The organism is Streptococcus sanguinis, from assembly GCF_050220005.1.
Classification (GTDB): domain Bacteria; phylum Bacillota; class Bacilli; order Lactobacillales; family Streptococcaceae; genus Streptococcus; species Streptococcus sanguinis_Z.
The window spans coordinates 517,031-747,716 of sequence record NZ_CP071413.1 but is presented as its reverse complement, the minus strand read 5'-3'; the positions used below and the strand labels follow the sequence as shown (position 1 = coordinate 747,716).

The window sequence follows — 230,686 nt, the reverse complement described above, 5'->3', positions numbered from 1 at the left end:
ACAGACAGCTCACACATCACAGCTGTGCCTTCTATCGACAATGGTAACAGTCTGGCGCACACCTTTGGTCTGGGAGCCATGGGACTGCACAGCTACTTGGCACAGCAGCTAATCGATTATGGATCAGCGGAAGCTGTAGAGTTCACTAGCATCTACTTCATGCTCATGAACTACTGGACTTTAGTCGAGTCTAACAATATCGCTCGCGAGCGTGGCGTGACCTTCCATAACTTTGAAAAATCTGATTATGCTAACGGAACTTACTTTGCCAAGTACCTGACGGGTGAATTTGTACCTAAGTCTGACCGTGTCAAAGAACTCTTCGCAGGCATCTTTATCCCGTCTGCAGAGGATTGGGCAGAGTTGCGCGACAAGATCAAGGCTGATGGTCTCTACCACCAAAACCGCCTGGCCGTTGCACCAAATGGCTCTATCAGCTACATCAATGACGTTTCTGCTTCAATTCATCCAATTACTCAGCGGATCGAAGAACGTCAAGAAAAGAAAATCGGTAAGATCTACTATCCTGCTGCTGGTCTGTCAACTGAGACTATTCCTTACTATACCAGCGCCTATGACATGGATATGCGCAAGGTTATCGATGTCTACGCAGCCGCAACTGAGCATGTGGACCAAGGTCTTTCCCTGACTCTCTTTATGCGCAGCGATATCCCTAAAGGCCTCTACGAATGGAAAAAAGAAAGCAAGCAAACAACCCGCGACCTTTCTATCCTGCGTAACTACGCCTTCAACAAAGGTATCAAGTCCATCTACTACGTCCGCACCTTCACTGATGATGGCGGCGAAGTAGGTGCCAACCAATGTGAAAGCTGTGTCATCTAACAAGAGATTTTAGAAAAAGAAAAGGAAATTCGACCATGTCACAATTTTACCTTCCTCATCATTGTCAGGAAGGTAAAATCGTGAAGCATTAGGACAGTATCCAAGAAGTGATAGCTGATACCACATCAGGTCGTACCATCTACTAAAGGAGAAAGAATGCAAACTTACTACAAAGCCATTAACTGGAACGCTATCGAAGATGTCATCGATAAGTCCACCTGGGAAAAACTGACTGAGCAATTCTGGCTGGATACGCGGATTCCCCTATCCAATGACCTGGATGACTGGAGAAAGCTGTCTCACAAGGAAAAAGACCTGGTCGGCAAGGTCTTCGGTGGCCTGACCCTGCTGGATACTCTCCAGTCTGAGTCTGGTGTGGATGCCCTACGTAAGGATGTCCGCACAGCCCACGAAGAAGCTGTCTTCAACAACATTCAATTTATGGAGTCCGTTCACGCCAAGTCTTACTCTTCTATCTTTTCTACGCTCAATACCAAGTCAGAAATCGATGAAATCTTTGCTTGGACCAACACCAATCCATACTTGCAAAAGAAAGCTGAGATTATCAACGAAATTTACCTGAACGGTACTCCTCTGGAGAAAAAAGTAGCCAGCGTTTTCTTGGAAACCTTCCTCTTCTACTCTGGTTTCTTCACTCCACTCTACTATCTGGGTAATAACAAGCTGGCCAACGTTGCTGAGATTATCAAGCTGATTATCCGTGACGAGTCTGTCCATGGAACCTATATCGGCTATAAGTTCCAGCTAGCTTTTAACGAGCTGCCAGAAGACGAGCAAGAAAAACTCAAAGAATGGATGTATGACCTGCTCTACACCCTCTATGAAAATGAAGAAGGCTACACTGAAAGCCTCTATGACACAGTCGGCTGGACCGAAGAGGTCAAGACCTTCCTGCGCTACAATGCCAACAAGGCTCTGATGAATCTGGGACAGGATCCCCTCTTCCCAGACTCAGCGGACGATGTCAATCCTATCGTCATGAACGGTATCTCAACCGGTACCTCCAACCATGACTTCTTCTCCCAAGTGGGTAACGGCTACCTGCTAGGCGAAGTTGAAGCCATGCAGGATGACGACTATAATTACGGTTTATAGACAAAGAACCCCTCTTTCCAAAATCCGGAAAGAGGGGTTTTTGATTGACTATTAATCTATTGATTATCGTAGATATATTCTTCCAGATGTTCTGCGACTGTAATCTCAACTCCAGCCTCAGATGTTAGATAAATCACGGTACAGTCATGAGCTGGGACAATAGGAAATAAAAAGGGCTTCATATTTTGATAAATTCTATACATCCGCCTTTGACTCGTTGGATTTTCCAGATAAAGCTTGCTGTCACCACCAGAAAAGTCAGCCGGCAGAAGGGCATAGTAAGCCACCAAAGCTCCATTTTCATCCAATACTCTAATCTTATTTAAGTCCTCAGCTATTTTTTTCATCATTAAGGTGGCCATTTTTTACTCCCTTCATGTCTTTATCCAAATAAAGGTGGAGCTGGGAACATCATCCCTAACCCCACCTATACAGTAACTAATTAGATACGCGATAATACGGATGCTGTGAAGCAGTGATAGCATCTTGTCCAACTCGAATCTGTGCTTTAGGATTCTCGTTTCCCGTATCAGGCAAAACAGCTCCTTCTGGAATTACTAAAAAGGTTGCGCTACTGCTACCAGCAGTATAAGCAAGAGTAGATACATAACTACCATCGCTTACTTGACCTTTTAGTAAAGTATAATCGCTGGATTCTTTTCCATTCAGAGTATGAGAAACAACCCCTTGATTATTCAATACTATCGCATCCCCCAAATCATTTTGCCAAGTACCGGCTACACTCGAAAAATCTCCTGCTGCCAAAGCATTGACATCAATACCCGCTGCTGGAGTGGCTGGGTCTTTCGTGTCAGACTTTGTTTCATTTTTAGGCTCAGCTTCAGAAGATGCCGACGCTACATCAGTTTCATCTTGGCTAGCTGATTGAACAACTTTCGCTTCAGATTTGACATCTGATTTAGAAGTTTGAACTGTTTGACTAGAGCTGCTATTTTGAGATGTTTGCTTCTCCTGCTGTTTACTGCAAGCACCAAGCAAGATAATAGAAGAAGCGAGCGCAGTCGCAAGAAACATTAATTTTGCATTTTTCATAAAAGGACCTCCTTTAGGTTTGCCTAATTATAACACGAAAGATTTTGCCAAAACAGGACATAGATGTCCTGTTAGCCTTGATGATAGATCTGAAGTTCTTTATTCCACTCCTCAGACATTTTTTTAGATAGAAAAGTATGACCTAACAATTTCGCCAGCGTCAGTCCCTCTTCGTAGTATTGTTGAGCCTTTTTCTCGTCCTTGTGTACGAAAAGCTCATATTCTCCCTCTAACATTCTTATCAGCGGTTTCTTTTGATAGTCCTCTGTCAATTCCATGATTATATTAAGTTTGTTGAGTGTATCTTTTGTATAAATGAACTCTTTTCGCTCGCACTCAATACCTGGGATTGTCAGTAGAGCATCTCGCATGAGAAAGAGATATTCATTTGGAATATAGTCAACTGACTGCAGTAATCGCTGAGCGATTCTTGCATATAATTCCTTATCAAACTTAGCTGACCGAATCTCCTCTTCATCTCCCACATAGATCTGATAGAGCTGGATGTAGAGTAAATCATTCACGTCATAATGCTTTTTACTCTGCAAATCGTCCAAATGCTTGGCAAAGAGAGTCATTCCATACTTATGGAATTTCTCAGAAGTATAAGTATAAATCTTTGATTGCAAGATATCCATTACATTCTGCTCAGCTTCTGGCAAATCATCATAATAAACTTCAAAAATTTCATCTATGATATGCTCCAATTCGAACAAAGCTTCGGTATTGCCATAAGTGGTCGTCCGAATCAGCTTATACTTCAAGCGCTGGTAATCAGCAGGTAGAGCTGCATCTTCTTTTTTACTTCCTGTCAAAGTTGTCAAATCGACCTCTAGACAGAAAGCCAGATATTCTAAAGTAGAGAGAGTCGGCTGGGAAATGCCTGACTCCAAACGGGTTAACTGCCGTATAGAAAGCTTTGACTCATCACCACACAATTGCTCCTTGGTCCAGCCCCTATTTAATCGAAGCTGTTTCAAATGCTGTCCAAATTCTTTTCCTTGCATCGTCAATTCCCCTCCCAAATAAATTAGGAAACCTTTGCTTATGTTATCATGTTATTCTAGATTTATTATAGCATAACTGGAAAGATTTTACTAATAAAATTCTAAAAAGATTACTTCCTTTTCTCAGTGATGAAATCTACCTAACTGTTGCAACAGTTAGGTAGAGCGGAGCTATTGAGACCTTAGGCTCAATAGCTAGTCATGGAACTCTGCAGGAGGTCGCTGACGTCCGCCATCACTTGAGAAAAGTATGTAAATCTAAAAATTAGCATATTACAAATATTAAAGGACCCCAAACTTAAAAGTTTGGAGTCCTTCTACCATATTCTTTTTTGAGTCTAAACACAAAAAAACTAGCAATAAACATTCAAGTGAGATGGCAAGACACGAATCGTTACTGGCAGTTGGTCGCCCTCATCTCCGTCAACGTTGACGCTGAGCTCTGCGTTATTGTCAGCCAACTCAACTGTGATTTCCTTAAAGGTCAGATACTCGATATTATTACTTTCTTCGCCATTGCCCGAAATCAAATCCGGCACAGAAACCAAGGTATCCAAGAGATTTTTATCCTTAAGATACAAGAGATGAAGCAAGCCGTCATTGACAGTGGCTTCAGGGAGAATACTCTCGAAACCTCCGATTGAGTTGGTAGAGCCAATCAAGAGTGTACTGCTCTTTATCGTGCGCTCTTCTCCATCAATCTTCAAGTGAAATTCGTAAAAACTAGTATCCATCAACTGCTTGAAACCAGAGATAAAGTAGGCAAACTTACCCCACTTGGTCTTGTCTTCAGAATCTACATTGTTGATTGACTCTGGAATAGTTCCAATGGCAACCACATTCATAAAGTACTGGTCATTAATCTTACCGATATCAAGCGGCTTGACTTTATTGATATCCAGATTCTGGATGGCTTCTTCAGCATCTAGAGGAATGCCGAGAGCACGCGCCAAGTCATTGACCGTACCAAGTGGAAAGAAACCAAAGGTCGGACGATAGTCTAGTTCAGCCAGACCGCTGATTCCTTCATTGACAGTTCCATCGCCACCCATGACAAAGACGCTATCATAATGGTCTTCTGCCGCTTGCCTAGCAAAAGCTGCTGCGTCTCCGCCTTTTTCAGTATGCTTGACCACTGCCTCATCGAAGCAGCCTGCCAGCTTTTCTCTTGCCAAGTCTTCATAGGACTTGGCTTTTTCGCCTCCCGAGCTAGGGTTGACAATTAATAGGACTTTAGACATAAGGAAACCTCTTTTCATTTGATAGCTCATTATACCATCTGGAAAACACTTTCACAAGAATTTGAAACTGCTGGCTTTCGAAAGACCAGAAAAGCAGTTTGGTATTTAAACTCCATTCCACAGAAAAACACTTCTGCCGTTAGACTTTTCTGCCTAACTTTAGAAGTGCTGTCTTATATGTAGTTTTTCTATTAAAAGAAGAAAACCAGAACAAAAGCAATTAGATTATTAGCCAGATGTAGGCCAATTGAATAGCGAAGATCCTTCTTAGCTAGATATCCTAAGCCGAAAATTGCCCCCAAGATGAAGTAAACTAGAAACTGGACTAGATTGCCCGGCATGTGCAGAAGAGAGAAAAAGCTGGCAGATACAGTTAAATAGAGCAGAATTTTCGCCAAGCTATTTTGGTCAGGAAAGAGAAACTTAGCCAAAAATCCTCGCGTCAGCAACTCTTCGAGAATAGGAGCAAAGATTACCATGTATAGGAAGGCAAAGGCTGGCTGCTGCTGAATCAACTCTACAGCAGTGTTCTGATTGGCAGAAGATTCAATAGGAACGAGCTGCTGGAAGATGATAAAAGCAAGCAAGAGGGCGCTGGGAAGCCAGATAGAACTGGTCAGCTTGGTATTTTTGATCTCCAGTTTCAAATCTTTCTGGTACCATTTCCACATGGCAAAAGAATAGAGACTGGCAAGTATGACAAAAATCGGCAAAATCAATAGTTGAGAAGTTCCTCCTGTCAGAGAACCTATGGTGAAGAGAACTATAGCCGAAAATATATAGAAATAGGCCAAGAGAACAAGTATATAAAGGCCAAAATTAGTAAAGAAGGTTTTTAATTTCATAGTGATTCCTTATAGATTGATTTACTTAAACATAGCTAGCAGCAGTAATATAGCCATGGGGAGATTGTTCAGGATATGAACCAACATGGAATCTTTTATATTCCCCCGACGAGCATAGGATAAATATAAAACCAGTCCAAGTGCAAAATAAATTGGGAACTCTGTCAATTGGGTGATATGAGGCAGAGTGAAGACCACAGAAGTCACAATAGCAGGCAAAACCTTTTGATTATTTTTGAAAAAGAAGGCAGTACCAAAACCACGGAAAATTAATTCTTCCATGATAGGAGCAATAAAAGCAATCGTTGCAACAAAGAGCAAGGCAAAGAAAATATGCTGCGAAGACATCATTCCCCCTAGCCCTTGTATGGCGCTGTCATTACTGGTCTGGGAATTGCCGCTCAGGATGAGATTGAGATAAACACCAACAATAGCAGCTACCCTCGCAAGGAAAAAGAATAGAAAAGCAAAACCGATGTCCTTGCCAGACTGTTTGAATTTTTTCTTTTCTTCAGGTATACGCTTCTGATAACGCCGCCACAAGACACGAAAAATCAGGAAAACTAAAATCATATACAAGGCTACCAATAAGATTTCTGCATAAATAGGTAAATTCTTCCCGAGCCTTAAGAATAGCATTGGAGCAACATTTATAAGGAGGCTAAGAGCAATTAAGCCTATCCATTTTACAAGTCCTAAAGCAGTTGATTTGAAGTTGTTCATTTTGTATTCTCCTTTTGATAAATATTGATACCGACTTCCGTATCCTCAACAGCAATATCTCCCTTCTGCCGAAGAATAGCGACAGCGAGGAAAAAATCTCCTGCACAGCCAGCTGCATGGAAGCTAGCAAGGACGATATAAGAAGCCGCAGTTAAAATATGCAAGCCATAGATCAAGGTCAGGGCTAGGCTAATCAGAAAGAAAGGTGCCAGGATAATGACGAGCATCCTTTTCCGACTGTAACGACTGCCTGGACTGGTCGCATAGGCCATGCCGCTTTTAAAACCAAACTTGACCTTGGTATTTTCATCCCCCAAGACCTTGAAGAAAAAGCCGTGAATCAGCTCATGGATGACCATTAGAACAAGGAGGTAGAGTAAGTCAAAAAAATGAAAAACTTCGCTACCCTTGCCATACATCAGAATAGCAATCCAAGTAAAGAGGGCTAGAAAAGGGAAGATCAGCAACAGGGAAAATATATTCAGAGCTAAATTAACCTTTTTATTATGGATAAAATCAAGTTCTTTCAGTAGTTTCATAGCCTCAACCTTTCATTGAAAAATAAACTTATTTGAAATATTTTTTAACCATTGGATAATACATGACATTGATATAGATATGAATCACCAGCAGAATGATAAAGCCAGAAACAACATTGAGAGGTGTGAGAGTTCCTAGTCCTGCTAGAATGACATAGAGGGCCGGCAGAATTCGCTGATTGAGACTCAGGAGAATCAAATAGCTCTGCTCATAGTTAGCTTGTAGCTCTGACTCATCATAAGAGAGGGCAAATTCCTGCATTTCCTTAGTAGTCGGGAAGGCCGAAACCTTATAATGACGAACTTTCTGGAGTGTTTTAAAAAATACAATCTGTGAAATGATAAGCAGAATCACAATCACCCAATCTATATGGCTCCATTGAAGAGGGCTCTTATGATTAGTGATATTTCCGATATAAACAGCTCCGACTAAAATCGTAAAAAGAGCAACAGCACTGCTGATATTAAAGGAGATAGTGGCATACTCTAAATATTTAAAGGCCAGACGGTACCATTCATAATTCTTATCCTCATCTGCTTCTTTTTCATAGGCTTCATTGTATTTACGAGTCCGATAAATCAAGAAAAAGACCAAGGGATAGAGGATGATAAGGCTGGCCCTACCTAGCTGGCGCAGCAGTTGAACAGAAAAAATAGTCGACCAACTGATGTTTTTTAGCAGACCAGTTTCAGAAAACAAAATAGACAGACCACCTATTAAAGCTCCAGCTAGAAATATAAGGACATTATATAAAACTCTTTTCTGTGTAGATATACGTTTTTGCTCTTTCACGACTTCTTCTCCTTTATTTTTTTACAATAGATGATACAAGAATGCTGAGGCTGAAGGACTGTTTTAGCTCCTGTTGAAATGAATCTTAATTGGTTCTTCATTCTGCTTCCTCCACCAGCCGAAAGACATTCTCAACGTTTTCATTGAAAATATGGGCAATCTTAAGGGCAATCACAATCGACGGGGTATATTCGCCTCTCTCTATAAGGCTGATTGTCTGCCTGGAAACACCGGCCAGCTTAGCCAGTTCTGTCTGGTTGAGACCATCACGCGCCCTCAACTCCTTGAGTCGATTTCTTAATTTCATTAAAATCCCCCACTTCTCCTAAAGCTCGATAGACCGAATGTCTTCAATACGAATCAGCTTGGTCTTGGTCTGACCTTTTTTATCTGTCATGCTCAGCTTGACCCATTCTTCATCCACATCCACTACCAGCCAGTTTACCAGCCAGTTATTGGTTCCAATTGACTCGCTCATAATTGTCGGCTTCTTTCCAATCATTTCTTTTAAAAATTGTGACATTGTTTTGTTCCCCTTTCTTTTTCTTTCTAAAGACTTTATCCGTCCCTGCATCCGTTTTAGCTTATTGGAAGAATCAATCCCAAAGATAAAAACCATAAAAGTCATCGGAAGCAAGAACCATAAGAATGCATTCATAAGCGTCCCTCCATTTCCTGTTCAAAAGTATTGTAACAGATTCTTTTCTTTTTGACAAGTATATTTGTCAAAAAAATAATAATCATTGTCAAGAACACCATTATCATAGACAAAAAAGAATCCAGCTCAGACTGAATCCTTTTCCTTTATTCATCAATTTCTGAAAATACTTCTTTTAAAATAGCAATACCCTGCTGAATTTCCTCCCTGCTGATAGTCAAAGGCGGCAGGAGACGGATAACATTTTCTCCGGCTGTCAGGATAATCAAGCCCTTCTGACGAGTGGCTTCAACAAGCCTTGACAGACTGGCACTTGTTTCAATCCCAATCATCATGCCCAGGCCTCGAACAGCAGAAATATTTGGATGGTCCTGAAAAGCAAGCTGCAGCTGCTCCAGTAAGATGGCACTCTTAGACCTGACTTCTTCCATAAATCCCGTCTCTTTTATGATATGCAAGGTCTCCAAGGCAGCTGCCATGGCTAATTTATTGCCACCAAAGGTAGAACCGTGACTGCCAGGTCCAAAAGCGGGAGCCAAGCTGGATTTTCCCAATAGGGCGCCAGCAGGCAGGCCATTGGCCAGACCCTTAGCCAGCGTCACAATATCCGGTACAATCCCATAATGCTCAAAGGAATAAAGCTGGCCCGTACGCCCCATGCCTGTCTGGACCTCATCAACAATCAGCAAAAGCCCCTCTTGTTGGCAAAAATCAGCCAAGTCTTTGACAAAAGCTGCTTCTGCTGGACGAACTCCTGATTCTCCTTGGACCAATTCCAGCATGACAGCTGCCGTATCCTGATTGACCAAGTCTTCTACGCTGGCCAAATCATTGTAAACCGCATAGCTGAAATGGGGAACCCCATCACCAAATCCTTCCTTAATCTTATCCTGTCCTGTTGCGGCCATAGCGCCAAAGGTTCGACCGTGAAAGGATTGCTGAAAGGTGATAATGCCTTGCTTGCCAGTAGCTTTGCGGGCTAGCTTAATAGCTGCTTCATTGGCTTCTGCTCCGCTATTGCAGAAAAATGCCAAATAATCATAAGAACCTGCCAGTTCCTGAGCCACCTGCTCTTGCAGAGAGCTAAGATAGAGATTGGGACTGTGCCAGATGCGCCCTGCTTGCTGGATCAAAGCCTGCTGAACCTGCGGGTGAAAGCCAAGATTGGTTACACCAATCCCCGATGAAAAGTCCAAATAAGCCTTTCCCTCACTGTCAATCAGATAGGAACCCTCTGCTTTAACAAACTCAATGGGTGCCCTCTTGTAGTTTTCAAATAAATAAGTCATCGTTATCCCTCTGCTATCAAGGTGCCTGTCAAAAGATTATCGCCAATCAGAACCTGTCCGACACCGGAAAGCACGGTCTGAACAGCACTCTCAATCTTAGGAATCATCCCACCCTTGATGACACCTGTCTGAATCTTCTTGGAAACCTGACTAGTCAGAAGCTGGGGCAGGACCTTTTTGTCCTCCAGAACCCCTTCTATATCTGTCATCAAGATCAGCTTCTCTGCCTGCAAGCTACTGGCAACTGCTGCTGCTAGATAGTCTGCATTGATATTTAAGAACTCGCCAGCAGCATTTTCTCCTAGCGAAGCCAGCACTGGGACTATGTCCTCAGCCAGCAGCTGCTCTAAATAAGCAGTTTGAATCGCTGTCACATCACCGACATAGCCATAGAGGTCTTTATCGATAAAATCTGCCGAAACTGTCTTTCCCAAATGAGAAGCCAACTGAACGCTTTCAATATCTGAGTCGTTCAGTTCTTGTGTCAGCATTCGGCCGACTTGACCTAGCAAGGCCTGCTCAATAATGGGTAAGTCAGACCTAGCTGTCACCCGCAATCCCTTAACCTTGCTAGTAGGCAGCTGGCGCTCTTTCATAAGCTGGTTAATGACCAGACCGCCCCCATGAACGACCACGATTTTCTTACCAGCTGCTATCCATTCTTGCATTTGCTTGATAAACTTATCAGACAGCTTTTGCGCAGCAACACCGCCAATTTTTATAACAATCACATCTTTCATTGCATTTCTCCTTAGGTTCTATAGAGGGCATTGATTTTCACATAATCATAGGATAGATCGCAGCCCCAGGCCTGAGCTTCAGCGTCCCCATCGTGTAGGTCAATGGTCAAGGTCAGCAGCTCTCCAGCCATGGCATCACTAGTCTCCTCGGGGTCAAAAGCCACAGGGCTTGAAGCCTGCATGACTGGAATCCCCTCAATCCAAATATCAATATTGTCCACTGAGACATCTGCTCTCGCATAGCCGATAGCTGCTAGGATTCGTCCCCAATTGGGATCTTGACCAAAAATAGCCGTTTTGACCAGGCTAGATCCAACGACACTCTTAGCAATCATACGGCCACTCTGTTCATCCTTGGCATGCCGAACATTGACTTCAATCAGCTTGGTCGCTCCCTCGCCATCCTTGGCAATTTTCTTAGCCAAGTCAGCCATAAGATAGCGGAGCATCTTAGAAAACTTTTCAAATTCTTCTGTATCTGGCAGAATTTCTTCATTTTGCCGGCAGCCGTTCGCCATGACTAGCACCATGTCATTGGTCGATGTATCCCCATCCACCGTGATTTGGTTGAAAGTCGTCTCCACATGCTGACTGAGAGCCGCTTGCAAGGTAGCGCTGGAAATATTGGCATCACAAGTTATAAAGGCCAGCATAGTCGCCATATTCGGATGAATCATGCCCGATCCCTTAGCCACTCCTGCCATAGTCACCAGGTCTGTTCCAAACTCTTCTGTGACTACACAGGTCTTGGTACAAGTATCCGTCGTCAAGATAGCCTCAGCAAAATCTTCTGCCTTGCCACTCACTAGAATCTGTGACAGGCCATTTTTCATAGCATCCATTGGAAGCTGCTCGCCGATGACTCCTGTAGATGCCAGACCTACCAAGTCAGGGTCAATCTTCAGCTTTTGAGCAGTCAATCGCTGCATCTCATAGACAGCGTCCAGTCCCTGCTGGCCTGTACAGGAATTGGCAACACCAGAATTAACCACTATTGCCTGCAATTTCTGGCTCTTTTGAATTGATGCTTTGGTCACTAGAAGTGGAGCAGCGATAACCTTATTAGTTGTATAGACTCCAGCCACACTGGCTGGTACTTCAGAGACAATCCAGCCAAAATCCAACTTCTTTTTCTTAAAGCCAGCGTGTAAACCATCAGCCGAAAAACCTAGTGGACTGGCAATCGTTCCATCAATAATCTTCATATCTAACCCTTTCTCATCTAGACATAGGACGGTTGACTGAGCAGACCATCTGTTTCAGGAAAGCCCAGCATCAGATTCATATTTTGAACCGCCTGACCAGCAGCCCCCTTAATCAGGTTATCCAGCACAGCCACGACAGTTAAAATATTTGTCACAGGATTATAGTCAAAACCAATATCGGTATAATTAGTACCGACAACCTGGTGCAAATTCGGCAGAGTAGCTTGGATACGGACAAAAGGCTTATCCTGATAGCATTCCTGGTAAATAGCAGCCAGCTCTTCTCGAGTCAAAGGTTCTTTCAACTTGCAATAAACTGTCGCCACGATCCCACGATTAAGCGGAATAAGGGAAGTTGAAAACTGAATCTGCTGCAATCCCTCATCAAAATGCTGCAACTGCTGCACAATCTCTGGAATATGCTGATGCTGATTCAGCTTGTAAGTCACATAATTGTCGTGCACATGGACAAAATGGCTGGATGCAGCTGGATTTTTCCCTGCCCCTGTCAAACCGCTCTTGGCATCAACAATAATGGAGTCCAGCTCAACAGCTTGAGCCTGCAGCAAGGGAATCAGAGCCAACTCTGTAGCTGTCGCATAACAGCCGGGATTAGCAATAAATCGCTTCCCTCTGACATCTGTAAACTCAGACAGCCCATAAATAAACGCTTTTTGAATATGGACTTCAGCTGGCCCTTTCTGATACCATTTTTTATAAATATTCCCTGGCAAACGATGATCACCAGATAGGTCAATGACTGGAAATCCCGCTTCTACAAAGTCTTTTGACAAATCTTTAGCCACTCCGCTTGACGTTGCAAAGAAAACAAGATCTGCTCGTCGCATTATTTCCTGACTGTCGAAAGCTTCTATTTTCAGGTCGCAAATCCCCTTCAAATGAGGATAAAGCTCTGACACAGGAGCCTCCATATCTTGACTGGCATAAAGAGAAACGACTTCTGCCTGCGGATGCTGCAGCAAAATACGGAGGAGTTCCATCCCTGAGTAACCAGTAATTCCCACAATCGAAATTCGCATATTTTTAAAAAACCTCCGTATAAATATGCGTTTTATTTTACTCGTATATTTTCCCTTTGTCAAGTATTTTCTGTATTTTTATGCAATATTTTTGAAAATATCATTATTTATTCTAAAACAATTCATAATTTCTTGCCGAAAAGCGGCCTATTTGCTTCTCATATAGAGAAGTAAGAAATCTAAGAGCACAGAAAAAGATCTGCCCAAAGAGCAGACCTTTTCATCTATCTTTTATCTAATATTACAACTTCTCAGCCACCGCTGCTAGCAAGTCTGAAATAGCTGATTGCTTGCCGCCGCCGGCCATAGCCATGTCTGGCTTACCGCCGCCTCGACCATCTACAATTGGTGCCAATTCCTTAATCAGATTACCAGCATGGACGTCCTTGGTCTTGCTGGCTGCAAGGACATTGACCTTGTCTCCAATTGCTGCTACCAGTACGAGAACATCTGAATAGTCCTTCTGCTTCCATGTGTCCGCAAAGGTACGCAGGGCACCTGCATCAGAAACAGAGACTTGACTAGTGATGAAGCTATGTCCATTTGCCTCTTGAACATTCTTGAAGACTTCACCAGAGGCCGCTGCTGCTGCCTTTTCCTTGAGTTCCGCATTTTCTTTTTGGAGTTGACGAAGCTGCTCCTGCAGTGCTTCAACCTTGTGAGGCACCTCTTTGATTTGCGGTGCCTTGAGGGTCGCTGCAATAGCCTTAAGCGCCTCTTCTTCCTCACGGTAGGCTTCAAAAGCTTCCTTGCTGGTGACTGCCAAGATACGGCGAGTTCCAGATCCGATACCCTCTTCTTTGACAATCTTGAAAATACCGATTTCAGAAGTGTTGCCTACGTGGGTTCCTCCGCAAAGCTCGACAGAGTAGTCGCCGATAGTTACGACACGAACTTCTTTACCATATTTTTCACCAAAGAGCGCCATGGCACCCATTTCCTTAGCCGTGTCAATATCTGTCTCTACTGTCTCAATGGCAAGAGCTTCCCAGATTTTCTCATTGACTTCTTGCTCAATAGCGCGCAGCTCTTCTGCTGTCACCGCTTGGAAGTGTGTAAAGTCAAAGCGCAGGAATTCTACTTCGTTCAGAGAACCAGCCTGGGTTGCATGGTTACCAAGAACATTATGCAGGGCTGCATGTAAGAGGTGAGTCGCCGTATGGTTCTTCATAACACGATGGCGACGGCTGTGGTCAATTTCCAGTTTATAGCTTTGACCCAGAGCCAGAGGAGCCAAAACTTCTACAGTATGCAGTGGCTGACCATTTGGTGCCTTTTGCACATCCGTAACTTGCGCTACCAGATTGCCTGCTCCATCAAAGATTTGACCGTGGTCCGCTACCTGACCACCCATTTCTGCATAGAATGGCGTTTCTGCAAAGATGAGGGCAGCTGTCCCTGACTCAACAGACTCCACTGCTGCATCATCTGCTACAATAGCAAGGAGTTCAGCAGTTAGCTCTTCTTTTTCGTAGTTAAAGACACTCTCTACAGTGATGGCCTGCAGGGTTTCATTTTGCATCCCCATTGAGCCGCCCTTGACGACAGAAGCACGCGCCCGATCCTGCTGCTCTTTCATAGCCGCTTCAAAGCCAGCACGATCCACAGTCATGCCTGCTTCTTCAGCGATTTCTTCGGTCAACTCCAGCGGAAAACCGTAAGTATCGTAGAGTTTAAAGGCATCTTGACCAGCAATAACAGTTTGTCCCTTAGCTTTCAAATCTGCCACAATTGTTTCTGCAAAGTGTTGACCAGAGTGCAGAGTACGAGCAAAAGATTCTTCCTCACTCTTGATAATCTTTTCGATAAAGTCTTGCTTTTCAAGAACTTCTGGGTAGTAGCTTTCCATAATCTTGCCCACAGTTGGAACCAGTTTGTAAAGGAAAGGCTCATTGATACCCAATTTTTGACCATGCATTGAAGCACGACGAAGCAGACGACGAAGGACATAGCCACGGCCTTCATTTCCAGGAAGTGCGCCATCACCAATGGCAAAGGAGAGCGAGCGGATATGGTCTGCGATAACCTTGAAACTCATATTGTCGCCATCTTGATCATAGACCTTGCCAGACAGTTTCTCTACTTCACGAATGATTGGCATAAAGAGGTCGGTCTCAAAGTTGGTCTTAGCCCCTTGGATAACAGCGACCAAACGCTCCAAACCTGCGCCCGTATCAATGTTCTTATGTGGTAATTCCTTGTATTCACTACGCGGTACAGCAGGGTCAGCGTTGAATTGTGACAAAACGATATTCCAGATTTCGATATAACGGTCGTTTTCAATATCTTCTTCCAAGAGACGAACTCCGATATTTTCTGGATCAAAAGCCTCACCCCGGTCAAAGAAAATCTCTGTATCTGGTCCAGAAGGTCCCGCACCGATTTCCCAGAAGTTGTCCTCAATCGGAATCAAATGACTAGGCTCAACGCCCATAGCGATCCAGCGGTTGTAAGAATCCTTGTCGTCTGGATAGTAGGTCATGTAGAGCTTGTCTTTAGGGAAATCAAACCATTCAGGGCTAGTCAAAAGCTCGTAAGCCCACTCAATCGCTTCATCACGGAAATAATCACCGATAGAGAAGTTGCCCAGCATTTCAAACATGGTATGGTGGCGGGCAGTCTTTCCAACATTTTCAATATCGTTGGTCCGAATGGCCTTTTGAGCATTGGTAATCCGAGGATTTTCTGGAATGATGGTTCCATCGAAATATTTCTTGAGGGTTGCTACACCAGAATTAATCCAAAGCAAGGTTGGATCATTGACTGGCACCAAGCTGACAGATGGTTCTACTGCATGACCTTTAGTTGCCCAAAAATCCAGCCACATTTGACGAACCTGAGCACTTGACATTTGTTTCATTTCTTTTTCTCCTTAAATTTTTTCTAAAAAATTGCATTATGACGACGAACTTTCTAACATTTCAACATAATCAATAGCGACACAGAGGGAAATCACCAAATCTGAATAAGTCACATCATAGACACTCACCTGATAAGTAGAGGTTAGATGGAAAAGCTCCTTGGTAATCTCTGCAACGACTTGATTGCTGTCATCCAGCAGACGAAAGTTTAAATCCCAGATATTCCCTTCAACTCGAAAACCCAAATTATCAAATTTATATTTATCACGCAAAAAAGAGAATTTCTTACGGATATAAAAGCTATGCCCGCTTCTGAGTTTGATTTCAAACTGGGGCAGGAGGGTTATAAGGGTCTTGGTAATCTGACTGACGATTTGACCCTGACTATCATAGATAGTAAAGGTCTTAGGAATCTGGAAGAAAGAGCCTTCCACTTGGTAATCCACATTTCCTCGATCGTCCTTGATATCAAAGCGTTCGCCGCCTAAGCGAAATTTCTGTTTGACAAGATAGGTTTTCATTATATTACCTCCACAGTCAACATAAAAGACAAGTTCCTTGTCCGAAGGGCGAAAAACCGCGGTACCACCTTCATTCAATGAACTTGTCATTCTCATTTCGTATTCTATTTTTCAAGATGAGTAGCATGATTCTCCGTCTCAGATGGCTCGCAGCACCGCCAATTCTCTGAACTAAGAGCTTGAAAAATCAATTCTCACCAGTCTTATTATACTTGCTTATTCTCTTTTCGTCAACCTTATTCTGCAGCTGAGGATGAAGCTTCTGTTGAACTGCTTTCAGCTGCTGAGCTAGACTCAGAAGTCTTTGAACTGCTGGCAGCACTTGATGAAGAAGTTGAAGAACCTGTGGTTTCGATATACTGAGCAAAGATAGATTGGAAAGCACTGTCCTTAACCTTGATGTTGGCATCTTTCAACTCTTTCGCCACAACACTTTGGATGAAGCTAGTATCTTTTTCTTTTTGCGCAATGATAATCTTTTTCAGCTTGTCTTTGTAGTCTTTCCAGTTAGAAGATTTCTCTGACTTCTTGACCAGCTTAACAATATAGTAGCTTGCTGAGTACTGTGAATCTGGCACAGTCACAAGGTCTGAAACGCCATTTTCTTCCAAAGCAAAAGCAGCTTTTTTGACAGCATCTGGAACATCAGTAGAGCCAGAGTCAAACTTGATTTCTCCGCCTTTTTCCTTAGTGGCAGCATCGGTAGAGTTTTCCTTAGCGATTTGACTGAAGTCTGCTCCTTCAGCTTTAGCTTTTTCAAGAACTTCCTTACCTTTGTCTTCGCTGTCAACCTTGATGATTTGAGCTGTTACTTCTGGCGTGTAGTTTTCAAAAGCAGCCTTGTAGTTTTCGTCAGTCAGCTCTTTTTCAGCAGCCTTCTTAACGGCATACTCTACCAGCATATTGGTGCGGATTTGCTCCTTGTAGGCATCTTCGGTCAAGCCGTTTTGAGCCAAGACTTGGGCAAAAGCTGTACCGTAAGCCGTTTTAGACTTTTCGAAAGCATCTTTAACGTCCTTGTCTTTGACATCTTTGCCGTATTTTTCTTCAAAGATGTCTTTGATAGCCATCTGCAGCAAGACCTGCTGAGCTGCACCATTGTTTTTCACTTGATCGTAGAACTCATTGACAGTAATCGTGTTGCCTTTCATGGTCACGATGTCCTTGCCTTCTGAGTTAGAACATGCTGCTAATACAGCGACTGACAAGAGTGTCACAGCTCCTGCAAATATTTTTTTCTTCATTTTATATTGACTCCTTATTCTTAAAAGTTCACGTTTTCTATTGTAGCATAAATTTGAATTGATATCTTAAATTTTACTAAAAATTTTTGGAAATTAGGAAAAAATCAGAGATGTCAATTTTTTCTAATCATAAGCAGACCATCTCCTAAGGGAAGCAGACTAGAAGTTAAATCTGGATTGTCCAGAGTTGCGTCAAAAAGACTATGCAGTCCTCGGTAAATAGCCCGTTGGCCACGCTTAATGTCCTCAAAAGGCTTGGCAACATCGCCGCCTTGAAAGACATCATCAATGAGAATCAGCCCACCAGGATTGAGGCGCTTGAGGACCTGAGGCAAAAACACCACATACTTAGACTTAGCAGAGTCCATAAAGACAAGGTCGTAGGAATCCTCTAACGTCTCAAGTAAATCCACCGCATCGCCTTCCAGCAGGGTAATCTGCTGACGGCTGTCATACTTAGCAAAATTAGCCTTGGCTAGCTCAATCATCTCTGGATTACGATCAATTGTCGTAATCTGAGCCTGAGGCGCATGCTCCGCCATCAAAAGAGCCGAAAAACCAATAGCCGTACCGATTTCTAAAATCTTCTTTGGTTGGAAACTTTCGACTAGCAGGCGGAAGTAAGCCACTGTCTCATGGGGAATCACAGGAACATTTTCAGCTTTGGCAAAATCCTCCAGTTCCTTGAGGCCGCCAGTGACTGGTTGGTGACGCTGCCTCATAAAATCCACAATCTCTTCTTTGACCACTGGCCGGCGCATATTGGGATTAGAGTTTTGATTATAAGTCTCGACCATCTTATGCCAGTCCCAACTTTTCTACCAAGGCTTCGAATTCGTCCAGACGGCGTTCAAAGACAGCAAAAGCATCATTTAGGTAGTCTTCTTTTTCCATATCCACACCTGCTTTTTTGATGACATTGAGTGGGTAGTCAGAGTTCCCAGCTTTCAGATAGTCCAGATACTTGTCCTTGTCTTCCTGACTGCCATGGACAATCTTTTCAGCCAAGGCCGAAGCGGCTGCAAATCCTGTCGAATATTGGAAAACATAATAATCATAGTAGAAATGAGGAATACGAGCCCACTCATACTGAATCTGCGGATTATCTTCTTTTTTCAGCCCATAGTATTTCTCGTTCAAGTCAGCGTAGAGCTCATTGAGAAACTCGCTGGTCAAAACTTGACCTTCTTGGTCAGCCTTGTGGATAGTATGCTCAAACTCAGCAAACTGGGTTTGACGGAAGACCGTTCCACGGAAGCCATCCAAGAAGTGATTGAGGATAGCAAAGCGAGTAGCATCGTCCTCTACTTCTTCCAAAAGCTTTTCTGTCAGGATATTTTCATTGGTCGTTGAAGCAATCTCAGCTAGGAAGATAGAATAGTCTCCATAGACATAAGGCTGGGTCTCACGGGTGTAGCTGGAGTGCATACTGTGGCCTGTCTCGTGCACCAAGGTAAAGAGATTATCCAGCGTGTCCTGCCAGTTGAGCAACATAAAGGCGTTGGTGTCATAAGAACCGCCAGAGTATGCCCCTGAGCGCTTGCCTTGATTTTCATGAACATCAATCCAGCGCTCTGAAAAAGCTGTCTTCACTCGGCTCAGATAATCCTCACCCAGAATTGCCAGGACTTCCTCAGACTTAGCCAAGGCTTCCTCATAAGTGAACTTGTAGTCTGTCTCTGACAAAGGTGTGTACATATCATACATCTTCAAATCAGAAATGCCTAAAATCTTTGCTCGTAAAGCAATATAACGCTGCAAAAGAGGCAAATGCTTATTGACAGCTGAAACTAAGCTGTCATAAACACTTTCTGGAATGAAGTCCGCTGACAAAGCCGCTTCACGGGCAGATGAGAACTTGCGGACTTTCGCATTGTAGTTATGGACCTTGACATTGGTCTGCAAAGTCTTAGCATAGGTATGCTGATACTGCTCGTAGACGCTGTAGAGAGCCTCGTAAGCTTCCTTGCGGACCTCTCGGTTCTTAGACTCGACCAGAGTGATATAGTTACCGTGGCTGAGCTGAACTTCATTTCCATCTTCGTCATGCACCATCGGAAAGACGATATCTGCATTATCCAAGATAGCAAAGGTTTCGCCCGCTGCACCAAAAATTTCACCAGCACCAGCCAATAGCTCCTCTTCACGCTGTGTCAGGATGTGAGCCTTCTTTTTCAAAAGCTTGTCAAAATAATGCTGATACTGCTGCAAGGCTGGCTGCTCAGCCAAGAAAGCTTGGTACTGCTCTTCTGTAATCGCCATAAATTCTGGCTCATAGAAAGCAAAGCTTTGACCAAAGTCGCTGTAAAGAGTCATGCCTTTAGCCTGATACTCTTGGTACTTAGCCACACGTGTATCTTGGTCATTCTTCATGTGAGCATAAGAATAAAGCTTTTCAATACGACGCATCAAGTCCAACTGCACTTCAGTCGTTGTTAAGAGACTGTCCGCTGAATCAAGCAAATGCCCAGCCAGACCAGCTGCTTTCTTCACTTCTTCTGAAACCTGAGCCAATTCCTCTTCAAAGGCTTCATCTGTTGGGAAAATAGTACTCAAATCCCAAGTATATTTTTCTTCAATTTCATTTCTTTGTTTTGCCATAAAAAAATCCTCCGACTCCCCTATTCTATCACAAAATTCCACTTTTTATAAAACTCAAGTACCAAAATCACATAGTAGCTAGACAGACAGACTTAATTAATAAAAAAACTCTTTGAACCTAATTCCTGACCAAACAAAAATTAGATTCCAAAGAGTTCGTTTTTTCTTATCACTTAATGCTTTATCATATGTCATTCTCCCCTCAACTTCTTTGCTAGCTCACCAGAGATTACATAGCCTGTATGCTCTAATTTCCCATCAGATTCTTCCATCAATGTTGTGGTAATTGTTAATTCTGGGTCACTGTTTATTATAAGCTCAACTATTAAGCCACCCATTGGATTATATTTAAGATTTTTTTCATTTATTGTATATTTTTTTATTATCCCCTTTTCTGTCAGTGCTTCAGGATCTTTCTTCCTTAACATTTCCTCCATTAACTTTTTAGATTTCTGACTCTCCGCAATCTTAAACATTTCTTCTTGTTCTGAACGACTGTTTAACATACTGCATCCTCCTAAAAGCATCGCCGAACAAAGCGTAATGATAGTCAAAAAGATGACAAAAATTTTTTTCATAATGACTCCTTTCGTTTCTCATCTTTGCTAAAGCTGGTACCTTAACGAAAATGAGAAACCAATTTTAGATTAACGTCTTATATTAATTATTGTACTATTTTTCAAAAGAACATGATAGCACAATCATTGTTAGGAAGTTATCTAGAAAAACCTTATTCTTCATTGCCATTTACATTTTCTTCATCCATTAGTTTTGTAAGCTTCGGTGACCACACAGTCCCATCTCTGTGAAATTTCCCATTTTCGTCCTCTCCAATGACATATCCTAGTGTTACTTCTTCGTCACCATTAATGATTAAATCAAACATTAATCCTCCCATTGGGTTCTGAGTTAGTGACTTCTTGTTAATTTCATAACTTTTAATTTTCCCTTCAGGTGTTAATGCTTGAGGGTCAATCTTTTTCAGCCCTTCCTCAATAACACTCTTCATCTTTTTACTTTCTGCAATCTGAATCATTTCTTCTTGTTCTGACCGACTATTTAGAATACTGCAGCCTCCTAAAAACATAGCCGAACTAATCGTTATGATACTCAGAAAAATGACAAAAATTTTCTTCATAATAGCTCCTTTCGCTTGTTATATTTACTAAAGCTAATGCCTTAACGAAAATGGAAAACTGGATTTAGATTAATGTTTGATATTATCATTTTTGTGCTATTTTTTTAAAGTTTTAAGGACTACGCTACGTATAAAGAGTTGTAAAGACAAAAACTCATTCTCTCTCACCCTTAATATTGTCGTAAATTTGGGAAACGGAGCCTATGTATTCTATTTCGCCAATAGGTCACTAAGTTTCCGACTTCTTGAATTTGTAGCAATTTCATAATTACCAGTTGTTGAATCTTCCACTACTGTTACACTTAAACTTAAATTCTTATCTCCGTTAATAAACATTTGAATCATTATCCCTCCCATTGGATTATATTCTAACTTATACTCTTGAATTTCATAGGATTTAATCTTTCCTTCTGGTGTCAAAGCTTTGGGATCTAATTTTTTTAAAAAAATTTCAATTACACTCTTCATCTTTTTACTCTCCGCAATCTGAATCATTTCTTCTTTTTCTGATTGACTTTTTACAATACTGCACCCTCCTAAAAACATAGCCGAGCTAATCGTTATGATACTCAGAAATATTACAAAATCTTTCTTCATGACAACTCCTTTCGATTCTAATCTTTTCTATAGCTAGCTGAATTAGCACGATTTAGAATTTTTAACTATCTAACTTATTACTTTATTATATTATACAGGATTCTAAAATATTCTAAAACTGAAAGGATAGCTAAAAATTTATAGCTTCATCAATGGGAAACTAACGATACTTAGCAATTTTCTCTTGTCATCTCATAAAAGGCCGGTGAATAAACAATTTGCAGATTTTTTTGCTGGAGATTGGCATAATAGTTCTCAAACTGCTGATAATAGTCTGTCAGGTCAGTACTTATCTGACAGAAAGAGGCAGCCTGTATCGGCCTAACCTGCGGATAGAAATCCTCTGCCGACTTAGTCAGGAGATTATCGCCAACCTGATAGAGTTGGGCCTGCAGCCGCATCCATCTAGGCTGCTGGTAATAAAGCTGACGGCGTATATAATTGCAGATCTGCAGATCTTGCTGGGCCAGAAAACTGTTCAACTCCTGCTTTTGAAAGGGCAAACGCAAAATATCCAAAAGACGGCCGTGACCAAAGGGAAAGGTCTTGGTCTTGTGCTGGACTTTTCCATGCAGATCTTCGTGAATCAGGTATTTGAGACGCAGAACTCGCTTTTCTTGATCCAGCTCCCAAAGATGAAAGCCCATATTTTTACTAAAATAGAGAAAATCTTTCTGCAAGCGGGTTAAGGAATCCTTGAGCCAAAGTTTTCGCCCCAAGAGCCAGAGGACCTGATAGCCATGCTGGCGGTAAGAAATCGTCCGTTCCTGCAGTCGTTCTATACTTAGGGGACTACACTGGACTTCTAGCGCCAGTTTTTTATCAACCAGCAAATCAGCAATCTGCTGCAGAGCAGGCAAAAAAGCCTCCACCTCAACTTCTTCTGTCTGGACAGCCCAGCGAAAAAGCTCCGCCTTAAGGTTCAAGTGCTCAGCACTCTCATTTTCCCTATAAAAACGACACTCTTCTAGCGAAATATGCGCAAAATGCGGCTGCATAACCTTCCCTTTTTTAAAACGGACTGCCCCTGAACAAGCCGGGCAGACGAAATCAGCTCCCTTCTCAATCTTCTCCTCCAGAGCATTACACAAAAGCCCCTTATGATTTCGCGCCACAAACATATCCTAGCCCCCTCTAAAATTTCTCTCATTTACTAAAATATTCGCAAAAGAAAAGAGAAACCTCAAAGGAGATTTCTCTTTGTAATTGATAAAACAACATTAGCTAATAGCTGACTCTGCAGCCATTTCCATTTCTTCCTTATGAAGCTTAGTGTCATACATCCGGATAAACGGATACCAAATGACAAAAGCTGCTACAGCACAGATGATTGCAACAATAAATGCTCCTAAACTTCCTCCTGAACCGACATAGGCTCCTAAACCAACTGGAGTTGGCCATGGTGTTTGAGCAATAGCTTTACCAGCGATACCAAGTTGAACAGCCCAGTAGCCAATAGAGGCTGATACAACTGGTGCTAAAATAAATGGAATCGTTAAGATTGGATTATAAACAATTGGAAGACCAAAGATAATTGGCTCATTTATATTAAAGATGGCAGGTCCCATTGATGCTTTCCCAAGCATACGAAGCTGCTCTGATTTAGCACGAAAAGCAATATAAATACATAGAAGTAAAGTTGCCCCAGAACCACCAACAGTTACATAGGAGTTCGTAAATTCACCAGCGAAAGCAATGAATTTTCCGTCAACATTTTGCGCCATGTTAGCCAGTAGGATTGGATTTACCAGTCCCATTACAATATTGGCACCATGAATACCAACAATCCAAAGTGCATGCACTAAAAGGTAAATGATAACAATGCCAAACCAAGTATTTGTAATATGACTTACAAAAGCAAAAGGAACCGCAATAACTTTATAAATATCAGTACCAAACATAATGAAGATACCATTTATGAAAAGTACCACAAATGCAATCACAAAACCCGGAATCAATGCTGTAAAGGAACGAGAAACCCCTTCCGGAACTGCTTCAGGCATTTTTATAACCCAGTTCTTTTTCACACAAAGCTTGTAAAGCTGCACAGCCAAAATAGACATCAAAATAGCTGTAAACATACCTGATGTAGAAAGACGAGTCAGACTATCTCCACCAACAGTCCATCCATTAATTGTTGACTCGCCAGTCACCGCTGAAATAGCGCCTTTAGAAATAGCTAATTCTGGTATGGTTAAAAAATAAGCAAATACCGCCAAAAGTCCACCATTGAGAGGATTGAGATTCAAGCCTTCCTCTTCTACATATATCTTTGTATATTCATAACCGATTACTACCGCAAAGTAGAGAGACAAAATCCCCATTGTACACTTATAGGCTAGTAAGTATAGTGCTTGAATTTTATCAAAAGAATTGGCCCATAAATCAATTATAAATTGTATATTAAAGGCTTGCGGAATAACGCTTAGAACCAAGAAAGCTGACCCTACAATGGTAAAGGGAATACTGGCCATCCCAGCAGCCACAATAGCACGAACAGGACGCCAAGTCGAAACTTTTCCCATAGGTCCCATAAGATATTTTTCTAAAAATGCAAACATTTTATCCATTACATTTCTCCTCTGATATTGATAGACTTAGTATTTTTTCTTACTACTGAAGGCTGGCCATATACTTTTGAATGCGTTGATACTGTTTATCAGCCTTGTGACTAATACGATTCAATTTAGCAATCATTAAAAGGTTTAAAAGGATGCCAACTAAAAGAATCATAATTAAAAAGACTTGCGTTGCTGAGCTGGCTGTTAAGAAAGGGTATAGCAATGAAAATCGATTCAAAAGAACCAGCAAAATAAGTAGCACATTTATTGAAAGAGAGATACCATAAAAAAGTTTAGTTAATTTTGCCTCTCTTTGATTTATAGTGTACATTCGCGTCTGCTCCCACATAGCTAGTGCTGCAAAGAGAGCAATCACCATCGGCAGCATCATAGCCAACCTGGCATTTGAAAGATAGAGCATCAAAGTCCAGTAAAGATTGACAAAAAAGAAAGCAGCTGTCGCATACCGAACGGAAAAGTACCGAGTATAGTACATGGTTTTTAAAGCTGATTCTTTCCTCCTTGCTTCTAATTCTTGTTTTTCCTTATCCGTCATCTTCTTCTCCTAGCTGTTGGTTTCTTCTACCTTGCGGTAGAGGTTGAGCATTTCAAGCGCAACTTCGCGCAGGGTCATGGTTGTCATGAGATGATCCTGAGCATGCACCATGATAATTTCAATCCTAATTTCAATTCCGCTAGCATAGTCCTGCAAAAGCTTGGTCTGGGCATGATGAGCTTCCAGCAGAGATTCATTAGAAGTTTCCAGCTTTTCTGCTGCTGCATCATAGCGACCTTCACGCATATCAGCAAAGGCTTCATGAACAATGGTACGGGCTGTCCCGCTGTGAAGAATAATTTCAAAAGCAGCGACTTGCAACTCTTCTTGGTTCATAGATTCATTCCTTTCTTGAAATCTTGCTAGTCTCAGCAGTTTATCTCAGAAAAAACTACTCAGATTTTTATTTGATACTTAAGAATATTTGTTTAAATTCTTCAAAGGTCTGGCAGGCTCTTATCTGCTGCTGCAGGTCTGGCTCTTCCAGCAAATCAACAATTTTAGAAATCAACCTGTCCATCCCTTCATTGTCATAGATGGATGGCGAAGCTAGAAAAATCAAACTAATCTCAGGATAATCCTCAGACCAGTTCAGGCCTGACTGGACGATTGCCAGTCCAATCCTGTGCTTCTTGGCGCAAGGCTTGATTGGGTGAGGCACAGCGAGAGCTTCTGAAAAGACAACGGAACTCATGCGCTCGCGCTGCTCCATCAAGCTGCGCATCTGAGCCGGAAATTCTTCCACTTCTCCAACTGCCATTCTCTCCAAAAGCTCTGTCAAAGCTTCGTCCTTATCGGCTTGATCCAATACTATAAAGCACTCCGGCGAGAAATAATCATCAAAGACTGCTTCCAAGTCTGACAATTCCTTGGAGACCTTAATATCCATCCGACAGCCTTTCGTAGACTTCAAATTTGCCATCTTCTGCTTGATTTCCTTAATTTCCTCGGGTTTGAGGAAAATACTAACCGTAAAGACGGGCAGTGTAAAGACCAGATTGGACAAGTCGATTGAAGAGATGATAAAGTCGATATTCTTGAGACGTTCATCATTGAGCTCATAGTAACCAATCACATCTACGATGTGAACAAGATTTCCCAACTCATGGTCAATCCGATTTTTCAGCATCTGAGCTGAACCATAACCAGTTGCACAGATGACGAGGATGTTGAATTTCTGCTTCTCCTTATGTCGCTCCATAGCAGCCATAAAATGCAGAGCAACATAAGCAACCTCATCATCTGGCAACTCCTCGTCACCAAACAAGGGCATGGCCACCAAAAGGTCCCGTGTCATAGCCAGCACAGGTGCATATTGCTGCTGAATATCTGCTAACAAGGGATTATCCATTCTGACATGATTTTTCAGGCGGATAAGCAAGGTGGAGAGATGGGTGACTAGACCTTCTACCAACTGAAAGTCGGACTGAAAGGCATAATCACGAAGACCTTCCTCTTCTTCCAGTGCTCTTGAAAGCTGAGCACGCAGCTGCTCTACTATGTCCCCTTTTTCCTGCTTGTCCAGCTTCAAACCGGCCTTGGAAATCAAATGCAGTGTGATATAATCCACCTCTTCTTTGGGAAATTCCAAACCTGTTGCCAGATGAATCCGATCCAAAATTCGCTGCGCAATTCGACTTTCTGCACTATAGTCCTTTAGATTGCAACCGTCCAGCTGGCTAATTTGAAAACCTTCACCAATGCGCTTAAGGGACAGCGCGATATGGATGACCAGATTTTGAATGACAAAGTCCGACACTCTCAGCTGGCCTTCACGGCATTCGTCCAAGACGATAATAGTCAACTCTTCCAGACTAATCGGCCGGCCAGAAATCTCGATAGCGATATAGTTATGCAAGACATGAAAGAAATTATCATGGAAAAAATAATCCATAATAAAGCGACGGATATTGCGCTCGCTGCCTTTGACATAGACACCGCGCTTGGCCTTGCTTTCAATTTGCAAATCGTACTTGGCCAAATCCTGCCGGATCTTCTTGAAGTCCGAAGATAGGGTCGAGCGACTGACAAAGAGTTCGCTGACTAAATCATCAAAATAAACCTCTTCTTGCTCAAACAAGAGCTTGTTCAAGATATAATTATAACGGTCTTCGATGCCTTCCAAATTAGTCTGCGCAGCTTCCATCAAAACCTCAGCTTTGAGAAATTCCTGATAGACTTCCCTATCACTGATTTTCAACTGGTAACCATAGCCCTGTTTAGCTGTGATGGTCCAGCCAGTCTGCTCAGACATCATAGCCATCAAATTTTTAAGGTAGCTTCTTACTGTACGGTCCGAACAAGATAAGTGGGCAGCCAATTCCTTACTAGTGATGAATTGGTCCCTATTGTCCATCAAATACTGAAGAATGTGTTTTTCCTTTTGATGCAACACACTTCTTCCTCCTTCCGTCTATGATAAGATACTACCTTTATTATACTATCAAATATTTTCCTTAATCAAGTTGGCCATTTTTTCAATACCCATAGGGATAGGAATATAGGCCTGAGGGGGAATTTGGGCGATGGGCTTGCCAACCTTGGCAGCCGCTTCTTCAAACTGCTTATAGTACATTTTGGTCTGCGGACTGATAAGATAGAGATCAAATTCAGCTGCCGCTATAGCCTTACCGCCTTCTGTCGCGCTGATTGCATCCACTTCAATATCATCGCCCTTGCCTTTAAAAAATTCTGTCGTTTTCTTCGCCATAAGTGAAGAAGACATGCCTGCTGCGCAGATAATCAATGCTTTAGCCATAAGAGTTTCTCCTTATAAAGTAATTTTATTGACACTTTTATTATAAATGAAAACGTTGTCAATCTCCATCTTGTTTTTTTCCGTATTGAAACGGAAGTAGTCCCTAAATAGCTTTACTTATATTTTATCTTATATGCTAAAATAATGGCTGATAATATCAGTGATATACTGTTGGCCGAAATTAAAGGTAAATCTTGAATCACCAATCCATGTACCAGCCAAAGACCAATACCAACTACTTGCATAAGATACATACCAAGCGCTATGGATTCGGTATCTTTGGTTTTGATGACCTTAATTACCTGAGGCAAAAAGGCGAAGGTTGTTAAAACTGCTGCAATACTTCCAATCATGTTTTTCTCCTAATTTTTCCAAAAAAAGAGGCGGAAAGCAGCAAACTTGCCATCTCCTCCTCTGTATTTTTTAGTTTTCCTATACTCAACTATAGACTAGCCCCATTTGATGCAATGACTTCCTTATACCAGTTAAAGGACTTCTTCGGTGAACGTTCATACGTTCCCTTGCCATCGTCATCCTTGTCGACATAGATAAATCCATAGCGTTTGCGCATTTCACCCGTACCTGCTGATACTAGGTCAATACAGCCCCAAGGCGTGTAGCCCATGAGTTCTACACCATCTTCTACTACAGCCTTTTTCATTTCGCGGATATGGGCGCTCAGATAGTCAATCCGGTAATCATCATGAACCATACCATCTTCTTCCACCTGGTCAATAGCTCCAAAACCATTTTCCACAATGAAAAGCGGTAGATGATAATGATCGGTAAACCAATTGAGAGCATAGCGCAGGCCTTGTGGGTCAATCTGCCATTCCCATTCAGAAGCCTTGACAAAGTTATTTTTAACCAAGTCTTCAGTCTCTATATAGTCGAAATAAGGGTTATTCTCCCGGTGAGAGTCAATAGCAAAGGACATGTAGTAGCTAAAGCCAATATAGTCAACAGTGCCCGCCAGCAAGTCTTCTTGATCCTGCTCGCTAAAGTCCACCTTAATTCCCTTTCTTTCCCAGTATTTGAGAATATGCTCAGGATATCGACCAAAGACATGCACATCTGTAAAGTAATAGCGCTTCTGCATAGCTTTCATAGCCATGAGAATATCCTTGGGATTACAAGTAGCTGGATAAATAGGACACATGGCAATCATACAACCGATTTGGAAGTCAGGATTGATCTCATGGCCGACCTTAACAGCACGCGCTGAAGCCACTAGTTCATAGTGGGCAGCCTGGTACATAATTGCTTCGCGATCATCGCCTTCCTTGTAGACAATCCCAGAGTTGGTGAAGGGAGCAAAATCTTCCTGATAATTAGCTTGATTATTGATTTCATTGAAAGTCATCCAGTATTTGACTTTATCCTTATAACGCTCAAAAACAACTTCTGCAAAACGGACAAAGAAGTCAATCACCTGACGGTTTTTCCAACCTCCGTACTCAGTTACTAGATGATAAGGCATTTCAAAGTGAGACAAAGTGATAACAGGCTCAATACCATACTTGAGGCATTCATCAAAAAGGTCGTCATAAAATTGCAGACCGGCTTCATTAGGCTCGGTTTCATCTCCTTTAGGGAAAATCCGCGTCCAGGCAATGGAAGTCCGGAAACACTTGAAGCCCATCTCTGCAAAAAGAGCAATATCTCCCTTGTAACGATGATAAAAATCAATGGCCTCATGGTTAGGATAGTACTTACCTTCTAGGACGCCCGGCGTGATTTCCCGAGGAACACCATGACGCGCTGCGGTCATAACATCAGCCACGCTGATCCCCTTCCCACCTTCTTTCCAGCCACCTTCCAGTTGGTGGGCTGCAACAGCTCCACCCCAGAGAAATCCATCTTTAAATGTTGACATGCTGCATTTCCTCCTGATATTTGATACTACAATTATAAGTCAAGAAAGCGCTTTTTTGAATAGCGAGAATTTCCACAGCGAAGCGGAAAATCTTCTCCATAACTTTCTTTTTAGAGCTCTGTTTTTTTGTTGACAACGCTTACAAACAGGCGTATAATAATCCAATAAGCTAGATAAAGAAAGGAGTTTTTATCATGTCAATGTTGATTTTTATTGCCAGTTTTTTAGGAATGGTTATCTTGGTTCCAGCCATCTGGTATGGCTTTTTTCGACTTGGGATTTTTCTGCGAGCCAATATTCTTGCTCGGGGAAAATTCATCTATACTCTGATTCATTTTCAACATCTAGATAGCAAACCCCAACTGATGGATAATCCAAACTTTCTCAAGACGGGCAAATGGGAATATATACCAGAAGCTGATTATTACAAGGGATTTTCAAAACTTTCAGACCGTGACTTGCGGCTCTGGCTACAAAACGAATACCAACTCAAACCTGAACAAGTTATTATTACTGTACCAGAAAGCATGAAAGTCGCTTCTGCTGGCTTCTAATCTTTCTCCAAAATCACTTCAATTCTTGTCAGCATGACCTTATTGAACTCAAGCACAGTCTTGGAATGACTTCATCGTTTATTAATGATTTTCACTATCTAGACAAAAAAACGGGTCGAGAGAACATCTCTCCGACTCGTTTTTCATTATCCAAATAACTGATTTCCTTTTCGTTCTGGTAATTTCAGAAAGAGACTCAGCAGGCAGACTAAGCAGATGACAGCTGCTAGAAAGAGGTTCATTCCTTCGTAACCCCAACTGTCCAGAAAGTGACCCGCAAGATTTTGAATGAGAATGGTCCCTAAACTGCGGGCTGTCTGGACCAAAGCAATGGCTGTAACCAGGTATTTTTCATCGACCAAGCTGGCTACGATTTTCAGGGTCACCATAATCAAAACCATGCCGGTCACATGCTTGGAAAGGAGAGTCATCCCGATTTTCGAAATCAAACCTAGATCCAAGGCATAAACACTGTACTGGAGAAAGATGATTCCCAGACAGATATAAAGCAACTTTTTCATCGAAATCTTGTCCATAAAGAGATAGGAATAAAAAATAAAAGGCGCTTCAACCAGTACTGATAAGGCAACGACAGTCGAAGCCATATCCACCTCTAAGCCACTATGCTGTAGCATAGCGGGGATATAGGTATGACCAGTATTCCCTACCCCTGAATAAAGGGCGACCAAAAGCAGGTAAAAGAGATAGGTTTTGTTGGTCAAGAGCTTCCCCAGACCTGTCTGCTTGCGGGTATTCCTGCTTTCTAGGGCTGCTCGGTCGTGCTTGGGCTTGATTCCCAAAAGTCCTATGCTGCTAATAAGCATCATGCCAATAAAGACTGGGAAAATAGCCTGCGGTGCGACTCTTTGATAGATTAGTCCTGCCAGCTGAGAGCCTAAGGCATAGCCAATGGTTCCCCAAATCCTAATCTTGCCATAAGTATAAGGACTTTGGGCCGCAAGAACATCCATGACTGGATTGACCCCGTTAACCAGCATGAGGACCAGACTATACCAGACCAGTAGCTGCCAGAGCTGAGTTGCCTTCATGAAAAATACAGCCCCAACCATCATAGCTAGAAAGCTAAAAAGAAAGATCTTTTTAATTCCCAAAGCATCGCTAAGAACTCCAAAAATCGGCTGAGCCAACATGGACGCAAAGAAGGAAGCTGACACTACCATCGATACTTGTGCATTAGAATAGCCTAAGTCCTGCATATAGACTGATATAAGAGTCGAAAAAAGAGAGTAGGCTAAGAAGAAAAAATTAAAGAGTAAAAAATGAGCCAGATAGCTGTTGTGAAACTTTTTTTGCATCGAAATCTCCTTAAGACAGAAAGAAAACTCAGCGAAAGAACTGAGTTTTAGCTTGGAAAGTCATTCCGTTCGTATGTGACAGAGGACATTTCCTTTATTCAACATCTGTATTTCTACGACGTTCCTGCTTTGCAGCCTTGCGTTTTTGGCGACTGCGGTATTCAAAGTACAGAATGATCAGCAGGATGCCAACAGGCAGCAGAATCAACATCTTATCGCTGAAGAACACGCCATACCAAGGCTTGCTTTCCGACTTGCTGCCAGTCACATTTTCAATGGCCTGAGCAACTGGATTCTCAACTTTCTCGACTTTCATTTCATCAGAGATCTTGCTAGACAAGGTCTTCAAGCCATTTTCAGCCTTGAGAACATTGTTTTCAACCTTGACTTTAGGCTTGGTTCCCTTTTTAACAGTAGCGTAGAAATCCTCAGGCAGCTTATACTTCTGTCCATCAATCTCCTGCTCACCCTTGGATAAGAGTTTTTTATACTCATAGTCTGCATAAGCCTTCTCAATCAAAGCATTACCAAAAGGATGGCGATAATACTCACCGTCTTGGTCAGACCAGTCGCCAACTCCCATAATCACAGCAATCATGCGCTGATCTCCACGCTTAATGGTCGCGATATAGTTGAAAGCACCGTTAGGACTAGAGCCCGTCTTCATGCCATCTACTCCCTTGAGTGCGTATTTAGCACCCGGCAGAGAGTAATTATAAGTTTCAAAGGTTTCCTCGTAAGGAGTTCCAGCTTTAACAGTAACCTTTGCTTTATTAGTATAGTTTAGAATCTCAGGATGGTGATTGACAAAGTTATAAGCCAGAATCGCCAAATCACGGGCTGTTGTCTGATTGCTGAGAGTATTATCGTAATTCTGAGGATTGTAATATCCCTTGAAAGAAATCGCTGCTGCACCGCTGGCATTGAACCACTTGGTATTCGTCATACCCAGCTCTTGAGCCTTGGCATTCATCCGATCCAAGAAAGCATCTGGATCATTGTCCGATAGATAATTGGCCAGCATAACGGTTGTCGCATTGGATGACGGCACGATTGTCATGGTAATCAACTCAGATACGGTATAGTCTACACCCGCAACAATTTTATTATTAGAAATTTCATAAATATTAGCAGTAGCTTGATCCTGAGGTGTAGCTGTAATGACCGTCTTTTCGCTGATTTTTCCTTCCTTAATCGCTTCAAAGACCAAGTAAAGCGTCATGAGCTTACTCATACTCGCGGGATCACGCACCTCATCGACATTATCCTCCCAGACAACGTCACCTGTACTGCCATCAATAACGAGAGAAGACTTGGGACGATTAATCGCCTGAACATTATCATGCGGATACATCTTTTTAGCCATATCCACCAATTCATCAGCCCTAGCAGCTAGTGGTGCTAGAGAGGTCAGGAACACAATTCCCAATAACAAAAGCTTTTTCTTCACAGGATCCTCCAAAGAACAATTATACCTATCTAGTATATCATATTTTACGCAAAGTCAACCATAAATCTAAAAATCCTACCTAAAAAATAGATAGGAAATTAAGAGACTTTTATCTGGCAAAGCTAGTTTTATAGCAACAACATTAAAATCTTAGTGTTTTAACAAGCTAAGTGCTTCCTTATCAGCTATAATCACAACATCTGGATGCTTCTGGAGAGCACTGCCTGGCAGCTCCTCTGTCACCTCACCCTCAACAGTCCCTGCTATGGCTTTGGCCTTAGCAGAACCATAAGCAAAGAGAATGATGGACTTAGCATTGAGGATATTGCCAATCCCCATGGAAATAGCCTGAGTCGGAACATCTTCCATCTTGTCAAAGAATCGAGCATTGGACTGAATGGTGGACGGCGTCAGATCTACTAAGTGAGTCTGACTGTCGAAACTGGTTCCCGGCTCATTAAAGCCGATATGACCATTCGTACCGATTCCCAAAATCTGCAAATCAGCTGGATGCTCTGTAAGAAGCTGATTGTACCTCGCCACCTCTGCTTCTAAATCTTTCGCTGCTCCATTAGGCAGGAAGCTTGCTTTAAAAGGCTTTTGGTTAAAGAGGTGCTGGTTCATGAAATAACGATAAGACTGAGGATCCTCCTCCTGCAAACCGACATATTCATCCAGATTGACACTGGTCATCTCTGAAAAATCAAGGTCGCTCTCAACAATCTGCTTGTAAAATTCTTCTGGGCTGCTTCCTGTAGCTAAGCCTAAAGTTTTTGCCCCCTGAGCCAGCTTTTCTTTGAGCAGCTCGAGAGCCACTTTACCACCTTCTACTTGGTTTTCCACTTGAATAATTTTCATTTTCCACCTCCACATCTTTTCTTAATTTTATTATATGGTATAGACCAATTTTTGTCAAGAAAAAGTCTGCAAAATAGACATACTTTTTAGTCATGCTCGCTTCCTTTTGCGGCAAATCGTGTTATAATAGAGACATGTTTTTACTGATTGTTTTATTGATTTTATTTTTAGTCGGAGTCTTACTCTGCAGCTTGAGTTTCCTCATGAAAAAACAACCAGGCTGGCAGATTGTAAGTTTGATTTTGGGCGGCTTGCTTACAGCTAGTCCCTTTCTACTCGCTGCCTATCTACTCTGGCTGATGAAAACAATATAAGGAGATACGATGAATACCGCTGATTTTGATTTTGACTTGCCCGAAGAGCTGATTGCTCAGACACCTTTGGAGAAAAGGGATGCTTCCCGCTTGCTAGTGGTCGATAAAGAAACAGGAGTCTTCTCCGACCAGCACTTTGACCAGATTATTGATCAGCTCCAGCCCGGCGATGCCCTAGTGATGAATAATACGCGTGTCCTGCCTGCCCGCCTTTATGGTATCAAGCCTGAGACAGGGGGCCATGTCGAGCTGCTGCTGCTGAAAAATACTCAAGGAGATGACTGGGAAGTGCTAGCCAAGCCAGCCAAGCGCCTCAGAGTAGGTGCTCAGATTTCCTTTGGTGATGGACGCTTAACTGCTACTGTGGTAGAGGAGCTTGACCATGGCGGCCGAATTGTGCGCTTTGCCTACGAAGGGATTTTCCTAGAAGTCTTGGAAAGTTTGGGAGAAATGCCGCTTCCGCCTTATATCCACGAAAAACTGGCAGACCGCGAACGCTACCAGACTGTCTATGCTAAAGAAAACGGCTCTGCTGCTGCGCCAACTGCTGGACTTCATTTCACAGAAGAGCTATTGGAGCAGATTGCAGCCAAGGGAGTCAAGCTGGTCTATCTCACCCTTCATGTCGGACTAGGAACTTTCCGACCGGTTTCTGTAGATAGCTTAGATGATCACGAGATGCACTCCGAATTTTACAGTCTGTCCGAGGAAGCTGCCCAGACACTCCGTCAGGTCAAGGCAAATGGCGGACGTGTCATTGCAGTCGGCACAACATCTATCCGCACCTTGGAGACAATTGGCAGTAAATTTCAGGGTCAGATTCAGGCTGACTCTGGCTGGACCAATATTTTTATCAAGCCGGGATACGATTGGAAGGTCGTTGATGCTTTTTCAACCAACTTCCACCTGCCCAAGTCAACTTTGGTCATGTTAGTCTCTGCCTTTGCCGGACGTTCCTTAACACTTAAAGCTTATGAGCACGCTATTGCTGAGCGCTATCGCTTCTTCAGCTTTGGTGATGCCATGTTTATCAAATAACTATAGGTGAAAATTTATGAATAAAATTGAAAGCAGACACCGTCTTATCCGCTCCTTAATCATGGAGAAGAAAATCCATACCCAGCAAGAACTTCAGGAGCATCTGGAAGCCAACGGCGTCATTGTAACCCAGTCCACTCTTTCACGAGATATGAAAGCACTCAATCTGGTCAAGGTCAGTGAGAACGATACTTCCTACTATATCATCAACAGCATCGCGCCATCCCGTTGGGAAAAACGCCTTCGTTTCTATATGGAGGATGCTTTGGTCATGCTGCGGCCAGTTAAAAACCAAGTCGTTATGAAAACTCTGCCTGGTCTGGCCCAGTCTTTCGGTGCAATCTTAGACGCTCTAGAGCTGCCACAGATTGTTGCTACTGTCTGCGGTGATGACGTCTGTCTGATTATCTGCGAGGATGATCAAGGGGCCCTTGACTGCTTTGAGAAGCTCAAAGAATTCACCCCACCATTCTTCTTTAGTAAATAAAAGCTGAGACAAAATTTGCCTCAGCTTTTTCTATTTACAATTTTTGCCTCAATGAAAATCATCAGCAAATCGGAAAGCCAGAATTGACTAGAGCAACGCATTACCGAAGATAGTTTCAAAAAGTCAGCATTTAAGGTGTTGTAGCTAGACGATAAATAGCTTCCGCGTAAATATCCATGGCCCGATACAGATCATCTAAGAGCAATCGTTCATTGACCTGATGCTCTGTCTGATCAGCTCCCGGAAAGAGGGCGCCGAAGGCAACACAGTTAGGCATCGTACGAGCAAAGGTCGCTCCGCCAGACGACATGGCTGGACTGTTGTCTCCTGTTTTCTCCTGATAAATTGCCATCAGGGTGCTGACCAACTCACTGTCCAAAGGTACATAGAGCGGAGCCAAATAATCAAACTCCTGATAGGTCAGCTCGTATTGACTGGCTATTTCTGCCAGCTTTTCAACCAACTTATCCTTGTCTGCCAAGACCGGAATCCGCATGTCAATCCGAATCTCAGAGCGGTCAGAGCTTAAAGTCAGACCAGCAACATTAAAGGAAAGAAAGCCCGTCGGTTCGTCAGACACAGGCCCAAAGAGATGGCTGCCTGTCGCATCTTCACCAACCGCCTGAGCCAGAAATGCAAGAGCCGGATGCGAATCCAAGGGCTGCAAGACCTTGGCTAGGCGAATAATGGCATTGATTCCTTGGGCGGCATCCTTGGCATGCTTGGGCAAGCCGATAACTGTTACTTCTTCTGCCGTTCGCTCATATTCATAGCCTAAATCTTCCAAGCCTGCAACAACTGACTCCAGTAAGCTGCCCGAATAGGAAGCCTTGGCAGGGACGACATTGAAAGCCTGACCAGCTTCAAGCTCTAAACTATCAGAGCCCGGCCCTTCCAGCTTGAGCTGCAGAAGCCCCTTCTCAGCATAGGTCAAGGGGAAGGAAGAATCTGGTGCAAATCCAAGTGCAGCCTGCTCTTCAAGCTGATTATACCTAGCCATGCAGCGCCAAAGCGTCTCCTCGTCTGTACCAAAGATAAAGCGAACCCGCTTTTTAAATTCTACTCCGCTATCCAGCAATGCTTTTACCGCATAAAGAGCGGCCATGGAAGGTCCCTTGTCGTCCTGAACCCCTCGACCGAAAATCCAGCCATCCTTGACAGTGGCTTCAAAGGGAGGTGTCTGCCAGTCCGACTCATCACCTGATGGAACAACATCCAAATGACAGAGAACGGCCAGGAGCTGAGCTCCATGACCGATTTCTGCATATCCGTAATAACCTTTAGGGTCGAGGTATGTTGTAAAACCTAGCCCTCGACAGATTTCTAAAGTTTTTTCTAGGACATCTTGGATAGCTTGTCCAAAAGGTGTTCCATTTTGGCCTTCATTGAGGACTGAAGGATAGGAAACGATTGTTTTCAAAGATTCAAGAAAATCTTCTTTAATCTCTTCCGTTATAAATTTTTTCATGGAATCACCTCAGCTTCTAGCTTATAGGAACGGTAAGAAAGTTCCTAGGAGTAAAAGACCAATACTGATAGCAATAATCGCTACAATCAGCTTGCCGATAAATTTCCACCAAGTTCCGATATTGATACGTCCGAGTGCCAAGGCTCCCATAACGATACCAGAAGTTGGTGCAACCAGGTTCAGCACACCTGAAGCAGACTGATAAGCTGTGATAATCAAGCTAGCTTTGACATTGACAAATTCTCCCATTGGAGCCATGATTCCCATAGTTGCACTGGCTAGACCAGATGATGATGGGATAAGGAAGGACATTGGCAGGTAGAAAATGTAAGTCAAGACGATAAATACTTGTGATGATAGACCGCTGAGTCCTTGTTTACCCCAATTGAGGATAGTGTCTGTAATCATACCGTCATTCATGATAACTTGGATACCACGGGCGATTGCTACGATTAGGGCTACGCTAAGCAGATCAGCTGCACCGTTCATAAAGGCAGAGATAATTTTGTCTTCCTTGAGACCGTACACAACACCAATCAAGATTCCCATGAAGGCAAAGAGCATAGCTCCTTCTGGGAAGTACCAAGTACCCAGTGCAGAAGTAGATGAACCAACAATCTTACCAAGAACTGGAAGACCAGTCAGCCAAGTATTGATGTCCTTAAATATAGTAATACCGAGATCTGTCCAAGGAATGAAACTCAATACCATAATAACGAATGTCAAAATGAACAGAACGAGGACAGTTCTTTGTTTTTTGCTCAGAGTTGACTCAACAGATGAAGAAGTTTCAACGTTAAAGTGTTTCAAATCTTCTTCGCGAGTGCTGTAAACCAATGACTTGGTCGGATCTTTTTGAATCTTATCTGCATAGCGGTAAACAAACCAAGTGCTGAGAGCAGTAAGAATAACCAAGAAGATGAGACGAAGGACAATCCCTTCACCAGTTCCGACACCAGCAGCCTCTGAAGCGATAACAGTTGCAAATGGATTTAGCGTAGAAGCCAAACATCCGATTTGCGAACCCAGCAGGATAATAGCCACCCCAGTAAGGCTGTCAAAACCAACTGCCATCATCACCGGCACCAAAAGCGGATAGAAGGCCATGGTTTCCTCACCCATACCATAGGTAGTACCACCAAGAGCAAAGAGAGGCATCAAGACAACAATCAGCATCTTTTCGCGACCCTTGTACTTCTTAACGATAGAGGCAATTCCTACATCCAAAGCACCAGTTTCGTTGACAACACCAAGGAAACCACCAACCATGAGGATGAAGAAGGCAACATCAATGGCTGCGCTTGTCTCCTTAATCAAGGAGCCTTCCTCTGGGTGCGTACCCAGCATAGCACGAATCGGCGCCATCAGGACATCCCAAATCCCTTGCGGATTTTGTTGTTGAGGCTGATAAACGCCTTTCACAAAAGCCCCTGCTGGGATAATCCAAGTCAAGATTGCCATAATGGCAATGATTATCAACAATACGGTGTAAGATGAAGGCATCTTAAACCCTTTTTTTGTTTTTTCACTCATTTGTATTCCCTCCTAAAAATTTTTTAACGAGGTTACGAACCTACATTTCCCTGTATGAGTAAACAAGAAAACGCTTACTTTGCTTCTATTTTACCATATTAACATTGAAAAAACCAGTATTTTTGAAAATAATCATAGGTTTTCAGGAAAAGACTTCCATCAGCAATAGAGATTACTTGCTATCGCTTTTCAATCAGTTCTATGTCTAGCCTTTTTCAATAATCGTACCGCTCTCAGACTCAATCAGAGCACCAAGATTTTCCAGAGATGTGATAACTGCTTTACCTTCTGGACGGCCATTGACAAAGGCAATAGCTGCTTCTACTTTTGGAAGCATGCTGCCTGGTGCAAATTGTTCTTGCTTGATGTATTCTTCCAATTGAGCAACATTCACATGCTCCAATTTTGCTTGGTCTGGTTTGTTGTAGTTAACAAAGACATAGTCCACACCCGTCAAGACGATGAAGAGGTCAGCATCAACCAACTCTGCCAAGCGCTGAGAAGCAAAATCCTTGTCAATAACAGCTTCAACACCAGTAAGATGGCCATTGTCTTCTTTGACGACAGGAATTCCGCCGCCACCCGCAGCTACTACTACTTGACCTTGATTCAAAAGCGTACGGATTGTTTCAATTTCCTTGATATCCACTGGTTTTGGTGAAGCAACGACCTTACGCCAACCGCGGCCAGCATCCTCTTTGAAAGTCGCTCCGCTCTTTTCAGCTTCTGCTTTTGCCTCTTCTTCTGAGTAGAAAGGACCGATTGGCTTGCTGAGGTTGACAAAGGCTGGATCGTTCTTATCAACTACTACTTGCGTCACAACAGAAGCAACATTCTTTTCGATACCTTCATCCAAGAGAGCATTTTGCAAAGCATTTTGCAGCCAGAAGCCGATACTGCCTTCTGTCATAGCCACAAGAGAGTCTAGTGGGAAGGCAGGATTCTTTTCAGAGTCTGCTGCCAACTGTTGCAGCAGCAAGTTCCCTACCTGTGGACCATTTCCATGGGTAATGATAAGATCATCCCCGTTTTTTATCAATTTTACCAAATGTTTAGCAGTTTCCACCAAGGCTTCCTGCTGTGCTTTCGCTGATGGGTCAGATGAAAGGATGGCGTTTCCTCCCAAGGCTACAACGATTTTACGATTTCCCATTAAATTCTCCTTAATTGCGCTTTGATGAATGCGCTTCCAATTTATTTTAGTAGATTTTTTAATTTTCAATAAGAAAATGATCATTTCTTATCATATAAAAGAGGGCCGGACTAAAGCTATTAGTCGCAGCCCTCATAGCTGTTGGTAGACGGTTTCTTATATAAGATTATACTTTTGGAATGTAGAGGTTTCCAAGAGTTGCAGCCATAACCGCTTTGATTGTGTGCATACGGTTTTCTGCCTGGTCAAAATGACGAGCATATTTGCTGCGGAAGACTTCGTCTGTTACTTCCATTTCCTCTACACCGAATTTTTCAGCGACATCTTTACCGTAAACAGTATTTGTATCGTGGAATGCTGGCAAGCAGTGCAAGAAAATCAAGTTTTCGTTATCAGCCTTCTTCACCAAATCCATGTTTACTTGGTAAGGTTTGAGGAGGGCAACGCGTTCTGCAAACTTGTCTTCTTCACCCATAGATACCCAAACGTCTGTGTAAAGAACATCAGCACCTTTAACTGCTTCGTCAGCATCTTCTGTGATGAGGATATGTGCGCCGCTTTCTTTCGCAAAGCCTTCTGCCAATTCAACGATTTCTTTTTCTGGGAAGAGTTCTTTTGGTGAGAAGATGTGAACGTTGACGCCAAGGATAGCTCCTGTTACCAGCAAGCTATTGGCAACGTTGTTACGTCCATCACCACAGTATACCAATGTCAAACCTTCCAGACGGCCAAAGTTTTCTTGAACAGTCAAGTAGTCAGCCAACATTTGAGTTGGATGCCATTCGTCTGTCAGACCATTCCATACTGGAACACCAGAGAATTCTGCCAATTCTTCTACCATGCGTTGGCTGAAACCGCGGAATTCAATCCCGTCAAACATACGGCCCAAAACTTTAGCAGTATCTTCTGTAGATTCTTTCTTGCCAAGCTGGATATCGTTAGCACCAAGGTATTCTGGATGTGCTCCCAGGTCAATAGCTGCTGTTGTAAAAGCTGCACGAGTACGAGTAGATGTTTTTTCAAACAAGAGAGCGATATTCTTGCCAGCAAGATAGTGGTGTTGAATATTGCGTTTTTTCAAATCTTTCAAGTGAGCTGAAAGACCGATAAGGTATTCTAACTCAGCACGGCTAAAGTCTTTTTCTGCTAAGAAGCTACGTCCTTGGAATACTGAATGTGTCATTCTATTATTTCCTCTTTCTATTCTTTGAGTATTAGTAAAATACTGGATTCCTAAATTTCTTCACGTTCAAATGGCATAGACATACAGCGTGGTCCACCACGACCGCGAACCAATTCACTTCCGCGGATCTTAATCAAACGCAAGCCGTATTCTTCCAAAATCTTGTTAGTAACGGTGTTGCGGTCATACACCACTACCACACCAGGTGCGATGGTCAAGGTGTTAGAACCGTCATTCCACTGCTCACGCGCAGCAGCTACAATATTGCCACCGCCACAGCGAATCAGGTGAACTTTTTCCACACCAAGGTTTTCTGCCAAGATTTCTGCCAAATCACCTTTTTCTTCAACAATCTTAAGTTTGTCATCAACATAAGTTACTGAGTAAACGCGAAGATCGCCTTCGATTTCTGGGTGAATCGTGAATTTGTCATAGTCAACCATAGTGAAGACAGTGTCCAAGTGCATGAACTTACGGTTGTTGGCAAATTCAAAAGCCAAAACTTTCTTGAAGCCAACATTTTTCTTGAAGATATTGACCAAGAGTTTTTCGATAGAAGCTGCGTCTGTACGTTGTGAAATACCAACCGCCAGCACATCTTTTGAAAGAACCAGTTCATCCCCACCTTCGATACGTGTATCTTCTTCACGGTTATATACAAGTTCAACATTTCCACCGTATACTGGGTGATATTTGAAGATGTATTTACCGTAGAGAGTTTCACGATTACGAGTATCTGCATACATGTGGTTGAGCGATACAGCATTACCAATCGTAGCAAATGGGTCACGTGTGAAGTAGAGGTTTGGCATTGGATCAATAGCGAATGGATAATCAGATTCCACCAAGTCCGTCAAGCCTTTTGCTTCTTCAGGAATTTCTGGCAATTCAACTTTTTGAACCCCTGCCATCGTTTTTTCAACCAACTCTCGGTTATCTTTGATACCACGAAGCAGTTCGCGAATTGCTTTCTTGGTTTCACGGCCTCGAATATTGGCTTCTTCCAGATATTCTTCGATGAATTGCTCGCGGATTTCTGGAGAAGTCAGTGACTCAGCAGCCAGCTGCTCAAGATAGAGCACCTCAACTCCTTCATTACGAAGCGCTTGAGCAAAGTTATCATGTTCTTTTTGTGCATCTTCCAAGAAAGGAATATCGTCAAAAAGAAGACGTTCTAAGTAGTCCGGCTGCAAGTTTTCTAACTCCTTGCCAGGGCGGTGCAACATAACTTTTTTCAGTTTTCCAATTTCTGAGAAAACACGAATTGGATGTGTAGACATCTACTATCCTCCTTTTTCTTTGCGGTTTAGGTTTTTCTAAGCCCGTTTACATGTACTATTCTAGCATTTAATGCTACCGCTTTCAAGAAAAAATCTACACTACAAATGCCAAATCCTTTGCTTTTTTTCGTAGTTTTTTTTATAATATTCTTCTTTAAAGCGTTTTCTTTGAATATTTTACGTATTATATTATTTTTGTGAATATTTATTTTTTAAAATAAAATCAATACACGGTTAATATTAGAATATTTTGAATTTATTAAGCAAAAAAGAAGCTAATCAGAACCGATTAGCTTCCAGCAAGGTATTTCATAAAATACTCTTTCTCTTTAAAAGTTAATTTTTTATGTTGGTATTCAATCCGACCTTCATCTAAGAGCTTTTTCAGAACTTGATTGACCGTTTCCCGAGTTGTGGCTCCTAGCTTAGCCAGTTCTTTCATGCTGATAGGAAAGGGCAGGCTATCCCCCTCCTTGCACAAATCCATGCAGAGCAGCGACAGAGACTGGATAATACGCTCGCTTGCACTAGCTGCTACGACATTGCGCAAACGAAGTTCCTGAAATTCCAGGATTTGCGATAGGCGCTTGGTAATGAACAACAGCTGGTCCACACTCTTCTTTGAATAATCTTCAAACAAATCGATAGGAATGGACAAATATTCGACATTGGTGACAGCGCTGGCTGTGTAATGATAGCGCTCATCAAAAAACATACCTCCATAAGGGAAAACACTGTTTTTCTTGACATAATCCATATAAGAAAATGTGTCTGTCGAATCATACTGCTCAATCCGAACATAGCCTTGAGACAAGAGAAAAAGGCGCTCTCGTCGGTCTCCTGCAAAAAAGATAATTTGCCCTTTTGGAATCTTGCGATACTGAATCTCCACTGCTAATTTATCGAAAAGCTCCACTGGCAGATTGACAAAGGCAGGGTGCTGCCGGATAAATTGATAATGCTCCTTGGTAATCATGATAACCCTTTTATTTGATACTTGATACCATTATAGCATAAATTCGCTTACAAATAGAAAATGCTAGCTGTAAAAGTAAGAAATCCTAACAAAATAAAGAGGTATGCCCATTTTCTATTCATGGGATTTCTGTTAGCCTGTACTTTTTTGGGCAAGTAATTGCCTACTATTATGAAAACCAAAGCAACCATCATGGCTGCTATTTTACGGATATCAAATTCCTCATTTAAGCCCCCATAGATAGTCGCCATATAGAGTAAGACAAAGCTAAAGGGAAAGACCCAGCGAATAAGGTGCTTAAAGGTTCTATTCAAGATATCTTTGGCAATGGTTGTCCAATAGATCATGACTTCTAGCAGCATCATGACAATTGGAAAAGCCGAAACTACTAAAAACTTAGGTAAAAAGGAATCACCTTTTCCAGATAAGTCAAAGTGAATAGCTAGGTTTTCTGGTAACTTCTGATAGACCCAGATGGCATATAAAACTGGCAAGAGCATGACGCAAAGCGCCCAGCCTAATTCTTGAAAACTATTTTTTTTCATTTTCTTTTCCTCCTCCAAGAGATTGAAACCAGACAAGAATTTCTTCAAAAACAGTGACATCTAAACTGTAATATATAAAGTTCTTCTGCTTTTCTTCTATGAGCAGACCGGCTTTCTTTAGCTGAGAGAGGTGGTAGGATACCGTCGCAGGCGTCAGCTCAAAAGCTTGGGCAATTTCCCCTGCAGACTTCGGACCATGCTTGAGCATTTCCAGAATCCCCCTTCGAACTGGGTCAGCTAGAGCTTTAAGCGTTTGACTGATCCCCATGATTAGACCTTTCTTTCAGGTAAACTTTCAAAATTTTCTTGGTCAGAAAGACTAGTGCCACTACTTCTACTAAGAGCAGAGCCTCAACAGCCAGTGGCGGAAGAAAGCCTACCTGAGCCAGAGCAGGCGCTAAGTCAATCAGGGCGTGAAGTCCCAGAGCGGCTAAAAAATACACTGGAGCCTTCTCCTTGACCGCTTTCCAAACCCAGAAGGTCAGAAGGATTTGAATGAGAATAGCCAAGATCCGTTCAAAAGCCAAAAGATAGATGCTGCCAGCGTTCATGGAACGGACATTGTCAATAACTGCTTGAGGAATTTGAGCCAGTGTCTGGGCATTCCCCTGAGTCACTACCTGAGCTATAACCCAAAAGTTTAAGAGACTGACAATACCAACAAACAAAGCCTCAATACCACCATGCCCCAAGCCATAGGCCACACCATCCCTAAAGGTCAGTGGACGCTTCTTTTGCAGCCAGTAAAAGATGACCCAGCGGGCTGTTTCTTCAAAGATAGCTGCCGCAGCAATACCATAAAGAACATATAGCCAAGGTTTTTCCGTCTGCAAAGCGATAGTCCCATCAGCCTGAGGCTGTAAAACGATACGGTGCAAGATATTTTCCAGAACCTGACTCGATAAATAAAAACTGACTCCCCCTAAAAGAAAGACTAATAGAGAAATGTGCTTGGTCTTTTTAAAATAAACCAAAGGAACAAGGACTGTCCCTAAAATCAGCAGCATAGCAATCAAGATATGAATGGAAATCATCGTTTTTTCTCCTAAACTGTTTTGGTTTTTTTCTAAATAGATTATACATCTTTCCTTTCTTTCTGTCAAATCTATTTCGAATTTTTTCTAAACAACTTCAATCTAAAAATCATCAAGCTCTACTGCAATAAAAAACGGCTCTATAATTTCTGTAGTGGGTAAAACCACTGTAGGAATGATGGAGCCTATTTGTTGTAGAAAAAAGTCCCATAAGACCTATAATGAAAAGCGACAAAACCATCATTAGAAAGACTCTTATGGAACAGTTCAATTTTACCACAAACTTACTGGGAATAAAAGACCCTAACATCATAATCTTGGATGTTCTAGATGCTGGAACTCATAAAGAAATCATAGCTTTGAACATCAAAAAGGAGAGGACTGATTTAGTCCTCTCCAGATTATAACTTCTCATTAACCCACTACAGTTGACAAAGAGTCAGAATGAGACTAAACAAAAGCGCACAATCTGTGCACTTTGTTTTCACTTAATTTACAAAAGAAAGAGTCCCACTAGTACGGCTGTCAATCCGACCAGGATAAAGAGGTAGGCTAGCCAACGCGGCGCTGGTTTTTCTTCCACCACCACTTTCTTGGGCATATAATTCCCAGAAATCATAAACATCAAGCCTGAAAAAATCAAGGCAATCTTATTAACATTGAAGTGAGAATCGAGAGCATAGAACAAAATAGAAAGATAGACAATGATATGGGTCAAGGGAACAATCCAAAGGACGAAGCGGGCAAAAGCTGGCTTGGTGATTTCTCGGTAAGCCGTTGCCCCATAAACAATCAGCTGTGCCAAAGTCATAAAGATTGGCAGACCCCAGATAAAGAGAAATTTGGGTACATACTTAAATGTCCGGCTAATCGGCGACGTGAAATTGATCCTAATATTCTCTGGCAAACTAGGATAAATCCATAAGGCATAAGCAAGTGGCAGCCAAATAACCAAGAAAGTCAGCAGCAATTCTCTAAGGTTATTTCTCAGTTTCGTTTTCATTATTTTTCCCTCCTAGCGCGGCAATCCAGACCAAAATTTCCTCAAAAACCGTAGCATCTAAATGGTAGTAAATGTAATTTTTCTGCCGTTCTTCATAGATGAGCCCCGCTTTTTTCAACTGGGACAAATGGTAGGATACCGTCGCTCCCGTCAAATCGAAGACTTGAGCGATTTCACCAGCCGACTTAGGACCTTTTTTTAATATTTCTAATATTTCCCGCCGAACTGGATCAGCTAGGGCTTTCATGGTTTCACTAATTCCCAATTTTGATACCTCTTAAAATTGATTTCTAACTAAGGACAAACAAAGCAACTAGCTCTAGATAAGTCATGGCTCCTACAAATGTAAGCAAGGCGCTACTCAAACGGACAAGATTTTCTGCCAGCAATCCTCCTAAAACTATTTAGAGAACTTTCAAATTCTTTTCTCCATTATACTGTTTTTGAGGATAAAAGACAAGGAGGGCTTAGCTAAACACTTGCTTTTTCTTGGCTAGATAGGCGGTGAGAAGAGCAGCCAGCGCCATAACGATGACTGCTATCAGCCCGCCTGATAGAGGTTCGCTTGGCGTTCCTGCTAAGAAACTGTTGGCTTGACTGGTCAAAGTCGTCTGTAAGAAACTACCGTGCTGGAGATTGTTGCCCGTCCCAATCACTCCAAAGACACCTAGATAAATCATGTTATTAGCCGCATGCAGCGCTATGACCAGCCAGAGATTGTCCGTCAGTGCAAAAAGGAGGGAAAGGAAAATCCCGGTCAGAAAGACATTGAGGATATAAAGGACGGGCGTTCCACCTTTAAAAATGTGGATAACCGCAAAGAGCAGGGAGTTGAGCAGGACAGCCGGTAGCAAGTCCAGCTTGGTGCGGAGTTTGTTCATGACAAAGCCGCGGTAAATCATCTCTTCAGCCAGCGCCTGAAAGAAGAAATTGACCAGGAAAAAGAGCCAAATTCCTAGATTGAACTGCTTTTCGACTTGAATGTGGAGCTGTCCGCCGAGCAGATTGAAGCCCACAGCCAGAAGGACTAAGAAGAAACCCAGTGCTGTACCAAGCAGCAGATTGAACCCTAATTTTTCCTTCCAAAGTCCAAAACTGGCAAGGCTGCGCCGCTCCCAAAATTTAGCGACGAAGAGAATGATGAGTAAACTGCTACCTAAAAAGACGGATAAAGAAACGATGCCTATCAGTAAGCGATTGGCGTCCGTCATGCTCGGCAGCAAGAGCCATTGGGACAAAGCTCCGCTGATGAGGCTTCCCGCAGCAATCGCAAGAAAAGCCAGCGGCAGGCTCAGCCACCAATTTTTTGCCCCTGCTTCTTCTTGCAAGATTTCCAGACTAGAGCGATGGGCTGTCTTTTGATAAGTATGTGTCATGTGTGACCTCCTTAAGGTGTATTTTCCCCTACACCCTTATCCTAACAAAAGAAGTACACCAACTCAAGCTCTTTTTGGTAAGTGGTTAGATTGCGCTAGTAAGTGGTAGAAAAATCACCTAAAAAAGATTAAGAAATCCCCTGCTGACTTTCTCTCTCTTCGCGCTTGGTCAGCCAAACGGCAATGACAAGAGCAATGAGAGCGCCAAAAAGTCCAGTTGGACTAGGACCAAGGAATTTAAACGTTTCTACCCCACTAACAGTGAAAACGGTAGTTATCATGGCAACGGCATCAATGACCCCATGTCCAAAGGCTGGCAGCCAAATGGTTTTGCTACGTACATAGTAAATATCAAGGATAATCCCAAAAGAAATAGCCATGATATAATAGGGAATTAAATTTAAGAAACGCTCACCCAACGTCCCTGCTCCAATCATATTGACAGGAAAATGCCAAATAGCCCAGATGAGACCACCAATGATGCGTCCCTTAGTCCGTCCGAAGCGCTCTTTCAAATAAGGATAGAGAATACCCCGCCAGCCGACTTCCTCGCCCAAGCCAGAAAGACTGACGACTAGAGTTAAGACCGTAAAAATCATTAAAATTTGAAGGGCGACTTGTGGGTTCAGGGCAAAAGCCAAATGCTGCGGAAAGACAGCAAAATAGACAAGTGCGCCGCCAAGTATAATGCTACAAATGGCTAACCAGCAGGCTAGGTAATCGCGCCATTTACTGGCGAGCTTCAATTTCCAGCCGATAGACTTGACAGGAGCTTTGGCCAAAAAAGCAGCCACCATAGGGGCGAACATTACCACACTTGCGGATAAAATGTTACCGACAAGTTTCTGATTGATCGCATAAAAGTAAGCTATGGCTAGCATACCTGGCCAAGCGAGCCCAAACGCCCAAGCTAGAAACCTTTTAATGGTTGAAGTTGAAATTGTGTTTTGCATATAAAATGCTCCTTTCTTTTTTTTAATTCTAGTTTTCTTTCGCCTCCCGCTTGGTTAGCCAAGTAACCACTACAATGGCTAGTAAGCCTACAAATAGCCCATTGGCTCCAGGCCCGAGATAGGCAAGAGGTTTGACATTGCCTGCGACCAACAAAGAAGTCAGGGGGCCAAGTGTATCAATAGTGGAGTGACCAAAAGCAGGCAACCAAATGGATTTGCTTTTTACATAATAAATATCTAACAAGAAGCCCATAGTAATCGCCATAATATAGTAAGGAAAGATATAGAGAATGGTGTCTAGTGATAATTTGTCCGCAAACAGTAATATAGGCAAATGCCACGAAGCCCAAATCAGACCACCAATGATGCGCCCCTTGGTTCGACCGTAGCGCTCCTTCAGATAAGGATAGAGCACACCCCGCCAGCCTAACTCTTCACCTAAAGCTGGAATGATACAAAGTAAATTTATCCACGTTAGAAAATTAAAGACATACTGCCAAGCTGTGGATTGAACCAGAGCCGGATCGCTAGTTCCAATGCTTTTAGCAAGTAGGCTAAAGGCTAGTGAAAAGTGCTGAGGAAAGATAGCGAAGTAAACCACCGCACCAAAGATAACATAAAAGGCAAGCCAGAGCCAAACCGCAGCATAAGATTTCCACTTTTTGATAAAGTTAGGTCGCCAGCCAACCTCTTTTATGGGCGCTTTAGAAAGAAGAGCGGCGATACTCGGCGCAAACATAGCGGAAATAGAGAAGACCGAGGCTATGACATTTTGCTTTTGCTGAGAGAAATAACATAAGAAAATCATAAGAAACCAACCTATGCCATAAGCCCAGATGAGAAACTTTTTAATCGTTGAAGTTGAAATGGAAGTTTGCATATGAAATGTTCCTTTCTGTCATTTGTAAAATTATAAAGTCCACCATTGGTATAGCGACCAATAGAAAATATTAAAAGCCATGATAAAGGCAGCGGAGCTGGTCGCTAGCGTGAGAGCTATCCGCGCCTTACTAGCTGATTTGAAGGCAGAGCGCCAAACGACTGGCAAAAGGGTGCTAACAACCAAGACCAGTCCTACCATGGCAAAGAGCACGAATTGCAAGCGGCTACCAGCTGTTGAAGCCGTCGCTTGGATAGAGGATAAAGCCGTCACAAAGTTGACTGGCACAATGAGCACAAACACTGCAGTCACATAATGCCAGATGTTCCAGACTAGATTAGCAGGCTGCTGATTTGGCTTGCGGAAAATCAAGCGATACATTTTAACAAGAAAACCACCAATGTAAGCTAGTAGCGCATAAACCACTGCTACAGCTGCCAAAATCAAAACACCATAGTCCTTTACCACATCAAATATAGACATCTTGACCCAGTCGGAAATCGGCAAACTAATCACATAACGTCCATGCTTTTCACCTGCTATCCAGAAACCACGCGATTGAATATTTGGATTATCATTAGGATTTTTGATATAAGTTGTATAGTTGGGCATCATTTTCATCAGAGATAACGGACCTTGATTGAAAGTGCGAGCCATACGGTAAAAGCCGGGCTGGAAGTTTTTCACTTGTTCTTGCGAAGTCGATTTTTTCTGACCGTAGATAAGTTCGGGTATTTTAGAAGTAAAATTAGTCTCCAGCCCTTGATTAACCATAATGACAGAGCCGACACCCGTTTTAAAATCAAGCAAAAGACTAGTCGTAAAGCCCGGCGAATTCCCCCCATGCCCAAGCGTTCTGGTATTTTCATACTCTATTGACCAAAGTCCGTGGGAATTGATTGGAATATCCGTATGAGGAAATGTATTCGTAGGACTGTAAAAGGTCTCCCACGTTTCCGCTCGCTTAAAGAGCGTTTTCTTTTGCAAGAGAACTTGGGCAAAGCGTTTCAAATCTGAAAAGGTTCCCGTTGCCCGCCCTGCTGGATATTCTCCGAGAATAAACGGCTGGTCATCTTTCAGCAAGTTGCCCTCTGTATCATAGGTTTTCTCCTTCTTCCACTGCTTTTGTACATAGGAATTGTCCGACAAATCAGGCTTGAGGGCAGTATGCTTCATGCCTAAAGGCTGGAAGATATGCTCGTGAACATAGTCGGCAAAAGATTGCCCACTTATCCGTTCTACAATATAGCCCGCCAGCGCCGTTCCATAGTTAGAGTAAGACGTCAGCTCACCGGGCTTATAGGATTGCGGCGGTTGACTTTCTTTGAGCAGCTCCTCCAAGCTCTTGTCACTACCCATGTAAAGGGGTGTTTCGTCGAAACTTTCTTGGTGGTTCATGAGGTCAAGCATGGTTATTGGCTTATCGTATTTGAGGTTTGTCAAAAAATCCTTGGGCAGATACTCCTTAATGTCGGCATTGAGGTCAAGTTTTCCTTCTTCCCAGAGCTGCATAACGCTGACCCAGACCATGATTTTGGTCGTTGACCCCCACTCAAAGACCGAGTTGTCATCTACTGCCAGCTTCTTCTCCTTGTCCATATAGCCAAAGTTGTTTTGATAGAGAGTATTGCTGTCTTTGTCAAAGACGGATGTTGCCAGCCCGGCGCTGGTTTTTTCGTGTTCCTTGTAGTAGTCCTCAATTTTCTGACCGATTTGGTCATAAGGCGTGCCCGACGGCAATTTCTGCTGGTCGGCGTAAGCGTGGGCTGCTCCAAAAGCCACCAAGCCACACGTTATTAGCGCCACAGCGCTTTTCAAAAATGATCTTTTCATGATATTCACCTTTCTATTAAAGTGCCCACCACTGGTATAGCGACCAATAGAAAATATTAAAAGCGATGATAAAAGCGGCGGAGCTAGTCGCTAGCGTGAGGTATTTATTTCCTTGCTTCAATCTCTCTTTGAAAAAAGGCAGATAGGGCAGAAAAGCACTAATCAGCAAGACTAGAGCAAGCAAGGCAAAGAGTTGAAAATGCCCCGTCAGACCAGCTAGGTCGAAAGAATTTTTCGCAAGAATAATAGAGAAAAATGAGAATAAATTGCGAAACACCCAAAGAATAAGGAAGCCCGTCAGATAATGCCAGATTGACCAAACAGCTGAGTTGCTTCCCTTATTTTTCCTAGTGAGCAAACGATATAATTTTGCCAAAATACCGCTGAGATAGCAAAGGGCGACATACAGTGCGGCGAGCCCAGCGAGTAATAAACTACCATAATCTTTGATAACATCCAACAAGGGCAGCTTTGTCCTATCTGAAATAGGCAGGTTCAGAATATAGTGCCCTCCTCTTTCTCCTGCCGTCCAAAAACCAAAATAGTCTTTGATAGCCGCATTTTCAGAAGGGTTAGTTAGATAGCTAGTCGACTTGAAAACCCTCAATATAGACAGGGGACCTCCACTAAAAATGCGCGCTTCGCGATAAAAACCAGCTTGAAAATCTCTTTGTGACGCCTTTGAGGCTTCTTTTTTCCCACCATAAATGAGGTCGGGCATGGCGATAGCAAAATGGAACTCATTTCTCTGATTGACTGTAACGACTGAGCCAATCCCTGACTTCAAATCAATCAAGAGGCTGGTCGTAAAGCCCGGCGAATTTCCACCGTGCCCAAGCGTTCTGGTGTTTTCAAATTCTGTCGCCCACAGTCCATGAGCATTGACAGGAACGTCCGTACCCGGATAAGTATGGCTAGCGCTGTAAAAATTCTCCCAAGTCTCTGTCCTTTTAAAGAGCTTCTCCTTTTGCAGGAGGGCTTGGGCAAATTTCTTGATGTCGGCAAATGTTCCTGTTGCCCGCCCCGCTGGATATTCTCCGAGGACAAATGGCACATCACCTTTTAGCAAGTTACCTTCTGTATCATAGGTTTTCTCCTTCTCCCGCTGTTTTTGTACAAATACATTATCTGACAAATCAGGCTTGAGGGCGGTGTTTTTCATACCCAAGGGCTGGAAAATATGCTCGTGGACATAGTCGGCAAAGGATTGCCCGCTAATGCGCTCCACGATATAGCCCGCCAGCGCTGTTCCATAGTTTGAATAGGATGTCACCGTCCCCGGCTCATAAATCTGCGACGGAGCTTTTTTTAGCAATGTCCCTAAACTCTTATCAGCACCTATATATAAATGGTAATCCTCAAAACCCGCTTGGTGGTTCATGAGGTCAAGCATGGTAATGGGCTTGTCGTACTTGAGATTTGTCAAAAAATCCTTGGGCAGATACTCTTTTATATCTGTTTTCAGGTCGATTTTTCCTTCTTCCCAAAGCTGCATGACACTGACCCAAACCGTGATTTTGGTCGTTGACCCCCACTCGAAAACTGAACTGTCGTCCACAGCCAGCTTCTTTTCCTTGTCCATATAGCCGAAATTATTTTGGTAAATGGTTTGTCCGTCCTTGTCAAAGACCGTCGTTGCCAGTCCAGCACTGGTTCTTTCGTGTTCTTTATAATAGTCTTCAATCTTTTGACCGATTTGGTCATAAGGCGTGCCCGACGGCAGTTTTTGCTGGTCGGCGTAAGCGTGGCTCGCTCCTAGAGCGAGCAAGCCACACGTTACCAGCGCCACAGCGCTTTTCAAAAATGATGTTTTCATGTTTGCCTCCAATCATCATTTACTAGAGTTCGCTCACTCAAAAAGGAAAGAAAGAGAGCAAACCGAGCAGGCTGAAAAGCAGCCACAACCAGCCAAAGATAAAGAATAACAGGATTTTAACAAAAACGAAAATATAAAACACGATTTTCTCCTTTCGTATCAGACATTTTTAAAAGAGGAAGAGGCTCACAAGAAAAAGGATTGAGCTGATGCCACTGAAGATATAAGCTAAAACGCGTGGAGCCGGCTCTTGGTCTGCCACTATTTTTCTCGTGAGAAAGTAGCTGACAGCATTAAGGCTGATTGCCACCATAATCCCATTGACCTTAAATATCGGAAAAGCCGGATTGAGCGCATAAAGAAGAATGCTGATATAAACTACGGCATTGATAAAGGGAACCAGCCAGTAAAGGAAATGGACAAATTGCTTGTCGATAATCTCCTTAATAGTCGTCGTGTAGCAAACAATCAGTTGAATTACACTCAAGAGAACTGGCAAAAACCAGATAAAGATTTGCTTGGGCATGCCTAGACCGCTATAGGGCAAATGCCCTCTGATTAGCTGAGGTAGGTCTGCATAGATTGACAAAGCGTAGATAAGCGGTAGCCAAATAACGATTAGGCTTGCCACTAATTCTTTCCATTTTAATTTCATTTTTTCCTCCAATTTATAATTCCAGACAGTCATCAAAGCGGTCTAAAAGAGTCCGACCTTGATTGTGGGTAATAACGATAACAATGCGGTCTTTAATCGACAAGATATAGTCCATGACTTCCGCTGCCAAGTTGGGATCAAGATTGCTAGTCGGCTCATCAAAAATCAGCACATCATAATCCTTGACCAAGAAGCGCGCCAAATCAATCCGCTGCTTTTCGCCATAGGAAACTTCCTGCCGCTCCAAGTCCAGCTTCTTGCTCAAGAAAGCCTCATTAAAATGCAGACTTTGGTACAAGGAAGTTTGGTCAGGCGCATTTATATCTCTGTATAGCACGATATTGTCCGCCACACTTCCCTCGATAAAAAAGTCATTCTTTTGGATAAAGGCGATTTTCTGATAAAGGCTGTCACTTGCTAGCTGGCTGACCGCTTGACCATTGACCATGATTTGACCAGCGTAGTCCTTGCTATCAAAATAATTGAGCAAGAGCTTCATCAAGGTCGACTTGCCCCGACCAGACTCGCCGATAATAGCATAGTGCTTGTCCTTGGCAAACTGATAAGAAAAATCCTGAAAGAGAGCCTTGTCGCCCAACTCCAGACCGAGATGTTCAAAATCAATCCGATCAATCGTTTCGGTCAGATTTTGAGCGGGCTCCGCTTCTTTCTTAGCCAACTTAGCATCAAAATCATTCTCAATATCCTTGACCGTGTTCATGAGATTTTTGTTATTGATAAAAAGCTGCAAAGGAGTGAAGACAAAGTTCAAAAGCTGAACACTGGCAATCAAAGCCCCAATGGTCAGAGACCCTTGGCTGACAAACCAAATCCCCAGAGACATACAAAATATCTGAGACAGAAAGTTAAAGAACATCATCAGAGTCACAGCGCCCTCCTTAGCCGCATTATAGCTTTTTCTGGCTTGCTCAAAGTCGCTGTTGCTGCTAGACAGGTGCTCAACCACCCTTTTTTGGATTTGCAAAAGTTTGATTTGCTCAAAGCCTTCCAAAAAATTGGTGACTTGCTTCAAAAAGTAATTGCTTTTCTGAGTGAAATTCGCTGTCGCCTTGCGCATCAATATCCCTGGAATTTGTGACGCAGCCATGGTCAAAAAAGAAATGAGAATAAAGCCCAGAGCCATGCGCCATTCAATCCAAAAAATAGCCAGTGTACTGATAAAAACTGAAGAAAAGGCAGCCACAATATCACAGCGCGGGGTCAAGTAATTCTCTTGGTAAATATCCATATTCTTGGTCGTTGTGTTGAGATAGCTATTTTCCTGCTCGGAAGCCTTGTCATGCAAATTCTTGTCATAAAAAGAATGGAAAAGCCTCGTTTTGACTTCTTCCAAGACTTGCTTATTATGATTGTTCTTGAACCAAATAGCCAGCAAGCTGCAAAGAGACCAAGCACAAGTGCAAAAAAGGCAGATAAAGAATTGTCCAAGCAAGTTAGAATGAGCCTTCTGCGCACTGTCCACAACAACTCCCAGCTGCAAAGAAAACAGAGTGATAAAAATCGTTGCTCCAATGCTAAAGATAGTCGCACCCAGATAAGAAGCGCGGTATTTCCGTAAAATTTCTTTCAACATTTAATTTTTCCTTCCAATTTTCGTCTATTTTTGAAAACGATCCAAGACGGGATTGCCCAGCAGACGGATAAAACCGTGAGCAAGCCTATAAGCAATAAAAGTAATCCTCTTTTCATCTTTTCTCCTTTATCTATCTATTTAGAAAATTTTCTAAATAAAGAGCACGAAACGAAGCAATCTAATCCTTCTTAGGTATTTCGATTTGTTTCTAAATACTCTGGATTAAAAAATCTAGTCTAGAAAAACTAGATTGCCTATTTTGTATTTAAAAATGTTTTTGATTGGATATTTTTTGCAGGTCGTCCTTATTTTTATAGAGCACCCAGGAAAAAACAGCCAGCCAAATGGATAGACCCGTCACTAGACCTACTACGGTTAGTAGGATTGAGTTTCTTGCTTTCTTCATTTTTCCTCCTTTTTGAGTAGAGAAATTTAGAATTTTTTCTAAATAGCTTTTATAAAAAATTGCTCAGTGACTAATTAAACAGAGCAGAATGAAGTAATTAGAACATCTTCTAAATAGATTGTAACACTTCTCTTTCAAAAAAGCAAGAGGTATTTTGATTTTTTTCTAAATAGCTATCAAAAAATCTAGCCTGTCTAGACTAGATTGCTCTTAGTTCATATTAACCCGATGCCATTCATTGATGACGTAGGCTAACTGACCAACTTGCTCAATTCCGACACCACTGATCTCATCACTGGCCTCGGTGCTACCACCTAAATAAGCCGTATAGAGAGCTATAATATAGGGCTTCTCTTCCATAACTATTGCATCCACATTGAGCGCCTCACGAACATATCCAGGCTTTTGATAGATGGTAATGTCACGCAGATAGCGCTTATAGTATTCACCTGGGAAGGATTCGCCTATATAATAAAGGATATCCTTGTACTTTTCCTGATTTTTAGACAAATACTCAAGGACCTGAATATAGTAGTCCGTCGTAGTCTTATTGTTCTCACGGCTGATCGTCTTAATATCAGCCTTGGACTGACCGTAACGGCTAAACATATCATAGGCCTTTTCCATGCCGCCTAGACGCTCTGCTAAAGCGTAGGCTGGAGTATTTTCAGAATAAACCAAGGAATATTCCTGCATGTCTGATATTCTCATAGCACCGTTGAAAGCACCAACATAGTTATCATGCTCGCCCCTATATTCATAGTTTGTATTGGTAATATCAAACCGCTCGTCCATAGAAAGTTTGCCGGCAGCAACCTCATCTACTACCAGCATATTGAGAGGGAGCTTGTAGGTCGATCCCGCAGTCATAGGCTGGGTATCATTCATTGCAAAGGTCTTGCCAGTCGTCAAATCCTTATATGAAAATGCAACCTGGGAGGGTTCAATTCCCATTTCAGTCATATAAGCCTGAATGACCTGAGTCAAATCCAAATTTGCATAGTCAAATCGTAGCCCCAAGGCATCCATAGTCGGCCCATCCGCCTCCATGACCTTCTGCTTCTCCTCTGGACTTTTTTCAACAGGCTTCGGCTTTTCTTCAACTGGTTTGGAATCAGGCTTGACTTTCTCTTCTTCCTGTTCTTGCTCGCCAGACTTAGCAAGTTGGGCAACCTCTTGTGCTTTCTTTTCAATAGCCTTATTTCGTTGGGTTATAAAAAGGAAGATGAAGCCCAGCAGACAAAGACAAGAAAGGACGGCTACGATAATCGTTACAATTTTTTTACTCAAAACATTTCTCCTAGCATTTGTATTATAAAAAATTATGAGGAAAATAACAAGTCAAATCTAGAAAAAAGGCATTTTAAGCATTAAAAAAGGTAAATCTTTAATCGATTCACCTTTTTATATATTGAAACTGCCTGTTTATTTCGCAGCTGCGTAAAGTTGGTCAACCTTTTTCCAGTTAATAACTGAGAAGAAAGCTTGGATGTAGTTCGGACGAAGATTGCGGTATTTCACATAGTAAGCATGTTCCCAAACATCCAGTCCCAAGATTGGAGTTTTACCTTCTGAAATAGGAGTATCCTGATTTGCTGTTGAGGTTACTTCCAACTTGCCTTCTTTGTTGACAACCAACCAAGCCCAGCCAGAACCAAAACGAGTTGTAGCCGCTGCAGTGAAAGCTGCTTTAAAGTCTTCAAATGATCCAAAAGTAGCTTCAATATCTGCTGCCAACTCTGCAGATGGTGATGTTTCTGCTGGTGTCATCAATTCCCAGAAAAGAGCGTGGTTAAGATGTCCACCACCGTTGTTGATGACTGCCTGACGGATATCAGCTGGAATAGACTCCACATCAGCCAATAATTTTTCCAAGTCTTCACCGATTTCAGGATGTTTTTCAAGCGCAGCATTAACATTCGTTACATAGGTATTGTGATGCTTGTCATGATGCAAGTGCATTGTTTCTTCATCAATGTAAGGCTCCAAAGCATCGTAAGCGTAAGGAAGATCAGGTAAGATAATTGCCATTTGATAGACCTCTTTTTCTATATGATTATAAAAATGATAACGCAATCATTAGAATTTTTCAACTATTTTGCTTGTAGCTCACCCGTTGCAATCTTGAGCAGAGCCAAATCAAACAGGTAATCTTTATCATACAGCCCCGATTTAATTTGGTAATCTGTTTCGATTAGACAGGCCATAGTCTTTTTAAGAAAGGCTAAACTCAGTGAGCGAGCATCCTTTAAAGCAAATTTGACTTGATAAGGATTGACCTTGCGGCCTAGATAGTCGGACAAATCAGACACAATCTGACTCTCAGCTCTGCCATTTTCTGCTAAAACCTTAACCTGCGTAAAGATACGAAACTGCCCCAGCATAATAGCAATAAGCTTGATTTCATCCTCACCTTGAAGAGTCAAATCTCGGACCAAACTTCTTGCTTCATCAATCTTCTGTTGCAAAATCAGCTGGGTCAGGTCAAAAATATTGTCCTGAAGAGTCTTGGGAATAGCCTCGGCAATGTCTTCTAAATCAATCTGACCAGACTCTTTATAACCTTTCAGAAAGGCTAAATTTTTACTAACTTCACTGAACTGAAAACCTGATTTCAGCAGCAACTGATCGAAAGCTGTCGGAGCAAATTGTAATCCTTCTGCCTGCGCTTCCTTGCTGAAATAAGCCCGTAGATCTGCTTCCTTGAGTTCTGCAGCCTCAAAAATTTTCCCATCCCGTTTCAGCAGTTTGACCAGACGGCGCTTGCTATCCAGTTTGCCTTCTGCAAAGATAACCAGACGAGTCGTATCCGCTGGATTTTCTAGATAATTTTCGAAAGATTTGAGTTCTTCATCAGTCAGATACCGCTTCTTGGCTGTTGTCAAATCAGCAAAATGGTCCAAAATCACTATTTTTTCATCCGTAAAAAAAGACAGACTGACCAAGTCCAACTCCACATCCTGATAGTTTGCTTCTTTCATATCGAAAATAGCAGTGTTCAAATCGCCCGGTTGAAACTGAATCTGGCGGAGAAACTGCTCCTTCAACAACTCAAACTGCCCCAAGTCATCCCCAGTCAAAATGGTCAAAGCAGGAAGATTGCTTGACGTGATTTTTTTAATTTCCTCAATAGCTAACACCGAAAGTCTCCTATGCTTTATATTTCTTGTCAATTTTTTTCATGTATTGATTGTAACAAAAAAGAGTCGGAAAGTCTGCTATTTTCTTTGCAAACAAAATCTAATTTTTGAGTATATTTGCTATATAAATATGAACTGTCAATGGCTTCATTTTTCTTTGTTATGAAAAGCAATCAATGCCTCGTTCTGTTAAAACTTTTCTACGAGAGATAGAACAAAAAGAGCTGGAAAAATTCCAACTCTTTCTTTGTTTATTCTTGATTTTCAGTTGCATCCTCTACACTGTTTTCAGCTGGTGTAGAAGCTTGCTCCTCTTGAACTGATGAAACAAAAGGATTATCTTGAACAGGTGCTTGAGTTCCAAAATCCTGAGGTGTTGACTGCTCAGGTGTTTCAGCAGTAAATGGATTTTGAACTGCTTCTGCTTGCTCCACCGCTTGACTTTGCTCAGAAACAGGTTGTTGTGGCTGTTGACCAAACTGCTGTTCTTGGAAGCCACCTTGTTGCGGCTGTTGGCCAAATGGTTGGTTTTGGACAGGTTGTTGTGACTGACCAAACTGTTGTCCTTGGAAACCACCTTGTTGTGGCTGTTGACCAAATGATTGATTTTGAACTGGTTGTTGTGGTTGTTGACCAAATTGCTGACCTTGGAAACCACCTTGCTGTGGCTGTTGACCAAATTGCTGACCTTGGAAACCACCTTGTTGCGGCTGTTGGCCAAACTGTTGATTTTGAACTGGTTGTTGTGACTGACCAAACTGTTGTCCTTGGAAAACGCCTTGTTGTGATTGCTGACCAAACTGTTGTCCTTGGAAACCACCTTGTTGTGGTTGTTTTTCATAGTTTAAACCTTGATTGTAAGGCTGTTGGCCAAACTGTTGTCCTTGGAAGTTTTGCTGGCCATATTGCTGACCGTTTGAATTTCCAACCATTTCAGGCTTAGATCCTTGACAAAGCAAAACAATCAAAGCAATACTACATGGAAGAGATACTATTCCTGCAATAATATTTAGAACTGGAATAAATGATAGTAAAAAAGGACCAACATACAAGAAAAGGAAACCCCAATGATAACCAGCATCACGTAAACGACGGACAATGATAGCCAAATTAGGTACAAAAGTTGCCAGAGCATATAGAATTAAGATGAAAATAAAGATTACAGCGAATCCTGCTCCAGCCAAGATTGCTGATGGATCTGATTCATATCCATAAGTTGAGTCTTGAACTGCTGCTGAAAGAATACTTCCAAAAGCAGATGCCCAAAAAATGATAAATAGCGGTGCAGTAACAATAACATGGCATAAAACTACCCACCAATAGTCTGACCGGCTAGACCGGCTTGAAAAATCAGCATAGTGTGTCCAGAATTTTTTATATGCAGCAAACATAAAATTCTCCTCTATAATTTTTTATACCCATTATCTTATCACAAATGCATAAATAAATCAATATGACTTCCTGACTGAAGCTACATGGACATGAGAAAAAGTATCAGTTGGCATCTTCAGTCTAGATATCAGCGTACCGTTTCAATCCTCCAGGAATTCCAACCAATCAAACGAATGGCCCCCTGCTGGTCAGTTCGATAGATAGCAGTATTAAATTTCTCAAATCTTTGCAAAGTTTCCTGATGCGGATGTCGATAACGATTATTCTGACCGGCTGATATCAAGGCCAGTTTCGGCTGAATTTGCTCTAAAAACTCTGGACTGGAAGAGCCTTTAGAGCCATGATGCCCTGCTTTTAAGACATCTGCTTTCAGCTGAGGAAATCGCTGCAGCAGTTCAGTTTCTCCCTGCCTTTCCAAATCACCTGTAAACAAAAATTTTGTCTGAAAGAACTCCCCGTAGAGTACAATCGAATCATCATTTCCACCGTCGCCTGTCCCACTAGGATAGAGAACCTGCAAAGCTGAGTCAAATACCGGAATCTCATCTCCCACTTCTACGACATGGACAGAACTTTCTATCTGCTCCAGCTTTTGAACAAAATCAGGCTGAGTCAGACTTCCTTTAGAAACATAGATTTCCTTGATGGAAAAATGTTGGGCTACCTCCAGCATATCGCCCATGTGGTCGGTATCGGTATGAGTCAGGACCAATACATCCAGACTACCAACACCACGACTTTTGAGATAGGGAATCAAGGTCTTTTCTGCATTGGATGAAGTCTGTCGCTCCTGCCAAGCCTCCTTCTTTCCTATCTCGACTCGTCCTCCTACATCAATCAAAATCGTCCTGCCCTGCCAGTCCCTGAGAAAAATGCTATCTCCCTGACCAATATCCACTACTGTAATCTCATTTTGTAGCGGATGCTTTGTTAGAAAAAATAAGAGAAGAGTAAGTAAACTAAAAGATAGAAGCCAGCTTTTCTTTCTCCGAAAGTCATAGATTAAAGCCAAAACCAAAAGCAGAGTGGCCAGTAACCAGAGGTTGGGCTTCCCAAAAATCAAAGGGCGCGGAGCAAAGTCAGCTACCCAACGAATCACATCTTCTAGTAACTCAAAGAAAAAATTGACTTGAGTGATTTTTAAAAGTGGCGACAAAATAAAAATGAGGGTTAAGCCTGGCAGCATCAGTAGGTCAAAGAGTAGTGAAAATAAAAAAGTTAAAATTACGGACCAAGGCTGAAATTCAGAAAAATAGTAAATCAGTATAGGCAAAATCCCCAACGAAATAGTCAGACTTTCCGCTAAAAGCTTACGAATCGGCGGTAACTTTTCAAAATCCATCATAGAAATCAAAAAGGCATAGGCGCAGGACAAGACACCGCCTGCTGTCAGAAGAAAATTGGGCATGATGATAAAGAGAACCGTCAGTGTCAGAGCAAAATTATCTAATCTGGTCAGTCCTTGCTGGGCCAACAACTTCTGAACTAAGCTTCTAACGACAGAAACAGAAAAGCCTGTCAGTCCAGCATAGATAAATGAAAAAGGCAGCTGCAAGGCATTTACTGTCTCCCTCTTCATCCCCAAACGTAGAAGAATTCTGCGAAAACCATCCAAAAAGAAACCGACCTGCATACCAGACAAGGCAAACAAATGGATGATACCCAAGCTAGAATATAGGTCACTCATTTCCGCAAACTCCGTATCCAAGTCACCAAACAGGAGTCCAGTCATATAATGACTCATTGGACTAGGAAAATTATTTCGAATATAGACCAGCGCTTTTCTGCGCCAGACAGATAGCCAATCGAGTGGATTAAGGCTGGAAATTGGTCTTAGTGACTGAATCTTATTGATTTTTAAGGCACGGTAAATCCCCTGACTCTTTAAATAAGCCTGATAGTCAAAGCCCGAAAAATTTCGTTGCTGCTGGGCCTGTTCAAACTCTGCTTCAATATCAAGGACGACCAAATCTGTCAATTGCTGAAAAGCTTCCTTTTCACTGGCTGATTTGATCTTGTAGAAGACCTGATAAAGCTGATCGTTTGCTCGCCCTCGAAAGGATAGGGAATCTCCATTGACTTTGATCGTATCTGGCAAGACCTGAACCGAGCTAGCTGAAGGAGGTTCCTGCCTAAAGGCCTGCTCTGCTATTTCCCGACAAAGCAAGAAAAAGAGGACAAAAAGGGACAGGAATGCCAAGGCAGCTAGACTCTTTTTGAGAGGATAACTGAAAAAGAGACGAAGTAGAAGGACACCTAGCCCAAAATAAGCCAAGGAACTGCCAGAATAGACTGCAAAATAGGCCCATACAAGTATGAAAGCCAGATAGATAGGGGCGAGGGGTAACTTTTTAATCCACTGTGACATATTCTTTCAGCTTTTCTAAGGTCTTATCTCCAATCCCTGACACCTTTTTCAGATCATCTACTGACTTGAAACGGCCACTGCTTTCGCGGTAGGCGATAATGTCAGAAGCCCGCTTCTGTCCGATGCCTGAAATAGTCTGCAGTTCAGCCTCTGTCGCCGTATTTAGATTGACCTTGTCCGACTTTCCACCACTGGCACCAGCAGAATCAGAAGCTCCTGCTTGACGCTGGCCAGTCTGGGTGACATCAGCTCCTTCTTCACCAATCTTTGCCACATAGATTACTGCTTCATCCGTTAATTTTTGTGCCTGATTAATGGACTTAGCCTCGGCGTCTGCTGTCAATCCGCCAGCTTTTTGGATGGCTTCATGGACTCTCGCTCCTGCTCTCAGCTCATAGACACCAGGATTCTTAACTGCGCCTTTAATATCCACAGTGACCTGCTCACTCTCCTCTTCGTCCGCCTTGCCCTTAGAGACAATCTTTTCGCTTTCTTCATCAGCTGAGCTGGATGAGGAAGTTACATCTTGGCTCAAGGCGGCTACCTGATTTTGCGGCTGGTGATTTCCCTTGATGAGGAAAAAAGCACCTAGCACAGCGCCAACTACTGCTAGACCAACAAAGAGCTTGTATTCTTTCAGCTTTTCAATGATTTCTTCAAGCATATTTTTCTCCTTTGTCTTTTTATTCGTAAAAAATTCAAAAAAATAAAACAAGCCGAGAATATTTTCAGCTTGTCATATTTTAAAATCTTTATTTTACAAGTAGTCGTATAGATAGAAGGTGCATTGTTGAAAATAGGAGCTGTAATATCAGTCTGCTTTGCTTATCCTGTATATCCAAGCTTCTAACTTATGAGCTCTGCTATGTAAAAAAGCCAGATTTGCCAAAAGAAAAGCCATCACTAGCACACTTAGAATCAGAAGCAGCGGCCAAGAAATCGACTGCTTGCATAGATAAAGGACCAAGACTAAGATGAGTATAGGAAAAGTCGTCAAAGCTGTGAAGCCGCCCGGTACCCAGCGACGAAAGCGAAACACTTGCATGATATGGCCCAGCAGATGGAGAGTATGACAGAAGCCAATAGCCAGAGCCAGCTCGGGAATGCGAAATAGAATGGCAAGTAACAAAAGGATAAAAGCCAGTAGAAATTCCTCTGCAATCATCAGAGCAATACTTTCAGCAGAAAGATAACTTCCTCTCCTAGAAATGAACATCTCCTTTTGATAGTCTTGATGGTCTTGATTCTGAGAAATCCAAGGCCGAATCAGGATAATCTCATCAAACTCGTGCAGCATAAACAGTGATAAGGTTACAAAAGATAAAAATGCAAGAGACATGGCATCCTCCTTATAAAACATACCAACATTATAACTCACTTGCATACAAAAATCAGCTCCCAAGCAAAATTGCTCAGCAAGCTGATTAGTATCTTATTTTCTATGCTTATCTGGATCCCAGACAAAGCTAGCAAAAAAGCTGAAAATGATGGTCAAAATTCCAATCAAAATAGCAGGAATAAAGACAAAGGCACGTAAAATCCGTAAGAAGATATTGCCTTTCTTTTGTGTCTGGTAAGGGGCTACTTCAGCATCCAGACGGTCAAACTCAGCATGAACACGGCGGGCCACTTCCTCAACTCCCTCATCATTCATCTTCTTAATGTCTGAAATATCAATGGGATTACCAAAATTCATATCCACACGCTCCCCAGCTGCCAAGCCTTTGAGGCTCATAGGACCAGCATAGACCACTGGCATGATACGGACTTTAGCCATCTTAGCAATCACTGCCACTCCTCCCTTGACATCCGTAGAATGGCGGCTGCCGCTTGGGAACATAATCAGAGAACGATTGCTCTTTTTCAGCATATTGACAGGATATTTGATAGCTGACGGACCAGGATTTTCCCGGTCGATAGGAAAAGCACCGCACATGCGAATCCACCAGCCGAACACCCGATTTTCAAAGAGCTGTTTCTTGGCCATGAAAATGAACTGCTTGGGCTTGGTCGCAAAAGCCATGTAAACTGGATCCCACCATGTTCGGTGAGGGGCCACCAAGATATAATTTTCATCTTTTGAAGGAATCTTTTCTTTATTGTGGTAATGTGCATTGCCGTTTAAGGTCCACAGGATAAAAATCACTAAACCTCGCAAATAAGTATAAAACATAAACTCTCCTTATTTCAAACCAAAATTATACTTGAAATTTATTACATCCTTTCCCATTATACCCTATCCCATTATAGTCTGCAATATTTTTCCAAACTTTGGCTGTAACAGCTGATTCTGATAGCCATTTCCATAAAAAAATGGTATCATTAATCTCATGAACAAGAAAGAATTAATTGGTTTAAACCAAACCCAAGTAGATGAAAAGATTTCGCAGGGCTTGACCAACGATTTTACAAGTGACACCAGTACTAGTAACTGGCAAATCGTTAAGCGGAATGTTTTCACCCTTTTTAATGCCCTTAACTTTGTTATTGCTGTAGCCTTGGTCTCTGTCCAAGCCTGGAGCAATCTAGTCTTCTTCGCAGTAATCAGCTTTAACGCCGTCACTGGTATTATTACGGAACTACGAGCCAAGCACATGATTGACAAGCTCAATCTGGTCAGCCGAGAGCTGGTCACAGTCATCCGCGACGGACAAGAAGTCAAGATTCAGCCAGAAGAAATTGTACTGGGCGATCTGATCAAGCTGTCAGCCGGCGAGCAAATTCCCAGTGATGCCCGTGTAGTAGAGGGTGTTGCCGAGGCCAACGAAGCCATGCTGACAGGGGAGAGTGACTTGGTTCTCAAGGAAGAAGGCGCTGAGCTGCTGTCTGGTAGCTTTCTGGCTAGTGGGCAGATTTATGCTGAGGTGCACCATGTCGGTGCTGACAACTATGCCAACAAGCTCATGACTGAGGCTAAAACCCTCAAGCCTATCAACTCGCGCATTCTTTACAATCTTGGGAAAATTTCCCGCTTTACTGGAAAAATTATCATTCCTTTCGGACTGGCTCTCTTCTTTGAAGCACTGATGATAAAGGGACTGCCTGTCAAAAACTCTGTCATTACCAGCTCGACAGCCCTCTTGGGCATGCTACCCAAGGGAATCGCCCTGCTGACAGTCACGTCACTCCTGACAGCTGTCATCAAGCTGGGCATGCGCAAGGTGCTCGTTCAGGAAATGTATTCTGTTGAGACGCTGGCTCGAGTAGACACTCTCTGCCTAGACAAGACTGGGACAATTACCCAAGGTAAGATGACTGTTGAAGCCTTGCATAGCCTGTCAGATAAGTTTTCTGATGAGACCGTCGGTCAAATCTTAGCAGCCTACATCCAAACCAGCGAGGATAATAACCCAACTGCCCAGGCTATCCGCAAGGGCTACGGCCATCTGGACCATACCTATACTAGCGATAATGTCATCCCATTTTCTAGTGACCGAAAATGGGGCGCTATTCATTTATCAAGTGTCGGAACTATCTTTCTGGGAGCGCCCGAAATGCTGCTGGACAGCAATCCTGCAGCGGTTGGAGAGGCTCAAAAACGCGGATCGCGGGTTTTGGTGCTGGCTCACAGCGACCAAGTGCTAGACAAACACAGTATCCAACTGCCTGAAGATATGACCGCTCTGGCTGTTCTGGAAATCACTGACCCTATTCGGGAGGGAGCAGCCAAGACACTGGACTACCTGCGCTCTCAGGATGTTGATTTGAAAATCATCTCTGGCGACAATCCTGTGACCGTTTCCCATATTGCGAGCCAGGCTGGATTTGCCAACTACGACAGCTACATCGACTGCTCTAAAATCAGCGACCAAGAACTGGTTGAGCAAGCTGAAGAAACGGCCATCTTTGGCCGTGTTTCTCCCCATCAGAAGAAGCTACTCATCCAGACTCTTAAAGCCGCTGGTCGGACAACAGCTATGACCGGAGATGGGGTTAATGATATCTTGGCCTTGCGTGAAGCAGACTGTTCCATCGTCATGGCGGAGGGAGACCCCGCAACTCGGCAAATTGCCAACTTGGTCCTTCTTAACTCCGACTTCAACGATGTCCCTGAGATTCTTTTTGAAGGCCGCCGAGTTGTTAACAATATCGGCCGGATTGCTCCGATTTTCTTCATCAAGACCATCTATTCCTTCATCCTGGCTATTATCTGTATCGCCAGTATTCTGCTCGGAAAACCTGAACACCTCTTGATTTTCCCATTCATCCCGATTCAAATCACCTTGATTGACCAGTTTGTCGAAGGTTTCCCACCCTTTGTCCTCACCTTTGAGCGCAATATTAAGCCTGTTGAAAAGCACTTCCTCAAACGCTCCCTGCAGCTGGCTCTGCCAAGCTCCCTCATGATTGTCTTCAGCGTGCTATTTGTTCGCATCTGGGGCAGCAGCCATGGCTGGAGTGACATAGAAATGTCCACCCTGACCTACTACTTGCTAGGCAGCATCAGCTTCCTGTCCGTCATTCGGGCCTGTCTGCCACTCAACCTCTGGCGCAGCCTGCTCATTATCTTTTCTGTCTTTGGCTTCTATCTATCAGCCTTTGTCCTGCAGCACCTTTTGGAAATTGCAACGCTGACAGCCGCAACTTTGCCAGTCTATCTGATCCTCATGGTCGTTTTCGGACTTGTCTTTGTTGCCTGCACCATCAAGCAGAAATACAGATTTGATTAAGAGCTAGCTAAAAAAGAATTAGCATTTAAGCTCATGGAAACATGCGAGAACCCTCGCATGTTTTTTTAATTGTGCAAAAACTTCCCATATCCCTTTGGAATCCTTGCTAAATCATGCTATAATTGACTTATGAACGAAGCAAAACTAAAAGACGGAGAACGAGTCAACCAGCTCTTTTCGACGGATGTCAAGATTATTCAAAATAGTGAGGTCTTCAGCTATTCGGTAGACAGCGTGCTGCTTTCCCGCTTTCCCAAGCTGCCCCAGCGGGGTCTAATCGTTGATCTCTGTGCTGGAAATGGTGCCGTTGGACTTTTTGCCAGCACTCGCACCAAGGCTCAGATTTTGGCAGTCGAGATCCAGGAACGTCTGGCTGATATGGCCGAGCGCTCCATCGAGCTCAATGATTTGACTCAGCAAATGCAGGTCATTCAGGACGATCTGAAAAACCTAGGACGCTATATCACTGGCAGCAAGGTTGATATGATTCTCTGCAATCCCCCATATTTCAAGGTTGACAAGAAATCCAATCTCAATGAAAGTCAGCACTACCTTCTAGCCCGCCATGAAATCTCAACAAATCTGGAAGAGATTTGCAAGATTGCCCAGCGAGTCCTCAAATCCAATGGTCGGTTGGCTATGGTTCATCGACCAGAACGCTTTTTAGATATTTTAGATACCATGCAAGCCCACAATCTGGCTCCCAAGCGCATCCAGTTTGTCTATCCAAAGCTGGGTAAAGAGGCCAATATGCTGCTTATCGAAGCTATTAAAGATGGTTCCCGCGACGGTCTAAAAATCCTGCCCCCTCTTTTTATTCACAATCAGGACGGCAGCTACACTTCGGAGATTCACGAGATTTACTATGGAAAATAAAGCCTATATGTACGTGCTTGAATGCGGGGATGGCTCCCTCTACACCGGCTACACAACGGATGTCCAAGCCCGACTCAAAAAACATCAAGCCGGCAGAGGCGCCAAGTACACTCGTGCTCGGCTGCCAGTCTCCTTACTTTACCAAGAAGAACACCCTAGCAAGCCGTCTGCCATGTCGGCTGAAGCACTTTTTAAAAAGAAAACTAGACAAGCCAAACTGGCTTACATCAAAGAAAGGACTCAAAATGCCTGAAATCCAGTTTAAAGGCGACTTTCATCATATCGAAATTTCCCCAGACAGCCAGCTCGATATCGGTCAAGATGTCATCTTCCAATCTTTTACCAGCCTCAATGTAGCCAGTGGCGCACAACTCAAGCTAGGAACCCGAGTTTTCTTTAACGACCATTGTACTGTCCGCTGTCAGCACTCTATCGAAATCGGCAAGGACACCATGTTTGGTGATGGCGTCCGTATTTTTGACCACAATCATCAGTATTCTAATTACCATATCGAGAAGATTCATTATAGTGTTGCGCCAGTCAAGATTGGAGCTAACTGCTGGATTGGGGCCAATACTGTGATTCTCAAAGGTGTGACCATTGGCGATAATGTCATCATTGGAGCCAACAGCTTGATTTTCCAGGATATTCCCAGCAACTCTATCGCCATGAGCAAGGAAGAGCTTATCATTAAGGAGCGTCCACAGGGCAATTTCCATGCCTTCACGCTAACAGCTTCTGATACCTTGGAACAATTGGCTTATTTAGCAGAAAATCTGCCAGAATTAGAATTTCACATAGCTGCTAAGACCAATATTTCTCCTTACTTAGCCAGCTTTAATGACTATCCCAATATCAACCTCTACACCAATATCCACCAGGATGACTTTATTGAAGACTTGCTCGATAGGGCGGATATTTACTTGGATATCAATCACTGGGGAGAGGTCGACCAAATTGTCCAAAGGGCTATCAGCAAGGGGAAGCCAGTTTTAGCTTTCAGCCAAACTGCCCACCAGCCTGAAGCAAATACTTTACTTTTCGAAGCGGACCAACCCCAGCAAATGGCTGATGAAATACGAAAATTAATGCAAGAAAAGGCTAGGACATAAACATCCTAGCCTTTATTTTGCAGTCGATATGCATTTTATTAACTTTATTCACCAGCAATTCCATTTGGAATGATAACTTCCTTGAGTAACTGCTCTTCTTCCTTAATACGAACATAGAGGGTGATACAGTAAAGTGGGAAGAGGATGAAAAGAGCAAAGTAGGCATGACTGAGCAGGGCCAAGCCCACCAATTCTGGTACAACATTCAGGAAATAATTAGGATGTTTGACATTGCGAAAGAGCCAGTGGTCAACAAACTTATGATCCTTAACCAGCATGAGCTTGATGGTCCAAACTGGTCCTAAAAGCTTGGCAACAAGGTAGAGCATAAACATAGAAAAGAGCAACAACACAGCTCCCAATAGACTCACCAAGTCAAAAGCTGGCTTTTTCAGGAGCAATTCCAGAAAGCAGACCGCATAAAAAAGCATGTGCAGGTACTTCATGATATTTGAGTTTTTCACCCCGTACTCCATGCCACCCTTAGCCAGAATATCCTGCTCATTCTGAGAGGATTTCCTCAAAAACACCAAACGAAAAAGCGACACTGCCGCAAAAATCACTATAATGATTGTCATAAGACCTCCTAAAATTTAATAATACATTTTATTATATAAGGAATTCCACAGCAAAGTCAAGACTGTTGTTTACAAAATCGACCAAGATATAAAAAGGCTGTGACCGGAATTTCTAGACAAAATCCCAGTCACAACCTCTATAAAATATTTATTTGAAGCAAGTTTCTCTCACCGGTCAGACATCACAAAATTTCAACATAGGTGCTGTATTTTTCCTTGACTTTCGAAGCGATATTGTCGTCCGTCACAACAGCGCTGAGATTGTCCAGCCGGTAAAAAGAATAGAAAGAATAACTGTCAAACTTGCTGTTATCGGCTACGATATATTTGCTGATGGCATTGTTAAGGATAATCGCGTCGCCGTTGCCTTCTTCTTCATTGCTTGTCGTAACATTATGACCGTCAATGCCATTCGCCCCAATAAAGGCCTTAGAAACCTTGATTTCTTTCAAAAGATTATTGGCAAACTGACCGACAAAGGTTTGAGTCTTGGCCCGATAGCGTCCGCCAATCAGAATTAAATCTAAATTGGCTCTTTCTTTTAACTTTTCAAAAATTGGCAGCGAATTGGTGACAATGCTGATATTTTTGCCATCCAAATAGTCTCCTATAAAATCGGTTGTGGTGCCTGACCCAATAAAGACCGTATCCCCGTCAGCAATCAAATCCGCACATTTACGGGCAATCTGCTTCTTCTCCTCAACATTCAGCATTTGCTTTTCTGAGTGGGAAATCTCATTGAGAGCATTTTTGACCTTCTTATGGGCTCCGCCATGAACTCGGGTCAGCATGCCCTGCTTCTCCAAATCAATCAAATCTCGACGGATAGTCATATCCGTAACGCCCAGCATTTCTTTGAGGTTTTTCACAGCAACCACACCTGTTTGATCCAGTTCTTGCAGAATGATTCTATGTCTACTTTCTTTCATTTTACATTCTCCTTTTGCTCCTGAATTTCTTACAGACTCACCTTCACCTTATTATACAACAGTTCCAGCATATAAACAAAGATTTGTGAATTTTTTTATTTTAAATAGCTGATATGTTGAATTTTGATGTCGAAATTAGTTGAAATACTTTGAATCCTGTTCTATAGCAAGAAGACCAAGAACTGTTCACAGCAGAAATAAGGGGGCTATAATTTACTTTGAAAAACAGGACTACTTCAATCAGCATGATTAAGGAAACTACATTGACTCAGACTTATAGTTCTTTAGGACTGACGATAAGGGGAGCCATCAAACAAATAAAAAGAGAGAACTTGCATTCTCTCTCGACGCTAAAATTGTCGCCAACTCCAGTTAGCTATCTGCCTTATTTATCACCCTTGTTACGGATGACAAAGCCAGTTTTCTTTTCGCTAGAAGTATTGCGGGGCTTCTTGTGGTCCTTGCGGTAGCGATTATCTTTATCAAAACGCTCGTCTTTGCGACCTTTCTTAAATTGATCGCGACGGCCACCTCGGTCACGGCGATTGTCATTGCTGCGACGGTTATTATTTCCGCCACGACTGCCCTTGCCTTTTCCGCCAAAACCTCCGCCAGACGGTTTAAATGGCAATGGTTTTTCACGGGCAATTTCTACTTCAGGAAGGGCATCTGGATCTTGCACCGTCAAGCTGAGGATATACATAGCCAGCTCTTCCGGGCTAAATTCTGCTGCCAGCTTGCGGGCATCCTTGCCAAATTTCTCAAAGTTAGAACGGATGTTTTCATCCGCAAAATCGCGTTCAATCTTCTTAAGAGCCACTTTTTTCTTAGCTTGGAAAGCTTCTTCTGCCGTAGCTGGCTTGAGGCCTTTCATACGCTTCTTGGTCAGATTTTCGATAATCTGCAGATAGCCCATTTCATTTGGCGATACAAAAGTAATAGACTGACCTGACTTACCAGCACGACCTGTCCGTCCAATCCTGTGAACATAGCTTTCTGGATCCTGCGGAATATCATAGTTGTAGACGTGGGTCACACCAGAAATGTCCAATCCACGCGCCGCTACATCTGTCGCCACCAAGACATCCAAATTGCCGTTTTTAAAGTCGCGCAGAACGCGGAGACGCTTGCCTTGGTCCAAATCACCATGGATACCCTCTGCTCGGAACCCACGGATTTTCAGACCGCGAGTCAGCTCATCCACCCGACGCTTGGTCCGGCCAAACACGATAGACAGCTCTGGCTGCTCCACGTCCATCAGGCGGGTCATGGTATCGAATTTTTCATTTTCTTTGACACGGATATAATACTGGTCTACAAGCTCCGTCGTCAACTCTTTAGCAGCAATCTTGACATGCTCAGGCTCCTTCATAAACTTGACACCGATGCGCTTGATAGCATCCGGCATGGTCGCTGAAAAGAGCAAGGTCTGACGCTCTTCTGGCACACGGGAAATGATAGACTCAATATCTTCCAAAAATCCCATGTTAAGCATTTCATCCGCTTCGTCCAAGATTAAGGTTTCAATCTGATTCAACTTAAGCGCCTTGCGTTTGATCAAATCCAAGAGACGGCCAGGTGTTCCTACGACGATATGAGCACCTGATTTGAGGGCCTTGATTTGCTTTTCGATGCTGGAGCCACCATAGACAGAACGCACCTTGACACCCTTGCTGCGGCCAAAACGAAAAAGCTCTTCCTGACTCTGCACTGCCAATTCACGGGTTGGAGCGATAATCAATGCTTGCACAGCAGGATTATCTGTATCAATCTTCTCCAAAGTCGGGAAGCCAAAGGCCGCTGTCTTTCCTGTCCCTGTCTGGGCCTGACCAATGACATCCTTACCTGCCATAGCAAGTGGAATCGTCTGCTCTTGAATAGGGCTTGCTTCTACAAAGCCAGCTTTTTCAATCTCTGCTAGTAATTCAGCAGATAAATGTAATTCATTAAATTTCAATGTTCTTCTTCTTTCTAAAGGCGGTGCGAAGCCACCTTATAAGGCTTTTGATACTCAACTATCGAAACATACCAAGTTCTTTCCCCTTGCTAAATCTCGATTTTCTGAGAGTATTCGCTCTTCTCTTCATAAATATGGTCTCTCAAGTCCAGGCACTAAAAAAGCGCCGACTCGGTCGCTAGTTCCCATTGAATAGAAAAACTGTATTTCTGCAACTAATCTAGTATACCACAAAAGCACCTAAAAAGATAGAACTTGACTGTAAAATATTTTATTAGAGCTTTCTTTTGTAAAAAATGAAAACTTGAAAATCAGTTTCAAAAACATTATAATCTACAAAGAAGAAAGGAGATAAGTATGAATAAATTTTTACGAATGACTTTCATTTTGCTGATCTTAGCTATGCTGGGCGCGGCTATGATCCAGATATTCCAGCCCCAGCTCTTGGTCAATGAGTCCATCTATGGTCTAGCTCCCTACTGGCAGCGAGAGATTGGTTTCTGGAATCTGGCTATTCTGCCTTTAGTCATTGCCACCAACATAAAGTATGATTGGTTCTATCTGCGTGTGACCTTGCTAGCACTGATTCTGGGTGGGCTGGGCTTTGGCACCAACCATCTGCTAGGCTATCTGGAAAAGGCGAATCAAGCCAACCTACTGGGCTGGATTGAAAATTACCTGCTAGTCTTCTGCTGGATCATCGGCTAGGGACTAGAATATCGAAAAAGACAAAAAAGTGATGAAGAGACCGTCTAGATAGGCAGTTTCCTCATCGCTTTTTTCTTCACTATGAGCACTTTTCTATATTAGCTAGCAGCTCCTCAGCAAATTGACCAGTGGTCAAGGCTGCTACTCCTTCCAGCTGACTGGCAAAATCTTTTGTCACTTTTTGCTCAAAGAGAGCCTTCTCAACAGCCTTAGTCAGGAGATGAGATGCCTCCGACCAACCAATGTAATCAAAGAACATAGCCCCTGATAAGAGAAGTGAACAGGGATTAGCCTTATTTTGACCCGCTATATCTGGCGCCGTCCCATGAGTAGCTTCAAAAATAGCATGACCAGTCTCATAATTAATATTGGCCCCTGGCGCAATACCAATCCCGCCCACCTGAGCTGCCAAGGCATCGCTGGCATAGTCACCATTTAGATTGGTCAAGGCGACAACATCAAATTTCTCGGGATAGAGCAAAATCTGCTGCAAAAAATTATCAGCAATGACATTCTGGATGATTAGTTTTCCAGAAGCCAGCTCGTCCGCATACTCTCTTTGAGCTAGTTCATAGCCCCATTTCCGAAAACCACCCTCTGTAAATTTCTGGATATTGCCCTTGTGGATCAGTGTTACCCGCGTCAGGCCTTTGGCTAGCGCATAGTCAATAGCCGCCCGTATCAGCCGCTCACTGCCCTGCTTAGAGATAGGCTTGATCCCTATAGCAGAGCTTTCTGGGAAGCGAATCTTGTCAACCTGCATATCCTTCTGCAGGAAATCGATAACCTTTTTGACGGCAACCGTTCCACTCTCCCACTCAATTCCTGCATAGATATCTTCTGTATTTTCCCGAAAAATTGTGATGTCAGTCTTCTCTGGGTGCTTGAGCGGACTGGGAACTCCCTTGAAATAACGAACCGGCCGCAGGCAAGCGTAGAGGTCCAGTTCCTGTCTCAAGGCCACATTCAAGGAACGAATCCCTTCTCCGACTGGGGTTTCTAGCGGGCCCTTAATAGCCACCAGATGGCTCTTAATCGTTGTCAGCGTTTCATCCGGTAGCCAATCACCCGTCAGGTCTGCTGCTTTTTTTCCAGCCAAAACTTCCTTCCAAACAACCTTTCTCTGGCCTCCATAAGCCTTTTCCACTGCCTTATCAAAGACCAGCTGGGCATTTCCCCAGATATCCACTCCAATCCCGTCACCTTGGATGTAAGGAATAATAGGAGCATCCGGCACCTGCAACCGCCCTTTCTCAAACAAAATCTTATCTGCCATTTTATCTCCTTCCAATGGGAAGATACTCCAAACCTTGAGCACCAATATAGTTAGAACGTGGCCGAATCAGCTTATTGTTCTTGCGCTGTTCCTGAATATGGGCAATCCAGCCAGCCACCCGACTCATGGCAAAAATCAGGGTATAGATACTGCTGTCAATGCCCAACACATGGTAAACCGTAGCCGAATAAAAATCGACATTCGGTATCAGATGCTTGGTATGCTTCATATAGGCTTCAATTTCCTCTGAAAGCTGATACCAGACCTCATCCTTAGTTCCCTGCGTCAAGTCCTTGGCCATTTGACGCAGGTATTTTTCACGCGGATCTTGGGTCTTGTAAACCCGGTGACCAAAGCCCATAATCTTCTCGTGAGAGGCCAACTTGCGGTCTAGGTAGGCCTGACAATCCCCTTCCTCTCTGATCTCTTTCAGCATATCAAAGACACACTCATTAGCACCGCCATGAAGCGAGCCCTTGAGCGCTCCAACAGCTGCTGTCACGCAGGAATAAATATCGGTCAAAGTTGAGGCGCAGACACGAGCCGCAAAGGTTGAAGCATTGAGTTCATGATCGGCATGGAGCACCAAGGCACAGTTAAAGGCTTTGACTTCAAGCTCACTAGCCTCTTCTCCCTTGAGCATATAGAGGAAATTAGCCGCAAAACCCAAATCCTCCCTAGGCTCTATCGGAGTCTGACCCGACCTCAGTCTGGCAAAAGCCGCAATAATAGTCGGCATCTTTGCCATAAGTTGGATGCTCTGCTCATAGGTCGCTTCTAGAGAAGCTTCCTCAGCATGGACATTATAAACGCCCAGAAGACTAACCGTTGAGCGCAAGACACTCATGGGATGAAGGTGCTTGCGGGACTGGATAAGGATGCACTGCTCCACCGCATCGCTAATGGCATAATTAGCTCGCAGATCTTCCTCAAAATGCTTGAGCTCAATCTGAGTCGGCAAATGCAAATGCCACAACAGATAAATCACCTCTTCAAAACTTGCGTGGTGCTCTACCAATTCAGAAATATTGTAGCCTGCATAAGACAAAGAATCATCCACAATCTGGCTAATCCGAGTATCACAGGCAATGGTATCTTTCAAACCGTCCGTCTGACTCATGCTCACACCTCCTCTAATTTCTTTCTAACGACCATGGGTAAAATCCCCCCATTTTCATAGTAACGAATATCCGCCTCTGCATCAAAACGTAGCCGAGCTTGAAAAGCTATTTCTTCAGCACCCTTCCTAGCCACTACGTCAACTAGCTGGCCAACTTGAGGGTTCTGTGGCAGATTGATGTCGAAAGTCTCCTTGCCTGTTAAGCCCAGACTATCCGCATTTTCACCCTCTAGATACTGCAGCGGAAGAACCCCCATCATGACCAGATTGGACCGGTGGATACGCTCAAAACTCTCTGCCAGAACCACCTTGACACCCAAAAGATTAGCCCCCTTGGCTGCCCAATCACGACTGGACCCCATACCGTAGTCTTTGCCAGCTAGGACAATGGTGTCAATTTGCTCCTCCTTGTAGCGCATGGCTGCCTCATAAATGGATAGCAACTCTCCTCTATAATCTGTGTAACCACCAATTTTCCCATTCGCCAATTCATTTTTAATCCGAATATTGGCAAAAGTCCCCCGCATCATGACCTCATGATTACCCCGACGGCTCCCATAGGAATTAAATTCTTGGTAATCCACTCCGTGCTCCAGTAAATAGGAAGCTGCAGGGCTGTTTCTGGCAATATTTCCTGCTGGGGAGATATGGTCTGTCGTCACCGTATCCCCAAATTTTGCCAGCACTGCAAGATTTTTCAGAGGCTGAATGGCTAAATCATCAGCCAAGCCATCAAAGTAGGGTGGATTTTGAATATAGGTCGAAGCCTGATTCCACTGATAATTTTGAGAAGAGGCTGTCGGAATCTGATTCCATTTTTCATTATCATCAAACACATGGGCATATTCTTTTTCAAAAAGCTGGCGCGTCACATATTTTTGAACATAGTCAGCAACCAAATCGTGCTCCGGCATCAAATCCATCAAATAAACAGGCAGCCCCTTTTGATCATAGCCTAGTGGCTCGCTGGTCAGATCGATATTGGTATTTCCAGCCAGAGCATAGGCAACTACCAAGGGCGGACTAGCTAGGAAATTGGCCTTGACCAATGGATTGATCCGCCCTTCAAAATTGCGATTTCCTGAAAGAACAGCACTAGCCAGCAAGTCAGTATCCGTAATCGCCTGAGCCACTTCCGGTCGGAGATCGCCTGAATTTCCAATACAAGTGGTGCAGCCATAGCCGACAAGATTGAAACCAAGCTGATTCAAATAAGACTGAAGACCACTCTTCTTGAGATAGCCTGTGACCACCTTGCTGCCAGGAGCCAAAGAAGTCTTGACAGTCTTTGAAACGCGTAAGCCTTTTTCTACTGCTTTCTTGGCTAAAAGCCCCGCAGCCATCAGGACATAGGGATTAGATGTATTGGTACAGCTAGTAATGGCAGCGATAGCCACATGGCCGGTCTTAATCGTCTCCTCATGGTCAGAAAACTGAACCACTGCAGACTTTTCCAGCTCGCTCTCATCTAATCCAAAGCCTCGGACCCCCGCTTCTCTGACTAGACTAGCTTGAAACTCTTCTTTAGCAGCTGTTAATTCAATCAAATCTTGGGGACGCTTGGGGCCTGAGATGCTCGGCACAATGCTGGACAAATCAATTTCGACTACCTTGGTATAGTTCGGCTCAATCTTTTCATTATAGAAGAGGTGATTTTTTTGAGCATAGAGATGGGTCAGCTCGATATGACCTTCTGATCGATTGGTCAGACGCATGTAATTGAGCGTTTCCTCATCTATCGGAAAATAACCACAGGTAGCTCCGTATTCTGGCGCCATATTAGCCACCGTTGCCCGATCAGCCAGACTTAGATTAGACAAGCCAGGTCCAAAGAACTCGACAAATTTGCCAACAACATTTTCCTGCCGCAAGATTTGCGTGACCTTTAGAGCCAAATCTGTCGCTGTTGCAATCTTAGGCAGCTTGCCCAAGAGACGAACACCAATCACCTCAGGAACAGGGAAATAAGAAGCCTCACCCAGCATGGCAGCCTCAGCCTCAATTCCACCGACTCCCCATCCAAGAACACCGATACCATTAATCATGGTCGTATGACTGTCCGTTCCAAACATGCTGTCCGGATAGAGTTGGCCATCCTTTTCAATGATGACATCACTGAGAAATTCGATATTGACCTGATGGATAATTCCTGTAGCAGGAGGAACTGCCCGATAATTATCAAAAGATTTTTCTGCCCACTTGAGAAATTCGTAGCGCTCATTGTTACGGACAAACTCTTGGTTCATATTGGCCTCTAGAGCTGTGTCACAGCCATAAAAATCCACTTGAACACTGTGGTCAATAACTAAATCAACCGGAATCTCTGGATTAATCTGATCGGCCTGACCTCCCTGCCTGACAATAGCGTCGCGCATACTAGCCAAATCCACTACGACAGGAACACCCGTAAAATCCTGGAGAATAACTCGGCTAGGCTTAAAAGGAACTTCTCCGCTTGGTGATTTAGCTTGATAATGCATCAAAGAACTAATGTTATCTTTTATTACGTCAACACCATCTTCCTTACGAAGAACACTTTCTAATAATATTCGTATAGAATAAGGAAGTTTTTCTATATCCCCTCCTAGTAGAGCCGAGGCTTTCCCAAGGTCTATGTATTGGTATATTTTACCTTTGTAATTTAAATCGTTTAGGTATTCTGCCATATTTCTACCCCTCACTTATTTTAAATTGTTTTATATTATACTTTATTATGAAAATTTATGCAATAAAAATTATAATTTTTATGTTATATTTTCTAACATAAAACAACAGTTTTTTAAATGCAGGCAAACTGTACTAATAATTATTTTTCCCAAGCAAGAAAAAACAAGCACCATTCTCGGTGCTTGTTATAGGGAAAATAATTTCAAATGTTTACTTCTTATTGGCCAACCATTTAAGAAGCTTGGTCAGAAGTCCCCAGATGATTAGACTAATGACAACAATATAAATCCAGGCGTTTTTATCATTAGACAAGGGCAGAGGAACATTCATACCAAAGAAACCCGTGATAACTGCGAGTACTGCCAAAAGGACCGAAATAATGGTCAAGACCGTTAAATTGTCATTCAGATTGTTGTTCAGGATATTATTGTAGGAGCCAGAGAGCTGGCTGAGAACTTGAGCAATCAGATCAGTCATCGAAACGAGCTGACGAGCCTCAATCATAGCATCCTCAAACTGCTCAGTTTCTAATTCATCAAAACGTCGGTAAATGCCATGACTTTTGATATGCTCTAGGAGCATGCGATTCTGCTTTGCTGCAGCAACTAGATAGACCATAGAAGTTTCCAAGTCGGACAGGGCAAATAGGTGTTTTTTGGTAGTGGTCTGACGCAGGAGAGCATTAATCTCATCCTTACGCTTGTCCATCCGCTCAACAACCGGATAGTAAGAATTGGAGATTAACTCTAGACTAGCAAAGAGAAACTTATAGACCGATACTGGCTCATGATGCTCAGTATAAGACTTCATCATATCCACAACATAGGCATTGTCTTGGTTGCTGATCGTAATGAGCCGTCTCTGTTGCACCACAAAGGTCATAGGAATCGTCTCATAATGTTCCTTATCTGTCGCCAGATTAAGGACATTGTAGATAAAGACAACCGTTCCATTCTCACGATTGTAGTCCATGTGAGCCCGCTCGTTCTTATCGAGTGCATACTCGATGGTCTCTTTATCAATTTCATAATCCTGATAAATCCGGGCATTCTTTTTAAAACTATCTGAGTCAATGTTGATCCAGACAGACTGATCTTTTAGTTTTCTTTCCAGAAACATGGAGCTCCTTTCTACGAGATAGAATGATTCTCTAATAAACTATCCCCCAACTTCCTAAACTGTTCTTGCAAGTAAATATGCAATGTCAAGGCACAAAACCAAGCAAATTAACTGCCTCACCTGATGAGATTAGTCAAGCAGCTATCGCCCAACAATTAGGAACTTTAGTTCCAAATATTGGTACTGAGTTACATCTTCTCTTCCAGTTTAACATCTGGATACTTGTCCGCGAACCAGCGCAGGGCAAAGTCGTTTTCAAAGAGGAAGACTGGCTGGTCAAAGCGGTCTTTGGCCAGGATGTTACGGCTAGAAGACATACGCTCGTCCAGGTCATCTGGTGAAATCCAGCGAACAGTCTTTTTACCCATAGGATTCATGACCACTTCAGCGTTGTATTCATTTTCCATGCGGTGCTTGAAGACCTCAAACTGGAGCTGACCGACAGCGCCCAGCATGTACTCGCCTGTCTGATAGTTGGTATAAAGCTGGATGGCTCCCTCTTGCACCAGCTGCTCAATCCCCTTATGGAAGGATTTTTGCTTCATGACATTCTTGGCTGAAACCTTCATAAAGATCTCTGGAGTAAAGGTTGGTAGAGGCTCAAATTCAAACTTATTCTTGCCCACAGTCAGAGTGTCACCGACTTGATAAGTTCCTGTATCATAAACCCCGATAATATCACCGGCCACAGCATTGGTCACATTTTCCCGACTCTCAGCCATAAACTGAGTAACATTAGACAGCTTAGCGGACTTGCCAGTGCGAGGCAGATTGACACTCATACCGCGTTCAAACTCTCCTGAAACGATACGAACAAAGGCGATACGGTCGCGGTGGCGCGGGTCCATATTGGCCTGAATTTTAAAGACAAAGCCTGAAAAGTCTGGGCTGAGTGGCTCGACTACCTCGCCATCTGTCTTCTTGTGGCCATGCGGTTCCGGAGCAAACTTGAGGAAGGTTTCCAGGAAAGTCTGGACGCCAAAGTTGGTCAGGGCTGAGCCGAAGAAAACAGGTGTCAGCTTGCCAGCCAAAATCGCTTCTTCCGAGAATTCATTCCCAGCTTCGCTCAAGAGCTCAATGTCTTCCTTAACTTGCTCATAGAAAGGGTTAGAAGCAAACAGTTGATCGCCTTCTGCCAGAGTTGCAAAGCGCTCCTCGCCCTTATAAAGTTCCAGGCGCTCATTGTAGAGGTCATAAAGACCTTCAAAGCTCTTGCCCATGCCAATCGGCCAATTCATCGGGTAGCTGGCAATGCCCAAAATATCTTCTAGTTCTTCTAACAAATCCAAGGGCTCGCGACCATCACGATCCAGCTTATTCATAAAAGTGAAGACTGGAATACCACGATGCTTGACAACCTCAAAGAGCTTCTTGGTCTGAGCCTCAATCCCCTTGGCCGAGTCAATAACCATGACCGCAGCATCCACCGCCATCAAGGTCCGATAAGTATCTTCTGAGAAGTCCTCATGCCCTGGCGTATCCAGGATATTGACCCGCTTGCCATCGTAGTCAAACTGCATGACAGAGGAAGTCACTGAAATCCCCCGCTGCTTCTCAATATCCATCCAGTCAGACTTGGCAAAATTACCCGTCTTTTTCCCCTTGACTGTACCAGCCTCACGAATCTCGCCTCCGAAGTAGAGCAACTGCTCCGTAATGGTCGTCTTCCCCGCGTCCGGGTGGGAGATAATGGCAAAGGTCCGGCGTTTCTTAATTTCTTCTTGTAAAGTCATCTTCTTCTCTTTCTTTCATTTAGGATAATGGTGAATCTTAGTATTTGTTTTTTTATCTTACATCGAAGTATTGCAATCCTTTCAACCTACCTATTATAGCGGATTTAGCGCTTTTTTTCAATTATCTAAAGAAGATAAAAATCGCTCTTTCGAGCGATTCTATTCTCCTAAGTCTAAGTCAATGAAATTTCCTTTAAAATCTTACAATGACACTGTTAAAGAGGAAAATTGTAAAGATGAAGATTAAACCCAGTAAATAGAGCAGGCGTTTTTCTGATTTCCAGCTCTTCCTTTTCTTCAGCTGTCGCAGAAGTGTCTAGCTCAACCAGCTTAAACAGTCAATAGACAAACCGTCCATTTGTCACTAGAAGCAAAGCAAGTCATGATAAGGCTTCCTAATTTAAAAAACTCCTACCACATTAACCTGATAGGAGCTATAAATTTGAAGTGAATTAACTGCGGACCAGACTTAACTGCTTTTTCCACCGTTTCTTAAACAATATATCAAAGAGAACCAGAGCCAGAGAAAGGATGACTGACACAAGGAGGTACTTTATCCATAGAGGGGCATCAGGGATAAAAGGCGGACTTTTTAACAGACCGTAATTTCCTCCGGTCACTTGATTAACGCCGACTAGGAAAAGATTGAGCCCAAAGGTGTAAGCTACAATCATATATTTCTTGAGCAAGCTCTTGTCGTAGTGATTCATCAGATAAATCAAGGAATTAACCAAGAGGGCATAGTGGCCAATCAGGAAAGAGAAACTGGTAATATGCGGGAAATCATAGGGGTCAAAAACTGGATAGCCCAAGGCAAAGATCGCTCCGCTGGCTCCTAATAGAGCAAAATATTGCTTACTGCGCCATTTGTCTGGCAAAAAGACCACCGCAAACATAGCCAGGCGGCAATGATAAAAAGGTAGACTATTGGAAAAGGGAATCCTAAAACCAAAATACCAGCTATAAAGCATCAGCAGTTGAGCAATCTGAATCCACTTAAAAGCCTTGACAAAACGCGGATTATCATGGTATTTGAGCGAACTCCAAATAGACAGCAAGACCAGAGCAATCATCACAGCATACCATAAAATCGAGATGGGCGGTGCCACCGTTTTTGTCGTAGTTAAAAAATCTTTCATAAATCCTCCATGAGATGATTAGGTTAGAGTGACTGTCTTGGTCTGCTCCACGCGCTTAAAAATGTCAGAAACCAAACAGATTGCTGCACTTAAGACGATTGAGACAAGCAGATAATTGAGCAGGAGTCCGTGATTGCCAACAAGCGGCGGATCTGTGAGAAATCCATAAGAACCCTTTGTCAACATATTGATAACAAGCAAAAAAGCATTCATCAGAAAGGTCGTCCACACCACTCGCTGCCAGTTCATAGAGAAAGTATGATAATATCTGAAAAGATAAATCAAACAATTTCCCAAGAGCGCTAGATGACCGATGATAAAGGACAAAATAGTGATATGGGGAAAAGGATAAGGATCAAAAATCGGATAAATAAAGGCTACAATCGAGCCAAAAGTCCCCAAAAGAGCAAAATAGAATTTATACACTGAGCGATTAGGCAGAAACATCAAGGCAAACATAGCCATTCTGCAATGATAAAAAGGCAGACTCTCAGACAAAGGGGCAGCAGTCATCATATACCAAGAGTAGAGGCCTATCAGCTGACAAGCTTGCATCCCGACAAATAGCTGCTGGTAAGGCTTCCGATTGTAGTAGCGATAGGAAAGCCAGATAATCGCAAAGACCAGCCCCAAAAGAACAAAATACCAAAGCCCCAGTTGAGGCGGTTCGGTTTTATAGGTTGTAAACATATCTCTTATTCCCATCTCCTAGGCTCCCATTCTAATATAAGATTTGAACAAGGCTGAGTTTGCCTGTTGTTGCAATAATTTCAAGCTTTTTCAGACAAAAAGTATCCCCCAGAAACTTACTTCACTAATCCAAATACTGTTCTCTATCTCCTTGATAAATCTCCCAAAGGATTTTCAACTGTTCTTTTGTCGTCCGCTTAGAAGATAATTCTGGTAAAGATTGGATATCAAAGAAAGCTAACTCTTCTATTTCTGTATTAGGCTGAAAATCTCCATCCTCTATCTGACACTCGAAGACCAGTTTAGCATATTGCTTACTCTGAAATTGAAATTTATTAGTATCAAAAATTGCAAGCAGACGAGAAACTGAAACATTAAATCCCGTTTCTTCTTGGACTTCCTTGATGATATTTTCCTTAGGAGATAGTCCGACTTCACAAAAGCCGCCAGGTAAAGCCCAAGTTTTCTCATTTTTACCCTTGACTAAACAGACTTTTCCGTCTCGAACCAGTACAGCTCGGACATCAATCAAGGGAGTGGCATAAAAATCCGTTGGGCGCAACAACTCTGCCAATTCTTTCCCATCCAAATCTGACCAATCAGCCAGGAGGTGTCCCAAAAGCTGACGGAGTTCTAAGTAACGTTCTCGATCAAATTCATCACGACTAAATGCTAGACCTGTCTCTGTAATAGAAAGGAGACGTTGAATGGTTTTTGCAATTTCTTTAGTTTCCATCTTCCAAGTCCTCTACCAGCTTAGCCAGATTCATAGAATTGCTGCCTTTGAGAAGAATTTGGTCGGCAGGAGTCAGCTTCTCTCTGACAGCTTGTTTCAGCTGTTCAAACTGGTCTTTCTCGTCATTTTTGACAAAGTATTGCACCTTGCCTGGTGGGTAAATCTCCTTGGCATAGTCATAGAGGGCTTCCATATCCTGTCCATAGAGGAAAAGGTCGGTCACAATTTCTGGATTGAAGCTAGTAATCATAGAGCCATGCATGGACTTAGAGTCCGCTCCCAGCTCTTTCATATCCGCCAGCACTGCCAATTTTCTTCCGCCTGGATTGGCCGGAATGGTCGAGAAGGTCTCCAGAATCAAGCGCATAGCTGTTGGATTGGCATTATAGACATCCGATAGGATATCCGCGCCATTGCCAGCTTTCTTCCACTCCGTTCGATTGCGGGTCAGCTCCAGCTCAGAAAAGGCTTGAGCAATAGCCGCCTCAGATACACCCTCCTGCAGAGCCGCATAGGCTGCAATCATGGCATTGGTCGCATTGTACTTACCGGTCACAGGCAGGTCAATCCTTTGCTCTAAAAAGTTGCAGTCAAAGCTCAAACTATCCTTGCGCTCTTCCAGACGCGTCAGGAAGATATCCGCATCAGGACCAAAGCGAACTAGTTTGCAGTCTGCTGGCAAAAATTCATTGACAATCTTATCCGCCGGAACGATCAAGAGACCATCTTTTCTCAAGCCGTCCGCAATCTGCATCTTGCCTTGGGCAATCTCAGCTCGGCTGCCGAAAAATTCCAGATGGGCTTCTCCGACCAGAGTTACAATGCCTGTCTTAGGTTTGGCAAGTTCAGACAGGAGATGGATATCGCCCAAGTGGTCCTGCCCCATTTCTAAGACGAGTTTCTCTGTATCCTCAGGCATGTGAAGAACCGTATAGGGCAGGCCGATTTCGTTATTGTAATTGCCTTGTGTCTTATAGGTCTTGTAGCTGGTTGCTAGTAGCTGGGCCAACATATCCTTGGTCGTCGTTTTACCGTTGGAACCTGTCACCGCCAGCACATCCACCTGCATCTTTTCCAGATAATATTTGGCCAAGCGCTGGAAGGCCGTCAGGACATCATCGACCAAGATATAAGCTCCCTCTGCCACTGGACGCTCAGATAGGGTGGCAGCAGCTCCCTGAGTAAAGGCTGTCGCAATAAAGTCATGGCCATCACGCGCTCCCTTAAGCGGCACAAAAAGGCCACCCGGCTCAATCAAGCGGCTGTCAAACTCAGCATTTCTAAGAGGGACGTTTTCAAACTGAGTCACATCATTTTTCGCAGATAGGACTTCTGCGATTTCATATAAATATAATTTCATACTTCTTCCTCGTTTTTCGGTTTGCTCGCAAAAAGAAAGGACCGAAAATTTTCAGCCCCTCTATTATATCATATTTTAGAGAAGATGCGCCTCTCTCTTAGCAAATGCCTCTTCAGCTAGGCCAACTAGTTTCTCAATCAAGTCAGGATAGGCCAGCCCCATATTTTCCCAGAGCAATGGATACATAGACCACTGGGTAAAACCTGGCATGGTATTGAGCTCATTAAGGAAGACCTGACCATCTTCTACATAGAAGAAATCACAGCGGGACAGTCCTAGACCGCCCAGAGCTCGGAAAGCTGCTTCTGCATTTTGACGCATCAGACTCACCACTTCGTCTGGAATCTTGGCCGGAATATCCATAGTAATTTTATTATCAATGTATTTGGCTTCGTAGTCATAGAATGCTACATCCTTGACCACTTCTCCAGGCAGGGTACTCTTGACATCAACATTGCCCAGAAGCCCAACCTCAATCTCGCGAGCCGTCACTCCTTGCTCGACCAGTACCCGGCTGTCGTATTTGAAAGCCAGGTCCAGAGAAGCACGCAGTTCTGCTTGGTTCTCCGATTTAGAAATGCCTACACTGGAGCCCATATTGGAAGGTTTGGTGAAGACTGGATAGGTCAATTTCTCCTCGATTTCCTGGATTTTTTGCTCTAGATTCTCGCCATCGACCAGCGCCACATAAGGCACTTGGGCAATGCCTGCCGATTCCAGCACTCGCTTGGTCGTAATTTTATCCATAGCCAGGCCAGAAGATAAAATATTACAGCCGACATAAGGCATTTTGAGCACTTCTAGGAAGCCTTGAATAGAACCATCTTCGCCCATGGGACCATGCAGGACCGGAAAGACCACTGCTCCATCTTCGTAAATATCGCTGGGCTTGATCTTCTGAGATATATCAACTGTGGCATTGGTCATCAACTTCTCATCAGCCGCTGGCTTTGCTTCAAATTCCTGTGTTTGGATAAAATCTCCATCCTTGGTGATGAAGTAAGTCTTCACCGAGAATCTATCATAATTGACAGCCCGCATGACGCTCTCAGCTGATAAAACCGAAACTTCCCGCTCTGCACTGCGTCCGCCATACAATAAAATCAATCTTTGTTTTGCCATGATTTTTCCTATCATTTTCTAAAAATAGTACAATTTACAAAAGCTGCCAGCTCGAAATAAAACAACCTAAAAAGCTTGGTTTTGCATCTACCTAGCTAGTCGATTCTTCTAAGCAGGAGCTTCTGTATCAGTCCGTTTTAGTATATCACAATTCCCAGCATTTTTGAACAGAAAAAAGGACTCTTCCAACCAGCTAGAGCCAGAAAAATCCTTGATGTTTACAATTCCGTTCGATTTTCGATAGCGCGAATCAGTGTAACCTCATCCGCATACTCAATGTCGGAGCCAACTGCTAAACCACGCGCTAGGCGAGTCACCTTAATCCCAGCCGGTTTCAAGACCCGTGAGATATACATGGAAGTCGCTTCGCCATCCGCAGTCGCATTGGTCGCGACGATGACTTCCGTTACCTCACTATCCATCAGACGAGTGATTAGACTTTTGAGATTGATATCGTCCGGTCCAACGCCGTTCATAGGCGAAATCAAACCATGCAAGACATGATAAAGTCCGTGGTATTCCTGAATATTTTCCATGGCTGACACATCCCGGCTGTCCTCAACGATCAAAATAGTCGATTGATCGCGTGACTTGTCTTGACAGATAGCACAAGGGTCTTCGTCCGTCAAATTGCCGCAGACAGAGCAGTAGCTCAGCTCACGCTTAGCAGCCAGTAGATTCTTGGCAAATTCATTGACATCGTCATCACTCATGCCAATAGTGTAAAAAGCCAGTCTAGTGGCTGTTTTGACGCCAATGCCGGGCAGCTTTGAAAAACTGTCAATCAGCTTGGCAATAGGGGTTGGGTAAAGCATAAAATCCTTTCTCTATTCTCAAAAAATCTCCTCAAACCAGATTGCTCAACTTGAGCACTGACTGCATTAGCTTTCTATGTTTGCTGATGATTTTCATTGAGCACTAATTCATAGGGTGTTGTTGATTGTATAGATTGATAATATCACGAGTGATACTGTGGCTGACAGTAGAAGATAGGTCCGTATTGTGAGGGAACACCACCGCCACCGCAATCTGCGGTTTCTCACTTGGTGCATAGGACACGACATTTGTATTGATGGCTTCTTTCTTGCCCTTGTCCACAAAGGTCTCAGCCGTACCAGTCTTGGCACTGATTGGCACGCTCTCTCCCTGGGAAATGGTTCGACCAGTCGTAAAGCCACTGCTGCCATGAACCACTTGATAGAAGCCTTGCTTGATAATGCTCATATCCTCGTCAGAGATATTAACCTGGTTCAGCTCCTTGGTGTCAATTTTCTGCACCAAATCACCGAGTCCTCCTTGGTCACTGTTGCCGTAAATGCCTTCAACGATATGCGGAGCCACACGCTTACCATTATTAGCTACTGTTGAGGCATACTGAGCCAGCTGAAGCGTCGTATAGTTGTCAAACTGGCCGAACGAATTGGTCAGATAGTTAGCAAAGGTAAACTTGTCTGGAAGATATCCTGTGGACTCATTTGGCAAATCAATCCCTGTCGAAGTGCCTAGACCATATTCTGCAAAGGTCGACCGCAGCTTTTTCATGGATGGATCCAGCTCATCAAAATCCAGCTTCATATCCGCTGAGTAAGGCGTCCCCATCATCTTCAGCGCTACCTGCACCATATAGGTATTGGAAGAGTATTCCAAGGCCTCTTGGGCTGTGATAGCACGTGAACCATACTGGGTGAACCAAGAAGTGATACTGTCCGTACCGCCAAAGCTAATTGGCTGGTCTATCAGGACTTGGTTGCCGCTAATGGCGTTATTCTCCCAGCCCGAGGTCAATGTTGCAGCCTTGACCACAGATCCCGGAACAAAGACATTGGTCATGGTTCCCAGAGCATCGACAGAGTTTTCTCCCGTTTCCAGATTGTGACGGATGCCTGCCATAGCCAAGACAGCGCCAGTATTGGGATCCATAGCTACGGCATAGACACCCTCAGAGTAGGTCGCATTGCCACTAGCCAACTCTGCATTAAAGGCATTTTTGAGAATGTCCTCTACTCCCTGCTGGAAGCTCAAATCCACCGTCAGCTTGAGATTGTCGCCCTTGCTGCCGTCAGAGATATTTTCCACACTCTCCATATTACCATTTTTATCTAGATGAATCTCCTTCTCAGCTCGCTTGCCTTGAAGGACTGACTCATACTGCTTTTCCAGATAGGAGGTCCCCACCCGGTCATTGAGGGAGTAGCCTTTTTTCAGGTAATCATCCACTTCCTCAGCCGGAAGTCCAGTCTTTTCCGTCGAGATATTACCTACGATAGAAGCCAGCGAAGTATCCAAGACCTTGCGGTCCCAGCCCGTTGAAACACTGATACCCGGCAGCTCTTTGCTACTAGAAGCCAATACAGCCACCTGCTCTGTTGTTAGCGCATCTGTCTGGATAGTCCCCGTCGCAAAGTTGGAAATTGCATTCATCTGACTAAAGAGAACAATGGCCTTCTTTTCCTCATCCGTATAGCCCAGCTGCTTAGGGTCAATGCTTTCAGCTGCCGCCTTATAGATTTTGGACTCAGGCAGGCGGTTACCATCTGTATCAAATTTCTTGTCCTTGGGTAGCTTTTCCACTACTTCCTGATAGACTGCGCTGTCCGCCAAATAATAATCCACCTCTTGGCGTTCTGTCACCTCTGTATCGCTGACACTGATATAGCCCAGGAGCTTTTGAGCTGTCGCCCGAATCTCCCCAGCCGTCAGGCGATTATCTCGCGTATAGGTCACCACCTGCTTGGTCGTATTTTCCACCAAAGGCTTGCCAGTAGCATCATAAATCTGCCCACGTACTGAGCTAGTGGTAATCTTGGTCTTGCTGGCCTTGGCCAACTTATCCGTATAAAAGTCCTGATTGACCACCTGCATATAGCCTAGACGGGCAATCAAGGCTAAAAACAAAAACATCACGATTCCAAACAGCAGATAAAGCCTTCTGGTGATGGAATGACTGTCAAATTTTCTCTTCTTCCTTGCCATTTTCTCTCTCATTCTATTAAAAGTTCTGACCTTTATTTTACCATAAATCCAGCTCGATGAATGTTTCAAAACTGATAGAAAATCTGAAAATATGGACGAGTTAAGAGGAATTCCGCTAAACCTCGGAACAGAAAATACTTGCTAGCCAAGCTTACAGAAGGTCTTATCCTTCCTCTCTGGAAAAGCAAAGAACCTGAGAATAATCTCAGATTCCTTTAAACTTATTTTCCAAGGTAGTATTCTTTTACTACGTTCAATTTTTCGTCAAATTCGAATACCAATGGTGGGAAGTTTGGAATTTCCACGTCCATGATTTCATCGTCAGACAATTGTTTGATGTGCTTCACAAGAGCACGGATTGAGTTACCGTGTGCACCTACAAAGACATTTTTCCCATCTTTCAAAGCTGGAGCAATCTTGTCTTCCCAGAATGGAAGGGCACGCTCAAGTGTAACTTTCAAGTTTTCAGCATCTGGAATAACTGAGTCGTCAAGTGAAGCATAACGACGGTCAGTGTGTGCTGAGTGCTCATCATCGCGATCCATGTTTGGAGGCAATACATCGTATGAACGACGCCAGATATGCACTTGCTCATCACCAAATTGCTCAGCTGCTTCTGCCTTGTTTTTACCAGTCAGTCCGCCATAGTGACGCTCGTTCAAACGCCATGATTTTTCAACTGGTACCCAAAGCTGATCAGCCGCTTCCAAAGCAAGGTTAGTTGTCTTAATCGCACGCTTCAATACTGAAGTGTAAGCTTGGTCAAACTCGATACCAGCTTCTTTAATCAGTTTACCAGCGTCGATTGCTTGCTGTGTACCTTTTTCAGACAAGTCAACATCAGCCCAACCAGTGAAAAGGTTCGCTTTGTTCCATTCAGACTCACCGTGGCGAGCAAAAACTAATTTTACCATTAGATGGATTCTCCTTTTATTTTCCGAGGCAGTCCCCGTTTATTTATTCTATTTTACAAAATTTTCGCCTAAAAAGCTAGCCTATTTCGTCAAATCAGACCATTTTCAGCAAGAAAGCGCTTTTGTATTTCCTAGCAGAAACCTTTGCCTTAACACCCACCAGACAGATAAACCTCATTAGCTTCCTTGAGCCACCAAGTCCGCCGCCTGTCTATCAACTGATAAATAAGCAGCAAGCCAGATACAATCCAGATAGAGAGCATATTGACAAAAATGAAAAGCTCTACCCCCCTGACGTGCTGATCCGAAGTTAGGTAATCATACTTTGATATGTAATTATCTCCAATCACCTTGTAGACACCTGGCATTACTTGATTAATCCCAGCAAATACTGCCAAGAAAAAAGCTAGCTGCACAGGTAAGGAATAGATGATTTTATGAAAACGAACGAAGCCCAAAGAAAAGCTAGTGAAACGCCTAGAACGCTCTCCAATAAAAAAGAAGATAAAAAGAGGAAGATAAGCAATGTAGGTAAAGTCAGATACTAGCGGTGTATGAGGTGTAATAGGAAAAAAGTCTCTAAAACCATAGTCTCCATTCCTCAAAAGCCAATTACTAAAATCTATTGGAAAGCTATAAGATATAAATGCAATTAGAGTGATTATAATAAGTTTCCATTTCATAATCCAGAGTCGCTTCACTTTTTGGTAAATCAGATAAAGACGTGAGAGATCCACACTGTTTTGAGGAAGATTTTTCTTTATTAGCTTGCCGCAGGAAGGACAAATGGGATAGCCAGCTTCCTCTTCAAAGAGAAGATGACGGCATTCCAAAAGAGGCGATTCATCACTATCAGACAACTCATCCAGCCATTTCTTTCTCCACCAGAACATAAGACCTCCTAAAAATCTAATCTCCCCACAAAGTAATACCCCTTAAAGATTTCGATACTACAAACCTATGACGAATTTACCTATATTGTAAATCCTTCAGAACTCTTTGAATCTCTTTGTACAAGGCTTTATTCTGCTTTCATTATATCAAAAGAGAATTCACCTGTAAAATAATAGCATAAGTATATAAGGGGTTATCCTTAAAATATCTGATCTTGCTAAGTGCTGTACTTGACTAGGTACCAACGTCTCTAAGCTCAGATGATATCCTGCGAACATGCCTTGCTAAAACACATAGAAAAAGGCTAAGAGACATAAGGTCTAGCCTTGCTTTTTATTAGAAATAGAATCTTGACGCAATAGCCGATTGTCAAATTGCTGCTTTGAAGTTGCAGATAGAATTTGCGAAGCGAGTCACAACTTTGTTCGTCTTTAGGCTCCAAAAAGCTCCTAATCATCCTCGCAGTCACACCGCTTCTTGCTGGCATTGGGGGCATAGGCCATAGACAATCGTCTGGCTTTGGGTGATGTGGTAGCCAGTCTGCACTTCAGCCTCATGCTTCACATCCGGAAGTTCCAGCTCCATATCAGCAATACGGCCGCATTTTTCACAGATAACATTGAGATGCTGATGACCCATAAAGTCAAAGTAGGTCGTCGTATCATTGCGAATCTTGAGCTCAGCGACAAAACCCTCATCAATCAGAACCTTGAGATTATTATAGACTGTTGCCAGACTCATATTAGGAAAATTGGGCTTCAAGTCCTGATATATCATTTCAGCGCTAGGATGGTCGTGGCTTTGGATAATATAGTCAATTACCGCCTTCCGTGTTTCTGTAATACGCACGCCCTTGGCGCGCAAATGGCCAATTACTTGGTCAAAGTCATGCTGATGTTCTTGTTTCATTATTTACTCCGTTATAGCCTCTCATCTAAGTCATTACCATTATACCATGACTAGGCTTACTTGGCTATTAAGAATGATTGTAAATAAGCTAAAAAGAAAAAAGCAGGACAGAACTAACCAAAGTTCATCATCTTGCTTCTGCATGATTGCTTATCCATTTAAGGCAATGCAAGCTTTAAACTAGTATTTTTTCAATCCTTGCTCTATGCTTGGAATCTCTTCAAGCTTGCTAAATAAAGGGAACCGCCTATGATAGAAAGAATAGCACCAATCCAGCCCAAGAAGTCATTAAAGGTAAAAATTCCACCTACAATCATCAAGATAGAGCCTGCTGGTCCCACACGATTGTCATCCTTATAGTAGACAATACCAGCAATCCCCAAAGCTAGGATTGCAATTTTCAGGATGTCAAACACACCTAGCATAAAATAAATAACCCAAATGAAGAAAGGCCACAAAAGTAGAATAATACCACCGATAAGTCCAACAAGTCCATTTACGAGTGCTAATGTTTTTGTCTTCATCAACAGTCTCCTTTATATAATTTTTTACTAAAATAGTTTACCACACTTGCTAGAAAAATACAAGCTTATTTTTAATTTTATGAAAAATTCAAGCATTTGACTGCTTATAATGCTTATCTTTCCTTGAAAAATAAAAAGCCTGCTATTCTCAACAAAAGTTGAGATAACAGACTTCTCATATATTCTAGATTTTCAAAGCTTTTTACTGAAGCTTAAGTCTTAGTCGCGCTGACATTTGCTCAAACCAACTGCTCCTCCAAAGCAGTCAATGTCTGCATGGGTAATAGAAAGATTGAAAAAAGCACGACAAACAATCCCTTCAGCAGGCGAAACTTGCTGCCAAAAGGATTAACAGGACGCAGTGAGTCCTGAAGTGGTTTCCATTTCATTTCTTACCTCCTAAACTTTTTCAATGATCTCGCAATCATTACACAAAAAGAAATGTTCCCTTCATTTTAGCATAAAGACCTATGATTTAAAAGTGCTTTTACTAAAATTTTCAACTTTTTATTTTAAGTCTTTAAAAATGTTTGTCCTTTATCATTCTCTTTTGATTAGGGACAATTTCCTTCACTTTTTTTGCAAAATAAAAACTTCAAGAAAGTTCATCAAGCAACTTTCTCGAAGCCACTAAATCTTTTATTAAGCTCCAGAATTGAGAGCAAAAAGAAAAACCTGACATACTCGCCAGAGGCAAGTGTATCAGGCTTTATTAACCAAAATTATTTTACAGCGTCTTTAAGAGCTTTACCTGCTTTGAAAGCTGGTACTTTAGAAGCTGCGATTTTGATTTCTTTACCAGTTTGTGGGTTGCGGCCTTTACGTGCTGCACGCTCACGAACTTCAAAGTTACCAAAACCGATAAGTTGAACTTTTTCACCTTTTGAAAGGTACTCAGTTACAGCTGCGAATACAGCATCAACTGCTGCTGCTGAATCTTTTTTAGTCAATTCTGTAGCTTCTGCTACTTTTGCGATCAAATCTTGTTTGTTAGCCATTTAACAAATCCTCCAAATTTTTTCTGGGTTAATAACCCTAACAAATATTATCATATCTAAAAAAAGCATTCAGGTCAAGTACTAAACCGTTATTTTCTAAATTATTATGGTTTTATTCGTAACGAATCAACACAGCCCAAGCATTTTCCCCAGTATGCGTCTGAATAATAGACCCTGTTTCCAGCACTGAAATAGGTTTCTTGACATACGGCTGTAAACTTTCCTTCATTTCCTGGGCCAATTCTGGACTGCCTGCATAGGAAATTCCAATTTCAGCCACTTGCTTATTTTGCAGACTTGCTGTCAAATCATCCAACCATTTCTTAAAGGTCTTAGCGCCCCTCCCCTTGACAATGGGCTCTAGCTGATGGTCCTTCATTTGCATGATAACCCGGATATTAAGCAAGGAGCTAATCAGACCGGAAACTCGGCCTATGCGGCCTCCTTTAACCAGATTTTCTAAGGTAGAGAGACCGATATAGAGCTCTGTCTTTTCCTTCACTTCCTCGATTTTGGCTAGAATCTCCTCCAGGCTAGCTCCTTCTTTGGCCATTTTAGCTGCCTCAGTGATCTGGAACTTCATAGCCTGATCAGTAAAAGAGCTGTCAACAACCGTCACATCAGCATTAGCCAAAGTCGCTCCTTGACGGGCTGCTTCGACAGTTCCTGACAAGGCATGAGACATGTGAATGGAGATAATCTGTGCTCCATCCTCTGCCAAGCGCTCAAAAACATCAGCAAAGACTCCGACAGGCGGCTGGCTGGTTTTAGGAAGATTGCGACTAGACTGCATAAGACGAAGAAACTCACCTTCCGCTAGGTCTGCATCCGAATAGACCACCCCGTCCACCATAACAGAGAGAGGTACAATTGTAATGTCTAATTCCTTAGCAACCTCCGGTTCAATGGTTACGGATGAGTCTGTTACGATTTTTATTTTTGTCATAGATTTCCTACTCTGTATCTAAAATTTAACTTGTTATTACACTACATTATACCAAATTTTTATGGTTTTGTGGGGGAATATTCGCTAAAATCACAGCTCAGTCCAAGCGTTTCCTAAATTTAATCTGCTTGTTTTATTTTTTTAATCTTTTTGCGCTTCTTTAAAATTAGATGAAAAAGTGTTTACATGCAGCTTTTTTAGCTTTGTTGGGGAAAATTTTGGGAAAAAGCTGGTTTTCAGAGAGAAACTCAGCAAAAAAAGATTGGATTTTCCCAATCTTTTTCAGTCTTCGGCTACCAAACCCTCATTTTTTATGGCATACCGCTCTATGATGCCATTATGACCGAAGAGAACTCCGTGGAGTACTCCGCCATAGACAGCTCCGCCATCCATGCCAATCTTGCCATCCTCAGTCATCCATAGCTGATCAGTTCCCGGTGCCTTATGCAAGAGGTAAAATGTTGGTGTATGGCCAAAGACAATCCTTTTGCCAGTCTGATTGCTGCCTTCGTGAAAAGGCGCGCGAATCCAAACTTTTTGATAATCACTGGTTTCTCGCCAGTCTTTCAGCTCCAAATCTAGACCAGCATGAACAAAAATGTACTGTTCCGTCTCCAATAGGAAAGGCATCTGGCGAATAAAATCTACTAAATCGGCCGCCGCCGTCTTGACACCTTCCGCGTCTGCTAGTCCATCTACAGGAGCATTGAGAGGTCGGCCTAAAAGCGAATTAATCGTCGTATCTCCGCCATTGCGTCGGTAGTGGTCATAAGACTTTTCAGAATTGTCCAGCCAGGTCAGAAACATATACTCATGATTGCCAGAAAGGCAGATAGCTCCTTTCTGATCCACTAAATCCTTGACCCGCTTCAAAACCGCTCGGCTGTCCTCGCCACGATCTATCAAGTCTCCTAGAAAGACTAGTTGGCTACGACCGTCCCAGTGCTGGAGCAGCTCATCTAGCATACTAGCCTTACCATGGACATCACCGATTGCAAAATATTCTGTCATATGCGCCCCTCCTAAAGGAGACCGAAACACTAGTGTCTCAGCCTCGCTTGTTTATTTTTTTAATAACTCTCTAGCCTGAGTCAAAGCAGCCTCCGTCACATCTTCTCCAGCCAGCATCTTAGCGACTTCCTGAACACGCTCGTCAGCCGTCAGCAGGCGAACCGTTGAGACAGTCGAATTCTCATCCGAAATCTTCTCAATAAAGAACTGATAATCGGCAATCGCAATGACCTGCGGCAGATGGGAAATAGCCAAGACTTGGCCGTTGGAGCCAATCTTGTGAATCTTCTGAGCAATAGCCTGGGCCACTCGGCCAGAAACGCCCGTATCCACTTCGTCAAAGACAATGCTGGTCTTGCCTTCCTTACGAGAAAAGGCAGACTTGATAGCCAACATGAGACGGGAGAGCTCGCCGCCAGACGCAACCTTCACCAAAGGTTTGAAATCCTCACCCGGATTGGCTGAGATGTAGAATTCTACTTGTTCATTGCCTTCACGGTTGAACTTGCCCTTACTGAACTGCACTTTAAAGCGCGCCTTTTCCATGTAGAGGTCCTGCAGCTCTTGCTTGATTTCCGCTTCCAGCTGGGCTGCTAGGCCGTGACGAGCCTGACTCAGCTCCTGAGCCAGCTCTACCAGCTCTCTCTCCAAGGCCTTCAGCTCTCGGTCCATATCCTCCGAGGACAAGTTACTTCCAGTTAAAAGGCTGTATTCTTTGGAAATCTGAGCAAAGTAATCCAGCACATCATCTACTTGTCCGCCGTATTTACGCGTGATGCTGTTAATCAAGTCTAGGCGACTCTCCACCTGCAGCAGCCGATCTCCGTCAAAGTCCAGTCCATCTAAAATATCCTCTAGGCGCTTGCTGACATCTTCTAAGACATAATAAGTCTCTGACAAGCTGCCGGAAAGCTCCTTGTAGGCTGGATCGTAATCCTCGATAGACTCAAGGTCATTCATAGCTGAGCGGACATTAGTCAGACTGGAAAAATCTTCATTATCCAGCATAGTATAGGCGTTCATCAGCGTATCGGCAATAAGCTTGTGGTTGAGCAAACGGTCTCGCTCCTGGTGCAGGGCAGTATCTTCACCGCTTTTGAGGGCGGCACTTTCAATCTCCGCCATCTGAAACTCCAGCATCTCAATCCTGGACTTATGCTCCTGCTGATTTTTCTGCAAAGTCAGGACTTGCTTACGCAGGCTTCGATAGCGGTCAAAGGTTTCCTGATAGCGACCTTTGAGATGCAAAAAGTCTGCTGTTCCAAACTCATCTAGCATGGCAATATGAAGCTGGGGTCTCATCAGTTCTTCCTGATCATGCTGACCATGGATATCCACTAAGTGCTGGCCAACAGCCTTTAGAACAGACAGATTAACCATCTGGCCATTGATACGGCTGACACTGCGGCCATTTTGCAGAATTTCCCGACGGATAATCAGCTCGTCGGTCAACTCCCAGCCCTGCTCCTCAAAAATCTCTCGCAAAGCTCTGCTATTTTCCAGCGAAAAAAGTCCCTCTATCTCGGCTTTGGGTGCCCCATGACGAATAACATCCGTCGTAGCACGGCTGCCCAGCATCATGTTCATCGCATCAATAATAATAGACTTGCCGGCTCCGGTTTCCCCGGTCAAAACCGTCATTCCTTGCTCAAAATTAAGGGATATCTCCTCAATAATGGCAAAATTTTTAATCGAAATTTCTAATAACATAGGCTTTCCTACCAATGGTGAATGATGGTTGCAACCCTTGCGGCTGCTTCCTCTGTCATCATAACCATCAAAATACTGTCGTTGTCTGCCAAGATACTGAAAATATCCTCAGCAAATTCATTTCTAAGATGGCGCTTGACCAGTGCTGTGCTCCCCGGTACCAGGCCGAGATTGATCATATTTCCCAAAACCTGACAGGACAGGATGTTATTTTCGGCCAAGCCCAGACTGCTGGTCATGGTCTTAGGCAGCTCGTAGATATAGGTGTTATCCTTGAGCGGTATCTTGACAATGCCCAGCTCTTTGATATCCCTAGAGACCGTAGCCTGGGTCGCTGTAATCCCAGACTCCCTGAGATGTTCTACAATTTCCTCCTGTGTGCCAATGTCATAGTCACTGACAAACCGTCTAATCTTTTCTAATCTATCCTTCTTATTCATCCTTAAATTCCTTGTGTGCTGCCTCTACGACAGCTGTCATCATAGCTGAATCAAGAGGTTGCGGCTCTGTGCTCTTTTCTAAATAGGCCAGAAATTCTACATTGCCCTGACCGCCCTGAATAGGCGAAAAATCCAGTCCCCTGACAGAAAAGCCAGCTTCTATCATAAATGCTGTGACCTTATCCAGAACTGCCAGATGGACCTTTTTATCCTTGACAATCCCTTTTTTACCAATCTGCTCGCGGCCTGCTTCAAACTGGGGCTTGATTAAGGCAACAACTTGCCCATCCTGAGCCAAAATCTCATGCAGAGCTGGCAAAATCAAACTCAGCGATATAAAGCTGACGTCAATACAGGCAAAGCTAGGCTCCTGTTCAAAGTCAGTCCTTTGGGCATAGCGAAAATTGAACTGCTCCATGCTGACAACCCGCTCATCCTGTCTGAGCTTCCAAGCCAGCTGATTAGTACCGACATCTACTGCATAGACCAGCTTAGCTCCGTGCTGCAGCATGACATCTGTAAAACCGCCAGTCGAAGCTCCGATATCCAAGGTCACTCGGTCAGTGACCGAAATATCAAAGACTTGCAAAGCCTTTTCTAGCTTGAGGCCGCCTCGGCTGACATATCTGAGTTTCTCACCTTTTAAGCGCAGCTCTGTTCCTGTGTCAATCTTTTCACCAGGCTTGTCAAAGCGCTGGCCATTGACCGCAGCAATAACCAGTCCAGCCATTACACCACGCTTAGCCTGCTCTCTGGTCTCAAAGAGCCCTTGTCTGTAGGCCAGCACATCTACTCTTTCCTTAGCCATTCAATCTCAAACTTTCTACTATCTTTTGAATTTCTCCGCCTGAAAATTCTGTCTTCTCTTCCAAGTCTGTCAGAATGTCCACAGCTTCATTAAGGGTCTGATTGAAAAAGTTCTTAGATCCATCCAGTCCCAGAAAGGCTGGATAAGTCGACTTGGCCGCAGCTAAATCTTTCTGCGGGGTTTTACCCAGCTCTTCAAAGCTGGCTGTCACATCCAAAATATCATCCCGCACTTGAAAGGCCAAGCCCAAGAGCTCTCCAATCCTACGAAGCTTGTCTTGAACAGACTGCTCGACCTGAACAATCAAACCAGCTGCGACAAAAGGATAGGTCAGTAGCTTACCCGTCTTATTGGCATGGATGATTTTTAAATCTTCTAAACTAATTGCTTGGCCTTCGCCTTGCATGTCCAGAACTTGACCAGCAACCATACCAAAGCTCCCTGCTGCCAGAGACAACTCAGAAATCAAGTCCACCTTGACCTGACTAGGCAGCTCGGCCCTTGCCAATAGTCCATAGGGGTCCAAAAAGAGAGAATCGCCCGCTAAAATAGCCATATCCTCTCCAAACTTCTTATGGCTAGTCAAGCGACCGCGACGATAGTCGTCATCATCCATAGCCGGCAAATCATCATGGATAAGGCTGCCAGTGTGAATCATCTCAAGAGCCGCCGCGACCTGATAGTGGGCCTCAGCCAGCTCTAGGCCAAAAGCTTGAATCAACTCCAATAGCAGTAAGGGACGAATCCGCTTGCCGCCAGCCTGGACCGAGTACAAAATAACTTCTGATAAATCCGACGACACTTGCTGAGACCTATAAAAACCTTCAATCGTCAGACCGATTTTTTCCAGTTTCTCGTTTCTTGTCATTCCATTTCCGTTTCTGTGCCGTCTGCCTGCATGACCTTAACTAAGGTCTTTTCTGCCTTGTCCAGACTAGCCTGGAGTTCCTTTGAAAGCTTCATCCCCTTTTGAAATTCCGCAATCGCCTCTTCCAGCGCTACATCACCATTTTCCAGCTTTTGGACAATGACTTCCAAGTCTGCTAAGTTTTCTTCAAATTTCTTTTCTTTGGACATGTTTTACCTCTACTTCCAGCTGCCCATCCCGCATGAGCAGGGTCAGCTCATCTTTTTCTTCAATGCCAGCACTTGACTCGACAACCTTTTGATTCTTTTGGACAATAGCATAGCCACGCGCCACGATTCGACTGGTATCCAGCATAAGCAAGGCCTCGGACAATCTCCTGACTTGAGCTACCTTGTTATCGTAAATGACTGCCATATTGCTACGCAGCAAACGCTCCAGCTGGGCAGTCTGCTCTTGAAGACGCTGAACGCGGCTGAGCGGATTCAATGCTTCCAAACGATGCTGCAAGATTTTGACCCGCTGTTGCTCTTCACTATAATATTCGCGAATTTTTTGCTTCAGTCGCAGGTTGAGTTGGTCTAACTTCTGCAGATGACCATCGTAAAGACGCTCTGGCTGTCGGAAGATAACCGACTGGGTTAGCTTATTCAATCTCTCTCGATAATAGCTCAGGCGATTGGACATCGCTCGTGACATGCGATTTTCCTGCTGCTGCAAATGTCCCAGCAGGTCCAGCTTGGTGACCGGTGTTGCTAGCTCAGCCGCAGCCGTCGGAGTCGCAGCCCTGCGATCTGCTACAAAGTCCGCCAAGGTCGTATCTGTCTCATGGCCGACACTAGAGATAATAGGAATCCTAGACTCAAAAATAGCCCGAACTGTTTCCTCTTCGTTGAAAGCCCAGAGTTCTTCAATAGAACCGCCTCCTCGACCAATAATCAGCACATCCAAATCGGACCGCTCATTGGCCAGTCTGATGTGATCAGCAACCTGAGCTGCAGCCCCATCTCCCTGCACCTTTGTCGGATAAAGGACAATCTCCACTCCCGGAAAGCGACGGCTGACCGTCGTGATAATATCCCGGATAACCGCTCCGCTGGGACTGGTTACGACACCGATTTTCTTAGGAAATTGAGGCAAGGCTTGCTTGAATTTATCTTGAAACAGCCCTTCTTCTCCCAGTTTTTTCTTGAGCTGTTCAAACTGGATAGCCAAGGCACCGATGCCATCCGGCTCTGCCTTTTCAATGATGATGGAATAGGAACCGCTAGGCTCATAGAGCTGCACCCGACCAATGACATTAATTTTCATGCCTTCTTCCAGCTCAAAGCCCAACTTCTGGTAGATACCAGACCAAATCGTGACCTGAATGACGGCCTTTTCATCCTTCAATGAAAAATACTGGTGATTGGGACGTCGGCGGAAATTGGACACCTGGCCAGTCAGATAGACCCGCTCCAAATAAGGATCCCGCTCAAACTTCATCTTCAGATACTTGGTCAAGGTCGAAACCGACAAATACTCTGGCATGCCCTTTTCCTTTCTTTTCTAGTTTTTCCGTAACTTTTATTATAACAAAAAACTGCATAAAAAACCGATTACAAAGTCTAAAAATCCCCTGAAAAGCTAGAAAAAAACTGGGCTTCCACAAAAGAAACCCAGCTGACTTAAAACCCAAGAAAAAGGCTACTGACTCATCTCCTTCATCCACCTTGGAATGGCTCTACTGATTGCCGTTGGCAGGACGACATAAGTTTCATGACTTAGTTCATCTGCAATCAAGGAGTGAAGAAGGGTTGCAGCCGCCACTCGCTCAAAGAGACTGCTTGACTTGAACTGACCCACAAAAGCAGCAATCATACCAGCCAGCGTATCCCCCATGCCGCCAGTTGCCTGATAAGGTCCGCCTACTGTCAGCTCAAAGACCTGCTCTTGCCCGCTTTGATAGACGGTCGTCCCATGCTTTTTCTGCACGACAATACTGCCCAGAGGCAGCTGATTGACCGCCGCCTGATTGGCTGCCGCTGTCTGATCTGACAAGCTCAAACCCGATAAACCTTTCCACTCCTTCTGGTGAGGGGTAAAAACTGTCTGAGCTTTTGGAAATGGCAAAGCTGCTTTGCTAAAGAGAGAAATGGCTCCGCCATCCATGATGAGTATCTGCTGTTCTGCCACAGTCTGGATTACCTTTTGTAGGATATCTAGACCTAGTTGATTCTCTGCTAGACCCGAACCAATCAAAACTAGATCTGATTTGCTCAGCTGCTCTGTCAATCGGTCTTGTTCCTCTAGGTCAAAGGCCATAGCCTCCGGTAGATGACTATGCAGAGGGGCGATATTTTCTCTATCTGTAGCAACAGTCACCAGACCTGCTCCGCTATTGACCGCCGCTAAAGCTGCCATGATAATGGCGCCCCCATAAGGATAGGTCCCCCCAATCAATAAGAGACGGCCGTAGTCGCCCTTGTGGCTATCCAAGGGACGTTCCCTAATGACTCTTTTTAAAATATTTTCAGCATTTTTTGACATGATATTCTCCTAGACCAACTTCATCCTGTACTGGTCTCAAGATGACCAAACCTATCTTCATTATACACCAAAAGGCACCTAAAGAGGTGCCTCGTATCGCAAGAAAGTTATTTTCTTCGGAAATCTGCAAATTTTTGTAAGATTCTTGCTGCGACTGCCTTGGGTAAATTTTCCTGAAAGGCAACCTGCTCATCCGCATAATCGCTCAAGCCTGGGAAATCCCCAACCTGCACAGCATAGAGAGAATTCTTAAAGAGCTGGATATCATTTTGATCATTACCAAAAGCTACATAATCCGAACCGCAGAGTTCCTTTACAGTTGAAGCCTTATTGGTTTCAGCCGGATTGATATAAAAACATTTCTCATGTTCATGATAGTCTAGACTCAGATTAGGCAAGTTTGCAAAACGAGCCTGTAAATCGTCTAAAAGCTGCTCATGATTCCCCATGTAAATAACGACCTTAATAGGATGCTGGAGTTCATTCAGTTCCAGCCGTCTTGCCCGCTTGAGAGGATCTACACTGGCAATAAAAGGGATTTTTTCTAAAATCTGGCCGCTGTAGTCAAAAGTATTATCAACGAAAAAAGGCAAATTATAGGTCAAACAAGTATCTAAAATGGCTTGATAACTCGACTGATGCAGCTGACGCTCAAACATCAGCTGTCCCTTCTGATAAGCCACTCCGCCGTTCAGGCCAATCACTATCTGCTGACTCAATTCCGGACCTAATAGTCCCAGACAATCCCGATAGGAGCGCGCCGAAGCAAACAGAACTTCATGCCCAAACTGAGGAGCCGTCAGCAGAACCTGCTTAATCTCCTCATCAATCGTCATATAATCAAAGGACAAGGTCCCATCCAAATCAAAAACAAATTTCATGATTCAAGACTCCGTTTAAAGGCTTGGTAGGTCTGCTCCATCAGCATGGTAATGGTCATAGGCCCAACACCTCCAGGTACAGGCGTAATCAGACTGGCAAGTTCAGACACTTCATCAAACTTAACATCGCCAATCAGCTTGCCATTTTCATCTCGGTTCATACCGACATCAATGACAACGGCCCCCTCCTTGACAAAGTCCTTGGTCACAAAATGTCCACGTCCGATAGCCACCACCAAAATATCTGCCCGCTTAGCAGTCTTTGCTAGATTGTGGGTCCGCGAATGCGTCAGTGTCACAGTCGCATTCTTAGCTAAAAGGAGCTGAGCCATGGGCTTACCGACAATATTACTCCGCCCGATGACGACCGCTCGCTTGCCTTCCAGTTCAACGCCATATTCATGGAACATTGCCATAATGCCCGCAGGAGTAGCTGGAATCATAACAGGATGGCCGCTCCATAGTTTGCCCATATTAAGCGGATGAAAGCCATCAACATCCTTGTCTGGATCAATGGCCAGCAGCACAGCTTCATCATCGATATGCTCAGGCAAGGGCAGCTGGACCAAAATCCCATGCCAGTCAGGATTTTGATTATAGGTTTCAATCAAGCTCAAGAGCTCTTCCTGGCTGGTCTCTTCTGGCAGACGTTCTACCTTACTCCGAAAGCCAGCAGCCAAGGCTGAGCGCTCTTTATTACGTACGTAGATTTGACTGGCTGGATTATTTCCCACTAGAATCACTACCAAGCCCGGTACCTGACCTGTCTTTTCTTTGAGGCGAGCCGTTTTATCGGCTAATTTTTTCTGAAGCTTCTCTGCCAAACCTCTACCATCAATAATCTGGGCCATGTCATTCTCATTTCTTTTTCATTATCTTTTTCATTATACCAAAAAAATCTGTGCCCAGCCTATAACTTTTTCTTATACAAGGTTATAAGACGAGGTTTCATCGGCAGCTAGTGGTAAAATTTTCAGACCTACTAAATCTTTTTCAAAATAAGATAAAAAGGGTAAAAATAAAAAGCAGCTAAGTGCTTTTTAGTAGAGTAATTCATAAATTTCCATTGCAATCAAATCGATGCTGTCGAAAGTATAGGTCTCACGCGCTGCAACATCACGCAAGGTGAAGACAGAGCCGTTTTCTTCGTCGTAACTGTAAGCTACTTCTGCTACAACCACTCCTTCACGCTCAAAATTACGTTTCAAATTTCCGCCATCCTTAGCCATAGCTTCTAAGCGGTTGATAATTCTAACTAAATGTGATTCCATTTTGTTTCTCCTATTTACTTAGTTCCCTCTTATTTTACCATAAATAGCGACCGAAATACCACTAAAAGCCTATTTTTTGTAATTTTTCAAGAATTTGTTTTCATTCTGCTCGGTCTAAGGGAGGATTTTGTAGTAAATTCTTGCAAAGTTCGAGAATACTGATATAATGAAACTATAAAACTTTGACTATTTTTGACCTTTAATTATTTCTATAAATAACTTGCACACTAAAAGAAAAGAGGTATCTGCATGCTTTGCCAAAATTGTAAAATCAATGAATCTACGATTCACCTTTATACCAACGTAAATGGCCATAAACAGCAGGTGGATTTGTGCCAAAACTGCTACCAAATCATGAAAACAGACCCTGAACATTCCTTGTTCGGTGGAATTGCTAATGCCAACAATCACGGAACAGATCCTATTGATGACTTCTTCAACAGTCTCAGCAATTTTCAACAGCCTCAGGAACCAACTACTCCTCCTACCCAATCTGGCGGAGCCTATGGGGGCGGTAGCGGCTACGGCTCCAATTCTAGCAAGGGTGGTCAGCCTCAGCCAAGTCCGCAAAAGCCAAAAGGCCTGCTGGAAGAGTTTGGTATCAACGTGACTGAGTTGGCTCGCCGAGGCGAGATTGATCCTGTTATTGGCCGTGATGAAGAAATCGTCCGTGTCATTGAAATCCTCAACCGCCGCACCAAAAACAATCCTGTTCTCATAGGAGAGCCAGGAGTCGGAAAAACAGCCGTGGTGGAAGGCTTGGCCCAGAAAATTGTCGATGGTGATGTGCCTCATAAACTCCAAGGCAAGGAAGTTATCCGCCTAGACGTTGTCAGTTTAGTACAGGGAACTGGTATCCGCGGCCAATTTGAGGAGAGAATGCAGAAGCTTATAGATGAGATTCGTTCTCGCCAGGATGTCATTCTCTTTATTGATGAAATCCATGAAATTGTCGGAGCAGGCTCTGCTGGCGATGGCAATATGGACGCTGGAAACATTCTCAAACCAGCTCTGGCTCGCGGAGAACTCCAAATGGTCGGAGCGACTACCCTCAACGAATATCGCATCATTGAGAAGGATGCTGCACTGGAGCGCCGCATGCAGCCGGTTAAGGTAGACGAGCCGACTGTTGAAGAAACGGTTACCATCCTCAAAGGGATTCAGAAAAAATACGAAGACTACCATCATGTCAAGTACACAGATGCGGCCATTGAAGCTGCTGCGCTTCTCTCCAACCGCTACATCCAAGATCGCTTCCTGCCAGACAAGGCTATTGACCTCTTGGATGAGGCTGGATCCAAAATGAATCTGACCCTCAACTTTGTTGATCCCAAGGTCATTGACCAACGTCTGATTGAGGCTGAAAACCTCAAGGCTCAGGCAACTCGTGACGAAGATTTCGAGAAAGCAGCTTACTTCCGTGATCAGATTGCCAAGTACAAGGAACTCCAGCAGACAAGTGTGCTAGATAAGGATACTCCGATTATCAGCGAGAAAACGATTGAGCACATCGTAGAGCAAAAGACCAATATCCCAGTTGGCGACCTCAAAGAAAAAGAACAGTCTCAACTAGTCAATCTCGCCAGCGACCTAAAGGCCCATGTCATTGGCCAAGACGATGCAGTGGATAAGATTGCAAAGGCCATCCGCCGCAACCGAGTCGGACTAGGAAGTCCTAATCGCCCAATCGGCAGCTTCCTCTTTGTCGGACCAACTGGTGTCGGTAAGACTGAGCTATCTAAGCAACTAGCCATTGAGCTCTTTGGCTCGGCTGATAGCATGATTCGCTTTGATATGAGTGAATACATGGAAAAACACAGCGTGGCCAAGCTAGTCGGTGCTCCTCCGGGCTATGTCGGCTATGATGAAGCTGGTCAATTGACTGAGCGCGTCCGCCGCAATCCATACTCACTCATTCTGCTGGATGAGGTAGAAAAAGCCCATCCTGATGTTATGCACATGTTCCTGCAGGTTCTGGATGATGGTCGCCTGACCGATGGCCAAGGACGGACTGTCAGCTTCAAGGACACCATTATCATCATGACATCCAATGCCGGAACTGGCAAAGCTGAAGCTAGCGTTGGCTTTGGGGCAGCGCGTGAAGGCCGCACCAACTCCGTCTTAGGTGAGCTGGGCAACTTCTTCAGTCCTGAGTTTATGAACCGCTTTGACGGCATTATCGAATTCCAGGCGCTCAGCAAGGACAATCTGCTGCAAATCGTCAACCTTATGCTGGACGATGTCAATCAACGTTTGGCAACCAATGACATTCATCTGGATGTTACGGAGAAGGTCAAGGAAAAATTGGTTGACCTAGGCTACGATCCAAAAATGGGCGCTCGCCCACTGCGCCGTACCATTCAGGACCATATCGAAGATGCTATTACTGACTTTTATCTGGAAAATCCAAGCGAAAAAGAGCTCAAAGCTATTATGACCAGCAATGGCAAGATTCTCATCAAGTCAGCCAAGAAAACTGAAAGCACAGAGTCCGTTCATTCATCTCAAGAAGAAAAATAATTGTCGACAAAATAGAGCAGAAAACACTTAGTTTTCTGCTCTATTTCTTTATTGATTTTTCTGAACCTTGTAGCGCAGAATTGTTTTCAGCTTGCTAGAGTCTGTCCGATTCAGATTATTGAGGTAGATTTCTCTATGAGTGTTTGAAACCCGTGTCAGCTGGTGATTCTGGCAAAAGGCATCCATTTTAGCGAAGGATTGAGGTTCTTCGTCAAAAGAACCAAGATGCAGCATGGCGACACACTCTCCTTCCGTCATTTCTTCAAAGCGAATCTCGTCATAGAGAGGATTAGGCTTTTTGACACGGACTTGTTCCAGAGCCTTTTTCACCATTTCTCCAGTGATAAAGTCCGGCTGTCCAATCATAATGGTATAAATCAATTCTTCTTTAATCAGTTCTCCTGCTTGCTCTTGCTGCCAAAGTCCTTCCAAGGGATAGACTGTAAAATCAGTAAATTCTTGCTCGACCGCTGTCTTTTTGTAGTTCATCTTGATAGCATAGGCTAAGCTGTACAGAGCACCAACCCGTTCCGAAAAGTCAGCAGCATTAGGATTGCCCTTGCCGTCAATCATGATAAAAGACTGGGCAGGAACATCTATGAGACAGGGTGCAGACTTGATTTGATATAATTCACGATTGGCTTTTCTCCATTCATATTTCATGAGAGAGCCCTCCTTTCTTTACTACAAACAGTATAGCAAAGAAAAGCTGACAACCTCTGTCAGCTTTTGTAAATATCGGCAATAGCTTTTAACTTTTCTTTGAATTCTTCCCGTAACCGAGGTGGCTCCATGATTTCAACTCCATCCAAAAAGGATAGCAAGTAGGTATAAAGACTATCGTGATTCGGCAAAAGGGTTTCGACATAAAGGCTCCCATCAGTCTCCTCTAGCTCTGCTTCTGAAAACTCCTCGTACACCCGAAAGGCATACTTCCGGTCAAATTTCAAGAGGACTTTTACAGTGCCTCCTAGCCGCTCCTCAGGACTAAATTTCTCATTCAAGACTCTCTGCTTAAATCGTTCCTCTAACATCTGACAGTCTCTCATTCTGCTGAGTTTAAAAAAGCGCAGAGCTTGTCTTAAACGACAAAAGCCAGCAACATACCAGTTTTGGCTTTTAAATACTAACTTCAGCGCCTCTATCTTGCGCTGCTCTCTTTCTCCATGCCCATTCAAGTAAGAAAAAGACAAGACTCTTCTTTGCAAGATTGCTTGCTTAATGGTATCAAACAGTTCTTTCTGAACTGCTTTCTTGCGCCAGTCAGTAAAATCCACCTCCAGCCAGGAAGTTGCCTGAACTTGAAACAAGGACTGCAGTTTAGACAGGGTCTCTACTTGCTCGCCATCTGTTAAAATCTGGAAGCCTTGAAGAGCAGCTAATAGCTCATCCCTCTCAGACTCTGAAAACAAGGCCTTGTCTAAGACAAAATCCTTCATCAGAAAAATACCCCCGCCCTTGCCTGGGCTGCAATAGATAGGGATTCCTGCCAAACTCAGCTTGTCTACGTCTCGATAGATGGTCCGAATAGATACTTCAAATAGTGAGGCCAATTCGGGAGCTGTTGTGCGACCTTGCTCTAAAAGAAGATATAAGATTTTAAAAAGTCTGCTTTCTGTCATAAAACCACCTCGCTCCTATTATAACAATTTCTTCTAAAAATGTTTTACCATTCCTATAAAGAAGAGTTTTCTAAACGGTCGGAGGAAGGAATTTATTATTTGAAGGGGATTTCTTTCAAGGACTATCATTCTTTTTCTGTCCAATAAACCGAGTAAATTCTTGACAGCTGGTCCTTAGTCCATTATGATAGATAGTAAACTGACTAGAGATTGAGGATATTAGAATGACAAATCCAACCTTTGGTGAAAAGGAAGCAAATGTAGAATATGTGACCCGCTACGGAGTCTATGCCGTTATCCCAGACGAAAAGAAAGAAAAGATTATTTTGGTCCAGGCGCCTAATGGAGCTTGGTTTCTGCCTGGTGGAGAGATTGAAGAGGGGGAAAACCATCAGACTGCTCTTGAACGCGAGCTGATGGAAGAACTTGGATTCACGGCCCAGCTTGGACGCTATCTTGGACAAGCTGATGAATATTTTTACTCCCGCCATCGCGACACCTATTTTTACAACCCAGCCTACCTGTATGAGGTCACCTCTTTCCAAGAAGTCCAAAAACCGCTGGAAGATTTCAACCAGCTTGCCTGGTTCCCAGTCGATGAAGCTATCGAAACACTCAAACGCGGCAGCCATAAATGGGGTATCCAAGCATGGAAAAATACGCTTAAAGCTTAAAGAAATCATTCACAATTTATAGCAAACATGTTATAATAATAGCAGGTATAAAGCAGGAGGAAATCGTATGAAGCTTATTAATACAACAAACAGTCATGCTGACCTTGTCAAAAGCCAATTGGAAAGCACCGATGCGATATTAGTCGAAGTTTATTCTGCTGGAAACAGCGATGTTGTTTTTACACAAGCTCCTCTTCACTATGAAATCTTGATTTCAAACATGCACCGTGCTGTACGCGAACAGGAAATCGAAAAAATCAGAGAATTTTTCTTGAAGAGAAAAATTGATGCAAATACTATTGATAGAGCTGCTATCCGCACGATTTACGCTAATAATCTAATCGAAATTTCCATTCCTGTTAAACAGTAAAAACTAAGGCCATCGCCTTAGTTTTTTTATTGTTTATAGATCATGGTAATGTGAGGTGTCGATTCAAAAATAAAGGGTTGGCCAACTGATTTGAAGCCATACTTTTCATAGAGAGCAGCCACCTGAACCTGAGCCTCTATTTCAATTTCCTTTCCTGGCCATTTCTCAGCACATAATTGCAGGATTTCTCTGATAAGCTGTCCTCCTAAGCCCTGTCCTCGTGCAGACTGAGCTGTGACTACTCGACCAAAGACCAAATGCTCTCCCTCTTCAAAGACACGGGCATAAGCATCAATTTCACCTTGTTCATTAGCATGGTAAACATGCTCGGCTTCTAGGTCTTTCTCATCTAGCTCATGATAAATGCGCTCCTGCTCCACCACAAAGGTGTCAATGCGCAATTTTAAGATTTGATAAAATTCTATCGGGGTCAACTCTGTTAATTTTTTTCTATACCACATACTTGTTTCCTATAACTTTTTAATGTATAATAAATGCAAATGCAACTATCAAGGAGTTCCTATGGATTATCGTCAACTTTTCCGACAAATGGGCTTTATTTCTAGACAAGCCATGATGAAAATGAATCAGAAAGCCAGTAACTACGGCCTAGACAATAATTTATTTCTACTACTCATTCGTATCGTCGAAAATGAAGGTATCAGCCAGTCACAACTGGCAGAACTGGTGCAGATTGACAAGACTACTCTCAGCCGTTCTCTAGGAAAGCTGGAAGATAGAGGCTTGATTATCAAAAAGACCAAAGCTCAAAATAAGAAGTTCAAAGAGCTCTATCCTAGCAGTCAGGCTCTCAAACTCTATGACCAGCTGATTGGCTTTGAAAATACCTACGCCAGTCAGGCTCTGCGGCAACTGACTTCCTCTGAGCTCTTTCAGCTCCAAAACATTTTGGCTAAAATAAGCACTCCTAAGTTATAACTAGTATAACAGAAAACAGTTGCAAATGCAACTGTTTGTTTTTGCTAATTTGGTTTTAAATTAACAAATTTTCAAATCGATCTATCTAAAAATGGCTTACCGCTAAAGGGCAAAGCCATTTTTTATTTTGGAAAACTTACTTGCTCTCAAAGCCTTCTGCGACAGCTTGAGCAAAGTTTTCTTCTAAAATTTCTGCACAGTGGTCACAGACAAGGGCTTGATAGCTGCGCTCTTTAACTGTTGTATCAATGCGGCGGCAGCGATCACAGACTTGCCCCTGCGCATGCTCTACAACAAAAGCTACATCTTCAAAGACTAGAGCGCCTTCTGGAGCAGGTCCTTCAGCAATCGTCAATTGAGAAACGATGAGAAGCTGGGCCACATCGCTGTTGACTGCTTCCAGCAAGGTCTTAATGACTTCATTTGGATAGACAGTCAGGTGTGCTTCCAGCGATTTTCCGATAACCTTCTCATTGCGGGCTTCTTCCAAGGCTTTCTGAGCCTGACTACGGAAGTCCATAAAGGCAGACCAAGTGTCCAAGATTTCTTCCTGATTTGGGAAAGTCTGAGCTTCTGGCAATTCAGATAACTGAACAAATTCTTCCTCTTCGTGCTCTAGGTAAGACCAGATTTCTTCTGCTGTGTGCGGCAAGATTGGCGTCAACAGCTTGGTAATCTTGACCAAGATGTCATAGAAAACAGTCTGCATCTGACGACGTTCCAATGATTTAGCTGCTTCGATATAGACGACATCTTTGGCAAAGTCCAGATAGAAAGCAGACAAGTCAACTGTCACAAAGTTGACAATCGCTTTGTAAATAGTCAGAAACTCAAAGTCTGCGTAAGCCTTGCGAATAGTCTCCACTAATTGATTGAAGCGGATAGTCATGTATTTATCAACGGAGCGAAGTTCTTCGTAAGCTACGGCATCCTCAGCTGGATTAAAGTCAGAGGTATTGGCAATCAAGAAACGAAGTGTATTCCGAATCTTACGGTAGGTTTCAGAAACTTGACCCAAGATATCCATAGAGATACGAACATCGTTGCTGGAGTCTACACTTGTCACCCAGAGACGCAAGATTTCCGCACCAAATTGTTTTTCCACGTCACTTGGAGCAATTGTATTTCCAAGGGATTTAGACATCTTTTCGCCCTTACCATCTAAGGCAAATCCTTGTGACAAGATTTGTTTGTAAGGAGCTACGCCATGGTTGGCAACTGAAGTGATGAGGGATGAGTTGAACCAACCACGGTATTGGTCTGAACCTTCTAGATAAAGATCAGCTGGGTAAGTCAATTCCGGACGGTTGACCACTACACCATTCCATGATGAGCCTGAGTCAAACCAAACGTCCATGATGTCCGTTTCCTTGGTAAATTCGCCGTTTGGAGAACCTGGATGAGTAAATCCTTCTGGCAAGAGGTCCTTGGCTTCACGCTTCCACCAGACGATAGAGCCATGCTCCTCAAAGAGTTGAGCTACGTGTTCGATGGTTTCGGCCGTCATGATTGGTGTTCCGTCTTCGGCATAGAAGATTGGCAACGGCACACCCCAAGCCCGCTGACGAGAGATAACCCAGTCACCACGGTCACGAATCATGTTATAGAGACGTACTTTACCCCATTCAGAATGGAATTTAACCTTTTCAATTTCGTCCAAGATTTCTTGGCGGAATTTAGAAACAGATGCAAACCACTGTGGAACTGCCCGCCAGATAATTGGCTTCTTAGTCCGCCAGTCAAATGGGTAGGAGTGAGAGATTTCTTCTTGAGCAAGGAGCAAGTCACCAAGCTTTTCAATAACTGTTGGTGCAACTTTGTCATAGAACTGGCCTGCAAAATCAGGACCAGCATTTTCCATCATGATACCGCGCTCATTAACAGTGACAAATACTTCCAAGCCATTAGCTACACCGACATTATAGTCGTCCTCACCAAAACCAGGCGCTGTATGGACAATACCAGTACCAGAGTCAGTCGTAACGTGGTCACCCAGGATAACAAGTTCATCTACAGCGGTATCCCATGGGTGAACTGTCACGATGTGGTTCAATTCTTGACCACGGTAGGTAGCCAAAACTTGAACATCAGCCCAGCCAAATTTCTCAGACAGACTATTCAACAATTCTGAAGCAACCACAAACTTACGAGATTCACCAGCTGGTTGAACGACTACGTAATCAATATCTGCTCCAACAGTCAAACCACGAGAAGCTGTAATGGTAAATGGAGTTGTTGTCCATACGACGATGTAAGTATCTGTGTCCAGTACCCCTTTTCCGTCTTTAACGCGGTTAGCATAGTAGAGAGAGGTGGAAAGCAAGTCATGGTATTCAATTTCCGCTTCAGCCAAAGCTGACTCAGAAGACCAAGACCAGTAAACGGGCTTAGCACCACGGTAGATGTAGCCTTTCTTAGCCATTTCACCAAAGACACGGATTTGAGCCGCTTCATAATCTGGTGTCAAGGTTACATAAGGATTATCCCAGTCACCAGAAACACCCAAACGCTTAAAGTCCTCTTTTTGCTTTTCGACTTGGCTAAGCGCATAGTCCCGACACATGTTGAGGTATTCTACCAAGTCCAGCTCTTTGCGCTTAACGCCTTGCTTTGCCAACACCTGCTCGATTGGAAGACCATGCGTATCCCATCCTGGAATGTAAGGCGCATAGTAGCCAGCCATAGACTTCGAACGAACAATGATATCTTTAGAAATCTTGTTCATAGCATGGCCGACGTGAATATTCCCATTAGCATAAGGAGGGCCATCATGCAGGATAAAGTGCGGCTTGCCTTCATTCAGTTCCTGACGGCGTTGATACAGCTTCGCTTGATCCCATTCCTTTTGCCAGAGAGGCTCCTTATTTGGAAGACCAGCCCGCATAGGAAAAGCAGTTTTTCCAAGATTGAGTGTTTCTTTCAGTTTCATTGTATTCCTCTTTATTTTTTAAATTACAAATTAAAAACCGCAAACTTCTCCAAAAAGGACGAAAATTCGCGGTACCACCTTTGTTTAGGCAAGACAATAGCATGATGCTCCTCTTGCCCCTCTTTGTCCGTAACGTGGACTGCCGTTTCATCCTACTGATTTCAGACGAAAGTTCTGTAAAATGATAGCCCAAGCAAGATGGACTGCAGATCTTTCACCATCATCTGCTCGCTGAAAGTATTTTGCTTAGTCTGTGTTTTTACAATCTTATCTTCTTTAAAATTATAAAATATTTACTGGAACTTTTTGTTCCCCATTTGTATCATCATCGTGATGGTCAGCTTCTGAGTTTTCCTCAGCTGCGTGAGCTTCTATGTCTTCATCACTGAGCGGAGAAAAAGCTTGGGTCGCAGCTAATTCACGGTTAGCAGCTTCAATGCGCTCTTGCAACTCAGCCATTTCTTCTGGAGAAAATTGACGTGTAACATCCACTTCTTCCTCGCGGACAACTGCTTCTTCTCCCAGAACCTCCGATACAACCTCCTTGAAGGCCTCATCGCTGGTCTGCAGGTAAGTAGCTGTCGGACGAAGGATTTCTTCCCATTCAGACGAATCCACAATGCTGAGTTGGCTCTCAATGGTTGATTTCAAACGTTGATGGAAGACACGTGTTTTATTTTTCAGTTCTTCTGTTTCAATGGCTACTTTCTTAGCATTGTCAGCTGCCTGACGTAAAATCTCATCAGCCTTGTACTTAGCTCCATCCAACAAATGCTGCGCATCCTGCTCCGCCTGACGGACAATATTAGTAGATCGCTCGTTGGCAGCAACTTTAACACGCTCAGCCGTATCCTGAGCAATCAAAACAGACTGGCTGAGAGAGTCTTTCATCTCATCAAAATAAGTCAGACGTTCTTCCAGATTGCGAATTTTTGCTTCTTTTTCGTGGTTTTCACGAACCAAGTCCTCATAATCGCGGACAACGATGTCAAGGAATTCATCTACCTCTTCAACATCATAGCCTCTAAATTTGGTTCCAAAGGATTTATCTTTAATTTCTAATGCTGTAAGTGTCATAGTTCCTCCTCATTTACTAGTTAATAATTCAACAGTTAACTTATGTTTTCCATTCTTGGAAAGGCCATTTTCTCTTAAAACCTTAAATCTTCCAAATCGTCTAACGCTAATCAAGTCTTCAAGCCCGACCTGCTGGCTGGGATTGTCATTAACAGCGTAGTTCATTTTCACATGCTTGCCAGAAATCAGCTGAGCGGCCTGGCTCCTTGATAACTTAAAGGTACTGGCTACCAACTTGTCCAAGCGAAGGCTAGATGCTAAAATTTCTCTGGTAACAGCCTGCTTCTGCTCTTTCAGCTGCTCTGCAAAGGAAACTTCCTTTAGTCTAACAGGCATCTTTGCTACTTTGGTGACATGATCTATAAAATACTGGGCCAGTCTCTTATCTACAAAGAGCTGAGCGCGGTCTCCAACCACAAGAATATCACCAAAGGTCCGTCTTTCAATCCCTAATTGATTGAGAAGAGTCCCCATAATCTGCGAATGACTGATTTTATAAAATTTGCTTGCATAGGAAATTTCCAGCAAGCTCAATTCAAAATCATCCATATTCAGTTGGTAATAAGAAGGCGCCACAAGAACTCTTGCCAGTTCACTTGGATAATAACCCGAACTAGCAAAGACTTGCACATCATATTGCTTGCCAATATTCTTCAGGATTGAGACCTGATGGGGATTCAGAAAAGACGTTGTTTCAAACGCATAGGTATCTTGAACCCGCTGAAGCAGCTCCAGACTCCTATCAATAAACTCTCGATCCTCATGCGAAAAGTGTTGATATAAATCTTTCATCATAATAACATTAGTAAGACGCTTATTAAATAAAAGACCACACGATTTAAAAGGTTTAAAGCCAGAATTGCAACCCAAACGGTAAAGTCCAGCCCTGCAAACTGCAAGGGAAGACGGCGGAAAAGTTTTAAATACGGTTCTACAATTCGTGTTAGAAACTCTCCGAATTTGGTTTGATAGGCTCCTGGAAACCAAGACAGAAGTGCATAGACAATCAAGGCAATGCTATAAAGATCGAAAAGATTAGAGATGGCACGAATTACAAAATATAACATATCTCTTATCTACTGCGCTTCATATCAAAGTCGAATTCGCTGATTTCAACATCGTTTGGCAGGCGGATATCTTCCACATTTACCACTACATTAATCGGAGTCAGCAAATACATAGTGCTTGCAACTTTTTTCAAATTTCCAGCCAAGACATAACGCGCACCGTCTAGGTAGTCTAAACAGCGACGAGCCTGTACCTCAGTCATATACTGGAAGTCAATCAGGATGCTTTCATTGGCCAAAAGCAGGTCAACAATTTCAGTCGCTTCCTCATATCTCCTCGGATAACGAACATCAATCGTAATCTTCTCATCCGCATTTGCACGGTGCTGAGCCAATTCCTGCTGACGTGCATGCAGTCTGGTAATATTCTCTGTAGAAGATTTCTGTTGTGGCTGTTGTTTAGGCTGTGGCTTGGCCGCAGCAACCGGACGAGGAGCTGGCTTGCTCTCTCTGACTGGCTTAGGCTGAACCAATTCAGGCTTCTGCTTAACAGGCGCTGCAGGTCTGCTGACAGTCTGCTCCTGAACCTCAGTCTCATCTCCATCTTCTGTAAAATAATCTATAAATTTATCAAATCTATCTTTTAATGACATATTTCTTTCCTATTTAAAAAATGCTGTACCGATTCTGACATAGGTCGAGCCATGGGCAATTGCTTCTGGATAATCACGGCTCATTCCCATGCTTAATTCAGAAAAGGGCATATTATTTAACTGTTTCTTTTTTAATTCTTTTTGTAGTTGATGAGCCTTTTCAAAAATTTGGTTCAGCTCCTCATGACTAGCTTCAAACGGAGCCATAGTCATCAATCCCACAATTTGAACATTTTCTAATTTTTCAAGTTCAGGCAGGACAACTTCAAGTTCTTCAATCAAAAAGCCATGCTTGCTCTCTTCTTTAGAAATATTCACCTGCAGGAAACATTTAATCACATGTTCAGCCCGTTTGTCAATCTCCTTGGCCAATTTTACAGAATCTAAAGCGTGAAAGTAATCAACATAGTTAATCACATCCTTGACTTTTCTCCTCTGCAAACTGCCGATCAGGTGCCAGGTCAGATTCTCATCTTTCAGAGCATGGTATTTATCTAGAAATTTATCTACCCGATTTTCTCCGATATGCTGAATACCTGTACGAACAAGCTCCTGAGTAGTTTCGCAGTCAACATATTTGGTAACTGTGATGATATTCACTGAATCTTTCAAACGATGGGCTTGCTCCGCCGCTTGAGCGACGGATTGAAAGACCAACTCTTTATTATTCTGCAAATTCATGATTTAGATTAACGATTTCTGAAGAACGGAGGTGTTTCCAATTCATCATCATCTTCATTAGTTTCTGCATAGCGTTCCACGCGGGCTGACGAACTTGGTTCAGCCTGACGAACAATCGCTTCGCGGCGAAGATCCCAATCACCAAAGGCTGAACCTTTAGGCGCATCCGTTCTTTGACGAGTTGGAGCAGGAATATCAACCGTTTCGGTCATATCAAAGTTTCGTTCAAACTGTCCTGAGCGAACTTCGCGATTTGGCTCAACTTGCTGCGGACGGCTTGGACTAGTAGGTTGTGGTGTCTGACGAATGCCGCTGACCTTTTCAACCTTGTCCTGACGGACACCAGTAGCTACAACAGTCACGCGGATTTCATCCTTCATAGACTCATCAATAGCAGTACCGAGCCAGATGTTCACACCATGACCTGCTGCTTGGTTGACAATTTCTGAAGCTTCTTCAGCTTCAATCAGAGTCATATCTAGGCCACCAGTAACGTTGACAATTACGTCCTCTGCGCCATCAATGGTTGTTTCCAAAAGAGGTGAGTAGATAGCTTTGCGAGCAGCTTCGATGACACGTTCTTCACCGCTACCAACACCAATTCCCATCAAGGCATTACCCTTGTCTGCCATAACTGTTTTCACGTCGGCAAAGTCAAGGTTAATCAGTCCTGGGCTGGTAATCAAGTCGGTAATCCCTTGGACACCTTGGCGAAGAACATTATCAGCTTCACTGAGTGCTTCAAGGAGCGGAGTCTTCTTATCTACAATTTCAAGCAAGTTGTTATTTGAGATAATCAAGAGTGTGTCTACATGCTCTCGAAGTTCGTTGATTCCTTCTACTGCAAAAGTTCCGCGCTTGCTTCCTTCGAAACCGAAAGGACGTGTAACTACAGCGACAGTCAGAGCACCAACATTTTTTGCGATACGAGCAATCACTGGAGCAGCTCCTGTCCCAGATCCACCACCCATACCAGCAGTGATGAAGACCATATCTGCTCCTTGCAGAGCTTCGGTCAGGACTTCTTCACTTTCTTCAGCAGCCTTGCGGCCAACTTCAGGCTGACCTCCGGCACCAAGTCCGCGAGTCAGCTTAGGACCGAGCTGAATCACTGTTTCAGCCTTGGCACTGCTAAGAGCTTGAACATCTGTATTTGCTGCGATGAATTCAACACCAGCAACACCTTCATCAATCATTCGGTTGATGGCATTACCGCCACCTCCACCGACACCAATAACTTTAATTACTGCGCCTTGTGCAGCAGCAGCGTCAAATGAAAATGTCATATTCTCTGTATTCTCCTTAATCAAACATTTTGCCAATTAGGTTGCGCATCCGATCTGTAATACCGGTTTTTGGTTCTTGGTTTGGCACATCAGCACTGGCAACTGGAACTTCTTGAACCGGTTCCTCAGGAATCTCATCAGCTGGTTGAGGTTCAAAGCGTGGTACTGACTGAGCAGGACGCTCAAAGGATACAGGTCGATGGCGCAGTTGCTCATCACCATGAACAGCAACCTGAGCCAGCATATCCACATCTGTTAAGTTTCCAGCATACTCTGACAAGCTGATAACATGTGCAAAGGCTGGGTTGCGAATGCCGATTTGATTTGGCACATAAAGCTTGACATTCACGCCAAACACTTCCTGAGCCAACTCAACCACTCCTGGAAGAATAGCTGCTCCACCAATAATCACAATACCGCCTGGCAACTCGAGAAGATGCCTTCTATCCAAATCGCGTTTGATTTGCTCAAAGATGTGTTGGATACGAGCAGAAATAATCTCAGCCAGATACTTTTCAGTTACTTCAACCGGCTCAATCTCGCCAATCACTTCTACTTGGAAGGACTCTGTGCCAGCTTCTGGAACATAAGCAGACCCATAGTTAAACTTGAGACTTTCAGCCAACTTTTGCGAAGTCTTCAAAACCTTGGAGATATCCTTGGTTACGTAGTCGCCGCCTTCTTGGTATATATTCGTATATTGAAGTTCTTGACCTCTAACAGAAGCTACTGTAGTTTGACCGCCGCCCATATCAATGACAGTTGCACCAAACTCACGTTCCCCTTCGTTCAAGATTGACTTAGTCATTGCCAATGGGGAAATAATAACGTTCTCAAGCTGAACTCCCGCGCGCTCCACTGTCTTGCGGAGGTTGTGGAGAATAGTCCGTGGTCCAGTGTAGAGAAGACCACGCATTTCTAAGCGAATCCCCATCATACCGCGTGGGTCACGAATCCCTTGGAAACCATCCACTACAAACTCTTCTGGGATGAAAGTAATCACTTCGCGATCAGGAGTCATACTCTTAGTCAGAGCAGATCTAACAACATTCTCTACATCTGTATCTGTGATTTCCTTAGAATCACTAGTCACAGGAATCATACCCTGAGTAGGCTCAATCTGTAAGAGATTAGCCGGAAGTCCGACGTTAACTAAACCAATTGAAATGCCTGCCTTTTCTTCTGCTTGAGAAATAGCTGTCTTAATGGCAGCAGCAGCAGCCTCAATATCAACAATAATTCCATCTTTAACGCCAGCACTTTTGGCGTTGCTGACCCCAATAACATTCATTTCATCGTTGATGTGCTCTGCCACCAACACTTTAATTGAGCTAGTTCCTATATCTAATCCAGTAAAAAAGCCGTCTCTAGCCATTACACCAGTCCTCTCTATCTTCCATGTTTCCGGTCTATACTAATAACGCTAAAAATTAGAGTTACCCAAGCTTTATTATAACATAAAGAAACTGAAAATGTGCAGTTTTTCTACATATAATTTAGCGATTTTCAGCAGTTCCCGGGTTTTCTGTCGAATTTTGCGGCTCTGCAGGTTCTTGTTCCTGACTTTCTGTCACCTGCTCAGCCGCTTGTTCTGTTGGCTGTCCCGTCGATTCCTCTTCTGCTTTCTGCTTTTCTTCATCAGAAGAAGATGACTCGTTTTGAGCTCCTTCAACATAACTAAAAATCCCTGCTTCCATATCTACAACACTAGGTACATCCTCTTCCAGCTGCGATTGGATTCCCTTGTAATATGGCAGTTTTTTGGCAATATGCGAAATTGGTACCAAGACTTTGTTGCCATCATGCATGGTCAGCGTAACCAAGTCTGGTGTCACCTTGCTTGGAGTCAACTGAACTGTCTTAATATTTTTCTTGACCGAAGCCGGTACCTTTTCAATTTGAAGGGCAAATTCCTTAATCAATTTTTTATCTGAAAACTCTATCGAAATATGGGTTTCCGGCATAGAATCTGCAGCAGTTGGTTCCGAAATAATCTCCCCATTTGTCAGAATAGGATAGTACTGGCCACCTTCATGCAGATAGGCCAGAACTCCGTACTCCTTGACCTTTACCTGAAAAGTAATCGGAAACTGATAAGCCATCTCCAGGTTGTTAATCCAAGGACTAGAAGCTTTCATATTGCGGATATGATTGCCGCCATTGATAAAAGTTGTTAAAGTATAGTCCTTCTCATCAATTTTACTGCTTTTGAGCAGATCTTCCTGACTGACCATTTGATTCCCTGAAAATTTGATTGTCTTCATGGTCGCCAGTGGCGTCAAAAAATAGACTGACAGGAGAAAAATCAAGCCACTGCCCAGCAAAACCGGCAGCGCTCGATAAATATGAATCCTCGAGATATGCACCTTAGCAGCTTCTTTTTCTGCCTTTTTCTGAAGTTTCTCCAGTTTTTTGCGCTCTTTCTCGCCCAATTCGGTCTCTAGCTCAGGTTCAGATGAGTCATCTTCCAAATATTCTGTTTCTTCCTCTTCATAAGATGAGTCGTCTTCTTCCGTCTCTTCAGCTATTTCTCCGCCTTCGATTGAGTCCTCAGCTTCAGCTTCTTTTACTTCCTCTTCTTCCAGCTCCTTCTGTTTACTTGCTTCTTCCTGAGCCTTCTTTTCAAGATATTCTTTGTTTCGTTTCTGCCATTCAGATAGGTGCTCACTTACCTCTTCCTTTGGCTCATCGTGGTTTTTCTTGCTCATTTCTTTCCCTTGTCAATATCCGCTTTCAATAAAGCATAAAATTCATCTACAGACTTGATTTCCTGAGAATTTTTCATAGCTTGATGATAAGAAGCTTGGTTCGCCAAAAGGTCATCAAGAACTGTCTGTAAATGGCTCATATCCAGCTGTTCCTCTGCCAATTGCTTGGCATATCCCTTTTTCACAAAATAATCCGCATTTTCAATCTGATCGCCGCGGCTGGCTTCGCGTCCCAGAGGAACGATAATATGCAGCTTAGCCATAGCCAAGAGCTCAAAGATTGTATTGGAACCGCCGCGAGTCACCACTACATCTGCCAAGTCCATCAAAGGCTGGTAGAGCTCTGTCACATAGGCTCTGCGAAAGAGACGGTCAGACAGAACATCCAAACTTGCATCGCCTGTCAGATTGATAACGTTGTAGCGTTCGGTCAGCACAGCTTGATTCTGGCTGACAAAGTCATTGAAGACCTTAGCACCAGCAGAACCACCGACAAAAAGCAGGGTGGGCAGCTCATTATCAAAATACTGACGAATTTCTTCTAGTTCCTGCGGTAGAACTGACTCTTGGTTACCGACCTTGGTCACAGCTCCGACATGCTCAATCTTGGTTAGACTGGAACTTTGCTCAAAGGTCGCATACATCTTTGTCGCACACTTATAGGCGATTTTATTGGCCAAGCCAATGGATAGATCCGACTCATGAACATAGACTGGCACTCCGGACAGTCGGGCTGCAATCACAGGCGGAACGGACACAAAGCCACCCTTAGAAAAGAGGGCCTGCGGCCGTACCTTGAGCATAATGCCCAGCGACTGGAAAATCCCCCAGACGACCTTAAAGCCATCCAGCAGATTCTGCCAAGAAAAGTAGCGACGAAGCTTGCCCGTAGCTACCGAATGGAAGGTCACGTCCAGTCCTGACTTTTGGATTTCCTGATACTCAATACCATGCTTATCGCCAATATAATGGACCTGCCAGCCTTCTTTGATAAATTTCGGAATTAGGAGAAGGTTGAGGGTTACATGGCCGACCGTTCCTCCACCTGTAAATACAATCTTTTTCATCTTAACCTTTTAATTCTTCAAATGCAGCGAGAAATTCTTCGCCACGTACTTCAAAATTACTATACATATCCCAGCTGGCATTGGCAGGACTGAGCAAGACAATGTCTCCTGGCTCCGCTTGAGCAAAGGCCTTATGAGCTGCATCCCGGACATCAGTCGCATCTAGATAAGAAACGCCAGCCTGATCAGCTGCTCTCTTTACACGCGCAGCCGATTGTCCTAGGATAACCATTTTCTTGAGACCTTTGAGGTCAGGCACCAACTCGTCAAATTCATTACCACGGTCCAAGCCGCCTGCAATCAGAATCACCTTGCTATTGTCAAAACCAGATAAGGCTTTCTGGGTTGCCAAGATATTGGTAGACTTGCTGTCATTGTAAAAGGCAACCTCATTCACCTGCCCCACATACTGGAGGCGGTGCTTAACACCACCAAAAGCAGACAAGACTTCTTTGATCGTCTGATTGTCAATGCCACGCAGTTTGGCTACTGCAATCGTAGCCAGAGCATTTTCGACATTATGACTGCCAGGGACGCCGATTTCAGCCGCCTGCATAATCGCTTCTCCACGGAAGGTCAAGACATCACCCTCTAAATAGGCACCATCCACCTTTTCAGTTGTTGAAAAAGGGACAACAGTAGCCTGAGTATGGCTAGCCATTTCCTTGGCCCAGTCCTGATTGAAATTCAAAACCAAATAATCATCAGCTGTCATGTTTTTCTGGATATTCCACTTGGCAGCTGCATATTCCTCAACAGAGCCGTGATAATCCAAATGAGTCGGCATGAGGTTAGTAATAACAGCGATTTGCGGATGAAAATCTTCAATCCCCATCAACTGGAAGGAAGACAGTTCCATGACCAATGTATCTTTGCTGCTGGCTGTTTGGGCTACCTGACTAGCAGGAAAGCCGATATTACCAGACAATAAACCGTTTTGACCGCCAGCCGTCAAGACTTGCGCAATCATGGTTGTTGTCGTCGTTTTGCCGTTTGAACCCGTAATACCAATAATCGGTGCTTCCGAAATCAGATAAGCCAACTCGACTTCAGTAATAACTGGAATCTTCTTCTCCAGAGCTCGGACGACCATGGCATTGTCATAAGGAATACCTGGATTTTTCACCATCAGTTCAAAGTCTTCGTCCAGCAACTCCAAGGGATGACCTCCTGTCACCACTTTTATGCCTTCTTCTAGCAAGGATTGGGCAGCAGGATTTTCCTCAAAAGGTTTGCCGTCGTTAACTGTCACGATAGCTCCTAATTTATCTAAAAGGCGAGCTGCTGACTCACCCGACTTGGCCAATCCCAAAACCAAGACCTTTTTATTGGTAAAATTTGTTATATTTTTCATAAGCAACCTCTTCCATTCATACTTCATTCTATTTTACCTTTTTTTGTGAAAATAAAAAAGTCATAGGAGTCTTTTATTTTCGACTGTAAGCAAGTTTTGAAAAAAATGATATGTTTTCATCTATTTGAAATATTTTGTAACATAAACCTATTGTTTTTGTAAAGAAAAAGAGCAAAAGCTCAAAACGTCTATCCGACTTTCTAAGCTCTTGCTCTTTTTTATTCTTCATCAAAATTCTTTTTTGATTTCTTAGGCGTCTTGAGGCGATTGATATCCCGCAAAGCCAAGACAGTCACTACGGATAGGCCGAAACCTACAAAATATTCAGCCGGCAACTGGAAAATTTTAAAAATGCCTAAGCCAAATAAGATAATTAAGGCTACAATCAGTAGCACCATGGTCACTGCATTAACAGTCCCTTTAATACTGGATGGAACAGCAAAAATGTAGAAAAAGAGGATTAAAATCCCAATGATAAGATAAACCATCTTGCTGCTCCTTTCCTTTTTGCTTATTCAGCTGCAGCTGATTTTTTCTTTTTATTGGCTTTTTCGCGTTCTTGTTTGTTCAAAATTTGCTTACGCAGACGAATAGATTCTGGCGTTACTTCCATGTACTCATCATCGTTCAAGAACTCCAGCGATTCTTCCAAGGTCAAGATACGTGGTGTCTTGATAACCGCTGTCTGATCCTTGGTTGCAGAACGAACGTTGGTCATCTGCTTGGCTTTAGTGATATTAACAGTTAAGTCATTTTCACGAGAGTTTTCACCGATGATCATTCCTTCATAAACCTCAGTACCTGGGTTAACAAAAATAGTTCCGCGCTCTTCGATAGACATGATAGAGTAGGTCGTTGCCTTACCAGCATCGATGGAAACAAGCGCACCACGGTGACGTCCACCAATTTCACCTGGAATCAATGGCAAGTATTGGTCGAAGGTATGGTTCATGATACCGTAACCACGGGTCATTGACAAGAACTCAGTTGAGTATCCGATCAAACCACGCGCTGGAACAAGGAAGACCAAACGAGTTTGACCATTACCAGTTGAGATCATATCCAACATTTCACCCTTACGTTCAGAAAGGCTTTGGATAACAGATCCTTGGTATTCTTCTGGAGTATCAATTTGGACACGCTCAAATGGCTCGCACTTAACGCCATCGATTTCTTTTACGATAACTTCTGGACGAGATACTTGCAACTCATATCCTTCACGACGCATGGTTTCGATCAGGATTGACAAGTGTAATTCGCCACGACCTGAAACTGTCCACTTATCTGGTGAATCTGTTGGGTCAACACGAAGGGATACGTCTGTCTGCAATTCTGCTTGCAAGCGTTCTTCCACCTTACGAGAGGTTACCCATTTCCCTTCCCGGCCAGCAAAAGGTGAGTTGTTGACCAAGAAAGTCATTTGAAGCGTTGGCTCATCGATGTGAAGGATTGGAAGAGGCTCAATGGTATCTGTCGGTGTAATCGTCTCACCAACAAAGATATCTTCCATACCTGATACAGCAATCAAGTCACCCGCTTTTGCTTCGTTGATTTCACGACGCTCCAAGCCAAAGAAACCAAAGAGTTTTGTGACACGGAAGTTCTTCGTTGTTCCGTCTAGTTTAGAAAGGGTAACTTGGTCCCCAACCTTAACAGTACCACGAAAGACACGTCCGATACCAATACGACCTACAAAGTCATTGTAGTCCAAGAGTGAGACTTGGAACTGCAAAGGTTCATCAGAGTTGTCCACTGGAGCTGGGATATGGTCGATAATGGTATCAAAGATTGGTGCCATTGTTTTTTCTTGATCAGCAGGATCGTCAGAAAGTGAAGAAGTTCCGTTGATAGCTGAAGCATAAACAACTGGGAAATCAAGCTGGTCATCGTCTGCACCAAGCTCAATGAAGAGTTCTAATACTTCGTCTACTACTTCTGCTGGACGAGCTGATGGTTTGTCGATTTTGTTGACAACAACGATTGGGACAAGATCCTGTTCCAGGGCTTTTTTCAATACGAAACGAGTTTGTGGCATGGTTCCTTCGTAGGCATCTACCACCAAAACAACACCGTCAACCATTTTCATGATACGCTCAACTTCTCCACCGAAGTCCGCGTGTCCTGGTGTGTCCATGATATTGATACGAGTTCCATTGTAAGCAACGGCTGTATTTTTAGCAAGGATCGTAATACCGCGCTCTTTTTCGATATCGTTTGAGTCCATAGCACGCTCTGCCAACTCTGTACGAGCATCAAGAGTTTCAGACTGCTTCAATAATTCGTCAACGAGGGTTGTTTTCCCGTGGTCAACGTGGGCGATAATCGCAATGTTACGGATATCTTCTCTTAATTTTGTCATGATTTCCTCTGAATTTTTAAATTTTATTTCTAACTGAACAATTATACCACAGACGCAGGCAAAAAACACGGCTTTGATGAGTGTAAATGTTTTCATTAAAAAATATGGGAGCTCCGTGAGGATTTGCATTTCCCATCCTGAAAATTTATGATATGATTTAGAAAAAAATAAGGAAAACAGATGCGCCTCGACCAACTGCTGGCTGCCAATCATATCAGCCGAAAAAAGATGAAACAAAGCCTTTTGCAAAAACAGATTTTAGTGGATGATAAGCCCGCCTACAAACTCAGCCAAAATGTTGATACCGGCCTGCAGCAGATTACTTTTCAAGGCAAACATGTCAGCGGCACTGCCCACCGTTACTACATGCTGAATAAACCCGCTGGCGCAGTCACAGCCAATCGTGACGCTGAAAAATTGACTGTCCTGGATTTGCTGGATAAGGAGATAGAGAAAGAAAATCTTTACTCTATCGGACGGCTGGATAGAGATACCGAAGGGCTTCTTCTGATTACCGATAATGGTCCTCTGGGATTTCAGCTGCTGCACCCTCAATACCACGTTGAAAAAACTTACTATGTAGAAGTCAATGGACCTTTAACCTCTCAGGATAAAATTACCTTTCAAGAAGGCATTCGCTTTTTAGACGACACCGTCTGTCAGCCTGCCCAGCTTTATATCCTCTCTACCAGCTCCAGTCTGAGCCGTGCTAGCGTCAGGATTTCTGAGGGGAAATTCCACCAGATCAAAAAGATGTTTCTGGCAGTTGGTGTCAAGGTCACCTATCTCAAGCGAATTCAATTCGGAGATTTTACATTAGACCCAGATCTAGCAAAAGGCGATTACCGTGCTTTGAACCAAGAAGAATTAGGGGTTATTAAAAAATATTTGGAGAAAAGTTGGTAAAACAAAAAAGCTTTAAAAAATAAAGCTTTTTTCTTAATTCCTATATCCGTTCATGAATCGTTTTATCAGCTAGCCTTCACCTTTCCGTTCCAAGAATCCAACCCATAAGAAAGAATATAGATTTCTTTAAATCCTTGTTTTTTCAGATACAGAGCCGCATTGGTTACGCGCTGACCGCGACTATTTTCATAGAGGAGAACAGCCTTGTCCTTGCGAAGTGCACCGACACTTTCCTTGAGCTGCTGAGATGGAATATTGCGAGCGCCTAAGATATGCTTCCGATGAAAATCAGATGGATCCCGCAGATCAACCAACTGACCTTGGCGAATCAAGTCTTCAAATTCTCCGTTATCCACGATTTTTGCCGCCTGACGAAGGCGTAGATAATTAAAGCCCATCCAGCCAATTATTCCCAAAAGTACCGCCCACAAAATCCAAATTGTCATCTCAAGTCTCCTTTTTCTTTTCTAAATATTCTAACTCTAAGCGATGTTCTCGGCGCAAGACAGCCTCCGCCTCAAAATAAGCTAGCTTATCCATTAGACCGGCGTCGTAAATCCTCTTCAGCTCAATTTTCATCATCTCAATATCGTAAAGGCGCTTGCCCATATAGATAATGATGCCGAAACTTTTAAGAAATTGCTGAACATCATACAGGGTTTTCATGAGCTATATTTTATCAGATTTTCCAGTGTTTTTCAAGATGAAAAAACAGAAAGGAAAGCCTGTTTCCTTTCTGTTTGGCATGGATAACTTTTTATAAACCTGGTGCTTGACCAATTTCAGCTGTCAGCATCCAGATAGTCTTTTCAAGGTCAGCCTTGGCACCAACAAAGATATCATTGGTTACATCGTCCCCCTCTTCGTCTGTTACATCCAAAGCTTCTTGGTAAAGACTTGTCAGATAACGGAAAATCTCAATCACACGCGCCAGACTTTCTTCTACATTCTTGCTGAATTCACCAGCTTTTTCTTCAATCTTGCTGTGTTGGATAAATTCTGTCAATGTAGAATAAGGCTTGCCTCCCAGTGTAATCAAGCGCTCGCTGACTTCATCCAAAGTTGTATCCAAAGTTTCCATGTATTCATCCATTTTTGGATGCCAAACCATGAAGCCTGCGCCACGCATATACCAGTGAACTTGGTGAAGAGCAATATGAGCTGTATAAAGGTCTGCCACTACTTGGTTAAGAATAGCCTTAGTCTTTGGCAAAGCCTTTTGATTGCTGAAAGTTGCTACGTCAGTTGCTGCACCATTTTTTACTTGTATCATTGTATCTACCTCTTTTTTATTTATAATGATTCTAATCTTTTTAGATTATGGTTTAATTATAATGCTTCTAAATAAGAAAGTCAAGACAAAAGATTCAAAAAAAGACTTTATTAGAAAAGTCGCAAAATTTCAGAATTTTTCTGTTTAAATTTACGAATAAATAAGTATGATTCATCTATACTTATTTATTATTGGCATTGTCTTTGCCTCATTCCTAGGCTTGGTCATAGACCGCTTTCCAGAGCAGTCTATCATCACCCCAGCTAGTCATTGCAATGCCTGCGGGAAAAGGTTGGCACCGCGTGATTTGATTCCTATTTTTTCCCAAGTCATGAACCGGCTTCGTTGCCGCTTCTGCGGAGACAAGATTCCCTTACGCTATTTATTTTTTGAATCTATCTTGGGCGGTCTTTTTCTGGCATCCTCACTTGGCACGATTTCCATCAGTCAACTTCTACTGCTCACTATGGGCTTGATCCTAGCCATCTACGATCAAAGAGAGCAGCAATACCCCTTGATGGTCTGGCTGTTTTTTCAGCTTTCGCTGATGATGACAACAAGTGTCAATCCTCTCATGTTCTTCTTTTTAACCCTAGGACTTCTAGCCTTCTTTTACAATCTCCATATCGGAGCTGGAGACTTTCTCTTTCTGGCGTCCTGCTCAGCTATTTTCAATCTAACAGAAATTCTCCTTCTTATCCAAATCGCTAGCTTCTCTGGCCTCGCCTGCTTCTGCTTTAAAAAGAAAAAAGACAGGCTAGCATTTGTACCTTGTCTTTTGTTTGGTGTGGTGGTGATTATTTCTTATAAATCCCTACTCTTTTACTGAACTGGAACCCAAAGCTCAACTTCTGCATCCATAGGATTCCCGTTTAAAAGTATTTCTAAGATAATTCCATCTTGGTAAAGGGAACTGCTTTCTTCCTCAAAAAAGTTATCCTCCAATTGGTCAAACAGGAGTCTTGATTTATCACCACTGGCTGAACTTACTAAATAATCTTTCTCTGGGACGAGAATGCTTTCGTAGTCTGCCACAGCATTCTTTGCCGCAACTCCTGCGTAGTATTGAATACCATCTTTATGAGGAACAATCAAAGCATAGCCTTTTTTGTCTAGAGAATGGGGCATCAATTTCCCCAGCATTCCTTCTTTAAATAACTGAGCGTAGAACGCTGTCTTCTCTTTAGAATAGTGCTGTTCATGAACCGTAGTTCCTTCTATCAAAATACTCCTGCCAATCAGGGTAAACGATGGTTTGGTTTGATGTTTCATTATATGAACTCCTTTCTTTATGGTATAATCATAACAAAAGTAATATGACATCTATCTGTCATATTTAAGGAGAAAATCATGAAAATTGACCGTCAAATGGGAATCATTTCTCATTTAGTAAATCAACGAAAAACAACAGCTAAAGAACTATCAGAACTTTTTAAAGTCAGCACCCGAACTATTATGAGAGATATTGATGATTTATCTCTTGCAGGCATTCCTCTCTATGTAATGAAAGGAAAAAACGGAGGAATTTTTCTTATGGAAGACTTTCAAACTGATAAACCTCCCTTGACTCAATCCGAACGACTTTCAATCGAATCCGGTTTAAAAAGTCGCTATCAAGTATTGGAAGATACCTCTACTTTCAATGCTATATTGAAATTAAATGCTACCAATACATACTCTGATTTCGAAATTGATTTGTCTCTATCTCAAGGGAACTTGGAAATACGAACTTTGATTTTTAAGTTATTGGAAGCTATCAGAGGTAGAGTAAAAATAAAATTTTCCTATATTAATTCACAAGGACTGGTGAGTCAAAAAAATTGTGAGCCTTACCGTATTGTCTATAAGGACCGGAGTTGGTATATGGATGCCTACGATACTGATAAAGCGCGTTTTTCTGTTTTTAAAGTTGCTAGAATTAGTGAACTTACTCTCTCTGATACTTTTTCAAAAAGACATTTTACACCACTTCCCTATGATGGTGGTACATGGATGAATGAAAACAAAGTACCTGTCATCCTACATGTCCAGAAAATTGTCCTTGATCGATTTGTGGAACTCTTAGGCTATAATGCCATAAAACCTATTAATAGCAATATTTACGAGATTACTTATCCTTTAAACGACAATGATTGGGGATACAATACCTTGCTTGCTTTTGGAAAATACATCACTGTTATATCTCCTAAGCATTTCTTGAAACATTTCACCAGCTATATAGATACCATTCATAAGCAATATCCAAACTAATATTCAATCAACATCAAAAATCAAACATTTCTTAAAAATGAATTATACGAAACTTACTTTTTTATGGTGATAAAATTCAAGAACATGGGTCAGGCCCTAGTTCTTATCCAAATCGCTAGCTTCTCTGGCCTCGCCTGCTTCTGCTTTAAAAAGAAAAAAGACAGGCTAGCATTTGTACCTTGTCTTTTGTTTGGTGTGGTGGTGATTATTTCTTATAAGCTGCTGCTTCTTGGATAAAGGCCGCTATACTGGCGTCCTTTTCATGAAGAGCTTTGACAATCTTAGATCCGACAATGACTCCGTCTGAGACTTGATTGAAGCGGTCAACATCCTCTAAAGTCGAAACGCCAAAGCCCGTCAATACTGGAATCTCTGCAATATCACGAAGCTTACTCAAGTGCTGGTCCAAATCATCGCGGTAGCTTCCGCTCTTACCTGTCACACCGTTGATGGCTACAGCATAGATAAAACCTTCAGCTTCCTTGATCAGCTCCTGCTGGCGTTCTAGTCCAGTCGTCAGGCTCACTAAAGGAACAAGAGCGATATCTGAATCTTCCAGTAAAGGCAAGATGAAATTTCTATGTTCGTAGGGCAAATCTGGAATAATCAATCCTTTAACCGGCGTCGTAGCCAAATCCTTGACAAAATCTTTGAGCCCGTACTGGAAAATTGGATTGAAGTAGGTCATGATGATGAGAGGCAGCTGAGTGTCCAACTTCTGCAAGCTTGCGATTAAAGACTTGGCGGAAGTATGGTGACCCAGACTTCTCAGACCGGCTTCTTCAATAACTGGCCCGTCTGCAACAGGGTCTGAAAACGGCAGACCGATTTCAATGGCTGACACACCCAAGTTTTCCAAAAATGCGATAGTTTCTGCTAATCCTGCTAAACCTTTCTCATGATCGCCAGCCATGATATATGGAAGGAAAATTCCCTTACCTGCTTTTTTGATGGCTTCTAAATGCTGAGTGAGTGTTTTAGTCATGGGCACCTCCTTTTTGAGCCGCTTCTCTTTCCAAGCGTTCCTTTACCTGAACGACATCCTTGTCACCACGGCCGGATAGGCAGACAATCATTGATTTATCTGGTCCCAACTCCTTAGCCAGCTTAACTGCGTAAGCAATAGCGTGGCTAGACTCTAGAGCGGGGATAATCCCTTCGATACGAGACAGGAGCTGGAAGGCTTCCAAGGCTTCTTCATCTGTGACTGGGACATAAGTGGCGCGCTGGATAGCATTAAAATGAGAATGTTCTGGACCGATGCCTGGATAGTCCAGCCCAGCAGAGATAGAGAAAGCTTCCAGAATCTGCCCTTGCTCATCCTGTAGGACATCCATCAAGGCACCATGTAAAACACCCGGCCGTCCCTTGGTTAAGGTCGCAGCATGTTCATCTGTATCCACGCCCCGCCCAGCTGCTTCTGTTCCATACATAGCAACTGCGCTATCGTCTACAAAGGGATAAAAGAGCCCAATAGCATTGGAGCCACCGCCAACACAGGCTACTAAAGCATCTGGCAAGGCACCTGCATTTTGCTCAGCAAACTGACGCTTGGCCTCACGACCAATCACGCTCTGATAGTCGCGAACAATCTCTGGGAAAGGATGGGGTCCCAAGGCTGAGCCCATAATATAGTGAGTATCATCCACCTGAGCCACCCAAGCTCGCAAGGCAGCATTGACTGCATCCTTGAGGACTCGAGAGCCATCGGTCACTGACTCCACCTTGGCTCCAAGAAGTTCCATCCGAAAGACATTAAGGGCTTGGCGCTTGACATCTTCTTCACCCATGTAGATAGTACAGTCCATGTTGAAAAGGGCTGCAGCTGTAGCGGTGGCCACTCCATGCTGACCCGCGCCAGTCTCGGCAATGATTTTCTTCTTGCCCATTCGCTTGGCTAATAGAACCTGACCTAGAGCATTATTGATTTTATGGGCACCGGTATGGTTGAGGTCTTCCCGCTTCAGATAAATCTTAGCACCGCCAGCATAGGCTGTCAGATTTTTAGCAAAATAGAGAGGATTCTCCCGCCCTACATACTGCTTCAGCAACTCGTCCAGCTCAGCCTGAAAGGCTGGGTCTTTTTTACTCTCACGGTAGGCTTTATCCAGCTCCAAAACTGCTGTCATCAGTGTTTCGGGAACAAAGCGCCCACCAAACTCACCGTAAAATCCTTCTTGATTGGGTTGATTATATGCCATGTTTCACTCTTTCTATAAATTCTTTTATCTTTTCTAAGTCCTTCTGGCCGTCAGTCTCAACACCGCTTGAGACATCAACTGCGTAAGGAGCGAAGTGCTGAATCGCTTCTCGGACATTTCCTGCATTCAAACCACCGGCGATAAAGAAGGGCTGGTGGATTTGATTCTTGTCAAAAGATTGCCAATCAAAGGTCTGGCCACTACCAGCAAGAGGTGCATCAAAGAGCAGGTAGTCCGCTTTTTGGCTGACATCTTTTAACGCTCCCTTGACCTGATAAGCTCGAATAACCGGCCGGCCAATCTCAGTCAGAAGATCTTCATTAAAACCGCCATGAATCTGCACCAAATCCAGATTTGCCACCGAAATAGCTTCCTGTAGCTCTGCCAAGCTCGGAGAGACGAAAACTCCTACCTTTCGGACAGCAGGCGGCACCAAGGCAGCTAGATTCTGAGCTTGCTCCAAACTGACCCTCCGACGGCTCTCAGCAAAGACAAAGCCAATGTAATCTGCACCAGCCTGGCATGCAGTTTCCACAGCGCTGGCCGTTGATAAGCCGCAAATCTTAACCTTTGTCAATTTTCAGCTCCTTGATTTTTTCTGCCACATCCTCTGCCTGCATCAGGGCTGTTCCGACTAAAACCGCATGGAAATAAGGAGCTACCAGCTCAGCATCTTCCTTGCTGAAAATAGCGGACTCAGATACATAAACCCTGTCATCTTTGAAATGGGCAGACAGCTGGAGACTGGTATTGATATCTGTCTCAAAAGTGACTAGATTGCGGTTATTGACACCAATAATCTGAGCTCCTATTCTATGGGCAATTTCCAGCTCCGCCAGATTATGGGTTTCGACCAAAACTTCCAAGCCTAACCCCGTCGCAAAATCATAGAGTTCTTGCAGCCGCTTTTCAGACAAGGCAGCCACAATCAGAAGAATAACCGTCGCTCCGGCATTTCGGGCGCGAACAATCTGCTTTTCATCAATGATAAAGTCCTTATTGAGGGTTGGAATGGTCACTTGACTGGAAATCTCTCTCAGGTAATCCAGATGTCCTTTGAAGAAAATCTCATCTGTCAGGACCGAAATCATGGCTGCACCGCATCGTTCATAGGTGCGAGCCTGCTCCACAATATCCACACCGAGATTAATATCTCCCAGACTGGGGCTGGCTTTTTTAACCTCAGCAATCAGCTGCAGCTCTTGGGACTGGCTTTTGAGATACTCATAGAGGGAATAGGTTGAGCGCAGAGGCTGCAGCTCTTCATAGGACATAGCCGCCACTTCCTGCTCTTTTTGCTTTAGAATGGTCGGGAGAAATTCTTTGCTCATTTTTGATACTCCTGTAGTTGCTTGAGTTTTTCATAGGCTGCGCCACTAGCAATTACTTGGCGGGCCAAAGCTATTCCTTCTTCTATGCTGTCTGATTTCCCATTAGCATAGAAGCCCAATCCCGCATTCAAAACTGTCATTTCTAGATAGGAGCTGGCTTGATTTTGCAGGACAGATAGCAGAATTTCTGCATTTTCCTTGGCATTGCCTCCACGAATCGCTTCAAGAGGTATTTCTTCCATGCCAATATCTGATGGCAGAAAGCTGTGCAGGCTGATTTGCCCATTTTCCAGCAGAGCATACTGGGTACGACCATGAAGACCCGCCTCGTCCAAACCATCTGGACCCGACACGACTACTGCGCGCTTACGCCCCATATTTTTTAAAACCTCTGCTGTGCTCTCTAACATATCCGGCCGGCTGGTCCCCAAAAGCTGAGTTTCTAGACTCATGGGATGGATAAGGGGGCCAGTTAGATTCATGATTGTGGGAATGCCTAAGCTAAGACGTGCTGGCATGATGTATTTCATGGCTGGGTGCATATTCTTTGCAAAGAGAAAGACGATACCTGTCTGCTCAAAAACCTTGCCCAAGCTAGCAGCGTCCAAGTCTAGATTGATACCCAGAGCTTCTAACACATCAGCTGAGCCTGACTTAGAAGAAATGGAGCGATTGCCGTGCTTGGCCATCTTAATCCCGCCACCTGCCAGTATAAAAGCTGCCGTAGTCGAAATATTGAAGCTGAAAGACTTGTCTCCACCGGTACCGCAATTGTCCATTGCAGTGCGAATAGTGGTTGGAATCTGCTTAGCATGGCCTCGCATTACCTGAGCCAAAGCAGTTCGTTCCTCAATCGTCTCCCCCTTCATCTTAAGCCCCAGCAAGAAAGCTACAATTTGAGACTCTGTCACCCGTCCAGTGACAATACGCTCAATAACATCTGTCATCTCAGCGCTGCTTAAATCCTTAAAATCAGCTAGTTTTGCAATTATCTCTTTCATACATCCTCCTTTATTTTACTAAATCGATGAAATTCTTGATAGACGACAAGCCGTCCGGCGTGCCAATACTTTCTGGATGATACTGAAAACCATAAATGGGCAGACTCTTGTGCTGGATAGCCATGATCGAGTTATCATCAGCCGCCCGAGCCGTCACTTCAAAATCCTCCGGCATCTCCTCAATCAAAATCGAATGATAGCGCATAACCGGCTGTCCATCCTCTAGCCCCTCATAGATAGGAGATTTTCCCTCAAAACGCAGAATACTTTGTTTGCCGTGCATGACTTTGGGAGCCAATCCTAGCTTTCCGCCAAATACTTCTGCAATGGCTTGGTGCCCCAAGCAAATCCCCAATATCGGCTTTTTACTAGTAAAATCACGGATAAGTTCTTCCATCCGTCCTGCATCTGCTGGCCAGCCTGGACCCGGAGATAGAACCAAAGCATCAGCTTCTTCTGCCGCTTGATAAAGGCCTGCATCATCATTACGCAAGACCTTAACTTCTGCAAAATTGCCGATATACTGGGCTAGATTGTAAGTAAAAGAATCATAATTATCAATCAATAAAATCATTGCATCTCTCCTATCTTGGTCATTGATTTGGCCTTGTTGATGGTTTCTTGGTATTCATTAGTAGGGATCGAGTCATAAACAATACCCGCTCCAGCTTGAACGTAAGCTCTGCCATTTTTCAAAACCATAGTGCGTATAGTGATGGCAAAATCCATATCGCCTGTCGCAGACAGATAGCCAATAGCCCCCGCATAAACGCCACGTTTTTCCTGCTCTAGCTCATAAATCCGTTTCATGGCTCGAATCTTAGGCGCACCCGAAACGGTGCCGGCCGGCAGGGTTGACTTGAGCGCATCCATAGCTGTCAGTTGAGGCAGAAGCTGACCACGGACCACACTGGTCAGGTGCATGACATAGCGGAAATACTCTACCTCCATGTACTTAGTGACTTCCACGCTGTTATTCTGGGCAATTTTACCGATATCATTACGCCCTAAATCAACTAACATACGATGCTCAGCCACTTCCTTCTCGTCAGCCAGCAACTCCTTCGCCAAGGCTTTATCTTCTCTTTCATCCTGCCCGCGCGGTCTGGTCCCAGCAATAGGATTGGTCGTAACCTGCCCCTGCTTGACAGAGACCAGACTTTCTGGGCTGGCTCCGATGATCTGATAATCCCCGAAATCATAAAAGTAGAGATAGTTGGAAGGATTGGTCACACGCAGATTGCGATAGTAATCCAGTGGCCTACCAGAATACTCTGCTGAAAAACGCTGACTGAGAACGCATTGGAACATGTCTCCCTGCCGAATCAAGCTACGCGCTTCTTCCACCATTTTTTCAAAAGTTGCTTGCTCGATATGACTCTGGAAGTTCAAACTGGATAGTTCCAGCGGTGAAAATTCATCTACCGCTGGCTGCGCCAGCTCAACCATAATCCTCTCCAGACTGGCAGCTAAATCAGCTTCGCTTCTATCACTGTAGAGGGCCTCCTCAAGGATATAGACCTTGTCTTTTTTATGGTCAAAAACCATGTAACTCTCATAGACGAAAAAGTGCATATCCGGCGTCCCAATCACATCAGCTGGAATCTGGCCAATCTCCTCATAGAGGGAAATCATATCGTAGCCAACAAAACCGATGGCTCCACCACCAAAAGGCAGGTCTGAATGATGATCTTTTTTTACGGCTAACTCATGCAAATAGTCCAAGGGATCTGCCTTGATTACTTGCCCATTCTTTGTTAACTGGCCATTTTCATAGCGGACTTCAAAGACTGGATTATAGGCTAGGATAGAAAAGCGGGCTGTCTCGCTATCTCTCGGAATACTTTCCAAAATCACCTTGTGGTCACCCTGAATCCGCATATAAGCCAGAATCGGCGATAAAATATCAGCTGGTAAAATCTTTTGCATAATTTTTCTTTCTATTTAATCAGAAGCGTTTAAGGAGGAACAAACTACTAGCTATGACCGTATTCCACAAGAACAGATAGCACCTGTCCACTGTCATAACTGGCTCCAGAACTACAGAAAAACGCCCACACAGTTCATCCTGTGAGGGCGTATCATCGCGGTGCCACCTCAGTTATGGAGTTTTCAGGCTCCACATCTCATTTACCTATTTGCAGTCATTTAGATCCCTTTTAGCACAAGGCAGCATACTATTTTACAGCAAAGTAAGCTAACAAAGTGATAAAAGTTCAACTAAAGGACTAAATGTTGACTCCAGCAGCCCATTTCATAACTTCTCCTGCCTGTTCTCAGCAACCACAGACTCTCTGAAAGGAGGGATGTTACTACTCTTCTGCTGGGTATTTTATTTTCGTTTTTCTAGATAGTCGGCAATGGCTGCCACATCCTTGTCTCCACGACCAGATACATTGATAATGATGATTTGGTCAGATGATAATTGCGGAGCTCGCTTGATGGCTTCAGCAATGGCGTGAGAGCTTTCAATCGCTGGCAAAATTCCTTCCTTTTGTGTCAAGAGAAGCAAGGCATCCACAGCTTCATCATCTGTCGCTGCCACGTATTCTACTCGACCGGAATCTTTAAAGAAAGCATGTTCAGGACCAACTCCAGGATAGTCCAAGCCTGCCGAAATGGAGTAGACCGGCGCCACCTGACCATCTTCAGCAAAGACAGCGTAGGTCTTCATGCCGTCCACTACTCCGACACTTCCCTTGGTCATGGTCGCTGCATGCTGGTCTGTATCAAGACCCCGTCCAGCCGCTTCAACACCAACCAGCTTGACTTCTTCATCCGCCACATACTGAGAAAAAGCGCCGATAGCATTGGAGCCACCGCCTACACAGGCAATGACATAGTCTGGCAAGCGGCCTTCCTTGTTCAAAATCTGCCGGCGAGATTCTTCACTAATCACCTTTTGAAACTCATGGACAATCGTCGGATAAGGGTGAGGACCGACAGCAGAACCCAAAACATAGAAGGCTTCCAAATCACTCATCCAAGCCCCAAAGGCTGCATCCACAGCATCCTTGAGAGTTTTGGTTCCTGTTTCCACAGCGTGAACAGTCGCTCCCATCATTTCCATGCGGAAGACATTAAGGCGCTGGCGCTCTACATCCTCTGCACCCATGTAAACATCGCACTTCATACCAAACTTAGCTGCGGCTGCCGCAGTTGCCACACCATGCTGACCAGCTCCAGTTTCAGCGATGACTCGGGTCTTGCCCATGCGCTTAGCTAGAAGAATCTGCCCCAAAACATTATTGAGCTTATGAGAGCCCAGATGATTGAGATCTTCCCGCTTCAGATAAATCTTCGCTCCGCCCAGGTGCTGGGTCAGACTTTCTGCATAGTAGAGCGGAGTCTCCCGACCTGAATAATCCGCCAAATAATGCCGGTATTCATTTAAAAATTCTGGATCATCCTTATACTTCTCAAAAGTAGCTTCCAATTCATCCAGCAAGGCCTGGATAGGCTCCGGTACAAAGGAGCCGCCGAATTGTCCAAAATATCCTTTAGTTTCTGTCATCTTGATTGCCTCATTTCTTTATTTTCAAGCAAAACAAAAGCCCACACACAGAAAAAACTCTGTGTGAGGGCGTAAAATCGCGGTGCCACCTCAATTATGGAGCAAAGTATAGACTGCCTCCATATCTCTGTCTTGTCTAACAACAAGCTGCACTGTAAGGTGTGCTCACCGAATTTTTATTGCTTCAAATTCATTTTTTGCATCAGCCCACTTCATAATCTTCCACTGCCTGTTTCCACCAACCACAGACTCCCTGAAAGTAGAAAAAATTATTACTTTTCTGATGATTTATTTTATTATAGGCCTTTCCCTTTTTCTTGTCAAGAAAAAATTTAATTTTTTCTCCTAAATCCGAACCTTTCTCTCGCTAATCTCTTTTGAAAGCGTCGCCTTGACGATTTTTCCAGATTTTCTGACCAAGCTGAAATGCCCGCCAAGCCAGATAACCACCCAAAGTATTGGTCCAGAGATCATCAATCTCAAAGACTCGATTGGCGTTAATAAGAAGGTCCAGCAGAATCTGAGTCACTTCGATAGACAGGCTTATCCCAAAGCTCAGCCATACGACCTTCTTTGTCTTCCGCAACTTCGGAAAGAGGCAAAGCAATTGAAAGATTAAGGGCGATAGCAGAAAGATATTGGCTAGATTTTGGATAAAGACCTTGACCAGCTGGATCCAAGAGGTAATCTCGCCAATATTGACAAAGGAATTAAAAGGGATTAACAAAACCACTATTCGACCAAAATACTGGATTCCTGGCGTCTCCATTCCCGGCTCTGGAACTTGAGGAATAAAGCACAGAATGCAAAGCATCAAGAAATAGAGCCAGCTTCCTCCGATCAGCAATCTCCGTCCCTTAGCAGTCAACTCACCGTCTGAAGTCAGGTAGTTCTTAAGGCTGAACATTTTCTACCAATGCTTTCTCGCGATCACGCTTCATAGTATTGGAACGCAGCTGGCCGCAGGCTGCATCAATATCTGTACCATGTTCCTGACGAACCACACAGTTGACTCCATTTTTCTTGAGGGTATCGTAGAAGGCCATCACGCGCTCTTTGGGACTGCGACTGTATTGGTCGTGCTCGCTAACGGGGTTGTAAGGAATGAGATTGACATAAGACAGCTTCTTAATGTTCTTGAGCAGCTCAGCCAGTTCCTTGGCCTGCTCTACCCCATCATTGACTTCATTGAGCATGATGTACTCAAAGGTCACACGACGGTTGGTCGTCTCAATATAGTATTCGATAGCCGCAAAAAGCTTTTCGATAGGGAAGGACCGGTTAATCCGCATGATGCTGGTCCGTAAATCATTATTCGGGGCATGGAGGGATACAGCTAGATTAACCTGCACACCTTCATTGGCAAAGTCACGAATCTTATGAGCCAGCCCTGAAGTCGAAACCGTGATATGGCGGGCTCCGATAGCCAAACCTTTGTCATCATTGACCGTCCGGACAAACTTGAGCACGTTGTCATAGTTGTCAAACGGCTCACCGATTCCCATAACCACGATGTGGCTGACCCGCTCATCCTGACCACGCTCGTCAAAATACTTCTGAACCAGCATAATCTGAGCTACAATCTCACCGTTATTGAGATCGCGTTGCTTTTTAATCAAGCCGGAAGCACAGAAGGTACAGCCGATATTACAACCTACTTGGGTGGTCACACAGACTGAAAGTCCATAGTGCTGGCGCATGAGCACCGTCTCAATCAGCATACCATCCGGCAGCTCAAAGAGGTACTTGACCGTACCGTCAGCCGACTCCTGAACAATGCGCTGTTTAAGCGGATTGACGACAAACTGATCATTTAGCTTGGCAATCAAGTCCTTGGATAGATTGGTCATCTCCTCAAAAGACTGGACCCGCTTGCGATAGAGCCACTCCCAAATCTGGGCAGCACGGAATTTCTTTTCTCCCTGAGCTTCCGCCCATTCAATCATTTCCTGACGCGTTAAGCTATAAATAGATGGTTTCATTTTTCTCCTTTATTCTGGCGAATTACAAAATGGCGATTGCTGTCTTTTGGCTTTCTCTGCCTATCTTGCTGGGAATTGCTGCGAGAGCGCTTATTGTCCCTTTTAGAACGACTGTCTCGGTCTCGGTCACTTCTGCGATTGCGGTTGCTGCCTGAACGGCTGTTGCGAGAACGTTTTGACCGACCTTCTGACTCTTTCTTGCCATGCGATTTTTTATCAAAGGAAGCGCGCTGGGGATTTGGATTTTCCAAGACAAAATAAGCACAGCCGTAGCTGCAGTACTCCAGCAAATAGTCTTCTAAGCGGCTAATCTTCTCATCGCTTTCATTAGCCCGCTCATCCTTGTAAAAACCGCGCAGGCGCAGCTGCTCGTTGCCCCAGTCACCGACAATATAGTCAAACTTGGTGAGAATTTCTGAAAAGCGCTGATGAAAGGCAGTCAAGTCAAAGCCTTCCTTATAGTTCTCAATCAATTCAAACTCGAATTTTTCTGCAACAATCTTGCTATCAATCTGTTTAAACTCTGGTCCTGGGAATTTATTATAATTATACAATTCAGGTGAAATATCTTTACGCATACTCTTCCTTTAACAATCTTGGATAGTTTATCTACAACACTTTATTCTATCATAAATCAGCCAGTATTTCGCGGACTTTTCATCAAAAATATCTTTCTGAAAAAAGTCAGACGATTTAAAGCAGAGAAGACCAGCTGATCTTGTCTGTCTCACAAGAAAAATCTTAGCAAAAGCTAAGATCTTACTTATTCTTTTTCAGATAGTCAATGGCGTCCTGCAGCGTTTTAACTGGAACAATTTTCATATCCGTTTTAATCTTCTTGGCTGTCTCCAGAGCCGTTTGGTAGTTATTCTTCCCATTAGGAGAAAGCTTCTTCTCTTCTTCTGTGAGTTCATTGTTCGGTGCAAAGAAGATATCTGCTCCGCTTTGGGCTGCTGAAACAACTTTCTTATCAATTCCGCCGATTTCACCAACTTCGCCTTCTCGGCTGATGCTGCCAGTCCCTGCAATATCGCGGCCGTCACGAAGGGTCGGATCAACCAACTGGGTATAAATAGCGAGACTGAACATGAGACCAGCACTAGGACCGCCGATACCCTCAGTTGAAAATGTAATCGGAATATTACTGCTGACTTCCGTCCGGTCTATCAGACTAATCCCAATCCCGTTCTTACCGTTCTCCAACTTGATAACCTTACCAGTTGCCGATTTCTCCTGACCATCTTCTTGGAAAGTCACCTTGATTTTATCCCCAAGCTTCTGCGAGTTGACATACTTAACCAGCTCCTCAGAGCTTTCAAATGTCTTATCATTGACACCAGTTACCGTATCAGCAATATTGAGAACTCCCTTGAAGGTTGAGTTATCAGCCACCTGCAAGACATAAACTCCCAGATAGTCCATTTTGATCTCTTTACCAGCCGTTGTCAACCCTTGATATTTAGCCATATTTTGTGATGTTTCCATGTAAAATTGGTTGATCCGATTGAACTCCTCATCCGTGGAGCCACCCGTCATATCCTTGGCAGAATAAATATCTGTAAAAGGGGTCAGCCAAGCATAGACCAGATGAGCAAAGGTTGCCTGCTCTACTCCGACCGTCACAAAGTTGTAGGAACCCGCTTCCTTGTCGGCCTTATTATCAACCAGCAAGACCTGACGAACATCCTCGGCACCACCAGGAACTTCTATATAATAAGGCAGACGAACGTAAAGAGCTGCTATAAAAAAGGCAATAGTGACGCCAATGACCGTCGGCAATATAAACTTCTTAATTCTTTTCATCGTTGATTCTTTCTAATTCTTTGATTACGCTTTGGGGCACATAGGCCGCGATATCCTGCTGAAAAGCAATCAGCTCACGAATACGTGATGAACTGATATGCTGATAGACTGGTTTGCTGAGCAAGAAAATCGTCTCCATTTCTCCTGCCAATTCCTGATTGAAAAAGTTCATATTGGCTTCATAGTCTAGATCTTGACTGTTACGGAGACCGCGCACAAAGGCTTGGGTTCCTAGTCTTCTGGCCACTGTCACTGCTAGCTCATTCTGAGAAGTGATGACCTCGACATTTCGCAAATGTTGCAGAGCTTCTTTGACTATCCGTTCTCTGGCTTCAATTGTGAAAAAGCCAGACTTTTCCCGGTTATAGAAAATCCCTACATAGAGCTTATCAAAGAGCCTGCTGGCCCGCTCAATCAGGTCCACATGGCCCTTGGTCATCGGGTCAAAAGACCCTGTGAATAATCCTATCTTATCTGACATACACCGTCACCTTTGAAATTCCATATATCTTCTGTTTCCAAATGCCTAGCCCTGCGATTTCCTCAGGTAATTCCACTTCCTTTTCTGTCTCACAGACTACTAGGACATCTTGGCTCAAGAGCTGGCCTTCCTCCAGCTTCTCAAGGTCAGCCACAATCTGCTCCTTGGCATAAGGCGGATCCAAGAGGACTAAGTCAAAAGCTCCCGTCAATATTTCCAAGGATCGGCCAGACTCCATCTTGAGCAAGTCAAAACGTTCCGGCTCCTTGGTCATCTGAATGTTCTCTGAAATGATAGCCTGAGCTCTGCGATCCTTCTCTACTAAGACAGCTGTCTCCATGCCTCGCGAAATAGCCTCAATGGCCAAACTCCCGCTCCCAGAATAAAGATCCAGCACCCGACCGCCGTCAAAATAGGGACCAATCATATTAAAAATTGCCCCCTTGACCTTATCAGTCGTAGGCCTAGTCGTCTTACCGTCCAAAGTCTTGAGGGGCCTACCCCCGTATTTACCTGCAACAACTCTCATAAAAAACATTATAACACACATCGCACAAGAGGCCAATTTTTTGAAAACTTGACAGATTAAAAACAGAAGCACCCCAAATTAGAGACTTCTGTTTTCTTTTAATTTCAGTAAAAAATCAATTAATTCAGGCTGACAGTCTGCCTTATCCAAGATCAGTCCCATTGACCGACCAACCATAATATAAAAAGTTTCTGGCTTGTCTATAATCGCCATAATATCTTGGTAGTCAAATCTGGCATTGTTATTCCGATTAACGACACGAAAGTCTGTCTCATAGAAGCTAAACTCCTGCTCTATATCATGCCAGAGGGGGTTGCCTCTATAAAACTTTTTAATATGTCGATTCATGGACAGATAGTAAAGAAAAGGAAGGACAGCCACAGTAACAAGAAAAGCTACGCCTGGCAAAGGTTCCCCGATAAAAAAACAGATTGCACCGCATATCAGCACCACTATCTCAGGGAGAATCAGTGAGAAGATTCCATTTTTTTTATACCAGAAATTGGTCCAAGCGAAACGGCGATAAGCTTCTTCTGTCATGATCGTTTTTGCTGTCATTGGAAACATCTCTCTACCTCCAAGTCATATTCCTCCCTACAGTTTACCACACTCTTGATGGAAATAACAATATTCAATAAAGAACTTGCTTTTCTCTATTTTATCTGTTATACTATATGTAACTTTTAAAACGTTACATAGGAGGTGTGATATGTTTTCGCATGAAAAATTAAAAAAACGCCGGCTGGAGCTTAATCTGGCACAGGCTTCCATTTACCAAGAGCTGGGCATCTCTCGAAAGACTTATTCAGCTTGGGAAAATGGTCTAGCAGAACCCCACGCAAAAAATCTCAGGAGGTTGGCCACCTGTCTCAAGGTCCAAGAGAACTACTTTGTGGATGAGACCAGTACGCTCTACACCTACCCTTTACTAACCCCACCGCATAAAAAGGAAGTTGATCAGCTAGCTAGTCAACTCCTAGAGAGACAGCGCAAGGTTAGCTCTCTTACAGCCTATAAAGTTCTATCCGTTGAGCTAGCTGCAGGGCGCGGGCACAGTTACTATGACAATGAAACAGACTATGAAACTGTCTACTTTGATCAAGATATCCAGCACGACTTTGCATCTTGGGTCTCTGGGGATTCTATGGAGCCCAAGTATCCCAATGGCTCTGTTGCCCTTATGAAACAGACGGGATTCGACTACGATGGGGCAGTCTATGCTCTTATGTGGAATGGCAAGACCTATATCAAAAAAGTCTACCGAGAAGCTGAAGGACTTCGTTTAGAGTCTATCAATCCTGACTACGAGGATCTCTTTGCTCCCTACGAAGACCAACCTAGCATTGTTGGTATCGTAGTTGGACATTTTCTGCCGATTGAGGTATAAGCTATGGTCCTATTTGATTATTCACGCGAGCCTCGTTCAGACATTGCTTTTGTGGATATGAAAAGTTTTTATGCCTCTTGCGAATGCATTTCCCTCGGCCTTGACCCTTTAAAAACCTCGCTCTGTGTCATGAGCCGAATTGAAAATTCTGCTGGACTGATATTAGCTGCCACTCCTCTCTTTAAAAAGAATTTCGGCAGCCAGAATGTCAGCCGAAGCTATAATCTTCCTTTTGATGTCCACACCCGCAAGTTCAACTATGCTGCTGCCCACAAGCAGGGACTACCAATTACAGCAGATTATGTGCGCTTTATTGAAGATGCTGCTCAAAAGACCTTATTGGTCCCACCTCGGATGAACTACTACATCCAGAAAAACATGGAAATTCAAAAAATTTTCCAGGATTTCGCAGCTCCCGATGATATTTTCCCCTACTCAATTGATGAAGGCTTCCTAGATTTGACAAGCTCTATCAACTACTTCATTCCCGATCAGACGCTGGACCACAGGACCAAACTGGACCTGCTGGCTGCCCGCATTCAACAGGCTATCTGGAAGAAAACCGGGATTTATGCCTCTATCGGCCTGAGCAACGCCAATCCTCTTCTAGCCAAATTAGCCTTGGACATTGAAGCCAAGCACACAAAACAGATGCGGGTCAACTGGTCCTACGAGGATGTGCCAAGTAAGGTCTGGACTATTCCGACAATGACTGATTTTTGGGGCATCGGTCACCGAACGGCCACCCGTCTTAAGAAGCTAGGCATCCACTCCATTTATGATTTAGCTCACTTTAATCCCGATATTCTCAAAAAAGAAATGGGGGTTATGGGTCTGCAGCTTTGGTTTCATTCTCACGGTATTGATGAAAGCAATGTGCACAAGCCTTATCAGGTCAAGTCACATGGCCTGGGAAATTCGCAAATTCTCCCCCGAGATTACAGACAACAGGCAGAGATTGAACTCGTTTTCCGAGAAATGGCTGAGCAGGTCGCCATTCGGCTCAGACGCTCTGGTAAGAAATGCCAGCGTGTCTCCATCTATGCCCGTTACTCCAAGCAGGAGCTCCTGCCTTCCATTCATACACAGAAAAAAATTGAGCCCACTAACAACAGTGACCGATTGGCTCAAATCGTCGTTCAGCTTTTTCGTTCCAAATATCAGGGCGGGGCTATCCGCCAGATTGGCGTTTTTTACAGTGATTTTGTCGATCAAGGTTATGGTCTGATTTCTCTCTTTGACGATCCCCTGCAAATTCAAAAAGAAGAGGAGCTCCAACAGACGATTGACCACATCAGAGATCGCTTTGGCTTTGCCTCTCTGCTTAAGGGAAATGCTTTGCTGGACTCCTCCCGTGCCATCGCTCGAAGCAAGCTGACAGGTGGCCATTCGGCTGGAGGGCTGGAGGGCTTATCATGACCGACCGATCCTACCTCCCCTATCAGTCAGCTCGTGACTTTCAGGATCGGGGCATGGCTAAGTGGGCTGGCTTTTTCCTCTCTGAACATAGCACTGCTTTGGACAAAAAAGAACTAGATATGAGCCAATTGCCCCAACTTGATAGACAGGAAAAATTCCACTTACTCAGTCAAGCCTACAGCCAGCAAGTTCCCATCCGAATTACCTTTCTTAATAAGGAAAGGCTGACCGACATTACTGCTACAATCTTTCATCTGGACTGCAAGCAAGTCCTCCTGCAGGAAGGTGACCATTACAAAGGCCTTGCTATCCATCAGATTCTTTCGATACATGCTTCAGGAGGAGCAAATGACCACTCAGAATGTACATGAGGAACTTCAATTCGACTATTTTTCCCAAAATTACTATCAATTTCAAGAGGATTTTTATCAATTTTCCAATCTTCCCCAGCCTCTGATGGTCATGGAAGATGACATCCTACTCCACATGGCCAGCCGCCAGGTCACTCATTTCAAACTTTCCAAGACCAAAAGTTTGGACAAGAAAGACCATTACTTCCACTTTACCGTCAGTCGTCCAGACCAAGCAAACCGACTCTGTATCTACCACTATCAAGGCCAAACAGAAGATATAAATCAATAAGCTCCCAAACTTAGTTTGGGAGCTTATTGTATAGGGCTGGCCATCTACTAGTATCTTCTCAATTATTTCTTGCTTTAAGTCAGGGGAATAATATTGAAGATTTGGGCCAGCTATATTGTATTTGAGGTCAATCTGAACCCAAGAAGTGCCATTCTTTTTAGGTTATCTTTTCAGTTCATTTGTATAAACTAATTTCATACCAAAAACACCCCAATCGTTAGATTTTCTGTCTAACTTTTGGGGTGCGGGTCATAGCAATTTGTCTTTTCTTTTATTTTTTATCGATTTCAAAATTTTTACAAGAATTATTCATCAAAAAGTCCTTGCAAACCAGCGAAAGGATTGTTCTTCTCTTTTTGAGCTTCCTGGGCAGCGGCGAATTCCTCTTCTGTCATAACCTGCCAGTCCTGACCAGACAGAAAACCTTGGCCGGCTTCTTCCTCAGCTGTTAGGATTTTCAGTGGGATATTCATCAGGATATTGTCAGCCACACTCTCAGCTATATTAATCTCGCCATTTTCAATCGGAAGCACCAAGTCCTGATCAATCAGTTCCTGCGATGCGGCCTGGCCTTCTTCCATGAAAATTTCGTTGACTAGATAAGACTCCTTGAGTTCCACTGGCTCCATGCTACGACTGGACGTTAAAGTAATGGTATAAGACAGGTCATAATCCAGAAAATAGAGGCCGTCTTCATATTGAACCTTTCCTTTGGCTACAATATCCTGAACATCTAAAATCTCAGTATTGCGCTCTTTTAACTCCTCTGCCAAGTCCAGCTTTTTCTCAAAGGCTAGACCATCTGGATTCTTCCGAATTTCTTGAATATGCAACATAAGTTCCTCTTTGTTTTTTCTTTATATTATATCATGTTTGAGCGCTTCGATGTTATTGAAAATTATTTTGTTATAATAAATTGTAAGGAGGGAAGACAATGGAACATCTGGGACAAGTTTTTAGATTTTTTCGAGAGGCAAGGCACATCTCTTTATCCGAAGCAACTGGCGGAGAATTTTCAAAATCTATGCTCTCTCGCTTTGAAAATGGGCAGAGCGAACTTTCGGCACAGAAACTTTTTAGCGCTCTCAGCGCCATTCACACGGAAACGGAAGAATTTACCGTTGCAGCCGGCATCCAGGATCATCATTCTCACAAGGAACTCTTAAGCCAAATCCAAGACCTGTTGCAAGCCAATCAGCTGGACCTCTTAGAAGAACTTTATCTGGAAAAAGAGAAAATCACTCGAAAAAGTCAGAGCGCTAGCGATTGGGTTGAACGCCTGATTGCGAAGGCCTATCTCTGTGCCCTTAAGGAGTCAGAGAAGGCCAGCCCAGGCGATCTGGATTTCCTGCATGATTACCTCTTTTCAGTTGATATTTGGGGCCGCTACGAGCTCAATCTCTTCTCTGTCTGCACTCCGGTTTTATCTCTAGACTTGTTTTCCCAATACACCAAAGAAATCCTCTCAAGAAAGGATTTTACAGCCTTGTTTGCCAACAATCGCAATACCCTGCATACTACTTTTCTCAATGGTTATCTTCTGGCCATTAGTCAGGAAAACATCACCCAGGCAGACTATTTCCAACAAGTCATTGAGCGACACTTTTACGAAGAAAATGAGACTTATTTCCGAATTGTCTATCTCTTTGCTCAGGGAGAATTAGCTTGTTTGAAAGGGCAAACAGAAGAGGGGCTTACGCAAATGAAGCAAGCTGTCAACATTTTCCGAATCTTGAACTGTCAGCATAGTGCTGACTACTATCAAGAAGCCCTTGATACCGCTTTTCAAAAATATAGCAAATAATGCAAATTTCCGCTTTTAAGCTCAGCGATGTTGAGTTGGAAAGTGGTTTTTTTGATGCAAAATATATTCCAACTTACTCATCTTAACAATTGCACCCAAAAATCGTTGAATATACGCAACATTTCCTGCAGATTGGATTTTCTATTTTATACTAAAAGCAGAAAGAGCTCTCGCAAGTCACTTTCAGAATTTTACCACTTACTTATGAGACCTAACCAGTTGCCGAAAAGCCCTTGTTTTTGGCTTTAAACGGTCTATAATGTTCATCAGAAAGAGAAAAAACAAAAGCTAGATTACAGATGCACCCAATCAGCTTTTATACAATCTTTCAGTTTAGAAAAGGAGCCTACAATGAAATTATTTTTTAAAAATGGGGTCTATGCCTCACTCAGCCTTTCCCGAATCTTCAACACCTTGGGAGCTTCTATTTTCAACATTGTTTTTGTGGTATTTGCTTCCAGCATGCCCAATCCCAAGTTTGCTATTGCTGTGGCTAATTTTATCGTTCTGGTTCCGACATTCTTTACTATCTTTGCTGGTATCAAAGCTGACAAGACCATCCATAAAGCTCGTTGGCTGATTCATTTTGGTTATCTTCAAGCACTACTCTTTGTCCTTGTTGCCTTCATGACTCGCTCCAGCTCTTATCTAGCCTTTTCAGCCGTCTGCTTGATGAATATTCTTTCAGATATTATCAGCGACTATCGGAGCGGTCTCCAAATGCCGATTTTAAAAAAGAATGTTCCAGAGAATGACCTTATGGAAGCCTTCTCTTTTACCCAGCTTATCAGCTTTCTCTGCAGCCTGGCCGGACAAGCTTTGGGAGTTTGGCTCCTAACCGTCAGCCAGCAAGACTTTTTCTTAGTTGCTTTGGTTAACGCCTTGACCTTTCTCCTATCCTCTACCATCCTCTACATAGCCCGCCGCCGATTGACCCATGACCCAGTGGCAATTTCTGAGAAAAAAGCTCCTTTGAAGGAAGAGTTGAAGAAAATGTACACATCGTCCAAGCTCATCTTTGAGCAGGAAGGTTCTAACAATTTTCTCAAACTGCTGGCTCAAATCCTAGTCGTCAACGCTATGGCAGGTTCTCTTATAGCTCTTTATAATCTCTACTTGTTGGACAACCCCATCTTCCAGCTGTCCTTTAGCCAGTCTCTCTTGGTTCTTCAGACAGCTCTTGTCCTAGCCATGGTCATCGCCAGCCTGACTCCCAACGATTACTTTAGCCGCCTCTCTCTAAATCAACTAACCCTCTGGGCTGCTCTTACCATGATTCTGCTTGCTGTCAGCAACTTCTTGCATCTGCCTGTTTTCGTCGGCATTGCTTTTGGATTTTTACTAGCTTATATCTCCGGCAAGATCAATCCCAAAATCAACACCCTCTTGCTGAGCAAATTGCCTTCTGATGTTCTCGCTCAGACTTCCAGCTTTCTAAGTCTGCTCTTTTCTTTCTCTGTCCCCTTTGGTACTATGGTCTTCAGCAGCCTGGCCCTCTGGAATATGAACGCTAGCTGGCTCATCTTCAGCATTATAGGTGTGATTGCTCTGCTCTTATCTATTGAAAAAAAGAAAGATGTTAAAGAAATGTGATAGATCAATTTTGTTTTTATATTTGTTCTCCTAAAAGACAGCAAAAACGATAACTTCCAAACAAGAAGTTATCGTTTTTGTCTATTAGAAAGCTAAAGATTAAGTTTCAGCTATTTCTATTGCTATTAGTTCCAGCCGAAGCGTCTGCCTCTACCATTGCGGTCAAAGTACATCCAACTTCCATCTTCCAGCTGAATCCATTTATTGCGCGCCATTTCACCTGAATTGGCATCAAAGTAACGGTTAGCACCATTGACATAGACAATCTTGCCCTTGACTTGCTTGCCATCTTGGTCGAAATAGAGGGTTTGTTGGCTAACCTGCTGCAGACCTGTCACTGCTTTACCAGCCTGATCAAAGTAGTACCATTCATTCTTGGCACCTTCAACAAACTTGTTGGCTGCCATTTCACCAGAGTTGGCATCAAAGTAACGGATACTCTTGTCTGCAAGTGTCACGATTTGACCTTTGACTTGCTTGCCATCTTGGTCAAAGTAAAGTGTTTGCTGGCCAATCTTCTGAAGACCTGTTACTGCTTTACCAGCCTGATCGAAGTAATACCATTCATTCTTGGCACCTTCTGCAAACTTGCCGACTGCCATTTCTCCTGAATTAGCATCGAAGTAACGGATCGTTTTATCAGCCAGAGTCACTACTTTACCTTTGACTTGCTTGCCATCTTGGTCGAAGTAAAGGGTTTGCTGACCAAGTTTTTGAAGACCTGTTACTGCAACACCATCTGCTCCGAAATAGTACCAGTCACTTGGATTATCACCTTGGGCAAAGCGGTTAGCAGCAGCGTTACCTGAATCCTTATCAAAGTAACGAAGTTTACCATCTTTGGCACGCGCAATCTTGCCCTTGACTTGGTAGCCGTTTTGGTCGAAGAATTGCTGATTGCCACCCATGGTTACCAGACCTCTAGCCATGAAACCCTTGGCATCAAAGTAACGCCAGCTTTGGCCGTCAGTAGTGTAGTAACGGTTGAGAACTTGGGCACCGGTCTTATCATAGTAATACTGATTGCCGTTTTCATCTTCACGGAGAGAGTCACGTAGCTGAATACCATTCTTGAGGAAATAGAGCTGTTTGCCGTCAATTTCTTGCGCGCCTGTCACCAGATAGCCGCGGTTGTTGAAGTAATACCAATTTCCATTTTCATCTTGGATAAAGGCATTCTTAGCCTCATATCCACTAGTTGAATAATACTTAGTACCATTAGCATCACTAACAAATCCAGTGGAAGCTTTCTTATTAACTAATTGCTTAGGCAGTACCATCTCACCATTCTTGTTGTTGAGGTATTCATTGCTAGCCCAGTCTTTAAGAACATAGTAAGCCCCGCGACCTAAGATATTGGTACCGTTGAAGTGTTTTGCTGACCACTTGGTAATCTTCTCATCAGTCGTCATCTTTTGACTATTGGAAATCTGTACTCGTTCAAAGATTTCTGGGTATTTAGCTTTGAGTTCATCCAAGAAGGCTCCACCATACTTGCCTTGATAGTCTGTACCATTCGTTCTAGTATTGGCAACGTAAAGTTTTTCCTTGATTTCTGCGCCTTCACGGTAGGTTCCGTAGTTGTTGACACGAGTTGCCGTTACCACTTCTTTACCTGGCAGGTTGTAGATTTGGTCTGGCACCCAGTCCGCAATGGCTTGGATATTGACACTGTGAAGAGCACGGAGAGCATTGAGCAGGTCATTTAAAGAACCATATTTATTGTTCTTGCTCATTGCCATATCATAGCGGTCTTCAAAGGCATAACCATTCTGGATGATAGAATCTAGGAAAGTACCATCTTGGCTAGATACATATTGAGGCGGCAGCTCAAATGAAGTCACTCCCCATTCCTTGAAGAGGTTGACGTTTTTAGCAATGACTTTATTGGTATATTGGTCATCACGAGTTGCAAATTCTTGGAAGTTAGAGAAGCCTTCGTAAATCAGCTGAGAATCAAGAGCAGGGCTAGACTCGTAAACCTGACCGCTGGCATTTTTCTTCTTGCTGGCTGTTACACGAGCATCCTGATCTGCCTTAGCACCAACTGGTACCAAAACAGCCAGATAACCAGAAACTTGGACATTGCTGTAGCCAGCGATATCGTTCATATCAAAGGTCAAAATACCATTGGCATCTGTCTTCTTCCAGAGTGATTGCGGTACTTCTTCGTCAGTTAGATAGCGGGAAATGCCATCTTTGGTCGTCAAGAGTACAGGGCGGTAGTATTGATTCTTATGGGCTGCTCCCATATTGACTTGCAGTTTATCCCACTCGTTCAGCTTGAGATTCGGGTTGTTAGAAGCAATAACTGCCATCCCTTGGGTACGAGTTTCTGCTGTTCCTTCATCCGTTGCTTCATTGGCACCAGTACCGTAACGAACAGAAGTCAAAATACCATTGTAAGACCATTTGTCAGCCTCACGAGGCACACCCATATAGGTGACTTTCATGTCCTGACCGCCGGCTACATACTTAATACGAGCCCGCAACAAGGCATCGATAGCATCGTGGTAAGGAGATTTTTTCTCCATGTATTGACCGTCATCTGTGTAGAGATCACCATAGTAGACCCGAGTGATGGAGTCCTTGTTGGAGAGCATGAGAGCATGAGCAGTTGGGATATTGAACTGCGTATACTTCTTGTCCGCCTTGCGCATATCTTCGTTGTAGATCTTGAAGGCTTGCTTGAGCTCATCCATGGTAAAGGTCAAACCGTCAGTATTTGGATTGATATTTTCCCGGATGATGTCGGCAATAACGGTTTGCACTTCACTATCATGAGCCCGGACAAAGATATAGTTGGCCATCCGTTCGCCATTTTTCTTTTCAGAAGAACGGTCATTTAAACTATTCGTAATCGTTGGCTCTACACCACTACGGATAGAAAGCTTACGCATGAACGAATAAAGCAAGGAAAAACGAAGCTTGTTGTCAATCGGCAATTGAGCACCCTTGGTATCCTTGTTGTAGTCAGGGTCGTTGTCAGACCAAGCTTCCAAGATAGATAGGTGTTTAATAGCCTGCTCTTCACTTTCTCCAACCTTGTAGCGAGACTTGAAGTAGTCAGAGGCAATTTGGAGCAAGTCTGCATTAACATTGTCTACCGCATCGACACGGACTCCGTCAAAGTTAGCAGTTGGATCATTGGCTACGATGCTGCCAAAGTTCATCATAAAGTGCAGCCAATTGAGTTGCTCAGCCTGAACAGCTGGATTAGAGTTATCAAAGTCGTTGGCTAGTAGGAACTCATAACCACCATTTGACTTGTCAATGAAGTACTTAGGTGTACCAGTTTGACTGGTAGGTGTGCGGTTCAGGATGCGGTACTTAGAATTAGCATGAGAAGTCTTCTCACTATTGGTATAAAGCAGAGCTCCGCCTTGCAAGTGGTCCTTATTAGTACCAGTTGTTTCAGACTCTGTCTTGATATTCCAGTTTGGCTGAGTTTTCACAAATGCGCCCATCAGTGTTCTCAGCCATTTAGTATCGCTCTCTTTACTGATTCTTTCTTCAATTTTACGCTGAACCTGCTGAGAAGCACCTGTCAGGATAGCTTGTTCCACTTTGTTTTCAAAAGCTCCTGCTCCCAAACCTTGCTGGTTCATATAGTTGAGATAGCTAATCTGAGTTTGCTTATCAGGCCACCAAGCCATTAAAAGCGGACGCAAGTCAGTCTCTGTAGACTGAGTCCATGTTTTTCCATCCTTGAGGATAGCTTTTGGACGATACCAGCTATCTGCTGTCAAATAGCCATCAACTGTTTCGATGTCCTTGTCCGTTGTACCATGGAAGGCATTCATTCTGGTAAATTCATTGTTAAGACTGCTAGTACCTTGCTGGAATTGATACTCAGCTGAATCAATCAGTGCTCCAGTCTCTGCATCGAAATAAAGAATTTTTCCATTGAGCTCAACAGCGAAATTCTTTTTAACTGTACCGTCGTCCTGAACATAGTATTTCTTACCATCAATGGTCTTGATGTGAGATAAGACATCATCATCATGCTCAGTATTAACAGGCGCCGCTTGGGCTTGAGCAGCAAGCATTCTTTCAGCTATCGCTCCCTGTCTTTGAGCTGGTTCTGGCAAGCGGTCTTTCTTTGCAACTTTTGGATTTGCAACAATCTTGTCTGTAACAGTCTTCTTTGCTTGTTTGTCAGCAGTTGCTGGACTTGCTTGTCTATCTTGAGCAATTGCTGCAGTTTTAGCAGTTTCTGATGTTGCATTAGCTGCTTTTGCTTCTTCAGCAACGGCCGCTTTTTCTGTAGTTGCTGCTTCTGCTACTGCCGGCTTAGCTGGCTCTTGAGTAGCAGCTGCTTCCGTATTTGCTGCAGTTTCAACAGTTTTTTCACTGGCTACAGCAGCATCAGTCACCTTGTCTGCAGAAGTTGCTTTTTCTGCTTCCAACTGAGAAGCTGAGTTAGCTTGTACTTGAACTGGCTGCCCTGAGCCACTATCCTGAGCTGCAGTTGGTTCTTGAACTGCCACCTGCTTAACATCATCAGCGTGGACAAGACCTGCTTCGAGACCAAGTACTTTTGGTGCTACGATAAGTGCTAAGGTAGTCACACCGATGGCTACCCAGTTCTTCTTAACTTTATGCATCTTATAATGAATTTTTTTCTCCATCATAAAGCCTCCTTCTGAATTTGGTATAAAGTTATACTCTTATTCTAGTATATTTTTAGAAATGAGTCTATTTTATTTGCACATCTGCAACTGCGAAAGGCAAATCCTTTCAAACTGAGCTTTGAGCTTCTGGGCAACACCGAAAGAATCTAAAAATTCCAAGAAAGATAAGCACTCCTCAATATCGCTCAGAGCATAGCTATTCCCAACCTTGTAGGAATAAAGAGCCCTATGATACTTAATCAGCATCCGATCATAAAGATCTGTCTCAGGGATTTTAGAATGGTCAAGATAATTGAGGAATCTCATAGCAACCAGCAAATGATTACTCTCTATGCAGACGCTGATAACATTAAGCAGCATCTTGATAATACGCCGGCGATTCTCCGGTAGATTATTATAAAACTGGGTGCGGTTAATCATCTCACTAGCAAAGGTCTCCAGTGTTTCCAAGGTCAATAGATCCACACTATTAGTAAAGAGCCAGAGCTCATAACGCCCCCACTCCTCAACGGAAAAGAGATAATCGGTCAGAAATTCTACATCTTTCTTGCTAATCTGAAAATCTGGACTGCAGGAAGACAATACTGCTCTAACAACAATTGTATTAAGCCTATAATTCTTCTTCTCAGGGAACTTTTTAGCCAAAGCTTCTGAGCTAGCTAATATACTTTGGAGCTTGACGACATTGTTTTCCTGATAAGCATCAGCTACTTTTTTTGAGAAAAGCGCATCATCTGCCTCAATGTAGTTATGGTAAACATACTGAAATTCGTCTAGAGAAACAGCCATATTCTTTAAGCAGCAATAGAAAGAATCAAGCGTAATACCACTGACTCCCCGCTCAAAACGAGACAGCTGAGCCACTGAAATATCTCCGGCTGCCGCCTCTTTAAGAGACATATTTTTTGATTCTCTAATGACTTTGAAAATTTTTCCAAATGTTTTCAACATATTGAGCCCTCGGTTTCATATATGCAATAAAATTTTTTACTAAATTTAATATACTAGTAATATATTTCGAATATGTTACAAAAAAATTACTTTATATTTCCAAATAATACAAATAGATTAATTTGAAATATAGGAATACTCAATATAGTGATTTTTTCTGAAAGTTTTATGGTTTTCAAGAAAATATTGATTTTATAAGATTCTCAGAAGGGTTCAACCTGACAACTTGAAAACACTAGCTTTTTTAAATCTAGCCTCCTTACTTATACAAAAATAAACTTGGATAATCTGAGGTTCATGGATGACTGAAATAAAACTGTAACACAATCTGAGTAAACATCTTTTTAGACATGAATGAAAGGAAGTAAAATGAATCTGCCTAATGAACTAAAATAGATTTGCCTAAAAAAAAGAGGGAATAGAATCATAAAATTCCCCCTCTTCTATTCCTTTCTGTATCAATCAGGCCAATCAACCATGTGGTCATACCCTTCGTCTATGGAATAGCCTATACTACCACGATAAGAGTATTCTAGCAATGATACTGACCCTTCAGTCAAGTCTTGGTCACTGTCGTTCTTGTTTAACTGGACTAACTTTCCGTCCTTAATTTTAGCAAAAAATTGCTTTTTGCTAGTAACATTATCCTTGTCTGTCTCCTCTATCTCAAAGACATAGTTTCCTGTCTGAAAGAGGGAATAGTCCATATCATGTAAGAATTTTTCTCCTGAATCTGAAGCAAAGAGTCTTTGCTTCAGATTCAGCTCAATTCTAATACTGATCCAAATATCTTCTTTTTCTAGCAATTTCTCATCAGTAAGATCAAAGATAGAATTTAACTTGAAATCTTTTTCCTCAAAGCTCTTGGGTTTTGAGCGCTTAGGATTAGTTATGTACTCTACAGAAACCTCTGTATTCCCATAATGAGGAATGATATTAACACTCTCATCTATATTATCTAGACTTTTTTCTACATTTTCTTTCGTTTTGATTAGATTTTCTTGACTATTTTCCTTTTGGAGAATAACTCGCAGGATGGGAGAAGGAGTTGTTTTCGGATCAATAAACGCAGCTTCTTCAATGCCTCCCGCCTTATTGACTCGAACTTCTTCATAAAAAGAATGCTTGCCAATAGTTACTTTAAATTTCCCAATTGGGTATATATCATTAAAGTCTGGATTATTCGAATCTTCTTCCCCGTATCCACTTGGTACAGTCTCTACCTTAGCATCCATACCCCGCTTTTTGTACTCCTGCTCCAAGCTGCTGAGAACTCGGCTGGTTCGTGTTAATTGGGGAATGATAGGCTGAAAAAAAGCTACAACCATGAGCAAAGTTAGCATGCCATTAACCACATGCCCTGCCCAGAGCAGTGCCTTCTTTCTTTGTCCTTTGAGTCCATACCGACCGTAAAGATAGCTGAGGAAAGACAAAATCGAGCATAGTGGCACAACCCCTATCAACCAGCGATAAGGTTCTATGGTTCGCGTATCTTTCAAAGCAGAGATGAATGGAAATAGCTGAAGCAACAGAGTCAGAATTAAACTGATTGGAGCCAGATGAAGCGAGTCCCTGCTTGTCTTTATACTCTGAATCAGCGAACGAAGGCTCAAAATCAGATAAATAAACAGATAGATCAGAACAACACACTTAAAAATCATACTAAATATCATAAAATGCATTAATATGCTTGTCTTGCCTGAACTCAGAAATTCTATAGTAGATAGCATTAGAACTATAACTGCATAGCCACCCAAAGGAGCTATTATTATAGACAGAATCCAATTAACAATATAAAAAATTGCAAATAAATCTTTAGAGGCTTTTAGTTTTTTCATTACATTTCCTACTTACTATATTATTCATCTATCATTATAGCATAAACAATAAAAAACTGAGATTTCTCCCAGTTTTTACATCTGTCTCAAGCGCTCCACTCGTTCTGAGATAGGAGGGTGCGTATAGAAGAGTTTCTTCAGTCCGCCTTCTTTCTTAGGGTCGCTGATATAGAGAGCTGCACTTGCATCATCGACATGATGTTCCATAGGCTCGCTGCGATCCAGCTTGAGTAGGGCATTAATCATCCCTTGCGGATTGCGGGTCAGCTCTACACTGGAAGCATCAGCCAGAAACTCCCGCTGACGAGAAATGGCCAACTGCACCAAGGTAGCTGCCAGAGGAGCTAAAACGATAGCAATCAGTGATACGATAAGGAGAATAATTCCCAAACCACTATCGTTATCTCGATCATTACTACTGCGCCGGCCGCCACCAAACCACATCATACGGCCAGCCAGGCTAGACAACATGGTAATAGCACTGGCCAAAGCTACAGCAATCGTTGAAATTCTGATATCATAATTTCGAATATGACTGACTTCATGGCCAATCACTCCCTCAAGCTCCTCACGATTCATGATTTGCAAGATACCCGTCGTTGCTGCGACAGCTGCATTTTCAGGCTTAGATCCGGTCGCAAAAGCATTGGGAGAGGGATCCTCTACGATATAGACACGTGGCATAGGAATCTGAGCGACCATGGCCATATCTTGAACAATATGATAGAGTTCGGGCGCTTCCTGCTCAGAGACCTCGCGAGCTCCGTTCATCGCCATGACAACCTCTGTAGACTGAAAAATCATCACTCCGGCATAAATAGCTCCGATAATCAAGGCTAGCAAGATACCACCTACAGCAGACCGCAGCCAGAGATAGCCAATAGCTGCTCCAAGGAGAGCCAAGAGTCCGAAAAAAGCGATAAGGAGGAGCCAAGTCCTCCTTTTATTGCTGGCAATTTGATCAAATAGCATCTTAGTCACCTAGTCCAGTGCTGCCAAAATCAACTTTTGGCACAGCCTTTTCTTCTTCTGGTGTCTTGAGGAAGTCCGCAGCTTTAAAGCCAAACAAACCTGCAACAATATTGCTTGGGAAAGTTTCTAACTTGACATTGTAGTTGCTAGTTACTGAATTATAAAGCTGACGAGAATAAGCGATTTTATTTTCAGTATTGGTCAGTTCTTCCTGCAACTTCAAATAGTTGGTGTTAGCTTTCAGATCTGGATAGCTTTCAGCTACTGCAAAGATTCCAGAAATCTGACGAGAAAGGGCGTCGCTGGCTTGCATGGCTTCGGCTGGTGAAGCAGCTGAAGCTACCTGGTTGCGCAATTGTGTTACCTTTTCCAAGGTTGCCTGCTCGTACTTGCCATAGCCTTTGACTGTTTCTAAGAGGTTAGGAATCAGGTCATTACGGCGTTTAAGCTGTACATCAATTTGGCTCCAAGCTTCCTGAGTCTGCATGCGGCTTTTAACCAAGGTATTGTAAGCACCAACGACAAAGAACGCTAAAACCGCGACAATAATAAGAATAATAATAAAAGTCATGATATACTCCTCCAATTTTGATTAGACTTATTATATCAAAAAATAGAGGAACTGTCTTTATTCTTGACATTGATTTAGAAAAGATGTATGATGAAGGAAAGAATAAACCGACTGCCGGTCGAATAAAATTTTACTACCAAAAAGGATGCAAGCATGGCTAATAAAAAAGACTTTATCTTAGATACCGCACAAAAGCTTTTTATGGAGCAAGGCTTTGATCAAACCTCTATCTCCCAGATTTTAGAAGCGACTCAAATCGCCCGCGGTACTCTCTACTATTACTTTTCTTCTAAGGAAGAAATAATGGATGCCATCATTGAGCGAACCATTGAAAGAGCATTTACAGCTTCCCAAGCCTTTGCTGATAATCATGAACTGACTATATTAGAGCGCTTGGTTGGCAGCATGGCTGCTCTGAATCTTAATCATCAAGAGGGAGAGGAAGTGCTGCTGCATCTCAATCAGCCGCAAAATGCGCTCCTGCACGAAAAGACCAATCAAATTCTTCTTGAACGGGCGCCTCAGATTCTACTTCCCATCATCCAAGACGGCATCACCGCTGGAGATATGAGGACCGACTATCCCTACGAAAGCTTGGAAATGATTCTTACTTATTCGCTTCAAGTTTTTGGCAGCAGCTTTCAAGCTCTACCCCCAGAAAAACAGCAGCAAAAACTACAAGCTTTTCTCTATCTTTTAGAAACTATTTTTCACAGCCGGCAAGGCTACTTCAATCCCTTTCTATCTTTGATTCAAACTCAAAGCAGCTAGAAAGCTAAGCACTAGATTTACTATTTACACTTACTTGCCATTACAAGCATAAGGAGGCAACTATGAAACAATCAGGTTTTAGACTCTTTTTATTGATTTGGATAGGAAGCCTCATTTCAGAAATCGGCTCTGGTATGACTTCTTTCGCTTTAGGTGTTTATATCTTCCAGCTGACCGGTTTGGTTTCTGTTTCTTCTTTTGTTACTCTTTGTGCTTTCCTACCCGGTCTTTTGGTTACTCCTCTGGCTGGAATTCTGGCAGATCGCTATGACCGAAGATTGCTGATGGCCCTGGGAGATGGCCTGTCAGGCTTAGGAGTTCTCTGGATTTACTTTAGTCTGAAGAATCCTGCTTTGATTTTTATCTGTATCGGAGCTGCCATTAGCTCGCTCTTTTCAGCCTTGGTCAATCCGGCCTTTCGAGCTACGATTTCCGACTTGCTGCCTGAGGACCAGTTATCAAAAGCAACTGGTTTGTCCCAGATTAATGGCATTGCCCGCTATCTGATTTCACCAGCCTTGGCTGGAATGATTTTGGCGAGTGGACATATCAGCACGATTCTGTTGCTGGATTTTTCAACCATTTTCGTGACAGTAGCCTGCACCTTGCTCGCTCGTAGGGCCATTCACACACAAGTTTATAGCAGTGATAGTCGTTTCTTGGCGGATTTCCTTAAAGGTTTTCAAATCGTCTATAGAAAAAAAGGAATCTGGATTTTAGTCCTAGCTGGAACAGGCTTTTCCTTCTTTTTGGGAACAGTCCAAATCCTGTTTTCTCCCTTGGTACTGGCTTTCGCAGACGCTAAAACAGCCGGCTGGGTCATGACCATCTCCAGCAGCGGGATGCTGATAGGAGGCTTGGTTCTGGGGATATTTGCTATCAAAAAACACTTCCATCGTATGCTCTGCCTCTCACTATTTCTACTGGGACTCTTCATGGTTGGGCTGGGAATGAAGGAAAACTTCATCTGGATTTGCAGCTTTGGCTTTCTCCTCTTTGCTGCCCTACCTTTCGCCAATACAGCCATTGACTACCTGGTCCGCATCAATATTAACAAAGCTGACCAAGGCAAGGTCTGGGGGACCATAGGGATTATTTCTCAGCTGGGCTATGTGCTAGCTTATGCCGGCATGGGTTGGGTCGCGGACACTCTTTTCAAGCCCTCACTGACTTACTTTGGCTGGCTGGCAAATTCTGTCGGAAAAATCATAGGTGTCGGAGGAGGCAGAGGCTATGGTCTGCTCTTTATCCTATCCGGTATCTCTATCAGCATTGGTGCTTATCTGCTCTCCCGAGCACGTTCAGTAAAGGAGCTGGAATATGTTTCAACGCTTGATAAAAAATGATTTAAAAGAAAACAAAGTCAGCATGCTAGTCATTGGACTTTTCCTGCTTCTGACTCTGACTCTGAGCTTTGCAGCCACTCGCCTGACCGTTAGTCTCACTAGCTCGATTGAGCGCTTTGTGGAAACAGCTAAAAGTCCTCACCTGCTACAGATGCACAGCGGAAACGTCAACCGAGAACGCCTGCAAAACTTCGTCCAGCAGCATCCGGAAATTGCCTCTTGGCAGCTGACAGACTTTGTCAATGTGGAAGGATCAGCCATCCGCATCAATGAGAAAAACTCACTTCAGGACAGCTCCCAGGATAATGGCTTTTCCAGTCAGAACCAAAACTTTGACTTTCTGCTGGATCAGAATAACCAGCCTGCCCAGCCTCAGCCAGGGCAAGTTTATATCCCCCTTTATTATTACAATAGCGGAAAAATCAAAATCGGCGACCAAATAAGAGTCGGCAAGCTGCAGCTGACTGTCCAGGGATTTATCCGAGATGCCCAGATGAATGCCGGTCTAGTCTCCTCCAAACGCTTCCTCATCTCACAGACTGATTTGCAGATTCTGAAAACAGAAGCATTTGCATCTAATGAGAACTTGATCGCCTTTCGAGTGCATAAGCTTAGCCAGATTTCTACTATCGAGCAAGCCTATAAAAATGCGGAGCTTGAGTCCAACGGGCCGCCTATGATTACCTATCCGACTATCAAGATGATTAACGGCTTCAATGATGCTCTAGTCATCCTAGTCATGGGGCTACTGGTTATGGCCATCATTGGCATCACCTTTCTCTGCATGCGCTTTGCCCTATTGACCAAGATTCAAGAAGACCTGCAGCAGATTGCCGTTATGAAGGTAATGGGGTTACCCCAAAGCTTTATCAGCAAGGTCTATCTGACCAAGTATTATTTCTGCCTAGCTCTAGCAACCATCGCTGGATGGGGACTGTCCTTTCTTCTGAGTAGTCCTTTTAAAAAGCAGATGGCACTATCTATGGGGCAAAGTCCGACGCCCTTCTATAGCTATCTTTTGGAAGCGCTAGTGGCTCTATTGCTCTGTCTCTTAGTCTTCTGGCTGACTGCCCGACCTCTAAGCTCCTTTAAGAAAATGACGCCTGGCCAAGCTTTAAGATTAGCTTCTTCCAACAGTCTGACCGAGACTCGTTCTACTCCGAAGATGGGTTTACCGTCTATCCCCTTCTTAGACAGACTCTATTTCGCCCTGAAAACGATTCTGAATCATAAAAAACTCTATTTGACTATCTTGCTCATTGTCAGTCTGATTAGCCTGCTTATCCTGCTGCCAGCCAGTCTCTACGGCACTGTGATGGACAAGAACTTCATCCAGTATCTAGGAGCTGGTCAGGCAGATGTGTTGATTGATATTTCTCAGACTGAAGATATTGATACCAAGGCTGCCCAGCTTATGAAAGAACTGCAGGCAGACAAGGATATCGCAGAGATTAATCAGTACCAGAGCCAGAATTTCTCCTATCAAGACCAGCAAGGTCAGACCCAGCAGTTGCGGGTAACTCTGGGAAACCATGCGGGATTTCCAGTCAAATACAGCCAAGGCCGCTATCCTAAAAACGAGCATGAAATTGCCCTCTCTAAGCTGAAGGCAGAAGAGCTCAAGCTAAAAGTAGGGGACAGCTTGACCTTGACGGTAGACGGTCAAGCCAGAAAACTAAAAGTAGTCGGTATCTACTCAGACCTGACCTACGGCGGCAAAACCGCCAAGGCTGTCTTTGTGATAAAGCAAGCGCAAACGCTCAATAGTCTGACGACCATCCGCCTTAAAGATGCTAGCAACAAAGCTCAAAAAATCAACGAATGGAAAAAACACTATTCCAATTATAAATTAACCGACGTAGAAGACTTTTTCCATCAGACTTTTGATGATACGCTAGCCATGCTCCGCCTGATTCAGATCAGCGTTTTCTGGACAGGACTCGGCATTGTCTTCATCCTTATGACTCTCTTTGTCTATATGATTTTCACCAAGGACCAAGCTGACTTGGCACTTTATCGGATGCTGGGATTTGGCAGTGAACGACTCAGGAGCCACTACCTGCTCGCTGTCTGCTTCATCTTAATGCTGGCTCTGGCAATAGCCAACCTGCTGCTCCTTAGTCTGGGGCAAGAAGTCTGCAGTCTGCTGCTCAGCAGCTTCGGTATCAGCAAACTCCAGCTCATCATCAATAAGTCCCTTACTTTTCTATGGACACCGCTGGCTCTGCTTCTTAGCGGACTCACAGCAGCACACATCAGTCTCCGAGCGCTGAACAAGCTGGAAATTGGACGCTATCTCAAGGAACATTAATCTTAAGCAGATAGCTTTCGAGAGCTTAGCATTTATTTTACATCCGAGGAGAAGCCTATGTTATTAGAAGCACATAACCTCAGCAAAAGCTATCAGGAAAATCAGGAGCCCATTCTCCGCGATTTGTCGCTAGAGATTGAAAGCGGCCAATTCATCGCCATCATGGGGCCGTCTGGCTGCGGGAAATCCACCCTTCTCAATCTTCTGTCCACCATTGACAGACCTGACCAAGGACAGATTCTTTACGAGGGACAGGACCTGCTAGCTATGAAAGACAAGGACTTAGACTGCCTTCGCAGAGAGGCTTTCGGCTTTGTCTTCCAGCAGGCAACCTTCCTGAAAAATCTCAATATCCTAGACAATATCTGCCTACCGAGTATTATTGGTAAGAAAAGCAGCGAGCGAAAGGCAGCCTATGAGCGAGCCAAGGAGTTAATGGCTCTGACTGGCATTAAGGACATTGCTCACCGCTCTATCCATCAGGTATCGGGCGGCCAGCTCCAGCGAGCCGGCATCTGCCGGGCTCTCATGAACCAGCCTCGAATCATTTTTGCTGACGAGCCGACAGGAGCGCTCAACTCTCAGGCTGGCCGTCAAGCTATGGAGCTCATGCAGCACTTCCACCAGCAGGGTGCAAGCATTCTCCTAGTGACGCATGATGCCAGTGTGGCTACCTATGCAGACAAGGTTCTGCTCATTTTAGATGGCAAGATAAAAAAAGAAGTTCTATTTGACCCAGCTGCTAATCAGGATGAACGGCGCCAGCTGCTCTTGGCGGAGCTCAATCAGATTGGCATATAAGACAAGAGGCCCTTTGGCAGAATGCCGGGGTCTCCTTTTTATGATATAATAGGATGTATACTGACAAACAAGGATGAAACTATGACACCGCAAGAATTTTACCAGCTCTTAGCCCAGCAGGGAATCGAGCTGACCGACCGCCAGAAAGACCAGTTTGAGCGTTATTTTGAACTCTTGGTCGAATGGAATGAAAAAATCAATCTGACTGCTATCACCGAGAAAAATGAAGTCTATCTCAAGCATTTCTATGATTCAATTGCGCCCGTTTTGCAAGGCCTGATTGAGAATCAAGAGCTTAAGCTGCTGGATATCGGAGCCGGTGCTGGCTTTCCTAGCCTCCCCATGAAAATTATCTGCCCCCAGCTGGATGTGACTATCATTGACTCGCTCAACAAACGCATCAACTTCCTCAAACTGCTGGCAGAAGAGCTCGGGCTGGACAAGGTTCACTTCTACCACGGCCGCGCAGAAGACTTTGCTCAGGACAAGGCCTTTCGGGCGCAATTTGACCTGGTCACTGCCCGTGCAGTCGCTCGAATGCAAGTTCTGTCTGAGCTAACCATTCCCTATCTAAAAGTTGGCGGGAAGCTCTTGGCTCTCAAAGCTTCTAATGCTCCAGAGGAACTGGAAGAAGCCAAAAATGCCCTTAACTTACTCTTTAGCAAGGTCCAAGACAACCTCAGCTATGCCCTACCAAACGGCGATCCCCGCTTTATCACAGTGGTAGAAAAGAAGAAAGAAACCCCCAATAAATATCCCCGCAAAGCCGGTATGCCAAATAAAAGACCATTATAAGAAAAAAATCAGGCAAAAATTGCCTGGTTTTTTTATGTCACCGACTAGAAGCTCAATGTAGAAAAGAGATGCTACAAGACTACCGCAAGTATAAAAAGTCACTTACTTACTGTCCTGTTCCTCCAGTTTTAAAACATTGATAAATTCTTCATAAGAATTCACCACATGATCTCGACCGTCTTTTGTGATATTACCATAAACAGTTAAGTTATCAAATAGTTGCTTATCTTTCGGTATTAAAAGACTGAAAATGTCTGACATCAGTTTAGGATCTGTCTTATCCATCAAAAGATATAATTGCCCTCCCTGATTCGTCATCAAGTCATAAGCTTTAGGATATTCCTCCTTTAGGCGCCAATCAGAAGATTGTTTAATAACTGAATTGGGGAAATAGAGAGAAGAATTAGTATTTGTCATGCTCTCAGAATAGTAATTTTTAAGGCTTGTATAGTTGACAAAAATACTAGTTCGTCTATCCCCACCCATATTTGCCCCTTCTGGAACATCTTCCACCTTCCCTGTTCCAAGATTGAATAAGACTAAGCGACCAGGCCCTCCACCAATTTTTCTTAATTTTATTGTTCGATATTCTTGATTATTATAGCTAACAAAATAGGTGTAGCTGTCATAAGGATAATAGCCATCGTCATATTCCTGAACAGCTTTAAGTAAGTCGTACTCCTTACGGTCTAAATTATCCGTACTAGTATCATATACTTGAATTTTCCAGTACTCACCCCAAGTTAGATGTTTCAAATCAAAGTCAGAGTCATTAAAACGGTGAACAAATTGATAGCTATCCGTCGCAATATATTTCTTGCCATAAATTGCATCTGAATAACCTCCAAATTTCGATCTATACTTAGAATCTATTGGCCGCCATATAATAGCTACCCCTTGCCTATCTGCAATAAATTCATAAGCTCGTGGTTCAATTGCATAGTTTCTTTCTTTATAACGATTATATGTAAAATATCGATACGCATCGTAAGAGCCAACTAAAGACAAAACAACTACGAGAACTGCTATAAATTTCCATTTTTTCTTCATATTACTCCTTCCCTTTCAGCATGTAAGTCTCCAAAAGCTCCTAAAATATTGTATAAATAGAAGATACTTTAGGAAACCGTACATTCATAAGAAACATGCTCCATCCTACCTCCACGGGTTATAAAAGCGGCCGTGATTGACTGCGAAGAGGGCAAAGCAGAGCAATAGAAAGGCGACTGCCAGTGTCAGCACCAGCATATCTCGTTTGCTTAGAGCTTGATAGGTATACCAGGTGCGTTTTTTATTTTTCCCGAAACGGCGCAGCTCCATGGCTGTGGCAATGGTATTGATGCGCTCTAGTGAGCTGAAAATCAACGGAATAATAATCTGTAGATTTCCCTTTACGCGCTGAGACAGTTTGGCTTTCTGGGATAATTCCTGACCACGCGCTTCCTGAGACATCCTGATCAGGAAAAACTCTTCCTGCAAATCTGGAATATAGCGGAGCGTCAGACTGACCGCGTAAGCAATTTTATAGGAAATACCAAGCTGATGAAGGCTGGAAGCAAACTGACTGGGATGGGTTGTCATGAGGAAAATCACTGCCAGAGGTATAGTAGAAACATACTTGAGCAGGAGATTAAAGAGGTAGAACAGCTGCTGAGCTGTTAAATTATAAGCTCCCCATCCGGTCCAGAGGACATCTTTGGCTCCATAGATATCAACACCATACTGAGGCGCGAAAAGATAGACCATCACTAAGTTAAGAGCAGCAAAGGATGCCGCAAAGACTAAAACAAATGAAATGTCTCGGATGCGGATGTGAGACAGCCGAAAGAGACAGAGGGACAGCAGGGCTAGCCCCAGCAAAAAGCGAGTATCATAGCTGATCATGGCTGCCACTGATACCAGAACGAAGAACAGCATCTTGCTGGCACCGGACAGACCATGAAGAAATGTCTCGCCTGCATGGTAGCCGATTAATTTTCGCTGATTAAGCATGCTTGTCCTCCTTTTTTTGCATATAAAACTCGGTCAAAGCCAGAGGGTCGGCACCAATCTTCTCAGCCAGAGCAAAGATTGACGTTTCCTTTAGATGAGCCGCCGCAATCAACTCTTGATCTGTCAGCACCTGAGCAGGCGCCTTATCGGCTAAAATCTGACCATCCACCACAACCACCGCCCGATCTGAGTAATCCAGCATTAGCTGCATATCATGGGTAATCATGATAATCGTATGTCCCTGCTGATTGAGCTCGTCTAGAAAGTCCATCATCTCGGTATAATGGCGCTGGTCCTGGCCAGCTGTCGGCTCATCCAAGAGGATAATCTCCGGATTCAGCACCAAGATAGATGCAATGGTCACTCGCTTCTTCTGTCCGAAAGACAGGGCCGAAATCGGCCAACTACGGAATTCATAGAGCCCACAGGTCTTAAGAGCCGCATGGACCCGCTCTTCGATTTCCGCTTCTGCAAGTCCGCGCAAGCGCAAGCCTAGAGCCACTTCATCAAAAATCATGGCTGCCGAAATCATCTGATTGGGATTCTGCAGGACATAGCCAATCCGCTCTGCTCGCTCCTTGATGGAGTCTCCTTTGATGTCCTGACCTTTCCAGCTATAGCTCCCATCAGTCTCGATAAACTGACAGAGGGCCTTGGCCAGGGTTGACTTACCAGCTCCATTTTTACCAACGATAGCTATTCGCTCACCCTTGAAAATCTTCAGATTGATATCCTGCAAAATAGGCTTGCCGCCGCTCTGGTAAGCAAAGGACACATGCTCCAGTTCCAGCAAGGGCTCCTGAAGCCCTTTATCAGAATCAGACCAGTCTCTGCCCTCAAAGGTCACATCTGCCAGCTGCAGCTGATCCAAGCGGGACAAGTCTTCAGTCTTTTCCACTTCAACGCCCAGCTGGCGCAGGGTCGTAATGTAGAGCGGTTCACGGATGCCATTTTCAGCTAGCAGCTGGGTTCTGAGCAGGTCATCCGGCTGTCCATTAAAGAGAATGCGTCCGTCATTGATAAGCACTAGCCGGTCTACTGGACGATAGAGGACATCTTCCAAGCGGTGCTCGATAATCAGAGTCGTCGTTGCCGTCTCCCGATGAAGCTGGTCAATCAAATCAATGGTATCCTGCCCTGACTTGGGATCCAGATTGGCCAAGGGCTCGTCAAAAAGCAGAATAGGACTCTCGTCAATCAGAACTCCAGCCAGACTAACGCGCTGCTTTTGACCGCCTGATAAATCCTGGGGCCGATGCTGCAAAAGCTCTGATAAATCCAGCTTCTCTGACCAGGTTCGGACTTTTTCGCGCATAAGCGACAGCTCCATCACATCATTTTCCAACGCAAAGGCCAAATCTTCTGCTACGCTAAGCCCGATAAACTGGCCATCCGTGTCCTGCAAGACCGTGCTGACTAGATTGGACTTATCATAAATGCTGGATTCAAAGGCTGGCTGCCCCTTAATCAAAAGCTGACCGCTGGCCTCTCCTTTATAAATGTTAGGTATAATTCCATTGAGGCACTGGCCCAGCGTTGATTTACCAGAGCCAGACGGACCGACAATCAGAACCTTCTCCCCCTCGTAAATAGTCAGATTAATCTGCTTCAGGGTCGGCTCAGACTGGGCTTGATATTGAAAGCTAAAGTCTTCAAATTGGATAATTGGTTTTTTCATCTTATTTCTCTATAGTGCCAGAGCGATTTGAATCGCTAGATTGGCAATCTTATCTTTTTCGTCTAAGTCTGCATGATTGGCCAGGTTGCGCATATCCCAAGCTTCCTCTGATAAGTGGTCGGCTGCATAGAAGAACTGGCAGACGGTTATCTCTCGAAAAGCTGCTAAAGCCGCTACAGCTAAGCATTCCATATCCACACATATAGCTCCCTCAGCCTTTCTCTGGCGGAGTTTAGCTACCGTCTCACGGTAAATGCCGTCTGTCGTCCAGACCTTGCCCTTGCTATGGGAAATACCGCGCTCATCCAGAAAAGCCGTCAGAAAATCTTTCAAGCCAAGATTGACTTCCTGCTCACGGCTAGCTGGCTGGTAGTGATAGCTAGTCCCCTCATCACGCAGGGCCTCCGTCGGGATAATGACGGACGTTTCCTTAATCTCCTCATCCAAGATACCGCAAGTACCAAAAAGCACCAGTTTCTTTATTCCAAAAGCAATCAAGTCTTCCAGAATAGCTACACAGGCCGAAGCTCCAACAGGTGCATTGAAGAGAGCCAGTTCCCGTCCATCTGCAAAAATACGATAGATAGGAATTTCAATATTAGCCATGCTAGTTGTCGTAATCAGTTCATAATCAAAATCCGCCAACATCCGCGCAAAGGTCTCCCTAGCAAAGCAGGAAACAGCCGTCTCCGGAAAACCCTCTATGGATTCATTCAAGTCCTCTGGGTTAATGATGGCCTTGCGACTTTGGTCAAATTCTTCAAGTATCATAGGCTTGCTCTCTTACCCCTTTCTTCCTGATGAAACAGCCAGCAGATGTCTACTGACTTCATCTTACCATTGTATCATAAAAAGGCGGTCTGCTGAACGCTGCCTGCATATTTTCTACATAGCAAAAGCCATAGGCAGACTCTATAGCTACAAATGAGGTGAGCACTTTGTCCAATGTTTTTCCAACAAAAAAAGACTGGGAACAACTCCCAATCTTACATAAGTGCTGTAGCAGCAGTAATCAAGCCAAATACAATACCCGGCATATTAGCCGCTGCCAAAGGAATGTCCCGCTTCTCTTTAAATAGGCCATAAATGACCCAGAGAGTACAGTTTAGAGCAGCTACTGAAGGCTGGATAAAGTCACCCTTGTTGCCAGCTAGATTATTCATAATCTGTGGGATATAGGAAACATACATCATAACAGACATAAAAGTAGCCACCCAGCCCAAGATTAGCATGTGTTTTTCTTTCATTTCGTTCTCCTTTTTATAAAACTGACCTCTATTCTATAGTTTCTTTCTGAAATTTTCAATATATTTTCAACAATGTTGTCAAAACGAAAAGAGTCACAAAATTGTGAGAACTGCTGACAGCCCTAAAAAAGCCGCCTTTTGGCAGCTCTGTTAAGATTCAAAAAGTAAATTTTCCTAGCGCTAAAACTTCGGTTCTCCATCGGGAAGCTGATTCAAAATGGCTTCCAGTTCCAGTCGACTAAGTGGCTGAATCCGGATCTGGCTGGAATCCAGATAGCTACGGTGAGTGTCTGGAATTTTCTCCAAAAAAGCCTGCAAGTCCTTTGTTGTCAGATATTTATAGCCCTGGGGACTGCTAGCATCCTCTATCAGGATATGAAGATGCCATTCCATGTCTTGACTAGCACCGCTCTCAATCATCTCTTTAATCAGGTAGCCCTTGGGCATGGGCTGAGTTGGAAGGACTGTGTCCACTCCTTCTGCCAGAACATAAGAACCCAGGTATTTCCCACCCTGATCCTTATAATACTTAGGAGTAGAAAATTGACTCTGAACCTGCTGCATCTCGGCCATCTGCCTGCCAAACTCCTCCACAGGATCTTCAGCCTTGAAAAGTTCCAGAAGTTTTTCTTGCGACATGTACAAATCATGAGCATAGCCTTCGAAAACATGCATAGGCGCAGCTGCCACTCTGGCATCGTTCAGGCCATAGAGAATATCCGCTTCAAAATCAATATTAAAAATCCCGTCAGCAGTGTAAGTATTGCCGTATTCATCGACAATATCCTGCTTCATCTTCTGAGCCAAACGACTCATGAAGAGAATAGCCCCTTTCCAGTCGCCCACCGTTGATGGTGTCAAGACGCGGACCTGGTAGGTTTCTCGGTCTGGCAGATAATAAACTTCAAACCCACGGCCTGCCCCTTCCCAATAGACAGCCAGAAAAGTTCCGACCTGATCCAAGGATTGATAAGCCTTATCGCCCTCGAGGCCTACGACCTCAAGCCCTTCTACTAAGGAAACCAAAGACAAGGGTGTTTCGACCGCCTTATAGCTAAACAAGCCCTTTCGGTTCTGAATGTAAAAAGAAATACTCATACTATGCTCCTTTCTAACTACAAAAAGCCTTTCAGAAAGCGAGAAAATGCAAAATCAAAACTCAATACAGGTACAAACTAGATTTTCTCCAAGACTTTTAAAGATAAACTTCATTCGCAAAACGGACTCTGGTATTAGTATAACATTTTTGGAAGAAAAAGACGAAAAAACCTGTATCCATGAAGAGACTTTCCGACTGAAAACTTCATCAATACAGATTCTAAGAATATATTTGAATTTCATAAAAAGGTAATGAATAAACTTCTAAGAAAGCAAAACTCATTCTGAGCACTTCTTACTTTTTATCCTGCTGCGTCAGCTCCTGATTGTAGGACAAGGCTAGCTTGATCCAGTAAGACAGTTCCTTTTGTCCTTCGCCATCTAAATCAATATAGCCATGATAAAGCCTACCCTTCATTAAAGTCACACTAGCACCATTTTTAGGCAGAACCTGCTTTTCCATTTCCTTACCGATGCGTACCATGACAAGCTCTTGACTTCTCGAACTCACAGTAACGGTCATCTTACCTCGGACCATAAAAGCCAAACCACCAAACATCTTCTTCTCTTCTACCTCTTCTTCAAAAACATGAGGAGGAAGTTCAGTAGCTAAAATGGCACGGACTTGCTGGGCTAAGGATTCACTATAAGCCATCCTTCTGCCTCATTTCATCACATCCCAGCCGATACCAAAACGGTCAATCAAGCGACCATAAAACTCTGCGAAAGCTTGTTCCTCTAAAGGATAGAGAATTTGTCCACCTTCAGCAAGCTTAGCAAAGAGCTCATCGGCTTCTTCTCTACTGTCTGGGCTCAGAACTAACCATTGATTGGGCTGATGATTGCTAGGAATAGATAGGTCGTTAAAAATGCCTACATCCTCACCATTCAGGGTCAAGTTTTCCGTATCTAAGGCAATCCAGGCAATCTTATCCCGTTTTTCTGCAGGAAGGTCTGCTGGATCCATCATCTCACTGGCTCGGACAAGTCCTTTTATCTCTATCTGAAAAAGATCTGCATAAAAACGAAAAGCTTCTTCTGCCTGACCATTAAAACTTAAAAACACGTCTAATTTCATTATTGTTCCTCCAATTTTTTATATCTGAGAATAAATCTCTAGTATCAGTTTATCAATTAGGATAAAAATTTTCTTATTCTCAATTGCGCTTGTTTGGCTAGGGAACGCATGATTAAAACTGGAAGATTAACTGTAATAGGTGGATCACTGGGCAAGGGCCTGCGCATGCTGATTTCCTCTTGATAGATGCTATCGCCTGAAAATGTGAGAGGCTCATCACTGCCCCAGCGAAAGTTATGCTTCAAGACATAGTTTTTAGACAGGCGTAAATCCTCCAGTAATTCACAGGCCAAAAGATAGTAGTGACCATCCGGTACATTTTCAAAAATAAACTGCCTCTCCTGACTAAGTGCCACTCCGATAACTGGCTTTTCTTTAGGTATGCGGGTCTTAAAAAGCCCGACACAACTAATGCGTGGCTCATACCCCTCGGGATAAGATAACGCCACAGTCAAGCGATTGCCACTTTTACAGTCGGGATCCTGATGCAAGAAAGCTCCCTTCTCATCCAGCTGTTTGACTATAAAATCATAAGCCTTGGTTGATTCCTGATAATATTTTTTAGGCGAAAGTCCAGTATGCCGCTTAAACGTATTGGAAAAACTGCCTAGACTATCATAACCAGCTTCCATAGAGGTCTCAGTCACATTTTGCCGGCCTTCTACAATCTCCTGAATCCCTTTTTCCATCTTAAGAGCTTCCACATATTGCTTGATAGAAAAGCCCATCTTTTTCTTGAAAGTTCTGGATAGATGGGAAGGACTATAATGGAAATACTGAGACAAATCAGTCAGACTCAGCTCTTCATCTGCATGCTGACGTAGATAGGCCGCCACTTCTTCCATGATAGCTTTAGACATAGACTTGCTCCTTTCCCATTTATTTAAGCCCATTATATCACATCAAAAAGAAGGCACAAAACATCGAAACCTGAATAAAGAAAAGCTAAGCTACAAATAAATAATGAAAAAACTTTAGACAGTAAATTTGTCTAAAGTTTTTTATCTTTACTATGCGATTACTGAGCTACCAATGTTTCCAAGCTTTCCCCAATCGCAGCCAAACGCTCCACCACTTCTGCCTGGCTCAAGCCGTTTTCAGCCACATAGCGGTTGCGAGGGTGAACGCGGCATTCATGAGAACAGCCACGGAGGTACTTGTCTTCATTTTCTTCTGAAGTCAGGATGCGGCGGTTACACTCTGGATTGCCACAGTTGACATAGCGCTCGCAAGGAGTACCGTCAAACCAGTCTTTCCCAATCACAACTGGATCAACATGGTTGATATCAACAGAGATACGCTCATCAAAGACATACATCTTACCGTCCCAAAGCTCACCTTGGACTTCTGGATCCTTGCCGTAAGTCGCGATACCACCATGAAGCTGACCGACATCCTTGTATCCTTCACGTACCATCCAGCCTGAGAATTTCTCACAGCGAACACCACCGGTACAGTATACAACCACGCGCTTGTCCATGAACTTCTCCTTGTTATCACGAACCCATTGCGGCAATTCGCGGAAGTTGCGGATGTCTGGACGGATAGCCCCACGGAAGTGACCTAGGTCGTACTCATAGTCGTTACGAGTATCTAGGACAACAGTGTCTTCGTCCAAGAGGGCTTCCTTAAATTCCTTAGGCGACAGGTAAGCTCCTGTCGTCTCCAGTGGGTTGATGTCGTTGTCAAAATCATTGTCTTCCAAGCCCAAGTGCACAATTTCCTTCTTGTAGCGAACAAACATTTTCTTGAAAGCTTGCTCATTTTCTTCGTCAATCTTGAACCATAGGTCTTCCATGCCCGGAAGGCTGTGCACATAATCCATGTATTTTTGAGTGGTTTCATAGTCACCAGAAACCGTTCCATTGATTCCCTCATCTGCTACCAAGATACGGCCTTTAAGACCAATAGATTTACAGAAGGCCAGATGATCAGCTGCAAATTTCTCAGCATTCTCAATCGGAACATATTTGTAATAAAGTAGGACGCGAATATCTTTTGCCATAAGATTTCAACTCTCTTTTCTCTATAAAATTTTCTGAATTTTTTAATTCATCTATTTATTATAACGCGAGAAGAAAAGCTGGGCAAAATATTTGTTTGAAAAATAGCAGAGCTGGAAAGTTTAAATGAGAAAAACAGGTTATCACTCTTCTTCCAATTGGTCCAAATATTTCTTAAAGCGCTTTTACTGTATTCTCTTACAGATTTTCCTTTCACTTTATAAATTTCTATAATACAATATATAATTTACATTATGTTTTTTATTTTGTACAAAAAAAGACTGGGAATTCTCCCAATCTTTCAATTTTTGATGTAATCAATCCTTTTTCAGACTTCCTGCGCGGGTGCGGGTGCGAGCGTAGGCAGTCAGCAGGACAGTTCCGATGACTGCTACTGTCGCAGAATTCACCAGAATTGCTACAATACTTTGAGCAATAACCTTATTGACCGGCTCACCAGACACAATCACGTCACCAATCGGGCCGATTAGCCAAGCGATTGCATTGGCTCCAAACTGAATTAAATTAAAGCGGATAATATCCTTGACTTCAAATTTTCCTTCTTCCACTTGGAAGAATTTTCTAAAGAAGCCAACCAATAGACCGAAGACCCCGCTGCCAGCAATCCAGAACCACCAAAGTCCGCCACCACTCATAGCGTCTTTAATGGCATGGCCAATGAAGCCCATCAGGAAACCAACGATTGGTCCAAAGATGACGCTAAAAAGAGCTTGCAGAGGGTATTGGAGCTGGATGCTCGTATTAGGTACAGGCGTTGGGATATTGATCATTCCGATAACCACGAATAGGGCAGCTCCAATTCCTGTTGCGACTACGTTTCTGATTGTATTATTTTTCATTTTCTTCTTCCTTAATTCTCAATTCTCTTGATTTCAATATGCCACTGGGCACCGACGCCAACATTGTAGGCCTTAGCAAAGGAACCTTGATTAATCGCTAAGCCAACCCGATAGAGGGAGTTGATATAGAGGATAGGCTGGCCGATGCGGACATCCGCAAAGGACTTGCCATAGGTTACTTGGTTTTGATAAACCAGCATGTCATTGTTATAGATGGTAACCTCGAATCGGTCACCAAATTCTGGTTTTAAGGTGTAGAATTCCTCGCGGGTTATAGAGGTCCAGAGAGAGCCGAAGCGGACATCCAGGATATCAATAGCTCCGCTGACATAATTATCCGCAAGCGTAGTCTCTACTACCTGAATTTCGACAATGTCTTCAACTTTAAGCTCCGGTCCAACCTCTTCAAAGCTGATATGGCCGCTGGCTAGCTTGGCACCTGTATAGGCATAGACATCACGGCCGTGGAATGTGTAGGAATGCTCCGTATCCTTGCGGCGATTTTCCACTTCAGAAATTTCCCGAATGGCCTCAATGCCAACATGCTTCTTGATGAAAGACAGGGTGCCATTGTCAGGCGTAACGATGTACTGTCCTTTTTTAGTCTTGGCTACCACACTCTTACGCTTGGAGCCAACGCCCGGATCCACTACCGACACAAAGGTCGTTCCTGCCGGCCAGTAATTAACCGTCTGAAAGAGGCGATAGCTTCCCTCAAAGATATTGTAAGGGGTGATATCGTGAGTCAGATGATGAATTTTCAGAGTGGGCGACTCTTCTAGCGCCACTCCGATCATGGCTGACACGGCTCCATCTACCAGACCAAAGTCCGACTGGAGTACAAGTAAATTGTTCATGTTTTCTCCTTAGTTATATTTTCAATGGTATTTAGGCCGAAGCTGACTTGGAAAGTCTTGCTTTGAGGATCTTCCTTCCTAACAGGGCTCCAAGTAAAGCGCCCAGTAAAATGCTGGCTATAAACCAGAGGACTAAGCTGGGTTCTGGCTTAAGCATGACCTGGTCGATATAAGCCTGAGTCTTTCCTCTGGCAAGAAGACTAGCTTCATACTGCTTGGGTGCCAGCCACATTAGGAAAATAGGGCCCGCTGTGCTAAAGCTGAAAACCATAAAAGCTAGCAAGCTTCTAACAGTCTTTTGATAGCTGCCTGACCGAGCTATCAGATCCGCTAAAACACCGCAAATCAAACCTGGTAGAAAGGCTCCAAAGCCATGTCGACTGAGCAGAAAGAAGAAACCTAGCAGACAGCCTAAGCCGCTGATCAGACCGAAGGTCTTTATTTTCTCTGTATAGAAGAGGAACAGAACTCCGCCAAAGAAAGCTGTAAAAGCTGGAGCGTAAAACATATTGCCTGAGTGGTCAAATAAAAGTCCAACCAAGACGCCTAAGATCATGGCTAAAAAATAAAAGAGGTAAAAGAAGCCAGCCTGCTTCAGTTTGTCTTTTCTTATAGAGTATAGCATAAGTCTTCCTTTCCCACTAATCAGCTTGACGGTAACTGCCAATCAGCTCCTGAATGAGCTCTATATGCGTATAATAATCAGCAATTTTCACATTCTCATCTCCGCCGTGGTCTCGACTGTTGGCATTCCCAAGTCCAAAAGCCGCCATAGGAACCTCCAAGGCCTCATAGACAGTGTGCATCGGACCAGTTCCAGCTGAAGTCGGCAGAACAGAGATGCCCTCTTGGTAATAATCTTTAGCCAGCTCGATAAGATTGAGAATGGAAGGCGCACTCATGTCGCTGCGATAGCTCATCTCTCCCAAGGTATAGGTCAGTTCAACCGCCGGATAGCCATTTTTATCCAGCTGCTGACGAATCTTGTCTAACACATCCTCTGGCTCCAGACCAGGCACCAGACGAACCTCCATCTTGGCCTGAGCCTCTGAAGGCAAAATGGTTTTAACCCCTTGGCCTTGATAGCCTGATCCGAAGCCTTCAATATTCAGCGAAGGCTCAAAGTAAAAGCGACGGAGAAATTCCTTACGTTCGTCCAATAGAACTGGCAATTTCAAGCCATAGACTTGACTCAACTCTTCAGGAGTCCGCAGGGCATATTCCTCAATTAGGGCCATCTCCCGTTCATTAGGCTCTTGAACCTGCTCATAGATGCCTTCAACTAAGATTCGGCCGTCTGGACTGCGCAAGCTGGATAAAGCATTGAGCAAATACCAAGAAGCTGAATTGATAACGCCACCGAAGCTGGAATGGATGTCAACAGCTGCACTTTTGACCGTCATGTCAAAGGTAACAATTCCCTTGTTACCGCCTGAGATTTCCAGCTGACCTAGATTGTTGCGGCTGCCTTGCTCCCAGACCAGCAAATCCGCTCCGCGTAGGCGTTTGCGATGCTTGACCAAATATTTATCCAAGTCTGTCGAAGCAGACTCTTCTGCCCCTTCCATCATAAAGATGATATTGACTGGCAAATCACCGTGCTCTCGAATATACTTGCGAACGGCCGTCAAACGAGCGGTAATGTGCCCCTTGTCATCATCAACTCCTCGTCCATACATAACCCCGTAATGAACTGATAATGTGAAGGGATCATTTGTCCAAGGCTGGTCATCGTCTGCCGGCACTGTATCGTAGTGGTTGTAGAAAATAATAGTCTTAGCAGCAGGATTTGAAGAAAGAAACTTCGCCAAAATAAATGGAGCAGTATAGCTGTCGTCAATCATGACCTTGGCACCTGCAGCTGTAAAAATCTCTCCCAAATAGTTAGCCACTTCCTGAAGGCCAACCTGCTGGGCAAAGATCGATTTTTTAGAGATCAAGGTCCGCAGCACTTCAAAATAGTGCTGGGCTACCTCGTCGTTTTCAAATTTCTTGATTTGTTCAGTCTCAGTTGAGAAAGGCATGCGTTACTCCTATTAACAGCAGATAAAGGGCTGGGGAAATAAGCTTCCCCGCCCTTATCGTATTTCTTGTATCAAAGTCTAGTCAGACAAATTGCAGATCGGACTTGATGAGATTTCTTACTTGATGTCTTTTGCATCTGGCAGGTAAGAGCCGCCAAAGAATTCTTGTGATAGTTTTTCAAGCGTACCATCCTCATAGAGTTCTTTGATTCGCTTGTTGACAAATTTTTGCAGGTCTTCCTGACCGCTTGCAATAATCGGATAAACATAAGGCTGCTGGTCGCTCGGAAGCTCAATCACTTCCAGATTATTCAAGCCTTGGTCTTTGATAATAGACTCTACAGTTATGCGCTCAAAAATCTTATAGTCCGTACGGCCGTCATTCAGATTGGCCAAGATTTGCTGAATGGTTCCGTCCGTATAATTGATTTTTGTCGGTTTATCGCTATGTTCCTTGTTGTAGTCCTCTAGTTGCTGAGCTGTTGAAGTCCCCTGAACAACCTCAGTAGACTTGCCGCCAATGTCATCCAGCGATTTGATGCCCTCACCTTTACGGACAACTAACACTGTTGGATTTTTCGCATAGGGACTAGCATAGAGATATTTGTTAGCACGCTCTTCAGAATAACTGATATTATTAGCACCGATCTGGTAGCGGTCGCTGTCCAAACCTGAGAATATAGAAGCCCACTTGGTCTTATTGAAATTGACTTCATACTTGTCTGAGTCCTTAAAGATAGCACGAAGGACTTCGATATCGTAGCCAGTCAGTTTACCGTCTTTATCCTCGTATGAAAATGGTTTGGTCGTCCCCACTGTTCCGACTTCTACCTTTGTTTTCTCTGTTTTCTTCTCACTTGATGATGAGCAAGCCACCAGGGCACCAATGACCAAGACACTGACAGCCGCCAGAGAGAAGTATTTCAAGGTTTTCTTCAGGTTCATATTTCGAATTCCTCCTAAAAAGTCTTTCTTTATCATATCAAATAAGGAGAAGCTTGACCATTATATATTTTTTATGGAAGTGATAGCTTTTCTTTATCAGCTTTGAGTCAGTCATTCGCTAGACTTTTTTCCTGTAGTGCTGCAGGAGAAAGAGGGCACTTTCGACATAGTAAGGAACAGAAACTTTGAAGGCTTCATCGTCAATGATCATGCTGTCGTGATGGAGGTCAGGAGCATTTTCTGCCCCATTTGAGCCGATAAAGGCAAAGACACCTGGAAGCTTCTCCTGATAAAAGGCAAAATCTTCTCCAGCCGAGGATGGACTGGCAGGCAGGACCTCAGCCAGATTCTGTGAGTGCTCATAGAGCAGCTCGGCCAATTCGGGATCATTATAGGTCACTGGAGGAGTATGGTCCCAAGAAATCCTGACTTGAGCCCCAAAATTCTCCGCTGTATTCTCTACAATTCGGATAAAATCTTCCTTGAGGCGTTGCTGCAAGGTCGGATTGAAGCTGCGAATGGTTCCTTCAAAAAAGCCCGATTGCGACAGTACATTCCAGGTCGCTCCTGCTTCGATATGAGTCACAGATAAGACAGCCGCTTCAAAAGGAGATACTGTGCGAGCCACTAGAGCCTGCAGGTTTTGAATCATACTAGTCAAGGTCAATACTGTATCAACACCCAAATCTGGTCTAGCCGCATGGCTGCTGACTCCTTCTACCTCCACCTTGAACTTCTCAACCCCAGCCATCATGGCTCCAGCTTTAAGTGCCAACTGTCCCGCCTTGAGCTGCGGCATATTGTGAAAACCGATAATAGCTGACACATCGTCCAGCAGACCTGTCGCAAGAACCTGACTGGCTCCCAGAGAAGTTTCCTCAGCTGGCTGGAAAATCAGACGGATTGTCCCTCTCAAATCTCCTTCCATAGCCTTGAGCAGCTCCGCTGCCCCCAAAAGGCTGGTCTGATGAAAATCATGGCCGCAAGCGTGCATGACGCCTGAATTCTGACTGGCATAAGGTAGACCTGTCCGCTCCAAAATGGGCAGAGCATCGATATCAGCCCTCAGGGCAATAACCGGCTTGCCAGAGCCAATCTCGGCAACCAAGCCCGTTTTCAGACCGGATTCCAAAATCCTAATCTCCAAATCTTCCAGATAGCCTTTTAGAAAAGCCGTCGTTTCAAATTCCTGCCCAGACAGCTCTGGATGCTGATGAAGATAATGCCGCGTTTGCATCAGTTTATCATAAAATTTTTTCATGGCAGACTCCTTCTAAAATAAACTCAAAATAAGTACCAATTATTGAAAATTAGAATAAGATATTTCTATAATAGGAAGTTTTTGTAACGTAAAACGAACAAATTTATCAGCAAGAATCTGCTTCGATAAATCTGTTCGTTTCTTTCTATTAATGACTCTTTATATGATTAAAGAATCATTTTTTCTTTTAATAAGAATTTCCACTAAATGCTCGAACAAGCGATTTGTAGCCAATACTATCAGACGTATCAACTACCCACTTGCCATTTTTCTTGACTAATTTAAGTTCATAGCCTTCATTTTCCATGTACTTACTTGTCACTAACGGAATGCTGTCAAATTGACTTGGGGCTTGTTCTAAGATGTATTTTTCAGCAGCAGAGTATGCATCATTATAGTTAGAGTAATCAGCCTTATGTTCATCTGCAAATTTTGAAATTAGATCATAAGTTCGAATATTTTCCAAGCCAATTGTCTCAGGACGAACATAGACAATTGCGCTTTCAGGGAAGAAACTCTTCACTTGATAGCTAATCTTAGCACGTTTTGCATTCGCCTTAGCATAGGCATCTACAAATGTACGCAACTCTGCTTCAGAAGGTTTGTAGTAAGTGAATTCTTCTCCAAATTGTGTTGTGAAAGCTTTTGTAAAATCACTCTTGGCCTTAGCTAAATCTCCACCTAGAATAAATTCATCTCCCTTATCGGCATCTTTATCTTTTTTCTTCTTATCCTCTTTTTTGTCCGCCAATGGGGTAAGGGTCGCAGAATTAGGATTGTTGTTGCTAACATTTCCCGCATTAGCCGAGTCAGCTCCGTTTAAGAAAACTTGATCAACATATTGTTTAGCAAGCTCTTCAATTTTTTCAACATTATCAGGATATTTAGCAGCATCAACTTTAATAGTGACATCTTCTTTTTCTTTCGCATCTATATCAGTATAGAGAGGAGAATAATGAAGTTCGTACTTTTCTTTCGGATCTACTTCAAAGACAACATAGCCGCTGATACTCTTGTTTTTAGAAACTTGTTCAAATGACATTGTTTTAAATTTATCATTTGAATCATAAACATTAAGTGGCTTAATTTTTTCATCATCAGAATTATATAGTGTAATATCTCCCTCAGAAAGGCGGAGTTTCTTATCACTCTTATTCTTAATTTCAACATTTAAAGCAAGATATTTTGAATCTGAAGACTCATCATTTGGCAAGACATAAGTACCGCCTTTTATTTTAACATCTACATCGTTATTACCAGAAACTCCATTCTCACTTGCTTTTTTAGTAAAGCTACAACCAGTAAGAAAAACAACCAAGACTGAAAGAAATAAATATCGAAAAACCTTTTGCATGATTTTCTCCTTTTTATAATATAAAATATAACATCAAAAAGAGCTGCTAATTATATCTTATTTGTATTGAAAAGATAACCATTAGTTACCAAAACTATAAAGATAGTCTGTTAAGAAAGTTAAGCATCTCTAATTAAAAACATTATAATTTAAAATTTATTTTACCATATTTGCCTATTAGTGTAAACCCTTTTTTTACACTTTGTTTACAAAACGCCAATACAAAAGATATATTTGTAACATCTCATTAATATTTTTTCCTAAACTAAAAAAGCCGATATAAACTCAGCTTCTTATAATTATACTGTAATTAGAATCCATCTACATTCGTATAGATTTTTTGAACATCTTCGTCATCTTCTAAAACGCTATAAAGTTTTTCAAAGGTTTCAAGGTCTTCACCAGTCAACTCTACTTCAGACTGAGGAATCATTTCCAGCTCGGTTACTTGGAATTCTTGAATGCCAGATTCACGCAGAGCCACGATGGCCTTGTGAAGGTCAGTTGGCGCTGTATAGACAGTGATGCTTCCTTCTTCGGCTTCAACATCATCAACATCCACATCCGCTTCCAGCAGCTGTTCAAAGACGCTGTCAGCATCGTCCCCCGCAAAGACAATCACGCCTTTATTATCAAATAAATAGGCTACAGAGCCGCTAGCTCCCATATTGCCGCCATTTTTACCAAAAGCAGCACGAACATTGGCTGCAGTCCGATTGACATTTGAAGTCAGAGTATCGACAATCAGCATAGAACCGTTTGGCCCAAATCCTTCATAGCGGCCTTCAGTAAAGGTTTCGTCCGTGTTTCCTTTTGCCTTATCAATGGCCTTGTCAATGACATGCTTCGGCACCTGAGCCTGCTTAGCTCGGTCAATAACGAATTTCAAAGCTGTGTTAGACTCTGGATCTGGATCACCTTTTTTAGCTGCTACATAGATTTCCACACCAAACTTAGCATATACTTTTGAGTTTGCGCCGTCTTTGGCTGTTTTCTTTGCCACAATATTGGCCCATTTACGTCCCATTGGAGATTCTCCTTTTGATAAATTACATTTTTAATCTTTCTTATTATAACACAGGGAATCAGAAAAATCACTAAGAAAAATGATAGCTTCCAGAAGATTCAGCTTGCATTCTTCGACTTCTACTGGGCTAAAATCGAGACAAAATTGATTTCTGTTTTCCTTCCATAAAAATCCAGTCGCTAAAAAAGCAACTGGACGGTACATTCTATTTCCCGAAACCGGCAGGTCTTTCATAACGGACCTTTACCGAAATCCATCAAAAATATCATTGATAATTTTTCACGATAGGTAAATCCGGTTTGCACCTACTTAAGCAGACAAAAACATCCTCTATTCGGCCATCTAAAAAAGTAACATCTACTCGAACGGACTTGCCATGATAAGGCTTGACATATAGGTAGTCTCTCCGATAGTACCTGACTCCCAGTCGAAAAGAAGCCTGCCCATCAGAAGTTCTTCCCCAAGCCGGCCGGTAAAAGATGCTTTCCAATTGATTCCAAGCAAAGCTATGCTCTTTCAAGAAAGCACCTCGCACGGTCAAGCCCCATTCTGTTCCCGCAAGAACAAAGCACTTTTTACTCAACTTCCGTCCTGCATGGATTATTATAAAAATTTCAAGTAGACTGGCTAAAAGAAATGTAAGGAAAGAAGGCAAACCGAATGAACGAATTCCTGATCCAGGCATGGCTTTATCAATTGAAAACAGGAGCAAGCAAGCTAAAGCGCCAAAAATGATGCCTGAGACCAAGAAGACAGAGGTCAAGATGACTATGGTCAAATAGAGTCCTCTACGATAGCGAAAAGCAAACACTAAAGGCATGGCTTTTCCCTTCTTTCTCAGCTAATCGTTTTGCTTATGCTTTACTGAGGCGCCTTAAACTCATCTTCCTCTACCTTATTCCAGTCAGAATATTGAGTGTCTGTTTGAACATCCAAACTGCCTTCTTCACCTTTATAAGATAGACCTAGCTTAAAGTCTTTTAAGAATAAGGTCTTTTTATCCAAGCGTACTTCTAACGTTTTATCCATATCAGCCTGAGTAACACCTGTCAGCTCTAGTTTGAATTCTTCACCAAAAAGTCCTAGCAAATCAGCATTTTTACTGCTTAATTTAAAGATATATTCATCGCCGCTTTCCTTTACAGTGACATCATCAGCCATTTGATAAAAGCCGTCCATAAGTTTGAAATAATCGGGCTGAACATAATAATCTGCACCGCTTCCCATTTCTTGCTTAGACCATGTTCCATTTTTAGAAGAACGAGTATACAAAAGTTTATTCTCTCCGCCTGGCATAATCGCTTCTTGATAACTCTCCTGACCGCTCTCTTTTCCATCTATGATTAAATGCCCCTTGGCCAGCTCATCAGTGCTTTTATCATAGAGAAGAACCCCGCTCATCGTTTGAGTTTTATTGGAACCATCTACAGTGATAGATAGTTTTACCTTCATTTTCATTGAAGTTAGATCTTCATTCGCAGTTTCTGCTTTCTCCAAGAGTTCTTCAATATCGTCAGAAGAAGTATTTTTTTGGCTCTCACGGGAGCTATTCTCAGTACCACCCTGATTCTTTTGAGAATGCTTCTGCCCAATCAAGCTACAAGCACCTAAACTAAGCGTAAGCAAGGCTGTAAGTACCATAAAGGTAATCTTTTGAATTTTCATGAGTCTTCCTCCTTTGAGACATGGATAGGAAAGATAATCATTCAATCAGCACAGCAATGTTTTATTGACCAAATGCTAGCTTTCATATCTACAGTCAAATCACTAAAAAGCAAATCGTGCTTCTTAGTGAAAACAAGTTTATTTGTTTATTATACCATTTTTTATTTACCGTCGCAAACAAAGCAAAAAGGCTGAACATTCAGCCTTACTTGTCTTTCATAATCGGAACTCGTCCAAAGTTCTGTTCCGTAAGTGCAGGATTGCCTAATTGATAGACCTTATCAGCCTGCTGGGTTAGACTATCCCATGGCTCCTTGCCGATACGGCTGACCAATTCAACATTTCCCTTAAGCTGAGACAAATGCTGGCGCCCCTGCTCGGAAAAGCCTAAAATGTGGATTCCTGACGGAAGCTCTTCTTGCCTAGCTCCGACCAGAATATAGGTCAAAAGACGCCTGACTCGTGCCTTGGTATAGCGCTTGGTTGCCACCTGCTCAACCAACTCTTCTATAGTCTCACTGTTTTTCAAGGCCTCTCTAATCCTAACGGCCAACTCCTGGTTGACCTGATAAAAGTTTGTCAAATCCGGACAGGTCACTATCTGGTAACGGAGATAAGGAAAGAGGTCCGACCAGATCACCTTGGGAGCCGTTTCAAGCAAGTGATGGGCTGGAGTGAATTTTTTGAGAAAGTCTGGCTGGTCCAGATTCTGACGAAGGGCAGTTGCGGAAGCAAATTCCTGATTAGCTGATAAGGAATGGTAGCCAGCTCCCTGACGTTGAATCGGACACAGTTTTATAGCCTTTCCCGCCGCAGCCTTGGCATAGGCCAAGCCTAAGATATGATTGGGAGTAGATCCTGAGAAATTGAGCCCTGCAAACTCCTGCCACATAGCCTGAGTCTTCTGGGGATACGATAAGGAATCAGGCAAGCCAGCCAGATAAGCCTCCATCTGCTCTGCCTTTTGACTATATACCTTGGAAATACTCTCATAATCCAGCACTTCCTCAGTTCCAAATATTAGATGATCAATGCCCAGTCTCTCTAAGATGTCTACTGCCCCCTTAGCGAAAAAGTCCGCCGCCTGAACGCTGACCAAGAAAGGCAACTCAAGGACCAAATCCGCTCCCGCTTCCAAAGCCATCTGTGCCCGAGTCCACTTGTCCACGATAGCCGGCTCCCCTCGCTGAACAAAATTACCACTCATAGCAATAATTTTCAGACCAGAAGCCTGCTCCAGCAGATATTTGTGCCCATTATGAAAAGGATTAAACTCTGCGATAATACCGGTAACTGTCATCTCATTTCTCCGCCACAAAGAACCAGCGAGCGCTCTTGTCTGTCGGCTCCTTGTCCTCAAAATCCGCGTAAACCTTGACATTCTTAAAACCAGCTTGCTCCAGCAAGATATCATAGGTCAGAATCTCATAGGTCCGCTCCTCATGCACCTCATCATGGCGCGTGAAGCGCCCATCCTCGTCTTGGACAAAGAAGGTTAGCTCATGCACGATGGAATGAGGCGGTTCGTCCGCATAGGAATCCCATACCATGGCAAAGGTTTCAGCATTTTCATGATAGGAATAGCCTTGAAAAACCTCGTCAATCTGGTAAATCGAGTGCACATCAAAGATAAAGCGGCCACCCTCATTTAGATGCTGGTAAACTTGAGTGAAGACCTGACCGACATCTACCTCGTCTTCCATATAGCAAATCGAGTCCGAATAACAAGTCACCAAATCAAACTGACCGACGCCACTCAAATCCAGCATATTGCCCTGGATAAAGGGTATGTCAAAACCGGCCTCTCTGCTGCGTTTCTCCGCCAAATCCAGCATTTCCTGACTAAGGTCCAACCCCGTCACCTCGAACCCTGCCTGCTTAAAATAAATAGACTGAATGCCCGTGCCACAGGCCAGTTCCAGCAGCTTTTTCTTATCCTTGGGAAAATGACGAAGGCTAAAATCCGTCCACTTCTCATACAAAGAATCATCCATAATCGCATCGTAAACCGACGCGAAGGTTTCATAAGTTGCCATACTTTTCCTTTCAAAAATAGCCCAGCCAGCAGGCTGACTGAGCTAAATTCTGCTTTCTGCCTAAGGGCAAAAAATCACTTGTTTTTTTCTTCCAATAAGGCCGCAACATCCACACCCGTTGCTTCGTGCCAGAGTTTTTCCAGATTGTAATGCGCCCGCATTTCCTCAGAAAAGACATGGACGACCACACCGCCCAAGTCTAAGAGCACCCAGCCGCCAGCTGCGTCTCCCTCAACATGACCAGCAGACACACCTGCCGCTGCAGCTTTCTCACGGATATTTTCAGCTACCGCATCCAGCTGACGACTGTTCATCGAGCTGACAATGACAAAGTAATCTGTCACAGTAGTCAGACCTTGCAAGTCCAAAGCCACAATATCTTCTGCACGCTTTTCATCAGCCGCCTTCACGACCAGTTCTAATAATTCTTGTTCTTTCATAGTTCCTCTTTAATTAAAAATATTTTTGTAATCTAGAACTTTCGCAAAACGTCCGTCCCAAATTTTTTGGTAAAAAGTATTTATTTTTTCTGCCGAAGCGTCTTCTCCATCAAAAGTTGTAAAAGCACCTTCTGGAATGACAAGTTTATAATCAAATTCAAATCCAACTTTAACTGATGCATCTATACAATATTCCGTCTGCATTCCACATAAAACTAGACGATCAATATCTTCTTTATCCAAGTAATCCTTCAAAGCTGTCTCTTTAAAAATACTATTATACTTCTTTTGAAAGACCTTTTCATCTGACTTTCTATTCAAGAGAGGAGACAACTGCCAATCTTCCAATGCATTGTATTCTGGATTTTCCACATGCTGAATATAGATAATTTCGGCACCTTTACTCCTAGCCTGATGCTGCAGAAAGGAAATTTTATCCATCATTTTATCAGACTGAAAACCTGTCTCCACTAAGATATTTTGTACATCAATAATGATTAGAGCTGTTTTCATTCTTCTATTTCCTTCAAATACCCTACAAAGGCATTGTAAGTCTCCAAGGTCTGCGGGTAGATAGGCATTCCTTTGTGAGCCAAATGCTCTACTGTCCTTGCTGTTTCGTAGGCCACAGCTTGATTGAGTGACCGCTGAACCAGCTCTCTTGCCTTGTCCACTCCCGGAAATTCCCGGTTGTGCTCAATGTAGTCGGCGACATAGACCACTTTGTCCAGCTCAGACATGGTGCCACTACCCACTGTATGAATCTCGATGGCTCGCAGTATCTCAGAATCTTCCACTCCTAGATCTTCCTGAATCTTGTAAATGCCCACCATCCCATGCCAGACATTATTGCCCCAGTTTTTCAGGTCAGGATCAAGCTTGTATTTGTCAATCAAAGATAGGAAATCCTCATCCGAGACCTTTTTGGCATAATCGTGTAGAAGTCCTGCCAGACCTGCTTTTTCGACATCAAGACCGAAGCGCTCCGCTAATTCACGGGCAGCCTTTTCCACACCTAGACAATGCCGCAGGCGCTTCTCGGGTATGACTGTTTCCATCTTAGCTAGCAAGGCCTCACGACTCATACTGATATAACTTTCATAGGTCATAGGTAAAGCCCTTCTTTCTCGATGTAGTCTAAGACTGGCTGAGACAGCAGGAAATTAGGAGTCCGTCCCTGGGCCAGGAAATCCCGCACCATGCTGGAGGAAATATCCATAAGTGGGACATCCACCCAGATGATGGGGTAAGAAGTCCCCGCCTTGTAGCGCGGCCGCTGAACACCAACAAACTGAACCAGCTCAACCAGCTCATCAATCCGGTACCACTTGGGCAGGTAGTCAACCATATCCGCACCGATGATAAAGTAATAGTCCGTATCTGGATGTTGTTCTGTCAGGAGCTTCATAGTGTCGTAGGTATAGGAAATTCCCTTGCGCTCCAGCTCAATAGTTTCAATTCCTAGGCCTTCAATCCCCTCAATAGCCAGCTCCAGCATTTTCAGCCGGTGTTTTTCATCGATAGTTTCTTTCTTGTCCACATGGGGTGGCTCGTACTCTGGCATGAGCAGGACCTGATCTAAGCCCAACTGTTGCCGGACCTGATCCGCCACAACCAAATGTGCATTATGAACAGGGTTGAAATTTCCGCCTAAAATACCAATCTGCTTGCGTTTTTTATCTTTAACTTCTGGTTCTAATTCCACCTTGGTAAAGGGGGTAAGTAATTCAATAGCCATAGGATGACATCTCCACAGAAATTTGTTCTTAAATTTGCTTGACTTTGACAGAGAGTTTGCGATTTTCCTTTTTGCTGGACTGCTTGTAGAGGATTAAGATCCGGCCAATCTTCTGCACCGTATCCACTCCGATTTCCTCTTCCAGAATCTCAGCGACCTCATGGATATTCTCATCCGTATTTTGCAAGAGCGTGACCTTAATCAGCTCTCGTGCATCCAGTGCCTGACGGACGCTGGTTTTGATTTGGTCATTGAGTCCATTTTTCCCAATCTGAATGATAGGTTTGAGACTATGTGCCTGACTGTTGAGAAAGGCCCGTTGTTTTGATGTTAGTGTCATGTTCTTCTATAAGGCTTGAGACAGTTGGGACCTGCTTGTCTCCCCACTGCTCATGGCCTTTCCCTTTCTTATTAAAGGAGGTTTATTCCCCTTTGTTTCTTGAGTATTATATAATAGCTTTCCGAGTGACAACCGCCACACCCTCTGGCGCCCAACCAGCTACTCGGGCAGGACCACTGACGCGAATCCAGCCCAAACCTGAGAAGACGATATCTGTCTTGTCCTTGATGGTAAATTCATGCTTGACCAAGGCTGGAAATTCTTCCTTTTCCTTGCCAACTGGCGGCACCAAGAGACTGCCGACATGCTTATCATAAAAGTTGCTAGCACCTTGCAACTTGGTCCGGTGGAGCTTAAGCTCATTATCAAAATAAGCTGTGAAGCCTTGCTTGTCTCCTGCCACAAAATCGAAACGGCCTAAACCACCCAAAAAGAGGGTTTGCTCAGGTTTGAGCTGGTAGGTTTTGGGTTTGATTTCCTTTTTGGGACTAATGTATTTGAGATTCTTAGCAGAAAGATAGTGAGCCATCTGGTGACGATGGATGATACCCGGTGTATCATAGATATGACTGCCATCCGCCAAAGGAATCTCGATTTTATCCAGAGTTGTTCCCGGGAAGCGTGAAGTCGTAATAATATCCTTATCGCCCGTGATTTCCTGAATAATGGCGTTAATCAAAGTAGACTTGCCCACATTGGTCACGCCAACCACATAAACATCACGTCCCTTGCGGCAATGCTCGATTTTGTCAATCAACTCCTTAATCGCCTGCTTGTTCTGAGCAGAGGTCAGGACCACATCAACTGGACGCAAACCTTCTTCATGAGCTCGCTCCGTCAGCCATTGGGTCACCTTGCTATCCTTGACCGACTTAGGCAGAATGTCCTTTTTATTCCCAACCAAGAGAACATCGTTTCCAGCAACAAAGCGAGGCAGGCCAGGGATAACCGATCCATTAAAGTCAAAAATATCGACAACATTGACGACCAAAGCGTCGCTATCTCCAACCTCATGCAGAAGCCGTAGAAAGTCATCATCCGTCAGCTGGACATCGCTGATTTCATTATAATGGCGCAGTCGGAAACAGCGCTGACAATAGAGTTCGCCTGTCTCCAAGCCTTTTTCCAGAGCTGACTGAGGTGTGTAGCCCAGCTTGCCCTTATCTTCTGTCTGAATAGGGGCTCCGCAGCCGATACAGAGAAGTTCTTCCATACTTAAATTCCTTTTTTGTATTGAATTGGGCCGTATTTTCCAGTAATTTTCTTGAGCACACGGCGTTCACGCGCCCGATTGATCTGAGTCTTGATAGAGTCGTGCTCGACCAGTGGTTTAACCAAAATCGAACGAATTCCGGCCCGATGAGCAGCTCGAATATCCGTCATGAGCTGATCGCCCACCATGACCACTTCATTTTTTTCAAAATGAAAAAGCTTGAGCGCCCGATCAATGCCCCAAGTGAAGGGTTTCATCGCCCAGTAGACATAGTCAATGTCAAACTTTTCAACAGCTCGCTTGACCCGTTTTTGGTTATTATTGGACACCACGATTATCCGAATACCCGCGTCCCGCAAATCATGGAGCCACTTCTTCATCTCTGGGGTCCCATCAGGATTATTCCAAGCAATCAGGGTGTTATCTAAATCCACCAAAACCGCTTTGATCCCCTGCTTTTTCAAACTCTCTACTGTCAAATCGTAAACTGCCTCAACCGCAAAGTCCGGCATATAATCTTCAATCGCCACATCTCTCTCCAAAAATTCGTATTCTCATTATTATAGCATAAAATGGGCTTTTTGGCACTCCTGGTCCTATTTCTTCTAGAGCGAATAGGTGATGTTTACTTTTCTATTTTTCAAGCAAATGAAAACAGCTCCCCAAGCGGGAAGCTTCATTTTAAATGGAACAAAAATTTATACTCACAGTCTAGGCCAGTGGCCATCTTTTTCTTTCCGTAATTTTAATTCATAAAATTCTTGAAGATCGAGAATAATACCGGTAGCACCCTCTGCTTCATCTATTTTTATATGAAGAACCTTAGAAAATTTCTGAAAATCCTTCTCCTCAATACCCGGGGCAATGCGAATATCAACAGATTGCCATTCACCATTTTTCTCTTCATAGCCTACTAATGCAACTAGAAAATCTGTTCCTATTTTATACTCACCAGTTAATAACATTGCTATATCATTAAAAAGACCATCGTAGTAGGTAGGATTCGACACTGCAAACAATATAATATCTTCTCTCTTGAGCTCTCCATCGACACTAGCTAGGGGAATCTCATCTACATGCTCAAGCATCGGAAGAACGGTTTCATGTCTTAATGAAGCAATGCTAAAAGAATTGTTGTATGGAGAAGATGGATTCATAATTTTGCTATAGCTATTCACATACTCTGCGACTCCTCCCAAAAGGAACAAGAAGAAATAACTAACTACAAATAGTAAAGTACGTGTTTTTCCGAAAAATAAGAAACAAATTAAGGAACAAATAATTAAAAATAATACAAAGAGAATAATTGTATGAGGGTGGGAAAATACTCTTATGAGATTATCATATGCAATTTCCCATAATTTTTGATGATATAAATTTAGATATTCTTCCACTATAGGCTCTCCTCTTACGCATTTTTTGATTTTGAACGATTATTTGAAAACTTATGGTTTACTAATTACATCATTATATCATCTTTGAGGCTTTTTGGCACCTTCAGCCTCAAGAGTTACAAAAAGGAAAAAAGATGATATTATAGTGGTGATAGTATAAATGTCCTGGAGGTTTGTATGACAGAAAAAAACAGGCAGATGCAGGCTGTTTCCCCTCTTTTGCAAAAGATTATCAACTGGTCGTCCGCCATTGGCGCTCTAGGAACGGTGGCCTTTTGTCTTTGGGCCTATTTCGCAGGTATTCTCCAGTCCAAGGAAACTCTCTCAGCCTTTATCCAGCAGGCGGGCATTTGGGGCCCACCCCTCTTTATCTTCCTGCAGATTCTACAGACGGTCGTGCCCATTATCCCTGGCGCCCTGACCTCTGTTGCTGGTGTTTTCATCTACGGTCATATCGTCGGCACCATTTATAACTATATCGGTATTGTCATTGGTTGCGCCATTATATTTCACCTGGCCCGAACCTACGGTCCGGCTTTTGTCCAGTCTGTCGTCAGCAAGCGCACCTATGATAAATATATCGGCTGGCTGGATAAGGGTAATCGCTTTGAACGCTTCTTTATTTTCATGATGATTTGGCCTATCAGTCCAGCCGACTTTCTCTGCATGCTGGCCGCCTTGACTAAGATGACTTTCAAAAAGTACATGCTGATTATCCTTCTCTGCAAACCCATCACTCTCGTCATCTATACCTACGGATTGACCTATATCATTGATTTTTTCTGGAAAATGGTCTCCAAATGAAAAGAAGTTGAATGAAGTCAACTCCTTTTTTATTTATACTTTTTGTCTCCCATATATAATGATTCAACTAAGAGAGTCTGCAGGACTTTTTCTTTTTTTGCAGCGATAAATCTTTAAGGAAATGAGCAAAACAGCTATTGAAATCATAACGATCCCTACCAGATCAACGATATAAAAATGCTCATTCATCAGAAAAAAGGCAAAGAAGACTGCTGAAATAGGCTCGATGGAAGCTAGAAGACTGGATTTGACAGGACCTATCAGTGAAGTACCCTTTAAAAAGACCGTGTAGGAAAAGATGGTTACTTTCAAAACTTTTGACATCCCAAACCTCTTTCTATATCTTTGCTTATTATAGCACAAACCATAAAGAAAAATCAGCCAGTTTTGACTGATTTTCATCTCATGATTAAGCAAAGATTTTACTCTGGCGATACCAAAATCTTGATCTGCGCCTTGTCCTGAGTCAGCTCGATAAAGCCTTCTTGCACAATATCCTCTAGCTTAATCTTCTTGGTCACAAGCTTGTCAGCAGAGAAATAACCCTGCTCCATCAGTTCCAGCACCTTAGGGAAAATATGCCGATAGGCAATAATACCCTTGAGCGTTTTTTCTTGAATAGCAAATTCATTAGGGTTGATGCTAGCTTCTCGTTCCCAGATAGAAACCACCATACATTCTCCGGCCTTGTGGACAGCAGCTAAAGCTTGTCCCAGCACAACCGGCACCCCAGTCACTTCATAAGACACATCTGCCCCGCCACCAGTTAAACGCTGAATAGCAGCTACCACATCTTCGCCTTCTTCTGGTCGCACAATAATCGCCCCAAGCTCCTCTGCCTTGGCTTGGCGTTCTGGAGATAATTCAACCCCATAAATCTTAGATGCCCCGGCTGCCCGCAAAGCCTCAATAATCAAGAGCCCGATTGGTCCCAAACCGAAGACAACCGCTGTATCGCCCGTCTTAAGAGCTGACTGACGGACCGCGTAAACAGCCACAGCAGCAGGTTCTGTCAAGGCTGCCTGCTCATAGCTAAGGCTGTCTGGAACTTTGTGAACAATGTCTCCGTCCAAAACACAGTATTTGGCAAAACCACCGTCTGCCGCCAAACCGACAAAGTTTAGATTGGGGTCCAGATTATAATCACCGACAAGATTATGCTTAGCCAAAATAGGCTCAACTGTCACCCGATCGCCAACCTTGACCCGTGTCACAGCACTGCCGACCTCAACAATTTCCCCAGCAAACTCATGTCCCAAGGTCACAGGCGCTTTCTGACCAGAGTAGACATGCTCTGTTTCTGTCGGAATAAAAATCGGTCCGTCCAGATATTCGTGCAAGTCAGTTCCACAGATTCCAGTGAACTTGACTGCAATCTTGACCTGATGCGGTTTGACTTCCGGTACATCCACTTCTTCAATACGAACATCTTTAGCGCCATACCAACGCGCAGCATTCATTTTTGCCATAAACATACCTCGCTTTATAATTTGTTAGTTTAATTGTAAACCCTTTCAGAAATCTTGTCAAAAGATTAGCTACATTTTCAAAAAAAATCATACAAAAAACCAGCATCAGCTGGTCATAGACTTATTCTGCAATTCTAGCCGAGTAAAACGGAAAAAGAAACATTAAAACAATATAAAGAATCAAGAGTATCGCACGGAGCAATCCGCCAAATAGAAAAGCAACCACTAAAGTTCCTAAACAAATAGAAAAATTAGTAAAATTTGTTTCAATCAGCAAGGTTTGTCCTGCTTTAACTGTCACTGGCTTGGTTTTCATAGGAGCTGCTCCCACACGAACAACAGCTTCTTCCCCCTCAATAGGGAAGACAGCCTCATCACCATTCTTAATTGCGCCAACTTTCTGATCATTGATAAAGATTGGAAACTTTCCAATAATTCCTACAAAACCTGTCCCACGTTTCACTTTGATTTCCGACATAAAAGACTCCGTTATTTTTTTAATTATTTTAACATAACTAATGGCTAAAGAAAAGATTAAAAACCAGCCTCACGACTGGTTTTCTACTTATTTCTATAATTTCTCCAACTCTTCATTAAGCAGTTTTTGCGCTACTTGTGGGTTGGCTTGCCCCTTAGTAGCCTTCATCAATTGACCGATCAGGGATTTAGCCGCATTCTTATTGCCGCCCTTATAGTCATTAATAGCTTTTTCATTGTTGGCAAATACTTCTTGGATGATTGGCAGAAGCTGGGCTGGGTCTGAGATTTGAATCAGGCCTGCTTTCTGCACATACTCTTTGGCAGAGCCACCATTTTTAGCCAGATGAACAAAGACCTTCTTAGCGATCTTAGAGGAGATCGTTCCGTCTGCAATCAGAGCAATCATCTCAGTCAGGTTCTCAGGTGTCAGCTCAATCTCAGAGATGGTCTTGCCTTCGGCATTGAGGTATTGAGCCACTTCCCCTTGGAGCCAGTTAGAGACAGCCTTGGCGTAACCGCCTGCTGCAAGAGCTGCTTCAAAGAAGTCTGACACAGCCTTCGTCGCTGTCAACTGCTTGGCATCGTAATCAGACAGACCGTAATCGCCCACATACTTAGCCCGGCGTTCTTTTGGAAAGGCTGGCAGACTGCTGCGTACTTGCTCAATCCAAGCATCTTCAATCTCAAAGATAGGTAGATCAGGCTCTGGGAAGTAACGGTAGTCCGCTGAACCTTCCTTGACCCGCATGAGCAAGGTTTCGCCAGTCGCTTCGTCATAACGACGGGTTTCCTGACGGATTTGACCACCACTGCGTAGGATTTCTGCTTGGCGTTTTTCCTCAAATGCCAGACCCTTACGGACAAAGTTGAAAGAGTTGAGGTTTTTCAGCTCAGTCTTGGTACCAAACTCTTCCTGACCGTAAGGACGGATAGAAATATTGGCGTCGACCCGCATGGAGCCCTCTTCCATCTTGACATCCGAAATACCCGTGTACTGGATGATTTCCTTGAGGGCAGTCAGATAGGCATAAGCTTCTTCTGGACTGCGCATATCCGCTTCGGATACGATCTCAATCAGTGGCACTCCTTGGCGGTTGAGGTCCACATAAGAGTAGCCGTCACTACCGTGGGTATTCTTTCCGGCATCTTCTTCCAAGTGGGCCCGCTCGATACGGATTTTTTTGGTCGTGCCATCTTCTAGTTCAATCTCAATCCAGCCATTGTAGCCAATTGGCTCATCAAACTGAGAAATTTGATAGGCTTTTGGATTGTCCGGGTAGAAGTAATTCTTGCGGTCAAAGTGCATCTTCTGGTGAATATCCATGTTCAAAGCCAGAGCAGCCTTGATCCCATAGTCAATGACACCCTTGTTCATAACAGGCAGAACACCTGGGAAGGACCAGTCAATGATATTGGTGTTGGCATTGGGATCTTCACCGAAGTGAGCTGGAGCTGGTGAGAAAATCTTTGAATTGGTCTTCAATTCAACATGGACTTCCAGTCCGATAACTGTTTCAAAGTTCATTATTTTTCACCTCCAAAGATAACTGGCTGCTGTTTGTGGTAGTCAGTCGTCGCTTCAAATGCTGCGGCTGCCTGATAGATGATCGCTTCATCAAAGTGGTTCCCAATCAGCTGCAAGCCGACAGGAAGACCATCTGCAAAGCCAGCCGGGATTGAAATGCCCGGTAGGCCAGCCAGATTGACTGGAATGGTCAAAAGGTCAGCCAGATACATGGCCACTGGATCTTGGTTTTGACTGCCCAAGTCATAAGCAACCGTTGGTGCAGTTGGGCCTAAGATCAAGTCATATTTTTCAAATACCTTGGCAAAATCCTGCATAATCAAGGTCCGAACCTGACCAGCTTTCTTGAAGTAGGCATCGTAGTAACCAGATGACAAACTGAAAGTTCCCAGCATAATCCGGCGTTTCACCTCTTCACCAAAGCCTTCGCTGCGGGATTTGACATAGACATCTTCTAGATTTTCAATGCCTTCTGCGCGGTAGCCATAGCGAATGCCATCAAAACGCTGCAGGTTAGAACTAGCCTCAGAGGAAGCAATGATATAGTAAACAGCCACGCCGTACTTGCTGTGGGGCAGGCTGACTTCTTCAACGATGGCTCCTAGACTTTCCAAGTGCTTCGCTGCTGCTAAAATCGTTTCCTTGACCTTGCTGTCAATTCCCTCACCCATGTATTCCTTAGGCAAGGCAATCTTCATCCCCTTGATATCTTGGCCAATCTTGCTGGTAAAGTCTGGTACTGCTTCTTGTGATGATGTAGAGTCCTTAGGATCATTACCAGAAATAACATTCAAAAGCTGGGCATTTTCCTTAACTGTCTGAGAGAACGGTCCAATCTGGTCTAAAGAAGAACCAAAAGCAATAAGACCAAAACGCGAAACCCGTCCGTAGGTTGGCTTGAGACCAACTACACCGTTAAAGGAAGCGGGTTGGCGAATAGAACCACCCGTATCTGAACCCAGTGACAGACGAACCTGACCAGAGGCAACAGCTGTCGCTGAACCACCAGATGATCCACCAGGAACCTTGCTGCTGTCCCAAGCATTCTTAGTCGTCTTAAAGTAAGAGTTTTCGCTGGAGCCCCCCATGGCGAACTCGTCCATGTTGGTCTTACCAACGATAATCATGTCCTTACCGTAGAGCTTCTCCACGCTGGTAGCATCGAAAATCGGCTTGTAATTGTAGAGTATTTTGGAAGCAGCCGTCGTCAAAATTCCCTTGGTTGAGATATTGTCCTTGACTGCCAGCGGAATTCCGCTCATAAGATTGTCAGCATCAATGCCCTTGGCATCCAGAGCCGCAGCCTGAGCCAAAGCCTCCTCTTCGCTGACAGTAATGAAGCTGTCCACAGCCGCTTCACGTTCTTTGATGTCTGCCAAAGTTGCCTGAGTTAACTCTACCGCAGAAATTTCTTTCTTGACCAGCAAGTCATGCAGTTCTTCAATGGTTTTGTGATTAAAAGTCATTAGGCATCTCCTCCGTCATCTAGGATGGCAGGCACTTTGATGTAACCCCGCTCTTTTTCAGGTACATTTTGGAAAAGCTCTTCCCGGTTCCAGCCTGGCTGAGCCACATCCTCTCGCATATAGTTGATATTGGCAGCTACATTAGAAGTGAAAGGCACACCCTCCGTGTCCACTTCATTGAGCAATTCGACCATGTCGACAATCTTGGTTAAGGTCGTCGCAAACTCAGCTGTTTCTTCTGGTGAGAAAGCCAGTTTTGACAGCTTAGCAACGTGACTTACTTCTTCTTGAGTAATCTTCATCTCTGATTCCTTTCATAAGATATGTGAGCTTTAGCGACTGAAAATAACAATTTCTAGATGATATCTTTATTTCCAAGCTTCAGCTCACCTTTACTTTGACAAGCTAGAGACACTGATTTATTTGGCATCCACTAGCTCTTTTCTTCAGCTTCTTCCTGCTATTCTTCAGGAATTCGCATCATTTCATTTTACCATATTTCAGGCTAATTCTTCAATTCCAAATGCAGTTCTTTGAGCTGTCTTTGGTCCACCAAACTTGGACTTTCCAGCATAGGATCAAAGCCAGTACCATTTTTCGGAAAAGCGATGACTTGGCGGATATTTTCTTCCCCAGCCAAAATCATAACCAAGCGATCTAAGCCTAGAGCCAAGCCGCCGTGTGGTGGGAAGCCGTATTCTAAGGCTTCTAGAAAGAAACCAAAGTCCCGCTCATAGTCTTCCCGGCTCATGCCCAATAGCTCAAACATCGCTTCCTGAGCTTTTCGATCATGAATCCGCAGACTCCCTCCGCCAATCTCATAGCCATTCAAGACGATGTCGTAAGCGTGGCTGCGGAATTGATCTGGCTCCTGTCCATCTTCAAAAATCCCCTGTGTGAAAGGATGGTGCATGGCTTGATAGCGGTTTTGGTCTTCATTCCACTCCAGCAGCGGCCAATCCACAACCCAGAGGAAATGAAGCAGACTCGGGTCAATCAAATCCAAAGCTTTTGCGACTTCTATGCGCAGATGTCCCAAAGCTTCCTGAGCCCGACGCTTCTTAGCCATGACTAGCAGAATCAAATCTCCATCCTTGGCCTCAAAAAGTGCTAGTAAATCCTGACTCTCAGCCTCAAAGGTGCTAGCCAAATCACCAACCAACTGGCCATTCTCAACCTTTAGACTGGCAAAACAGCTACAACCAAATTCCTTCATTTCCTGATAGTAGTGACTCAGCTGTTTCTTGCTAAAAGCACTAGCCGCATCTGGAACACAGATTCCCATCACTTCCTCTTGGTTGTCCAAGGCTTTCTTGATGAGAAGCGAATCATTTGCTTGGCACAAATCCGTCAAACTCTTCAGCTCTAAACCAAAGCGCGTATCTGGTTTATCAGAGCCGAAGCGGCTCATAGCCTCTTCATAGCTGATAGTCGGAAAAGCTTCCGTCAGCTCTAAACCATGAGTTTTCTTGACAACAGCCTTGAGCATGGCTTCAACCAGATCTCTGATTTCTTCCTCGCTGGCAAAACTCAGCTCTAAGTCCATCTGGGTAAACTCTGGCTGACGATCGCCCCGCAAGTCTTCGTCACGGAAGCAACGAACAATCTGATAATAGCGCTCGAGACCAGCTCCCATCAGTAACTGCTTGAGCATCTGCGGGCTCTGAGGCAGCGCGTAGAATTGATTTTTATAGACCCGACTAGGAACCAAGAAGTCTCTAGCACCTTCAGGAGTTGACTTGGTCAGATAAGGCGTCTCCACTTCCAAAAAGTCCAAACCATTCAAATATTCCCGAATGGTTGAGGTGACCTGATGGCGCAGTTTGAGGTTATGTGTCATCTTCTCACGGCGCAAGTCCAGATAGCGGTATTTCTGACGCAGGTCTTCCCCTGTATGGGCATGCTGGTCCAGCTCAAAAGGCAGGGCCTTGCTGCTAGCAATAAGCTCAATCTTCTCTGCCCTCAGCTCAACCTGACCAGACTTGATAGTCTTGTTAACAAAACGCTCTTCCCGCTGAACTACTTGCCCTGTCACTGCAATAACATCCTCTTTGCCAATGTCTTCCAGCTTAGCAAAATCTTCAATCTCACCGCCAACGAAGACCTGAAGCAAGCCCTCGCGATCTCGCAGCTCGATAAAGGCTAGCTTGCCGTGATTGCGGATATTGGCCACCCAGCCAGTTGCGGTCATGGTCTGTCCGACCTGCTCTAAACCATAGTTTCCGATAAAAATTTCTTTCATGTTCTTTCCCTCTCAAATCAATTTGTAGCTCCGCCCTGCTGTCAAGGATATTTGAAGCATTCTTTTATCATCTTCACTGGATCTACTACAAAATAAAAAGCTTCCGTCTCTAAAACAGACGAAAGCCGTGGTACCACTGTTATTCGCCGCCCTAAAAGGCAGCCTCTGAGCTCGTAACGTGAGCGACGTTTGTGCTTAATCACACAAAAGATTACGAAACATGTTCTTCGTTTTTTGCTTTCTTGGTGCTGCTCTCAGCTATCAGCACTCTCTGTGCAAGTCAGCAAGCCTACTCTGCTTCTCTTTTACTTTTAAATTGTATCTATTATAGTCGAACCCAGGACATTTTGCAAGTGGTTTAAGGCAAATTTGTGATTTTCCTCTGACAGAGAAGCCACTGCCGGCTCTACCACCTGAATCTGATAACCAAGATTATAGGCATCAATCGCTGTATGCAAGACGCAAATATCCGTCAAGACTCCAGTCAAAATGACTGTATCTATCTTTCTTTCTCGCAATCGAATATCTAAATCTGTACCGGAAAAAGCAGAATAATGACGCTTATCCATCCAAAAGATCCGAGAGTCTGCTTGATGCTTCTCATAAAAATCAGCCAAAGGACCATAAAGATTGCGACCGCTAGTCCCTTTAATGTTATGAGGCGGGAACAGCTTGCTCTCAGGGTGAAAGGCATCATTCTCATCATGAGCATCAATAGCAAAGAAGATATAATCTCCTCGCTCAAAAGCCGCCTTTGTTACTTGAGCAATGGCTTCAGAAATCGCCTGAGCTGGCGCTCCTGCTGTCAACTTGCCCTCATCTGCGACAAAATCAACTGTATAATCAATGGAAATCAGTGCTTTAGCCATTAGTAGTCCCTCTTTTTAATTTCATCAAAGACATCGGGAATCAGCACTTTCAGATAAGTTCCTTTCATCCCCAGCGAACGGCTTTCAATAATCCCAGCACTTTCCAGCTTACGCAAGGCATTGACAATCACTGAGCGGGTAATCCCAATACGATCAGCAATGACAGACGCTGTCAGCTGGCCTTCATTGCCATTGAGCTCGCCCAGAATAGCTGAAACAGCTCTCAGTTCTGAGTAAGACAGAGTATTGACTGCCATGGTCACTGCTGTCCGGCGTCGGATATTTTTCTCATCCTCTTCCCGCTGGAAGTTAAGCAGCTGGATACCAACCACTGTGCTGGCAATCTCAATCAAAATCAGATCATCGTCCGCAAATTCCTTGTCATTGCGCCAGATAATCAATGAACCCAGACGAATCCCTGACACATGAATAGGAGCAATGGTGGTCAGCCCATCTGGAAAATCATCCTTGGTCTCCACTGGGAAAATCGTCAGATCATGCTCAACAGGCAGATTAGCCTCCGTTTCATAGACCAGATTAGCTTCGTGAACGTATTCCTCTGGGAAATTCTTATCCTGGAAAAAAGCTTCCACTCGATCATTATTGGTCTTGTAGCGCATGAAATAGCCTAAAAGACGGCCCTTGCTGTTGACAATGCAGGCATTGCAGTGGATAATATCAGCCAACTGACGCGTAATAGCATTGTAGGGCAGTTCTTCCTGCATCTGCTCCTCCGAGCGCTTCAAAATAGACGTAATTTTTCGTGTTTTTTCTAGTAAATTGGCCATATTTTTACCTCATATTTATTAGCTTCATTGTAACATAAAAGCAGTGAAATTTCAATAATTATCTGAAAATTTTTTATTGAAAAACAATTACATACAATTCTATAAAATAAAGAATTTTTCAAGTATATGACTTGATATATCAAGTCATATTAAACAAAAAACAGTCAAGAATTTGACTGTTTTTGATTGCTTTTGTTCTTTCTAATCAAGAGAACGTTTCTTGTAGAACAATTTCATAGCCATGAGCAGAAGCATTTGGCCTGCCAGAAGAAGCCAAGAAGAGTTTTCTCCTGTCTTAGGCAAGACATGACCTGAAGCAACTGCCTGTTTATGGTTTACAGGGCTAGCACTTCCAGCATTTCCAGTAGTTCCAAGAGCTGTATGCTGAGGATCTCCTACTTGTCCAGTAAGCGGAGAGCGAGCGAAGCGCTCCTCTGTGTGAGCCAAAACAGACTGATAATAACGAATATCTTCTTCCTTATTTTGCTCAGCATATGTTTGAGCTAGCAAGTCGTATGTCGCCTTAGCTTGTGCTTGAACCGCAGTTAAAACTGCTACTTTTGCTTCTTGATCTGTTTGAGCTGTAAGAGCTGCTTGGTAAGCAGCCTGAGCTGCGGCTAGTTTAGTTTTAGCCTGTTCCAAGTTTTCTTCTGCATTTTCAAGATTTGACAATGACTCTTTAGCCATTTGCAAAGCTGCTTCAGCATCTGTAACAGCTTTTTCAAGAGTAGTCTTTCTTTCTTTTGCTGCATTCAAAGCTGCGTCTAGCTGAGCCAACTTATCTGATTCAGTTTTTAGAGCTTCTTGAGCTGCGGCAACTGTCGCTTGAACAGCAGTCAGAGCTGCTTGGGCCTGAGTTAATTTCTCTGCTTTGGTCTTGTCATCCAAGTTTGAGTTTTGCAGGGCTGCTTGTGCTGCTGCTAAAGCCGCTTGATCAGCTGCCAACTTCTCTTGAGCTTCAGCAAGAGCTGCTTGGGCCTGAGCAGTTGCTGACTCACCTGCTTGAGCTTGGGCCTGAGCCAGTTGCTGATTGGCTTGCTCTAAGGCTGCAGCCTTCCGATTGTAAGTGGTTTGAGCAACTCCCTTAGACGCCAGAGCCAGTTGATTAGCCTTGAAGGCAGAGTCATAGGCAGTTTGAGCCTTAGCTACTTCCTGCGGATCTACTTTTGCTGTTGCAACTTTGCCTGTAATCGGGCTGGCATTGAAGTTCTTTTTGCTGGCATATTTGACCTGATCTTCTGACACCATGGTGAAATGAGCCATAGTGATGTCGCTTTCCATTGAGAAATCAACACCCAGATAGTTTTTCTGGCGACCAGTATTGAGACCAGAGATTGATGTAGCATGCAGCCATTCATAGCCATTAAACATGAATTCAACAACAGAATCATAGATTCGTCTCTTCATTTCAGCCACACTCATTTGGCCAGCTTTTTCTCTCCAAATATAAGCGTTTTCATAATACTGGAGACCTTTGCTCTCTTGCTCAGCACTTGTGGTCATTAAACCATATTCACGCGCTACGCGGTTAATTCCTCGAGCGTCGTGATGGTATTTCTCCATCAAATCCCAGTTCCAGTTGTCTTTGCGGTATTCTGTTGCCACTTTATCAGCGAAATCAATTGAAGACGGTGTCACAACTACTTCACCTGTTCCCATCTGAGCACGCAGCTGGTTGATGAGTTCTGAAGCAAACTGTGAAAGTTCCTGACGAACATTCTGTGGAATATTGTTGGTATCAATCAAAGCTTTGCTATCTGTAGGATCTGCTACATAACGGTTGAGAGCCTTAGCACTGGCATTAAGTGCAGCCAATCTCTTTTGAATCTCATTAGTTTTTTGCTCTGATAAATTTGGTGTAATTAGCTCTCTCAAGGCTGCAATGTATTCTGGAGTCATAGACACACGGTTTTTATTGCTAGAAGCTTCAGTAGTAATCGTTCCAGCTTGAGCCTTTTTCAAAGCCTGTTGAGCTTGGTTCAAGTCTGACTGGGTCTTCTCAGCTGCAGCAGTTTTATCCTGCAAGTTCTTCTGAGAAGCATCACGAGCCGTCTTAGCCTGAGTCTGGTTGGTCTGAGCTTTTGCAACCTCAGCCTGCTTCTGACTGTCAGTCTGACGAGCTGTAGCTACTTTTGCTTGAGCTGTTTCAACAGCAGACTGGTCAGCTGCCACCTTATCTTGGGCTGCTTTCACATTCTTTTCTGCCTTAGCTGTAGCTTCACCGCTTAGGTTAGCCTGAGCTTCCTTCACGTCATTTTGCGCTTTAGCAAGGCGACCTTCTTGAGTTTTCGCTTGCTCTTGAGCTTCTTTAGTCTTGGCTGCCTGAGCATCGCGCTCAGCTTCAGCCGTCTTGGTTGCTTGGTCAGCTTTAGCCAGTTCTGACTTGTTGCTGTCCAATTGAGCTTTTTGATTGCTCTCTTCTTGCTTAGCTGTTTCAATAGCTTCCGGACCAGCTTTATCAGCTGTCTCCTGTGCCCGGTTAGCTTCAGCTTGTGCTTGCTCGACCTGACTTTGAGCCGCAGCAGTATTTGCCTGAGCCTGAGCCAAATCAGCTTTCCCTTGTGCAACATTGCTGTCGGCTTCTTGTACAAGAGCCTGAGCAGCGTCTACCTGTTCTTTCGAAACAGATTCATCCTTCTGTGCGTTTTCTGCCTGTGGTTGGCTTTGACTAACGGGCGCATCAGAATAAGACTGATTATCAACTAATTGATCAGCCTGAACTCCTTCTGCGAGCACCAAAGACAATGCCGCTGCACTGACAGAAAAAGCACTAAGTGTCTTTTTCATTGTCAATATAATCTCCTCCACTTTTTCATCATTGTTAAAAACATTGACAAACACATTCTACCATGTTTGTCTTCTGGAAGGAAGACGCTAACACATTTTTTTAAGCATTTTTGGACAGATACATAAAAAATGTTGGACAAAATCCTAAAAAATGTCGGTAAAACCACCTATAATTTTTACCAATCGACCTCAAATTCGGTTTCCAGAGCATCTTAATTTTTTTATTTTTGCAATTTAAAGACAGTCATTGGACTAAAAAATATGTAAGATAGATAAGAAAAAGGCCGGAACTTTGTCCAGCCTTTTTGTAGCATCCGCTTATTAACGGCGATATTGGCGCAAGAAGCGCGTCATTTTTTCTTGGATTTGAGCTAGCTCATCTACTCGAGGCAGATAAACGATTCGGAAATGATCTGGGTCTTTCCAGTTAAAGCCTCGTCCATGGACGAGGAGGACTTTTTCCTGCTTGAGGAAATTGAGCACAAACTGCTCATCATCGTCAATGCGATACATATTCCGGTCAATTTTCGGGAAAATATAGAGACCAGCTTTAGGTTTTACAGCTGATAGCCCCGGGATGTCCTGAATAGCCTGATAGATGAAATTACGCTGCTCATAGATACGGCCACCTGGCAAAAGCAGTTCATCCACAGATTGATGACCGCCAAGTGAGGTTTGGACGACTTGCTGAGCCAAGACATTGGAGCATAGGCGCATGTTGGAGAGCATGTTCAATCCTTCGATATAACCCTTAACATGATGCTTAGGACCAGAGAGCACCATCCAGCCGACCCGGAAGCCTGCGATACGGTGGGACTTGGAAAGACCGTTCATGCTGACACAGAAGATATCCGGAGCTAGACTAGCCACAGGGGTGTGGACATTGCCATCCATCACCATGCGGTCATAGATTTCATCCGCAAAGATAATGAGATTGTTCTGGCGAGCAATTTCCACAATTTCTAGCAGAAGTTCCTTAGGATAAAGCGCTCCCGTAGGATTATTAGGGTTGATAATAATGATAGCCTTGGTATTAGATGTGATTTTTGACTTGATATCATCAATATCTGGATACCATTCTGCCTGCTCATCACAGACATAGTGAACAGCATTCCCACCAGCCAGACTGACTGCAGCCGTCCAGAGTGGGTAGTCTGGCATTGGCACCAGCACCTCGTCACCGTCATCCAGCAAGCCCTGCATAGACATGACAATCAGCTCGCTGACGCCATTTCCCAGATAAATGTCATCAATATCTACATTAGGAAAATTCTTAAGCTGGCAGTACTGCATAATGGCCTTGCGGGCTGAAAAAATTCCCTTGGAGTCAGAGTAACCCTCACTGTCACGCGCATTCATAATCAAATCATGAATGACCTCATCTGGAGCGGTAAAACCAAATTCAGCCGGATTCCCTGTATTAAGGCGGAGAATCTTTTCGCCATTGGCCCGCATGCGCATAGCTTCATCCAAAACCGGACCACGAATATCATAGGCAACATGTTCCAGCTTGCTGGACTTGTCAAATTCTTTCATTCTTATTTTTCCTCTATTCATCAGAATGTTATCATTATACCACCAGAAAAAGCGATTGACAACAAAAAATAAACTCACTTTTCATATAATTAAAAAGAGAATTTTAGGATACAAAGCGCCATTCTCCTTCTAATTCCTCAAAGTAAAGGACTCTTTCTCAGCTTGCAATTTTCTGACAGCATTTCCATTTTATCTTTACTTTTTTTCTGAAAAGGGTTACAATAGAAACAAGAAAATAGTTGCAAATCACTCGGACGTTATGGACTGATTGATTTTTGGTCAGCCCAATCATTCTGCGAATGATGAGACGTCCTTTGCCAACCATTTTAGAGGAGGTAGCTCTATGACTCAGAAATATGAAAACATTATGGTTGCTGTGGATGGTTCTCACGAATCCGAACTAGCCTTTGAAAAGGGTGTTAACGTAGCTCTCCGAAACGGCTCTCGTCTCACTATCGCCCATGTCATTGATACCCGGGCTTTGCAAAGTGTCTCAACCTTTGATGCAGATGTTTACGAGGACTTACAGGAAGATGCTAAAAAGCTGACAGCAGAACTGAAAGAAAAGGCTCAAAAATCCGGTATCAAGTATGTTGACATTGTCATTGAGATGGGCAATCCCAAGACTCTCTTGGCTACAGATATCCCAGAAGAGCATAAGGTAGATCTAATCATGGTCGGTGCTACCGGTCTCAATGCCTTTGAACGGCTGCTAGTCGGCTCTTCCTCCGAATATATCTTGCGCCACGCCAAGGTTGACTTGCTGGTGGTCAGAGACCCAGAAAAGACTTTATAAAAACTAGAGCAGATGTGCACTACACATCTGCTCTAGTTTTTTTGTTTATGCGAGGGATGATGATTATGATACGAAAAGAGTAAGAAAAGCATCCTACCCTAAAATTCTTTATACTATATCAATCTTCTAAAATCACAGGAAAAATATCTTCCCCTCTATGCATTTTTTCTTCCATTTCTTTCCACTCTAAAACCAATTTATATAGTTCATCAGTTGAAATAAAGCAAGGTTCCCCAAGACTTTCATCATCCATTTGATAGTATACTTCTGTTTCTTCTTTACCTATATCAATATTTAGCATATTACCGCCAAAGTCTGATTCTTCTTTTTGACCAGTAACAACTGCCTCTAATTCTTTTTGAATATGGGTGTAAAAATTATGAACCTCAGAATTTAAAAAGTCTGACAGCGATTGAAATTTTTGATCTGTAAACTTCAAAACTAACATTATGTCATTTTCTTCATTTCCAAAAACCACAACTGAATATATTCTCTCCATTAATCATACCTCTAAATTCATTTTATTCCATTGGGAATGCCGAGATAATCTTTCCATCAGATTTTCTTATATACAATTCAATCTTTAATCCATTACGACTTTTTCCAATGTATGTGTTTCCATAAGCTAAAACTTTATTAGAATATGCCCCATTAATGGTATCTACAGATTCTCTGTGAGCTTACTTCGGTAATAGATTTCAGCAGCACCGGATAACTTCATATCTTTGACAGCCTTGTCTATAGCCTGTTCTTGTGGTGTCCGATAATCACTCTTTGAAACAGTCTGAATCTTCTGAGTCTCCATCTTAGTAGACCAACTCATCATATCTATGCCATCAGTAGAGTAATTACCTTCACTGTCTACCAATACCTGACTAAGCTGCGTCGCTCCTTGGATAGCTAAGCCCAAAACCTGCAGACTATCTGTGAAATAGCGGCTAATCAGCTCTAAACTTAGAGGAAAAGGGCAAAAGATTTATCTCTCCCTTTCACTTTTTACGACAATAAACACATATATATCTGTTTATCGGGATTTTTTTATCTTTACAGACTGAACTAGGGGAATTTAAAACCTAACTGAATAGATTGTCTTTGTTAGTAGTTTGTATTTAACGAAGTTCTGTCCGTACTTCCATCAGAATTTGCCCCAGCATATTTTTTCCTGTACCATCGCCACCATCAGCCCAGTAGCTATCATTTTTCGTATGTTCAATGATGATACTATCTCCAGTTTCTAATAAATCTTTCTTAATTACTGGGTTTTGACGGAATTTCTCACAGACAGCATAACGCATAATATCATCCTTGACATCTTCCCAGTCCTTTCGTAACGGATTCTGGCGATTGCGTCCCTCCAAAGCAGCATCCATAGGTGACTCCAGCAGGCGGATTTTTTCCTGAATTTCTGGAACAAAGAATTTCTGAGCCTGGAAATAATGTTCCGATGTAGGCCAGATTTTATTTCCATCCGAAAAAGGATAAGGAGCAAAATTGGACATATAACCGTAAGCATCGTTTACCTTATAGAATTTAATTTCCTTCATTCTCTTCCTCCAATCCGAAATCAGCTAGTGATTTACCTTTCTCCTCCAGAAGTTTTTCCACATAATCAGGTTCTATCTCTAAAAACAGTTTCAAAGTATCATGAATTCGCCAATAATTATCTTCTGGCTTATCCATAATAACAGATAGAAAGTGCTTTAGGTAAGGGATATATTCAGAAAAGCCATTATCTTCAACTAGATAGTAAAAATATGAAAGATCATAATAACCTTTTTCCGCCTGCTCTATAATTTTGCAGACATAAGGGAATATGTCTTGCCTTGCTTTATCACCATTGCCAATATCTGATTGATTAGCCCAATAGCTAGTAAGAGCATCTAATATAATTCGATTTGTATCATCATAACTATATAGCCGATGAGGAATGTAGCCTTCCAATTTCCCTTCAACAAGCATCTGAGTCAACACATCAAAACCTTCTTTCAGCCCCCAAATGGTTAAAAGCCTAGAAGCTTTATAGCGCAAAAAATCATCATCGCTAGATAATAAAGAGATAAGTTTGTTAATCGTTTCTTCTGGCACATCTTCTAAGTCAACTTCTTCAAGCAGGTCTGCGTAGTCTACACCATTAGGGACTTTGTAAAATAGATTATCAAGTTCTTCTCTAGTCATTTTTTCTCCTTATTCAAAAGTAAAATATTCGGGTGGAATACTTCCTTTTATCAATACTTCCCCATCACGTTTAGTATTTAATAAATCTTTTTTAGCATCATTTAGCCTTCTCGTATTTATATCATTTGGATTTTTATTATATCTCACTTGTGCTTGGTCAACTCGTTTTTGCAAATGGTCAACTATTTCTTGGTGTGTTATAACTTCTACATTTTTAAGTTTTCCTGTCTCAATATCATGCTGAATTTGCTTGGAATCAATCCTTATCCTATCTGATCCATAATTTTTGGGAGTTGTACTGAATTCTGGATCTGTTGTTGAAATATAAGGTGTACGATCAGAATTACCCCCTCGTATTTGAGAATGGATAGGAAGATCTCCCTCAGGATTTACTGACACTAGATAACCATCCTCATTGATATAAGCTTTAGGGTTTCCTTTATAATTTCGAGTATCATAGAAATTGTTATCGTTTCGAGTTACAAAATCCGGAACGGTTTTTTCAGTAAAAACTCTAGTATTCATTTCAGCATTCGGCATTACCGGCTGACTCCCTACACTCGAATTTCTCACCGCATCCTTAATCTGATAATACTCATTAATCTGGGCATCCGCCCTTTGTGTTTGTAAATCCTTATTATAAGCCCGAGTACTCCAAGCTGCTGTTCCTACCATTAGGAAGTCATAACCCGCTTTTATACTTGGTGCATACTTGGTATAGTTTGTGGCATAATTCAGGAGTTCCTTATCAGCCTCTTTGCCTGTGACTGGATCAAGGCCCGTTCTAGAGATATATTCAAAACGTTTTTGCTCGAAGTTAGGATCGTGTTTGCTGATAGGATTTTGGCTGTCCAATTCTTGATAGCGAGCAACCAAATATATATCATTAGCTTGATCTATTTCGGATGAATAATAGTTATGATCTAGAATCGGAGCTATAGGACTAAATTTTAATCCAGGATAATATTCTTCCAGCTCCTTCTGGTTCATACGGTCAATCTTTGCTTTGAAAAAGGGATCTACCTTGGCTAAAACATCTTTTCTTAAGCCCGGACTTTCTTCCAAGGATTTTTTATAGCGCTCAATAACCAGATCTACTTCTTTTATCTCCTTTTGAGTGAATTTCCCACGCCAGCGATAGTCAAAAATCTCATTATTCCAATATGCCTCTACAATCCTAGGATACTCTTTTTCAATATGTTCTCGCGAAAGGCTGGCTATCTTCTCCTCTAATGTCATTGAGGCATTTTGTCTCTTTACTTCCTCAATCATCTCCTGCCGCTTAGTCCATCCAGTATTGATGGTACCTTTCCAGCTGAGATCAGCATCTCGGCGAGGAGGAAGATAAGTCTGAGTAGATGCATCCCAGCTCTGAGCTGCCTGAGATAGGCCGGTAGATGCGGCTGCTAAATACGTTTCAGCTTCAGCGAAGATAGTTGGCGAACTCTCATTAAAAGTAAGCAAATTATCCAGAATTTCTTGGAAGACTTGCCTAGCACTTTCTGCAACAGCGATGGAAGCACTGAAATCCACAATAGACATACCCTTATTATTTGCATAGAGTTGCGATTTGCGTTCCAACTCTGCCAGTTGCTGTTCTGCAAAACGAATTTTCTCTTCCAGTTCTGATTGGCGCCAGCTCTTACCGTCTACTTCTGCCGTATAGTTACTGACAAAATTTTGACAAGCTAAGGCTATCGCTTCCTCATAGAGAATGACCCCCTGAACAATCGGTATGACCGTTCCGACAACATGATTCTTGGCAGAATCATACGCTTTACCTTTTAGTTCATCCTCATTATGAAAAGCTGATAAAACGCTTATTAATTTAAGATTCTGCCCCAAACATTGTTCAACCGCTCTTCCAAGGCTTTCTGCCTGCGTTCGAGCAGCTTCTAAATACATATCAATACTCATCCTTACTCCTCGCCAGCTAAGGCACGCTTCTCTTGGTAGACTTCTTCTAGTTGATTTTCTGCGTTTTGATGATCTTTCCGCAATTTTTGTATCTGATCCTCTATATCTAGTTTTAGCTGTCTGCTTCGATGAGAAAAATCTAGCTGATAATCTACTACCTTATTGTAATATCGACTTCCTTCGAAATCATAAGACAAATCATGAAACCATATCCCCATAGAATCTAACTGACATAATACATCTTCTTCTTGAGTTTTTGCCTGTCCCAACTTTTGATAGAGTTCCCATTCATGATCAGAAAGCCTCCGCTCCTTGGCCAACAAGGCAGTCCATCGCTTATCTTCCTGCATTGATTATTCCTCCAAAGCAGTTAAGGTATTCAGACCTAAATCTTTTTTAGTGACTGTCGGTTCCTTTTTAGGCGGTAAATAGTTAGTAGTCAGACTTTGACGAATCATAGCATCCTTGTCCTCAAACTCTGCTGCTACACTATGAACATTCTGAATAATACTTGTAATGTGTGCCCCGAGCTGCCCTTGTAAGCTCTCAACATTTGAAATCCCTGCATTTGCATTAGAATTTCCAGCAACGGTTGTCTGCGAATCTCGAGTAATAGCCATCATCTGCAGGAAATTTGCATCTCCGATTGCCGTCGCATGTCGGGCTGCTGTTGATAGGTCGCTCTTAACTTGGTATTGATCCATCCGTCCTCTCCTCTACATTTTTTTCTTATTGTACCATAAAATAAAAAAAGAGCAAAAAATTTCCAAGAAATAGTCTGCTCTTAAAGTGTTTATTCTTTCTGCTCTATGGTACGCTGGTAAGCATGAATCTGTCGTTCCAGTTCTTCTTTGATAGCTCCTTCGGGAGCGTATTTTTCTTCCCAGTCATCTGGTTTGAGGATTTTATGGGTGACGGGGTCAAAGTGAGCTTTTCCGTCTGGGAAAATTTTGCCCATATTGGCCCGATGGACAATATCGAACAGCTGCTCTGGATCTACTCCCATCAGGACAAAACTGCCATAAGTGAAGTATAGAGTATCAATCAGGGCATCTACCTGACCGACTAGAGAAACCTCAGCCTGACTCTTGGAGCGAACCTTGTCAGCAGCCTTGTCAAGCGCTTGATGGAGATAAGCTACAGAGCTATCAAAGTCTTCCTCTGAGTTACTAGCTGCCCGCAGAAACTCGACCAGCTCTTCTAGCTTAAAGCCTGCCCTATAGCGAGCGTCCTGAGGCGACCAAGCAATTGGCTCTTCCTGAGTGCTTTCATCCATAACACTATGGAACTCTTTAACCTTATTAAAGTGATGGTCGCTGCTGGTAAAGACCTTCTCCCTCGCTAGGATACCAAAATGCTCCAAAGCCTTGTGAATCCCATCCTGACTATTGCTGCTAGTTGTATGCTTGGCCACTTCCTTGACTGAGCTTGTTCCATTTCCCATAGCAATGGACAGACCAACTCCCGATAGCATTTCCAAGTCATTGTCAGAGTCACCGAAGGCCATGACCTGATGAATGTCAAAACCATATTCCTTGCCGACTCGGCGAATCCCCTCTAGCTTAGATGTATCTTTATTGATAATATCAACCGCATAGGGGCTGCTGCGGGTAAATTTCAAATCAGGAAAGTCTGCTTCAATCTTACGGCTTTCTTCTGGACTGGCTAAAATCAAAGCTTGATAAATCGGCTCCTGAATCAGCTGCAGGAGATCTTTTTCATGCTGGGGCAAGGCCTTGCTGATGACTTTATTAAAACCGTGACTGACTGTTCGAGCCATTCGCTTAGGGATGAAGCGGCTAGTCCACTGGGAGAAAGGGCTCATGCCGAAGGACATAATCTTGGAGCCCAGCATAGCCTCAGCCGTCCCCAAGGAAATCTCTTTCCGATGCTTCTTAGCATAGGAGATTAAATCCCGCAAACTCTGCTTGTCAATGGGACTGGCAGAAATCACTCTGTCTCTTGAAAAAATGTACTGGCCATTGTAGGTCACAGCAAAGTCTAAGTCCAATTGCTCCATAAAAGGTTTGACAAAGAAAGGACCGCGGCCTGTTGCCAAACCGACCAATATTCCTTGCTCCTTTAAACTCTGAATAGCCTTTTCTGTAGATTTCAAAACCGTTCGACTGTCATTGACCAGTGTCCCATCAATATCGAAAAAGACGGCCTTTACTTCCATTGATTTTCTCATTCTTTCCTTTTATGATACAATAAATTATAACACAAAAATGACATACAATCACATGAATTGCAGAAAAGAAAAGCTGGAGTAATATCCATGCAACAGAAATGAAAACTCTATGAAAACATAATGTGAGTTTTCAACTCTGCATTATGACTACAAGGAGAAAAAGGATTTATGACAAAAAAAATCTTGGTCCTGCACACAGGAGGAACCATTTCCATGCAGGCTGACGGCTCTGGGGCTGTCGTCACCAATGCTGATAACCCTATGAACCATGTGACAGTTCCGCTTGAGGGGATTGAGACGGAAGTCATTGACTTTTTTAATATTCCTAGTCCTCATATCACGCCCCAGCACATGCTCAAGCTTTATCAAAAAATCAAAGCCAGTGCTGACCAATTTGACGGAGTAGTCATTACTCATGGGACGGACACTTTAGAAGAGACGGCTTACTTTCTGGATACTATGCAGTTGCCGAAGATTCCAATCGTTCTGACCGGAGCTATGCGCAGTTCCAATGAGCTGGGGAGCGACGGAGTCTATAACTACCTGACAGCCCTGCGGGTAGCCAGTGATGAAAAAGCCAGTGATAAAGGCGTGCTTGTCGTTATGAATGATGAGGCACATGCTGCTAAGTATGTAACCAAAACCCACACGACCAATGTCAGCACCTTCCAGACGCCGACTCACGGACCGCTTGGCTTGATTATGAAACAAGAGATTCTCTATTTTAAGACAGCGGAGCCTCGGGTCCGCTTTGACTTGAACAGCATTTCTGGTCTGGTGCCCATCATTCCAGCTTATGCCGGTATGAAGACAGAGCTTCTGGACATGCTGGATTTAGACAAGATAGACGGCCTCATCATAGAAGCATTCGGTGCTGGCAACCTCCCCAAGGAAGTAGCTGACAAACTGGCTGATATGATAGCGGCCGGCTTGCCAGTTGCTCTGGTCTCTCGCTGCTTTAACGGAATCGCTGAGCCAGTCTATGCTTATGAAGGAGGCGGCGTTCAGCTGCACCAGGCTGGTGTCTTCTTCGTCAAAGAGCTCAATGCCCAAAAGGCCAGAATCAAACTGCTCATCGCCCTGAATGCTGGACTCAAAGGCCAAGAACTCCGGGATTATATGGAAGGCTGAGAGAAAAAGTCCCTATTTATTTTCTTTAAATCAAAAAGTGCTAAGTTTGCTTAGCACTTTTTTGACTCTTTCATATTCTAACACTGGAAAAACCTCATTGAATCGCCGGACTTAAAAGATAATCTCAAACAGAGACTCTAGAATTTCAAAAATATATTCACTTACCATAGGTCATCTCCATTTTCTGAGCTTGCTTAAATGTCTTCGGATAGTGGACTTTGATTGTAACTTTCATAGCTTTTACCTCGCTTATCATTAATTCTTTAAGAGCAAAAACGAAACTCTTGGAGTGTTTGGCTTCAAGTTTGGTCCCTAATCTTTTTGTTCTTACTTGGATATAAGGATACAGCCCTAAACTTAAGAATCTCTTATAGATTTCTTAGGAAAAGCTTATAGTCAAAGAAGTCCAGCAATCTCTATCTACTAATTGAAATGAACAAGTCTTTTCAATCAAATACAAAAAAACTTCACCGATTGGGTGAAGCTTGTGATTTGTTAGGAGATTTATGATGAAAAAATTCTAATTTATTCTGCTTCTTTGAGTGCCTCATACCTCGCAGGTCTTCTAGTCTTCAAGCTTTGGTTACAAGATTTTAAGGGATGTTTACATTGTCATTGGTCCTACCTCTTTCTTTGATTTGACAATAGTATAATTCCTCAAACTTAAAGCCTACTTATAAATAACTTGCAGGAAACTTAATCCAAAGAACTCTTAATCTAGGTAATCTCGCTTGTCCAAATGAAGAGCAATCAAGTGCCAACTAGGATCTGTCCGCCAGTTCGGATCAGCTGTAATCTGGCTGGCAACCTTTCTGGCTTCTTCTAAAATCGGATAATCTTCTACTATGTCTGCCACTTGAAACTCAGGAATACCAGACTGCCGAGTGCCAAAGATTTCTCCAGAGCCTCGCATTTTCAGATCCTCCTCAGCCAGCAGGAAACCATCGGTCGTCTCAGTCATGATTTTCATGCGGCGCTTGCCCGACTCCGTCTTAGGATTGGCAACAAGGACGGCATAAGACTGCTTATTCCCTCGGCCGACGCGGCCTCTCAGCTGATGAAGCTGGCTGAGTCCGAAGCGGTCCGCATCCATGATGACCATCACCGTAGCATTGGGGACGTTGACTCCGACCTCAATGACCGTGGTAGAGACCAGAATATCAGTCCGTCCTTCCTTGAAGTCCTGCATAATCGCCTCTTTTTCCTCGCTCTTCATCTTGCCATGAAGCAGAGCCACTTGGGCCTGTTGACCAAAATAGGCTGTTAGTTCTTCTTCTAGGGCAATGGCATTCTTAAGATCCAGCGCCTCAGATTCCTCAATCAAAGGAGAAATAAAATAGACCTGAGCACCCTTGTGGAGCTCTTTTTTCAGCCAGTCGAGGACGACTTCCAGCTGCTCATGCTTGACCCAGCGGGTGATGATAGGTTTGCGTCCCGCCGGCATCTGGTCAATAATGGACACGTCCATATCACCAAATGCTGTGATAGCAAGGGTTCTGGGAATAGGCGTCGCCGTCATCATGAGGACATCAGGATTGTCTCCCTTTTCCCGTAAAATCCGGCGCTGCTCCACCCCAAAGCGATGCTGCTCGTCAATAATGACCAAGCCCAACGCATGGTAACGGACTCCTTCCTGAATCAGGGCATGGGTTCCGACAATCATGTCCACCTGACCCTTTTCAATCGCTGCCAAAGTCTCCCGACGTTCAGCTGCTTTCATCCCACCAGTTAGCAGGGCCAGCTTCAATTCTGGAAATAGCTGAGCTAGGCTGTCAAAATGCTGCTCAGCCAAAATTTCTGTTGGAACCATCAGAGCGGACTGATAGCCTGCTGTATAAACAGCATACATAGCCAGACCAGCGACTACTGTCTTTCCGCTTCCCACATCACCCTGCAGCAGACGATTCATGTGCCCAGGCGACCGCAAATCCTGCAAAATCTCTGTCAGACTGCGCTCCTGAGCCGAAGTCAGCTCAAAAGGTAAGCTCTGCTTTTTCTCGGCTACAGCATCCAACCGCCAATCAATCTTCAATCCATTGCTGACAGCCTTGCTTTCTCTCTTCAAGACCTGCAGCTGCATTTGGAAATAAAAGAGTTCTTCAAATTTAACCCGCCGAAGAGCCTGCTTGTAGTCCGCCAAGTCCTTTGGAAAATGCATAGCCCGCACAGCCTCCACTCTGCTCACTAGCTGGTAGCGTTCCAGCAGGGGCTGGGGCAGATTTTCCTCTAAGAGCAAGTCCAAACCTTGGTCAAAGGCAGTCTTAATCAGCTTGACCAAACTAGCCTGACTAATTCCCTGAGCCAGCCGATAGACAGGCTGCAAGTCGTCCTCTACCTGAGCCAGAAGTTTCATGCCAGTCAGACTAGCCTTGGCTTTGTCCCACTTGCCAAAGACAGCTATATTAGCTCCCACTTCAATCTTGTCTGCCAGATAAGGCTGGTTAAAGAAATTAACTGCCAGAGCGACTTCTCCCTGCTTGATGGTAAAGCGCAGGCGATTGCGTTTGTACCCATAATACTGGACATTAGCCGGAGTCACGACCTGACCAGAAACAACCGCCTTTTCTCCATCCTCCAAGTCTAGGACATTCTTACTTTTAAAATCCTCATAACGAAAAGGAAAATAAAGCAGCAAATCCTGCAAGGTCTCTAGACCCAGCTTGGCAAATTTTTCTGCTGATTTCGGTCCCACACCAGGCAGAACCGTCAAAGGTTGGTGTAAATTCATAATTCCTCTTTCAGTTCTGATACTGCTGCGCTGCTGACATCACAGACAGGGGCCAAGCTAGAACATTATCAAATACTGCAAGCGGTTCCCTGCATTAATCTTCTTAGTCTTTGTAGACCCTCGGTACACGGTCGCTAATCAAGCAAACCACCTCATAGTTAATGGTGCCACGCTTTTCTGCCACATCTGTCGCCGTAATGGTCTCCGCTCCGCTATTTCCAATCAACACAACCGGAGTGCCAAGGGGATAAGCCTGAGGCAGGCGCACTGTAATCTGGTCCATAGAAACTCGGCCGACAATAGGGCAGCGCTGACCATCAATCAAGACATCAAAGCCCTGCATATCGCGTGTCCAGCCATCCGCATAACCCAAAGGAATGGTACCAATCCACTCTTGAGACTTGCTGGTATAGGTAGCTCCATAGCCAACATCTGCTCCAGCCTCTACTTCCTTGACATGCACCAATTCTGAGACCAGAGACAAAGCTGGCTTGAATTCGTAAGGAAGTTTTAAAACAGTTCCGCTAGGGTTGAGGCCATAAATGATGTCACCCAGCCGTACGGCATTTAGGACGGTCTCGCTATGCCAGAGAGAAGTAGCGGAATTACTAGCGTGAACGAGAGGAGGAACACTGTCCAGCTCAGATAAGATCTGATGAAAACGAGCCAGCTGGGCTTCAAACTTATGGTGCTCCGCTTCATCTGCCGTTGCAAAGTGGGTAAAAATTCCCTCCGCGACAGCCCCAGCAGCCTGCAAGCGATGGATTGCCTCCTGAGCTTCCTGACTATCTCGAAAACCAATCCGCCCCATACCAGAGTCAATCTTGATATGAAACTTCAATCCTGTTAAGTCTTTTTCCGCAGCTAAAGCTAAATCCAACCACTCCAGACTGGCTACAGTCAGAGAGACCTTTCCCTTTCTAGCCAGCGGGAGCGCAGCCAGATTTGATACTCCTAGCACCAGAATTTTTTTGCCAATGCCCGCTGAGCGCAGCTCCAAGGCTTCATCAATATTAGACACACAAAATCCATCTACGAGGGGCTCAATATGCCTAGAAACCTCAATAGCTCCATGGCCATAAGCATTGGCTTTAACGACAGCCCATTTCTCAGTCGTCTGAGGCAGTTGGGCACTCAGTTGTCTAATATTAAAAGCAATGGCAGCTAAATCAATCACTGCCTTGCTAGGTCTATGCAGACTAGCTTTCATCATTTTCCTCCAAAATAACGCTGGCTGTAACTAGGCCAGCAGCATGGCTGAGCGAAATCCAAACCTTGCCAGTAAAAGGTGACCGGCTAAAATAAGGTGCTCCCTGACGGTCGTTTAAAATCTCCAAATCTTGAAACCTGAGCTTACCGATTCCAGTTCCCCAAGCTTTAGAAAAAGCCTCCTTGGCAGCCCAACGGCCAGCTAGAAATTCTATTTTCCGCTTGCCGGATAACTCCTCAAAACGAGAAAGCTCCGCCTCTGTCAGCACCTTCTTTGCAAAGCGGGCATTTTTCAGATAGGCTCGCTCAATGGCAGCCAACTCTTCTATATCAATTCCGTGTCCTTTTATCATATCATTCTCTGGAAAGGCGACAAAACTCAGCTGGGCCGCCAGCTGAGTTCGTCTTCACCCGACAGTTAGTCCTCTTTACAGGTCAAGACTGTCCCTTTCAATTTTCCTTATTTATCTAAAGTGTTGTAAATTTCTTCAATGAGCTGAACAGTATTGTCCCAACCTAGGCAAGGATCGGTGATGGATTTACCAAAGACTTCCGGCTCATTTTGCCGGCCGTCTTCCAGATAAGACTCAATCATAAAACCACGAACCGCTCTCTTAATCTTTTCGTTCCAATCCCGATTAAGCAAGGTCTGACGCACAATCCTAATCTGATCCAGATATTGCTTGCCAGAGTTATCGTGATTGGTATCGATGACGATGAAAGGATTCTCCAAGCCCATCTTTTCGTAGTAGGAAATGGCATCCAGCATATTCTCATAGTAGAAATTTGGGATATTTTTACCATATTCATTGGTTGCCCCACGCAGAATAACGTGAGCCAAAGGATTCCCAGAGGTTTCTACTTCCTGACCATGAAAAAGGAAAGTCTGCTTATTTTGTGCCGCATAGACAGCGTTAAACATAACACCCAGATTGCCAGAAGTTGGATTTTTCATGCCTACCGGGGCATCAAGACCTGACGCCACAAAACGGTGCTCCTGGTCTTCAACTGAGCGTGCACCCACAGCATGATAGCTGACCAAGTCATCTACCAGCACAAGATTGGACGGATAGAGCATCTCATCAGCTGTCGTCAGACCAGTCTCTGTAATGACACGGTAGTGCAACTGACGAACTGCCTGCAAACCATTTATAAGACTAGGCGCTTTAGATGTATCTGGCTGGTGAACCAAGCCCTTATAGCCATCTCCATTGGTCCGCGGCTTAGCAGTATAGACCCGCATGACGATAAAAATCTTATCTGCGACCTTCTTCTGCAGCTCTGATAAGCGGCGAGCATACTCCAGCACAGCCTCTTCATTGTCCGATGAGCAAGGGCCAATCACCAAGAGAATACGCTCGTCTTCCCCACTGAGAATCTCAGCTAGTTCTTGGTCTCGCTTGTTTTTATGAGTCAAGGCCTGACCAGTCAGTCTGGTTCTGGACTTAATCTGCTCAATGTCAATCTTCTGACCTTTTTCAATAAATGCCATACTATTTTCCTAATGTATCATAAATTTCACGAACCAGCTGTTCTGTATTTGCCCAGCCCAGACAAGGGTCAGTAATGGACTTACCAAAGACTTCTGGCTCGTCCTGACGGCCGTCTTCCAGATAAGACTCAATCATAAAGCCACGCACGGTAGCCTTAATCTTTTCATTCCAGTCCCGATTAATCAGCGTCTGGCGAACGATACGAACTTGCTCCAGATACTGCTTACCAGAGTTATCATGATTGGTATCAATGATGATAAAGGGATTTTCTAAGCCCATTTTTTCATACTGGGCAATGGTATCCAGCAGGTTATCATAATAGTAATTGGGAATATTCTTGCCGTATTCATTGAGGGCACCGCGCAAGATGGCATGCGCCAAGGGATTGCCAGATGTTTCTACTTCCTTACCGGAAAAGAGGAAACTCTGCTTGTTTTGAGCAGCATAGATGCCGTTAAACATGACATTAAGATTACCAGAAGTCGGATTTTTCAAGCCGGTTGGCAGATCTGCCCCACTAGCCACAAAGCGGTGCTGCTGGTCTTCGACCGAGCGAGCTCCGACTGCCATGTAAGAAATCAAATCATCTACCAGAGGCAGATTTTCTGGATAGAGCATCTCATCAGCTGTGGTCATGCCTGTCTCAGAAATAACCCGATAGTGCAGATTGCGGACTGCCTTAATGCCGTTAATCAGACTTGGAGCGGCAGTCGCATTAGGCTGATGAATAAGCCCTTTGTAGCCATCTCCGTTCGTCCGAGGCTTGGCAGTATAGACCCGCATGACCATAAAGATGCGATCTTTTACTTCTTCTTGGAGAGCAGATAGACGCTTGGCATACTCCAGCACCGCTTCTTCATTATCTGAAGAGCAGGGACCAATGACCAAGAGAATGCGGTCATCTTGACCACGCAGAATTGCTTCTAACTCTCGGTCACGCTTTTCCTTGCGAGCGAGCATGTCGCCTTCTAGCTTAGCAAGTTGGCGAACTTCTGCCACATCAATGGGTTGACTGGTTGCTTTAAAGGTCATCTATTCTCCTTCTTTTATGCTTACTTTTTACGGCCGTGACAGTTCTTGAACTTCTTGCCAGAGCCACATGGACAAGGGTCGTTTCTCTTTACGTTAGATAGGTCTACATTCTCAGGCATATTTGGCGCCTTGGCAGAGATATTGCGGGTAGCTGTGGTATTGATAGCCCGCTCTGTCCGCGGACGCTCTTGCTCATGAATCTGCGCTTTCATCATCAGACGAGTCACATCAAATTCGATGGAGCCAATCATGTCGTTGAACATACGGAAGCTCTCTGCTTGGTATTCGACAACTGGGTTATTTTGTGCATAACCACGTAGTCCAACAGCATTGCGCAGCTGGTCAAGGGCGTCGATATGGTCAGTCCACTTGCTGTCCACCACGCGCAGAATCAAGACCTTCTGGAATTCACGCACTGCTTCTTCGTCTCGCAGCTTAGCAATTTGACTGTCGTAGACTTCCAATGCACGTTCAAACAGATAATCTTTGATTTCTTGGTCGGACTTGCCTTCCAAATCGCTGTCAGAAATAGAATCTTCTGAAACTAAGTTATACTTAGCAAAGTTTAAAATTGCTTCAATCTTATCATCCTGATCAGAGTGGCTGCTGCCATCAACGATACGGTTGATAGTCCGTTTGATCATGGCCTGGATTTCAGGACTGAGGTCACGGTCAGCAGTAATGACATCGTGGCGCTCAGCATAGATAATTTCCCGTTGCTCACGCATCACGTCATCATACTGCAAGACTTGTTTCCGCGTATCGTAGTTATTTCCTTCGACACGCTTCTGAGCTGCCTCTACCTGACGGGTCAGCATGCCAGACTTGATAACAGAATCTTCGTCGCTAAGGTTCATCCGATCCAAGAGGGCTTTAATACGCTCTGACCCAAAGCGACGCATCAGCTCATCTTCCAGTGACAGGTAGAACTGTGACTCACCTGGATCACCCTGACGACCTGAACGTCCGCGCAGCTGATTGTCAATACGGCGGCTTTCATGGCGCTCTGTACCGATAACACAGAGACCGCCCAGTTCGCGAACACCTTCACCTAACTTGATGTCGGTTCCCCGTCCGGCCATATTGGTCGCAATAGTAACCGCCCCACGTTGGCCAGCATTCATGATAATTTGCGCTTCTTTATAGTGGTTTTTCGCATTAAGAACTTCGTGAGGAACCCCAGCTTCTACCAATTTCTTAGAAATATAATCACTGGTTTCAACCGCGACGGTACCGACCAGAACTGGCTGGCCTTTTTCATGACGCTCTTTAACATCCTGAACAACTGCCTTAAACTTAGAATCAATACTTGGGTAGAGCAGGTCAGAATGGTCAATACGTGCTACCGGACGGTTGGTTGGAATTGGAATAACACGAATGTTGTATGTTTCGCGGAACTCTTCTTCCTCCGTCTTAGCTGTACCTGTCATGCCGGACAGCTTCTTATACATACGGAAGAGGTTCTGATAAGTAATGGAAGCAGAAGTCTTTGTTTCTTCCTGAATCGGCACACCTTCTTTGGCTTCAATCGCTTGGTGGAGACCGTCAGAGTAACGGCGGCCTTCCATAGTCCGACCGGTAAACTGATCGACAATCAGAATTTCCTGTTCTTCACTAACCACATAGTCAATGTCAAGGAGCATGATGTAGTTAGCTCGCAGAGCATTATCAATAAAGTGAGTCAGGGCAACATTTTCAATATCATAGAGATTGTCCAGCTTGAAGTAGCTTTCTGCCTTGTCAATACCTGAGTCAGACAGACCAATCGTCTTAGACTGAACATCGATGATGTAGTCGTCCTTATCCAGAGATTTGACATAATGGTCAGCCATATGATAAAGCTGGTTGGTATCTGAAGAAACCGGTCCGGATACGATCAATGGTGTCCGAGCTTCGTCAATCAGGATTGAGTCCACCTCATCGACCAAGGCATAGTTGAGTGGGCGCTGTACCATGTTTTCAGCGCGGACTACCATGTTATCACGCAGATAGTCAAAGCCAATCTCAGCATTGGTTGAATAGGTAATGTCGCAAGCGTATGCTTCTTTCTTCTCAGATGGAGATTTAGCTGCCAGATTGATACCGACAGAAAGGCCCAGCCAAGAGTAGAGTTCACCCATTTCGGTCGCATCACGCTCAGTCAGGTATTCGTTGACTGTGACAACGTGTACTCCTTGGCCTGCAAGGGCATTTAAGTAAACTGGCATCGTCGCTGTCAAGGTTTTTCCTTCACCGGTACGCATCTCTGGAACGTCACCATGATGGAGAACGATCCCTCCCATAACCTGAACCTTATAAGGGAAAAGGCCCAACACTCGCTTAGCTCCTTCACGGACAACCGCAAAAGCTTCAAATAAGAGCTGATCTAAAGTTTCACCATCAGCATAGCGTTTCTTGAATTCTTCTGTTTTTGCCTGAAGTTCTTCATCAGACAAGGCTGCCATTTCGTCTTCATAAGCCAAGACTTTGTCAGCCATTTTTTCTAATTTTCTTAATTCACCTTTATCATTTTCAATGATAGTCTTTAAAATATTCGCCATTTTTTTCCTTACTATATAATAATCTTTCTGATTTTTAGAATGTTCTTTTCATTATAGCATGTTTTCCTATATCTTTCAAGAATGAAAAAAGCAAAAAAGCTCCATTAGACTGTGCTTACAGAACTGGGAGATGGCAGGATATTCGAGGATAATTTGTGCATGATAAACTATGTGCTTTTCAATCTATATTTTCCCCTCTCAGTTTTGAGCAAACTTCAACACCTTAATTGTATCGCATTTGGATTTTTTAGGAGAATCTTCAATTTGCACCTGCATGGCGTGATTTATTGGCTAGAGTCTTATGGAACTAGACGGGCTGAAAGTTATATAAACGAAAACCAGCACCTAAAGTGTACCGACTCTAAAAAGCTAGATTTTTGTGTCTAACTTTTGTAGTGCAGTACAGAGGCACTGGTTTTTATATGGGGATACCATCCGTATTTCACTTCCACTTAGTGGGGAATCAAACTATTGAATCCAATTGTTCAATCTTCCAACAAACTAGCCTTGCCAGTCAGCCGGATAAGTCACATAGATAAAGCGGGCCTTATCTCTGACAGAGAACTGAATGTCGCTGCCTTTAGGGATAAAGAGTACTTCGCCAGGGCCAGCTGTCATGACTTCGTCACCAACGATAATATCAAGACGCCCTTCAATAACATAGTCCACTTCATCATAGTCCAGATGCCAAGGGAAAGTTGTCTTTTCCATGGTCATCAGACCTAAGCCCAATCTTGGGCTTTCGTCTAAGGTCAGCAAGTCTCGTGTATAAACTTGATGGCTCACATCACCTGTATCCAAGCGATCTTCTGGACGAACATCTAGACCTGGCAGGGCGATAGAAGCTACGCCTGCCTTGCTGACTTTCTTCCCACCATCTTTAGTGGCTAATTCTTCCAATAAAATCTTACGAACCAATGTTTCTAGGTCAGAACGATTAATATCTGCCATACTTCATACCTCCAAGTCTAAGCTTCCTTCTTCGTTAGGAAGAAAGCCAGTAATACCGCTGTGATACCTCCGACAAATTTACCAATCATCATCGGCACAATCATTTCCGGTTTTTGACCGGCTGTGAAGCCTAGGTGATCTCCGATAACAAAGGAAGCAGATACAGCAAAGGCTACGTTGATAATCTTACCGCGTTTGTCCATATCCTTCATCATCTGGAACATGGCAATGTTATTAGCCAGAGAAGCTACCAAACCAGCTGCACCAACTTCGTTCATTCCTAGGGATTTTCCGATAGCAGAAAGTGGTTTGTTGGCTACCTTGGTAAAGACAGCTACCAGACCAAAGGCTCCAGCCAAGGTTACGGCAATCGTTCCGACAACTTCAAAAGCTTCCTTCAATGTTTCAGCACCTTTTGGATAGATGCTGATGAGCCATTCATTGCCAGTCAGAAGCTGAGCTGCACCAAAGGCCAAACCAAGCGTTGCCAAGATAACAATAATCTGACCAAACACTTCAAAACCTTTAATCATGGCATTAGGTGCCAAAAGCAATCCTATGAAAATCAGAGCAGATACAATGATAATCGGGATAAGATTGACAACCAAGGTTCCAAAAGGCAGACCTGGCACGAAAATTCCTCCGAGAAGACAGCCAATCGGAACAGTTACCAAACCGTATAGGATTCCGCGAGCCAAAAGCGGACGGTCATCTTTTTCGATAATACCCAAGGCAACTGGAATCGTAAAGACGATGGTTGGCCCCATCATAGAGCCCAGTACAAAGGCAGCGAAATTTCCTACTGCTGGATCCTGAGCCAGACTGAGAGCCAGAGGAGCTCCTCCCATATCATTGGCAATGAAGGTTGTCGCAAAGATAGACGGGTCAGCGCCCACCAAGCCATACAAAGGCACGACAATTGGTTTCAAGACATCCGCCAAGAGGGGAGCGATTACCATAATCCCAGCCATAGAAAGAGCCAAAGCTCCCATAGCCATGATACCTTCTTCAAATTTTTCACTTAGTCCTAGTTTGCCACCGATACATTTATCCACTGCACCGATCAGCATGAATAGAACCATGATATAAATGATAATTTCATTGATACTCATAACATTACCTTAGTTTCTAATATTCTTCATCACTGTGATAGTCAACCTTGTCAATGATAGCCACAACGACCATATCCACAGGGATATTCGTCTTATTTAGGCTCATCCGGGCAGAACTGCCAGTGGTTACCATTACTTGGTCTCCTTCGCCTGCACCGATGCAGTCGGCCACAATAAGCAGAGCTGGGTCACTTTGATGTTCATTTAGCTGCCGTTCGACCACCAAAAATTTCAAACCATTTAAATTTTCGTCTTTTCTAGTCGCCCAAAGGCTTCCTTTTACTTTACCAACAAACATCTCTACCCACTCCTTTATTCTATGATTTCTATTTTTTGACGTTTTAGATAATCTCTCGCCAAGGCTGTCACAATCATTCCTTTTTCTATTTTAAAGCTTCCGCTTTCAGGTAAGCCCATCTCTCTCAGCCTCTTCTCTGTCAGCAAAACTGGCTTGCCTGGCGCCTTAGTCTTCTGGCTGACTTCTTCTGCCACCGCCCGTTTCACTTCCGGGCGAGGCTCTTCAGCCTGATCGCTTTCTAGGAGTGCTAAGAGTTGGCCTTCTTTATAAAATTGCAGACCGTAGCGAATAAGCTTTTCTCGCTGTCCCTGCAGTTCCTGATACAAGTACACTTTAGAAGATTGCTTGTACTGTTGAATAGCAAAGGCGTTGTCTGATACGAGGACTTTTTTGCCTTTCAAAAGACTCTTTAAAATGACTGCTTCCTCCACCGCTAAAGGGCAAAGGGATGAGAGTCTTAGAAAAGCATCAAAACCAAGTGACTCAACAACAACAATCTCTGCTGTGCAAGAATCTTTTACAACTTGAAAGCCTTCCCCTTCTAATAAGTCAGGAATCTTATCGCCTCCAATGACGTATACTGAAGGTTTCTGAGGCTTTTTCTTCAACTTTTCCATCAGGCGGTCTGTAATCAAATCTACTAAATGATCTAGATTTTCCATTCTTTACCTACCTTTTATTTGCTCATACGACTTATTTTTTAATAATCCGTCCGCGTGTTCCTTTTTTGAAACCACAGGCATTAGCTTCATCGTAGTCAATATGCATATAAGTCGCAAATTTAGGACTAACACGGATGACTACATCATCAAATATCAGCGGACGAGCACCTTCTACTCTGACTTGTACAATCTCATGATTTTTTACATTCAGACGTTCAGCATCTTCCGGTGTCATATGAACATGACGCTTAGCTACAATCAGGCCCTTATCCAGACAAACTGCCTTGTCTCCATGAGCCAAAATGACGCCCGGTGTTCCTTCGATATCGCCGCTTTCGCGAATGGGAGCCTTGGTGCCCAGCTGCAAACAGTCGGTCAGAGAAACTTCTACCTGAGAATGTTTGCGAACAGGTCCCAGAATAACCACATTGTGAAAAGCGCCTTTTGGACCGACAACTGTCAGCCTTTCTTGACTAGCGAACTGGCCTGGCTGTGATAGGTCTTTTGCTTTTGTTAATTGATAGTTGGGACCAAACAAGGCTTCCAAATCTTCCTGACTCAAATGGACATGACGTCCGCTCGCTTCTACCTCAAATGACCCCTGCAATTCTTCCTGAACTTTATCAATTACTTTATTTACCAAATTTTCTAAAGTCATTGCTGTTCTTCTTTCTCTTGTTATTAGCTTGCTATCAACCAGAGCAAGACTTCAATTGATTTTAATAATTGAGAAACCTTACAAGCAAATTGATCTCTGTCACCATCAGCAGCCTGCTCCAATTCTTTGCGCAGGAGGGTCGTTTCGATATATGTTTCATAGCAATTCAGCTGCCAAGTCGGTTCTTGGTAACTCATCATAACCGTCTCTTGATCGAGCTGTCGACTGACCCGAATGGCCTGCAATTCTGCATTGCTAGGCAGGTCTGTCTGGTAATCAGAAATATCATCCAGAATATGATGGCCGACGATTTGTTCTACTATGTTCAATAGTTGGCCAACTTGCTCACACTTTTCATCCTGAAAAGCCTGATGCAACTCTCTCTGGTTCTTCAAAAAGCAAGTATAAAGTTTAGTCAGTCTAAATAGTCGTGGATACACAGCAGAGTCCTCAAGGTTTGTAATCGGTACCCTGATAGCATCAACAGCTGAGGCTGGTTTCCCTTTGGTCTGACCTGAAGAAATAATTCGAATATGGTGATCATTGAGAAAACCTCTGGCTGCTGGCGTCAGTTTTTCATCTTTGTTTAATTCAAAGACACCGTTATCAGCGAGAACGGATTCTCTATAAAGCTTTCTAATCTTAGCTTCTGTAAAAACTGACATGTATTCACATCCTTCTACTCCGTTGATACTCTGTGAAAATCAATCTGATACTCTCCGAAAATCAACATTTCTGTCTAGTATCGAGCTGCTGCCCATAAGCTTCATTTTCACTGAGTATTCTATTTGCATCAGAGGCCTGTATCAAGCCTGAACACTACAATACAGGCCCTTTCAGCAAATATTTATCTGTCCCATATTATTTGGGCAGAATAACTTCCACTTCAGCATGTGGACGTGGAATTACGTGAACTGAAATCAATTCACCAACGTTTTCAGCTGCAGCTGCTCCAGCATCTGTTGCAGCTTTGACTGCGCCGACATCTCCACGAACCATTACAGTTACCAAACCAGCACCGACTTGTTCTTTACCAATCAAAGTTACGTTAGCGGCTTTGACCATTGCATCAGCTGCTTCGATTGCGCCGACGAGTCCTTTTGTTTCTACCATTCCTAATGCATTTGCGTTTGCCATGTTTATTTCCTCCAATTATTTTCTTGTTTTTAATTTTATCCGAAAGTCTGTAATCTTATTCTTGATGAGGCAAGATTACTTCCACTTCAGCATGTGGACGTGGGATTACGTGAACTGAAATCAATTCACCAACGTTTTCAGCTGCAGCTGCTCCAGCATCTGTCGCTGCTTTGACTGCACCGACATCACCACGAACCAAGACTGTTACCAATCCAGCGCCGACTTGTTCTTTACCAACTAAAGTTACGTTAGCGGCTTTGACCATTGCATCAGCTGCTTCGATTGCGCCGACAAGTCCTTTTGTTTCTACCATTCCTAATGCATTTGCGTTTGCCATGATTGTATCCTCCAATTATAATGTTTAATATTGACTATTTTAGTTTTTCCAATACGCGTTGAACCAACAAGGTTACCAGTTCTTCTTCGTTTGATCCGTCAACTGCTACTGCTTTTGGTTCTTCCACTGCCATATTTTCTGCTTGTCGCAGGTCTGACAGTTCTGATGTACCGTAAGCTACACGACGGATATTAAAGAGATTGAGCGGGCTGACATTATCAGATGTTGCGCTGCCACCCACAGCTCCACAACCCAAAGTAAAGGCTGGGAAGAGACCAGTCGTTGCACCGACACCACCTAGGGCTGCTGGCGTATTGATCAGCAGACGAGATACTGGTTTTTTCAGTGCAAATTCACGAATAATTTCTTCATTTTGACTGTGGATAGCAAGAGTGTGGCCTGCACCTTCATGATGCAAGATCTTAATACTCAGCTCACAAGCTTCCAACCAGTCCTTGACAGTGTAGAAACCTAAGACTGGAGCCAGTTTTTCCATAGAATATGGATACTGCTTACCGACGCCAGTTTCTTCTGCAATCAAGACCCGAGCATCAGCTGGAACTGAAATACCAGCTAACTCAGCAATCACTTGCGGTGTTTTACCAACCATCTTCGGATTCATCGCACCACTCGGCTGGATAATGAAGGAGCCTAGTTTCTTAGCATCTTCAGCTGGAACAAAGTAAGCACCTTGTTTCTTGAATTCTGCTACAACCTTTTCCTTCATATCTTCTTCAACGATGATAGACTGCTCAGATGCACAAATCACACCATTGTCAAAGGTTTTAGAATCCAAAATCTGACGAACTGCTTTTGGCACATCTGCTGTTCTTTCGATGAAGGCTGGACCATTACCAGGACCTACACCGATTGCTGGTGTACCAGATGAGTAAGCTGCTTTGACCATGGCATTCCCACCAGTCGCCAAAATCAGATTTGTATCCTTGTGCCGCATCAACTCATTTGTAGCTGCGATGGATACCCGATGAATCGCACTGATGGCTCCATCCGGACAGCCAGCTGACTTAGCAGCTTTCTTGATGATTTCTACCGTTTCCTCAATACACTTAAGAGCATTTGGGTGAGGAGAGAAGACGATACTGTTTCCTGCCTTCAAAGCAATCAAAGCCTTATACATAACCGTTGAGGTCGGGTTGGTTGATGGAATCAAGCCAGCAATGACACCTACTGGAACCCCAACTTCCAAGACTTTCTTTTCCTTGTCTTCGCTGAGAACCCCAACCGTTTTCATATCCTTGATTTCTTCAAGAATACCTTTGGAAGCAAGAGCATTTTTCAATACCTTGTCTTCCCAGCGGCCAAAGCCTGTTTCCTGAGCCGCCATTTTAGCTAGGCGTTCACGCTCATCATAACAAGCTTTCGCTACTACTTTTACAATGGTATCAATTTGCTCTTGGCTCATTTTAGCAAGTTCTGCTTGGGCTTTCTTTGCATCCCGAATCAAATTCCTTACTTCCTGAATCGATACCAAATCTTTATCTTCTAAAAACATCCGCAATTACTCCTCTCCTATTGTTTCCATCAAAGTCTCAACGAGAAGTTTCTTGTTGGCAAATTTGATTTCTTTCTTGCTGAGACGGATACCTTCTTGATGATAGGCAAGGCTGCGTAGTTCGACGACTTTTAGTTTTTCCAGTTCTTCTCTGGTGTAGGTCCTTGTCTCTCCTTCAAGCTTCTCTGCTGGTTCAGCCTTAGTTTCCTTTACAGGCTGAGGCTTTTCTTCGATTTTTTCTGAAGGGATTGTTTCCGCCGTAGAAGCAATCTCTTTTTTAGCTGTTTTACTGTTTCTCTTTGGTACAAAGAGAAGGTCTGTCTGGTTATCCAACCTAGAAATTACATGGCTGGCCAGATAGTAAGGTTTATCCTGTACCAACTCAACTGCTGCATCAACCGCTGAGCGGACTGCACTGACATCGCCTATTAATTGAACCGTATTCAAACCAGCTTTGACCGTTTCAATATTAAGCAATGATACATTGGCAGCCTTCAAAGCCGCATCTGCCGCAACTACAGCACCTAGATAACCTTTTACTTCAATTAAACCTAGTGCTCTATCTGCCATTTAATCAACTCCTAATCAATAACTTTTAGGATCATTTGCTACTGCGATAACTGCATTCGCAAATGCGTCGCAGGCAGCTCGGCATGCTGACTGTGATCCGACCAGAAGTCCGCCGGCAAAGTTGGTTTCACTTGGTGGTCCGTAGAAGGCTCCAACCTGCACATCAGCCGCTTTCAAAGCCGCATCCAGTGCCACCATAGCTTCACCCGGTGGAGCAATCAAGTAAGCAATCGCTGTTCCTTCTTCTGCATTAGCCCCCTCTGACAGGTAAGAACCTGCACGAGAGATACAATGAGCAAAATAAGGAATACTGTCATCATCATTGGCACTGTAGAAGCTAGCCCCATTTTCGATTTCATAGACTGCTACATCCAGACCGCTGCGAACTTCTTCTGGGTTTGGACCAGCCAAGATACCGATGACTTCACCAGCCAGCTTAGTTGAAGCGTTGCCTGCACCAGCATACATACTGCGAGCATAGACCACTTCTACATCTGCTGCCTTGGTTGCTTCATCCAAGGCTACATAAGTGACATCATCACAGTCAGAAGTGATAATTCCCAGGCTTCTGTGATGTGGTTTAAGCTCCAAAGAAGCTGCCAAACCTGCATCCACGTTTGAAATCAGAAGGGCACTTAATACATTTGCACCTAATCGATCATTTTTCAAAGCCACTACCTCCTATTATTTCAAATCAATTCCTGATTTCTTATTATCAAGAATCTTCTTAATGATTTCTGCTACATAGGCTCCAGCTTCAACGGCTGGTGTTCCGCCTTTATGAATATTGGAAACAACGGTCCGTTTCGCTTCTGGCATACCAACTGTTGGCTTGTAAGCCAGATAAGCACTCATAGACTCAGCTGTTACCAGACCTGGACGCTCACCAACCAGCATACAGATAACTTCTGCACCAGTCAGCTCTGCGATTTGGTCCATAGCTGCAACCCGAGCATGCTTGATAAAGAGTACTTCACCAAAGTCCAGTCCGAACATTTTCAGACCTTGCTTCAGAGCTGGCAGGAAGTCTTTGACGTTAGCCTCAATAGCTGATGAGCTAAGACCGTCACCAACGACAATCTGAACTTTGGCATTAGGTTTGCATTTTTCCTTGATAATCGCCTGCTGATCTTCAGGGAAGACCCGGCCAAAATCTGGACGTGTCAAGTACTCATCCTTAGTTGCTGCCTTGGTCTGTACAGGAATGAAGCCCATTTCCTTGACAAAGTCATCTGATACATAGGAGAAGACCGCATCCTGAGCTGCCGCATGGTCTGCACGGAAACGCAAAACACTTTGTGTCTTGTAGCGATCGCCTGCCCGCCATAAGCCCAGACGTGCCGGAGTAAATTTCTTAATCTTTCGGTAGGCTTCTTCATTGATGGCATTCGGAACCAAGAACTGTTCCTGAATATCTACTTCTGTTATGTCCGGAATAATGCCATCTTCAATCACTGAAGTGTCTTGTTTGACTTCTTCCTGCAGAGAAACCGCAGGTTTTTCAGCTTTGTTCTGGTCAGTCGCTGCTGTTTCTTTAACAGCTGAGTCGCCGCCCATCTCATTTAACAATGAGCGAATCATTTCTTTTAATTGCAATTCATCCACAATGATTTCCTCCTTGCTAATTTGATTTCATAAAGATGGAGCCGTCTCCGCCGATTTCTGTCAGGTGGCCATCTTCCATCAAGCCCATCTTTTCCATCCACTCTTCAAATTCCTTGATTGGACGTTTGTTGAGAAGTGAACGCATGGTTGCTGTTTCATGGTAACCAGTTGTTTGATAGTTAAGCATG

General features: G+C 43.5%; 235 protein-coding genes and 1 other annotated feature (2 of these 236 cut by a window edge). Of the genes, 32 read left to right on the top strand and 203 right to left on the bottom strand.

Annotated features, from left to right (window positions below):
* Positions 1-843, top strand: the end of a protein-coding gene (nrdE, locus tag J1C86_RS03800; protein ID WP_125381821.1) for a class 1b ribonucleoside-diphosphate reductase subunit alpha. It extends 1,317 nt beyond the left edge of the window; only the last 843 of its 2,160 coding nucleotides appear in the window; the start codon falls outside the window, past its left edge; the stop codon is at positions 841-843.
* 156 nt (positions 844-999) lie between these two features.
* Complete coding sequence (nrdF, locus tag J1C86_RS03795; RefSeq protein ID WP_004191826.1) at positions 1,000-1,959, top strand: class 1b ribonucleoside-diphosphate reductase subunit beta; 960 nt, start codon at positions 1,000-1,002, stop codon at positions 1,957-1,959.
* A gap of 56 nt (positions 1,960-2,015) precedes the next feature.
* Here nrdF and J1C86_RS03790 read toward each other — a convergent pair whose 3' ends face one another.
* The 30 genes from J1C86_RS03790 to J1C86_RS03645 all read right to left on the bottom strand — a co-directional run bounded on the left by J1C86_RS03790 (position 2,016) and on the right by J1C86_RS03645 (position 29,805).
* Positions 2,016-2,321, bottom strand: coding sequence for a hypothetical protein (locus tag J1C86_RS03790; RefSeq protein WP_002912062.1), 306 nt, complete (start codon positions 2,319-2,321; stop codon positions 2,016-2,018).
* Positions 2,322-2,397: 76 nt separating this feature from the next.
* A complete protein-coding gene (locus tag J1C86_RS03785) occupies positions 2,398-3,012 on the bottom strand; it encodes a DUF6287 domain-containing protein (RefSeq protein ID WP_004191829.1) in 615 nt (204 codons plus the stop codon).
* Between the two features lie 71 nt (positions 3,013-3,083).
* Entirely contained in the window at positions 3,084-4,019 is a 936-nt protein-coding gene (locus tag J1C86_RS03780; protein WP_004191831.1) for a helix-turn-helix domain-containing protein, read from the bottom strand.
* A 353-nt stretch (positions 4,020-4,372) separates the two neighbouring features.
* Positions 4,373-5,290 carry a diacylglycerol/lipid kinase family protein gene (locus J1C86_RS03775; protein WP_004191834.1) on the bottom strand — a complete coding sequence of 306 codons (918 nt, stop codon included), beginning with the start codon at positions 5,288-5,290 and terminating at the stop codon, positions 4,373-4,375.
* Between the two features lie 161 nt (positions 5,291-5,451).
* Positions 5,452-6,105, bottom strand: a complete 654-nt coding sequence (locus J1C86_RS03770; protein WP_004191838.1) for a CPBP family intramembrane glutamic endopeptidase — start codon at positions 6,103-6,105, stop codon at positions 5,452-5,454.
* A 21-nt stretch (positions 6,106-6,126) separates the two neighbouring features.
* Positions 6,127-6,828, bottom strand: coding sequence for a CPBP family intramembrane glutamic endopeptidase (locus J1C86_RS03765; protein WP_049543997.1), 702 nt, complete (start codon positions 6,826-6,828; stop codon positions 6,127-6,129).
* On the bottom strand, positions 6,825-7,367 hold the full coding sequence (locus J1C86_RS03760; RefSeq protein WP_049543999.1) for a DUF3267 domain-containing protein: 543 nt from the start codon (positions 7,365-7,367) through the stop codon (positions 6,825-6,827). Before J1C86_RS03760 ends, J1C86_RS03765 begins: the two co-directional genes overlap by 4 nt.
* A gap of 28 nt (positions 7,368-7,395) precedes the next feature.
* Complete coding sequence (locus J1C86_RS03755; protein ID WP_049544001.1) at positions 7,396-8,160, bottom strand: DUF3169 family protein; 765 nt, start codon at positions 8,158-8,160, stop codon at positions 7,396-7,398.
* 97 nt (positions 8,161-8,257) lie between these two features.
* Positions 8,258-8,467: a helix-turn-helix transcriptional regulator gene (locus tag J1C86_RS03750; RefSeq protein WP_002896031.1), complete on the bottom strand. Its 210-nt coding sequence runs from the start codon at positions 8,465-8,467 to the stop codon at positions 8,258-8,260.
* Positions 8,468-8,485: 18 nt separating this feature from the next.
* Positions 8,486-8,818, bottom strand: coding sequence for a hypothetical protein (locus J1C86_RS03745; RefSeq protein WP_002921810.1), 333 nt, complete (start codon positions 8,816-8,818; stop codon positions 8,486-8,488).
* Positions 8,819-8,964: 146 nt separating this feature from the next.
* Positions 8,965-10,107 (bottom strand): acetylornithine transaminase, encoded by a 1,143-nt coding sequence (locus J1C86_RS03740; RefSeq protein ID WP_125405760.1) that lies wholly within the window; start codon positions 10,105-10,107, stop codon positions 8,965-8,967.
* A gap of 2 nt (positions 10,108-10,109) precedes the next feature.
* The gene (gene argB, locus J1C86_RS03735; RefSeq protein ID WP_125405757.1) at positions 10,110-10,847 is read right to left on the bottom strand and encodes an acetylglutamate kinase; all 738 of its coding nucleotides are present in this window, start codon (positions 10,845-10,847) and stop codon (positions 10,110-10,112) included.
* Between the two features lie 11 nt (positions 10,848-10,858).
* The gene (gene argJ, locus J1C86_RS03730; protein WP_125405755.1) at positions 10,859-12,052 is read right to left on the bottom strand and encodes a bifunctional glutamate N-acetyltransferase/amino-acid acetyltransferase ArgJ; all 1,194 of its coding nucleotides are present in this window, start codon (positions 12,050-12,052) and stop codon (positions 10,859-10,861) included.
* Positions 12,053-12,069: 17 nt separating this feature from the next.
* Complete coding sequence (argC, locus tag J1C86_RS03725) at positions 12,070-13,092, bottom strand: N-acetyl-gamma-glutamyl-phosphate reductase (RefSeq protein WP_125405752.1); 1,023 nt, start codon at positions 13,090-13,092, stop codon at positions 12,070-12,072.
* A gap of 241 nt (positions 13,093-13,333) precedes the next feature.
* Positions 13,334-15,952 (bottom strand): alanine--tRNA ligase, encoded by a 2,619-nt coding sequence (gene alaS / locus J1C86_RS03720; protein WP_125409489.1) that lies wholly within the window; start codon positions 15,950-15,952, stop codon positions 13,334-13,336.
* Positions 15,953-15,988: 36 nt separating this feature from the next.
* Positions 15,989-16,570 (bottom strand): LURP-one-related/scramblase family protein, encoded by a 582-nt coding sequence (locus J1C86_RS03715; RefSeq protein ID WP_185757529.1) that lies wholly within the window; start codon positions 16,568-16,570, stop codon positions 15,989-15,991.
* A 140-nt stretch (positions 16,571-16,710) separates the two neighbouring features.
* Positions 16,711-17,718 carry a peptidylprolyl isomerase PrsA gene (prsA, locus tag J1C86_RS03710; RefSeq protein WP_125405744.1) on the bottom strand — a complete coding sequence of 336 codons (1,008 nt, stop codon included), beginning with the start codon at positions 17,716-17,718 and terminating at the stop codon, positions 16,711-16,713.
* A gap of 113 nt (positions 17,719-17,831) precedes the next feature.
* Positions 17,832-18,515 (bottom strand): O-methyltransferase, encoded by a 684-nt coding sequence (locus tag J1C86_RS03705; RefSeq protein ID WP_125405741.1) that lies wholly within the window; start codon positions 18,513-18,515, stop codon positions 17,832-17,834.
* A 1-nt stretch (position 18,516) separates the two neighbouring features.
* Entirely contained in the window at positions 18,517-20,319 is a 1,803-nt protein-coding gene (gene pepF, locus J1C86_RS03700) for an oligoendopeptidase F (RefSeq protein WP_125405738.1), read from the bottom strand.
* A gap of 191 nt (positions 20,320-20,510) precedes the next feature.
* Complete coding sequence (locus J1C86_RS03695) at positions 20,511-20,897, bottom strand: DUF1310 family protein (protein ID WP_125405735.1); 387 nt, start codon at positions 20,895-20,897, stop codon at positions 20,511-20,513.
* A 152-nt stretch (positions 20,898-21,049) separates the two neighbouring features.
* The gene (locus tag J1C86_RS03690) at positions 21,050-21,457 is read right to left on the bottom strand and encodes a DUF1310 family protein (protein WP_125405733.1); all 408 of its coding nucleotides are present in this window, start codon (positions 21,455-21,457) and stop codon (positions 21,050-21,052) included.
* Between the two features lie 210 nt (positions 21,458-21,667).
* Positions 21,668-22,054 (bottom strand): DUF1310 family protein, encoded by a 387-nt coding sequence (locus J1C86_RS03685; RefSeq protein ID WP_125405730.1) that lies wholly within the window; start codon positions 22,052-22,054, stop codon positions 21,668-21,670.
* Positions 22,055-22,224: 170 nt separating this feature from the next.
* Positions 22,225-23,175 (bottom strand): competence protein CoiA, encoded by a 951-nt coding sequence (locus tag J1C86_RS03680; protein WP_125405728.1) that lies wholly within the window; start codon positions 23,173-23,175, stop codon positions 22,225-22,227.
* Between the two features lie 99 nt (positions 23,176-23,274).
* Entirely contained in the window at positions 23,275-24,624 is a 1,350-nt protein-coding gene (gene celB, locus J1C86_RS03675) for a PTS cellobiose transporter subunit IIC (protein WP_125405725.1), read from the bottom strand.
* 43 nt (positions 24,625-24,667) lie between these two features.
* Positions 24,668-25,171 carry a hypothetical protein gene (locus J1C86_RS03670; RefSeq protein WP_125405723.1) on the bottom strand — a complete coding sequence of 168 codons (504 nt, stop codon included), beginning with the start codon at positions 25,169-25,171 and terminating at the stop codon, positions 24,668-24,670.
* A gap of 9 nt (positions 25,172-25,180) precedes the next feature.
* Complete coding sequence (locus tag J1C86_RS03665) at positions 25,181-25,507, bottom strand: PTS cellobiose transporter subunit IIA (protein ID WP_125330545.1); 327 nt, start codon at positions 25,505-25,507, stop codon at positions 25,181-25,183.
* Positions 25,508-25,574: 67 nt separating this feature from the next.
* Positions 25,575-27,566, bottom strand: a complete 1,992-nt coding sequence (locus tag J1C86_RS03660) for a BglG family transcription antiterminator (protein ID WP_125405720.1) — start codon at positions 27,564-27,566, stop codon at positions 25,575-25,577.
* Between the two features lie 48 nt (positions 27,567-27,614).
* Entirely contained in the window at positions 27,615-27,929 is a 315-nt protein-coding gene (locus J1C86_RS03655) for a PTS cellobiose transporter subunit IIB (protein ID WP_125405717.1), read from the bottom strand.
* Between the two features lie 113 nt (positions 27,930-28,042).
* A complete protein-coding gene (locus J1C86_RS03650; protein ID WP_125405714.1) occupies positions 28,043-28,282 on the bottom strand; it encodes a SemiSWEET transporter in 240 nt (79 codons plus the stop codon).
* Positions 28,283-28,371: 89 nt separating this feature from the next.
* Positions 28,372-29,805, bottom strand: coding sequence for a 6-phospho-beta-glucosidase (locus tag J1C86_RS03645; protein WP_125405711.1), 1,434 nt, complete (start codon positions 29,803-29,805; stop codon positions 28,372-28,374).
* 194 nt (positions 29,806-29,999) lie between these two features.
* Here J1C86_RS03645 and J1C86_RS03640 point away from each other — a divergent pair, with 194 nt between their 5' ends.
* Entirely contained in the window at positions 30,000-30,359 is a 360-nt protein-coding gene (locus J1C86_RS03640) for a hypothetical protein (protein WP_125405708.1), read from the top strand.
* A gap of 146 nt (positions 30,360-30,505) precedes the next feature.
* Here J1C86_RS03640 and J1C86_RS03635 read toward each other — a convergent pair whose 3' ends face one another.
* The 3 genes from J1C86_RS03635 to nagB form a co-directional block, all read right to left on the bottom strand.
* Entirely contained in the window at positions 30,506-31,675 is a 1,170-nt protein-coding gene (locus J1C86_RS03635; protein WP_125409534.1) for an MFS transporter, read from the bottom strand.
* Positions 31,676-31,769: 94 nt separating this feature from the next.
* The gene (locus J1C86_RS03630) at positions 31,770-33,125 is read right to left on the bottom strand and encodes a DUF1958 domain-containing protein (protein WP_125409536.1); all 1,356 of its coding nucleotides are present in this window, start codon (positions 33,123-33,125) and stop codon (positions 31,770-31,772) included.
* 150 nt (positions 33,126-33,275) lie between these two features.
* Positions 33,276-33,983: a glucosamine-6-phosphate deaminase gene (nagB, locus tag J1C86_RS03625; protein ID WP_011836695.1), complete on the bottom strand. Its 708-nt coding sequence runs from the start codon at positions 33,981-33,983 to the stop codon at positions 33,276-33,278.
* A gap of 134 nt (positions 33,984-34,117) precedes the next feature.
* Between nagB and J1C86_RS03620 the strand changes: the two genes are divergently transcribed.
* From J1C86_RS03620 to J1C86_RS03610, 3 genes are read left to right on the top strand one after another with little or no spacing between them, the layout of a single operon-like run.
* Positions 34,118-34,297 (top strand): hypothetical protein, encoded by a 180-nt coding sequence (locus tag J1C86_RS03620; protein WP_002897949.1) that lies wholly within the window; start codon positions 34,118-34,120, stop codon positions 34,295-34,297.
* Between the two features lie 9 nt (positions 34,298-34,306).
* On the top strand, positions 34,307-35,335 hold the full coding sequence (queA, locus tag J1C86_RS03615) for a tRNA preQ1(34) S-adenosylmethionine ribosyltransferase-isomerase QueA (protein ID WP_125409538.1): 1,029 nt from the start codon (positions 34,307-34,309) through the stop codon (positions 35,333-35,335).
* A gap of 16 nt (positions 35,336-35,351) precedes the next feature.
* Positions 35,352-35,822, top strand: a complete 471-nt coding sequence (locus tag J1C86_RS03610; RefSeq protein ID WP_002917512.1) for an arginine repressor — start codon at positions 35,352-35,354, stop codon at positions 35,820-35,822.
* A 130-nt stretch (positions 35,823-35,952) separates the two neighbouring features.
* Here J1C86_RS03610 and J1C86_RS03605 read toward each other — a convergent pair whose 3' ends face one another.
* The 27 genes from J1C86_RS03605 to J1C86_RS03475 form a co-directional block, all read right to left on the bottom strand.
* Positions 35,953-37,290 (bottom strand): dipeptidase, encoded by a 1,338-nt coding sequence (locus J1C86_RS03605; RefSeq protein ID WP_125409540.1) that lies wholly within the window; start codon positions 37,288-37,290, stop codon positions 35,953-35,955.
* Between the two features lie 21 nt (positions 37,291-37,311).
* Positions 37,312-38,823, bottom strand: a complete 1,512-nt coding sequence (locus J1C86_RS03600; RefSeq protein WP_125409542.1) for a YfcC family protein — start codon at positions 38,821-38,823, stop codon at positions 37,312-37,314.
* 205 nt (positions 38,824-39,028) lie between these two features.
* Positions 39,029-39,976 (bottom strand): carbamate kinase, encoded by a 948-nt coding sequence (gene arcC, locus J1C86_RS03595; protein ID WP_125409544.1) that lies wholly within the window; start codon positions 39,974-39,976, stop codon positions 39,029-39,031.
* Positions 39,977-40,142: 166 nt separating this feature from the next.
* Positions 40,143-41,159 (bottom strand): ornithine carbamoyltransferase, encoded by a 1,017-nt coding sequence (argF, locus tag J1C86_RS03590; protein ID WP_002897953.1) that lies wholly within the window; start codon positions 41,157-41,159, stop codon positions 40,143-40,145.
* 50 nt (positions 41,160-41,209) lie between these two features.
* Positions 41,210-42,439: an arginine deiminase gene (gene arcA, locus J1C86_RS03585; protein ID WP_002912023.1), complete on the bottom strand. Its 1,230-nt coding sequence runs from the start codon at positions 42,437-42,439 to the stop codon at positions 41,210-41,212.
* Positions 42,440-42,728: 289 nt separating this feature from the next.
* Positions 42,729-43,415, bottom strand: coding sequence for a Crp/Fnr family transcriptional regulator (locus J1C86_RS03580; protein WP_125405690.1), 687 nt, complete (start codon positions 43,413-43,415; stop codon positions 42,729-42,731).
* Positions 43,416-43,462: 47 nt separating this feature from the next.
* On the bottom strand, positions 43,463-43,960 hold the full coding sequence (locus J1C86_RS03575; protein ID WP_060976303.1) for a DUF1648 domain-containing protein: 498 nt from the start codon (positions 43,958-43,960) through the stop codon (positions 43,463-43,465).
* Positions 43,947-44,228: an autorepressor SdpR family transcription factor gene (locus J1C86_RS03570; protein WP_002915637.1), complete on the bottom strand. Its 282-nt coding sequence runs from the start codon at positions 44,226-44,228 to the stop codon at positions 43,947-43,949. Before J1C86_RS03570 ends, J1C86_RS03575 begins: the two co-directional genes overlap by 14 nt.
* Positions 44,206-44,994: a YhfC family intramembrane metalloprotease gene (locus J1C86_RS03565; protein ID WP_125405687.1), complete on the bottom strand. Its 789-nt coding sequence runs from the start codon at positions 44,992-44,994 to the stop codon at positions 44,206-44,208. Before J1C86_RS03565 ends, J1C86_RS03570 begins: the two co-directional genes overlap by 23 nt.
* Before the next feature lie 493 nt (positions 44,995-45,487).
* Positions 45,488-45,997: a hypothetical protein gene (locus tag J1C86_RS03560; RefSeq protein ID WP_125405684.1), complete on the bottom strand. Its 510-nt coding sequence runs from the start codon at positions 45,995-45,997 to the stop codon at positions 45,488-45,490.
* Entirely contained in the window at positions 45,975-46,262 is a 288-nt protein-coding gene (locus tag J1C86_RS03555) for an autorepressor SdpR family transcription factor (protein ID WP_002897962.1), read from the bottom strand. Before J1C86_RS03555 ends, J1C86_RS03560 begins: the two co-directional genes overlap by 23 nt.
* A gap of 202 nt (positions 46,263-46,464) precedes the next feature.
* Positions 46,465-47,373, bottom strand: coding sequence for a CPBP family intramembrane glutamic endopeptidase (locus J1C86_RS03550; RefSeq protein WP_002897963.1), 909 nt, complete (start codon positions 47,371-47,373; stop codon positions 46,465-46,467).
* A 128-nt stretch (positions 47,374-47,501) separates the two neighbouring features.
* Positions 47,502-48,326 carry a CPBP family intramembrane glutamic endopeptidase gene (locus tag J1C86_RS03545; RefSeq protein ID WP_002906987.1) on the bottom strand — a complete coding sequence of 275 codons (825 nt, stop codon included), beginning with the start codon at positions 48,324-48,326 and terminating at the stop codon, positions 47,502-47,504.
* 28 nt (positions 48,327-48,354) lie between these two features.
* Positions 48,355-49,206, bottom strand: a complete 852-nt coding sequence (locus J1C86_RS03540; RefSeq protein WP_125348441.1) for a CPBP family intramembrane glutamic endopeptidase — start codon at positions 49,204-49,206, stop codon at positions 48,355-48,357.
* A 30-nt stretch (positions 49,207-49,236) separates the two neighbouring features.
* Positions 49,237-51,039, bottom strand: coding sequence for a serine hydrolase domain-containing protein (locus J1C86_RS03535; RefSeq protein ID WP_002906990.1), 1,803 nt, complete (start codon positions 51,037-51,039; stop codon positions 49,237-49,239).
* 16 nt (positions 51,040-51,055) lie between these two features.
* The gene (locus J1C86_RS03530; RefSeq protein WP_125408843.1) at positions 51,056-52,855 is read right to left on the bottom strand and encodes a serine hydrolase domain-containing protein; all 1,800 of its coding nucleotides are present in this window, start codon (positions 52,853-52,855) and stop codon (positions 51,056-51,058) included.
* 169 nt (positions 52,856-53,024) lie between these two features.
* Positions 53,025-53,510 carry a hypothetical protein gene (locus J1C86_RS03525; RefSeq protein WP_125408842.1) on the bottom strand — a complete coding sequence of 162 codons (486 nt, stop codon included), beginning with the start codon at positions 53,508-53,510 and terminating at the stop codon, positions 53,025-53,027.
* A 13-nt stretch (positions 53,511-53,523) separates the two neighbouring features.
* A complete protein-coding gene (locus J1C86_RS03520) occupies positions 53,524-55,104 on the bottom strand; it encodes an ATP-binding cassette domain-containing protein (RefSeq protein ID WP_427150816.1) in 1,581 nt (526 codons plus the stop codon).
* A gap of 265 nt (positions 55,105-55,369) precedes the next feature.
* Positions 55,370-55,510, bottom strand: coding sequence for a hypothetical protein (locus J1C86_RS03515; protein WP_002897970.1), 141 nt, complete (start codon positions 55,508-55,510; stop codon positions 55,370-55,372).
* Positions 55,511-55,720: 210 nt separating this feature from the next.
* A complete protein-coding gene (locus J1C86_RS03510; protein WP_125408840.1) occupies positions 55,721-56,800 on the bottom strand; it encodes a serine hydrolase in 1,080 nt (359 codons plus the stop codon).
* Between the two features lie 135 nt (positions 56,801-56,935).
* Positions 56,936-57,541, bottom strand: a complete 606-nt coding sequence (gene sodA / locus J1C86_RS03505) for a superoxide dismutase SodA (protein WP_002906995.1) — start codon at positions 57,539-57,541, stop codon at positions 56,936-56,938.
* Positions 57,542-57,603: 62 nt separating this feature from the next.
* On the bottom strand, positions 57,604-58,650 hold the full coding sequence (gene holA, locus J1C86_RS03500; RefSeq protein ID WP_125408839.1) for a DNA polymerase III subunit delta: 1,047 nt from the start codon (positions 58,648-58,650) through the stop codon (positions 57,604-57,606).
* Positions 58,651-58,901: 251 nt separating this feature from the next.
* A complete protein-coding gene (locus tag J1C86_RS03495) occupies positions 58,902-60,041 on the bottom strand; it encodes a DUF805 domain-containing protein (RefSeq protein ID WP_125408838.1) in 1,140 nt (379 codons plus the stop codon).
* A gap of 128 nt (positions 60,042-60,169) precedes the next feature.
* A complete protein-coding gene (locus J1C86_RS03490; protein ID WP_002913774.1) occupies positions 60,170-62,410 on the bottom strand; it encodes a DNA internalization-related competence protein ComEC/Rec2 in 2,241 nt (746 codons plus the stop codon).
* Positions 62,394-63,074, bottom strand: coding sequence for a helix-hairpin-helix domain-containing protein (locus J1C86_RS03485; RefSeq protein WP_032911181.1), 681 nt, complete (start codon positions 63,072-63,074; stop codon positions 62,394-62,396). Before J1C86_RS03485 ends, J1C86_RS03490 begins: the two co-directional genes overlap by 17 nt.
* A gap of 147 nt (positions 63,075-63,221) precedes the next feature.
* A complete protein-coding gene (locus J1C86_RS03480; protein ID WP_169449407.1) occupies positions 63,222-63,770 on the bottom strand; it encodes an HXXEE domain-containing protein in 549 nt (182 codons plus the stop codon).
* Between the two features lie 72 nt (positions 63,771-63,842).
* Positions 63,843-64,583, bottom strand: a complete 741-nt coding sequence (locus tag J1C86_RS03475) for a lysophospholipid acyltransferase family protein (protein WP_002900842.1) — start codon at positions 64,581-64,583, stop codon at positions 63,843-63,845.
* A gap of 157 nt (positions 64,584-64,740) precedes the next feature.
* Here J1C86_RS03475 and J1C86_RS03470 point away from each other — a divergent pair, with 157 nt between their 5' ends.
* The 4 genes from J1C86_RS03470 to J1C86_RS03455 all read left to right on the top strand — a co-directional run bounded on the left by J1C86_RS03470 (position 64,741) and on the right by J1C86_RS03455 (position 69,068).
* Positions 64,741-67,080 (top strand): cation-translocating P-type ATPase, encoded by a 2,340-nt coding sequence (locus J1C86_RS03470; protein ID WP_125408837.1) that lies wholly within the window; start codon positions 64,741-64,743, stop codon positions 67,078-67,080.
* Positions 67,081-67,209: 129 nt separating this feature from the next.
* Positions 67,210-67,956: a tRNA1(Val) (adenine(37)-N6)-methyltransferase gene (locus J1C86_RS03465; RefSeq protein ID WP_125408836.1), complete on the top strand. Its 747-nt coding sequence runs from the start codon at positions 67,210-67,212 to the stop codon at positions 67,954-67,956.
* On the top strand, positions 67,946-68,209 hold the full coding sequence (locus J1C86_RS03460; RefSeq protein WP_009659939.1) for a GIY-YIG nuclease family protein: 264 nt from the start codon (positions 67,946-67,948) through the stop codon (positions 68,207-68,209). The genes J1C86_RS03465 and J1C86_RS03460 overlap by 11 nt, the downstream gene beginning before the upstream one ends.
* Entirely contained in the window at positions 68,202-69,068 is an 867-nt protein-coding gene (locus J1C86_RS03455) for a DapH/DapD/GlmU-related protein (protein WP_125408835.1), read from the top strand. Before J1C86_RS03460 ends, J1C86_RS03455 begins: the two co-directional genes overlap by 8 nt.
* 44 nt (positions 69,069-69,112) lie before the next feature.
* Here the strand turns inward: J1C86_RS03455 and J1C86_RS03450 are convergent, their stop codons facing one another.
* The 3 genes from J1C86_RS03450 to J1C86_RS03440 form a co-directional block, all read right to left on the bottom strand.
* Positions 69,113-69,646, bottom strand: coding sequence for an isoprenylcysteine carboxyl methyltransferase family protein (locus J1C86_RS03450; RefSeq protein WP_125408834.1), 534 nt, complete (start codon positions 69,644-69,646; stop codon positions 69,113-69,115).
* 182 nt (positions 69,647-69,828) lie between these two features.
* Positions 69,829-70,575 carry a DeoR/GlpR family DNA-binding transcription regulator gene (locus J1C86_RS03445; RefSeq protein WP_002896095.1) on the bottom strand — a complete coding sequence of 249 codons (747 nt, stop codon included), beginning with the start codon at positions 70,573-70,575 and terminating at the stop codon, positions 69,829-69,831.
* Positions 70,576-70,960: 385 nt separating this feature from the next.
* Positions 70,961-72,532 carry a DEAD/DEAH box helicase gene (locus J1C86_RS03440; protein ID WP_125405657.1) on the bottom strand — a complete coding sequence of 524 codons (1,572 nt, stop codon included), beginning with the start codon at positions 72,530-72,532 and terminating at the stop codon, positions 70,961-70,963.
* A 357-nt stretch (positions 72,533-72,889) separates the two neighbouring features.
* Between J1C86_RS03440 and J1C86_RS03435 the strand changes: the two genes are divergently transcribed.
* On the top strand, positions 72,890-73,240 hold the full coding sequence (locus tag J1C86_RS03435) for a hypothetical protein (RefSeq protein ID WP_125408833.1): 351 nt from the start codon (positions 72,890-72,892) through the stop codon (positions 73,238-73,240).
* A gap of 79 nt (positions 73,241-73,319) precedes the next feature.
* On the opposite strand, the gene icd is transcribed toward J1C86_RS03435, so the two are convergent.
* The 31 genes from icd to J1C86_RS03280 form a co-directional block, all read right to left on the bottom strand.
* Positions 73,320-74,531 (bottom strand): NADP-dependent isocitrate dehydrogenase, encoded by a 1,212-nt coding sequence (gene icd / locus J1C86_RS03430; protein WP_185755733.1) that lies wholly within the window; start codon positions 74,529-74,531, stop codon positions 73,320-73,322.
* A complete protein-coding gene (locus J1C86_RS03425) occupies positions 74,518-75,636 on the bottom strand; it encodes a citrate synthase (RefSeq protein ID WP_002917522.1) in 1,119 nt (372 codons plus the stop codon). Before J1C86_RS03425 ends, icd begins: the two co-directional genes overlap by 14 nt.
* 2 nt (positions 75,637-75,638) lie before the next feature.
* The gene (gene acnA / locus J1C86_RS03420; RefSeq protein ID WP_125405645.1) at positions 75,639-78,302 is read right to left on the bottom strand and encodes an aconitate hydratase AcnA; all 2,664 of its coding nucleotides are present in this window, start codon (positions 78,300-78,302) and stop codon (positions 75,639-75,641) included.
* Between the two features lie 211 nt (positions 78,303-78,513).
* Positions 78,514-79,422, bottom strand: a complete 909-nt coding sequence (locus J1C86_RS03415) for a magnesium transporter CorA family protein (protein WP_125405642.1) — start codon at positions 79,420-79,422, stop codon at positions 78,514-78,516.
* 188 nt (positions 79,423-79,610) lie between these two features.
* Entirely contained in the window at positions 79,611-81,155 is a 1,545-nt protein-coding gene (locus J1C86_RS03410; protein WP_125405639.1) for a peptide chain release factor 3, read from the bottom strand.
* Positions 81,156-81,607: 452 nt separating this feature from the next.
* Positions 81,608-82,294: a TIGR02206 family membrane protein gene (locus J1C86_RS03405; RefSeq protein WP_125405636.1), complete on the bottom strand. Its 687-nt coding sequence runs from the start codon at positions 82,292-82,294 to the stop codon at positions 81,608-81,610.
* 18 nt (positions 82,295-82,312) lie between these two features.
* Entirely contained in the window at positions 82,313-82,999 is a 687-nt protein-coding gene (locus J1C86_RS03400) for a TIGR02206 family membrane protein (protein WP_125405633.1), read from the bottom strand.
* 109 nt (positions 83,000-83,108) lie between these two features.
* Positions 83,109-83,720, bottom strand: coding sequence for an NUDIX hydrolase N-terminal domain-containing protein (locus J1C86_RS03395; RefSeq protein ID WP_002932782.1), 612 nt, complete (start codon positions 83,718-83,720; stop codon positions 83,109-83,111).
* A complete protein-coding gene (locus J1C86_RS03390) occupies positions 83,710-85,080 on the bottom strand; it encodes a UDP-N-acetylmuramoyl-tripeptide--D-alanyl-D-alanine ligase (protein WP_125408832.1) in 1,371 nt (456 codons plus the stop codon). Before J1C86_RS03390 ends, J1C86_RS03395 begins: the two co-directional genes overlap by 11 nt.
* 75 nt (positions 85,081-85,155) lie before the next feature.
* Positions 85,156-86,202, bottom strand: a complete 1,047-nt coding sequence (locus J1C86_RS03385) for a D-alanine--D-alanine ligase (protein WP_023915910.1) — start codon at positions 86,200-86,202, stop codon at positions 85,156-85,158.
* A gap of 218 nt (positions 86,203-86,420) precedes the next feature.
* A complete protein-coding gene (gene recR, locus J1C86_RS03380) occupies positions 86,421-87,017 on the bottom strand; it encodes a recombination mediator RecR (RefSeq protein ID WP_125408831.1) in 597 nt (198 codons plus the stop codon).
* A gap of 103 nt (positions 87,018-87,120) precedes the next feature.
* The gene (gene pbp2b / locus J1C86_RS03375; RefSeq protein ID WP_125408830.1) at positions 87,121-89,187 is read right to left on the bottom strand and encodes a penicillin-binding protein PBP2B; all 2,067 of its coding nucleotides are present in this window, start codon (positions 89,185-89,187) and stop codon (positions 87,121-87,123) included.
* A 209-nt stretch (positions 89,188-89,396) separates the two neighbouring features.
* Positions 89,397-90,089 carry a phosphoglycerate mutase gene (locus tag J1C86_RS03370; protein ID WP_002898001.1) on the bottom strand — a complete coding sequence of 231 codons (693 nt, stop codon included), beginning with the start codon at positions 90,087-90,089 and terminating at the stop codon, positions 89,397-89,399.
* Between the two features lie 149 nt (positions 90,090-90,238).
* Positions 90,239-90,982 carry a hypothetical protein gene (locus J1C86_RS03365; RefSeq protein ID WP_125405620.1) on the bottom strand — a complete coding sequence of 248 codons (744 nt, stop codon included), beginning with the start codon at positions 90,980-90,982 and terminating at the stop codon, positions 90,239-90,241.
* Between the two features lie 466 nt (positions 90,983-91,448).
* Positions 91,449-91,892, bottom strand: a complete 444-nt coding sequence (locus J1C86_RS03360) for a Fur family transcriptional regulator (RefSeq protein ID WP_125405617.1) — start codon at positions 91,890-91,892, stop codon at positions 91,449-91,451.
* 203 nt (positions 91,893-92,095) lie between these two features.
* The gene (locus tag J1C86_RS03355) at positions 92,096-92,416 is read right to left on the bottom strand and encodes a hypothetical protein (protein ID WP_002896121.1); all 321 of its coding nucleotides are present in this window, start codon (positions 92,414-92,416) and stop codon (positions 92,096-92,098) included.
* Positions 92,417-92,655: 239 nt separating this feature from the next.
* Positions 92,656-92,805: a hypothetical protein gene (locus J1C86_RS03350; RefSeq protein WP_185755732.1), complete on the bottom strand. Its 150-nt coding sequence runs from the start codon at positions 92,803-92,805 to the stop codon at positions 92,656-92,658.
* Positions 92,806-93,138: 333 nt separating this feature from the next.
* Positions 93,139-93,414 (bottom strand): HU family DNA-binding protein, encoded by a 276-nt coding sequence (locus J1C86_RS03345; RefSeq protein ID WP_002896125.1) that lies wholly within the window; start codon positions 93,412-93,414, stop codon positions 93,139-93,141.
* Between the two features lie 112 nt (positions 93,415-93,526).
* A complete protein-coding gene (locus J1C86_RS03340) occupies positions 93,527-94,360 on the bottom strand; it encodes a DegV family protein (protein WP_125405614.1) in 834 nt (277 codons plus the stop codon).
* A 282-nt stretch (positions 94,361-94,642) separates the two neighbouring features.
* On the bottom strand, positions 94,643-95,371 hold the full coding sequence (locus tag J1C86_RS03335; protein ID WP_125405611.1) for a metallophosphoesterase: 729 nt from the start codon (positions 95,369-95,371) through the stop codon (positions 94,643-94,645).
* Positions 95,372-95,422: 51 nt separating this feature from the next.
* A complete protein-coding gene (recN, locus tag J1C86_RS03330) occupies positions 95,423-97,081 on the bottom strand; it encodes a DNA repair protein RecN (RefSeq protein ID WP_125405609.1) in 1,659 nt (552 codons plus the stop codon).
* A gap of 8 nt (positions 97,082-97,089) precedes the next feature.
* Complete coding sequence (locus J1C86_RS03325) at positions 97,090-97,521, bottom strand: arginine repressor (protein WP_002917531.1); 432 nt, start codon at positions 97,519-97,521, stop codon at positions 97,090-97,092.
* Entirely contained in the window at positions 97,514-98,329 is an 816-nt protein-coding gene (locus J1C86_RS03320) for a TlyA family RNA methyltransferase (protein ID WP_125405606.1), read from the bottom strand. The genes J1C86_RS03325 and J1C86_RS03320 overlap by 8 nt, the downstream gene beginning before the upstream one ends.
* Complete coding sequence (locus J1C86_RS03315; RefSeq protein WP_125405604.1) at positions 98,322-99,197, bottom strand: polyprenyl synthetase family protein; 876 nt, start codon at positions 99,195-99,197, stop codon at positions 98,322-98,324. The genes J1C86_RS03320 and J1C86_RS03315 overlap by 8 nt, the downstream gene beginning before the upstream one ends.
* Positions 99,194-99,406 carry an exodeoxyribonuclease VII small subunit gene (locus tag J1C86_RS03310; protein WP_002896137.1) on the bottom strand — a complete coding sequence of 71 codons (213 nt, stop codon included), beginning with the start codon at positions 99,404-99,406 and terminating at the stop codon, positions 99,194-99,196. The genes J1C86_RS03315 and J1C86_RS03310 overlap by 4 nt, the downstream gene beginning before the upstream one ends.
* Positions 99,384-100,724 carry an exodeoxyribonuclease VII large subunit gene (xseA, locus tag J1C86_RS03305; protein WP_125405601.1) on the bottom strand — a complete coding sequence of 447 codons (1,341 nt, stop codon included), beginning with the start codon at positions 100,722-100,724 and terminating at the stop codon, positions 99,384-99,386. Before xseA ends, J1C86_RS03310 begins: the two co-directional genes overlap by 23 nt.
* Entirely contained in the window at positions 100,669-100,905 is a 237-nt protein-coding gene (locus tag J1C86_RS03300; protein WP_125405598.1) for an initiator RepB protein, read from the bottom strand. Before J1C86_RS03300 ends, xseA begins: the two co-directional genes overlap by 56 nt.
* The gene (locus J1C86_RS03295; RefSeq protein ID WP_125408829.1) at positions 100,881-101,723 is read right to left on the bottom strand and encodes an NAD(P)H-hydrate dehydratase; all 843 of its coding nucleotides are present in this window, start codon (positions 101,721-101,723) and stop codon (positions 100,881-100,883) included. The genes J1C86_RS03300 and J1C86_RS03295 overlap by 25 nt, the downstream gene beginning before the upstream one ends.
* A gap of 107 nt (positions 101,724-101,830) precedes the next feature.
* On the bottom strand, positions 101,831-102,604 hold the full coding sequence (locus tag J1C86_RS03290; RefSeq protein WP_125405592.1) for an HAD hydrolase family protein: 774 nt from the start codon (positions 102,602-102,604) through the stop codon (positions 101,831-101,833).
* Positions 102,601-103,455: a bifunctional methylenetetrahydrofolate dehydrogenase/methenyltetrahydrofolate cyclohydrolase gene (locus J1C86_RS03285; protein ID WP_125405589.1), complete on the bottom strand. Its 855-nt coding sequence runs from the start codon at positions 103,453-103,455 to the stop codon at positions 102,601-102,603. The genes J1C86_RS03290 and J1C86_RS03285 overlap by 4 nt, the downstream gene beginning before the upstream one ends.
* A 189-nt stretch (positions 103,456-103,644) precedes the next feature.
* On the bottom strand, positions 103,645-103,875 hold the full coding sequence (locus J1C86_RS03280; protein ID WP_002896146.1) for a DUF1797 family protein: 231 nt from the start codon (positions 103,873-103,875) through the stop codon (positions 103,645-103,647).
* A 249-nt stretch (positions 103,876-104,124) separates the two neighbouring features.
* On the opposite strand from J1C86_RS03280, the gene J1C86_RS03275 reads away from it, so the two are divergent.
* Positions 104,125-106,395: an ATP-dependent Clp protease ATP-binding subunit gene (locus J1C86_RS03275; RefSeq protein ID WP_125408828.1), complete on the top strand. Its 2,271-nt coding sequence runs from the start codon at positions 104,125-104,127 to the stop codon at positions 106,393-106,395.
* Between the two features lie 48 nt (positions 106,396-106,443).
* On the opposite strand, the gene J1C86_RS03270 is transcribed toward J1C86_RS03275, so the two are convergent.
* A complete protein-coding gene (locus J1C86_RS03270; RefSeq protein ID WP_125405583.1) occupies positions 106,444-107,058 on the bottom strand; it encodes a GyrI-like domain-containing protein in 615 nt (204 codons plus the stop codon).
* 59 nt (positions 107,059-107,117) lie between these two features.
* The gene (locus J1C86_RS03265; protein ID WP_125405580.1) at positions 107,118-108,017 is read right to left on the bottom strand and encodes a helix-turn-helix transcriptional regulator; all 900 of its coding nucleotides are present in this window, start codon (positions 108,015-108,017) and stop codon (positions 107,118-107,120) included.
* Positions 108,018-108,241: 224 nt separating this feature from the next.
* Here J1C86_RS03265 and J1C86_RS03260 point away from each other — a divergent pair, with 224 nt between their 5' ends.
* Entirely contained in the window at positions 108,242-108,691 is a 450-nt protein-coding gene (locus J1C86_RS03260; RefSeq protein WP_002921936.1) for an NUDIX hydrolase, read from the top strand.
* Positions 108,692-108,758: 67 nt separating this feature from the next.
* A complete protein-coding gene (locus J1C86_RS03255) occupies positions 108,759-109,061 on the top strand; it encodes a DUF1827 family protein (protein WP_002898025.1) in 303 nt (100 codons plus the stop codon).
* Positions 109,062-109,087: 26 nt separating this feature from the next.
* Here J1C86_RS03255 and J1C86_RS03250 read toward each other — a convergent pair whose 3' ends face one another.
* On the bottom strand, positions 109,088-109,522 hold the full coding sequence (locus J1C86_RS03250) for a GNAT family N-acetyltransferase (protein ID WP_125401376.1): 435 nt from the start codon (positions 109,520-109,522) through the stop codon (positions 109,088-109,090).
* A gap of 22 nt (positions 109,523-109,544) precedes the next feature.
* Here J1C86_RS03250 and J1C86_RS03245 point away from each other — a divergent pair, with 22 nt between their 5' ends.
* Positions 109,545-110,000 carry a MarR family winged helix-turn-helix transcriptional regulator gene (locus J1C86_RS03245; RefSeq protein ID WP_125408827.1) on the top strand — a complete coding sequence of 152 codons (456 nt, stop codon included), beginning with the start codon at positions 109,545-109,547 and terminating at the stop codon, positions 109,998-110,000.
* A gap of 136 nt (positions 110,001-110,136) precedes the next feature.
* Here the strand turns inward: J1C86_RS03245 and ileS are convergent, their stop codons facing one another.
* From ileS to typA, 13 genes are all read right to left on the bottom strand, one after another.
* Positions 110,137-112,929: an isoleucine--tRNA ligase gene (ileS, locus tag J1C86_RS03240; protein ID WP_125408826.1), complete on the bottom strand. Its 2,793-nt coding sequence runs from the start codon at positions 112,927-112,929 to the stop codon at positions 110,137-110,139.
* 282 nt (positions 112,930-113,211) lie between these two features.
* Positions 113,212-114,006, bottom strand: a complete 795-nt coding sequence (locus tag J1C86_RS03235; RefSeq protein WP_002907042.1) for a DivIVA domain-containing protein — start codon at positions 114,004-114,006, stop codon at positions 113,212-113,214.
* 9 nt (positions 114,007-114,015) lie between these two features.
* Positions 114,016-114,801 carry an RNA-binding protein gene (locus J1C86_RS03230; protein ID WP_125408825.1) on the bottom strand — a complete coding sequence of 262 codons (786 nt, stop codon included), beginning with the start codon at positions 114,799-114,801 and terminating at the stop codon, positions 114,016-114,018.
* Complete coding sequence (locus J1C86_RS03225; RefSeq protein WP_002896162.1) at positions 114,798-115,073, bottom strand: YggT family protein; 276 nt, start codon at positions 115,071-115,073, stop codon at positions 114,798-114,800. The genes J1C86_RS03230 and J1C86_RS03225 overlap by 4 nt, the downstream gene beginning before the upstream one ends.
* Before the next feature lie 5 nt (positions 115,074-115,078).
* On the bottom strand, positions 115,079-115,666 hold the full coding sequence (locus J1C86_RS03220) for a cell division protein SepF (protein ID WP_002921959.1): 588 nt from the start codon (positions 115,664-115,666) through the stop codon (positions 115,079-115,081).
* Between the two features lie 9 nt (positions 115,667-115,675).
* Positions 115,676-116,347 carry a YggS family pyridoxal phosphate-dependent enzyme gene (locus J1C86_RS03215; protein WP_427150815.1) on the bottom strand — a complete coding sequence of 224 codons (672 nt, stop codon included), beginning with the start codon at positions 116,345-116,347 and terminating at the stop codon, positions 115,676-115,678.
* Between the two features lie 8 nt (positions 116,348-116,355).
* Positions 116,356-117,633 (bottom strand): cell division protein FtsZ, encoded by a 1,278-nt coding sequence (gene ftsZ / locus J1C86_RS03210; RefSeq protein WP_032908876.1) that lies wholly within the window; start codon positions 117,631-117,633, stop codon positions 116,356-116,358.
* Between the two features lie 16 nt (positions 117,634-117,649).
* A complete protein-coding gene (gene ftsA / locus J1C86_RS03205; protein WP_002904044.1) occupies positions 117,650-119,008 on the bottom strand; it encodes a cell division protein FtsA in 1,359 nt (452 codons plus the stop codon).
* Between the two features lie 121 nt (positions 119,009-119,129).
* On the bottom strand, positions 119,130-120,341 hold the full coding sequence (locus tag J1C86_RS03200; RefSeq protein ID WP_101771134.1) for a cell division protein FtsQ/DivIB: 1,212 nt from the start codon (positions 120,339-120,341) through the stop codon (positions 119,130-119,132).
* On the bottom strand, positions 120,338-121,408 hold the full coding sequence (locus J1C86_RS03195) for a UDP-N-acetylglucosamine--N-acetylmuramyl-(pentapeptide) pyrophosphoryl-undecaprenol N-acetylglucosamine transferase (protein WP_061592102.1): 1,071 nt from the start codon (positions 121,406-121,408) through the stop codon (positions 120,338-120,340). The genes J1C86_RS03200 and J1C86_RS03195 overlap by 4 nt, the downstream gene beginning before the upstream one ends.
* Before the next feature lies 1 nt (position 121,409).
* On the bottom strand, positions 121,410-122,762 hold the full coding sequence (gene murD / locus J1C86_RS03190) for a UDP-N-acetylmuramoyl-L-alanine--D-glutamate ligase (protein ID WP_125408823.1): 1,353 nt from the start codon (positions 122,760-122,762) through the stop codon (positions 121,410-121,412).
* 218 nt (positions 122,763-122,980) lie between these two features.
* The gene (locus tag J1C86_RS03185) at positions 122,981-123,250 is read right to left on the bottom strand and encodes a DUF3165 family protein (protein ID WP_002907048.1); all 270 of its coding nucleotides are present in this window, start codon (positions 123,248-123,250) and stop codon (positions 122,981-122,983) included.
* Positions 123,251-123,273: 23 nt separating this feature from the next.
* Entirely contained in the window at positions 123,274-125,121 is a 1,848-nt protein-coding gene (typA, locus tag J1C86_RS03180) for a translational GTPase TypA (protein WP_032916279.1), read from the bottom strand.
* A gap of 180 nt (positions 125,122-125,301) precedes the next feature.
* Between typA and J1C86_RS03175 the strand changes: the two genes are divergently transcribed.
* Positions 125,302-126,027, top strand: coding sequence for a 16S rRNA pseudouridine(516) synthase (locus tag J1C86_RS03175; RefSeq protein ID WP_125408822.1), 726 nt, complete (start codon positions 125,302-125,304; stop codon positions 126,025-126,027).
* 65 nt (positions 126,028-126,092) lie between these two features.
* Here the strand turns inward: J1C86_RS03175 and J1C86_RS03170 are convergent, their stop codons facing one another.
* The 3 genes from J1C86_RS03170 to J1C86_RS03160 form a co-directional block, all read right to left on the bottom strand.
* Positions 126,093-126,473 (bottom strand): rhodanese-like domain-containing protein, encoded by a 381-nt coding sequence (locus J1C86_RS03170; protein ID WP_002898044.1) that lies wholly within the window; start codon positions 126,471-126,473, stop codon positions 126,093-126,095.
* A gap of 1 nt (position 126,474) precedes the next feature.
* Positions 126,475-126,693 carry a YqgQ family protein gene (locus J1C86_RS03165; protein WP_002898045.1) on the bottom strand — a complete coding sequence of 73 codons (219 nt, stop codon included), beginning with the start codon at positions 126,691-126,693 and terminating at the stop codon, positions 126,475-126,477.
* A 91-nt stretch (positions 126,694-126,784) separates the two neighbouring features.
* Positions 126,785-127,300 (bottom strand): Dps family protein, encoded by a 516-nt coding sequence (locus tag J1C86_RS03160; protein ID WP_125408821.1) that lies wholly within the window; start codon positions 127,298-127,300, stop codon positions 126,785-126,787.
* Between the two features lie 166 nt (positions 127,301-127,466).
* Between J1C86_RS03160 and J1C86_RS03155 the strand changes: the two genes are divergently transcribed.
* The gene (locus J1C86_RS03155) at positions 127,467-128,129 is read left to right on the top strand and encodes a prepilin peptidase (RefSeq protein ID WP_125408820.1); all 663 of its coding nucleotides are present in this window, start codon (positions 127,467-127,469) and stop codon (positions 128,127-128,129) included.
* Here the strand turns inward: J1C86_RS03155 and J1C86_RS03150 are convergent.
* Entirely contained in the window at positions 128,123-128,572 is a 450-nt protein-coding gene (locus J1C86_RS03150; protein WP_011836639.1) for an effector binding domain-containing protein, read from the bottom strand. The two genes, J1C86_RS03155 and J1C86_RS03150, sit on opposite strands and share 7 nt — an antisense overlap.
* Positions 128,573-128,650: 78 nt before the next feature.
* Between J1C86_RS03150 and J1C86_RS03145 the strand changes: the two genes are divergently transcribed.
* On the top strand, positions 128,651-129,550 hold the full coding sequence (locus J1C86_RS03145) for a helix-turn-helix transcriptional regulator (protein ID WP_002911953.1): 900 nt from the start codon (positions 128,651-128,653) through the stop codon (positions 129,548-129,550).
* Positions 129,551-129,755: 205 nt separating this feature from the next.
* Here the strand turns inward: J1C86_RS03145 and trpA are convergent, their stop codons facing one another.
* The 15 genes from trpA to J1C86_RS03070 form a co-directional block, all read right to left on the bottom strand.
* Complete coding sequence (gene trpA, locus J1C86_RS03140) at positions 129,756-130,535, bottom strand: tryptophan synthase subunit alpha (protein WP_002900932.1); 780 nt, start codon at positions 130,533-130,535, stop codon at positions 129,756-129,758.
* A complete protein-coding gene (gene trpB, locus J1C86_RS03135; RefSeq protein ID WP_002900933.1) occupies positions 130,528-131,751 on the bottom strand; it encodes a tryptophan synthase subunit beta in 1,224 nt (407 codons plus the stop codon). The genes trpA and trpB (J1C86_RS03135) overlap by 8 nt, the downstream gene beginning before the upstream one ends.
* Positions 131,741-132,328, bottom strand: a complete 588-nt coding sequence (locus J1C86_RS03130; RefSeq protein WP_125409401.1) for a phosphoribosylanthranilate isomerase — start codon at positions 132,326-132,328, stop codon at positions 131,741-131,743. Before J1C86_RS03130 ends, trpB (J1C86_RS03135) begins: the two co-directional genes overlap by 11 nt.
* The gene (trpC, locus tag J1C86_RS03125) at positions 132,315-133,082 is read right to left on the bottom strand and encodes an indole-3-glycerol phosphate synthase TrpC (protein ID WP_002900936.1); all 768 of its coding nucleotides are present in this window, start codon (positions 133,080-133,082) and stop codon (positions 132,315-132,317) included. Before trpC ends, J1C86_RS03130 begins: the two co-directional genes overlap by 14 nt.
* Complete coding sequence (trpD, locus tag J1C86_RS03120; RefSeq protein WP_002900938.1) at positions 133,079-134,083, bottom strand: anthranilate phosphoribosyltransferase; 1,005 nt, start codon at positions 134,081-134,083, stop codon at positions 133,079-133,081. The genes trpC and trpD overlap by 4 nt, the downstream gene beginning before the upstream one ends.
* Positions 134,084-134,093: 10 nt before the next feature.
* Positions 134,094-134,657 (bottom strand): aminodeoxychorismate/anthranilate synthase component II, encoded by a 564-nt coding sequence (locus tag J1C86_RS03115; RefSeq protein WP_002900940.1) that lies wholly within the window; start codon positions 134,655-134,657, stop codon positions 134,094-134,096.
* The gene (trpE, locus tag J1C86_RS03110) at positions 134,654-136,012 is read right to left on the bottom strand and encodes an anthranilate synthase component I (protein WP_048772679.1); all 1,359 of its coding nucleotides are present in this window, start codon (positions 136,010-136,012) and stop codon (positions 134,654-134,656) included. The genes J1C86_RS03115 and trpE overlap by 4 nt, the downstream gene beginning before the upstream one ends.
* Positions 136,013-136,415: 403 nt before the next feature.
* Positions 136,416-137,597, bottom strand: coding sequence for a tryptophan synthase subunit beta (trpB, locus tag J1C86_RS03105; RefSeq protein WP_125409403.1), 1,182 nt, complete (start codon positions 137,595-137,597; stop codon positions 136,416-136,418).
* A gap of 62 nt (positions 137,598-137,659) precedes the next feature.
* Positions 137,660-137,889, bottom strand: a binding site (T-box leader).
* Between the two features lie 75 nt (positions 137,890-137,964).
* A complete protein-coding gene (locus J1C86_RS03100; RefSeq protein ID WP_125409405.1) occupies positions 137,965-138,504 on the bottom strand; it encodes a VanZ family protein in 540 nt (179 codons plus the stop codon).
* A complete protein-coding gene (gene rlmN, locus J1C86_RS03095) occupies positions 138,491-139,579 on the bottom strand; it encodes a 23S rRNA (adenine(2503)-C(2))-methyltransferase RlmN (protein ID WP_002911938.1) in 1,089 nt (362 codons plus the stop codon). The genes J1C86_RS03100 and rlmN overlap by 14 nt, the downstream gene beginning before the upstream one ends.
* The gene (locus J1C86_RS03090; protein ID WP_125405550.1) at positions 139,576-140,157 is read right to left on the bottom strand and encodes a YutD family protein; all 582 of its coding nucleotides are present in this window, start codon (positions 140,155-140,157) and stop codon (positions 139,576-139,578) included. The genes rlmN and J1C86_RS03090 overlap by 4 nt, the downstream gene beginning before the upstream one ends.
* 181 nt (positions 140,158-140,338) lie before the next feature.
* The gene (locus tag J1C86_RS03085; protein ID WP_125405547.1) at positions 140,339-141,382 is read right to left on the bottom strand and encodes a SepM family pheromone-processing serine protease; all 1,044 of its coding nucleotides are present in this window, start codon (positions 141,380-141,382) and stop codon (positions 140,339-140,341) included.
* Positions 141,369-141,863: a pantetheine-phosphate adenylyltransferase gene (gene coaD, locus J1C86_RS03080; RefSeq protein WP_002921993.1), complete on the bottom strand. Its 495-nt coding sequence runs from the start codon at positions 141,861-141,863 to the stop codon at positions 141,369-141,371. Before coaD ends, J1C86_RS03085 begins: the two co-directional genes overlap by 14 nt.
* Complete coding sequence (gene rsmD, locus J1C86_RS03075) at positions 141,853-142,401, bottom strand: 16S rRNA (guanine(966)-N(2))-methyltransferase RsmD (RefSeq protein WP_185755731.1); 549 nt, start codon at positions 142,399-142,401, stop codon at positions 141,853-141,855. Before rsmD ends, coaD begins: the two co-directional genes overlap by 11 nt.
* A gap of 69 nt (positions 142,402-142,470) precedes the next feature.
* The gene (locus tag J1C86_RS03070) at positions 142,471-142,959 is read right to left on the bottom strand and encodes a YcxB family protein (protein WP_002921995.1); all 489 of its coding nucleotides are present in this window, start codon (positions 142,957-142,959) and stop codon (positions 142,471-142,473) included.
* A 142-nt stretch (positions 142,960-143,101) separates the two neighbouring features.
* Here J1C86_RS03070 and J1C86_RS03065 point away from each other — a divergent pair, with 142 nt between their 5' ends.
* Genes J1C86_RS03065 through J1C86_RS03050 form a run of 4 tightly spaced genes read left to right on the top strand, consistent with a single transcriptional unit; the run spans position 143,102 to position 145,840 of the window.
* Positions 143,102-143,779 (top strand): helix-turn-helix domain-containing protein, encoded by a 678-nt coding sequence (locus tag J1C86_RS03065; RefSeq protein ID WP_002900956.1) that lies wholly within the window; start codon positions 143,102-143,104, stop codon positions 143,777-143,779.
* A gap of 3 nt (positions 143,780-143,782) precedes the next feature.
* Entirely contained in the window at positions 143,783-145,198 is a 1,416-nt protein-coding gene (locus J1C86_RS03060; protein ID WP_125405545.1) for a Y-family DNA polymerase, read from the top strand.
* Positions 145,195-145,569 carry a hypothetical protein gene (locus J1C86_RS03055; protein WP_125405542.1) on the top strand — a complete coding sequence of 125 codons (375 nt, stop codon included), beginning with the start codon at positions 145,195-145,197 and terminating at the stop codon, positions 145,567-145,569. Before J1C86_RS03060 ends, J1C86_RS03055 begins: the two co-directional genes overlap by 4 nt.
* Complete coding sequence (locus tag J1C86_RS03050) at positions 145,547-145,840, top strand: DUF5960 family protein (protein WP_002902584.1); 294 nt, start codon at positions 145,547-145,549, stop codon at positions 145,838-145,840. Before J1C86_RS03055 ends, J1C86_RS03050 begins: the two co-directional genes overlap by 23 nt.
* A gap of 305 nt (positions 145,841-146,145) precedes the next feature.
* Here J1C86_RS03050 and J1C86_RS03045 read toward each other — a convergent pair whose 3' ends face one another.
* Positions 146,146-146,676: a YceD family protein gene (locus J1C86_RS03045; protein WP_125405539.1), complete on the bottom strand. Its 531-nt coding sequence runs from the start codon at positions 146,674-146,676 to the stop codon at positions 146,146-146,148.
* Positions 146,677-146,774: 98 nt separating this feature from the next.
* Between J1C86_RS03045 and J1C86_RS03040 the strand changes: the two genes are divergently transcribed.
* Both J1C86_RS03040 and J1C86_RS03035 read left to right on the top strand, forming a co-directional pair.
* A complete protein-coding gene (locus J1C86_RS03040) occupies positions 146,775-147,644 on the top strand; it encodes an Rgg/GadR/MutR family transcriptional regulator (RefSeq protein ID WP_125405536.1) in 870 nt (289 codons plus the stop codon).
* A gap of 351 nt (positions 147,645-147,995) precedes the next feature.
* Positions 147,996-149,237 carry a transporter gene (locus J1C86_RS03035; protein WP_125405534.1) on the top strand — a complete coding sequence of 414 codons (1,242 nt, stop codon included), beginning with the start codon at positions 147,996-147,998 and terminating at the stop codon, positions 149,235-149,237.
* 125 nt (positions 149,238-149,362) lie between these two features.
* On the opposite strand, the gene J1C86_RS03030 is transcribed toward J1C86_RS03035, so the two are convergent.
* The 5 genes from J1C86_RS03030 to J1C86_RS03010 all read right to left on the bottom strand — a co-directional run bounded on the left by J1C86_RS03030 (position 149,363) and on the right by J1C86_RS03010 (position 158,203).
* Positions 149,363-153,871 carry a glycoside hydrolase family 70 protein gene (locus J1C86_RS03030; RefSeq protein WP_125405531.1) on the bottom strand — a complete coding sequence of 1,503 codons (4,509 nt, stop codon included), beginning with the start codon at positions 153,869-153,871 and terminating at the stop codon, positions 149,363-149,365.
* Between the two features lie 69 nt (positions 153,872-153,940).
* Positions 153,941-154,822, bottom strand: a complete 882-nt coding sequence (locus tag J1C86_RS03025) for a helix-turn-helix domain-containing protein (RefSeq protein WP_002898077.1) — start codon at positions 154,820-154,822, stop codon at positions 153,941-153,943.
* Positions 154,823-155,280: 458 nt separating this feature from the next.
* The gene (locus J1C86_RS03020; RefSeq protein WP_125405529.1) at positions 155,281-156,660 is read right to left on the bottom strand and encodes an ABC transporter permease; all 1,380 of its coding nucleotides are present in this window, start codon (positions 156,658-156,660) and stop codon (positions 155,281-155,283) included.
* Between the two features lie 75 nt (positions 156,661-156,735).
* Complete coding sequence (gene htpX, locus J1C86_RS03015) at positions 156,736-157,632, bottom strand: zinc metalloprotease HtpX (RefSeq protein ID WP_125405526.1); 897 nt, start codon at positions 157,630-157,632, stop codon at positions 156,736-156,738.
* 1 nt (position 157,633) lies between these two features.
* Positions 157,634-158,203 (bottom strand): LemA family protein, encoded by a 570-nt coding sequence (locus J1C86_RS03010; protein WP_125405523.1) that lies wholly within the window; start codon positions 158,201-158,203, stop codon positions 157,634-157,636.
* Positions 158,204-158,356: 153 nt separating this feature from the next.
* On the opposite strand from J1C86_RS03010, the gene J1C86_RS03005 reads away from it, so the two are divergent.
* From J1C86_RS03005 to rsmG, 5 genes are all read left to right on the top strand, one after another.
* Positions 158,357-158,974 (top strand): TetR/AcrR family transcriptional regulator, encoded by a 618-nt coding sequence (locus J1C86_RS03005; RefSeq protein WP_125405520.1) that lies wholly within the window; start codon positions 158,357-158,359, stop codon positions 158,972-158,974.
* 62 nt (positions 158,975-159,036) lie between these two features.
* The gene (locus tag J1C86_RS03000; protein ID WP_125405517.1) at positions 159,037-160,320 is read left to right on the top strand and encodes an MFS transporter; all 1,284 of its coding nucleotides are present in this window, start codon (positions 159,037-159,039) and stop codon (positions 160,318-160,320) included.
* Entirely contained in the window at positions 160,295-162,631 is a 2,337-nt protein-coding gene (locus J1C86_RS02995) for an ABC transporter permease (protein ID WP_125409578.1), read from the top strand. Before J1C86_RS03000 ends, J1C86_RS02995 begins: the two co-directional genes overlap by 26 nt.
* Positions 162,632-162,688: 57 nt before the next feature.
* Entirely contained in the window at positions 162,689-163,432 is a 744-nt protein-coding gene (locus tag J1C86_RS02990) for an ABC transporter ATP-binding protein (RefSeq protein ID WP_125409580.1), read from the top strand.
* An 81-nt stretch (positions 163,433-163,513) separates the two neighbouring features.
* Positions 163,514-164,227 (top strand): 16S rRNA (guanine(527)-N(7))-methyltransferase RsmG, encoded by a 714-nt coding sequence (gene rsmG, locus J1C86_RS02985; protein ID WP_125409582.1) that lies wholly within the window; start codon positions 163,514-163,516, stop codon positions 164,225-164,227.
* 102 nt (positions 164,228-164,329) lie between these two features.
* On the opposite strand, the gene J1C86_RS02980 is transcribed toward rsmG, so the two are convergent.
* The 30 genes from J1C86_RS02980 to J1C86_RS02835 all read right to left on the bottom strand — a co-directional run bounded on the left by J1C86_RS02980 (position 164,330) and on the right by J1C86_RS02835 (position 190,477).
* Positions 164,330-165,277, bottom strand: coding sequence for a hypothetical protein (locus J1C86_RS02980; RefSeq protein WP_125405511.1), 948 nt, complete (start codon positions 165,275-165,277; stop codon positions 164,330-164,332).
* A gap of 105 nt (positions 165,278-165,382) precedes the next feature.
* The gene (locus J1C86_RS02975) at positions 165,383-166,219 is read right to left on the bottom strand and encodes an energy-coupling factor transporter transmembrane component T family protein (RefSeq protein ID WP_125409585.1); all 837 of its coding nucleotides are present in this window, start codon (positions 166,217-166,219) and stop codon (positions 165,383-165,385) included.
* A complete protein-coding gene (locus tag J1C86_RS02970) occupies positions 166,212-167,897 on the bottom strand; it encodes an ABC transporter ATP-binding protein (protein ID WP_125409587.1) in 1,686 nt (561 codons plus the stop codon). Before J1C86_RS02970 ends, J1C86_RS02975 begins: the two co-directional genes overlap by 8 nt.
* A gap of 9 nt (positions 167,898-167,906) precedes the next feature.
* Positions 167,907-168,668 (bottom strand): nucleoside phosphorylase, encoded by a 762-nt coding sequence (locus tag J1C86_RS02965; protein WP_125405506.1) that lies wholly within the window; start codon positions 168,666-168,668, stop codon positions 167,907-167,909.
* 215 nt (positions 168,669-168,883) lie between these two features.
* Entirely contained in the window at positions 168,884-169,144 is a 261-nt protein-coding gene (locus tag J1C86_RS02960) for a SemiSWEET family transporter (RefSeq protein ID WP_002898091.1), read from the bottom strand.
* Between the two features lie 180 nt (positions 169,145-169,324).
* Positions 169,325-170,242 carry a DUF4299 family protein gene (locus J1C86_RS02955; protein ID WP_002910379.1) on the bottom strand — a complete coding sequence of 306 codons (918 nt, stop codon included), beginning with the start codon at positions 170,240-170,242 and terminating at the stop codon, positions 169,325-169,327.
* 295 nt (positions 170,243-170,537) lie between these two features.
* Positions 170,538-170,897 (bottom strand): TfoX/Sxy family protein, encoded by a 360-nt coding sequence (locus J1C86_RS02950; RefSeq protein WP_125405503.1) that lies wholly within the window; start codon positions 170,895-170,897, stop codon positions 170,538-170,540.
* Between the two features lie 9 nt (positions 170,898-170,906).
* Positions 170,907-171,320: a VOC family protein gene (locus J1C86_RS02945; protein WP_125405500.1), complete on the bottom strand. Its 414-nt coding sequence runs from the start codon at positions 171,318-171,320 to the stop codon at positions 170,907-170,909.
* 56 nt (positions 171,321-171,376) lie between these two features.
* Positions 171,377-172,180: a helix-turn-helix transcriptional regulator gene (locus tag J1C86_RS02940; protein ID WP_125405497.1), complete on the bottom strand. Its 804-nt coding sequence runs from the start codon at positions 172,178-172,180 to the stop codon at positions 171,377-171,379.
* A gap of 158 nt (positions 172,181-172,338) precedes the next feature.
* Positions 172,339-173,325: a rhodanese-related sulfurtransferase gene (locus J1C86_RS02935; RefSeq protein ID WP_002898096.1), complete on the bottom strand. Its 987-nt coding sequence runs from the start codon at positions 173,323-173,325 to the stop codon at positions 172,339-172,341.
* A gap of 315 nt (positions 173,326-173,640) precedes the next feature.
* Positions 173,641-174,183: an ECF-type riboflavin transporter substrate-binding protein gene (locus tag J1C86_RS02930; RefSeq protein ID WP_002900998.1), complete on the bottom strand. Its 543-nt coding sequence runs from the start codon at positions 174,181-174,183 to the stop codon at positions 173,641-173,643.
* An 11-nt stretch (positions 174,184-174,194) separates the two neighbouring features.
* The gene (locus J1C86_RS02925; RefSeq protein WP_002932433.1) at positions 174,195-175,040 is read right to left on the bottom strand and encodes an SAM hydrolase/SAM-dependent halogenase family protein; all 846 of its coding nucleotides are present in this window, start codon (positions 175,038-175,040) and stop codon (positions 174,195-174,197) included.
* A gap of 31 nt (positions 175,041-175,071) precedes the next feature.
* On the bottom strand, positions 175,072-175,665 hold the full coding sequence (locus tag J1C86_RS02920; protein ID WP_125405494.1) for an MptD family putative ECF transporter S component: 594 nt from the start codon (positions 175,663-175,665) through the stop codon (positions 175,072-175,074).
* Between the two features lie 16 nt (positions 175,666-175,681).
* Positions 175,682-177,064 (bottom strand): M20/M25/M40 family metallo-hydrolase, encoded by a 1,383-nt coding sequence (locus J1C86_RS02915; protein WP_125405490.1) that lies wholly within the window; start codon positions 177,062-177,064, stop codon positions 175,682-175,684.
* Positions 177,065-177,181: 117 nt separating this feature from the next.
* Entirely contained in the window at positions 177,182-178,009 is an 828-nt protein-coding gene (locus J1C86_RS02910) for an amino acid ABC transporter substrate-binding protein (RefSeq protein WP_125405487.1), read from the bottom strand.
* 118 nt (positions 178,010-178,127) lie between these two features.
* A complete protein-coding gene (locus J1C86_RS02905) occupies positions 178,128-179,270 on the bottom strand; it encodes a M20 peptidase aminoacylase family protein (protein ID WP_125405484.1) in 1,143 nt (380 codons plus the stop codon).
* 187 nt (positions 179,271-179,457) lie between these two features.
* The gene (locus tag J1C86_RS02900) at positions 179,458-180,624 is read right to left on the bottom strand and encodes a DUF4352 domain-containing protein (protein ID WP_125405481.1); all 1,167 of its coding nucleotides are present in this window, start codon (positions 180,622-180,624) and stop codon (positions 179,458-179,460) included.
* Between the two features lie 310 nt (positions 180,625-180,934).
* Positions 180,935-181,651 (bottom strand): YebC/PmpR family DNA-binding transcriptional regulator, encoded by a 717-nt coding sequence (locus J1C86_RS02895; protein ID WP_002907099.1) that lies wholly within the window; start codon positions 181,649-181,651, stop codon positions 180,935-180,937.
* 265 nt (positions 181,652-181,916) lie between these two features.
* Positions 181,917-182,234, bottom strand: coding sequence for a hypothetical protein (locus J1C86_RS02890; protein ID WP_260468057.1), 318 nt, complete (start codon positions 182,232-182,234; stop codon positions 181,917-181,919).
* A gap of 278 nt (positions 182,235-182,512) precedes the next feature.
* Positions 182,513-183,316 (bottom strand): DUF6612 family protein, encoded by an 804-nt coding sequence (locus J1C86_RS02885; RefSeq protein WP_125407309.1) that lies wholly within the window; start codon positions 183,314-183,316, stop codon positions 182,513-182,515.
* A 205-nt stretch (positions 183,317-183,521) separates the two neighbouring features.
* Complete coding sequence (locus J1C86_RS02880; RefSeq protein WP_125407313.1) at positions 183,522-184,616, bottom strand: nucleotidyltransferase; 1,095 nt, start codon at positions 184,614-184,616, stop codon at positions 183,522-183,524.
* 1 nt (position 184,617) lies between these two features.
* A complete protein-coding gene (locus J1C86_RS02875) occupies positions 184,618-185,352 on the bottom strand; it encodes a class I SAM-dependent DNA methyltransferase (protein WP_125407316.1) in 735 nt (244 codons plus the stop codon).
* Positions 185,353-185,426: 74 nt separating this feature from the next.
* Positions 185,427-185,792, bottom strand: a complete 366-nt coding sequence (rsfS, locus tag J1C86_RS02870; protein ID WP_002901020.1) for a ribosome silencing factor — start codon at positions 185,790-185,792, stop codon at positions 185,427-185,429.
* Between the two features lie 9 nt (positions 185,793-185,801).
* The gene (locus tag J1C86_RS02865) at positions 185,802-186,305 is read right to left on the bottom strand and encodes a cysteine hydrolase family protein (RefSeq protein WP_125407319.1); all 504 of its coding nucleotides are present in this window, start codon (positions 186,303-186,305) and stop codon (positions 185,802-185,804) included.
* On the bottom strand, positions 186,302-186,901 hold the full coding sequence (gene yqeK / locus J1C86_RS02860) for a bis(5'-nucleosyl)-tetraphosphatase (symmetrical) YqeK (protein ID WP_002911898.1): 600 nt from the start codon (positions 186,899-186,901) through the stop codon (positions 186,302-186,304). Before yqeK ends, J1C86_RS02865 begins: the two co-directional genes overlap by 4 nt.
* Entirely contained in the window at positions 186,898-187,530 is a 633-nt protein-coding gene (locus tag J1C86_RS02855; RefSeq protein WP_125407322.1) for a nicotinate-nucleotide adenylyltransferase, read from the bottom strand. Before J1C86_RS02855 ends, yqeK begins: the two co-directional genes overlap by 4 nt.
* A gap of 28 nt (positions 187,531-187,558) precedes the next feature.
* Entirely contained in the window at positions 187,559-187,870 is a 312-nt protein-coding gene (yhbY, locus tag J1C86_RS02850; RefSeq protein ID WP_002896287.1) for a ribosome assembly RNA-binding protein YhbY, read from the bottom strand.
* Positions 187,871-187,976: 106 nt separating this feature from the next.
* On the bottom strand, positions 187,977-189,083 hold the full coding sequence (gene yqeH / locus J1C86_RS02845) for a ribosome biogenesis GTPase YqeH (RefSeq protein WP_125407325.1): 1,107 nt from the start codon (positions 189,081-189,083) through the stop codon (positions 187,977-187,979).
* Positions 189,084-189,085: 2 nt separating this feature from the next.
* Entirely contained in the window at positions 189,086-189,613 is a 528-nt protein-coding gene (locus J1C86_RS02840; protein ID WP_185755783.1) for a YqeG family HAD IIIA-type phosphatase, read from the bottom strand.
* 174 nt (positions 189,614-189,787) lie between these two features.
* Positions 189,788-190,477, bottom strand: a complete 690-nt coding sequence (locus J1C86_RS02835) for a hypothetical protein (protein ID WP_125377447.1) — start codon at positions 190,475-190,477, stop codon at positions 189,788-189,790.
* Between the two features lie 177 nt (positions 190,478-190,654).
* Between J1C86_RS02835 and J1C86_RS02830 the strand changes: the two genes are divergently transcribed.
* Positions 190,655-191,281, top strand: a complete 627-nt coding sequence (locus J1C86_RS02830; protein WP_125356151.1) for a TVP38/TMEM64 family protein — start codon at positions 190,655-190,657, stop codon at positions 191,279-191,281.
* Positions 191,282-191,344: 63 nt separating this feature from the next.
* On the opposite strand, the gene J1C86_RS02825 is transcribed toward J1C86_RS02830, so the two are convergent.
* The 11 genes from J1C86_RS02825 to J1C86_RS02775 form a co-directional block, all read right to left on the bottom strand.
* Positions 191,345-191,605 (bottom strand): EamA family transporter, encoded by a 261-nt coding sequence (locus tag J1C86_RS02825; RefSeq protein WP_376738757.1) that lies wholly within the window; start codon positions 191,603-191,605, stop codon positions 191,345-191,347.
* Positions 191,606-191,703: 98 nt separating this feature from the next.
* Positions 191,704-192,750, bottom strand: a complete 1,047-nt coding sequence (locus tag J1C86_RS02820) for a 2,3-butanediol dehydrogenase (protein WP_125401333.1) — start codon at positions 192,748-192,750, stop codon at positions 191,704-191,706.
* Positions 192,751-192,871: 121 nt separating this feature from the next.
* Positions 192,872-193,228 (bottom strand): hypothetical protein, encoded by a 357-nt coding sequence (locus J1C86_RS02815; RefSeq protein ID WP_002898121.1) that lies wholly within the window; start codon positions 193,226-193,228, stop codon positions 192,872-192,874.
* 93 nt (positions 193,229-193,321) lie between these two features.
* Positions 193,322-194,755 (bottom strand): Asp-tRNA(Asn)/Glu-tRNA(Gln) amidotransferase subunit GatB, encoded by a 1,434-nt coding sequence (gatB, locus tag J1C86_RS02810; RefSeq protein ID WP_125407328.1) that lies wholly within the window; start codon positions 194,753-194,755, stop codon positions 193,322-193,324.
* The gene (gene gatA, locus J1C86_RS02805) at positions 194,755-196,221 is read right to left on the bottom strand and encodes an Asp-tRNA(Asn)/Glu-tRNA(Gln) amidotransferase subunit GatA (RefSeq protein WP_125408818.1); all 1,467 of its coding nucleotides are present in this window, start codon (positions 196,219-196,221) and stop codon (positions 194,755-194,757) included. Before gatA ends, gatB begins: the two co-directional genes overlap by 1 nt.
* The gene (gene gatC / locus J1C86_RS02800) at positions 196,221-196,523 is read right to left on the bottom strand and encodes an Asp-tRNA(Asn)/Glu-tRNA(Gln) amidotransferase subunit GatC (RefSeq protein WP_002896305.1); all 303 of its coding nucleotides are present in this window, start codon (positions 196,521-196,523) and stop codon (positions 196,221-196,223) included. The genes gatA and gatC overlap by 1 nt, the downstream gene beginning before the upstream one ends.
* 203 nt (positions 196,524-196,726) lie before the next feature.
* Entirely contained in the window at positions 196,727-198,463 is a 1,737-nt protein-coding gene (aspS, locus tag J1C86_RS02795) for an aspartate--tRNA ligase (RefSeq protein ID WP_125408817.1), read from the bottom strand.
* A gap of 311 nt (positions 198,464-198,774) precedes the next feature.
* A complete protein-coding gene (locus J1C86_RS02790; protein ID WP_125408816.1) occupies positions 198,775-199,332 on the bottom strand; it encodes a cysteine hydrolase family protein in 558 nt (185 codons plus the stop codon).
* Positions 199,332-200,120: a GTP-sensing pleiotropic transcriptional regulator CodY gene (codY, locus tag J1C86_RS02785; protein WP_125408815.1), complete on the bottom strand. Its 789-nt coding sequence runs from the start codon at positions 200,118-200,120 to the stop codon at positions 199,332-199,334. Before codY ends, J1C86_RS02790 begins: the two co-directional genes overlap by 1 nt.
* A gap of 201 nt (positions 200,121-200,321) precedes the next feature.
* The gene (locus tag J1C86_RS02780) at positions 200,322-202,907 is read right to left on the bottom strand and encodes an SEC10/PgrA surface exclusion domain-containing protein (protein ID WP_125408814.1); all 2,586 of its coding nucleotides are present in this window, start codon (positions 202,905-202,907) and stop codon (positions 200,322-200,324) included.
* Positions 202,908-203,228: 321 nt separating this feature from the next.
* Positions 203,229-204,443, bottom strand: a complete 1,215-nt coding sequence (locus J1C86_RS02775) for a pyridoxal phosphate-dependent aminotransferase (RefSeq protein ID WP_072073522.1) — start codon at positions 204,441-204,443, stop codon at positions 203,229-203,231.
* Positions 204,444-204,786: 343 nt separating this feature from the next.
* Between J1C86_RS02775 and J1C86_RS02770 the strand changes: the two genes are divergently transcribed.
* Positions 204,787-205,239 (top strand): universal stress protein, encoded by a 453-nt coding sequence (locus tag J1C86_RS02770; protein ID WP_002896311.1) that lies wholly within the window; start codon positions 204,787-204,789, stop codon positions 205,237-205,239.
* 118 nt (positions 205,240-205,357) lie between these two features.
* On the opposite strand, the gene J1C86_RS02765 is transcribed toward J1C86_RS02770, so the two are convergent.
* The 8 genes from J1C86_RS02765 to J1C86_RS02730 form a co-directional block, all read right to left on the bottom strand.
* On the bottom strand, positions 205,358-205,738 hold the full coding sequence (locus J1C86_RS02765) for a hypothetical protein (RefSeq protein WP_125356144.1): 381 nt from the start codon (positions 205,736-205,738) through the stop codon (positions 205,358-205,360).
* A 162-nt stretch (positions 205,739-205,900) separates the two neighbouring features.
* Positions 205,901-206,149: a hypothetical protein gene (locus J1C86_RS02760; protein ID WP_260468003.1), complete on the bottom strand. Its 249-nt coding sequence runs from the start codon at positions 206,147-206,149 to the stop codon at positions 205,901-205,903.
* 199 nt (positions 206,150-206,348) lie between these two features.
* Complete coding sequence (locus J1C86_RS02755) at positions 206,349-206,783, bottom strand: NADAR family protein (protein WP_125407339.1); 435 nt, start codon at positions 206,781-206,783, stop codon at positions 206,349-206,351.
* The gene (locus tag J1C86_RS02750) at positions 206,770-207,414 is read right to left on the bottom strand and encodes a hypothetical protein (RefSeq protein ID WP_125407342.1); all 645 of its coding nucleotides are present in this window, start codon (positions 207,412-207,414) and stop codon (positions 206,770-206,772) included. Before J1C86_RS02750 ends, J1C86_RS02755 begins: the two co-directional genes overlap by 14 nt.
* Positions 207,415-207,423: 9 nt before the next feature.
* Complete coding sequence (locus J1C86_RS02745; RefSeq protein WP_260468002.1) at positions 207,424-209,331, bottom strand: LXG domain-containing protein; 1,908 nt, start codon at positions 209,329-209,331, stop codon at positions 207,424-207,426.
* Between the two features lie 2 nt (positions 209,332-209,333).
* On the bottom strand, positions 209,334-209,681 hold the full coding sequence (locus tag J1C86_RS02740) for a DUF3958 family protein (protein ID WP_125407345.1): 348 nt from the start codon (positions 209,679-209,681) through the stop codon (positions 209,334-209,336).
* A gap of 3 nt (positions 209,682-209,684) precedes the next feature.
* Complete coding sequence (locus tag J1C86_RS02735) at positions 209,685-210,035, bottom strand: TIGR04197 family type VII secretion effector (RefSeq protein ID WP_002932347.1); 351 nt, start codon at positions 210,033-210,035, stop codon at positions 209,685-209,687.
* An 89-nt stretch (positions 210,036-210,124) separates the two neighbouring features.
* On the bottom strand, positions 210,125-211,510 hold the full coding sequence (locus J1C86_RS02730; RefSeq protein ID WP_125407524.1) for a Cof-type HAD-IIB family hydrolase: 1,386 nt from the start codon (positions 211,508-211,510) through the stop codon (positions 210,125-210,127).
* 180 nt (positions 211,511-211,690) lie between these two features.
* Between J1C86_RS02730 and J1C86_RS02725 the strand changes: the two genes are divergently transcribed.
* The gene (locus J1C86_RS02725) at positions 211,691-212,653 is read left to right on the top strand and encodes an asparaginase (protein ID WP_125407348.1); all 963 of its coding nucleotides are present in this window, start codon (positions 211,691-211,693) and stop codon (positions 212,651-212,653) included.
* 712 nt (positions 212,654-213,365) lie between these two features.
* On the opposite strand, the gene recG is transcribed toward J1C86_RS02725, so the two are convergent.
* From recG to J1C86_RS02630, 19 genes are all read right to left on the bottom strand, one after another.
* Entirely contained in the window at positions 213,366-215,381 is a 2,016-nt protein-coding gene (gene recG / locus J1C86_RS02720) for an ATP-dependent DNA helicase RecG (RefSeq protein ID WP_125407351.1), read from the bottom strand.
* A 103-nt stretch (positions 215,382-215,484) separates the two neighbouring features.
* Complete coding sequence (alr, locus tag J1C86_RS02715; protein ID WP_312022612.1) at positions 215,485-216,591, bottom strand: alanine racemase; 1,107 nt, start codon at positions 216,589-216,591, stop codon at positions 215,485-215,487.
* Positions 216,581-216,943: a holo-ACP synthase gene (gene acpS / locus J1C86_RS02710; protein ID WP_002896329.1), complete on the bottom strand. Its 363-nt coding sequence runs from the start codon at positions 216,941-216,943 to the stop codon at positions 216,581-216,583. The genes alr and acpS overlap by 11 nt, the downstream gene beginning before the upstream one ends.
* Before the next feature lie 107 nt (positions 216,944-217,050).
* Positions 217,051-218,082, bottom strand: coding sequence for a 3-deoxy-7-phosphoheptulonate synthase (locus tag J1C86_RS02705; protein ID WP_125408813.1), 1,032 nt, complete (start codon positions 218,080-218,082; stop codon positions 217,051-217,053).
* 1 nt (position 218,083) lies between these two features.
* The gene (locus J1C86_RS02700; RefSeq protein ID WP_002919532.1) at positions 218,084-219,115 is read right to left on the bottom strand and encodes a 3-deoxy-7-phosphoheptulonate synthase; all 1,032 of its coding nucleotides are present in this window, start codon (positions 219,113-219,115) and stop codon (positions 218,084-218,086) included.
* Between the two features lie 20 nt (positions 219,116-219,135).
* Positions 219,136-221,655, bottom strand: a complete 2,520-nt coding sequence (secA, locus tag J1C86_RS02695) for a preprotein translocase subunit SecA (RefSeq protein ID WP_125407357.1) — start codon at positions 221,653-221,655, stop codon at positions 219,136-219,138.
* 501 nt (positions 221,656-222,156) lie between these two features.
* Positions 222,157-222,606 carry a cupin domain-containing protein gene (locus J1C86_RS02690; RefSeq protein WP_002910473.1) on the bottom strand — a complete coding sequence of 150 codons (450 nt, stop codon included), beginning with the start codon at positions 222,604-222,606 and terminating at the stop codon, positions 222,157-222,159.
* Positions 222,607-222,623: 17 nt separating this feature from the next.
* Positions 222,624-223,718, bottom strand: a complete 1,095-nt coding sequence (locus J1C86_RS02685) for an ethanolamine utilization protein EutH (RefSeq protein ID WP_002910474.1) — start codon at positions 223,716-223,718, stop codon at positions 222,624-222,626.
* Positions 223,719-223,734: 16 nt separating this feature from the next.
* Positions 223,735-224,016 (bottom strand): EutN/CcmL family microcompartment protein, encoded by a 282-nt coding sequence (locus tag J1C86_RS02680; protein WP_002896356.1) that lies wholly within the window; start codon positions 224,014-224,016, stop codon positions 223,735-223,737.
* Between the two features lie 14 nt (positions 224,017-224,030).
* Positions 224,031-224,678 (bottom strand): ethanolamine utilization protein, encoded by a 648-nt coding sequence (locus J1C86_RS02675; protein WP_002910475.1) that lies wholly within the window; start codon positions 224,676-224,678, stop codon positions 224,031-224,033.
* Between the two features lie 31 nt (positions 224,679-224,709).
* Entirely contained in the window at positions 224,710-225,336 is a 627-nt protein-coding gene (eutD, locus tag J1C86_RS02670) for an ethanolamine utilization phosphate acetyltransferase EutD (protein ID WP_002896361.1), read from the bottom strand.
* Between the two features lie 23 nt (positions 225,337-225,359).
* Positions 225,360-226,001 (bottom strand): hypothetical protein, encoded by a 642-nt coding sequence (locus J1C86_RS02665; protein WP_002910478.1) that lies wholly within the window; start codon positions 225,999-226,001, stop codon positions 225,360-225,362.
* A 196-nt stretch (positions 226,002-226,197) separates the two neighbouring features.
* On the bottom strand, positions 226,198-226,473 hold the full coding sequence (pduA, locus tag J1C86_RS02660) for a propanediol utilization microcompartment protein PduA (protein ID WP_002896373.1): 276 nt from the start codon (positions 226,471-226,473) through the stop codon (positions 226,198-226,200).
* A 55-nt stretch (positions 226,474-226,528) separates the two neighbouring features.
* Entirely contained in the window at positions 226,529-226,810 is a 282-nt protein-coding gene (gene pduA, locus J1C86_RS02655; RefSeq protein ID WP_002910479.1) for a propanediol utilization microcompartment protein PduA, read from the bottom strand.
* Positions 226,811-226,844: 34 nt separating this feature from the next.
* The gene (locus J1C86_RS02650; protein WP_002901059.1) at positions 226,845-228,323 is read right to left on the bottom strand and encodes an acetaldehyde dehydrogenase (acetylating); all 1,479 of its coding nucleotides are present in this window, start codon (positions 228,321-228,323) and stop codon (positions 226,845-226,847) included.
* 6 nt (positions 228,324-228,329) lie between these two features.
* A complete protein-coding gene (locus J1C86_RS02645; protein ID WP_002910480.1) occupies positions 228,330-228,893 on the bottom strand; it encodes a BMC domain-containing protein in 564 nt (187 codons plus the stop codon).
* Positions 228,894-228,908: 15 nt separating this feature from the next.
* A complete protein-coding gene (eutL, locus tag J1C86_RS02640) occupies positions 228,909-229,562 on the bottom strand; it encodes an ethanolamine utilization microcompartment protein EutL (protein ID WP_009659835.1) in 654 nt (217 codons plus the stop codon).
* A gap of 15 nt (positions 229,563-229,577) precedes the next feature.
* Positions 229,578-230,498, bottom strand: coding sequence for an ethanolamine ammonia-lyase subunit EutC (eutC, locus tag J1C86_RS02635; RefSeq protein ID WP_004192040.1), 921 nt, complete (start codon positions 230,496-230,498; stop codon positions 229,578-229,580).
* A 16-nt stretch (positions 230,499-230,514) separates the two neighbouring features.
* Positions 230,515-230,686 carry the 3' portion of an ethanolamine ammonia-lyase subunit EutB gene (locus J1C86_RS02630; RefSeq protein ID WP_125407368.1) on the bottom strand. 1,199 nt of this gene lie beyond the right edge of the window, so only the last 172 of its 1,371 coding nucleotides appear in the window; its start codon lies off the right edge, out of view — the gene reads right to left on this strand; the stop codon is at positions 230,515-230,517.

Excerpts from the sequence above, each read along its gene's own strand:
- J1C86_RS03770 (WP_004191838.1), bottom strand. The coding sequence starts at position 6,105 with ATGAAATTAAAAACCTTCTTTACTAATTTTGGCCTTTATATACTTGTT.
- J1C86_RS02765 (WP_125356144.1), bottom strand. The coding sequence starts at position 205,738 with ATGGAGAGAATATATTCAGTTGTGGTTTTTGGAAATGAAGAAAATGAC.
- nrdF (WP_004191826.1), top strand. The coding sequence starts at position 1,000 with ATGCAAACTTACTACAAAGCCATTAACTGGAACGCTATCGAAGATGTC.
- J1C86_RS03035 (WP_125405534.1), top strand. The coding sequence starts at position 147,996 with ATGAAATTATTTTTTAAAAATGGGGTCTATGCCTCACTCAGCCTTTCC.
- J1C86_RS03410 (WP_125405639.1), bottom strand. The coding sequence starts at position 81,155 with ATGACTTTACAAGAAGAAATTAAGAAACGCCGGACCTTTGCCATTATC.
- trpA (WP_002900932.1), bottom strand. The coding sequence starts at position 130,535 with ATGACTAAAACACTCACTCAGCATTTAGAAGCCATCAAAAAAGCAGGT.
- rsmG (WP_125409582.1), top strand. The coding sequence starts at position 163,514 with ATGACACCGCAAGAATTTTACCAGCTCTTAGCCCAGCAGGGAATCGAG.
- J1C86_RS03765 (WP_049543997.1), bottom strand. The coding sequence starts at position 6,828 with ATGAACAACTTCAAATCAACTGCTTTAGGACTTGTAAAATGGATAGGC.
- queA (WP_125409538.1), top strand. The coding sequence starts at position 34,307 with ATGAATACCGCTGATTTTGATTTTGACTTGCCCGAAGAGCTGATTGCT.
- J1C86_RS02730 (WP_125407524.1), bottom strand. The coding sequence starts at position 211,510 with ATGGAAGTAAAGGCCGTCTTTTTCGATATTGATGGGACACTGGTCAAT.
- J1C86_RS03465 (WP_125408836.1), top strand. The coding sequence starts at position 67,210 with ATGAACGAAGCAAAACTAAAAGACGGAGAACGAGTCAACCAGCTCTTT.
- J1C86_RS03360 (WP_125405617.1), bottom strand. The coding sequence starts at position 91,892 with ATGAAACAAGAACATCAGCATGACTTTGACCAAGTAATTGGCCATTTG.
- yqeK (WP_002911898.1), bottom strand. The coding sequence starts at position 186,901 with ATGACCTATGAAAGTTATATCAGTATGAGTCGTGAGGCCTTGCTAGCT.
- J1C86_RS02895 (WP_002907099.1), bottom strand. The coding sequence starts at position 181,651 with ATGGGACGTAAATGGGCCAATATTGTGGCAAAGAAAACAGCCAAAGAC.
- yqeH (WP_125407325.1), bottom strand. The coding sequence starts at position 189,083 with ATGGAAGAACTTCTCTGTATCGGCTGCGGAGCCCCTATTCAGACAGAA.
- J1C86_RS03245 (WP_125408827.1), top strand. The coding sequence starts at position 109,545 with ATGTATAATAAATGCAAATGCAACTATCAAGGAGTTCCTATGGATTAT.
- J1C86_RS03255 (WP_002898025.1), top strand. The coding sequence starts at position 108,759 with ATGAAGCTTATTAATACAACAAACAGTCATGCTGACCTTGTCAAAAGC.
- J1C86_RS03680 (WP_125405728.1), bottom strand. The coding sequence starts at position 23,175 with ATGTTTGTGGCGCGAAATCATAAGGGGCTTTTGTGTAATGCTCTGGAG.
- pduA (WP_002910479.1), bottom strand. The coding sequence starts at position 226,810 with ATGGCAAACGCAAATGCATTAGGAATGGTAGAAACAAAAGGACTTGTC.
- J1C86_RS03145 (WP_002911953.1), top strand. The coding sequence starts at position 128,651 with ATGAAAATTGACCGTCAAATGGGAATCATTTCTCATTTAGTAAATCAA.
- J1C86_RS03560 (WP_125405684.1), bottom strand. The coding sequence starts at position 45,997 with ATGAAAACGAAACTGAGAAATAACCTTAGAGAATTGCTGCTGACTTTC.
- J1C86_RS03225 (WP_002896162.1), bottom strand. The coding sequence starts at position 115,073 with ATGTTATATTTTGTAATTCGTGCCATCTCTAATCTTTTCGATCTTTAT.
- J1C86_RS02780 (WP_125408814.1), bottom strand. The coding sequence starts at position 202,907 with ATGAAAAAGACACTTAGTGCTTTTTCTGTCAGTGCAGCGGCATTGTCT.
- J1C86_RS03790 (WP_002912062.1), bottom strand. The coding sequence starts at position 2,321 with ATGGCCACCTTAATGATGAAAAAAATAGCTGAGGACTTAAATAAGATT.
- J1C86_RS03515 (WP_002897970.1), bottom strand. The coding sequence starts at position 55,510 with ATGAAGAAAGCAAGAAACTCAATCCTACTAACCGTAGTAGGTCTAGTG.
- murD (WP_125408823.1), bottom strand. The coding sequence starts at position 122,762 with ATGAAAAATATAACAAATTTTACCAATAAAAAGGTCTTGGTTTTGGGA.
- J1C86_RS03620 (WP_002897949.1), top strand. The coding sequence starts at position 34,118 with ATGTTTTTACTGATTGTTTTATTGATTTTATTTTTAGTCGGAGTCTTA.
- J1C86_RS02745 (WP_260468002.1), bottom strand. The coding sequence starts at position 209,331 with ATGAGTATTGATATGTATTTAGAAGCTGCTCGAACGCAGGCAGAAAGC.
- J1C86_RS03390 (WP_125408832.1), bottom strand. The coding sequence starts at position 85,080 with ATGAAATTATATTTATATGAAATCGCAGAAGTCCTATCTGCGAAAAAT.
- J1C86_RS03400 (WP_125405633.1), bottom strand. The coding sequence starts at position 82,999 with ATGGGAATAAGAGATATGTTTACAACCTATAAAACCGAACCGCCTCAA.
- J1C86_RS03060 (WP_125405545.1), top strand. The coding sequence starts at position 143,783 with ATGGTCCTATTTGATTATTCACGCGAGCCTCGTTCAGACATTGCTTTT.
- J1C86_RS03415 (WP_125405642.1), bottom strand. The coding sequence starts at position 79,422 with ATGTTTCTGGAAAGAAAACTAAAAGATCAGTCTGTCTGGATCAACATT.
- J1C86_RS03165 (WP_002898045.1), bottom strand. The coding sequence starts at position 126,693 with ATGAAAACCCTGTATGATGTTCAGCAATTTCTTAAAAGTTTCGGCATC.
- J1C86_RS03230 (WP_125408825.1), bottom strand. The coding sequence starts at position 114,801 with ATGATGAAAGATTTATATCAACACTTTTCGCATGAGGATCGAGAGTTT.
- J1C86_RS03250 (WP_125401376.1), bottom strand. The coding sequence starts at position 109,522 with ATGTGGTATAGAAAAAAATTAACAGAGTTGACCCCGATAGAATTTTAT.
- J1C86_RS03455 (WP_125408835.1), top strand. The coding sequence starts at position 68,202 with ATGCCTGAAATCCAGTTTAAAGGCGACTTTCATCATATCGAAATTTCC.
- J1C86_RS03665 (WP_125330545.1), bottom strand. The coding sequence starts at position 25,507 with ATGAACCAAGAAGAGTTGCAAGTCGCTGCTTTTGAAATTATTCTTCAC.
- J1C86_RS03185 (WP_002907048.1), bottom strand. The coding sequence starts at position 123,250 with ATGGTTTATCTTATCATTGGGATTTTAATCCTCTTTTTCTACATTTTT.
- nagB (WP_011836695.1), bottom strand. The coding sequence starts at position 33,983 with ATGAAAATTATTCAAGTGGAAAACCAAGTAGAAGGTGGTAAAGTGGCT.
- J1C86_RS03155 (WP_125408820.1), top strand. The coding sequence starts at position 127,467 with ATGATTCATCTATACTTATTTATTATTGGCATTGTCTTTGCCTCATTC.
- trpB (WP_002900933.1), bottom strand. The coding sequence starts at position 131,751 with ATGGCATATAATCAACCCAATCAAGAAGGATTTTACGGTGAGTTTGGT.
- J1C86_RS03325 (WP_002917531.1), bottom strand. The coding sequence starts at position 97,521 with ATGAATAAGAAGGATAGATTAGAAAAGATTAGACGGTTTGTCAGTGAC.
- ileS (WP_125408826.1), bottom strand. The coding sequence starts at position 112,929 with ATGAAACTGAAAGAAACACTCAATCTTGGAAAAACTGCTTTTCCTATG.
- J1C86_RS03150 (WP_011836639.1), bottom strand. The coding sequence starts at position 128,572 with ATGAAACATCAAACCAAACCATCGTTTACCCTGATTGGCAGGAGTATT.
- J1C86_RS02725 (WP_125407348.1), top strand. The coding sequence starts at position 211,691 with ATGACAAAAAAAATCTTGGTCCTGCACACAGGAGGAACCATTTCCATG.
- typA (WP_032916279.1), bottom strand. The coding sequence starts at position 125,121 with ATGACAAAATTAAGAGAAGATATCCGTAACATTGCGATTATCGCCCAC.
- recN (WP_125405609.1), bottom strand. The coding sequence starts at position 97,081 with ATGTTATTAGAAATTTCGATTAAAAATTTTGCCATTATTGAGGAGATA.
- codY (WP_125408815.1), bottom strand. The coding sequence starts at position 200,120 with ATGGCCAATTTACTAGAAAAAACACGAAAAATTACGTCTATTTTGAAG.
- J1C86_RS02920 (WP_125405494.1), bottom strand. The coding sequence starts at position 175,665 with ATGCTATACTCTATAAGAAAAGACAAACTGAAGCAGGCTGGCTTCTTT.
- J1C86_RS02950 (WP_125405503.1), bottom strand. The coding sequence starts at position 170,897 with ATGGCTTATAGTGAATCCTTAGCCCAGCAAGTCCGTGCCATTTTAGCT.
- J1C86_RS03345 (WP_002896125.1), bottom strand. The coding sequence starts at position 93,414 with ATGGCTAACAAACAAGATTTGATCGCAAAAGTAGCAGAAGCTACAGAA.
- J1C86_RS03030 (WP_125405531.1), bottom strand. The coding sequence starts at position 153,871 with ATGATGGAGAAAAAAATTCATTATAAGATGCATAAAGTTAAGAAGAAC.
- J1C86_RS03435 (WP_125408833.1), top strand. The coding sequence starts at position 72,890 with ATGAATAAATTTTTACGAATGACTTTCATTTTGCTGATCTTAGCTATG.
- trpC (WP_002900936.1), bottom strand. The coding sequence starts at position 133,082 with ATGAGCAAAGAATTTCTCCCGACCATTCTAAAGCAAAAAGAGCAGGAA.
- J1C86_RS03450 (WP_125408834.1), bottom strand. The coding sequence starts at position 69,646 with ATGACAATCATTATAGTGATTTTTGCGGCAGTGTCGCTTTTTCGTTTG.
- J1C86_RS02690 (WP_002910473.1), bottom strand. The coding sequence starts at position 222,606 with ATGGCAGATATTAATCGTTCTGACCTAGAAACATTGGTTCGTAAGATT.
- trpE (WP_048772679.1), bottom strand. The coding sequence starts at position 136,012 with ATGCAAAAGATTTTACCAGCTGATATTTTATCGCCGATTCTGGCTTAT.
- J1C86_RS03780 (WP_004191831.1), bottom strand. The coding sequence starts at position 4,019 with ATGCAAGGAAAAGAATTTGGACAGCATTTGAAACAGCTTCGATTAAAT.
- J1C86_RS03055 (WP_125405542.1), top strand. The coding sequence starts at position 145,195 with ATGACCGACCGATCCTACCTCCCCTATCAGTCAGCTCGTGACTTTCAG.
- argB (WP_125405757.1), bottom strand. The coding sequence starts at position 10,847 with ATGAAAGATGTGATTGTTATAAAAATTGGCGGTGTTGCTGCGCAAAAG.
- recR (WP_125408831.1), bottom strand. The coding sequence starts at position 87,017 with ATGCTTTACCCAACCCCTATTGCCAAGCTGATTGACAGTTTTTCAAAG.
- J1C86_RS03235 (WP_002907042.1), bottom strand. The coding sequence starts at position 114,006 with ATGACACTTACAGCATTAGAAATTAAAGATAAATCCTTTGGAACCAAA.
- eutD (WP_002896361.1), bottom strand. The coding sequence starts at position 225,336 with ATGACTTTAGAAAATTTGGTAAATAAAGTAATTGATAAAGTTCAGGAA.
- J1C86_RS03405 (WP_125405636.1), bottom strand. The coding sequence starts at position 82,294 with ATGAAAGATTTTTTAACTACGACAAAAACGGTGGCACCGCCCATCTCG.
- prsA (WP_125405744.1), bottom strand. The coding sequence starts at position 17,718 with ATGAAGAAAAAAATATTTGCAGGAGCTGTGACACTCTTGTCAGTCGCT.
- J1C86_RS03655 (WP_125405717.1), bottom strand. The coding sequence starts at position 27,929 with ATGGCTAAAGCATTGATTATCTGCGCAGCAGGCATGTCTTCTTCACTT.
- J1C86_RS03425 (WP_002917522.1), bottom strand. The coding sequence starts at position 75,636 with ATGAGTCAGACGGACGGTTTGAAAGATACCATTGCCTGTGATACTCGG.
- J1C86_RS02865 (WP_125407319.1), bottom strand. The coding sequence starts at position 186,305 with ATGAAAACAGCTCTAATCATTATTGATGTACAAAATATCTTAGTGGAG.
- J1C86_RS02885 (WP_125407309.1), bottom strand. The coding sequence starts at position 183,316 with ATGAAAATTCAAAAGATTACCTTTATGGTACTTACAGCCTTGCTTACG.
- htpX (WP_125405526.1), bottom strand. The coding sequence starts at position 157,632 with ATGCTATTTGATCAAATTGCCAGCAATAAAAGGAGGACTTGGCTCCTC.
- J1C86_RS03670 (WP_125405723.1), bottom strand. The coding sequence starts at position 25,171 with ATGACGGATAAGGAAAAACAAGAATTAGAAGCAAGGAGGAAAGAATCA.
- J1C86_RS02675 (WP_002910475.1), bottom strand. The coding sequence starts at position 224,678 with ATGGAAAATCTAGATCATTTAGTAGATTTGATTACAGACCGCCTGATG.
- ftsZ (WP_032908876.1), bottom strand. The coding sequence starts at position 117,633 with ATGACATTTTCATTTGACGCTGCTGCTGCACAAGGCGCAGTAATTAAA.
- J1C86_RS03475 (WP_002900842.1), bottom strand. The coding sequence starts at position 64,583 with ATGTTTTATACTTATTTGCGAGGTTTAGTGATTTTTATCCTGTGGACC.
- J1C86_RS03340 (WP_125405614.1), bottom strand. The coding sequence starts at position 94,360 with ATGACAAAAATAAAAATCGTAACAGACTCATCCGTAACCATTGAACCG.
- coaD (WP_002921993.1), bottom strand. The coding sequence starts at position 141,863 with ATGTCAGATAAGATAGGATTATTCACAGGGTCTTTTGACCCGATGACC.
- J1C86_RS03215 (WP_427150815.1), bottom strand. The coding sequence starts at position 116,347 with ATGAATTTGCAGAATAATAAAGAGTTGGTCTTTCAATCCGTCGCTCAA.
- J1C86_RS03565 (WP_125405687.1), bottom strand. The coding sequence starts at position 44,994 with ATGATTTCCATTCATATCTTGATTGCTATGCTGCTGATTTTAGGGACA.
- argF (WP_002897953.1), bottom strand. The coding sequence starts at position 41,159 with ATGACACATTCAGTATTCCAAGGACGTAGCTTCTTAGCAGAAAAAGAC.
- J1C86_RS02880 (WP_125407313.1), bottom strand. The coding sequence starts at position 184,616 with ATGACAGTTACCGGTATTATCGCAGAGTTTAATCCTTTTCATAATGGG.
- J1C86_RS03270 (WP_125405583.1), bottom strand. The coding sequence starts at position 107,058 with ATGAAATATGAATGGAGAAAAGCCAATCGTGAATTATATCAAATCAAG.
- J1C86_RS03200 (WP_101771134.1), bottom strand. The coding sequence starts at position 120,341 with ATGAGCAAGAAAAACCACGATGAGCCAAAGGAAGAGGTAAGTGAGCAC.
- J1C86_RS03195 (WP_061592102.1), bottom strand. The coding sequence starts at position 121,408 with ATGAAAAAGATTGTATTTACAGGTGGAGGAACGGTCGGCCATGTAACC.
- xseA (WP_125405601.1), bottom strand. The coding sequence starts at position 100,724 with ATGCCAGAGTATTTGTCGGTTTCGACCTTGACCAAGTATCTGAAGATG.
- J1C86_RS03580 (WP_125405690.1), bottom strand. The coding sequence starts at position 43,415 with ATGATTACCAAGGAGCATTATCAATTTATCCGGCAGCACCCTGCCTTT.
- J1C86_RS03690 (WP_125405733.1), bottom strand. The coding sequence starts at position 21,457 with ATGAAGAAAATTTTTGTCATTTTTCTGAGTATCATAACGATTAGTTCG.
- J1C86_RS03280 (WP_002896146.1), bottom strand. The coding sequence starts at position 103,875 with ATGGAATCACATTTAGTTAGAATTATCAACCGCTTAGAAGCTATGGCT.
- J1C86_RS02915 (WP_125405490.1), bottom strand. The coding sequence starts at position 177,064 with ATGCCTTTCTCAACTGAGACTGAACAAATCAAGAAATTTGAAAACGAC.
- arcA (WP_002912023.1), bottom strand. The coding sequence starts at position 42,439 with ATGTCTACACATCCAATTCGTGTTTTCTCAGAAATTGGAAAACTGAAA.
- J1C86_RS03490 (WP_002913774.1), bottom strand. The coding sequence starts at position 62,410 with ATGTCACAGTGGATTAAAAAGTTACCCCTCGCCCCTATCTATCTGGCT.
- J1C86_RS03045 (WP_125405539.1), bottom strand. The coding sequence starts at position 146,676 with ATGTTGCATATTCAAGAAATTCGGAAGAATCCAGATGGTCTAGCCTTT.
- J1C86_RS02935 (WP_002898096.1), bottom strand. The coding sequence starts at position 173,325 with ATGGCAAAAGATATTCGCGTCCTACTTTATTACAAATATGTTCCGATT.
- gatC (WP_002896305.1), bottom strand. The coding sequence starts at position 196,523 with ATGAAGATTACTCAAGAAGAAGTAAGTCACGTTGCTAAGCTGTCAAAA.
- J1C86_RS03530 (WP_125408843.1), bottom strand. The coding sequence starts at position 52,855 with ATGAAAACATCATTTTTGAAAAGCGCTGTGGCGCTGGTAACGTGTGGC.
- J1C86_RS03285 (WP_125405589.1), bottom strand. The coding sequence starts at position 103,455 with ATGGCCCAGATTATTGATGGTAGAGGTTTGGCAGAGAAGCTTCAGAAA.
- J1C86_RS03525 (WP_125408842.1), bottom strand. The coding sequence starts at position 53,510 with ATGAAATTAAAATGGAAAGAATTAGTGGCAAGCCTAATCGTTATTTGG.
- J1C86_RS02905 (WP_125405484.1), bottom strand. The coding sequence starts at position 179,270 with ATGAAAAAATTTTATGATAAACTGATGCAAACGCGGCATTATCTTCAT.
- J1C86_RS03540 (WP_125348441.1), bottom strand. The coding sequence starts at position 49,206 with ATGCAAACTTCCATTTCAACTTCAACGATTAAAAAGTTTCTCATCTGG.
- J1C86_RS03745 (WP_002921810.1), bottom strand. The coding sequence starts at position 8,818 with ATGAATGCATTCTTATGGTTCTTGCTTCCGATGACTTTTATGGTTTTT.
- J1C86_RS02830 (WP_125356151.1), top strand. The coding sequence starts at position 190,655 with ATGACAGAAAAAAACAGGCAGATGCAGGCTGTTTCCCCTCTTTTGCAA.
- J1C86_RS03295 (WP_125408829.1), bottom strand. The coding sequence starts at position 101,723 with ATGTCAAAAAATGCTGAAAATATTTTAAAAAGAGTCATTAGGGAACGT.
- J1C86_RS02775 (WP_072073522.1), bottom strand. The coding sequence starts at position 204,443 with ATGAAAGAATTTGACAAGTCCAGCAAGCTGGAACATGTTGCCTATGAT.
- J1C86_RS02910 (WP_125405487.1), bottom strand. The coding sequence starts at position 178,009 with ATGAACCTGAAGAAAACCTTGAAATACTTCTCTCTGGCGGCTGTCAGT.
- J1C86_RS02875 (WP_125407316.1), bottom strand. The coding sequence starts at position 185,352 with ATGGCAACTTATGAAACCTTCGCGTCGGTTTACGATGCGATTATGGAT.
- J1C86_RS03000 (WP_125405517.1), top strand. The coding sequence starts at position 159,037 with ATGAAACAATCAGGTTTTAGACTCTTTTTATTGATTTGGATAGGAAGC.
- J1C86_RS03740 (WP_125405760.1), bottom strand. The coding sequence starts at position 10,107 with ATGACTTATTTATTTGAAAACTACAAGAGGGCACCCATTGAGTTTGTT.
- J1C86_RS03275 (WP_125408828.1), top strand. The coding sequence starts at position 104,125 with ATGCTTTGCCAAAATTGTAAAATCAATGAATCTACGATTCACCTTTAT.
- rsfS (WP_002901020.1), bottom strand. The coding sequence starts at position 185,792 with ATGAAAGAACAAGAATTATTAGAACTGGTCGTGAAGGCGGCTGATGAA.
- J1C86_RS03495 (WP_125408838.1), bottom strand. The coding sequence starts at position 60,041 with ATGTTTGCTGCATATAAAAAATTCTGGACACACTATGCTGATTTTTCA.
- J1C86_RS03685 (WP_125405730.1), bottom strand. The coding sequence starts at position 22,054 with ATGAAGAAAGATTTTGTAATATTTCTGAGTATCATAACGATTAGCTCG.
- argJ (WP_125405755.1), bottom strand. The coding sequence starts at position 12,052 with ATGAAGATTATTGATGGAACGATTGCCAGTCCACTAGGTTTTTCGGCT.
- J1C86_RS03005 (WP_125405520.1), top strand. The coding sequence starts at position 158,357 with ATGGCTAATAAAAAAGACTTTATCTTAGATACCGCACAAAAGCTTTTT.
- J1C86_RS03605 (WP_125409540.1), bottom strand. The coding sequence starts at position 37,290 with ATGAAAAAATTTATAACGGAAGAGATTAAAGAAGATTTTCTTGAATCT.
- J1C86_RS03445 (WP_002896095.1), bottom strand. The coding sequence starts at position 70,575 with ATGAAAGAAAGTAGACATAGAATCATTCTGCAAGAACTGGATCAAACA.
- J1C86_RS02855 (WP_125407322.1), bottom strand. The coding sequence starts at position 187,530 with ATGGCTATTGAATTACTTACCCCCTTTACCAAGGTGGAATTAGAACCA.
- J1C86_RS03695 (WP_125405735.1), bottom strand. The coding sequence starts at position 20,897 with ATGAAAAAAATTTTTGTCATCTTTTTGACTATCATTACGCTTTGTTCG.
- J1C86_RS03175 (WP_125408822.1), top strand. The coding sequence starts at position 125,302 with ATGCGCCTCGACCAACTGCTGGCTGCCAATCATATCAGCCGAAAAAAG.
- J1C86_RS03310 (WP_002896137.1), bottom strand. The coding sequence starts at position 99,406 with ATGTCCAAAGAAAAGAAATTTGAAGAAAACTTAGCAGACTTGGAAGTC.
- J1C86_RS03040 (WP_125405536.1), top strand. The coding sequence starts at position 146,775 with ATGGAACATCTGGGACAAGTTTTTAGATTTTTTCGAGAGGCAAGGCAC.
- J1C86_RS02665 (WP_002910478.1), bottom strand. The coding sequence starts at position 226,001 with ATGTCAGTTTTTACAGAAGCTAAGATTAGAAAGCTTTATAGAGAATCC.
- J1C86_RS03645 (WP_125405711.1), bottom strand. The coding sequence starts at position 29,805 with ATGTCAACATTTAAAGATGGATTTCTCTGGGGTGGAGCTGTTGCAGCC.
- sodA (WP_002906995.1), bottom strand. The coding sequence starts at position 57,541 with ATGGCAATTATCTTACCTGATCTTCCTTACGCTTACGATGCTTTGGAG.
- J1C86_RS02995 (WP_125409578.1), top strand. The coding sequence starts at position 160,295 with ATGTTTCAACGCTTGATAAAAAATGATTTAAAAGAAAACAAAGTCAGC.
- J1C86_RS02980 (WP_125405511.1), bottom strand. The coding sequence starts at position 165,277 with ATGAAGAAAAAATGGAAATTTATAGCAGTTCTCGTAGTTGTTTTGTCT.
- J1C86_RS02820 (WP_125401333.1), bottom strand. The coding sequence starts at position 192,750 with ATGGCAAAAATGAATGCTGCGCGTTGGTATGGCGCTAAAGATGTTCGT.
- gatA (WP_125408818.1), bottom strand. The coding sequence starts at position 196,221 with ATGACTTTTAATCACAAAACCATTGAAGAACTGCATGACTTGCTGGTC.
- J1C86_RS03260 (WP_002921936.1), top strand. The coding sequence starts at position 108,242 with ATGACAAATCCAACCTTTGGTGAAAAGGAAGCAAATGTAGAATATGTG.
- trpD (WP_002900938.1), bottom strand. The coding sequence starts at position 134,083 with ATGAAAGAGATAATTGCAAAACTAGCTGATTTTAAGGATTTAAGCAGC.
- rsmD (WP_185755731.1), bottom strand. The coding sequence starts at position 142,401 with ATGTTTTTTATGAGAGTTGTTGCAGGTAAATACGGGGGTAGGCCCCTC.
- J1C86_RS03575 (WP_060976303.1), bottom strand. The coding sequence starts at position 43,960 with ATGAAAAAAAATAGTTTTCAAGAATTAGGCTGGGCGCTTTGCGTCATG.
- J1C86_RS03395 (WP_002932782.1), bottom strand. The coding sequence starts at position 83,720 with ATGGAAACTAAAGAAATTGCAAAAACCATTCAACGTCTCCTTTCTATT.
- J1C86_RS02965 (WP_125405506.1), bottom strand. The coding sequence starts at position 168,668 with ATGATACTTGAAGAATTTGACCAAAGTCGCAAGGCCATCATTAACCCA.
- acpS (WP_002896329.1), bottom strand. The coding sequence starts at position 216,943 with ATGATAAAAGGACACGGAATTGATATAGAAGAGTTGGCTGCCATTGAG.
- J1C86_RS02755 (WP_125407339.1), bottom strand. The coding sequence starts at position 206,783 with ATGAAGGAAATTAAATTCTATAAGGTAAACGATGCTTACGGTTATATG.
- gatB (WP_125407328.1), bottom strand. The coding sequence starts at position 194,755 with ATGAACTTTGAAACAGTTATCGGACTGGAAGTCCATGTTGAATTGAAG.
- pbp2b (WP_125408830.1), bottom strand. The coding sequence starts at position 89,187 with ATGAGAGAGAAAATGGCAAGGAAGAAGAGAAAATTTGACAGTCATTCC.
- J1C86_RS02825 (WP_376738757.1), bottom strand. The coding sequence starts at position 191,605 with ATGTCAAAAGTTTTGAAAGTAACCATCTTTTCCTACACGGTCTTTTTA.
- J1C86_RS02815 (WP_002898121.1), bottom strand. The coding sequence starts at position 193,228 with ATGTCGGAAATCAAAGTGAAACGTGGGACAGGTTTTGTAGGAATTATT.
- acnA (WP_125405645.1), bottom strand. The coding sequence starts at position 78,302 with ATGGCAGAATACCTAAACGATTTAAATTACAAAGGTAAAATATACCAA.
- J1C86_RS03025 (WP_002898077.1), bottom strand. The coding sequence starts at position 154,822 with ATGTTGAAAACATTTGGAAAAATTTTCAAAGTCATTAGAGAATCAAAA.
- J1C86_RS03370 (WP_002898001.1), bottom strand. The coding sequence starts at position 90,089 with ATGGTAAAATTAGTTTTTGCTCGCCACGGTGAGTCTGAATGGAACAAA.
- J1C86_RS03160 (WP_125408821.1), bottom strand. The coding sequence starts at position 127,300 with ATGATACAAGTAAAAAATGGTGCAGCAACTGACGTAGCAACTTTCAGC.
- J1C86_RS03265 (WP_125405580.1), bottom strand. The coding sequence starts at position 108,017 with ATGACAGAAAGCAGACTTTTTAAAATCTTATATCTTCTTTTAGAGCAA.
- arcC (WP_125409544.1), bottom strand. The coding sequence starts at position 39,976 with ATGGGAAATCGTAAAATCGTTGTAGCCTTGGGAGGAAACGCCATCCTT.
- J1C86_RS03220 (WP_002921959.1), bottom strand. The coding sequence starts at position 115,666 with ATGTCATTAAAAGATAGATTTGATAAATTTATAGATTATTTTACAGAA.
- J1C86_RS03480 (WP_169449407.1), bottom strand. The coding sequence starts at position 63,770 with ATGTTTTATAAGGAGGATGCCATGTCTCTTGCATTTTTATCTTTTGTA.
- J1C86_RS03470 (WP_125408837.1), top strand. The coding sequence starts at position 64,741 with ATGAACAAGAAAGAATTAATTGGTTTAAACCAAACCCAAGTAGATGAA.
- J1C86_RS02960 (WP_002898091.1), bottom strand. The coding sequence starts at position 169,144 with ATGAAAGAAAAACACATGCTAATCTTGGGCTGGGTGGCTACTTTTATG.
- J1C86_RS03570 (WP_002915637.1), bottom strand. The coding sequence starts at position 44,228 with ATGGGGATCAGTCAAACGCTTAAAGCTCTAGCTGACCCAGTTCGAAGG.
- J1C86_RS03785 (WP_004191829.1), bottom strand. The coding sequence starts at position 3,012 with ATGAAAAATGCAAAATTAATGTTTCTTGCGACTGCGCTCGCTTCTTCT.
- J1C86_RS02900 (WP_125405481.1), bottom strand. The coding sequence starts at position 180,624 with ATGCAAAAGGTTTTTCGATATTTATTTCTTTCAGTCTTGGTTGTTTTT.
- J1C86_RS02770 (WP_002896311.1), top strand. The coding sequence starts at position 204,787 with ATGACTCAGAAATATGAAAACATTATGGTTGCTGTGGATGGTTCTCAC.
- J1C86_RS03010 (WP_125405523.1), bottom strand. The coding sequence starts at position 158,203 with ATGACTTTTATTATTATTCTTATTATTGTCGCGGTTTTAGCGTTCTTT.
- J1C86_RS03050 (WP_002902584.1), top strand. The coding sequence starts at position 145,547 with ATGACCACTCAGAATGTACATGAGGAACTTCAATTCGACTATTTTTCC.
- J1C86_RS02735 (WP_002932347.1), bottom strand. The coding sequence starts at position 210,035 with ATGGATCAATACCAAGTTAAGAGCGACCTATCAACAGCAGCCCGACAT.
- J1C86_RS02930 (WP_002900998.1), bottom strand. The coding sequence starts at position 174,183 with ATGAAAAATAATACAATCAGAAACGTAGTCGCAACAGGAATTGGAGCT.
- J1C86_RS03335 (WP_125405611.1), bottom strand. The coding sequence starts at position 95,371 with ATGACAGAATATTTTGCAATCGGTGATGTCCATGGTAAGGCTAGTATG.
- J1C86_RS03355 (WP_002896121.1), bottom strand. The coding sequence starts at position 92,416 with ATGAAGACAAAAACATTAGCACTCGTAAATGGACTTGTTGGACTTATC.
- J1C86_RS02955 (WP_002910379.1), bottom strand. The coding sequence starts at position 170,242 with ATGAGTATTTCTTTTTACATTCAGAACCGAAAGGGCTTGTTTAGCTAT.
- J1C86_RS03640 (WP_125405708.1), top strand. The coding sequence starts at position 30,000 with ATGTCAATGTTGATTTTTATTGCCAGTTTTTTAGGAATGGTTATCTTG.
- J1C86_RS02925 (WP_002932433.1), bottom strand. The coding sequence starts at position 175,040 with ATGAACAATTTACTTGTACTCCAGTCGGACTTTGGTCTGGTAGATGGA.
- J1C86_RS03705 (WP_125405741.1), bottom strand. The coding sequence starts at position 18,515 with ATGGTCGAGACTTATAATCAAAACTCTAATCCCAATATGCGCCGGCCA.
- J1C86_RS03085 (WP_125405547.1), bottom strand. The coding sequence starts at position 141,382 with ATGAAAAGAATTAAGAAGTTTATATTGCCGACGGTCATTGGCGTCACT.
- rlmN (WP_002911938.1), bottom strand. The coding sequence starts at position 139,579 with ATGAAACCATCTATTTATAGCTTAACGCGTCAGGAAATGATTGAATGG.
- pepF (WP_125405738.1), bottom strand. The coding sequence starts at position 20,319 with ATGGCAAAACAAAGAAATGAAATTGAAGAAAAATATACTTGGGATTTG.
- J1C86_RS03020 (WP_125405529.1), bottom strand. The coding sequence starts at position 156,660 with ATGAAAAAACTAAAAGCCTCTAAAGATTTATTTGCAATTTTTTATATT.
- J1C86_RS02940 (WP_125405497.1), bottom strand. The coding sequence starts at position 172,180 with ATGTCTAAAGCTATCATGGAAGAAGTGGCGGCCTATCTACGTCAGCAT.
- celB (WP_125405725.1), bottom strand. The coding sequence starts at position 24,624 with ATGGATAAAATGTTTGCATTTTTAGAAAAATATCTTATGGGACCTATG.
- J1C86_RS03520 (WP_427150816.1), bottom strand. The coding sequence starts at position 55,104 with ATGTTGAAAGAAATTTTACGGAAATACCGCGCTTCTTATCTGGGTGCG.
- J1C86_RS03550 (WP_002897963.1), bottom strand. The coding sequence starts at position 47,373 with ATGACACATACTTATCAAAAGACAGCCCATCGCTCTAGTCTGGAAATC.
- J1C86_RS02650 (WP_002901059.1), bottom strand. The coding sequence starts at position 228,323 with ATGTTTTTAGAAGATAAAGATTTGGTATCGATTCAGGAAGTAAGGAAT.
- trpB (WP_125409403.1), bottom strand. The coding sequence starts at position 137,597 with ATGACAGAAACTAAAGGATATTTTGGACAATTCGGCGGCTCCTTTGTA.
- J1C86_RS03290 (WP_125405592.1), bottom strand. The coding sequence starts at position 102,604 with ATGAAATTTGTTTTTGATTTGGATGGGACCTTGTCCTTTGATTATATG.
- J1C86_RS02645 (WP_002910480.1), bottom strand. The coding sequence starts at position 228,893 with ATGGCAGATAGAGCACTAGGTTTAATTGAAGTAAAAGGTTATCTAGGT.
- alaS (WP_125409489.1), bottom strand. The coding sequence starts at position 15,952 with ATGAAACAAATGTCAAGTGCTCAGGTTCGTCAAATGTGGCTGGATTTT.
- J1C86_RS03715 (WP_185757529.1), bottom strand. The coding sequence starts at position 16,570 with ATGAGAATGACAAGTTCATTGAATGAAGGTGGTACCGCGGTTTTTCGC.
- yhbY (WP_002896287.1), bottom strand. The coding sequence starts at position 187,870 with ATGACACTAACATCAAAACAACGGGCCTTTCTCAACAGTCAGGCACAT.
- secA (WP_125407357.1), bottom strand. The coding sequence starts at position 221,655 with ATGGCGAATATTTTAAAGACTATCATTGAAAATGATAAAGGTGAATTA.
- J1C86_RS02750 (WP_125407342.1), bottom strand. The coding sequence starts at position 207,414 with ATGACTAGAGAAGAACTTGATAATCTATTTTACAAAGTCCCTAATGGT.
- J1C86_RS02685 (WP_002910474.1), bottom strand. The coding sequence starts at position 223,718 with ATGAGTATCAATGAAATTATCATTTATATCATGGTTCTATTCATGCTG.
- J1C86_RS02740 (WP_125407345.1), bottom strand. The coding sequence starts at position 209,681 with ATGCAGGAAGATAAGCGATGGACTGCCTTGTTGGCCAAGGAGCGGAGG.
- J1C86_RS03315 (WP_125405604.1), bottom strand. The coding sequence starts at position 99,197 with ATGACAAGAAACGAGAAACTGGAAAAAATCGGTCTGACGATTGAAGGT.
- alr (WP_312022612.1), bottom strand. The coding sequence starts at position 216,591 with ATGAAAGCTAGTCTGCATAGACCTAGCAAGGCAGTGATTGATTTAGCT.
- J1C86_RS03170 (WP_002898044.1), bottom strand. The coding sequence starts at position 126,473 with ATGACAATTTGGATTTTGTGGGCGGTACTTTTGGGAATAATTGGCTGG.
- J1C86_RS02680 (WP_002896356.1), bottom strand. The coding sequence starts at position 224,016 with ATGTTTGTTGGTAAAGTAAAAGGAAGCCTTTGGGCGACTAGAAAAGAC.
- recG (WP_125407351.1), bottom strand. The coding sequence starts at position 215,381 with ATGAATTTACACCAACCTTTGACGGTTCTGCCTGGTGTGGGACCGAAA.
- J1C86_RS03600 (WP_125409542.1), bottom strand. The coding sequence starts at position 38,823 with ATGAGTGAAAAAACAAAAAAAGGGTTTAAGATGCCTTCATCTTACACC.
- J1C86_RS02700 (WP_002919532.1), bottom strand. The coding sequence starts at position 219,115 with ATGACCTTTAAAGCAACCAGTCAACCCATTGATGTGGCAGAAGTTCGC.
- J1C86_RS03485 (WP_032911181.1), bottom strand. The coding sequence starts at position 63,074 with ATGCTTGAAGAAATCATTGAAAAGCTGAAAGAATACAAGCTCTTTGTT.
- ftsA (WP_002904044.1), bottom strand. The coding sequence starts at position 119,008 with ATGGCTAGAGACGGCTTTTTTACTGGATTAGATATAGGAACTAGCTCA.
- J1C86_RS03065 (WP_002900956.1), top strand. The coding sequence starts at position 143,102 with ATGTTTTCGCATGAAAAATTAAAAAAACGCCGGCTGGAGCTTAATCTG.
- J1C86_RS02975 (WP_125409585.1), bottom strand. The coding sequence starts at position 166,219 with ATGCTTAATCAGCGAAAATTAATCGGCTACCATGCAGGCGAGACATTT.
- J1C86_RS02990 (WP_125409580.1), top strand. The coding sequence starts at position 162,689 with ATGTTATTAGAAGCACATAACCTCAGCAAAAGCTATCAGGAAAATCAG.
- J1C86_RS03385 (WP_023915910.1), bottom strand. The coding sequence starts at position 86,202 with ATGGCAAAACAAAGATTGATTTTATTGTATGGCGGACGCAGTGCAGAG.
- J1C86_RS03760 (WP_049543999.1), bottom strand. The coding sequence starts at position 7,367 with ATGAAACTACTGAAAGAACTTGATTTTATCCATAATAAAAAGGTTAAT.
- J1C86_RS03115 (WP_002900940.1), bottom strand. The coding sequence starts at position 134,657 with ATGATTTTATTGATTGATAATTATGATTCTTTTACTTACAATCTAGCC.
- J1C86_RS02945 (WP_125405500.1), bottom strand. The coding sequence starts at position 171,320 with ATGAAATTAGACGTGTTTTTAAGTTTTAATGGTCAGGCAGAAGAAGCT.
- J1C86_RS03365 (WP_125405620.1), bottom strand. The coding sequence starts at position 90,982 with ATGTTCTGGTGGAGAAAGAAATGGCTGGATGAGTTGTCTGATAGTGAT.
- J1C86_RS03070 (WP_002921995.1), bottom strand. The coding sequence starts at position 142,959 with ATGTTTCCAATGACAGCAAAAACGATCATGACAGAAGAAGCTTATCGC.
- J1C86_RS03320 (WP_125405606.1), bottom strand. The coding sequence starts at position 98,329 with ATGGCTAAGGAAAGAGTAGATGTGCTGGCCTACAGACAAGGGCTCTTT.
- J1C86_RS02705 (WP_125408813.1), bottom strand. The coding sequence starts at position 218,082 with ATGGCATTTATTGAAAAAGGTCAGAAGATTGACATTGAGCAGATTAAG.
- J1C86_RS03100 (WP_125409405.1), bottom strand. The coding sequence starts at position 138,504 with ATGTTCAGCCTTAAGAACTACCTGACTTCAGACGGTGAGTTGACTGCT.
- J1C86_RS03650 (WP_125405714.1), bottom strand. The coding sequence starts at position 28,282 with ATGATTGGAAGTATTGCAGCAGTTTTAACAACCTTCGCCTTTTTGCCT.
- pduA (WP_002896373.1), bottom strand. The coding sequence starts at position 226,473 with ATGGCAAACGCAAATGCATTAGGAATGGTAGAAACAAAAGGACTCGTC.
- J1C86_RS03545 (WP_002906987.1), bottom strand. The coding sequence starts at position 48,326 with ATGCAAAACACAATTTCAACTTCAACCATTAAAAGGTTTCTAGCTTGG.
- J1C86_RS03460 (WP_009659939.1), top strand. The coding sequence starts at position 67,946 with ATGGAAAATAAAGCCTATATGTACGTGCTTGAATGCGGGGATGGCTCC.
- argC (WP_125405752.1), bottom strand. The coding sequence starts at position 13,092 with ATGCGAATTTCGATTGTGGGAATTACTGGTTACTCAGGGATGGAACTC.
- J1C86_RS03750 (WP_002896031.1), bottom strand. The coding sequence starts at position 8,467 with ATGAAATTAAGAAATCGACTCAAGGAGTTGAGGGCGCGTGATGGTCTC.
- J1C86_RS03610 (WP_002917512.1), top strand. The coding sequence starts at position 35,352 with ATGAATAAAATTGAAAGCAGACACCGTCTTATCCGCTCCTTAATCATG.
- J1C86_RS03090 (WP_125405550.1), bottom strand. The coding sequence starts at position 140,157 with ATGCGTAAAGATATTTCACCTGAATTGTATAATTATAATAAATTCCCA.
- J1C86_RS03535 (WP_002906990.1), bottom strand. The coding sequence starts at position 51,039 with ATGAAAAGATCATTTTTGAAAAGCGCTGTGGCGCTAATAACGTGTGGC.
- aspS (WP_125408817.1), bottom strand. The coding sequence starts at position 198,463 with ATGAAAGAAATTTTTATCGGAAACTATGGTTTAGAGCAGGTCGGACAG.
- J1C86_RS03775 (WP_004191834.1), bottom strand. The coding sequence starts at position 5,290 with ATGAGCTATCAAATGAAAAGAGGTTTCCTTATGTCTAAAGTCCTATTA.
- J1C86_RS03635 (WP_125409534.1), bottom strand. The coding sequence starts at position 31,675 with ATGCAAAAAAAGTTTCACAACAGCTATCTGGCTCATTTTTTACTCTTT.
- J1C86_RS02970 (WP_125409587.1), bottom strand. The coding sequence starts at position 167,897 with ATGAAAAAACCAATTATCCAATTTGAAGACTTTAGCTTTCAATATCAA.
- J1C86_RS02790 (WP_125408816.1), bottom strand. The coding sequence starts at position 199,332 with ATGGCTAAAGCACTGATTTCCATTGATTATACAGTTGATTTTGTCGCA.
- J1C86_RS03350 (WP_185755732.1), bottom strand. The coding sequence starts at position 92,805 with ATGAAATGGAAACCACTTCAGGACTCACTGCGTCCTGTTAATCCTTTT.